Annotated in this window: 197 protein-coding genes and 9 pseudogenes; 117 read left to right on the top strand and 89 right to left on the bottom strand. The window is 69.0% G+C overall.

Annotated elements, in window-relative coordinates; all coding sequences use genetic code 11:
- Positions 1-687 (bottom strand): argininosuccinate synthase (locus MQH10_RS06075; protein WP_242563169.1); only part of this gene is annotated, 687 nt, incomplete at its 3' end.
- A gap of 111 nt (positions 688-798) precedes the next feature.
- Between MQH10_RS06075 and MQH10_RS06070 the strand changes: the two genes are divergently transcribed.
- Positions 799-1,266, top strand: a complete 468-nt coding sequence (locus tag MQH10_RS06070; protein ID WP_242563168.1) for an Lrp/AsnC family transcriptional regulator — start codon at positions 799-801, stop codon at positions 1,264-1,266.
- A gap of 55 nt (positions 1,267-1,321) precedes the next feature.
- Here the strand turns inward: MQH10_RS06070 and MQH10_RS06065 are convergent, their stop codons facing one another.
- On the bottom strand, positions 1,322-1,681 hold the full coding sequence (locus MQH10_RS06065; RefSeq protein WP_242563167.1) for a winged helix-turn-helix transcriptional regulator: 360 nt from the start codon (positions 1,679-1,681) through the stop codon (positions 1,322-1,324).
- Between the two features lie 100 nt (positions 1,682-1,781).
- Here MQH10_RS06065 and MQH10_RS06060 point away from each other — a divergent pair, with 100 nt between their 5' ends.
- Positions 1,782-2,258 (top strand): nuclear transport factor 2 family protein, encoded by a 477-nt coding sequence (locus tag MQH10_RS06060; protein ID WP_242563166.1) that lies wholly within the window; start codon positions 1,782-1,784, stop codon positions 2,256-2,258.
- The gene (locus MQH10_RS06055) at positions 2,255-3,085 is read left to right on the top strand and encodes an ergot alkaloid biosynthesis protein (RefSeq protein WP_242563165.1); all 831 of its coding nucleotides are present in this window, start codon (positions 2,255-2,257) and stop codon (positions 3,083-3,085) included. Before MQH10_RS06060 ends, MQH10_RS06055 begins: the two co-directional genes overlap by 4 nt.
- A 135-nt stretch (positions 3,086-3,220) precedes the next feature.
- Here the strand turns inward: MQH10_RS06055 and MQH10_RS06050 are convergent, their stop codons facing one another.
- On the bottom strand, positions 3,221-4,249 hold the full coding sequence (locus MQH10_RS06050; RefSeq protein ID WP_242563164.1) for a MerR family transcriptional regulator: 1,029 nt from the start codon (positions 4,247-4,249) through the stop codon (positions 3,221-3,223).
- A 623-nt stretch (positions 4,250-4,872) separates the two neighbouring features.
- Positions 4,873-5,526, bottom strand: coding sequence for an acid phosphatase (locus MQH10_RS26295; RefSeq protein WP_336605048.1), 654 nt, complete (start codon positions 5,524-5,526; stop codon positions 4,873-4,875).
- Between the two features lie 285 nt (positions 5,527-5,811).
- Here MQH10_RS26295 and MQH10_RS06040 point away from each other — a divergent pair, with 285 nt between their 5' ends.
- From MQH10_RS06040 to MQH10_RS06030, 3 genes are read left to right on the top strand one after another with little or no spacing between them, the layout of a single operon-like run.
- The gene (locus MQH10_RS06040; RefSeq protein ID WP_242563163.1) at positions 5,812-6,192 is read left to right on the top strand and encodes a DUF2089 domain-containing protein; all 381 of its coding nucleotides are present in this window, start codon (positions 5,812-5,814) and stop codon (positions 6,190-6,192) included.
- The gene (locus tag MQH10_RS06035; protein ID WP_242563162.1) at positions 6,189-6,539 is read left to right on the top strand and encodes a hypothetical protein; all 351 of its coding nucleotides are present in this window, start codon (positions 6,189-6,191) and stop codon (positions 6,537-6,539) included. Before MQH10_RS06040 ends, MQH10_RS06035 begins: the two co-directional genes overlap by 4 nt.
- Before the next feature lie 9 nt (positions 6,540-6,548).
- The gene (locus MQH10_RS06030) at positions 6,549-6,977 is read left to right on the top strand and encodes an SHOCT-like domain-containing protein (protein ID WP_242563161.1); all 429 of its coding nucleotides are present in this window, start codon (positions 6,549-6,551) and stop codon (positions 6,975-6,977) included.
- Positions 6,978-7,112: 135 nt separating this feature from the next.
- Here MQH10_RS06030 and MQH10_RS06025 read toward each other — a convergent pair whose 3' ends face one another.
- Entirely contained in the window at positions 7,113-8,183 is a 1,071-nt protein-coding gene (locus tag MQH10_RS06025) for a 1,9-bis(guanidino)-5-aza-nonane synthase (protein ID WP_242563160.1), read from the bottom strand.
- Positions 8,184-8,279: 96 nt separating this feature from the next.
- Positions 8,280-9,532: pseudogene (locus MQH10_RS06020) on the bottom strand (type III PLP-dependent enzyme).
- Positions 9,533-9,940: 408 nt separating this feature from the next.
- Here MQH10_RS06020 and phnC point away from each other — a divergent pair.
- The 6 genes and pseudogenes from phnC (at position 9,941) to MQH10_RS05990 (ending at position 16,545) form a co-directional block, all read left to right on the top strand.
- Entirely contained in the window at positions 9,941-10,735 is a 795-nt protein-coding gene (gene phnC / locus MQH10_RS06015) for a phosphonate ABC transporter ATP-binding protein (protein ID WP_242563159.1), read from the top strand.
- On the top strand, positions 10,732-11,742 hold the full coding sequence (gene phnD, locus MQH10_RS06010) for a phosphate/phosphite/phosphonate ABC transporter substrate-binding protein (protein ID WP_242563158.1): 1,011 nt from the start codon (positions 10,732-10,734) through the stop codon (positions 11,740-11,742). Before phnC ends, phnD begins: the two co-directional genes overlap by 4 nt.
- Positions 11,739-12,544: pseudogene (phnE, locus tag MQH10_RS06005) on the top strand (phosphonate ABC transporter, permease protein PhnE). Before phnD ends, phnE begins: the two are co-directional and overlap by 4 nt.
- A 248-nt stretch (positions 12,545-12,792) precedes the next feature.
- Positions 12,793-14,349 carry a TonB-dependent receptor gene (locus MQH10_RS06000; protein WP_336605047.1) on the top strand — a complete coding sequence of 519 codons (1,557 nt, stop codon included), beginning with the start codon at positions 12,793-12,795 and terminating at the stop codon, positions 14,347-14,349.
- Positions 14,322-15,200: pseudogene (locus MQH10_RS05995) on the top strand (TonB-dependent receptor domain-containing protein); the annotation flags it as partial. The gene MQH10_RS06000 and the pseudogene MQH10_RS05995, both read left to right, overlap by 28 nt.
- Before the next feature lie 292 nt (positions 15,201-15,492).
- Positions 15,493-16,545, top strand: coding sequence for a substrate-binding domain-containing protein (locus MQH10_RS05990; RefSeq protein ID WP_242563157.1), 1,053 nt, complete (start codon positions 15,493-15,495; stop codon positions 16,543-16,545).
- An 84-nt stretch (positions 16,546-16,629) separates the two neighbouring features.
- On the opposite strand, the gene MQH10_RS05985 is transcribed toward MQH10_RS05990, so the two are convergent.
- The 3 genes and pseudogenes from MQH10_RS05985 to MQH10_RS05975 form a co-directional block, all read right to left on the bottom strand.
- A complete protein-coding gene (locus MQH10_RS05985; protein WP_242563172.1) occupies positions 16,630-17,727 on the bottom strand; it encodes a glycosyltransferase family 4 protein in 1,098 nt (365 codons plus the stop codon).
- Between the two features lie 111 nt (positions 17,728-17,838).
- Positions 17,839-18,033 (bottom strand): annotated as a pseudogene (locus MQH10_RS05980) (TetR/AcrR family transcriptional regulator); the annotation flags it as partial.
- A 45-nt stretch (positions 18,034-18,078) separates the two neighbouring features.
- Entirely contained in the window at positions 18,079-18,918 is an 840-nt protein-coding gene (locus MQH10_RS05975) for a UDP-2,3-diacylglucosamine diphosphatase (protein ID WP_242563171.1), read from the bottom strand.
- 142 nt (positions 18,919-19,060) lie between these two features.
- Here MQH10_RS05975 and MQH10_RS05970 point away from each other — a divergent pair, with 142 nt between their 5' ends.
- Together MQH10_RS05970 and MQH10_RS05965 are read left to right on the top strand one after the other, a co-directional pair.
- Positions 19,061-19,693 (top strand): TetR/AcrR family transcriptional regulator, encoded by a 633-nt coding sequence (locus tag MQH10_RS05970; protein WP_272886749.1) that lies wholly within the window; start codon positions 19,061-19,063, stop codon positions 19,691-19,693.
- Positions 19,694-19,829: 136 nt separating this feature from the next.
- On the top strand, positions 19,830-21,242 hold the full coding sequence (locus tag MQH10_RS05965) for an amino acid permease (protein WP_242563155.1): 1,413 nt from the start codon (positions 19,830-19,832) through the stop codon (positions 21,240-21,242).
- Positions 21,243-21,248: 6 nt separating this feature from the next.
- Here the strand turns inward: MQH10_RS05965 and rfbA are convergent, their stop codons facing one another.
- From rfbA to rfbB, 4 genes and pseudogenes are all read right to left on the bottom strand, one after another.
- Positions 21,249-22,145: a glucose-1-phosphate thymidylyltransferase RfbA gene (rfbA, locus tag MQH10_RS05960; RefSeq protein WP_242563154.1), complete on the bottom strand. Its 897-nt coding sequence runs from the start codon at positions 22,143-22,145 to the stop codon at positions 21,249-21,251.
- A complete protein-coding gene (locus tag MQH10_RS26290) occupies positions 22,142-22,393 on the bottom strand; it encodes a sugar nucleotide-binding protein (RefSeq protein ID WP_419720755.1) in 252 nt (83 codons plus the stop codon). Before MQH10_RS26290 ends, rfbA begins: the two co-directional genes overlap by 4 nt.
- Positions 22,394-22,491: 98 nt before the next feature.
- Positions 22,492-22,989, bottom strand: a pseudogene (locus tag MQH10_RS27030) (SDR family oxidoreductase); the annotation flags it as partial.
- A gap of 47 nt (positions 22,990-23,036) precedes the next feature.
- A complete protein-coding gene (rfbB, locus tag MQH10_RS05950; protein ID WP_242563153.1) occupies positions 23,037-24,086 on the bottom strand; it encodes a dTDP-glucose 4,6-dehydratase in 1,050 nt (349 codons plus the stop codon).
- Between the two features lie 276 nt (positions 24,087-24,362).
- Here rfbB and MQH10_RS05945 point away from each other — a divergent pair, with 276 nt between their 5' ends.
- Positions 24,363-25,949 carry an MATE family efflux transporter gene (locus MQH10_RS05945; RefSeq protein WP_242563152.1) on the top strand — a complete coding sequence of 529 codons (1,587 nt, stop codon included), beginning with the start codon at positions 24,363-24,365 and terminating at the stop codon, positions 25,947-25,949.
- Here MQH10_RS05945 and MQH10_RS05940 read toward each other — a convergent pair.
- The gene (locus MQH10_RS05940; RefSeq protein WP_242563151.1) at positions 25,891-27,114 is read right to left on the bottom strand and encodes a serine hydrolase domain-containing protein; all 1,224 of its coding nucleotides are present in this window, start codon (positions 27,112-27,114) and stop codon (positions 25,891-25,893) included. The two genes, MQH10_RS05945 and MQH10_RS05940, sit on opposite strands and share 59 nt — an antisense overlap.
- 190 nt (positions 27,115-27,304) lie before the next feature.
- Here MQH10_RS05940 and MQH10_RS05935 point away from each other — a divergent pair, with 190 nt between their 5' ends.
- Together MQH10_RS05935 and MQH10_RS05930 are read left to right on the top strand one after the other, a co-directional pair.
- Positions 27,305-28,465 carry an amidohydrolase family protein gene (locus MQH10_RS05935; RefSeq protein WP_242563150.1) on the top strand — a complete coding sequence of 387 codons (1,161 nt, stop codon included), beginning with the start codon at positions 27,305-27,307 and terminating at the stop codon, positions 28,463-28,465.
- Positions 28,466-28,592: 127 nt separating this feature from the next.
- A complete protein-coding gene (locus tag MQH10_RS05930; RefSeq protein ID WP_242563149.1) occupies positions 28,593-29,180 on the top strand; it encodes a TetR/AcrR family transcriptional regulator in 588 nt (195 codons plus the stop codon).
- On the opposite strand, the gene MQH10_RS05925 is transcribed toward MQH10_RS05930, so the two are convergent.
- A complete protein-coding gene (locus MQH10_RS05925; protein ID WP_242563148.1) occupies positions 29,177-30,052 on the bottom strand; it encodes a TetR/AcrR family transcriptional regulator in 876 nt (291 codons plus the stop codon). The two genes, MQH10_RS05930 and MQH10_RS05925, sit on opposite strands and share 4 nt — an antisense overlap.
- A 283-nt stretch (positions 30,053-30,335) precedes the next feature.
- Between MQH10_RS05925 and MQH10_RS05920 the strand changes: the two genes are divergently transcribed.
- From MQH10_RS05920 to MQH10_RS05870, 11 genes are all read left to right on the top strand, one after another.
- Positions 30,336-31,673, top strand: a complete 1,338-nt coding sequence (locus tag MQH10_RS05920; RefSeq protein ID WP_242563147.1) for an acyl-CoA dehydrogenase family protein — start codon at positions 30,336-30,338, stop codon at positions 31,671-31,673.
- Between the two features lie 64 nt (positions 31,674-31,737).
- Positions 31,738-32,100 carry a helix-turn-helix domain-containing protein gene (locus tag MQH10_RS05915; RefSeq protein WP_242563146.1) on the top strand — a complete coding sequence of 121 codons (363 nt, stop codon included), beginning with the start codon at positions 31,738-31,740 and terminating at the stop codon, positions 32,098-32,100.
- Complete coding sequence (locus tag MQH10_RS05910; RefSeq protein WP_242563145.1) at positions 32,097-32,480, top strand: type II toxin-antitoxin system VapC family toxin; 384 nt, start codon at positions 32,097-32,099, stop codon at positions 32,478-32,480. Before MQH10_RS05915 ends, MQH10_RS05910 begins: the two co-directional genes overlap by 4 nt.
- A gap of 48 nt (positions 32,481-32,528) precedes the next feature.
- Positions 32,529-34,265, top strand: a complete 1,737-nt coding sequence (locus tag MQH10_RS05905) for a class I adenylate-forming enzyme family protein (RefSeq protein WP_242563144.1) — start codon at positions 32,529-32,531, stop codon at positions 34,263-34,265.
- Position 34,266: 1 nt separating this feature from the next.
- Complete coding sequence (locus MQH10_RS05900; protein WP_242563143.1) at positions 34,267-34,548, top strand: NADPH-dependent FMN reductase family protein; 282 nt, start codon at positions 34,267-34,269, stop codon at positions 34,546-34,548.
- Positions 34,482-34,862 carry an NADPH-dependent FMN reductase gene (locus MQH10_RS05895; protein ID WP_242563142.1) on the top strand — a complete coding sequence of 127 codons (381 nt, stop codon included), beginning with the start codon at positions 34,482-34,484 and terminating at the stop codon, positions 34,860-34,862. Before MQH10_RS05900 ends, MQH10_RS05895 begins: the two co-directional genes overlap by 67 nt.
- A gap of 20 nt (positions 34,863-34,882) precedes the next feature.
- Positions 34,883-36,025: a 3,4-dihydroxy-2-butanone-4-phosphate synthase gene (gene ribB / locus MQH10_RS05890; protein WP_242563141.1), complete on the top strand. Its 1,143-nt coding sequence runs from the start codon at positions 34,883-34,885 to the stop codon at positions 36,023-36,025.
- Between the two features lie 333 nt (positions 36,026-36,358).
- Positions 36,359-36,811, top strand: a complete 453-nt coding sequence (locus MQH10_RS05885; protein WP_242563140.1) for a hypothetical protein — start codon at positions 36,359-36,361, stop codon at positions 36,809-36,811.
- Positions 36,812-36,855: 44 nt separating this feature from the next.
- Complete coding sequence (locus tag MQH10_RS05880) at positions 36,856-37,584, top strand: hypothetical protein (RefSeq protein ID WP_242563139.1); 729 nt, start codon at positions 36,856-36,858, stop codon at positions 37,582-37,584.
- 4 nt (positions 37,585-37,588) lie between these two features.
- Positions 37,589-37,864, top strand: a complete 276-nt coding sequence (gene sciP / locus MQH10_RS05875; protein ID WP_242563138.1) for a CtrA inhibitor SciP — start codon at positions 37,589-37,591, stop codon at positions 37,862-37,864.
- 121 nt (positions 37,865-37,985) lie between these two features.
- Entirely contained in the window at positions 37,986-38,660 is a 675-nt protein-coding gene (locus MQH10_RS05870; protein WP_242563137.1) for a DUF1013 domain-containing protein, read from the top strand.
- A gap of 51 nt (positions 38,661-38,711) precedes the next feature.
- Here MQH10_RS05870 and MQH10_RS05865 read toward each other — a convergent pair whose 3' ends face one another.
- Positions 38,712-38,885, bottom strand: coding sequence for a YdcH family protein (locus tag MQH10_RS05865; protein ID WP_242563136.1), 174 nt, complete (start codon positions 38,883-38,885; stop codon positions 38,712-38,714).
- A gap of 129 nt (positions 38,886-39,014) precedes the next feature.
- Between MQH10_RS05865 and MQH10_RS05860 the strand changes: the two genes are divergently transcribed.
- From MQH10_RS05860 to MQH10_RS05850, 3 genes are all read left to right on the top strand, one after another.
- The gene (locus tag MQH10_RS05860) at positions 39,015-39,629 is read left to right on the top strand and encodes a UbiX family flavin prenyltransferase (protein WP_242563135.1); all 615 of its coding nucleotides are present in this window, start codon (positions 39,015-39,017) and stop codon (positions 39,627-39,629) included.
- Between the two features lies 1 nt (position 39,630).
- Positions 39,631-40,077, top strand: a complete 447-nt coding sequence (locus MQH10_RS05855; protein WP_242563134.1) for a TIGR02444 family protein — start codon at positions 39,631-39,633, stop codon at positions 40,075-40,077.
- Positions 40,078-40,192: 115 nt separating this feature from the next.
- Entirely contained in the window at positions 40,193-40,411 is a 219-nt protein-coding gene (locus MQH10_RS05850) for a YdcH family protein (protein ID WP_242563133.1), read from the top strand.
- A 302-nt stretch (positions 40,412-40,713) separates the two neighbouring features.
- On the opposite strand, the gene MQH10_RS05845 is transcribed toward MQH10_RS05850, so the two are convergent.
- Entirely contained in the window at positions 40,714-41,436 is a 723-nt protein-coding gene (locus tag MQH10_RS05845) for a GGDEF domain-containing protein (protein ID WP_242563132.1), read from the bottom strand.
- A 120-nt stretch (positions 41,437-41,556) separates the two neighbouring features.
- Here MQH10_RS05845 and purE point away from each other — a divergent pair, with 120 nt between their 5' ends.
- Together purE and MQH10_RS05835 are read left to right on the top strand one after the other, a co-directional pair.
- On the top strand, positions 41,557-42,051 hold the full coding sequence (purE, locus tag MQH10_RS05840) for a 5-(carboxyamino)imidazole ribonucleotide mutase (protein WP_242563131.1): 495 nt from the start codon (positions 41,557-41,559) through the stop codon (positions 42,049-42,051).
- An 8-nt stretch (positions 42,052-42,059) separates the two neighbouring features.
- Positions 42,060-43,163 (top strand): 5-(carboxyamino)imidazole ribonucleotide synthase, encoded by a 1,104-nt coding sequence (locus MQH10_RS05835; RefSeq protein WP_242563130.1) that lies wholly within the window; start codon positions 42,060-42,062, stop codon positions 43,161-43,163.
- Positions 43,164-43,173: 10 nt separating this feature from the next.
- On the opposite strand, the gene motA is transcribed toward MQH10_RS05835, so the two are convergent.
- Positions 43,174-44,043 carry a flagellar motor stator protein MotA gene (motA, locus tag MQH10_RS05830; RefSeq protein WP_242563129.1) on the bottom strand — a complete coding sequence of 290 codons (870 nt, stop codon included), beginning with the start codon at positions 44,041-44,043 and terminating at the stop codon, positions 43,174-43,176.
- 111 nt (positions 44,044-44,154) lie between these two features.
- Between motA and MQH10_RS05825 the strand changes: the two are divergent.
- Positions 44,155-45,461: pseudogene (locus tag MQH10_RS05825) on the top strand (MFS transporter).
- Here the strand turns inward: MQH10_RS05825 and MQH10_RS05815 are convergent.
- The gene (locus MQH10_RS05815; RefSeq protein ID WP_242563126.1) at positions 45,458-46,783 is read right to left on the bottom strand and encodes a lytic murein transglycosylase; all 1,326 of its coding nucleotides are present in this window, start codon (positions 46,781-46,783) and stop codon (positions 45,458-45,460) included. The pseudogene MQH10_RS05825 and the gene MQH10_RS05815 sit on opposite strands and share 4 nt — an antisense overlap.
- Before the next feature lie 146 nt (positions 46,784-46,929).
- Here MQH10_RS05815 and ykgO point away from each other — a divergent pair, with 146 nt between their 5' ends.
- The 5 genes from ykgO (at position 46,930) to MQH10_RS05790 (ending at position 49,566) form a co-directional block, all read left to right on the top strand.
- Positions 46,930-47,055, top strand: a complete 126-nt coding sequence (gene ykgO, locus MQH10_RS05810) for a type B 50S ribosomal protein L36 (RefSeq protein WP_242563125.1) — start codon at positions 46,930-46,932, stop codon at positions 47,053-47,055.
- A gap of 23 nt (positions 47,056-47,078) precedes the next feature.
- The gene (locus tag MQH10_RS05805) at positions 47,079-47,681 is read left to right on the top strand and encodes an HAD family hydrolase (protein ID WP_242563124.1); all 603 of its coding nucleotides are present in this window, start codon (positions 47,079-47,081) and stop codon (positions 47,679-47,681) included.
- 76 nt (positions 47,682-47,757) lie between these two features.
- Positions 47,758-48,024, top strand: a complete 267-nt coding sequence (gapR, locus tag MQH10_RS05800; protein ID WP_242563123.1) for a nucleoid-associated protein GapR — start codon at positions 47,758-47,760, stop codon at positions 48,022-48,024.
- The gene (locus tag MQH10_RS05795; RefSeq protein WP_242563122.1) at positions 48,021-48,335 is read left to right on the top strand and encodes a hypothetical protein; all 315 of its coding nucleotides are present in this window, start codon (positions 48,021-48,023) and stop codon (positions 48,333-48,335) included. The genes gapR and MQH10_RS05795 overlap by 4 nt, the downstream gene beginning before the upstream one ends.
- A gap of 85 nt (positions 48,336-48,420) precedes the next feature.
- Positions 48,421-49,566 carry a glutathione S-transferase C-terminal domain-containing protein gene (locus tag MQH10_RS05790; protein ID WP_242563121.1) on the top strand — a complete coding sequence of 382 codons (1,146 nt, stop codon included), beginning with the start codon at positions 48,421-48,423 and terminating at the stop codon, positions 49,564-49,566.
- Here MQH10_RS05790 and MQH10_RS05785 read toward each other — a convergent pair.
- Positions 49,563-51,071 (bottom strand): sigma-54-dependent transcriptional regulator, encoded by a 1,509-nt coding sequence (locus tag MQH10_RS05785; protein ID WP_242563120.1) that lies wholly within the window; start codon positions 51,069-51,071, stop codon positions 49,563-49,565. The two genes, MQH10_RS05790 and MQH10_RS05785, sit on opposite strands and share 4 nt — an antisense overlap.
- 254 nt (positions 51,072-51,325) lie before the next feature.
- On the opposite strand from MQH10_RS05785, the gene MQH10_RS05780 reads away from it, so the two are divergent.
- From MQH10_RS05780 to MQH10_RS05770, 3 genes are all read left to right on the top strand, one after another.
- The gene (locus MQH10_RS05780) at positions 51,326-51,973 is read left to right on the top strand and encodes a hypothetical protein (RefSeq protein WP_242563119.1); all 648 of its coding nucleotides are present in this window, start codon (positions 51,326-51,328) and stop codon (positions 51,971-51,973) included.
- A 67-nt stretch (positions 51,974-52,040) separates the two neighbouring features.
- Positions 52,041-52,181, top strand: a complete 141-nt coding sequence (locus MQH10_RS05775) for a hypothetical protein (protein WP_242563118.1) — start codon at positions 52,041-52,043, stop codon at positions 52,179-52,181.
- Positions 52,159-54,147 carry a PQQ-dependent dehydrogenase, methanol/ethanol family gene (locus MQH10_RS05770; protein ID WP_242563117.1) on the top strand — a complete coding sequence of 663 codons (1,989 nt, stop codon included), beginning with the start codon at positions 52,159-52,161 and terminating at the stop codon, positions 54,145-54,147. The genes MQH10_RS05775 and MQH10_RS05770 overlap by 23 nt, the downstream gene beginning before the upstream one ends.
- 4 nt (positions 54,148-54,151) lie before the next feature.
- On the opposite strand, the gene rocD is transcribed toward MQH10_RS05770, so the two are convergent.
- Both rocD and MQH10_RS05760 read right to left on the bottom strand, forming a co-directional pair.
- Positions 54,152-55,381: an ornithine--oxo-acid transaminase gene (gene rocD, locus MQH10_RS05765; protein ID WP_242563116.1), complete on the bottom strand. Its 1,230-nt coding sequence runs from the start codon at positions 55,379-55,381 to the stop codon at positions 54,152-54,154.
- Positions 55,382-55,439: 58 nt separating this feature from the next.
- On the bottom strand, positions 55,440-56,249 hold the full coding sequence (locus tag MQH10_RS05760; protein ID WP_242563115.1) for a dimethylarginine dimethylaminohydrolase family protein: 810 nt from the start codon (positions 56,247-56,249) through the stop codon (positions 55,440-55,442).
- Between the two features lie 124 nt (positions 56,250-56,373).
- Between MQH10_RS05760 and MQH10_RS05755 the strand changes: the two genes are divergently transcribed.
- Positions 56,374-56,787, top strand: coding sequence for an Lrp/AsnC family transcriptional regulator (locus tag MQH10_RS05755; RefSeq protein WP_242563114.1), 414 nt, complete (start codon positions 56,374-56,376; stop codon positions 56,785-56,787).
- On the opposite strand, the gene MQH10_RS05750 is transcribed toward MQH10_RS05755, so the two are convergent.
- Positions 56,781-58,019 carry a glycosyltransferase gene (locus tag MQH10_RS05750; RefSeq protein WP_242563113.1) on the bottom strand — a complete coding sequence of 413 codons (1,239 nt, stop codon included), beginning with the start codon at positions 58,017-58,019 and terminating at the stop codon, positions 56,781-56,783. The genes MQH10_RS05755 and MQH10_RS05750 overlap by 7 nt on opposite strands.
- A 658-nt stretch (positions 58,020-58,677) precedes the next feature.
- Between MQH10_RS05750 and MQH10_RS05745 the strand changes: the two are divergent.
- Positions 58,678-59,271, top strand: a pseudogene (locus MQH10_RS05745) (transglycosylase domain-containing protein); the annotation flags it as partial.
- On the opposite strand, the gene MQH10_RS05740 reads toward MQH10_RS05745, so the two are convergent.
- A complete protein-coding gene (locus MQH10_RS05740; protein ID WP_242563112.1) occupies positions 59,190-59,390 on the bottom strand; it encodes a hypothetical protein in 201 nt (66 codons plus the stop codon). The pseudogene MQH10_RS05745 and the gene MQH10_RS05740 overlap by 82 nt on opposite strands.
- A gap of 209 nt (positions 59,391-59,599) precedes the next feature.
- Here MQH10_RS05740 and MQH10_RS05735 point away from each other — a divergent pair, with 209 nt between their 5' ends.
- The 4 genes from MQH10_RS05735 (at position 59,600) to MQH10_RS05720 (ending at position 62,653) form a co-directional block, all read left to right on the top strand.
- Positions 59,600-60,565: a penicillin-binding transpeptidase domain-containing protein gene (locus MQH10_RS05735; protein ID WP_242563111.1), complete on the top strand. Its 966-nt coding sequence runs from the start codon at positions 59,600-59,602 to the stop codon at positions 60,563-60,565.
- A 59-nt stretch (positions 60,566-60,624) separates the two neighbouring features.
- On the top strand, positions 60,625-61,578 hold the full coding sequence (locus tag MQH10_RS05730; protein WP_242563110.1) for an alpha/beta hydrolase: 954 nt from the start codon (positions 60,625-60,627) through the stop codon (positions 61,576-61,578).
- Between the two features lie 117 nt (positions 61,579-61,695).
- Positions 61,696-62,193 (top strand): arsenate-mycothiol transferase ArsC, encoded by a 498-nt coding sequence (locus tag MQH10_RS05725; protein WP_242563109.1) that lies wholly within the window; start codon positions 61,696-61,698, stop codon positions 62,191-62,193.
- A 130-nt stretch (positions 62,194-62,323) separates the two neighbouring features.
- Complete coding sequence (locus tag MQH10_RS05720) at positions 62,324-62,653, top strand: helix-turn-helix domain-containing protein (RefSeq protein WP_242563108.1); 330 nt, start codon at positions 62,324-62,326, stop codon at positions 62,651-62,653.
- Here the strand turns inward: MQH10_RS05720 and pth2 are convergent.
- Together pth2 and MQH10_RS05710 are read right to left on the bottom strand one after the other, a co-directional pair.
- Positions 62,650-62,991, bottom strand: a complete 342-nt coding sequence (gene pth2, locus MQH10_RS05715) for an aminoacyl-tRNA hydrolase (RefSeq protein ID WP_242563107.1) — start codon at positions 62,989-62,991, stop codon at positions 62,650-62,652. The two genes, MQH10_RS05720 and pth2, sit on opposite strands and share 4 nt — an antisense overlap.
- The gene (locus MQH10_RS05710) at positions 62,988-64,055 is read right to left on the bottom strand and encodes a GDSL-type esterase/lipase family protein (RefSeq protein WP_242563106.1); all 1,068 of its coding nucleotides are present in this window, start codon (positions 64,053-64,055) and stop codon (positions 62,988-62,990) included. The genes pth2 and MQH10_RS05710 overlap by 4 nt, the downstream gene beginning before the upstream one ends.
- A 113-nt stretch (positions 64,056-64,168) precedes the next feature.
- Here MQH10_RS05710 and MQH10_RS05705 point away from each other — a divergent pair, with 113 nt between their 5' ends.
- The 4 genes from MQH10_RS05705 to MQH10_RS05690 are packed head-to-tail and all read left to right on the top strand — an operon-like array spanning position 64,169 to position 69,430.
- On the top strand, positions 64,169-66,133 hold the full coding sequence (locus MQH10_RS05705) for a S9 family peptidase (RefSeq protein WP_242563105.1): 1,965 nt from the start codon (positions 64,169-64,171) through the stop codon (positions 66,131-66,133).
- Between the two features lie 49 nt (positions 66,134-66,182).
- A complete protein-coding gene (locus tag MQH10_RS05700) occupies positions 66,183-67,973 on the top strand; it encodes a M3 family oligoendopeptidase (RefSeq protein ID WP_242563104.1) in 1,791 nt (596 codons plus the stop codon).
- Between the two features lie 53 nt (positions 67,974-68,026).
- The gene (locus tag MQH10_RS05695; RefSeq protein ID WP_242563103.1) at positions 68,027-68,749 is read left to right on the top strand and encodes a phosphatase PAP2 family protein; all 723 of its coding nucleotides are present in this window, start codon (positions 68,027-68,029) and stop codon (positions 68,747-68,749) included.
- A gap of 27 nt (positions 68,750-68,776) precedes the next feature.
- Positions 68,777-69,430 (top strand): DUF2987 domain-containing protein, encoded by a 654-nt coding sequence (locus MQH10_RS05690; RefSeq protein ID WP_242563102.1) that lies wholly within the window; start codon positions 68,777-68,779, stop codon positions 69,428-69,430.
- A 3-nt stretch (positions 69,431-69,433) separates the two neighbouring features.
- On the opposite strand, the gene MQH10_RS05685 is transcribed toward MQH10_RS05690, so the two are convergent.
- On the bottom strand, positions 69,434-70,075 hold the full coding sequence (locus tag MQH10_RS05685) for a TetR/AcrR family transcriptional regulator (RefSeq protein ID WP_242563101.1): 642 nt from the start codon (positions 70,073-70,075) through the stop codon (positions 69,434-69,436).
- Between the two features lie 77 nt (positions 70,076-70,152).
- Here MQH10_RS05685 and MQH10_RS05680 point away from each other — a divergent pair, with 77 nt between their 5' ends.
- The gene (locus MQH10_RS05680; RefSeq protein ID WP_242563100.1) at positions 70,153-72,324 is read left to right on the top strand and encodes a beta-glucosidase family protein; all 2,172 of its coding nucleotides are present in this window, start codon (positions 70,153-70,155) and stop codon (positions 72,322-72,324) included.
- A 132-nt stretch (positions 72,325-72,456) separates the two neighbouring features.
- On the opposite strand, the gene MQH10_RS05675 is transcribed toward MQH10_RS05680, so the two are convergent.
- Positions 72,457-73,797 carry an amidohydrolase family protein gene (locus MQH10_RS05675; protein WP_242563099.1) on the bottom strand — a complete coding sequence of 447 codons (1,341 nt, stop codon included), beginning with the start codon at positions 73,795-73,797 and terminating at the stop codon, positions 72,457-72,459.
- A complete protein-coding gene (locus MQH10_RS05670; protein ID WP_242563098.1) occupies positions 73,797-75,260 on the bottom strand; it encodes an amidohydrolase in 1,464 nt (487 codons plus the stop codon). The genes MQH10_RS05675 and MQH10_RS05670 overlap by 1 nt, the downstream gene beginning before the upstream one ends.
- Positions 75,261-75,457: 197 nt before the next feature.
- Between MQH10_RS05670 and MQH10_RS05665 the strand changes: the two genes are divergently transcribed.
- Positions 75,458-76,612, top strand: a complete 1,155-nt coding sequence (locus MQH10_RS05665; RefSeq protein ID WP_242563097.1) for a serine hydrolase domain-containing protein — start codon at positions 75,458-75,460, stop codon at positions 76,610-76,612.
- Here MQH10_RS05665 and MQH10_RS05660 read toward each other — a convergent pair.
- From MQH10_RS05660 to MQH10_RS05645, 4 genes are all read right to left on the bottom strand, one after another.
- Positions 76,609-77,409, bottom strand: coding sequence for a DJ-1/PfpI family protein (locus MQH10_RS05660; RefSeq protein WP_242563096.1), 801 nt, complete (start codon positions 77,407-77,409; stop codon positions 76,609-76,611). The genes MQH10_RS05665 and MQH10_RS05660 overlap by 4 nt on opposite strands.
- Before the next feature lie 11 nt (positions 77,410-77,420).
- Complete coding sequence (locus MQH10_RS05655; protein ID WP_242563095.1) at positions 77,421-78,818, bottom strand: PepSY-associated TM helix domain-containing protein; 1,398 nt, start codon at positions 78,816-78,818, stop codon at positions 77,421-77,423.
- A 5-nt stretch (positions 78,819-78,823) separates the two neighbouring features.
- On the bottom strand, positions 78,824-81,085 hold the full coding sequence (locus MQH10_RS05650; RefSeq protein WP_242563094.1) for a TonB-dependent receptor: 2,262 nt from the start codon (positions 81,083-81,085) through the stop codon (positions 78,824-78,826).
- Between the two features lie 67 nt (positions 81,086-81,152).
- Positions 81,153-81,569 (bottom strand): DUF2946 family protein, encoded by a 417-nt coding sequence (locus MQH10_RS05645; protein WP_242563093.1) that lies wholly within the window; start codon positions 81,567-81,569, stop codon positions 81,153-81,155.
- A 131-nt stretch (positions 81,570-81,700) separates the two neighbouring features.
- On the opposite strand from MQH10_RS05645, the gene MQH10_RS05640 reads away from it, so the two are divergent.
- From MQH10_RS05640 to MQH10_RS05600, 9 genes and pseudogenes are all read left to right on the top strand, one after another.
- Positions 81,701-82,171, top strand: a complete 471-nt coding sequence (locus tag MQH10_RS05640; protein WP_242563092.1) for a PaaI family thioesterase — start codon at positions 81,701-81,703, stop codon at positions 82,169-82,171.
- Positions 82,172-82,174: 3 nt separating this feature from the next.
- The gene (locus tag MQH10_RS05635; protein WP_242563091.1) at positions 82,175-83,218 is read left to right on the top strand and encodes an alpha/beta fold hydrolase; all 1,044 of its coding nucleotides are present in this window, start codon (positions 82,175-82,177) and stop codon (positions 83,216-83,218) included.
- Between the two features lie 101 nt (positions 83,219-83,319).
- A complete protein-coding gene (locus tag MQH10_RS05630; protein ID WP_242563090.1) occupies positions 83,320-83,550 on the top strand; it encodes an aa3-type cytochrome c oxidase subunit IV in 231 nt (76 codons plus the stop codon).
- A gap of 151 nt (positions 83,551-83,701) precedes the next feature.
- Positions 83,702-84,835: a Re/Si-specific NAD(P)(+) transhydrogenase subunit alpha gene (locus MQH10_RS05625; protein ID WP_242563089.1), complete on the top strand. Its 1,134-nt coding sequence runs from the start codon at positions 83,702-83,704 to the stop codon at positions 84,833-84,835.
- A gap of 14 nt (positions 84,836-84,849) precedes the next feature.
- Complete coding sequence (locus MQH10_RS05620) at positions 84,850-85,176, top strand: proton-translocating transhydrogenase family protein (protein ID WP_242563088.1); 327 nt, start codon at positions 84,850-84,852, stop codon at positions 85,174-85,176.
- Positions 85,173-86,590 (top strand): annotated as a pseudogene (locus tag MQH10_RS05615) (NAD(P)(+) transhydrogenase (Re/Si-specific) subunit beta). Before MQH10_RS05620 ends, MQH10_RS05615 begins: the two are co-directional and overlap by 4 nt.
- Before the next feature lie 155 nt (positions 86,591-86,745).
- Complete coding sequence (locus tag MQH10_RS05610; RefSeq protein ID WP_242563087.1) at positions 86,746-87,540, top strand: M23 family metallopeptidase; 795 nt, start codon at positions 86,746-86,748, stop codon at positions 87,538-87,540.
- A gap of 163 nt (positions 87,541-87,703) precedes the next feature.
- Positions 87,704-88,189, top strand: a complete 486-nt coding sequence (locus MQH10_RS05605; protein WP_242563086.1) for a hypothetical protein — start codon at positions 87,704-87,706, stop codon at positions 88,187-88,189.
- A gap of 76 nt (positions 88,190-88,265) precedes the next feature.
- Positions 88,266-89,135, top strand: coding sequence for an alpha/beta fold hydrolase (locus tag MQH10_RS05600; protein ID WP_242563085.1), 870 nt, complete (start codon positions 88,266-88,268; stop codon positions 89,133-89,135).
- Here the strand turns inward: MQH10_RS05600 and tilS are convergent.
- The 13 genes from tilS to MQH10_RS26700 all read right to left on the bottom strand — a co-directional run bounded on the left by tilS (position 89,132) and on the right by MQH10_RS26700 (position 98,981).
- On the bottom strand, positions 89,132-90,364 hold the full coding sequence (tilS, locus tag MQH10_RS05595; RefSeq protein ID WP_242563084.1) for a tRNA lysidine(34) synthetase TilS: 1,233 nt from the start codon (positions 90,362-90,364) through the stop codon (positions 89,132-89,134). The two genes, MQH10_RS05600 and tilS, sit on opposite strands and share 4 nt — an antisense overlap.
- On the bottom strand, positions 90,352-91,227 hold the full coding sequence (gene ybgF / locus MQH10_RS05590; protein WP_242563083.1) for a tol-pal system protein YbgF: 876 nt from the start codon (positions 91,225-91,227) through the stop codon (positions 90,352-90,354). The genes tilS and ybgF overlap by 13 nt, the downstream gene beginning before the upstream one ends.
- Positions 91,228-91,350: 123 nt before the next feature.
- Positions 91,351-91,887 carry a peptidoglycan-associated lipoprotein Pal gene (gene pal, locus MQH10_RS05585; RefSeq protein ID WP_242563082.1) on the bottom strand — a complete coding sequence of 179 codons (537 nt, stop codon included), beginning with the start codon at positions 91,885-91,887 and terminating at the stop codon, positions 91,351-91,353.
- A gap of 132 nt (positions 91,888-92,019) precedes the next feature.
- Positions 92,020-93,318, bottom strand: coding sequence for a Tol-Pal system beta propeller repeat protein TolB (gene tolB, locus MQH10_RS05580; protein ID WP_242563081.1), 1,299 nt, complete (start codon positions 93,316-93,318; stop codon positions 92,020-92,022).
- Positions 93,319-93,341: 23 nt separating this feature from the next.
- Positions 93,342-94,175: a TonB C-terminal domain-containing protein gene (locus tag MQH10_RS05575; RefSeq protein ID WP_242563080.1), complete on the bottom strand. Its 834-nt coding sequence runs from the start codon at positions 94,173-94,175 to the stop codon at positions 93,342-93,344.
- A gap of 6 nt (positions 94,176-94,181) precedes the next feature.
- On the bottom strand, positions 94,182-94,700 hold the full coding sequence (locus tag MQH10_RS05570) for an ExbD/TolR family protein (protein ID WP_242563079.1): 519 nt from the start codon (positions 94,698-94,700) through the stop codon (positions 94,182-94,184).
- A gap of 1 nt (position 94,701) precedes the next feature.
- Positions 94,702-95,412 (bottom strand): protein TolQ, encoded by a 711-nt coding sequence (gene tolQ, locus MQH10_RS05565; RefSeq protein ID WP_242563078.1) that lies wholly within the window; start codon positions 95,410-95,412, stop codon positions 94,702-94,704.
- Positions 95,413-95,487: 75 nt separating this feature from the next.
- Positions 95,488-95,931 carry a YbgC/FadM family acyl-CoA thioesterase gene (locus tag MQH10_RS05560; protein WP_242563077.1) on the bottom strand — a complete coding sequence of 148 codons (444 nt, stop codon included), beginning with the start codon at positions 95,929-95,931 and terminating at the stop codon, positions 95,488-95,490.
- A 92-nt stretch (positions 95,932-96,023) separates the two neighbouring features.
- Positions 96,024-97,061: a Holliday junction branch migration DNA helicase RuvB gene (ruvB, locus tag MQH10_RS05555; RefSeq protein ID WP_242563076.1), complete on the bottom strand. Its 1,038-nt coding sequence runs from the start codon at positions 97,059-97,061 to the stop codon at positions 96,024-96,026.
- Positions 97,062-97,212: 151 nt separating this feature from the next.
- Complete coding sequence (gene ruvA / locus MQH10_RS05550) at positions 97,213-97,827, bottom strand: Holliday junction branch migration protein RuvA (protein WP_242563075.1); 615 nt, start codon at positions 97,825-97,827, stop codon at positions 97,213-97,215.
- Positions 97,824-98,357 (bottom strand): crossover junction endodeoxyribonuclease RuvC, encoded by a 534-nt coding sequence (gene ruvC / locus MQH10_RS05545; RefSeq protein WP_242563074.1) that lies wholly within the window; start codon positions 98,355-98,357, stop codon positions 97,824-97,826. The genes ruvA and ruvC overlap by 4 nt, the downstream gene beginning before the upstream one ends.
- Before the next feature lie 88 nt (positions 98,358-98,445).
- Positions 98,446-98,835 (bottom strand): type II toxin-antitoxin system VapC family toxin, encoded by a 390-nt coding sequence (locus MQH10_RS05540; RefSeq protein ID WP_242563073.1) that lies wholly within the window; start codon positions 98,833-98,835, stop codon positions 98,446-98,448.
- Positions 98,836-98,843: 8 nt separating this feature from the next.
- Positions 98,844-98,981: an AbrB/MazE/SpoVT family DNA-binding domain-containing protein gene (locus tag MQH10_RS26700; RefSeq protein WP_336605046.1), complete on the bottom strand. Its 138-nt coding sequence runs from the start codon at positions 98,979-98,981 to the stop codon at positions 98,844-98,846.
- A gap of 197 nt (positions 98,982-99,178) precedes the next feature.
- On the opposite strand from MQH10_RS26700, the gene MQH10_RS05530 reads away from it, so the two are divergent.
- The 4 genes from MQH10_RS05530 (at position 99,179) to MQH10_RS05515 (ending at position 101,654) form a co-directional block, all read left to right on the top strand.
- Complete coding sequence (locus tag MQH10_RS05530; protein WP_242563071.1) at positions 99,179-99,412, top strand: CsbD family protein; 234 nt, start codon at positions 99,179-99,181, stop codon at positions 99,410-99,412.
- A 287-nt stretch (positions 99,413-99,699) separates the two neighbouring features.
- Positions 99,700-100,410, top strand: a complete 711-nt coding sequence (locus MQH10_RS05525; RefSeq protein WP_242563070.1) for a terminase small subunit-like protein — start codon at positions 99,700-99,702, stop codon at positions 100,408-100,410.
- A gap of 116 nt (positions 100,411-100,526) precedes the next feature.
- Positions 100,527-100,958 (top strand): PaaI family thioesterase, encoded by a 432-nt coding sequence (locus tag MQH10_RS05520; RefSeq protein WP_242563069.1) that lies wholly within the window; start codon positions 100,527-100,529, stop codon positions 100,956-100,958.
- Between the two features lie 69 nt (positions 100,959-101,027).
- On the top strand, positions 101,028-101,654 hold the full coding sequence (locus MQH10_RS05515; RefSeq protein WP_242563068.1) for an SOUL family heme-binding protein: 627 nt from the start codon (positions 101,028-101,030) through the stop codon (positions 101,652-101,654).
- Between the two features lie 9 nt (positions 101,655-101,663).
- On the opposite strand, the gene MQH10_RS05510 is transcribed toward MQH10_RS05515, so the two are convergent.
- From MQH10_RS05510 to MQH10_RS05500, 3 genes are read right to left on the bottom strand one after another with little or no spacing between them, the layout of a single operon-like run.
- Positions 101,664-102,149 (bottom strand): ribonuclease H family protein, encoded by a 486-nt coding sequence (locus tag MQH10_RS05510; RefSeq protein ID WP_242563067.1) that lies wholly within the window; start codon positions 102,147-102,149, stop codon positions 101,664-101,666.
- On the bottom strand, positions 102,146-103,024 hold the full coding sequence (locus tag MQH10_RS05505; protein WP_242563066.1) for an alpha/beta hydrolase family protein: 879 nt from the start codon (positions 103,022-103,024) through the stop codon (positions 102,146-102,148). The genes MQH10_RS05510 and MQH10_RS05505 overlap by 4 nt, the downstream gene beginning before the upstream one ends.
- Positions 103,025-103,047: 23 nt before the next feature.
- Entirely contained in the window at positions 103,048-103,794 is a 747-nt protein-coding gene (locus MQH10_RS05500) for a nucleoside/nucleotide kinase family protein (protein WP_242563065.1), read from the bottom strand.
- A 165-nt stretch (positions 103,795-103,959) separates the two neighbouring features.
- Here MQH10_RS05500 and MQH10_RS05495 point away from each other — a divergent pair, with 165 nt between their 5' ends.
- Positions 103,960-104,346: a Rid family hydrolase gene (locus tag MQH10_RS05495; protein ID WP_242563064.1), complete on the top strand. Its 387-nt coding sequence runs from the start codon at positions 103,960-103,962 to the stop codon at positions 104,344-104,346.
- Here the strand turns inward: MQH10_RS05495 and MQH10_RS05490 are convergent.
- Complete coding sequence (locus MQH10_RS05490) at positions 104,343-104,546, bottom strand: hypothetical protein (RefSeq protein WP_242563063.1); 204 nt, start codon at positions 104,544-104,546, stop codon at positions 104,343-104,345. The two genes, MQH10_RS05495 and MQH10_RS05490, sit on opposite strands and share 4 nt — an antisense overlap.
- A 133-nt stretch (positions 104,547-104,679) precedes the next feature.
- Here MQH10_RS05490 and MQH10_RS05485 point away from each other — a divergent pair, with 133 nt between their 5' ends.
- Positions 104,680-105,774 (top strand): NADH:flavin oxidoreductase, encoded by a 1,095-nt coding sequence (locus MQH10_RS05485; RefSeq protein ID WP_242563062.1) that lies wholly within the window; start codon positions 104,680-104,682, stop codon positions 105,772-105,774.
- A 3-nt stretch (positions 105,775-105,777) separates the two neighbouring features.
- On the opposite strand, the gene MQH10_RS05480 is transcribed toward MQH10_RS05485, so the two are convergent.
- On the bottom strand, positions 105,778-106,263 hold the full coding sequence (locus MQH10_RS05480; protein ID WP_242563061.1) for a GNAT family N-acetyltransferase: 486 nt from the start codon (positions 106,261-106,263) through the stop codon (positions 105,778-105,780).
- On the bottom strand, positions 106,260-107,675 hold the full coding sequence (locus MQH10_RS05475; protein ID WP_242563060.1) for a cytochrome P450: 1,416 nt from the start codon (positions 107,673-107,675) through the stop codon (positions 106,260-106,262). Before MQH10_RS05475 ends, MQH10_RS05480 begins: the two co-directional genes overlap by 4 nt.
- Positions 107,676-107,786: 111 nt before the next feature.
- Between MQH10_RS05475 and MQH10_RS05470 the strand changes: the two genes are divergently transcribed.
- Positions 107,787-108,677 (top strand): LysR substrate-binding domain-containing protein, encoded by an 891-nt coding sequence (locus MQH10_RS05470; protein WP_242563059.1) that lies wholly within the window; start codon positions 107,787-107,789, stop codon positions 108,675-108,677.
- Between the two features lie 260 nt (positions 108,678-108,937).
- Here MQH10_RS05470 and MQH10_RS05465 read toward each other — a convergent pair whose 3' ends face one another.
- Entirely contained in the window at positions 108,938-110,479 is a 1,542-nt protein-coding gene (locus tag MQH10_RS05465) for a N,N-dimethylformamidase beta subunit family domain-containing protein (protein ID WP_242563058.1), read from the bottom strand.
- A 152-nt stretch (positions 110,480-110,631) separates the two neighbouring features.
- On the opposite strand from MQH10_RS05465, the gene MQH10_RS05460 reads away from it, so the two are divergent.
- Complete coding sequence (locus tag MQH10_RS05460; RefSeq protein WP_242563057.1) at positions 110,632-112,770, top strand: hybrid sensor histidine kinase/response regulator; 2,139 nt, start codon at positions 110,632-110,634, stop codon at positions 112,768-112,770.
- Here the strand turns inward: MQH10_RS05460 and MQH10_RS05455 are convergent.
- Positions 112,767-113,512, bottom strand: a pseudogene (locus tag MQH10_RS05455) (YebC/PmpR family DNA-binding transcriptional regulator). The gene MQH10_RS05460 and the pseudogene MQH10_RS05455 overlap by 4 nt on opposite strands.
- A 151-nt stretch (positions 113,513-113,663) precedes the next feature.
- On the opposite strand from MQH10_RS05455, the gene MQH10_RS05450 reads away from it, so the two are divergent.
- Positions 113,664-113,852, top strand: a complete 189-nt coding sequence (locus tag MQH10_RS05450) for a hypothetical protein (protein WP_242563056.1) — start codon at positions 113,664-113,666, stop codon at positions 113,850-113,852.
- Positions 113,853-113,867: 15 nt separating this feature from the next.
- Here the strand turns inward: MQH10_RS05450 and MQH10_RS05445 are convergent, their stop codons facing one another.
- The 6 genes from MQH10_RS05445 to MQH10_RS05420 form a co-directional block, all read right to left on the bottom strand.
- Positions 113,868-115,094, bottom strand: coding sequence for a tetratricopeptide repeat protein (locus MQH10_RS05445; protein ID WP_242563055.1), 1,227 nt, complete (start codon positions 115,092-115,094; stop codon positions 113,868-113,870).
- A gap of 73 nt (positions 115,095-115,167) precedes the next feature.
- Positions 115,168-115,743: a histidine phosphatase family protein gene (locus MQH10_RS05440; protein WP_242563054.1), complete on the bottom strand. Its 576-nt coding sequence runs from the start codon at positions 115,741-115,743 to the stop codon at positions 115,168-115,170.
- Positions 115,740-116,327 carry a histidine phosphatase family protein gene (locus MQH10_RS05435; RefSeq protein ID WP_242563053.1) on the bottom strand — a complete coding sequence of 196 codons (588 nt, stop codon included), beginning with the start codon at positions 116,325-116,327 and terminating at the stop codon, positions 115,740-115,742. The genes MQH10_RS05440 and MQH10_RS05435 overlap by 4 nt, the downstream gene beginning before the upstream one ends.
- Positions 116,324-117,109, bottom strand: a complete 786-nt coding sequence (locus MQH10_RS05430; protein ID WP_242563052.1) for an SDR family NAD(P)-dependent oxidoreductase — start codon at positions 117,107-117,109, stop codon at positions 116,324-116,326. Before MQH10_RS05430 ends, MQH10_RS05435 begins: the two co-directional genes overlap by 4 nt.
- 26 nt (positions 117,110-117,135) lie before the next feature.
- Complete coding sequence (locus MQH10_RS05425) at positions 117,136-117,969, bottom strand: alpha/beta fold hydrolase (RefSeq protein ID WP_242563051.1); 834 nt, start codon at positions 117,967-117,969, stop codon at positions 117,136-117,138.
- Positions 117,970-118,121: 152 nt separating this feature from the next.
- Positions 118,122-119,087: a quinone oxidoreductase family protein gene (locus MQH10_RS05420; protein ID WP_242563050.1), complete on the bottom strand. Its 966-nt coding sequence runs from the start codon at positions 119,085-119,087 to the stop codon at positions 118,122-118,124.
- A gap of 108 nt (positions 119,088-119,195) precedes the next feature.
- Here MQH10_RS05420 and MQH10_RS05415 point away from each other — a divergent pair, with 108 nt between their 5' ends.
- The 9 genes from MQH10_RS05415 (at position 119,196) to MQH10_RS05375 (ending at position 127,676) form a co-directional block, all read left to right on the top strand.
- Complete coding sequence (locus tag MQH10_RS05415) at positions 119,196-119,882, top strand: VOC family protein (RefSeq protein ID WP_242563049.1); 687 nt, start codon at positions 119,196-119,198, stop codon at positions 119,880-119,882.
- Between the two features lie 50 nt (positions 119,883-119,932).
- Positions 119,933-121,627, top strand: coding sequence for a bifunctional helix-turn-helix transcriptional regulator/alpha/beta hydrolase (locus MQH10_RS05410; RefSeq protein ID WP_242563048.1), 1,695 nt, complete (start codon positions 119,933-119,935; stop codon positions 121,625-121,627).
- 208 nt (positions 121,628-121,835) lie between these two features.
- Positions 121,836-122,351, top strand: a complete 516-nt coding sequence (locus MQH10_RS05405) for a hypothetical protein (RefSeq protein WP_242563047.1) — start codon at positions 121,836-121,838, stop codon at positions 122,349-122,351.
- 84 nt (positions 122,352-122,435) lie between these two features.
- Positions 122,436-123,077 (top strand): penicillin-binding protein activator LpoB, encoded by a 642-nt coding sequence (locus MQH10_RS05400; protein ID WP_242563046.1) that lies wholly within the window; start codon positions 122,436-122,438, stop codon positions 123,075-123,077.
- Positions 123,078-123,087: 10 nt separating this feature from the next.
- Entirely contained in the window at positions 123,088-124,266 is a 1,179-nt protein-coding gene (locus tag MQH10_RS05395) for a COG3014 family protein (RefSeq protein ID WP_242563045.1), read from the top strand.
- A gap of 23 nt (positions 124,267-124,289) precedes the next feature.
- Positions 124,290-124,760, top strand: coding sequence for a DUF1425 domain-containing protein (locus MQH10_RS05390; protein ID WP_242563044.1), 471 nt, complete (start codon positions 124,290-124,292; stop codon positions 124,758-124,760).
- Positions 124,761-124,789: 29 nt separating this feature from the next.
- The gene (locus MQH10_RS05385; RefSeq protein WP_242563043.1) at positions 124,790-125,692 is read left to right on the top strand and encodes a hypothetical protein; all 903 of its coding nucleotides are present in this window, start codon (positions 124,790-124,792) and stop codon (positions 125,690-125,692) included.
- Positions 125,693-125,888: 196 nt separating this feature from the next.
- The gene (locus MQH10_RS05380) at positions 125,889-126,779 is read left to right on the top strand and encodes a patatin-like phospholipase family protein (RefSeq protein WP_242563042.1); all 891 of its coding nucleotides are present in this window, start codon (positions 125,889-125,891) and stop codon (positions 126,777-126,779) included.
- A gap of 78 nt (positions 126,780-126,857) precedes the next feature.
- Positions 126,858-127,676: a thioesterase family protein gene (locus MQH10_RS05375; protein WP_242563041.1), complete on the top strand. Its 819-nt coding sequence runs from the start codon at positions 126,858-126,860 to the stop codon at positions 127,674-127,676.
- A gap of 156 nt (positions 127,677-127,832) precedes the next feature.
- Here the strand turns inward: MQH10_RS05375 and MQH10_RS05370 are convergent, their stop codons facing one another.
- The 3 genes from MQH10_RS05370 to MQH10_RS05360 all read right to left on the bottom strand — a co-directional run bounded on the left by MQH10_RS05370 (position 127,833) and on the right by MQH10_RS05360 (position 131,990).
- Positions 127,833-128,996 carry a DegT/DnrJ/EryC1/StrS family aminotransferase gene (locus MQH10_RS05370; RefSeq protein WP_242563040.1) on the bottom strand — a complete coding sequence of 388 codons (1,164 nt, stop codon included), beginning with the start codon at positions 128,994-128,996 and terminating at the stop codon, positions 127,833-127,835.
- Between the two features lie 92 nt (positions 128,997-129,088).
- On the bottom strand, positions 129,089-131,200 hold the full coding sequence (locus MQH10_RS05365) for a phosphocholine-specific phospholipase C (protein ID WP_242563039.1): 2,112 nt from the start codon (positions 131,198-131,200) through the stop codon (positions 129,089-129,091).
- Between the two features lie 64 nt (positions 131,201-131,264).
- On the bottom strand, positions 131,265-131,990 hold the full coding sequence (locus MQH10_RS05360; protein WP_242563038.1) for a TorF family putative porin: 726 nt from the start codon (positions 131,988-131,990) through the stop codon (positions 131,265-131,267).
- Positions 131,991-132,072: 82 nt separating this feature from the next.
- Between MQH10_RS05360 and MQH10_RS05355 the strand changes: the two genes are divergently transcribed.
- A complete protein-coding gene (locus MQH10_RS05355; RefSeq protein WP_242563037.1) occupies positions 132,073-132,969 on the top strand; it encodes a LysR family transcriptional regulator in 897 nt (298 codons plus the stop codon).
- Here the strand turns inward: MQH10_RS05355 and MQH10_RS05350 are convergent.
- The 4 genes from MQH10_RS05350 to MQH10_RS05335 all read right to left on the bottom strand — a co-directional run bounded on the left by MQH10_RS05350 (position 132,966) and on the right by MQH10_RS05335 (position 137,836).
- Positions 132,966-134,255 (bottom strand): metal-dependent hydrolase family protein, encoded by a 1,290-nt coding sequence (locus MQH10_RS05350; protein WP_242563036.1) that lies wholly within the window; start codon positions 134,253-134,255, stop codon positions 132,966-132,968. The genes MQH10_RS05355 and MQH10_RS05350 overlap by 4 nt on opposite strands.
- A gap of 342 nt (positions 134,256-134,597) precedes the next feature.
- Positions 134,598-136,184: an AMP-binding protein gene (locus MQH10_RS05345; protein WP_242563035.1), complete on the bottom strand. Its 1,587-nt coding sequence runs from the start codon at positions 136,182-136,184 to the stop codon at positions 134,598-134,600.
- A 194-nt stretch (positions 136,185-136,378) separates the two neighbouring features.
- On the bottom strand, positions 136,379-136,795 hold the full coding sequence (locus tag MQH10_RS05340) for a DUF2177 family protein (protein ID WP_242563034.1): 417 nt from the start codon (positions 136,793-136,795) through the stop codon (positions 136,379-136,381).
- Between the two features lie 9 nt (positions 136,796-136,804).
- Positions 136,805-137,836, bottom strand: a complete 1,032-nt coding sequence (locus tag MQH10_RS05335) for an SAM-dependent methyltransferase (RefSeq protein ID WP_242563033.1) — start codon at positions 137,834-137,836, stop codon at positions 136,805-136,807.
- A 145-nt stretch (positions 137,837-137,981) separates the two neighbouring features.
- Here MQH10_RS05335 and MQH10_RS05330 point away from each other — a divergent pair, with 145 nt between their 5' ends.
- The 4 genes from MQH10_RS05330 (at position 137,982) to MQH10_RS05315 (ending at position 143,914) form a co-directional block, all read left to right on the top strand.
- Positions 137,982-139,322, top strand: a complete 1,341-nt coding sequence (locus tag MQH10_RS05330; protein WP_242563032.1) for an NAD(P)/FAD-dependent oxidoreductase — start codon at positions 137,982-137,984, stop codon at positions 139,320-139,322.
- Positions 139,319-140,089, top strand: coding sequence for a DUF1365 domain-containing protein (locus MQH10_RS05325; RefSeq protein ID WP_242563031.1), 771 nt, complete (start codon positions 139,319-139,321; stop codon positions 140,087-140,089). Before MQH10_RS05330 ends, MQH10_RS05325 begins: the two co-directional genes overlap by 4 nt.
- A gap of 79 nt (positions 140,090-140,168) precedes the next feature.
- The gene (locus MQH10_RS05320; RefSeq protein WP_242563030.1) at positions 140,169-142,058 is read left to right on the top strand and encodes an ABC transporter ATP-binding protein; all 1,890 of its coding nucleotides are present in this window, start codon (positions 140,169-140,171) and stop codon (positions 142,056-142,058) included.
- Positions 142,055-143,914 carry an ABC transporter ATP-binding protein gene (locus tag MQH10_RS05315; RefSeq protein ID WP_242563029.1) on the top strand — a complete coding sequence of 620 codons (1,860 nt, stop codon included), beginning with the start codon at positions 142,055-142,057 and terminating at the stop codon, positions 143,912-143,914. The genes MQH10_RS05320 and MQH10_RS05315 overlap by 4 nt, the downstream gene beginning before the upstream one ends.
- Before the next feature lie 173 nt (positions 143,915-144,087).
- Here the strand turns inward: MQH10_RS05315 and MQH10_RS05310 are convergent, their stop codons facing one another.
- The gene (locus MQH10_RS05310; RefSeq protein WP_242563028.1) at positions 144,088-144,540 is read right to left on the bottom strand and encodes a winged helix-turn-helix transcriptional regulator; all 453 of its coding nucleotides are present in this window, start codon (positions 144,538-144,540) and stop codon (positions 144,088-144,090) included.
- Positions 144,541-144,635: 95 nt separating this feature from the next.
- Here MQH10_RS05310 and MQH10_RS05305 point away from each other — a divergent pair, with 95 nt between their 5' ends.
- Both MQH10_RS05305 and MQH10_RS05300 read left to right on the top strand, forming a co-directional pair.
- Positions 144,636-145,376: an SDR family NAD(P)-dependent oxidoreductase gene (locus tag MQH10_RS05305; protein ID WP_242563027.1), complete on the top strand. Its 741-nt coding sequence runs from the start codon at positions 144,636-144,638 to the stop codon at positions 145,374-145,376.
- Between the two features lie 14 nt (positions 145,377-145,390).
- Entirely contained in the window at positions 145,391-145,990 is a 600-nt protein-coding gene (locus tag MQH10_RS05300; RefSeq protein WP_242563026.1) for a 2-hydroxychromene-2-carboxylate isomerase, read from the top strand.
- Between the two features lie 7 nt (positions 145,991-145,997).
- On the opposite strand, the gene fabF is transcribed toward MQH10_RS05300, so the two are convergent.
- The gene (fabF, locus tag MQH10_RS05295; protein ID WP_242563025.1) at positions 145,998-147,266 is read right to left on the bottom strand and encodes a beta-ketoacyl-ACP synthase II; all 1,269 of its coding nucleotides are present in this window, start codon (positions 147,264-147,266) and stop codon (positions 145,998-146,000) included.
- 5 nt (positions 147,267-147,271) lie between these two features.
- On the bottom strand, positions 147,272-147,703 hold the full coding sequence (locus MQH10_RS05290) for a MarR family winged helix-turn-helix transcriptional regulator (protein WP_242563024.1): 432 nt from the start codon (positions 147,701-147,703) through the stop codon (positions 147,272-147,274).
- A 131-nt stretch (positions 147,704-147,834) separates the two neighbouring features.
- Between MQH10_RS05290 and MQH10_RS05285 the strand changes: the two genes are divergently transcribed.
- The 7 genes from MQH10_RS05285 (at position 147,835) to MQH10_RS05255 (ending at position 156,107) form a co-directional block, all read left to right on the top strand.
- On the top strand, positions 147,835-149,496 hold the full coding sequence (locus MQH10_RS05285; protein ID WP_242563023.1) for a M28 family peptidase: 1,662 nt from the start codon (positions 147,835-147,837) through the stop codon (positions 149,494-149,496).
- 258 nt (positions 149,497-149,754) lie between these two features.
- Positions 149,755-150,396 carry a LemA family protein gene (locus tag MQH10_RS05280; RefSeq protein WP_242563022.1) on the top strand — a complete coding sequence of 214 codons (642 nt, stop codon included), beginning with the start codon at positions 149,755-149,757 and terminating at the stop codon, positions 150,394-150,396.
- Positions 150,393-151,184, top strand: a complete 792-nt coding sequence (locus MQH10_RS05275) for a TPM domain-containing protein (protein WP_242563021.1) — start codon at positions 150,393-150,395, stop codon at positions 151,182-151,184. The genes MQH10_RS05280 and MQH10_RS05275 overlap by 4 nt, the downstream gene beginning before the upstream one ends.
- A gap of 1 nt (position 151,185) precedes the next feature.
- Entirely contained in the window at positions 151,186-151,878 is a 693-nt protein-coding gene (locus MQH10_RS05270) for a TPM domain-containing protein (RefSeq protein WP_242563020.1), read from the top strand.
- A 204-nt stretch (positions 151,879-152,082) separates the two neighbouring features.
- Entirely contained in the window at positions 152,083-153,399 is a 1,317-nt protein-coding gene (locus MQH10_RS05265; protein WP_242563019.1) for a CitMHS family transporter, read from the top strand.
- Positions 153,400-153,447: 48 nt separating this feature from the next.
- A complete protein-coding gene (locus MQH10_RS05260) occupies positions 153,448-153,915 on the top strand; it encodes a (2Fe-2S)-binding protein (RefSeq protein ID WP_242563018.1) in 468 nt (155 codons plus the stop codon).
- Between the two features lie 2 nt (positions 153,916-153,917).
- Positions 153,918-156,107, top strand: coding sequence for a xanthine dehydrogenase family protein molybdopterin-binding subunit (locus MQH10_RS05255; RefSeq protein ID WP_242563017.1), 2,190 nt, complete (start codon positions 153,918-153,920; stop codon positions 156,105-156,107).
- Here MQH10_RS05255 and MQH10_RS05250 read toward each other — a convergent pair.
- Positions 156,104-157,168, bottom strand: a complete 1,065-nt coding sequence (locus MQH10_RS05250; protein WP_242563016.1) for a carbohydrate porin — start codon at positions 157,166-157,168, stop codon at positions 156,104-156,106. The two genes, MQH10_RS05255 and MQH10_RS05250, sit on opposite strands and share 4 nt — an antisense overlap.
- A gap of 341 nt (positions 157,169-157,509) precedes the next feature.
- Here MQH10_RS05250 and MQH10_RS05245 point away from each other — a divergent pair, with 341 nt between their 5' ends.
- Together MQH10_RS05245 and MQH10_RS05240 are read left to right on the top strand one after the other, a co-directional pair.
- Positions 157,510-157,920 (top strand): hypothetical protein, encoded by a 411-nt coding sequence (locus tag MQH10_RS05245; protein ID WP_242563015.1) that lies wholly within the window; start codon positions 157,510-157,512, stop codon positions 157,918-157,920.
- A gap of 113 nt (positions 157,921-158,033) precedes the next feature.
- Positions 158,034-159,923, top strand: a complete 1,890-nt coding sequence (locus MQH10_RS05240; protein WP_242563014.1) for a methyl-accepting chemotaxis protein — start codon at positions 158,034-158,036, stop codon at positions 159,921-159,923.
- Positions 159,924-159,927: 4 nt separating this feature from the next.
- Here MQH10_RS05240 and MQH10_RS05235 read toward each other — a convergent pair whose 3' ends face one another.
- Together MQH10_RS05235 and MQH10_RS05230 are read right to left on the bottom strand one after the other, a co-directional pair.
- Positions 159,928-161,283 carry a vWA domain-containing protein gene (locus MQH10_RS05235; protein WP_242563013.1) on the bottom strand — a complete coding sequence of 452 codons (1,356 nt, stop codon included), beginning with the start codon at positions 161,281-161,283 and terminating at the stop codon, positions 159,928-159,930.
- A gap of 5 nt (positions 161,284-161,288) precedes the next feature.
- Positions 161,289-162,203 (bottom strand): AAA family ATPase, encoded by a 915-nt coding sequence (locus MQH10_RS05230; RefSeq protein WP_242563012.1) that lies wholly within the window; start codon positions 162,201-162,203, stop codon positions 161,289-161,291.
- Positions 162,204-162,440: 237 nt separating this feature from the next.
- Here MQH10_RS05230 and MQH10_RS05225 point away from each other — a divergent pair, with 237 nt between their 5' ends.
- From MQH10_RS05225 to MQH10_RS05215, 3 genes are read left to right on the top strand one after another with little or no spacing between them, the layout of a single operon-like run.
- The gene (locus MQH10_RS05225; protein WP_242563011.1) at positions 162,441-163,070 is read left to right on the top strand and encodes a cupredoxin domain-containing protein; all 630 of its coding nucleotides are present in this window, start codon (positions 162,441-162,443) and stop codon (positions 163,068-163,070) included.
- Positions 163,071-163,072: 2 nt separating this feature from the next.
- Positions 163,073-165,418, top strand: coding sequence for a putative bifunctional diguanylate cyclase/phosphodiesterase (locus tag MQH10_RS05220; RefSeq protein WP_242563010.1), 2,346 nt, complete (start codon positions 163,073-163,075; stop codon positions 165,416-165,418).
- A complete protein-coding gene (locus MQH10_RS05215; protein ID WP_242563009.1) occupies positions 165,415-166,647 on the top strand; it encodes a hypothetical protein in 1,233 nt (410 codons plus the stop codon). Before MQH10_RS05220 ends, MQH10_RS05215 begins: the two co-directional genes overlap by 4 nt.
- A 3-nt stretch (positions 166,648-166,650) precedes the next feature.
- On the opposite strand, the gene MQH10_RS05210 is transcribed toward MQH10_RS05215, so the two are convergent.
- Entirely contained in the window at positions 166,651-167,283 is a 633-nt protein-coding gene (locus MQH10_RS05210; protein WP_242563008.1) for a methylamine utilization protein, read from the bottom strand.
- 258 nt (positions 167,284-167,541) lie between these two features.
- Between MQH10_RS05210 and MQH10_RS05205 the strand changes: the two genes are divergently transcribed.
- Entirely contained in the window at positions 167,542-168,420 is an 879-nt protein-coding gene (locus MQH10_RS05205) for a DUF3034 family protein (protein WP_242563007.1), read from the top strand.
- A gap of 4 nt (positions 168,421-168,424) precedes the next feature.
- Positions 168,425-168,916, top strand: coding sequence for a group I truncated hemoglobin (locus MQH10_RS05200; RefSeq protein WP_242563006.1), 492 nt, complete (start codon positions 168,425-168,427; stop codon positions 168,914-168,916).
- 58 nt (positions 168,917-168,974) lie between these two features.
- Here the strand turns inward: MQH10_RS05200 and MQH10_RS05195 are convergent, their stop codons facing one another.
- Positions 168,975-171,215 (bottom strand): TonB-dependent receptor, encoded by a 2,241-nt coding sequence (locus MQH10_RS05195; RefSeq protein WP_242563005.1) that lies wholly within the window; start codon positions 171,213-171,215, stop codon positions 168,975-168,977.
- A gap of 166 nt (positions 171,216-171,381) precedes the next feature.
- A complete protein-coding gene (locus MQH10_RS05190; RefSeq protein WP_242563004.1) occupies positions 171,382-172,260 on the bottom strand; it encodes an alpha/beta fold hydrolase in 879 nt (292 codons plus the stop codon).
- A 172-nt stretch (positions 172,261-172,432) separates the two neighbouring features.
- Here MQH10_RS05190 and MQH10_RS05185 point away from each other — a divergent pair, with 172 nt between their 5' ends.
- On the top strand, positions 172,433-173,149 hold the full coding sequence (locus tag MQH10_RS05185; RefSeq protein WP_242563170.1) for a TetR/AcrR family transcriptional regulator: 717 nt from the start codon (positions 172,433-172,435) through the stop codon (positions 173,147-173,149).
- Here MQH10_RS05185 and MQH10_RS05180 read toward each other — a convergent pair.
- On the bottom strand, positions 173,146-174,231 hold the full coding sequence (locus MQH10_RS05180) for an Rv3169 family protein (RefSeq protein ID WP_242563003.1): 1,086 nt from the start codon (positions 174,229-174,231) through the stop codon (positions 173,146-173,148). The genes MQH10_RS05185 and MQH10_RS05180 overlap by 4 nt on opposite strands.
- A 186-nt stretch (positions 174,232-174,417) precedes the next feature.
- Here MQH10_RS05180 and MQH10_RS05175 point away from each other — a divergent pair, with 186 nt between their 5' ends.
- From MQH10_RS05175 to MQH10_RS05165, 3 genes are read left to right on the top strand one after another with little or no spacing between them, the layout of a single operon-like run.
- Positions 174,418-175,710, top strand: a complete 1,293-nt coding sequence (locus MQH10_RS05175) for a cytochrome P450 (RefSeq protein WP_242563002.1) — start codon at positions 174,418-174,420, stop codon at positions 175,708-175,710.
- A gap of 6 nt (positions 175,711-175,716) precedes the next feature.
- On the top strand, positions 175,717-176,745 hold the full coding sequence (locus tag MQH10_RS05170) for a phosphotransferase family protein (RefSeq protein ID WP_242563001.1): 1,029 nt from the start codon (positions 175,717-175,719) through the stop codon (positions 176,743-176,745).
- Entirely contained in the window at positions 176,742-177,155 is a 414-nt protein-coding gene (locus tag MQH10_RS05165) for a hypothetical protein (RefSeq protein WP_242563000.1), read from the top strand. The genes MQH10_RS05170 and MQH10_RS05165 overlap by 4 nt, the downstream gene beginning before the upstream one ends.
- Here MQH10_RS05165 and MQH10_RS05160 read toward each other — a convergent pair whose 3' ends face one another.
- Both MQH10_RS05160 and MQH10_RS05155 read right to left on the bottom strand, forming a co-directional pair.
- A complete protein-coding gene (locus tag MQH10_RS05160; protein WP_242562999.1) occupies positions 177,156-177,485 on the bottom strand; it encodes an antibiotic biosynthesis monooxygenase family protein in 330 nt (109 codons plus the stop codon).
- Positions 177,482-177,790 carry an NIPSNAP family protein gene (locus tag MQH10_RS05155; protein ID WP_242562998.1) on the bottom strand — a complete coding sequence of 103 codons (309 nt, stop codon included), beginning with the start codon at positions 177,788-177,790 and terminating at the stop codon, positions 177,482-177,484. Before MQH10_RS05155 ends, MQH10_RS05160 begins: the two co-directional genes overlap by 4 nt.
- Positions 177,791-177,913: 123 nt before the next feature.
- Between MQH10_RS05155 and MQH10_RS05150 the strand changes: the two genes are divergently transcribed.
- From MQH10_RS05150 to MQH10_RS05130, 5 genes are all read left to right on the top strand, one after another.
- Complete coding sequence (locus MQH10_RS05150; RefSeq protein ID WP_242562997.1) at positions 177,914-178,591, top strand: ArsR/SmtB family transcription factor; 678 nt, start codon at positions 177,914-177,916, stop codon at positions 178,589-178,591.
- A gap of 461 nt (positions 178,592-179,052) precedes the next feature.
- Positions 179,053-179,631, top strand: a complete 579-nt coding sequence (locus MQH10_RS05145) for a hypothetical protein (RefSeq protein ID WP_242562996.1) — start codon at positions 179,053-179,055, stop codon at positions 179,629-179,631.
- A 14-nt stretch (positions 179,632-179,645) separates the two neighbouring features.
- Positions 179,646-180,236 carry a hypothetical protein gene (locus tag MQH10_RS05140; protein WP_242562995.1) on the top strand — a complete coding sequence of 197 codons (591 nt, stop codon included), beginning with the start codon at positions 179,646-179,648 and terminating at the stop codon, positions 180,234-180,236.
- Between the two features lie 7 nt (positions 180,237-180,243).
- Entirely contained in the window at positions 180,244-180,783 is a 540-nt protein-coding gene (locus MQH10_RS05135) for a GNAT family N-acetyltransferase (protein ID WP_242562994.1), read from the top strand.
- Between the two features lie 67 nt (positions 180,784-180,850).
- The gene (locus tag MQH10_RS05130; protein WP_242562993.1) at positions 180,851-181,207 is read left to right on the top strand and encodes a hypothetical protein; all 357 of its coding nucleotides are present in this window, start codon (positions 180,851-180,853) and stop codon (positions 181,205-181,207) included.
- Here the strand turns inward: MQH10_RS05130 and hisC are convergent.
- Positions 181,204-182,265: a histidinol-phosphate transaminase gene (hisC, locus tag MQH10_RS05125; RefSeq protein ID WP_242562992.1), complete on the bottom strand. Its 1,062-nt coding sequence runs from the start codon at positions 182,263-182,265 to the stop codon at positions 181,204-181,206. The two genes, MQH10_RS05130 and hisC, sit on opposite strands and share 4 nt — an antisense overlap.
- A gap of 128 nt (positions 182,266-182,393) precedes the next feature.
- Here hisC and MQH10_RS05120 point away from each other — a divergent pair, with 128 nt between their 5' ends.
- The 6 genes from MQH10_RS05120 (at position 182,394) to MQH10_RS05095 (ending at position 187,401) form a co-directional block, all read left to right on the top strand.
- A complete protein-coding gene (locus tag MQH10_RS05120; RefSeq protein ID WP_242562991.1) occupies positions 182,394-182,837 on the top strand; it encodes a cupin domain-containing protein in 444 nt (147 codons plus the stop codon).
- Between the two features lie 111 nt (positions 182,838-182,948).
- Entirely contained in the window at positions 182,949-183,353 is a 405-nt protein-coding gene (locus MQH10_RS05115) for a Zn-ribbon domain-containing OB-fold protein (RefSeq protein ID WP_242562990.1), read from the top strand.
- A gap of 9 nt (positions 183,354-183,362) precedes the next feature.
- On the top strand, positions 183,363-184,505 hold the full coding sequence (locus tag MQH10_RS05110; RefSeq protein ID WP_242562989.1) for a thiolase C-terminal domain-containing protein: 1,143 nt from the start codon (positions 183,363-183,365) through the stop codon (positions 184,503-184,505).
- 125 nt (positions 184,506-184,630) lie between these two features.
- Positions 184,631-186,142, top strand: coding sequence for a CehA/McbA family metallohydrolase (locus tag MQH10_RS05105; RefSeq protein WP_242562988.1), 1,512 nt, complete (start codon positions 184,631-184,633; stop codon positions 186,140-186,142).
- 168 nt (positions 186,143-186,310) lie between these two features.
- The gene (locus MQH10_RS05100; RefSeq protein ID WP_272886744.1) at positions 186,311-186,913 is read left to right on the top strand and encodes a response regulator; all 603 of its coding nucleotides are present in this window, start codon (positions 186,311-186,313) and stop codon (positions 186,911-186,913) included.
- On the top strand, positions 186,910-187,401 hold the full coding sequence (locus MQH10_RS05095; protein WP_242562986.1) for a hypothetical protein: 492 nt from the start codon (positions 186,910-186,912) through the stop codon (positions 187,399-187,401). Before MQH10_RS05100 ends, MQH10_RS05095 begins: the two co-directional genes overlap by 4 nt.
- 84 nt (positions 187,402-187,485) lie before the next feature.
- Here MQH10_RS05095 and MQH10_RS05090 read toward each other — a convergent pair whose 3' ends face one another.
- The 9 genes from MQH10_RS05090 to MQH10_RS05050 all read right to left on the bottom strand — a co-directional run.
- Positions 187,486-187,938, bottom strand: a complete 453-nt coding sequence (locus tag MQH10_RS05090; protein WP_242562985.1) for a hypothetical protein — start codon at positions 187,936-187,938, stop codon at positions 187,486-187,488.
- The gene (locus MQH10_RS05085) at positions 187,935-188,531 is read right to left on the bottom strand and encodes a response regulator (protein WP_242562984.1); all 597 of its coding nucleotides are present in this window, start codon (positions 188,529-188,531) and stop codon (positions 187,935-187,937) included. Before MQH10_RS05085 ends, MQH10_RS05090 begins: the two co-directional genes overlap by 4 nt.
- Before the next feature lie 12 nt (positions 188,532-188,543).
- Positions 188,544-188,912, bottom strand: coding sequence for a hypothetical protein (locus tag MQH10_RS05080; RefSeq protein WP_242562983.1), 369 nt, complete (start codon positions 188,910-188,912; stop codon positions 188,544-188,546).
- Entirely contained in the window at positions 188,912-189,472 is a 561-nt protein-coding gene (locus MQH10_RS05075; protein ID WP_242562982.1) for a chemotaxis protein CheD, read from the bottom strand. Before MQH10_RS05075 ends, MQH10_RS05080 begins: the two co-directional genes overlap by 1 nt.
- Positions 189,469-189,858: a response regulator gene (locus MQH10_RS05070; protein ID WP_242562981.1), complete on the bottom strand. Its 390-nt coding sequence runs from the start codon at positions 189,856-189,858 to the stop codon at positions 189,469-189,471. Before MQH10_RS05070 ends, MQH10_RS05075 begins: the two co-directional genes overlap by 4 nt.
- Positions 189,858-190,901, bottom strand: a complete 1,044-nt coding sequence (locus tag MQH10_RS05065) for a protein-glutamate methylesterase/protein-glutamine glutaminase (RefSeq protein WP_242562980.1) — start codon at positions 190,899-190,901, stop codon at positions 189,858-189,860. The genes MQH10_RS05070 and MQH10_RS05065 overlap by 1 nt, the downstream gene beginning before the upstream one ends.
- On the bottom strand, positions 190,898-191,773 hold the full coding sequence (locus MQH10_RS05060) for a CheR family methyltransferase (RefSeq protein ID WP_242562979.1): 876 nt from the start codon (positions 191,771-191,773) through the stop codon (positions 190,898-190,900). The genes MQH10_RS05065 and MQH10_RS05060 overlap by 4 nt, the downstream gene beginning before the upstream one ends.
- Complete coding sequence (locus tag MQH10_RS05055; RefSeq protein ID WP_242562978.1) at positions 191,770-192,237, bottom strand: chemotaxis protein CheW; 468 nt, start codon at positions 192,235-192,237, stop codon at positions 191,770-191,772. Before MQH10_RS05055 ends, MQH10_RS05060 begins: the two co-directional genes overlap by 4 nt.
- A gap of 3 nt (positions 192,238-192,240) precedes the next feature.
- A partial coding sequence (locus tag MQH10_RS05050) for a chemotaxis protein CheA (RefSeq protein ID WP_242562977.1) occupies positions 192,241-193,516 on the bottom strand: 1,276 nt, incomplete at its 5' end.

The raw sequence follows: 193,516 nt of genomic DNA, 5'->3' as shown, positions 1-193,516 counted from the left end.
GTCCATGGTGAAGACGGTGGGCTTATCCGGCGCGGCTTCCGGCGAGATGGTGCGCATGTGCACGAACTCGGGCGCCTCGACCGCCGGATCCTCCAGCACTTTACCTTCGGAGGAGGAGTGCAGCAGGTTGGCGTCGACGCTGAAGGGCGCCTCGCCGCGCTTGTCCTTGGTGATCTGGATCTGGCGCCTCTCGGCGTAGGCAAGGAGGGCCTCGCGGGACTTGAAGTCCCACTCCCGCCAGGGCGCGATCACGTGGATGTCGGGGGCGAGCGCCGTATAGGCCAGCTCATAGCGCACCTGATCATTGCCCTTGCCCGTCGAGCCGTGGCTGACCGCGTCCGCGCCCAGCCGCCGGGCGATCTCGATCTGGCGCTTGGCAATGAGGGGCCGCGCGATGGCGGTGCCCAGGAGGTAGCTGCCCTCATAGACCGCATTGGCGCGGAACATCGGGAACACGAAATCGCGGACGAATTCCTCGCGCACGTCCTCGATGAAGATGTTCTCCGGCTTGACCCCGGCGGCGAGCGCCTTGGCGCGGGCCGGCTCGATTTCCTCGCCCTGGCCGAGGTCGGCGGTGAAGGTCACGACCTCCGCCCCATATTCCGTCTGCAGCCACTTCAGGATGATCGAGGTGTCCAGGCCGCCCGAATAGGCGAGGACGACTTTGCGGACCTGCGGCTTGCTCATGTCGGCAAGACTAAGCGCGGAGGCGCGACACGGGGTTGCGAAGGCGCCATGATCTCGCGTGAAATTGGCGCCAGGCGCCACTCAAGTGGATGATGGAGGTATCTGGCGCCCATGAAGCTCGACACCATTGATCGCAGGATTCTCCGCGCCCTGCAGCGCGACGGTCGGATGCAGAATGTGGAGCTGGCCCGCGAGGTGGGGCTGTCGCCCTCGCCCTGCCTGCGCCGGGTGCGGCTGCTGGAAGAGGCGGGGGTCATCGAGCGCTATGTGGCGGTGGTCGACGGCGCCAAGGTCGGGGCCGGCCTGACCCTGTTCGTGCGGGTCTGGTTCAAGACCCAGGACGCCGCCGTGACGGCGCAGTTCGCCGAGGCGGTCCGCAAGCTGCCGGAGGTGATGGAGTGCTACCTCACCACCGGCGACTGTGACGCGGTCCTGCGGGTGGTGACCACCGACCTCAACAGCTACTGGCGCCTCCAGGCCGATCACCTGACCCGCATCGACAGCGTCCAGAGCGTCAAGACCGATGTGCCCCTGGAGACGGTGAAGCGCAGCTATGAGCTGCCGATGCTCCAGGCCTGAGGCCTGACCGGCCGAGCGCGGTCTGGGCGAGGTAAGCCTCCTCTAAGGCTGCGGCCTAGATGTCGCGCGCGTCGAAGGCCGCCCGGGCGGCGACCACTTCGCCAATGTGATCGGCCGACCAGATGCGCAGGGCGTCCATGGTCTGGGCCAGGGTCTTGCCCAGAGGGGTGATGGTGTATTCGACCGTCACCGGCACGGTGGGCGTCACCTTCCGGGTGATCAGGCCGTCGCGCTCCAGGGCCTTGAGCGTCTGGGACAGCATCTTCTGCGAGACCCCGCCGACGACCCGCTTGAGCTCATTGAACCTCAGGGTCTCCTTCCACAGGGCCGCGACGACCAGCACGGCCCATTTGTTGGCGACCCGCTCCAGGATCAGGATCATCGGGCAGTCGGCCTCGGGGTGGTCCGGCTTCATGGGTTACCTCGGGGTGACCTGGTCACGAACAGGTGCCTTCTTACACCAAGGTTCGAGTCCGCAGTAGGTATCGGATCGTAACTTACTGACGGAGCGCTTCATGACTTCCCCCGATGACGACGTGCGGGCCGCGACCCTGCGCCTGGTGTCCGATTATCAGACCCTGCTGGGCCAGAAGCGATGGGACGCCTGGATCGACCTGTGGGCCGAGGACGGCGAACTCGACTTCCCCTTCGCCCCGGCAGGCCGCCAGCGGCGATATCGCGGCCGCCCGGAGATCCTGGCCTATATGAGCGCGACGCCGGGCCGGGTCGCGGTCGACGCCATCGATCAGGCGCGCCTGTTTCCCATGCAGGATCCAACCATCGCGATGGCCGAGCTCACCATCCGCGGCCACGCCCCGGCGACCGGCGCGCCGTACAACCAATCCTATGTGCTGATCTTCGAGACGAAGGGCGGCAAGCTCTGGCGCTATCGCGAGTACTGGAACCCGCTGGTCGCCATCGACGCCATGGGCGGACGCGAGGCCTGGGCGTCAGGCTTCGGCTCGCCCCTCGCGGCGGGCGAGGGGGCATGAGCGTCCTGATCACCGGAGGCGCCGGCAAGACGGGGCGCCGGCTGGCCCAGCGGCTCGACGCGCGAGGCGCTGCGTATCGTGTCGCGAGCCGCGCCGCCTCGGACGACCCCAGGACCCGCCGCTTCGACTGGACGGACCGGGCGACCTGGCCGGCGGCGATCGAGGGGACGCGCGGGATCTATCTGGTTCCCCCGCCGGGGGGCGGCGACCCCGCCGCGATGATCAATTTCGCCCGCCTGGCCCTGGAGCGGGGCGCGGGCCGGATCGTGCTGCTCAGCGCCTCCCTGCTGCCGGCCGGCGGGCCCGGCGCCGGACAGATCCATGCCTGGCTGCGCGACCACGCTCCGGATTGGGCGGTGCTGCGGCCGAGCTGGTTCATGCAGAACTTCAGCGAGGGCCAGCACCTGGAGACCATCCGCACGGAGGGGCGCATCTATTCCGCGACCGGCCAGGGCCGCGTGGCCTTCATCAGCGCCGATGATATCGCCTCGGCGGCCTGCGCGGCGCTGACGGCGCCGGAGCCCCTCCAGGCGGAGTTCGTCCTGACCGGACCCGAGGCGCTGTCCTATGACCAGGCGGCGCGCGAGATCGGCGAGGCGGCCGGCCGCAGGATCGAGCACGTCCGGCTGAGCGTGGAGGCCCTGGCGGCGCGGCATGTCGCGGCGGGCCTGCCGCCCATGACCGCCCAGATCCTGGCGGGCATGGACGCCCTGATCGCCGACGGGGCGGAGGATCGCGTGACCGACGCCGTTGAGGTGCTGACCGGCGCGCCGCCGATGGGGTTGGCGGCCTTTTGCCGGGCGGCGGCGTCGGTCTGGGCCGCCTGACAACCCCACCCCGTCCCGGATGACCGCTTCACAGGTCGAAGGTCGCCTTAAGGGAGGCCGACCCGCCCATGGCGGAGGCCAAGGCCGGCTGGACGGGCGCCTTCACCGCGCCGCCGGCCGGCCTGCTCTAGAGGTTCAGGCCGCGTCGGTGCGGACCGCCACCATGCCCTCCGTGCGGGCCCGCGCCTCCGGCGAGGCCAGGCAGGAGGCGAGCGCCTCATAGCCCGGCGCCCCAGGATAGGGCGCGACGGTGATCGGCGGGTTGTGATTGGCCGGGCAGAACAGCACCGTCTCGTCGGGGCCCAGCGCCGCCGGATCCAGGACCGCGCAGGATCGGGTCATCAGGAACAGAGGCCGCGCGCCAGGACCGCGCCGCCGCAGGTGGGCGATCAGCGCCTCCTGGGTCGCCTCGTCCAGCCCCTGTTCGACCATGTCGACCACCAGGGCGGAAGGCCCTTGGGCCTCCAGCCCGACCAGCAGGGCGGCCAGCGCGTCGGAGGGCTGGGCGCCGTCCTCGACCAGCCAGGCCTGAACCTCCTCGACTCGCGCCTTGAGCGCGGGGTCGGCCGCCATCCGGGCCCGCGCCGCCGCGGCCCCGTCGGCCGCGCGATCAAGGTCCAGGAAGACCGCGCCCGCCAGGGTCGCGGCGATGGCCTTGGCCAGCCGGGTCTTGCCGCAGCCGAGGGGCCCGGTGATGTAGGTCAGGGGGCGGATGGCGGAGAGCTCGAACCGCTCCCCGCCCCAGGGCCAGGGCAGGTCGAAGGCGAGGCTGGGGCCCGATCCGACCAGATCGGCCAGGGCGGCGGAGGTCGGGACCTGGCCCCTGGCGAGGTCGGCGCGCAGGCCGCCGACCTTTTCCACGGTGGCCGCAAGCCGGCGGACCTGATCCTCCAGCCGCGCCTGATGGGCGGCCAGGGCGGGGGCGAGCCCCTTGGCGTCGCCGGCCAGCACGCGGGCGACCTGGGCCAGGCTGAGGCCGAGCGCGCGTAGGGACGCGATCTCGCCGGCGCGGGCCATTTCGTCGGGGCCATAGGCGCGCCATCCGGCGGATGTGCGCACCGGCAGGAGCAGGCCGCGCTGCTCATAGAGCCGCAGCGCCTTGGCGGAGACGCCGAGCCGGCGGGCGGCCTCGGCGGGGTTCAGATACTGGGCGGAAGCGTTCACGAATCACCTCGTTGATGGCTGACCGCAGGACTTATCGATGCGGTCCCAGGGGCCGGGTCAACGGGGTGTTTCGTCAGGTCGATGTGGGGGAGCTAGGGCCATCGGCAGCCCATGGTCCGCAGGACAACTTTTAACTGTGCCGACGACGAGTTAGCCTCCAGCGATGGCCAAGCTGAGGTTGAGTTATGAATCAGACGACGAGTGGACGGGCCGACTCCGTGTTTCCGTAGCCTCGGGCGGCTTCGCGGTCGCGCGACCGGTTGGGTTTCGCCTACACAGATCGAAGAATTCGTAGCTGCGCTGAGCCAGTATCCGCTTGCCGCGTCACCGGAGCCCTTGGTCGTACGAGCTGGCGAGCAAGAGCTCATTCGCGTCAGCATCCGACCTTACGACAAACTTGGGCATCTCATCGTTCGGGTCGAGCTTGCTAGACCTCTACACCTCCATCACGCCCCTGCCGATTTCACGCAATCGGTGATCGCGACGATGTTGACTGAATATGTATGGCTTGACCGGTTCGTAAGCGCGCTGGCTCAGCTAGCCACCGGGCAGGCGAAGGAAGCTCTCCTTCGGGGGGCCGGGCAGACGGATTGAAGCTTAGCTTCAATCCGCCGATGCCTCGCTCAATTATAGGGCGCGTCCTTGGTGAGGTCGGCTTCGACCGCGCAGGCCTGGGCGTCGGGGGCGGGGCCGGCGGCGCGCGCCTTGGCGACCTCCTCGCGGGCGGCGTCCATGTCCGCGCGGAAGGCGGCCGAGCCGTGCAGGCCGGCGACCACGGCCGCGCCATTGGTGCGGGCGGCCTCGACGGCGCTCATATTGTGCACGCCGCAGACCATGCGGCTTTCGCCAAAGGCGCGGCCGCGGACCAGGATCTGGGTGGCGCGGTCGGGGGCGAGTTCGGCCAGGACCAGGGCGACGCTCCAGCCCCAGGTGGCGTGGCCGGACGGATAGTCGGGGCTGGCGGCGAGCGCCGGGTCCTTGGGCACGCAGATCGCGCCCTCGTCGATCAGATAGGGCCGCTTGCGCTGATAGATGTCCTTGGGCCGGTTGGTGGCGCGGCTGACGTCGGCGGCCATCTTGGAGACGATGGCCGACAGGCGCGGCGCGTTCTGCGGGGTGAGCTCGACGCCGAGCGCGCAGCTCATGTCCTTGAGGATGATGAACTGGTTCACGTCATTGATCGCCAGGGCCCACCGGGGGCTGCCGGCCAGCGACCGGGTCGACTGGAACGCCTTGCGGTCGGCCTCATAGCGGATCGTGCCCGGCTGAGGGGCCACGGGCAGGATCTTGTAGGTGTCGGGGGCGGCGTCGCGAGATAGCCGCCCGCGACCGGCTTGGGGGCCTGGGCGACGGCCGCGCCGCCCGCCACGACCAGGGCGCTCAGCGCCGCCGCGGCCCAGATTGCGTGTTTGCCTTGCATGTCGCCTCTCCCCGTTCACAGACCCGCGATCATGCGCCGGCGCGCGACCTAGTCAAACCGCCCTTTCACCTATCGTGGGTTTGGGACTTGCGACATTAAAAATATTGATCTAGAAATTGAATAAATCAATTCGGAGCCCGGCGTGACTAAGAGAAAGACCCAGGACTGGCAGGCGCTCACCGAGCTCACCCAGGGCCGGGCCTTTGTCGCCGAGCGCGTGCGCCTGGTGGATTCGGACATCTGCATCGAAGGCGCCTTCGAACTGCCGCAGCTGGCGCGCCTGGCTGCCGAGGATCAGGTGTTCGTGGCCGCCTTCCTGCGCAGCCACGGCTCGATCAAGGAGATGGAGCAGGTGTTCGGCGTCAGCTATCCGACCGTGAAGGCCCGGCTCAACCGCATCGCCGCCAGCCTGGAGTTCGTCGAACTGGATCCGAAGCCGGCCCGCTCCGAGGTGCTGGAGCGGCTGTCGCGGGGCGAGATCACCGCCGAGGACGCCATCCGCGATCTGGAGGGCCGGCGATGAACGACGTCCCGGTTCCGCACGAGGAGCATCCGGCGGCGATTCCCAAGACCCGCGCGGTGCGCCGGCTGGAGGCCATGCAGACGCGGGCCGAGCGGTTGCGCTGGCGGACGGTGGCCCGCCCCAAACCGGACCGCGCCATCCGCCTCTGGGTGCCGGTGACCCCGATCCTGCTGCTGCTCTCGCCGCTGATCCTGCTGGTCCTGGGGGTTGCGGTGCTGCTGCCGAAGCCCTTCGGCATGCATCCGGCGACCATGATCCTGGGCGTCGGGCGCTTCCTGGCCTCGCTGAACGGAACCCAGGTGGATGTCGAGCGGGAGCGCCGCTCGATCCAGATCAGGCTTTTCTAGGAGCTTCCCATGAGTGAAGACCGCCGCACGATCCTGAACATGTTGTCGGAGGGCAAGATCACGCCCGAGGAGGCCGAGCGCCTGCTGGCCGCCGTCGAGGCCGGTCCGGCCGCGGCGGGGCCCGCGCCCACGGCGGACGCCCCCAAGCCCAAGCCGAAATATCTGCGGGTCGCCGTGGACACCGAAAAGCATGGCGAGCCGACGCGGGTGAATGTGCGGGTGCCGATGCAGCTGCTGCGCGCCGGGGTCCGGCTGTCCAGCATCATCCCGCCCGAGGCGCGCGAACGGGTCAATGAGGCCATGCGGCGCAAAGGCCATATGAGCTTCGATCTGAACAGCCTGAAGCCCGAGAATCTTGAGGAGCTGGTCGAGCAGCTCAACGACCTGACCGTCGATGTCGACCAGGACCACACCAAGGTGCGGATCTACTGCGAGTAGCATCCTCCCCCATGAAATGGGGGAGGGGGACCGCCGCCGGCGGTGGAGGGGGCGTGACCGGGCGCGGCGCTTGAGGCCGCCCCCTCCACCACGCTGCGCGTGGTCCCCCACCCCCGCCATGCGGGGGAGGAAAACTTAGGCCGCGGTCTTGTCGAACAGCTTGGCCCAGCGGCGCTTGGTGCGGGTCTTCCACGATCCGCGGTGCCAGGCGTCAGACGCGATCAGCGGCACGACGGTGGTGGCCTCGGCGAACACCATCTGCTCCCAGGTCACGTCGACCTTGCCCCACGAGCAGGCTTCCTTGAGGGTCGAGGACGAGCAGGCGCCGTCGCGCACGTCGGCGACGGTGATCTGGATCGCATAGCGGTGCATGTCGACCTCGTGGCCGAGGATCTCGGCGCAGACCACGGTGTCCTGGGCGAAGTTCTTCGGCACGCCGCCGCCCACCATGAACAGGCCGGTGGTGCCGGCCGCGATCTTGATGTCGGTCAGTTCGCGGAAGTCGGCCACGGCGTCGATGGTCAGGTAGGGCTTGCCCGCCTTCATGCGCTCGACCTGATGCTTGACCAGACCGAAGCCGGCGGAGGAGTCCACAAAGGCCGGGCAGAAGATCGGCACGCCTTCGCGATAGGCGGTCTCGATCAGGCTGTCGGGCTTCTTGGCGTTGCCGGCGGCCAGCCACTTGCCCATCTCGTAGATGAACTCGCGGCTCGAATAGGGGCGGGGCTCGAGGGCGGCGCAGAGCTGGAAGATGGTCTCGTCGCAGGCCTGCAGCTCTTCCTCGTCGATATAGGTGTCGTAGATGCGGTCGATGTACATGGCCCGCAGGTCGCGGTCGTCGACCGGGTTCTGAGCCTGGGACTGGTAGTGCTTGAAGCCCAGGGCCTCGAAGAAATCCATGTCGACGATCGAGGCGCCGGTGGCGACCACCACGTCGATCAGGCCATACTTCACCATGTCGCGATAGATGTGCATGCAGCCGCCGGCGCTGGTCGAGCCGGCCAGCGTCAGCCAGGTCGAGCAGGCGGTGTCTTCCAGCGCCATCGACAGGATGTCGGCGGCGCGCGCGGTGTCGCGGCTGGTGAAGCTCATCTGACGCATGGCGTCGATGACGGGGCGGGCGTCGTACTGGTCGATGGCCACGTGCTCGACGGTGGTCGAGAGCAGCTCGGCCTTGCGGTTCGAATTGGCGACGTCAGCGGTCATTCTCTTTGATCCTTAGAGTTTGAGCGCCCGTCCAAATGAAAAGGCGCGACCGGGACGGAGCGACCGGCCGCGCCTGAAGATTTCAGGTCCGAAGACCTACTTGCGGCGGCGCTTCTTCCCCCGCGCGCGCGACAGCTTCACGACATTCTGCATCTCGGCCTTGGGCGCGGCGATGGAGCGCTTGGCCAGGCCGAACATCGAGGCCATGGGGGCGTCGTCCACCTGCACGGTCTCGACATCGCCGAAGCCGTTGAAGCGGGTGGTCATGGCCACGCCATAGGCGCCCAGCATGCCGATCTCGATATAGTCGCCCTCGCGGGCGTCCTCGGGCAGCCAGAACGGGCCGGGCATGTGGTCGATCGAATCGCAGGTCGGGCCGTAGAAGCGATAAGGCTTCAGGGGGCCTTCGACCTCGACCGACTGCTCGCCCTCGCGGCGCATCAGCTTCACCGGGAACGGCCACTTGGAATGGGCCGCGTCGAACAGCGAGCCGTAGGAGCCGTCATTGAGATAGAGGGCGTCGCCCTTGCGCAGCTCGACCTTGGTGAGGACCGAGGAGGCTTCCGCCACCAGGGCCGGCCGGGTTCGCACCACAGCTCGGTGGTTTCATGGACCATCATCTCGGCGAAGCCGCGCTCGATGGAGTCCATATAGTCGGCCAGAGCCGGCGGGGTCATGCCCGGATAGACCGAGGGGAAGCCGCCGCCGACATCGACCACATCGGCGAAGACGCCGGCGCGGACGAGGGCGCGGGAGGCCTGGGTCATCGCCGCCTGATAGGCGGTGGGCCGCATGCACTGGCTGCCGACGTGGAAGGCCACGCCCATCAGCTCCTGGGTCGCGCGGCGCGCGGCCAGCAGCAGATCGGGCGCCCCATGCGGGTCGATGCCGAACTTGCCGGAGAGCGAATAGGCCGCGCCCTCGGCCGCCACGGCCAGGCGGACCATCAGGTTCAGATCCTTGGCGCCGCCGGTGGCGTCGAGAATCTTGGCCAGCTCCTCATGGCAGTCGAGCGAGAAGGTGCGGACCCCGTGGTCGAAATAGGCGGCCGAGATGGCGGCGCGGCTCTTCACCGGGTGCATGAAAGCCATGCGGGCGCCCGGCGCATGCTGCGCGACCAGCTCGATCTCCGGGATCGAGGCCACATCGAAGGACGTCACACCGTTTGCGACCAGGGTCTCGATGACCCATGGCGAAGGGTTCGCTTTGACAGCGTAGAAGACGTCGCCTTTGAACTTGTCCTGGAACCAGCGCGCCGCTAGGGCCACCGCGTCCGGCCGCGCAAAGGCGACAGGACGTTCCGGCGACCGCTCACGGACCAGGTCCAGGGGCGTATGGTACCTTTGCACCTCACGCAACCCCCAACGGATTGTTGAACCCAATCCGGCGTTAGCAGCGCTTTTGAGGACATCGGGTCCGCCGGAGCCGTGCGAAATAGGGGCGATGAACCGCGATGTAAAGCGGTTATTTTTCGTCACGGAAAATCACGCGCAAACCCTGGCCGCGTCAGGGCTTGCGCGGGGGCTTAGTCGACAAGGATTCTCCCGGTTTTCGAGGCCGGTTTCGCGAGCGTGCGCGCCACGGCGTCGCGGGCCGGCCAGGGCCTGTTTTCAATGCGCCGCAAGGCTGAGGTCGGGGGACTGTTAACGGGTGCTGGACCGGCGGGCGCCCCCCATGTCATTAAGCCGTCGCAAGGCCGCGCGATCTAGACCGGCTCCGCCCTTGCGAGCGCCGAACCCGGGGAAGCTTCGCCATCCATGTCTGACGCCGCGGTTCTATCCGTCCGCAACGCCTCCAAGAGCTTCGGCTCGCGCAAGGCCCTCGACGGTGTTTCCCTCAATGTGGCCCGCGGCGAGATGATCGCCCTGATCGGTCCCTCGGGATCGGGCAAGTCGACCCTGCTGCGCTCGATCAGCGGGCTGCAGACGATCGATCCCGGCCCCGGCAAGATCGAGGCCTTCGGCCAGGTGGTGCAGTCCGAGGGCCGCGTGTCGCGCAAGGTGCGCGACGTGCGCATCCGGGTGGGCTTCATCTTCCAGCAGTTCAATCTGGTCGGCCGCCTGACCCTGTTCTCCAATGTCGCCCTGGGCTCGCTGGGCCGGATCCCGATGCTGCGCGGCCTGTTCGGCCAGTGGCCGGCCGAGACCAAGACGGCGGCCATGGCGGCGCTCGCCCGCGTGGGCGTGGCCGACTACGCCGGCCAGCGCGCCAATACGCTCTCCGGCGGCCAGCAGCAGCGCGGCGCCATAGCCCGCGCCCTGGTCCAGAAGGCCAAGGTGATCCTGGCCGACGAACCCGTCGCCTCGCTCGACCCCGTCTCCGCCCGCAAGGTGATGGAGCTGCTGCACGACCTGAACACGACCGACGGCCTGACCGTGGTCGTCACCCTGCACCAGGTCGACTACGCCACCCGCTATTGCCGCCGGGTCGTGGCCCTGAAGGCGGGCAAGATCGTCTATGACGGCCCGGCCACGGGTCTCGACCGCACACGCCTGATCGACATCTACGGACCCGAGTTCGAGGATGTCTTCTGGGAAGGAGCTCCCAAATGATCCGCCGCCGTCTGATCACGGGCCTCGGTCTCGCCGCCCTCCTGGCGCTCGGCGCCTGCGGCAAGGCCGACGACAAGGCGCCCGCCAAGCCCCAGGTCCTGACCTTCTCGATCCTGTCGGCTGAGAACCAGGCCTCGATGGGCCCGCTCTGGCAGCCGTTGATCGACGACATGAGCGCCTATGTCGGCATGCCGGTGAAGCCGTTCTTCGCCTCCAACTACACCTCGCTCATCGAGGCCATGCGCTTCAACCAGGTGCAGGTCGGCTGGTTCTCGGCCCTGCCGGCGCTGGACGCCGTCAATCGGGCCGACGGCGAGGTGCTGGGCCGGGTCGTCGACGCCGGCGGCGATGAATCCTACCAGTCCGTGCTGATCGTGAAGAAGGGCTCGGGGATCACGCTGGACCGGGTGCTGAAGTGCGACGGCAAGCTCAACTTCGGCATGGGCGACGCCAAGTCCACCTCCGGGACCCTGGCCCCCAAGGCTTATCTGTTCACCCCGCGCAACATCGAGCCGGCCAAGTGCTTCAAGACGGTGCGCTCGGCGAGCCACCAGTCGAACGTCTTCTCGGTCGCCAACGGCGTGCTGGACGTGGCGACCAACAATTCGGTCGGCCTCGTCTTCGCCAAGCGCGAGAACCCCGAGATCGCCGACAAGATCGAGGTGATCTGGACCTCGCAGCCCCTGCCGGAAAGCTCGATCATCGCGCGCAAGGATCTTGATCCGGCGATCCGCGAGAAGCTGCGCCAGTTCTTCCTGACCTACGGGGTCGGAACCGGGCCCAAGGCGGACAAGCAGCGCGAGGTCCTCAAAGGCCTGGCCTATGGCGGCTTCCGCCCGGCCGATTCCAGCTATCTCGATCCGGTCCGCGAAATGAACGCCGCCGAGGATCTGGCGGCCGCCCGTCGCAGCGGGGACGCCGCCAAGATCACCGCCGCCCAGAAGGCCCTGGACGAGATCCGCGCCAAGGCCGCCCAGCACCGCGCCACCAACCCGGACGCCGGATGACCCAAGCCTCCACGCCCGCACTGCCTGCGCCGCCTTCGCGCTCCCTGGTCCAGCGCCTGCCCGACTTTCTCGTCTGGGGCGGGGTGATCGCGGTCCTGATGTACAGCTTCGGCAAGGTGGACATGCCGCGCCTGCCGCTGCTGTTCACCAATTCCGACAATATGCGCCAGTACGGCCAGCAGCTGATCCATCCCGAGTTCACGCAGTGGAAGCTGTACGTCTCGCAGATGTGGCTGACCGTGCAGATTGCGCTGTGGGGCACAGCGCTCGCCGTCCTGATCGCCATTCCCTTCGGCCTGGCCTGCGCGCGCAATGTCGCGCCGTTCTGGCTGCAGCAGCCCATGCGCCTCTTGATGAACCTGATGCGCTCGGTGCCCGACCTGGTGATCGGCACCCTGTTCATCGTCGCCGTGGGCTTAGGCCCGCTCGCCGGGGTCATGGCGCTCGCGCTCAACACCGGCAGCGTGCTCGCCAAGCTGTTCTCCGAGGCCGTCGAGTCCATCGACAAGGGGCCGGTCGAGGGCGTCCGCGCCACGGGCGCACCCCACTGCAGGAAGTGGTCTGGGGCATCATCCCCCAGGTCGCGCCGCTCTGGACCTCCTATGCCCTCTATCGGTTCGAATCGAACTCGCGCTCGGCCACCGTGCTGGGCCTGATCGGGGCGGGCGGCATCGGCCAGACCCTGTTCGATTCCATGAACAGCTTCGCCTACGCCCAGGTTTCGGCCATCGCCATCGTCATCGTCGTGGCGGTCACCCTGATCGACATGCTGAGCCAGACCATCCGCGCCCGCCTGCTCTAGACGCGGCGGCGGCGCGAAGACGCCGGGGCCGGGGCCGCCAAGCCCCGGTTTCCATTGCCGAAATCTGTCGCGGGTTTCGGTATTGTGTTTTTTGCCACTGCCTATCGGTGAATTTGAACTGTCATAAAACCGCGGCCCTCCTGTCATTGACCGCCAGTACCCCCCTGCCACGGGCGCTGAATTCTCGCCGGGCTGGCCGCGCCAGCCTGCAAGCAAGAGCCAGCGCTCCATGAAACAGGGGTGCTCCTATGAAGAATCTGATGTCCACCGTGGCGTGGACCTGCCTTGCCGCCGCCATCGCTGGCCCGGCCTTCGCCGCTGACGCCGCCGCCGCGGACGTGGAGCTCGAAGGGGTCACCGTCACGGCGATGAAGACCGAGACCAATCTGCAGAAGACGCCGATCGCCATCTCCGTGATCAGCGGCCAGGCCATGGTCGACCGCCACGCCGGCAGCCTGATCAGCCTGCAGGACGGCGCCATTCCGTCGCTGCGGGTCGCCACCTTCGAAGCCCGCCAGTCGGCTCTGACCATCGGCATCCGCGGCATCGTCCCGTTCGACGCCAACCAGACCGCCCGCGACCAGGGCGTCGGCGTCTATATCGACGGCGTCTATCTCGGCCGCCAGCAGGGCCTGAACGCCGCCCTGTTCGACCTGGAGCGCGTCGAGGTTCTGCGCGGTCCGCAAGGCACGCTGTTCGGCCGTAACACCGAAGGCGGCGCGCTGAACATCGTCACCAAGGGCCCGACCGGCGTGTTCGGCGGCCGGATGACCGTCGGCGCCGGCAACTTCGGGGCCTACAACGCCGAACTTCACCAGGACTTCCAGGAATTCGCCGACACCTCGATCAAGGTCGACGGCCTGATCCAGCACCAGGGTCCGACCACGAAGAACCCGATGAGCGGCCAGGCGGGCTGGAACCAGTATGACCGCAAGGGCGCCCGCCTGACGGCGCTCTACAAGCCGACCGACGCCTTCAGCGCCGAAGTCTCGGGCGACTACGCCAAGGACGACAATACGCCGTTCTTCAGCCAGCTGGTCAGCTACAACCCCTATGGCAAGACCGTCCGCACCCTGGCCCAGGTCCAGGCCGGCCCGGCCAGCGCCCCGGCCGGGTTCATCAACCCGCTCTCCCCGCTGGTGAAGGTCCACACCGATCGCCAGACGGTCTCGGACATCGGCACGGTCCAGCAGCCCAGCGTCGACGAGACCGGCGGCCTCTCGGCGGTCCTGAAGTACAAGGTCTCGCCGGACCTGGAACTGCGCTCGATCACCGCCGCGCGCGCCGTCGCCGCCAACCAGTGGGACAATTCGGGCATCGAATCCCGCAACGTCTTCGCGCCGAACGCCAATTTCGGCCGCTACAGCCTGTCGGACCTCTATCAGCGCCAGATCAGCCAGGAATTCCAGGCGGTCGGCAATTTCAGCGACAGCTTCAAGTACGTCCTGGGCGCCTACTACTTCAAGGAACACGCCAAGGAATCGGCCGCGACGCCCTTCACCAACCAGTGGAACGCCGACGGCACCGCCTACACGATCCGGTCGTCCTACGGCACCTCGGCGGCCTCGGCCGCGACGGCGGGCTGGGAGCGCGGCACCCGGTTCATCACCCGCGCCTCCAAGGCTGATGCGACCAGCTACGCGGTCTATGGCCAGGGCACCTACACCCCGGCCGGGATGGAGAACCTCCACCTCACCGTGGGCGCCGCTTCACCAAGGACGAGCGCAGCGGCACGCTCTATACGGTCAACGGCAAGGCGACGAACTTCGTCTTCAACTATGACAAGAGCCGGTTCGATCCCCTGATCAACCTGTCCTACGACGCCTCGGACACCGTCAACCTCTACGCCAAGTACTCCACCGGCTACCGCGCCGGCGGCGCCAATGACCGGTCGTCCACCTTCCAGGCCTTCGACGCCGAAGAGGTCAAGGCCTACGAGGTCGGCGCCAAGATGGAGCTGCTGGAGCGTCGCCTGCGCGTGAACCTGGCGGCCTACGCCATGGACCGCACCAACACCCAGACCGACTTCGACAACGTCGACACCACCCCCGGCAGCCCGACCCAGGGCGCGCACACCGAGGAAACCCGCAACTCGCCGGGCACCTCCAAGATCCGGGGCTTTGAAGCCGACATCACCGCCGCGATCACCGACAACCTGCGCGCGGGCCTGTCCTACGCCTATACCGACGTGAAGATCCCGGCCGCACCGTTCCCCTTCACCGGCAACGCGGTCGTGCCGCAGGGCTCGCCCTTCCCGGTGAACGTGGTCTACACCCCGCCGAACGCGGCCTCGGCCTATGTCGATTACCAGGTCCCGTTCGGCAAGATGACCCTGAAGAGCCACCTGGACGCCAACTACGCCGACGCCCAGTACGCCTTCCAGGCCGAGTTCGCGGACGTCTCCCCGACCGCGGTCCTGACCAAGCAGGTGGCCGTGAAGACGGACTCCAGCTTCATCGTCAACGGCAACATCACGCTCGCCGACATCAACATGGGCAATGGCGACGCCACGGCTTCGATCTCGCTGTGGAGCCGGAACCTGCTGAACGAATCGCACATCTATCGGATCTCGGCCGCCAACCGCGGCACGATCGGCGACTATGCGAACTTCAATCCGCCCCGCACCTACGGCGTGGAACTGCGCGTGAAGTACTAGGCCTGGCGACAGACCTGAAATGAGGAAGGGCGGCTCCGCGAGGGGCCGCCCTTTTCCTTGCCGGCCGAGGCGCCGTCCAGGCGGTTGGGAAACTGTCACATAGATCGGGTCGAATTGTCACAATTGGCGGATATGGCTGCGCCCGAGACCTGCTGGGGCTGCGGCCCAAGTTCAATGTGGATGCGACACGATCCGTCAGGCCGCCCGGCCCGCCACGTGAGTTCAACCCGTTACCCCGTCGCGAGCAGCCAGGGTTTCCGGCCTGGCCCGTGACCACGAGGAGATTTTCCCCATGAAGACCCTGCCGACCAAGGCGCTCCTGGGCTGCGCCGCCGCCGCCGCGCTCTTGTCCACGGGCTCCAACGCCTGGGCCGCCCGCGACTATGTCTGGGCCGCCGGCTCCTCCACCGTGTTCCCCTTCGCCACCCGCGTGGCCGAGAACTACGCCAAGAAGACCGGCAAGAAGGCGCCGAAGATCGAAAGCCTCGGCACCGGCGGCGGCATCAAGCTGTTCTGCTCGGGCACCGGCGACGGCTTCCCCGACATCGCCAACGCCTCGCGGCCGATGAAGCGCTCCGAGTTCGACGCCTGCGCCGCCAAGGGCATCAAGGACATCGTCCAGATCAAGATCGGCTTCGACGGCATCGTCATCGCCACCGACAAGAACGGTGCGAACTACAACTTCAAGACCGAGGCCCTCTATCTCGGCCTGGCCGCCAAGACGCTGCGCGGCAATGATTTCGCGCCCAACACGACCAAGACCTGGAAGGACGTCGGCTACGGCCTGCCGGCCAACCCCATCCTCGTCTACGGCCCGCCGCCCTCGTCGGGCACCCGCGACGCCTTCATCGAACTGGCCATCGAGGCCGGGGCCCGCAAGTTCCCGGCCGCCGAGAAGGTCCACGCCGAGGACGAGAAGAAGTTCAAGGAACTGGTCGACCCGCTGCGCAAGGACGGCTGGGTGGACGCCGGCGAGAACGACAACGCCATCGTCCAGACCCTGACCAAGACCCCGGGCTCGATCGGCGTCTTCGGCTGGTCCTACCTCGAAGAGAACATGGACAAGATCAAGGGCGCCTCGGTCAATGGCGTGAAGCCGTCGCCCGTGACCGTCGCCAATGGCACCTATCCGCTGTCCCGCTCGCTCTTCATCTATGTGAAGAAGGCCAATATCGGGGTGACCCAGGGCCTGCAGGAGTTCGTCAACGAGTTCGTGTCCGACGCGGCGACCGGTCGTGGCGGCTATCTGCAGAGCCGTGGCCTGATCCCGCTGCCGGCGGCGATGCACGATTCCCAGAAGCAGCAGGCCAAGGCCCTGCCGAAGATGGCGCGTCCTGCCGCCTAATTCAGACGTGCGTGGGCCCGACAGCCCGCGTCCGAGGAGAGCGCCGCGGCCCCCAACGGGTCCGCGGCGATTTTCGTTCAGGGATCAGGCCGCTTCGGGGCGCCGGCGACGCACGCGGGCCAGGCGGCGCAGCTTGCGCCAGAAGCGGGTCTTCTCCGGTTCCGGATAGGGCTGCAGGTTGCGCACGAAATCCTCGGCGCAGGCGCGCCAGGAGAAGCCCTCGGCGAAGGCGCGAACCTTCTTGCGGTCCAGGCGCAGGGCCTCGAGGCAGGCCTCGCGCAGGCCCTCGGTCGCGCTGCCGGCCAGGACGCCGGCCCCGGAGTTAGGAATGATGTCGATGGGCCCCGGCGCCGGATAGGCGGCCACCGGCGTGCCGGCCGCCATGGCCTCCAGGATCACCAGGCCGAAGGTGTCGGTGAGCGAGGGGAAGACGAAGACGTCGGCGCAGGCGAAGTGGGCGGCGAGTTCGTCCCCGAACTTGGAGCCGGTGAAGCGCACGTTCGGGTACTTCTGCTCCAGCTCCTCCTTCTGCGGGCCGTCGCCGACCACGACCTTGGAGCCGGGCAGGTCGAGCCCGAGGAAGGCCTCGATGTTCTTCTCCACGGCCACCCGGCCGACCGACAGGAAGACCGGCTTGGGCAGGTCGGCGAAGATGTCGGGCTCGTCCTCGCGGCGGGGATGGAACTGGTCGGTGTCGACCCCGCGCGACCAGGCGGTGATGTTGCGGAAGCCGTGCTGAGCCAGCTCGTCGCGCATGGTGGGCGTGGCGACCATCAGGCGGCCCGACGGCTTGTGGAACCAGCGCATATAGGCGTAGCCGGCGGCCAGCGGCAGCGGCAGGCGGGCGGAGACATATTCCGGGAACCGCGTGTGATAGCTGGTCGTGAAGGGCAGCTTCCACTCCACGCAGATCCGGCGGGCGGCCAGGCCGATCGGGCCCTCGGTGGCGATGTGGATGGCCTCCGGCTCGAAGGCCTTGAAGCGTTCCTGCACCGGCTCATAGGCGCCCACGGCGACCTTGATCTCGGCATAGGTAGGCAGAGGGAAGGTCTTGAACTGGTCGGGGCTGATGACCTCGACCGTGTGGCCCATGGCCCGCATCTCGGAGATGACCTTGGTCAGGGTGCGCACCACGCCATTGACCTGGGGCTCCCAGGCGTCGGTGGCGACCAGGATGCGCATGGGCTTCTGGCCGTCATGGGCGGCCCGCACGGCGTCGCGCACCCGGGCCTTGGCCGGACGGGAAGGGGTGAGCGCCTGGGTCTGCAGCCAGGTCCAGAACGCCCCCATCAGGGCTTCGCGGGTCGGGAAGTGACGATAGACCGTACGTTCGCCGACGCCGGCCTCCTCGGCGATCTCGGCGAAGCTCAGCTCTTCCAGGGCGCCGGATTCCAGCTTGCGGCCGACCGCGTTCAGGATCTGATCGTGGGTCTCGGCTTTCTGGCGATCGCGCAGGGACGAGACGTACCGTGACGGCGGGATGGTCATGACAGTCAGCCTGTCGTCAATTCAACCGGGCTGTCAATGGCAAGCTCAGGCGATGACGGGCTCGGGCAGGGCCTCGGGCGCGTGCGCCGGCTCGACCAGCGTCCGGTCTATGGCCGACCAGTGCCGGAGCTTGGCCCATTCCAGGATCTCCAGGCGGCCGTCGGCGTGCTCGACCAGGGCCGAGCAGCTTTCGACCCAGTCGCCGTCATTGATATAGCTGATCCCGTCGATGTCGCGCATCTCGGCCTTGTGGATATGGCCGCAGATCACCCCGTCGACCCCGCGGCGCCGCGCCTCGTCGGCGACGGCCGCCTCGAAGTTCTCCACGAACTGCAGGGCGTTCTTGACCTTGGTCTTCAGGAAGGCCGAGAGGCTCCAATAGCCGAAGCCCATGCGCCGCCGCGCGCGGTTGAACAGGGTGTTGGCCGCGATCAGGGCCCGGTAGGCGTAGTCGCCCACAAAGGCCAGCCACCTGGCGTGCTGCACCACCCCGTCGAACTCGTCGCCGTGCAGGACCAGGAAGCGGCGGCCGTCGGCGGTTTCGTGGATGGCGTCGCGCGCCACCACCACCCCGCCGAAATGGACTCCGCAGAAGTCGCGGACCCGGTCATCGTGGTTGCCCGGCACATAGATGACGTTCACGCCCTTGCGGGCGAGGCGCAGGATCTTCTGGACCACGTCATTGTGGCTCTGCGGCCAGTGCCATCCCGAGCGCAGCTTCCAGCCGTCGATGATGTCGCCGACCAGGTACAGGGTGTCGCACTCGATATGGCGGATGAAGTCGAGCAACAGCTCGGCCTGACACCCTCGGGTGCCGAGGTGAACGTCGGAGATGAAGACCGTCCGATAACGGCGTAGCGCGAAATCGCCCACCCTGGCCTCCATGGCGCGCAGCAATATGCCCGCCCGATAGGCTGATTGCATGTCAGTCTCATGAAATCTGGGGGGGCTCTTTTGTCCCGGCGCCTTAAGGAGTAAGGGAAATCCAGGCCGACCCTCCCCAGGTCTCCCGTTTAATCAGGTCCCTATGGACGCCCGTACATATCCTGCGAAGGAGACGCCGAAGTCTCGGCGTACCCGCGCGCGTATTCTTGACGCCGCCATGCGGCTGTTCGCCGAGGCCGGCTACCACGCCGCGACCAACGCGATGATCGCCGACGCCGCCAATCTGACGCGCGGCGCGATGCTCTATCACTTCGCCAGCCGCGAGGAGCTGGTCGAGGCCGCCGTGACCTATATCGAGGTCGAGCGCGCCCGACTGTTCGAGCAGGCCGCCAGTCCGCCGGCGCCCGGCGTCGACGCCTCCGAGCACGCCATCGACGCCTATTGGTCCCTGCTGCACGAAATCCCGTTCGTCGCCTTCGCCGAGCTGGAGGCCGCGGCCCGCACCGACAAGATGCTGCGCGCCCGGCTCGCCTCGGCCCAGGCCGCCTTCGACCGGCTGCAGGTCGGCGACCGTTTCCTGGCTCTGGCCCAGGCCGGCGCCGATCCGCGCTTCCAGACCAGCCGCGACCTCGGCCGTTTCCTGCTCGAGGGCCTGGCCAAGGGCGCCATGACCTATGACGAGCCGGCCCGCAAGGAACGCCTGCTGACGGTGGTCAAGCGCGCCGTCCGGGTGCTGAACCGCAAGGGCGACGTGCAGGAGCTGTGGCCGGAATAATTCCTCCAGCCGCCCGGCGATCCGGCGAAGTTCTTGCGCGCTGCGCCCGGCCGGCGGGACATTCCTGCCGCCTGGCCCCTTGAAAGCCGTCCGAAACGCTGCTCATGCTCGCCGCTCGTGAGTGGGGGACGTCCGCATGAGCTTCATCACCCGGCGCAAGCCGATCACCGCGTCGCATCATGTGGAGGGCGAGCATCGCCTGAAGGCGACGCTCAGCTGGCCGCACCTGGTGGCCCTGGGCGTCGGTGCGATCATCGGCACGGGGATCTACACCCTGACCGGCATCGGCGCCGGTCTCGCCGGTCCCGCGGTGATCCTGTCCTTCGCCATCGCCGGCGCGGTCTGCGCCTTCGCCGCGCTCTGCTACGCCGAGATGGCGACGCTGCTGCCCCACGCCGGCAGCGCCTACACCTACAGCTATGCGGGCATGGGCGAGCTCACCGCCTGGATCATCGGCTGGAGCCTGATCCTCGAATACACCGTGGTCTGCTCGGCGGTGGCGGTCGGCTGGTCCGGCTACGCCCAGGGCTGGCTCGCCGCCCATGACTGGGGCCTACCCGCCGCCCTGGCCGGCGGCCCCGGCGCGGGCGGGATCATCAATCTGCCCGCCGTCCTGATCACCCTGCTGGTCACCGGCATGCTGATGGTCGGCACCCGGGAGAGCGCCACGGTCAATTTCATCCTGGTGATCATCAAGGTCGTGGCGCTCGCCGCCTTCGTGATTCTCACCCTGCCCAGCTTCAACGCCGCCCATTTCCACCCCTTCATGCCGTTCGGCTTCTCGGGCCATGTGGACGCCGACGGCACCAAGCGCGGGGTGATGGCGGCGGCCGCCCTGATCTTCTTCGCCTTCTACGGCTTCGACGCCATCTCCACCGCCGCGGAAGAGACCAAGAACCCGTCGCGCGACCTGACCATCGGCATCGTCGGCTCCATGGTGATCTGCACCGCCATCTACATGGTGGTGGCCGCCGCGGCCCTGGGCGCCTCGCCCTTCGACGTGTTCTCCAAGAGCGGCGAACCGCTCGCCTTCATCCTGCGGGAGCTGAAGCACCCGCTGACCGCCACCCTGATCGCCGGGGCGGCCATCGTCGCCCTGCCCACCGTGATCATGGTCTTCATGTTCGGCCAGAGCCGGGTGTTCTTCGCCATGGCCCGCGACGGCCTCCTGCCGCGCGGCCTGGCCTCGGTCAGCGCCCGGGGCGTGCCGGTGGCGGTGACCCTGTTCACCGGCGTGGTGGCCGCGGCCATCGCCGGCTTCTTCCCGCTGAAGATCATCGCCGAGCTGGCCAACGCCGGCACGCTCGCGGCCTTCATCGCCACCGCCATCGCCATGATGGTGCTGCGGGTCCAGGCCAAGGATCTGGAGCGCCCGTTCCGCACGCCGGTCTGGTGGCTGGTCGGGCCGCTGGCCGTGGCCGGCTGCCTCTATCTGTTCTGGAGCCTGCCCTTCCTGACCAAGAAGCTGTTCCTGGTCTGGAACCTGTTCGGGGTGGGGGTCTATCTGCTCTACGGCCGCAAGCACTCGCGCCTGGCGCCGGCGGAATAAGCCGCCCTATTCGGCGGGGGCGTCGCTGCCGGGCGGCCGCTCGGCCAGCTGGCGCAGATAGCGGCCATACTCGCTCTTGGCCTGGGCGCGGCCCAGATCGGCGAGCTGGGCCTGGTCGATCAGGCCCATGCGATAGGCCGCCTCTTCCAGGCAGCCGATCCTCAGGCCCTGGCGCTGCTCGATGGTGCGCACCAGTTCGCCAGCCTGGATCAGGCTGTCATGGGTGCCGGTATCGAGCCAGGCGAAGCCGCGACCCAGCAGTTCGACATTGAGCTGGCCCGCGTCCAGATAGACCTGGTTCAGCGCGGTGATCTCCAGCTCGCCGCGCTCGGACGGCTTGAGCGTCTTGGCGTATTCGCTGGCCTTGCCGTCATAGAAATAGAGGCCGGTCACCGCGAAATTGGACTTCGGCCGGGTCGGCTTCTCCTCGATGCTGAGCACCTTGCCGCCTTCGCCGAACTCGACGACGCCGTAACGCTCGGGGTCCTGGACCTGATAGCCGAACACCGTGGCGCCCTGCGCGCGAGCGTCGGCCGAGCGCAGCATCTGGCTGAAGTTCTGGCCGAAGAAGATGTTGTCGCCCAGGATCATGACGCTCGGCTCGCCGCCGACGAACTCCTCGCCGAGGATATAGGCCTGGGCCAGGCCGTCCGGGCTGGGCTGGACGATGTATTCGAACCTGACGCCGAGCTGGGAGCCGTCGCCCAGCAGGCGCTTGAAGCCCGGCTGATCCTCCGGCGTGGTGATGATCAGGATCTCTTGGGCGCCGGCCAGCAGCAGCACCGAGAGCGGATAATAGATCATCGGCTTGTCGTAGATCGGCAGGAGCTGCTTGGAGACGGCGAGCGTCAGGGGATGCAGCCGGGTGCCGGACCCGCCTGCGAGGACAATGCCGCGTCTCATGCGCTCACCTTGGCCGGGGCCAGTTGTTCGAGAGTGTCTTCCAGGGCCTCGCGCCAGGGGCGCAGCTCCAGGCCGAAGACCGATTTCAGGCGGGCCGTGTCCAGCACGCCGTTCAGCGCGCGTCGGGCCGGGGTCGGGAAGGTCGAGGTCGGCACCGGCTCCATGGCGGGCGCGGGCCGGTCGGGCCAGGCCAGCTCGAAGATCGCCTGGGCCATCTCATAGCGGCTGGCCTCGCCGGCGTTGACCAGGTGCAGCAGGCCCCATTCCGGCGCGCCGCGGGCGCGCGGGCCAGGCGCGGGGCCTGGCTGAGCAGGAAGGCGGCGACATCGGCGCTGGCGGTCGGCCGCGCCCGCTGGTCGTCCACCACCTTGAGCACCGGCTGGGTCGCGGCGAGCTTGAGCATCATCTGCAGGAAGTTCTGGCCATAGGCCGAGAACAGCCAGGACACCCGCGCCACCAGGGCCCGGTCGCAGGCCTCCAGCACCGCCATCTCGCCCACCAGCTTGGAGGCGCCGTAGACGTGCAGCGGAGCCGGCGCGTCGGTCTCGAGATAGGCGCCCGCCTTGGCGCCGGAGAACACCATGTCGGTGGAGATGTGGACCAGCGGCAGACGCCGCGCCTGGCAGGCGCGGGCGATGGCGGCGGGCGCGCGGGCGTTGACCGCATAGGCCAGGTCCGGCTCGCTCTCGGCCTTGTCCACGGCCGTATAGGCCGCCGCATTGATCACCAGGTCCAGGTCGCCGGCCTCGCCGACGGCGCGGGCGATGGCGTCCGCATCGGTCAGGTCGACCTCGGCGCGGCTGAGCGCGGTGATCTCCAGGCCGTCGCTGGCCAGGGCGAGCATCTCGCGGGCCAGCTGTCCGGTGGCGCCGAACTGCAGGACGCGAAAGGTCATACGGCGGCCAGGCCCAGGCGCTCGGAATGGAAGCCGCGGTCGCGGATGCCTTGCCACCAGTCACGGTTCTCGACGTACCAGCGGACCGTGTCCTCCAGCCCCTCGGCCAGCGGCGTCCTGGGCTCCCAGCCCAGTTCGGCCTTCAGCTTGGCGGCGTCGATGGAATAGCGGAAGTCGTGGCCCGGGCGGTCGGCGACGAACTCGATGCGGCTCTCGTGCTTCACATTGGACGGCGCCAGCTTGTCGAGGTGGGCGCAGAGGATCTTGATGACCTCGATATTGCGCAGGTTGGAGTCGCCGCCGATGCAGTAGGTCTCGCCCAGGCGGCCCTTCTGCAGGACGGTCAGCAGGGCGTCGGCGTGGTCGTCGACATGCAGCCAGTCGCGGACCTGGCGGCCGTCGCCATAGACCGGGATCGACTTGCCCTCCATGGCCCGCAAGACCACGGTCGGGATCAGCTTCTCGGGAAACTGGAACGGGCCGTAATTGTTGGCGCAGTTGGTGATCACCACCGGCAGCTTGAAAGTCCGACCCCAGGCGCGGACCAGATGGTCCGCCCCGGCCTTGGAGGCCGAATAGGGGGAATTGGGATCATAGGGGGTGTCTTCGGTGAAGGCCCCGTCCTCGCCCAGCGCCCCGAACACCTCGTCGGTGGAGACGTGGTGGAAGCGGAAGGCGGCCTTGCGGTCGGCCGGCAGGTCGGTCCAGTAGCCGCGGGCGGCCTCCAGCAGGACGGCGGTGCCCATCACATTGGTGCGCACGAAATCCAGTGGCCCGTCGATCGCACGATCGTTATGGCTCTCGGCGGCCAGGTGCATGACCGCGTCGGGCTGGTGGCGGGCGAAGATCGCCTTCACCGCGGCGGGATCGCAGATGTCGGCCTGTTCGAAGGCGTAGCGCGGGGAGCCCGCGACCTCGGCCACGTTCTCCAGGTTGGCCGAATAGGCCAGGACGTCCAGGTTCACGACGTCGAAGCCGTCGGCCACCGCCCGTCTCACGACCGCTGACCCGATGAAGCCGGCGCCGCCAGTGATCAGAACTTTCATGGGATCTTTCGTAAGCGAAGGCGGCGCGTTTGCCACATGATTTCCCGTTTCGGGGGGCATTAACAGGACTTGGCCTTGGGCTCAAATCCCCTGCGTCGTCCGCGCCTGAGGCGCTTTTTCGCAAGGCCCGCGCTTGAGACGCGGCGGGCGGCCCCCTAAACTTATCCCCGCACGGCCTTCGCATATTCGAAGGCGGCTGGCCGCGTCTCGGAAATTTCGCCGAAACACAGCGGGGCCAAGGGGTGGCGCGGCTGCGCGCCGTCGAGGGGATAGTTTGTGACTTCGCTGACCAAGGATGGGACGACAGGTCCCGCGCCCGCCGGCTTGCGGCCCGGCGGACCGGGGGGACGTCCCGGCGGCCGGCCGGATCTGACCACGGGCCCGATCGGCCCGACCCTGATCGCCTTCGCCCTGCCGGTGCTGGGCACCAATGTGCTGCAGTCGCTGAACGGGACCGCCAACGCCATCTGGGTCAGTCACGCCCTGGGCTCGGCGGCGCTGACCGCCACGACCAACGCCAACACCATCTTCTTCCTGATGCTGGGCTCGGTGTTCGGCATCACCATGGCCGCCAATCTCCTGATCGGTCAGGCGATCGGCGCCGGGGACCGGGCGCTGGCCAAGCGCGTGGTCGGCACGGCGATCATGTTCTTCCTGGCGGTGTCGCTGCTGGTCGGCCTGGTCGGCTACGTCTTCACGCCCGCGATCCTGACGGCCATGGAGACCCCGCCCGAGGCCAAGCGGGACGCCATCACCTATCTGCGGGTGATCTTCCTGGCGATCCCGTTCATGTACTTCTTCTCCTTCGTGCAGATGGCCCAGCGGGGGACCGGCGACAGCCGCACGCCCTTCTATTTCTCGCTGTTCGCCGTGGCCCTGGAGGTGTGCCTCAACCCCGTGCTGATCATGGGGCTCGGGCCGTTCCCGCGGATGGACATCGCTGGCTCCGCCACCGCCACCTTGGTCAGCCAGACCCTGACGCTCGGCCTGATCATCGCCTGGCTCTACCGCAAGGATTCCATCCTGGTGCTCAAGCGCCACGAGTGGGGGCTGCTCAAGCCGGACCTGGCCATCATGAAGAGCCTGGTCACCAAGGGCCTGCCCATGGGCCTGCAGATGTTCGTCATCTCGGGCGCCGCAGTGATCATGACCCGCTTCGTCAACAGCTACGGGACCGAGACGGCCGCCGCCTATGGCGCGGCGATCCAGCTGTGGACCTATGTCCAGATGCCGGCCATGGCGCTGGGCATGGCGGTCTCGTCCATGGCCGCCCAGAACGTGGGCGCGGGCCGCATGGACCGGGTCGACAAGGTGGCCGGCATCGGGGTCATGTACGCTGCGGTGCTGAGCGCCGTGCCGATCGCGATCATCTACATGATCGAGCCGCTGGTCCTGCGGATGTTCCTGCCCGCCGGCAGCCCGGCGATCCCGATCGCCATCCACATCAATTCGTTCGTGCTCTGGGGCTTCATCCCGTTCGGCATGAGCTTCATCCTGTCGGGGATCGTGCGGGCGACGGGGTCGGTGACGCCGCCGCTGATCGCCATGCTGATCTCGCTGTGGGTGATCCGCATCCCCTTCGCCATCAGCTTCAAGCCGATGCTGGGCGCCGACTCCATCTGGTGGGCGTTCCCGCTCGGCTCCATCGCCTCGCTGATCATGGCGGCGGCCTGGTTCCGTTGGGGGCCGTGGCGCAAGGCCAAGCTGCTGGACACCATTCCCCGCGGCGAGGCCCCCGACACCGGCATGGCGCACCATGGCGGCGTCGAGGAGACCGAGGCCGCCGAGGCGGTGCTGGTCAGCCTTAAGTCCGCGGATCCGTCAGCGCCGAATAGACCAGTGTCCGAAGCTCCCGCCGAATAGGATAGGTCGAGGACGGCAGGACCTGGGTCATGAAGACCACGGCGATGTCCTCGGCCGGATCGACCCAGAAGGCCGTCGAGGCCGCGCCGCCCCAATAGTATTCGCCGGGGCTGGACGGCAGCATGGCGGCCACCGGATCGAAGGTGACGGCGAAGCCCAGGCCGAAGCCGACGCCGGCGTTGGTGGCTTCCGAGAACAGCGAGCGCGACAGCTTGGTCAGGTCCTGGCCGCCCGGCAGGTGGTTCGAGGCCATCAGCTTGAGCGTCCGCGGCGCGATCAGCCGCACCCCGTCCAGCTGGCCGCCGCCGGCCAGCATCCGGCAGAAGCGCATATAGTCGTGGGCCGTCGAGACCAGGCCGCCGCCGCCCGAATGGAAGGTGGGCGCGGTGAGATAGGGGCTGGTGGTCGGATCGTCCTGCAGGGTCAGGCCGCCGGCCGGCGTGGCGTTGTAGCAGGCGGCGAAGCGGAGCTTCTGGTCCTCGCGCACCGAGAAGCTGGTGTCGGTCATGCCGAGCGGGGCGAAGATCTTCTCCTGCAGGAAGCTCTCGAAGCTCTGGCCGGAGATTCGCTGGACCAGGATCCCCAGGATGTCGGTGGAGATGGAGTAGTTCCAGGCCTCGCCCGGCGAGAACTCCAGGGGCAGCTTGGCGAGCTCGGCCACCACGCCGTCCATGTCCAGCGGGCCATGGGTGTCGGCGATCTTCAGCTTGCGATAGGCGGCGTCGACATTGGTGCGGCTCTGGAAGCCGTAGGTCAGGCCCGAGGTGTGCCGCAGGAGATCGACCATCTGCATGGGCCGCGCCGGCGGGGTCATCAGATAGGGCCCGGTCCCGGCCGAATAGACGCCCAGCGCCTTCCATTCCGGGATGAAGCGGCTCACCGGATCGTCCAGGGCCACCAGGCCCTCCTCGACCAGCATCATGAAGGCCAGGCTCGTGATCGGCTTGGTCATCGAATAGATGCGGAAGAGCGTGTCCTCCGCCGCCGGGGTCTTCCGCTCCAGGTCGGCGTGGCCGAGCACGGTCTGGTGGACCAGTTCGCCCCCGCGCGTGATCTGCACCTGGGCGCAGGGCAGGCGGCCCGCCTCGACATATTTCGCAGCCAGGAAGCGGTCGAGCTTGCGCAGGCGGTCGCTGGAGAAGCCGAGCGCTTCGGGCGTGGTCATGGGCGGATCCTCAAGGTCTGTTTCCGATCCCCACCGTGGCGGAAGCACGGGGCCGTGATCAAGCGCCAGCTTGCCGGCCGCCACACCGAACCCCCGATTCCGCGGAGTCCCTCGCTCCGCGCCAAACCTCGTTGCGTCGAGCGAAAGGGGATTCTATTGGTGTGATTGTCAGAAGCGGGAGGACGCAATCATGACCTATGCCAGCGGGCGCATCATCCACGACGCCGACAGCCATGTGATGGAGACGCGGGAGTGGCTGGAGCCCTTCATCGCGGACGCGGTGCGGGGCGCCCTGAAGCCGCTCTATGGTCGCGAACGCACCCGGATCGACGACCTGCTCGACGGCGCCAAGGCGCGGAAGTCGGATGCGGCGGCGATGGAGAAGGCCTTCGAGAATCCGATCGCCGGCCCCAAGGGCTGGGTCGCCGCCGGCGCCTTCGATCCGGAGGAGCGCAGGCAGGTGCTCGACCTGTTCGGCTTCGCCAGCCAGCTGGTGTTCGCGACGTCCTCGCTGCGCCCGGCCCTGTCGGCCAAGAGCGTCGAGGGGCTCTATGCCGGCGCGCGGGCGCACAATCTGGCCATGGCCGCCTTCTGCGACACCGACCCGCGCCTGATCGGCGTGGCCTATGTCCCGCTCGACGACGCCGCCCGGGCCATCGAGGAAACGGAGGTCGCCCTGGCCGCCGGGGCCGGCGCGATCTGGGTGTCGGCGGGCGCGGCGGGCGACAAGTCGCCGGGCCATCCCGACTTCGATCCGATCTGGGCCCGGCTGCAGGCGGCCGGCAAGCCCTTCGTCCTGCACATCGGACCGGGCACCCAGACCCAACCCAAGGCCTTCCAGAACAATGGCCGCGAACGGGCGCCGGACCTGCATGGCGGCGGCGAGAACCTGCGCTTCGCCGACTATGTGATGCTGGCCTATGCGCCGCAGATCTTCCTGACCGCCATGGTCTATGACGGGGTGTTCGAGCGCTTCCCGGACCTGAAGGGCGGCGTCATCGAGGCCGGCGCCGGCTGGGCGCCGGAGTTCCTGCGCGAGCTGGACCTCGGCTTCAAGAGCTTCGGCCGCACCGATCCCTATCTGAAGGCCATGGCCCTGAAGCCGTCGGAGTACATCCGCCGCGCCGTGAAGTTCACCCCGTTCCCGGGCGAGGACGTCGGCCGGATGATCAAGGACGGCGGGGCCGACCTGTTCATGTTCTCCAGCGACTACCCGCACCCCGAGGGCACCAACGACCCCCTCGGTCGCTTCGAGCGGACCATGGGCGACCTCGACGAGGACGCGAAGGACCGGTTCTACCGCCGCAACTTCGAGGAGATGATGTGCCTGAGGGCGCTCGCCCCGGCCTGAGACGCGTCGCCACCCCTGACTGCGCCCCGGAGCCCGGCTCCGGGGCGCTTCTTTGTCCGCGCGCCAACCCCCTTCGTGACGGCCGCGTTTCGCCGTATGACGCCCCTCGGACACGAGAGGGCAGGTCTTGGCGCAGGGTTCGCGACTGCCGGCGGAGGCCCGGCGGCGGCAGATCATCGAGGCCGCCGCGCGCCTGGTGCTGGAACAGGGCTATCCGCCCCTGGCCCCGGGGCGGATCGCCGAGGCCGTGGGCGTCAGCAAGGCGCTGATCTATGGCTATTTCCCCGACCAGCACGCGCTCTTCAACGCCCTGCTGGCGCGCGAATTCGCGGCCCTGGACGCGGCGGGCCTCGAGGCGGCCTCACAGGCGACGACGCTCGATGCGGCCGCCCTGGGCTGTGCGGAGCTCTATTTCCGCCATGTCTGCGACCACGGGCCGGTGATCCATGTGGTGCTGCGCGACATCTTCATGGCCCGCCGCCTGGACCCCGGGCTCGCCGCCGTCCGGGACCGTGTGGTCCGTCGCCTGGCGCGCCTGGTCCGCCGCGAACTCCACCTGCCGCCGGACGAGGCGGTGGCCGCCATCACCCTGGCGACCACCATCCCCGAGGACGCCGGTCGCCTGGTCTGGCAGGGGGATCTTGCGCCGGAGAGCGGCCTTGAGCTCTGCCGCCGGCTGACCGCCGCGGCGATCCTCGCCCTGCGTCCCGACTAGGTCGCCTCCTCGCCAGGCGGCGGACGATAGGCCCGGGCCAGGGCGCGGTTGCCGGCCGTGACCATGGCCAGGGTGAGGCGTTCGACGCTTTCGAGACTGAGCTTGCCCGCCGCCAGCAGGCGACCGGCGCGGCGGGTGAGGGCGGTCAGCACCGCCGTCGATCCATAGGCCAGATCCGGCGGCAGGCCGTATTGCTGCTCCAGATCGGCGGCGACCCGCCGGGTGTCCCAGCGCCGCCGCACCTGGCGTTCGGCCTTGAGACCCTCCCGGACCTCGGCGCTCTGGGTCAGCATCTGGATCAGCACGCCGCGCTGGGCCGCCTCGCGCAGATAGGTGACGGTGGACAGGGTGACGCGGGTGTAGCGGTCATGGCCCCGGCTGAGCTCGGCGCGGCGGTGGGTCTCCATGGCGTGCAGCTCGCGCCGCGCCAGGGCCAGCAGCAGGTCGCCGCGGCGGTGGAAATAGTTGTGGGCCTGGGCCTCGCTGACCCCCACCTTGCGCGCCACCGCCTTCATGGTCGCCGCCGGCAGGCCCTCCGCCGCGATCAGCTCGGCCGCCGCGTCGATCAGCTGCTCCCGGCGCGCCTCGGGCGAATAGCGCGTGCGACGGCGGCGGGACGGCGCGCGGTCGGCGGAGATGATGATCGCCTCCTCGGCGCCGGGCGGTCCGGGCGGCAGGGGCGGGGGCGGATCCGCGCGGCCAGCCCGGACCTTCGCCCAGTGGCCGCGGGGCGGATAGGGGATCAGCAGGCGGTCGCAGATCTTGCCGAGGCCGCTGGCCGAAAGCCCCAGCTCGCGGGCCGCGGTCGCCAGCGGCCGCGCCCAAACCCTGTCATAAAGGGTCTGACGGGACAGGGGCGGGGCGTCGGTCATACGGCCATACTAGACCGGCTCGGCGGTGCGGGGCGACCTCTCTCTAGTGGTGTGAAGGTCAGGAGCTGCGCAAATTGGCGGCTTCACCAGGGGCCGACGAAGAATTTTCCGCCATTCCCCTGCTGTCCGACGTTGCGTAATGCAAACGGCCGTTTGATAATGTCGCCAGAGCCGCCGCCCTAAGGGGTTGTCGGATCGCAGCTTTTTACCTTTCGTGCGCCCGCGCACATACTCACATTTCGAAAACAAGCCCGCGACACGGCGGGTGCATGGGAGGCCGCAAATGGCTTGGGACTTTGAAACCGATCCGGAATTCCAGAAGAAGCTCGACTGGATCGAGGACTTCATGCGCGAGGAGGTCGAGCCGATCAGCCATCTGGGCATGGCGGTCCATGGCTCGGTCGGGCGCGAGAAGTTCATCAAGCCGCTGCAGCAGAAGGTGAAAGATCAGGGCCTGTGGGCCTGTCACCTGGGCCCCGAACTGGGCGGCCAGGGCTATGGCCAGCTCAAGCTCGGCCTGATGAACGAGAAGCTGGGCCGCAACAACCTGGCCCCCACCGTGTTCGGCTGCCAGGCGCCGGACACCGGCAACGCCGAGATCATCGCCCACTACGGCACCGACAAGCAGAAGGAGCAGTACCTCTGGCCGCTGCTGAACGGCGAGATCCGCTCGGCCTTCTCGATGTCGGAACCTACGGGCGGTTCGGACCCGCTCACCTTCAAGACCCGTGCGGTGCTTGACGGCAATGAGTGGGTGATCAACGGCGAGAAGTGGTACTCGACCAACGCCCGCTACGCCAAGGTGCTGGTCGTCTATGCGATCACCGATCCGGACGCCAAGGACCCCTATAAGCGGACTTCGATCTTCCTGGTGCCCACCGACACCCCCGGCGTCGAGATCGTCCGCAACGTGGCGGTCGGCGGCGGCGGCGAGATCGGCGGCGGCAACGAAGGCTATATGCGCTACACCAATGTGCGGGTGCCCTATGACGCCCTGCTCGGCGAGCGCGGCGCGGCCTTTATCATCGCCCAGGTCCGCCTGGGCGGCGGTCGCGTCCACCACGCCATGCGCACGGTCGGCGCCTGCAAGCACGCCCTGGACCTGATGTGCAAGCGCGCGGTCTCGCGCACCACCCGAGAGGGCCGGCTCGCCGACCTGCAGATGGTCCAGGCCGACATCGCCGACAGCTGGATCGCGCTGGAGCAGTTTCGCCTGCTGGTCCTGCGCACCGCCTGGCTGATCGACAAGCACAAGGACTACAACCTAGTGCGCAAGGACATCGCCGCGATCAAGGTGGCCATGCCCAAGGTCTATAACGACATCGCGACCAAGGCCGCGCACCTGCACGGAGCGCTGGGGGTCTCCAACGAGATGCCCTTCATGCACATGGTCACCAGTTCGCTGGTCATGGGCATCGCCGACGGGCCGACCGAAGTTCACAAGGTGACGGTCGCCAAGCAGGTGCTGAAGGACTACCGGCCCGACAACGACCTATTCCCGAACTACCACATCCCGCGTCTGCGCGAGGACGCCCAGGCCAAGTACGCCGACGAACTGGCCGAGCTGAAGGAAGAGTACGCCAAGCGTGGCGTGGGCCGGGGCGCCAAGGCCGAGGCCTGACAAATTGACCCCCCGACGGAGGTGTCCTATTTTTAGGACATCTCCGTCCCGAGGCGTTCACGCCATGACTCCTGAGGATCTGTCCGAAAAGGGCCGCGTGCTTCATGGCGCGCGTTGGCAGACCGCGCTCGCGCGGGACCTGAGCGTCACCGACCGGACCATGCGCCGGTGGCTCGCGGGGCAGTCGCCGATCCCGGACATGGTCGAGGCGAAGGTTCAGGGCCTGTTGGCGCGCCGCATGAGCGAGCTTCGCGGCATGAGCGAAGAGCGTCCGGAGGTGGTGTTCGAGCACCGCCCGCATGATCCCGCAGAGCGCTTGAAGCTGATCGAGGCCATCAGAGCCTCGGCCCGGACCAAGATTCTGCCGGGACCGGACGCCGCGCATGCGGCGGACTTCCTCTACGATGAAAACGGCTTGCCCAAGTGATCTGCATCGACAGTTCCGCCCTGCTGGCGGTTCTCCTCGACGAGCCTGAAGCCGACGCCTGCGCCGCGATCCTTGGACGAGATGGGCCCTTCATCATCTCGGCGGCGACCCTCGCCGAAGTGCTGATCGTCGCTGATGGTCGGGGGCTGGGCGATGAAATGTCGCGTCTTGTCGAGGGGCTGAGGCTGCAGGTGATCGACCTGGACCAGCCCGCCGCGATCAGGGTGGCGCAGGCCTATCGCCGATGGGGCAAGGGGCGGCATCCGGCGCGGCTCAACTACGGCGACTGTTTCGCCTATGCCTTGGCGGCCCACCTCGATTGTCCGCTGTTGTTCGTCGGCGATGACTTCGCCAAGACTGATCTGAAGAGCGCGCTTTAGCGCTTCCGCCGCACTCATTCGTTTGTCCATTTTCGAGCAGGATCACCCATGAGCCAAGACGCCGCCTGGCCCGTCATGACCATCGCCGAGGCCCACGCCCGGCTCACCGCCCCCGGCGAGAAGTTCGAGATCGAGGTCCGCGACATTCGCGGGATCCCGACCCGCACCTGGAAGAACGCCCCGCCCACCCTGCGCGACGTGTTCCTGAACGGCCGCAGCTTCGGCGAGCGCGAGTTCATGGTGCTAGAGGACGACCGGGCGACCTTTGAGGCCTTCGCCCGCGCCACCCTGACCCTGGCCCACCAGCTGCAGGCCGATGGCGTGGGCAAGGGCGACCGGGTCGCGGTGATCATGCGCAACCTGCCGGAATTCCCCGTGGCCTTCTTCGCCGCCGCCCTGGTCGGCGCGATCGTCACCCCGCTGAACGCCTGGTGGACCGGGCCGGAGCTGGAATACGGCCTGGCCGATTCCGGGACCAAGGTCGCCCTGGTCGACGGCGAGCGGCTGGAGCGCCTGGCCGGCCATCTGCAGAATTGTCCCGACCTTGTGCGGGTCTACGCCGCGCGGATGGAGGGGGCGCCCAGCGACCCCCTGGTCCGCCGCCTTGAGGACGTGATCGGGCCGGTGAACAGCTGGCGCGCGCTCGCCGACCTGCCCCTGCCGCAGGTGGATCTGGAGCCCGAGGACGACGCCACCATCTTCTACACCTCCGGCACCACCGGTAAGCCCAAGGGGGCGCTGGGCACCCACCGCAACATCGTCTCCAACATCATGGCCAGCGGCATCGCCGCCCAGCGCAACTTCCTGCGCCGCGGCGAGGCGCCGCCGGAGGATGACCCGCACAAGCTGCCCCAGCGCGTGACCCTGCTGGTGGTGCCGCTGTTCCACGCCACCGGCTGCCACGCGACCCTGTCCCCGGCGGTGAACGCCGGCGGCAAGCTGGTCTTCATGCGGCGCTGGGAGCCGGAGGAGGGCATGCGGCTGATCGAGCGGGAGAAGGTGGGCTCCACCGGCGGGGTGCCGACCATCGCCTGGCAGCTGATCGAGCATCCGGCGCGCGCGAAGTACGACCTGTCCTCCCTGACCAGCGTCACCTATGGCGGGGCGCCTTCGGCCCCCGAACTGGTCCGCAAGATCGTCGAGACCTTCCCCGGCTCCCTGCCGGGCAACGGCTGGGGCATGACCGAGACCTCGGCCACCTTCTCCTCCCACCTGGGCAAGGACTATGAGGTCCGCCCGGACTCCTGCGGCCCCGCGGCGCCCACGGGCGAGATGCGGATCATGAACCTGGAGGGGACGGAAGAGCTGCCGATCGGCGAGGTGGGCGAGCTGTGGGTCAAGGGCCCGAACGTGGTCAAGCTCTACTGGAACAAGCCCGAGGCCACGGCCGAGACCTTCCGCGACGGCTGGCTGCGCACCGGCGACCTGGCCCGGCTCGACGAGGAGGGCTTCTGCTTCATCATCGACCGGGCCAAGGACATGCTGATCCGCGGCGGCGAAAACATCTACTGTGTCGAAGTCGAGAATGTGCTGTACGACCACCCAGACGTCATGGACGCCGCTCTGGTCGGCGTTCCCCACAAGACGCTCGGTGAGGAACCGGCGGCCGTGGTGCATCTGAAACCGGGCGGCGCGGCCACCGAGGCCGAGCTCCAGGCGTGGGTGCGCGCGCGGCTGGCGGCGTTCAAGGTTCCGGTCAAGGTCGTGTTCTGGCCCGAGACCCTGCCGCGCAACGCCAACGGCAAGATCCTCAAGACCGAGCTGAAGAAGGTGTTCGAGGCCTAGGATGAGTTCGACCGCGCGCAGGCCCAGGATCGTCGGGATCGGTGGCACCATCCGGCCAGGATCCTCCACGGAACGGGCCCTCGCGGTCTCGCTGAAGGCGGCGGAGGCCGGCGGCGCCGAGACGCTGCTGCTGGGCGGGGATTTCCTCGCCCGCCTGCCGATCTTCAATCCCTCCACCGTCGAGACCTCGGACGAGCAGAAGGCCCTGGCCGAGGCGTGCGCACCGCCGATGGCATCATCGTGGCCAGCCCCGGCTATCACGGCTCGATCTCGGGCATCGTGAAGAACGCGCTGGACACCCTGGAGTCCCTGAACAAGGACGCCCGGCCCTATTTCACCGACCGGGCGGTGGGCTGCATCATCACCGCCGACGGCTGGCAGGCGGCCGGTACGGCATTGACCACGCTGCGATCGGTCATACATGCGCTGAGGGGCTGGCCGACGCCCTATGGCGCGGCCTTCAACGCCAGTTCCAGCGCTTTTGGTCCCGACGGACTGCCCGTCGATCCCAAGGACGCCTGGCAACTGGCCACGGTGGGCGAGCAGGTGCTGGAATTCGCCCGGATGCAGTTGGCCGCCCGGGCCCCGGCGGAATGACGGCGTAAGGAACAGGTTTGATGACGTCCCCCCAATCCGCCGCCAACGAAGCCGGCCAGCCCGTCCACGAGTCCGCGATCTCGCCGATCGAGGACATCATCGCCGACGCCCGCAACGGCCGGCCCTATATCCTGGTCGACGCCGAGGACCGGGAGAACGAGGGCGATGTCATCATCCCCGCCCAGTTCGCCACCCCGGACCAGATCAACTTCATGGCCCGCCATGCCCGCGGCCTGATCTGCCTGTCGATCACCGCCGAGCGCGCGCGCCAGCTGCGCCTGCCGCCCATGGCGGTGGACAACCAGTCCGGCCACGGCACCGCCTTCACCGTCTCGATCGAGGCCCGCGAGGGGGTCACCACCGGCATCTCCGCCCATGACCGGGCCCACACGGTCGCCGTCGCCATCGACCCGACCAAGGGCGCCGACGACGTGGTCTCGCCTGGCCACGTCTTCCCGCTGGTCGCCCGCGACGGCGGGGTCCTGGTCCGCGCCGGCCACACCGAGGCGGCTGTCGATATCAGCCGCATGGCCGGCCTGAATCCCGCCGGGGTGATCTGCGAGATCATGAAGGACGACGGGTCCATGGCCCGCCTGCCGGACCTGATCGCCTTCGCCCAGCTGCATGGGCTGAAGATCGGCACCATCGCCGACCTGATCGCCTATCGCCGCCGCACCGAACGCCAGGTCGAGCGCGTGCTGGAGACCCCGTTCGACAGCGCCTATGGCGGCCGCTTTCGGATGCTCATCTATCGCAACATCCTGGACGGCACTGAGCATGTGGTCCTGACCAAGGGCCGGATCGAGGCTGACAAGGCGACCCTGGTGCGGATGCACCGTGTCGACTTCGCCGCCGACATGCTGGGCCATGTGGAGGCGCGCCGCGACTATGTTCCGCGCGCCCTGCAGGCGCTCGCCGACTATGAGGGGGCGGGCGTGGCGGTGTTCATCCGCGATTCCAACCCCGCCTGGCTGTCGGAGCGCTATGGCGCCGGCGCCGATGTCGACCACGGCGCCAATGTCCTGCGCGACTATGGCGTGGGCGCCCAGATCCTGCTGGATCTCGGAGTGCGCGACATGGAGCTTTTGTCCAATTCCTCCACCGTGCTGCCGGGATCGGGCGGTTACGGCCTGAGGATCGTGGGCCGTCGCGGCCTCGACTAGGCGCCAGCCCGGCGCAAGTTCGGCCCCGGGCCACAGTCTCCATTCCGATTGTTCGAATGTCCCGGATCGAGGTCGGGCATATGGTGAAGCTTGCCTCGAATTGTCGGTCAGCAGCGGCGCCAGATTAGCGCGCGACCAGCGCCCGGCTGATTACTTCCGGCTGCAGGAATCCTGGTCGACTCGGGGCGCCTATTCAAAATTCCCGCAAGAAAAGTGAAAAACCGCTCAGCTTGAGCGGAAATATGTCCAAGTTGGGCGCCGAGCCCATTGCCAACGTTACCCATTCCGGGCTTCTCGCAAGACGGGAATAATTCGCGTCTTGGGTGAGTGAGCATGGGCGTCAATGTACTGTTCGACCTCGTTGAGAGAACGCACGGCGCTTACGGGCGGCAAGAGGGCTCGCGAGTCTACGAGTTCCATCAGGTCGCCAGCCTGCTCTTTGAACTGTCGCTCAGTCTGCGCCGGAAGTGCGGCAACGACTCCGATGCGGTCTTCGTCTACATGGCCTTCGTCCTGGCGGCCGCGATCGAGGCGGTGAACGGCGCGGGCCACGCCAGCGTGGTGTCGCTCTCCGAGGTCGAGGCCAGCCTCTCGGCCTTCAGCATCAGCAACATGACCGGCATCCCGCGCGAAACGGTGCGCCGGAAGCTGCGGCTCCTGGAGCAGAACGAGGTCATCCTGCCGGGGCCCGGGGCCTCCTACACCATCCGGCTGGACCGCACCCGCCTGCAGGAGGTCTTGCTGCCGCGGTCGGGCGGGGCGCTACGGCGCGAGGGCGCGGCCTAATGCAGCCAGCGGCGGACAAGGTCATTCCCTTCCCCCTCGATCGCGTGAGCCCGTCCCTTCCCCGCAACCCGCTCTTCTTCTGCGCCCGGTTGCAGTACCGGGGCTATAACCAGAAGGTCATCGAATACTGCGTCGTCGATGTCTTCGCCGAGCGGGTGCTGGAGTTCACCGCCTCCTGGCGACGGGTGGCGGCGCCCGCGACCGGCTGGATCCCCTCCAACCGCGCCCTGGCGGGCCTCGCCCTGCTGCATGAGACGGTTCGCGGCCGGGCCGTGATCGTCGATGGCGACGCCGGCGAGGACGCGCCCCCGCCCCGCCGGGTGATCCAGGCCTGCGCCCAGGCGATGGAGCTGACCGCCTTCTATGGCCACGGGGCCATGCGGGCCCTGCGTCCGCAGATCGAGGACGAGATCGCCTCCATCCGCCTGGCCGCCTTCGACGGCGAGACCACCGCCTACCAGATCGCCGCCCGGCTTCGCGAAGTCTGGGTCCTGCTCGATGCGGAGCTCCGGGGGACCAAACCTGTCCAGCCCCCCGAAGATCCGTCGACCCCGCTCCGGCTCGTGTCTCTCCCGACGCCGGGGACGGGCGCGGTCGCGGCCCCCGTCCCTCCGCCACCCCCGCAACGGGACGGCGGGCCGCTGATCGAGCTGCTGATCTCCATCGCCGCCGGCGTGGTGGTGGCGCTGGCCGCCATCACCGCCTTCGCGGGCGTGATCTTCGCCCATCGTGACGTCATTCTTATGGAGCTGCGCGACCGTGTCCGGATTTGAAAGAGTGCTGCTGGGTCGCCGTCCGGGCGTCGTGGGCCCGCTCGGCCAATGTCTCACCGCCCAGGACCTGCCCCGGCCGGACCTGAATCGCTGGGGGCCGCGCCGCAAGGCCGAGGTGGTGGTCGCCATCCGCGGCGGCCTGATCTCGCTGGACGAGGCCGTCGATCGCTACCGACTGTCCATGGAGGAGGTGGCCAACTGGCTGAACCTTTTCGATCGCCACGGGCTCAAGGGCCTGCGGGTCACCCACCTCAAGACCTACCGGGCGGCGGCAAGCTGAAACGCCGCGCTAAGCGGTTCATATTGGCCGTTTTCTTGATCGCCGATCCGGCCTATACGTGTCTTCGCTCTATGCACCGCCCGGCCGAAAGGCCGGGCGCCGTCATTTTAGGAAGACCGTCATGACCGACATTCTGATGCCGAAGGCGACCGCTGTCTGGCTGGTCGACAATACGTCCCTCACCTTCGATCAGATCGCCGACTTCTGCGGACTGCACCCTCTGGAAGTGAAGGGCATCGCCGACGGCGAAGTGGCGCGCGACATCCGCGGCGCCGACCCGATCGCCAATGGCCAGCTGTCCCGCGAGGAGCTGGACGCCGCCCAGAACAACGCCAAGTACCGGATGAAGGCCCAGAAGAGCCGTCACGCCGAGCTCTTGAAGCCGGTCAAGAAGGCCCCGCGCTACACCCCCGTGTCGCGCCGCCAGGACCGCCCGGACGCCATCGCCTGGTTCATCCGCAACCACCCGGAAGTGGCCGACAGCCAGATCGCCCGCCTGCTGGGCACCACCAAGGCCACCATCGACCAGGTGCGCAACCGCGCCCACTGGAACGCGGCGAACATCAAGCCCGTCGACCCGGTGACCCTGGGCCTGGCGACTCAGATGGAGCTGGATGCGGTGGTGCGTAAGGCCGCCGACAAGAAGGCCAAGGACGACGCCCGGCGCGGCGTGGTCGAGCCCGATGGTCCGACCCTGGAGCCGGCCTCGGCGACCGGCGCGGTCTTCGCGGCGGCGCCTGAACCTGTCGAGGCGGACGAACCGCACTATGACGACGAGGACGGCGACGAAGACTAGAATCCTGGGGGCCGCCCCGATCCCCGTCGGGGGAGGGGGCGGCGCCTGGGTTTAGTGGGGACGGCTCCTCAAGGCTTCCATCTCTTCCTTGAGCTTGAGCTTCTGTCGTTTGAGCTCGCGAAGCCTGACGTCATCGAAAGCGGGCCTGCTCATCTCGTCGCGAATGGCCTTGTCGAGGTTTTCGTGACGGGATCCCAGCTGGCGGATGCGGGCTTCAACGGCCATGACAGTACGTCTCCTTCCATTGAACAACGAGACGAGTGAACACCCGCTGGTCTGGCCTGTCAGATCACATATGTTTGCAAGCGGGCGACTGAACCGGGCGCCGCAATTGCAGGCGCGGGAGTTGCGTAAATGGTGAATTCCGAGCGCCAGACCCCGGATCTTCCCCGCCTGGTTGTGGGGATTTCCGGCGCGAGCGGCGTGGCCTATGGGCTTCGCGTGCTGGACGCCTGCCGGGACCTGGGGGTCGAGACCCACCTTGTGTTGTCCAAGGCCGCGGCGCTGACCATCGCGCAGGAAACCATGTTGACCCTGGCCGAGGTCCAGGCCCGCGCCGAAGTGTCGCACAAGCCCGGCGACGTGGGGGCCGCCATCGCGTCCGGCTCCTTCCCGACGCTCGGCATGATCGTCGCCCCCTGCTCGGTGCGCACCATGAGCGAGATCGCCACGGGCGTGACCTCCTCGCTGCTGACCCGCGCCGCCGACGTGACGCTCAAGGAACGCCGTCCCCTGGTGCTGATGGTGCGCGAGACGCCGCTGCACCTGGGCCATCTGCGCACCATGGTGCGGCTGGCCGAGATGGGCGCGGTGATCGCCCCGCCCCTGCCGGCCTTCTACGCCAAGCCCCAGAGCCTGGAGGAGATGGTCGACCAGTCGGTCGGCCGGGCGCTGGATCTGTTCGGCCTCTCCTGGAGCGCCGTGAAACGCTGGGGCCAGGATGTCGGCCCGCTCAAGGGAGAGGCCTGACATGTCGCTTTGGGACTGGACGCTGCAGGCCTATGGCCGGCCGGGCGTGCCGGAGGCCTGCCTGGATCTGCAGGACGCGCACGGCCAGAACACGCCCTTCCTGTTGTGGGCGGTCTGGGCCGAGGGGCCGGACGCCGCCGTGCTGGCGGAGGCCGCGCGCCTGGCCAAGGCCTGGGACGCGGCGGTGCTGATCCCCATCCGCACCGTGCGCCGCACGCTCAAGCCGGCCTTTCCCGGTGTCGCGGACAAGGCCCGCGAAGGGCTCCGGGAGGACATCAAGGCCGCGGAGCTGCGGGCCGAGCGCGTGCTGATGGAATCGCTGGAAGCCCTGTCGGGTCATCACAAGGGCGGGACCCCCGCCCTGGCGGCGCTCAAGGCGGCGGTGGCGGCCTGGGGCGGCGGCGCCTCGGACGACGCCCTGGCCCGGCTGGCCGAGCCGCTCACCTGAATTTCATCGGAGGACGCGCGCGTAGAAGATTGCCTAACCTCGCAGGGGCTAGGCCTGTCTTTACGGGTTCAACGACGATGCGCATCATCGTCAGATCGCGTGGCGGGGCGGCTGTATGAACGATCACGAAGCTGAAGATCCGGATGACGCCATCCGCGCGCGGCTGGCCGTCGCCCTGCAGGAGCACGCCGACCTCGACGTCGCCGTCCATTCCCTGTCGATGGCGGCCATGCCGGACATGATGGTGATCGGCCGGCTGAAGCGGAAGAAGCTGGCCCTGAAGGACGAGATCGCCCAGCTCAAGGAACTGCTCACCCCCGACATCATCGCCTGATGATTTCAGGAGGTCGCTGCAGCCAAACATCAGGTGAGCCTGGCATCGACTAGGCAGGCCCAATGCTCGGGCCGGTGGCGGAAGCGGGTGCTATGAAGTGGGGCCTTGGAGATCCAGCCTACGTCGGGTCGCTGCTGGTGGTTCTGGCGGCGATTGTGGGCATGATCCGAACGCCAGGATCGTCGCTCAAGACGGGCAAGAAGATCTCCTTGTTCGTCGCCTTGCTGCTCTTGTGCCTCGTGAGCGGCTGTTACGCCTGGCTTGGAACGTCCTGCTACGTCTTCGGAGGGTGTCCCTAACCGTCAGCCGGTGTTGCGGATGTCGCGCTTGCGGACGAACATCGCCGCGTCGGCCTCGGCGACCAGGGCCTCGGGCTCCATGTCGAGCGAGATCTCCCGCACGCCGAAGGAGATGTGTAGCGGCGCGGACCAGTCGCCGAACTGGATCGGCGCCCCTTCGATGGCCTGGGCCAGGGACTGGGCCTTGGCCTCGGCGGTGGTCTTGTCGGCCTGGACCAGGATCACGGCGAATTCGTCGCCGCCCATCCGGCCGACTATGTCGGAATCCCGCACATTGGAGGCCAGCCTCTGGGCCACCGCCTGCAAGGCGGCGTCGCCGGCGGCGTGGCCGTAACGGTCATTGACGCTCTTGAAGCCGTCCAGATCGAAATAGACCAGGCTGGCGGGCGAGCCGTAGCGCTGGGAGAAGGTGCGGATTCGGCCCAGTTCGCGCACGAAGGCGCGGCGGTTGAGCACCGGGGTCAGGGGATCGCGATCGGCCAGTTCCTCGGCTTCCGCCAGTTTGGCCTTCAAGCGGCCCACTTCGCCGCGCAGATCATCAATCTCGGTGAGCAGGGTCTTGACCGCGTTCTGCACCGCCGGGGTCAGGTCGGTCTCGGTCAGGCCGAGAAAGGCCGTCTTGTCGGCCGGGGCGGGCGCCGCGGCCGTGGCATAGGCGCCGGCCTTGGCGAGCGCGCGTTTGCGGATCGCTGAAAAGGTCTCGCTGCGGGCGCCGGAGATCTTCATGAGACCTTTCGTCCAACCAGAATCACCCAGGGGGCCGGGCGTTAAGAATCCTAAACGTCCTTGGTTGCGGGCGCAAAGCCGGCGCCTATACTCCGCGCCTTTCCGGAAAGGGGCCTCTTCATGAGCGCATCGCCCGCGCCCGTCGCGATCATCATGGGCAGCCGGTCCGACTGGCCGACCATGAGGCTGGCGGCCGAGATGCTCGACGCGCTCGGCGTGGCCTATGAGGCCAAGGTGGTGTCCGCCCACCGGACGCCCGACCGGATGTACGCCTTCGCCAAGTCGGCCAAGGCCCAGGGCTTCAAGGTGATCATCGCCGGGGCCGGGGGCGCCGCCCACCTGCCGGGGATGACGGCCTCGCTCACCGAGCTGCCGGTGCTGGGCGTGCCGATCGAATCCAAGACGCTCAAGGGCGTCGACAGCCTCTATTCCATCGTCCAGATGCCGGGCGGCATCGCCGTCGGCACGCTCGCCATCGGCGAGGCGGGGGCCAAGAACGCCGGCCTGCTGGCCGCCCAGATCCTGGCCCTTTCAGACGACGCCCTGGCGGAGCGCCTGGCCGCCTTCCGCAGGACCCTGGCCGACAATGTGGCCGAGACAGTCGAGGACGCGTGAACACGCACATGACGCCGCTCCCCCCCGGATCGACCATCGGCATACTCGGCGGAGGGCAGCTCGGACGCATGCTGGCCCTTGCTGCGGCAAGGCTTGGCTTCGATGTGGCCATCCTCGAGCCGGAGGAGAATTCCCCCGCCGCGCGGGTCGCCGCCCATGCCATCGTCGGCGCCTATGACGACGCCCGGGCGCTCACCGCGCTCGCCGAGATCTCCGACGTCATCACCTTCGAGTTCGAGAATGTGCCGGCGCTCGCCGTCGAACGGCTGATCGCCCTGGGCGCCCATGTCGCGCCCAATGCGCGGGCCCTGGCCGTCGCCCAGGACCGGGTGGAGGAGAAGACCTTCCTCAATTCCGCCGGTGTCCCCACCGTCGCCTTCGCCAAGGCCGACACCCCGGACGAGGCCGCCGAGGCCCTGCACGTCATCGGCGCTCCGGCCCTGATGAAGACCCGCCGCGACGGCTATGACGGCAAGGGCCAGAAGTGGGTCGAGCACGCCTCGACGGCCCAGGCGGTGTTCGCCGCCCTGGGCGGCAAGCCGGTGATCGTCGAGGCGCCGGCCGACTTCGTCCGCGAACTGTCGGTCATCGCCGCCCGCGGCGCAGGCGGCGAGATCGCGGTCTATCCGCTGAGCGAGAACCATCACGAGGCCGGCGTCCTGCGTCGAACGGTCGCGCCCGCGGAGGTCCCCCAGGAGACCGCTGACCAGGCCGAGCGCATCGCCGCCCAGATTTTGACCTCGCTGGACTATGTGGGGGTGATCGGGATCGAGCTGTTCGAGCACGCCGACGGCCGGCTGCTGGTCAATGAGATCGCGCCCCGGGTCCACAATACGGGCCACTGGACCCAGGACGGCTGCGAGGTCGACCAGTTCGAGCAGCACATCCGCGCCGTCGCCGGCTGGCCGCTGGGGCCCACCCACGCCACCAGCCGGGTCGAGATGGTCAATCTGCTGGGCGAGGAGGCCCTGGCCTGGGCGCATCTGGCCGGCGAGCCGGACGCCCGGCTGCATCTCTATGGCAAGCGCGACGCCAAGCCGGGTCGCAAGATGGGCCATGTGAACCGCCGCCGTCCGCTGGCCAGCTCAGGCCACTCTCACCGAAGCGAATAGGGCGAAGGCCTTAGGCCTCGTTCGGAATGGCCGAGAGGGCTTCTTCCAGCTCCAGGAAGCTGGGCTGGGCGCCCGAGGGGACATTGCCGCGGCCGATCTCGACGGAGATCTGGGCGGCGTTGCCGTGCAGGTGGGCGACCAGGACGGCCTGGATGATCTTGTAGAACGCGCCTTCCTCGTCGACGACCTGCTGCATGCGGGTCGCGAAGGGCGCCACCAGGCCATAGGCCAGGAACACGCCGAGGAAGGTGCCGACGAGGGCGCCGCCGATCATCTCGCCCAGCACTTCCGGCGGCTCGGTGATCGCGCCCATGGTCTTGATGACCCCCAGCACGGCGGCGACGATGCCGAGCGCGGGCAGGGCGTCGGCGAGCGACTGGATGGCGTGGGCCGGGGCCAGCGCCTCGTGGTGGTGCTTCTCCAGCTGCTTTTCCATGGCGTCCTCGACCTGGTGCGGGTCCTCGAGGTTCATGGTCATCATCCGCAGGGTGTCGCAGATGAAGTCGATGGCGAAGTGGTCCTTACCGATCCGCGGATAGCGCGAGAAGATCGTCGAATCGTGCGGGTTCTCGATGTGGCTTTCCAGGGCGATGACGCCCTTGGACTTCATGGTCTTGGTCAGAAGGAACAGCAGCGACAGCAGGTCGCGATAGTCCGTCGCCTTCCACTTGGGGCCGGAGAACACCTTGCCCATGCCGCCGCCGCAGCCCTTGATCACGGTCATCGAGTTGGCGATCAGGAAGCTGGCGACGCCGGCGCCGCCGATGGCCATCAGCTCGTGCGGGGCGGCCTCGATAATGACCCCCATGTTGCCGCCGGACATGATGTAGCTGCCGAAGACCAGGCCAAACAGCAGTACGATGCCGATGATCTGAAACATGCTGTGGGAGTCCCTGGGCGGATATCGAGGCGCAGCATCGGCGTTAATGCTTAATGCGTCGTAAGGAGAACTGGGTTTGCGCTTCGGCGCGGCCCGGCCTAACAGCGAACCATGGCTAAGAGTCACTCCACGCCGGAGGGTCTGCCGATGCAGTCCTTCGCGATCATTTTCGGCGTCTCCCTGGTGACCGCCATGGGCAACACCGGGATGATCTCGGTCTTGCCGGCGATCGGCCGGTCCATCGGCATTCCCGACTATCTGGTCGCCGGCGTGTTCTCGCTGTCGGCCCTGCTGTGGGCCTTTTCCTCGCCGTTCTGGGCCAAGGCGTCGGACCGTTACGGCCGCAAGCCGATGATGCTGATCGGCCTGACCGGGTTCGCGGTCTCAATGGCCGCCTGCGCCGTGGTGGTCAGCGCCGGCCTGCATCACCTGGCCCACTGGATGGTGATCTTCGGCCTGTTCCTCGTGGCCCGGGCCCTGTTCGGCCTGTTCGGCGCCGCCTCCAATCCGGCGACCCAGGCCTATGTGGCCGAGCATACCCCGGTGGAGAAACGCACCCAGTCGATGTCGAGCCTGGCCGGCGCATTCGGCCTCGGCACCGTGATCGGACCGTTTCTCGCGCCCCTGTTCATCCTGCCGATCCTGGGCCTGGCCGGCCCCATGACCATCTTCTCGCTGATCGCCGTGACCATGCTGGTGGTGGTCTGGCGCAAGCTGCCGGAGAGCGCGCACCGGCCGAAGTACGAGGCCCGCACCCACGCCTTCGCCGGCGAGAAGGAACAGCCGATGTGGCGCGATCCGCGGATCACGCCCTTCCTGATCTACGGCTTCATCGTCGCGGTCAGCCAGACGGCCCAGGCCCAGACGCTGGGCTTCCTGATCATCGACAAGCTGGGCCTGCCGATCCAGCAGGCCCAGGGCTTCATCGCCATCGCCATGGCCTTCGGCGCCGTGGCCGGCCTCTTGGCCCAGTGGGGCATCATCCGGATGCTCGACATGACCCCCCGCCAGCTGCTGCGCTGGGGCGTGGCCGTGGCGGCGGCGGGCAATCTGCTGGTGGCCTTCGCGCCGGACTACTGGGCGGTGGTGACGGGATACGCCCTGTCCTGCCTGGGCTTCGGCTTCGCCCGGCCGGCTTCACCGCCGGATCATCCCTGGCCGTGGACATGGGCGAGCAGGCCCGGGTGGCCGGCGCCATCGCGGCGGTGAACGGCGTCAACGTGGTCCTCGCCCCGGCCTTTGTCTGGCTCTACGAGCACTACCATTCGGCCCCGTTCCTGCTGAACATGACCATGATGCTGGCGATGCTGGTCTTCGCCTTCACCAACCGCCAGCTGCGCAACGCCGATCCGGCGCCCGCGACCCGCGATGACCAGACCCTCGCCGGCCTGGAAAAGAGCGACGAGGGCGGGGTCTAGCCGACCGGCTGGACGGGTTGAGCGACCGGCGGGGCCGGCGGCGGCCCGGCCGTGGGCACCTCGGCCTTCAGCAGGCCGACCATCTGCATCGACAGATAGCCGTCGGCGATCATGCCGCGGGCCTTCTGCCAGGCCCGCAGCGCGCTCCTGGTGTTGACCCCGATCACGCCATCCGCCTCGCCGGGGTCGAAGCCCAGGGCCGCCAGGGCCTGCTGGGCGGTGATCCGGTCGGCGAGCGACAGGGGGATCTCATAGGGCCAGGCCTGGATGAGCGGCCCCGCCCCGCCGAACCGGTCGGCCAGCAGGCCGACGCCCAGCGCATAGGTGGTGGCGTTGTTGTACTTGCGGATCACGAAGTGGTTCGGCAGCAGCAAGAACTTCGGTCCCGTGGCGCCCGTGGGGGCGATCAGCATGCACTTGGCGGTCTGGTCGGCCGTGATCCAGGGCAGGCCGTCGGCGCGGACAACGCCCAGGCGCGCCCACCAGTCCGGCGTCTCCCGCGGGCCCTCGGTCAGGCTGTAGTCGAAGCCGTCCGGCACGGTGACCTCGTGCGCCCAGGTCTGGCCCCGCACCCATCCGCCCTTGGCCAGCAGATTGGCGGCCGAGGCGAGGGCGTCGGCGCTGGAGCCCCAGATGTCGCGCTTGCCGTCCCCATCCTCGTCGACGGCGGTGGAGAGGAAGGTGGTGGGGATGAACTGGGTCTGGCCCATGGCCCCGGCCCAGGAGCCATAGAGCTGGGACCGGGGGAACTCGCCGGAGCCGATGATCTTGAGCGCCGCCATCAGCTGGTCCTCGGCGAACTGGCGTCGGCGGCCGTCGGCGGCCAGCGTCGCCATGCAGCGGACCACGTCGAAGCTTCCCATGACCGCGCCAAAGCCGGTCTCGACCGCCCAGACGCCCATGACCACATCGGCCGAGACGCCATAGCGCGTCTCGATGTCGGTGATGACGGAGGCCAGTTCGGCGCGCTTGCGCTGGCCGATGGCGATGCGGTCGTCGGAGATCACGCCCTTGATATAGTCGCCGAACGGCTTGGCGAATTCCGGCTGGCGGCTGTCCAGCGTCAGCACCCGGGGATCGGAGACCAGGCCGGCCAGCTCGCGGTCCAGCAGCTCGGAGGGCAGGCCCGCCTTGACCGCGCGGCCATAGAAGTCCCGCGCCCAGCCGTCGAAGCCGGGATCGCCGGACTGGGTCGGCGAAACCACCGGCGCGGGCGATTGCGGGGTCGGCGCCGCGGGCAGGGGCGACACCGCCGGCAGCAGATTCGGCGTCGGGTCGGCGCATCCGGCCAGGAGCAAAACGAGAAAGGAGCGGCGATCCATGGTTGCGACCCTAACCGCGCCCGGCCCAGGTCTCAATCACAAGCCCGTCAGGGGAGAGCCGGCGTTGACTCAATCGGCTGGCCCCCGTATATGCGCCCGCTCTGTAGACAACCCGGGCCGCCGTTGGTCGCCCTAGAGATACGGTCATGAAGGTCAGAAGCTCGCTCAAGTCGCTCAAGACGCGTCACCGCGACTGCAAGCTCGTGCGCCGCAAGGGCGTCGTCTACATCATCAACAAGACCGACCCGCGCTTCAAAGCCAAGCAAGGCTGAGGCTTCAGGGTTTCGTCCCGGAGATGGCGTCGAAGCTGCTCTGGGACGTCGGTAATGTGGTGGTGCGGTGGAATCCGCGCACGCTCTATTCCCAGGTCTTTGAGGATCCGGCCGATTGCGACCGGTTCCTTTCGGCTGTCTGCACCATGGACTGGCACACGGCGCATGATCGCGGTGTGACCTTCGCGGACAACCGCGCGCCGCTGCTGGCGCGATTCCCCGAATACGCCGACCAGATCCACGCCTGGGAGACCCGGTGGTGGGATATGTTTTCCGGAACCATCCCGGAGACCGAGGCCGCGATCGAGGCGCTCGCCCTTCGCGGGGTTCCGCAGTTCGGCCTGACCAACATGTCCCGGGAGACCTTCCCCGGGACCATCGCCATGAGCCCAGCCTTCCGCCACATCCAGGCCTTCGTGGTCTCGGGCGACGAGGGGCTGATCAAGCCCGATCCGGCGATCTTCGAACTGACGCGCGACCGCTTCGGGCTCGACCCCGCCGACACCCTGTTCGTCGACGACAGCGCCGCCAATATCGCCACCGCCCAGGCCCTGGGATTCGATACGCACCACTTCACCGATCCGGCGGCGCTTCTGCCCGCTCTGGAAGCCCGCGGCCTCCTCTAGATCGCGTGACAGGCGACGCGCCTATCGCTAGGTTCCGCGCCTTTCCGACACCGCCCACTTATGAGAGGCTCTCCCCATGGCCGACGACAGCGCCCACAGCGACATCCTGAACGTCACGGCGCAGACGCAGCTGAAGAGCATCATTGAGCGCATCGAGCGGCTGGAGCTGGAGAAGTCCGAGATCGCCGAGCAGATCAAGGAAGTCTTCGCCGAGGCCAAGGGCAACGGCTTCGACGTCAAGGTGCTGCGCAAGGTGGTCCGCCTGCGCAAGCAGGACCGCGCCAAGCGCCAGGAGGAAGAGGCCATCCTCGACCTCTATCTCTCGGCGCTCGGAGAGATTTGAAGCGCGCCCCGCCAGACCGGAAGGAGGCCGCCAAGCGGGCGGCCCTCAACGCCCTCAAGCGCGCCCGTCGTCAGGCGGACCGCGCAGGGGTCAAGCTTTCCGACTGGGAGGGGGAATTTCTGGGCTCGGTCGAGGACCGGCTCAAGACCTATGGCCGCGCCTTCGGCGATCCCGAAAAGGGCGGCGCTGGCGAGGCGCTGTCGGTCATGCAGCATGTGAAGCTGCGCGAGATCTCGTCCAAGGCCAAGGGCGAGAAGAAGGAGCCCCCCAAACGCCGGGGCTTCGCGCGCAAGACGCCCAAGCCCGACTGAGCGGCGTCTGACCCCGCGGCGGTTGTCCCCCGATCTTGTGGCGCCTATTGTGCCATTTCCGAGATCGCTGACCTAAGGACCCGCCGTGCCTCCCTACATTCTCTACGCCATGCCGGGCTCGCTCTATTCCGGCAAGGCGAGGGCCTATCTGCGCAAGCAGCATCTCGACTTCATCGAGCGCGCGCCCAGCCACCCCCGCTTCGACGAGGCGCGCCGCGCGGTCGGTCGCTGGATCATCCCGGTGCTGGAGACGCCGGAGGGCGCCTTCATCCAGGATGGGTCCGACATCATCGCCCATGGCGAGGCGGCGGGCTGGGCGCAGCTGCCGGCCGGAGCGGGCGGGCCGCTTCAGCGGCTGATCGGGGCGATCTTCGAGCTGTTCGGCGGCGAGGGCATGGTGCGCCCTGCCATGCACTACCGCTGGGATTTCGACGCCGACAATCTGGGCTTCCTGGCCCAGGACTTCTCCGGTCCCATGGTGCTGGAGGGCGGGGCAGAGGCTCGCGCCGCGTCCTTCGCCGCCTCCAGCGCCCGCATGCGGCAGGCGGCGCGGATCTTCGGGGTGAGCGAAGAGTCGGCGCCGGCGATCGAGGCGTCCTACGCCCGGTTCCTGCAGCTGTTCGAGGCGCATCTTGAGACCACGCCCTATCTGCTGGGCGGCGTCCCGACGCTCGGCGACTACGGCCTGTTCGCGCCGCTGCACGCCCACCTGGCCCGCGATCCCCATCCGGCGACCCTGATGAAGACCACCGCCTGGCGGGTCTGGCGGTGGGTGGAGCGGATGTACGCGCCCAACCAGGACGCCGGCGAATATGGCGATGTGGCGGAGACGGTCGCCGCAGGCGACGCGGTTCCGGATACGCTCAAGGCCCTGCTGGCCTTTGTCGCCGAGGACTATCTGCCGGAGATCGAGGCCTTCGTGGCCTTCTATAACGGCGTCGCGGCCGGGCCGGACATCGTCGCGGGCGAGGTGATCGGCGGGCGGGCGAGCCAGAGGGTGATCGGCTTCACCGGCTTCGACTGGCGCGGCGTGAAGCTCAGCGTCGCCGTCTTCCCCTATCGGGTCTGGCTGCTGCAGAAGATCCATGACCTGTTCGACGGTCTGGAAGCGGCCGAGCAGACGCGGGCGCGCGCCCTGCTGGCCGAGGTCGGGCTGGAGCGGCTGCTGGACCTGCGCCCGACCCGCCGGGTCGAGCGCGTGGACAATCGCGAGGTCTGGGGCGCGGGTTAGGCCGCGTGGCTTTCGGCGTCGGTCTCCGGGACAGCCTCACCCGAGGCTTCGCGGATCACGTCTTCCAGCCCCTGTTCGCGCACCTTGCGATAGAGGGTCGAGCGGCCGATGCCGAGGCGCCGGGCCACCTCGCTCATGTGGCCGGCATAGATCTCGATTGCCAGCTGGATCAGGTCGCGTTCGATGTCCTCCAGCGTCCGCAGGTGACCGCGGCCGTCGAGGATGCGGACGGGCGCGTCCTTGGGCAGGTCGTCCATCAGCTCGCCCGCCGAGGCGATCGGCGGATGGGCGTGGCTCATGGGCGGCTCGCCAGCCTCGGGGATCGGGGCGGCGACGCCGGAAATGGCCGGGAAGTCGTAGGGCTGCAGATAGGGGGCGTCGGCCAGCACGATGGCGCGATAGACCGCGTTCTCCAGCTGGCGGACATTGCCAGGCCAGTCGTAGCTGGTCAGGAAGGCGATGGTCTCGGCCGAGGCGCCGACCACCGACTTGCCCTCTTCGACATTGAACCGGCGGATGAAGGTCTCGACCAGGGCCGGCACGTCCTCGCGCCGTTCGCGCAACGACGGGGCCTCGATCGGGAAGACGTTCAGGCGATAGAACAGGTCCTCGCGGAAGCGGCCTTCCTTGACCGCATTGGCCAGGTCGCGATTGGTCGCCGAGACGATGCGGACATCGACCTTGACGCTGCGCTTGGAGCCGACCGGGTCGATCTCGCTCTCCTGCAGGGCGCGCAGCAGCTTGACCTGGATGTCGAGGGGCAGCTCGCCGACCTCGTCGAGGAACAGGGTGCCGCCATTGGCCTCCAGGAACTTGCCCAGGTGCTTGTCGGTGGCGCCGGTGAAGCTGCCCTTCTCGTGGCCGAACAGGATGGACTCGACCAGGTTCTCGGGCAGGGCGCCGCAGTTCACGGCGACGAAGGGCTTGCCGGCGCGCTCGGACGAGCCGTGCACGGCGCGGGCGATGACTTCCTTGCCGACGCCGCTCTCGCCGGTGATCAGGACGGGGATCGAGGACTTGGCGGCGCGTTCGCCCATGCGCTTGACCAGCTGCATGGGGGGCGAATTGCCGACCAGATCGGCGAAGGTGGCGCGGCCGCCGGCGTGCTTCTTCAGCCGCTCGACCTCGCCCTTCAGGGCGCCCATCGACAGGGCGTTGCGGATCGAGACGATGATCCGTTCCGGCGAGGCCGGCTTGATGAAGAAATCGCAGGCGCCGGCCTGCATGGCCTGGACGACCGTGTCGATGCCGCCGGTGGCGGTGACGACGATCACCGGCTGGGCGAAGGACCGCGCGCGGATTTCCTTCAGCGTGTCCTGACCCGACAGGCCCGGCATCACCAGGTCCAGCAGGATCAGGTCGCAGGCGCCGCCCGAGGTCAGCTTGGCGATCGCCTGATCGCCGTTTTCGGCATGGACGACCGCGAACCCTTCGCGCTCCAGGACCGCCTGGATCAGCCTGCGCTGAGTCGGATCGTCATCGACGACGAGGACCGTTTTGGCCATTTGAAAACACCCACCTGGACTGGACGCTCATCTGCCGGGGCAACCCCGGGATGACGTTCCTTATGTCGCGGATTGATACAGGTCCGAGGTAAAGGCGGGGTTTCGGAGACCTGAGTCAGGGGTTAACGCCGCGCCGTCAGCGGCCTCCGCCGGCCATGCGCGGATGCATGGCCGCCCGCCGGGAATCGGCGATGGGCTTGCGTCTTGTCACGCTCTAGCTCTCACTGGGTGAAACGCCCTGGGGAGGGACGCCGATGTTCGTGGGCCACTACGCCGCCGCCTTCGCCGCCAAGAGCATGGAGCCGCGCGCCCCGCTCTGGACCTATGTGGCCGCGGCCCAGCTGATCGACATCGGCTGGAGCGGACTGATCCTGGCCGGGGTCGAGCGGATGCACATGGATGCGAGCCTGCCCGGCAGCGCCCTGGTGCTGGAGCATATGCCCTACACCCACAGCCTGCCCGGATCCCTGATCTGGTCCCTGGGCGCAGCGATCCTGGCCCGGCTGGTCCTGCGCCTGCCCTGGCGCGCGGCCCTGTTCATCGGCCTGACCGTCTTCTCCCACTGGCTGGGCGACCTGCTGGTGCACCGGCCGGACCTGGAGCTGTGGTTCGGGGGCCAGAAGGTCGGCTTCTCCCTCTGGGACTATCCAGTCCCGGAGGAGGCGCTGGAGATGGGGCTGTTGGCCGTGGCCGGGGCCGCCTGGGCCTGGCGGCGCGGGGTGGAGGGACGCTCCCTCCTGCCGGCCCTGTTGTTCCTGAGCTTCCTCGTGGCCTTGCAGATCGTGGCCCTGGTGCTGCCGGGCGGGGGCGCGGCCAGCGGCTTTGCGACGACCGCGCTCGCCGCCTATCTGGTCGCGACCTTCCTGGCCTGGCTGGCCGAGCGCGGTGACGCTACGTCATAGCTTGCAGGCCCTAGCGTCAGGCGCATAGTGCCGCCCAAGGCCGCAGCGACGGCTGCTGGGAGGCAACATGAAGTTCACCAAGATCGTCCTCGCGCTTGCGATGACCGCCGCTCTGGCCGGCTGCAACGGCAAGCCGGGCAATGTCGACGGCGCGCGCCTGGCAAAGCGCCACCGGCGGCGACTGGATGGCCGTCGGCCACACCTATGACGAACAGCGCTACAGCCCGCTGACCAAGATCGACACCAAGAATGTCGGCCAGCTGGGCCTGGCCTGGTTCCACCAGTTCGACACCGACCGCGGCCAGGAAGCCACGCCGGTCGAGGTGGACGGGGTGCTCTATGTCACCACCGCCTGGTCCAAGGTCTTCGCCTTCGACGCCAAGACCGGCGAGCAGAAGTGGGCCTTTGACCCCAAGGTCGACGGGACCAAGGGCTTCGACGCCTGCTGCGACGTGGTCAACCGCGGCGTCGCCGTCTGGAAGGGCAAGGTGTATTTCGGCGCCCTCGACGGCCGCCTGATCGCGCTGGACGCCGCCACGGGCAAGCAGGTCTGGTCGGTTCAGACCACCGACCCGGCCAAGCCCTACACCATCACGGGCGCCCCCCGGATCATCAAGGACAAGGTGCTGATCGGCAACGGCGGCGCCGAATACGGCGTGCGCGGCTATGTCAGCGCTTATGACACCGCCACCGGCAAGATGGTCTGGCGCTTCTATACGGCCCCCAACCCCGAGGGTCAGCCGGACGGCGCCCCCTCCGACAAGATCATGGCCGAGAAGGCCGCCGGCACCTGGTACGGCGACGTCTGGAAGCAGACCGGCGGCGGCGCCACGGTCTGGGACTCCATGGCCTATGACCCGGATCTCGACATCGTCTATCTGGGGGTCGGCAACGGCACGCCCTGGAACCATCTGAAGCGGTCGGACGGCAAGGGCGACAACCTGTTCGTCTCCTCCATCCTGGCGCTCAAGCCCGACACCGGCGAATATGTCTGGCACTATCAGACGACGCCCGGCGAGAGCTGGGACTACACCGCCACCCAGCACATCATCCTGGCCGACCTGACCCTCAACGGTAAGGTCCAGAAGGTGCTGATGCAGGCGCCGAAGAACGGCTTCTTCTACGTGCTGGATCGCGCCACGGGTAAGCTGATCTCGGCCAAGGGCTTCGTGCCCCAGACCTGGGCCACTGGGGTTGATCCGGTCACCGGCCGCCCGGTCGAGAACCCGGCCGCCCGCTACAAGGACGCCCCGTCCCTGCAGCTGCCCGGCCCGCTGGGCGCCCACAACTGGCACCCGATGAGCTACAGCCAGCAGACGGGCCTGGTCTATATCCCGGCCCAGGCCTCGCCCTTCGCCTACACCAACATCAAGGACTTCAAGTACAACCCCAAGGGCTGGAACGTCGGCACCAACCTGCTGGCCAACGCCCTGCCGGACGACAAGGCGACGCTGGCCGCCATGAAGTCGATGTTCAAGGGCCAGCTGATCGCCTGGGACCCGGTGGCCCAGAAGGCCCGCTGGACCGTCGAGCATCCCTTCTTCTGGAACGCGGGCGTGGTCTCCACGGCGGGCGGCCTGGTCTTCCAGGGCAATGCCGAGGGCCAGTTCGTCGCCTATGATGCGGCCAACGGGACCAAGCTGTGGAGCTACAAGACCACCAACGGCGTCGTGGCGGCGCCGGCGGTCTATGAACTGGACGGCGAGCAGTATGTCGCGGTCATGGTCGGCTATGGCGGCGGCGGGCCGGTCTCGGCCTCGGTGCTGCTGGGCAACCAGCCGCGTCTGCCGGGCCGCCTGATGGTCTTCAAGCTGGGTGGCAAGGCCACGGCGCCGGCCTATGACATCCCGGTCGTTCCGGCCCTGGACCTGACCGGCGTCACCACGACGGGCGACGCCAAGGCCGGCTTCGCGCGGTTCCATGAGAACTGCCAGGTCTGCCACGGCCCGAACGCATCGGGCGCCTATCTGCCCGACCTGAAGAAGTCGCAGATGATCCTGACCGCCGACAACTTCAAATCGGTGGTGATCGACGGGGTCCGCAAGGCCAACGGGATGGTGAGCTTCGCCGGAACCCTGACGCCCAAGGACGCCGAGGACATCCGCGCCTACATCATCAGCGAGGCGAAGAAGACCCAGGTCGCCGCGGCCGCCATGCCGGCGGCCGCGAAGTAAGGGACTAGATCGACCGCAACGCCGCCTCGAACCGCTCCGAAATCCAATCCGCCTGATCGGCGGTGAGGATCAGGGGCGGGGCGAGGCGGACGGTGTGGTCATGGGTGTCCTTGGCCAGGAGGCCGAGGCCTTTCAGCGCCTCGCACAGGGGCCGCGCGCCGCCCGCGTCAGGGTGCAGCTCCACCGCCAGCATCAGGCCGCGTCCGCGCACCTCCTTGATCGCGGGATGGCCGATCGCCCCCAGGCCGGCCTTGAGCCGCTCGCCCATGCGGGCGGAGTTCTCGATCATGCCTTCCTCGACCAGCACCTTCAGCGCCATGCGGGCGACCGCGCAGGCGAGCGGATTGCCGCCAAAGGTCGAGCCGTGGTCGCCGGGCTTCAGCACCCCCAGCACCTCGGTGTTCGAGAGCACGGCGGAGACCGGATAGAAGCCGCCGGCCAGGGCCTTGCCGACCAGGGTCAGGTCCGCCTCGATGCCCTCATGCTGCTCGGCCAGCAGCTTGCCGGTGCGCCCCAGGCCGGTCTGGATCTCGTCCAGGATCAGCACGACATTGCGGCGGGTGCAGATCTCGCGAACGCGCGTGAAATAGCCGTCGGGCGGGATGATTACCCCGGCCTCGCCCTGGATCGGCTCGACCAGGAAGCCCACGGTGTTGGGGCCGATGGCGGCCTCGAGCGCGTCGGCGTCGCCGAAGGGGATGATCCTGAAGCCGGGGGCAAAGGGGCCGAAGCCGCCGCGGGTCTGGTCGTCGGACGAGAAGCCGACGATGGCCAGGGTCCGGCCGTGGAAGTTCTCGGAGCAGACGATGATCTCGGCCTGGCCCTCGGCCACGCCCTTGATCTCATAGCCCCACTTGCGGACGACCTTCAGGGCGCTTTCCACCGCCTCGGCGCCGGAGTTCATCGGCAGGACCATGTGCGAGTTGGTGAGCTCGCACAGCTCCTCATAGAAGGCCGGCAGCTGGTCGTTGCGGAAGGCGCGGCTGGTGAGGGTGAGCCGCGAGGCCTGTTCGGTCATGGCCGCCAAGATGCGCGGGTGGCAGTGGCCCTGGTTCACCGCCGAATAGGCCGACAGACAGTCGAGATAGCGATTGCCGTCCACATCCCAGACATGGACGCCTTCGCCGCGGGTCAGGACCACGTCGAGCGGCTTGTAGTTGCGGGCGCCGTAGTGCTGCTCCTTTTCGATCAGCAGAGCGGCGGAGGGCGAGCGGGCGAGGGTGGTCGTGGTCATGTCGAGGCTCACGGCTGGAGGGCGAGGGCGGGCTGGCTGACGAGGTCGAGGCGCAGCGTCATGCAGAAGGCGGCGCGCCGGACAGTATGAAGGGATCAAGGTCGACCTCGACGACGCGGTAGCCGCGATCGGTCAGGCGCTGGCGCAGGCGGTCCGGCGCGCGCGCCATGATGACATTGCGATCCAGGCAGACGGCGTTGACGCAGAAGGCCTGGGCGTCCTCATCCGAAGCGACGATGCGGTCCGCCGGGGCCACATGGGCCTCGATGGCGGCCAGGCCCTGGGCCGTGAAGGCCGGCGGATAATAGAGCACCTCGCCGCCGCTCAAGGGCCGGAAGCAGGTGTCGAGGTGGTAATAGGCCTCGGTCGCCAGCTCGAGCGGGACCACGGGGCGGCCGAACTCCCGGCCGATGACGTCCGACGCCGCGCGATGCGAGCGCGGGCCATGGCCGGTCCAGAACAGCTGGCGGGTCTCGTCCCACAGGCCGTCGCCGGCGCCTTCGTGGGTGAGGTCGGCGGGCAGCTCGACGATCTCTGTGATCAGACCCTGACCGCGGAGGCGCTCGAAGGCGGCGCGGAACGGGGCCTCCTCGCCCTGGCGTTCCGGATGGCGGAAGCGGGCCAGGAGGGGCTTGCCGTCCAGCACCACGGCGGCGTTGGCGGGAAAGACCAGGTCCGGCAGACCCTCGACGGCCGGGACGATCTCGACGATCCCGCCGCAGGACTCCAGGGCGCGGCGCAGGGCGGCGGAGGCGGCGACCGCCTCGGCCTTGCGATGGCCGGCCCAGGCGTCGGGGCGCATCCAGGGATTGATGCTGTAGCTGACATCGAACCAGGCCGGGTCGGTCATCAGGAAGCGCGGGGTCATGCTCGGAGGCTTTCCTTGAAGGGGACCTCCAGACTGGTCGCGGGCCGCGCTATCGAAAAGCGGCAGTCATGCTACATTCGGCGCGATTTTCTGGCGAAACGTCAGGACAACATGGCGAAATGACATGGACGACCTTGACCGCCAGATCATCGCCCGGCTGCGGCAGGACTCCCGCACCCCCGCCGCCGCCCTAGCCGCGGAGCTGAAGGTCAGCCGCGGCACGGTCCAGAACCGCATCGAGCGCATGCTGGCCCGCGGGGCCATACTGGGCTTCACCATTCGCACCCGCGGGGTCGAGGCCCAGCAGATCCGGGCGGTGATGAGCGTAGAGGTGACGGGCGACAAGACCCAGGCGGTGGTGCGGGCCCTGCGCGGCTTTCCGCAGGTCGCCGCGATCCATTCGACCAATGGCCGCTGGGACCTGGTCGTCGATCTCGCCACCGACAGTCTGGCCGGGTTTTCCGAGACCCTGGACGCGATCCGGCGGATCGACGGGATCGGGGTGACCGAAACCAGCCTTCTCTTGAAGAGCTACTGAGCCCTGGCCAGGCGCAGGGCCCAGTCCACCTGGGCCGGCAGGCAGAGGGTGTCCCGGTCATAGCGGGCGATAATGTGCTCGCGCGCCTGGGCGCCCAGCCGGCAGCGGGCGTCGGGGTCGTTCAGCAGATCACTGATCCCGGCCGCCAAAGCCGCGGGATCATCGAAGGGGACCAGACGTCCGGTCTCTCCGTCGGTGATCATCTCGGTCACAGGCGCCGTGTCGCTGCCGACGATGGCGCAGCCCACGCTCATGGCCTCCATGAGGCTCCAGCTCAGGACGAAGGGCCAGGTCAGATAGACGTGGACCATCGAGATCTGCAGGACGCGCAGATAGGTGTCGTAGGGAACCCGGCCGACGAAATGGACGCGTTCCCGCTGATCTTCGGTGAGCGACGGCCACACCTCGTGTCGATAGACATCCTTCCAGGTCCGGCCCTTGGGCGGCGGCTGACTATAGCTTGATCCGTCGCCGCCGATCAGGATCACGCGGGCGCGCGGATAGCGCGTAAGGACCTCCGGCAAGGCCCGCATGAAGGTGTGGTAGCCGCGCAAGGGTTCCAGGTTGCGGTTGACGAAGGTGATCACCTCATCGCCCGCGCTCAGGGTCACGCCCCGGCCCAGGCTGATTTGGCTTTGGGGGTCCGGCCGGATGCGGCGGGTGTCGATGCCGTCGTGAATGACCTCGATCTTCGGGCGCAGGCGGGCTGGAAACTGGTCCGCCTGGAACCGCGTCGGCGAGATCGCCGCATCGGCGTCCTCCAGGCCCATCATCCAGGGCAGATTTCGGATCCGCATGATCGGCCCGGCGTCGTTCTCCAGGTCAGGGGGCGTCAGCTCCGAGACCATCACCTTTCGGTCGGGTGAGAAGAAGAACTCCGCATAGATCCCCAGGGGCGTCGTCGGCCAGACGTCACGTAGGAACAGGGTCTCGCCCCAGCCCGGATGGCCGATGATGGCGTCCGGTTCGAAGCCGTCGGACTTGAGGGCGCGGGCGGCCCTGAAGATCCGTTCGCCCTGCGCGACCTCGCCATCGAAAATGGACGTCCAGGGATGGCTGTCCTTTCCGACCGTACGCGGCGGATTCAACCTCTGAACCTGCACGCCCAGCCAGTCGTCGCCGATGTCCTCGCGCGTGGTCAGGGCGCGCACCTCGTGGCCGGCACGCGCCAGGGCCGGGGCCAGCGACACGAACTGACCGGGGAAGTTCTGGTGGATGAACAGGAATTTCATCGGTCGTCCCGGCGCTCTAGCCCTGCGTGGGGCCGGCGGCCCAGGCCTTCCCATATCGATTCTGGCCGGGCCCCCGCAATCCGGCCCTGCGCCAAGGCGCGCCCTTCGGCCGACGCCGGGCTTGGATCGGCCAGCCCCTGTGATAGGAAGCGCCCTTTCCGGGGCTTGGGCTCCGAATGGCGGCGATGAGCATGTCCGAACCTCTCGATCCTGAGACCCCGGTCGAATCCCCGGCGGCGGACGCCGCGCCGGACGCGCCGGCCAAGCCCAAGCGGGTCCGGAAATCGAGAGCCAAACCCAAGCCCGAAGCGGCGTCCGACACGGCCGCGCCGGCCGACGCGCCGCCGGCCCCGCCCGCCGAGGCGGCCGAGACCCCGCCCAAGCCCAAGCGGGTCCGCAAGTCGCGGCCCAAGCCCGAGGCGAGCCCGGCGGACGTCGCGCCCGAAACCCGCCGGCGGAGCTGGCGACCGACGCCGGGCCTGTCGACGAGCAGGCTCCGGAGGCGGACCTCGTCCCCGAGCCTGAGGCCGTCCACGAGCCCGAGCCGGTCCAGCCGTCCGAGGCCGCCCCAGCCTATGAGCCGGAGGCCTGGGTCTCGACGGTGGGCCGCCCGCGCCCCAAGCCCGACCGTCCGCCGCTCTGGAAGAGCCGGCCGCTGATGCTGGGTGTGGCCGCCGCCATCCTGCTGACGATTGTCGCGGTGATCGGCTCCCTGCTCTGGGCCCTGCCTTTGAACCGGGCGCTGGAGCCGCTGGCCAGCCCGACCCTGGTGCTGGTGGCCGAGAACGGCCAGCCGATCGCCCGCCGGGGGTCCTACAAGGAAGCTCCGATCGAGGTGGCCAAGCTGCCCAAGGCCGTGCCCGCCGCCTTTGTCGCCATCGAGGATCGCCGCTTCTACCAGCACATGGGGGTCGATCCCCGGGGCATCCTGCGGGCGCTTCACCGCAACGCCCAGGCCGGCGAAGGCGTGCAGGGCGGTTCGACCATCACCCAGCAGCTGGCCAAGAACGCCTTCCTGACCAACCAGCGCACCCTGAAGCGCAAGGTCCAGGAAGCCCTGATCGCGCTTTATCTGGAGACCCGGCTCTCCAAGGACGAGATCCTGTCGCGCTATCTGTCGTCGGTCTATTTCGGCGACGGGGCGTTTGGCCTGCGGGCCGCGGCGCGGCGCTATTTCGACACCTCGCCGGAACAGCTGACCGTGGGCGAGGCGGCCATGCTGGCGGGCCTGGTCAAGGCGCCCTCGCGCCTGGCGCCCAGCGAGAATCCGCAGGGCGCGCGGGCCCGGATGCGCGTCGTCCTGGCGGCCATGGTGGAGACCGGGGCCATCACCCGCGCCCAGGCGGACGAGGCGGCGCGCTCGGTGGTCATCGCCCCGCGCCCGACCAAGCTGCCGACCGGCTCCTATTTCGCCGACTGGATGATGCCCCAGGCCAAGGCCGCCTTCGAGGGCCGCTATGGCGAGACGGTGGTCCGCACCACGCTGGACACCGACCTGCAGGCCCAGGCCGAGAAGATCATCAATCAGTTCCTGGAGCGCGACGGTCCGGTGCTGCACGCGACCCAGGCGCCTGGTGGCCATGCGGCCCGACGGCCGGGTGATCGCCATGGTCGGCGGCCGCGACTACAAGCAGAGCCAGTTCAACCGGGCCGACGGCGAACGCCAGCCGGGCTCGGCCTTCAAGCTGTTCGTCTATCTCACCGCCCTGCGCCAGGGCTGGACGCCCAACAGCCCGATCCTCGACACCCCCGTGCAGATCAGCGGTTGGACGCCCAAGAACCACGAGGGCAAGTACGCCAATCGCGAAGTGCCGCTGATCACCGCCTTCGCCGCCTCGTCCAACGCCGCCGCGGTGCGTCTGGCCAAGATCGTCGGTCGCGACGAGATCGTGCGCACCGTGCGCAGCCTGGGCGTCGACGAACCGATCCCCGACGACCTGACCCTGGCTCTGGGCACCGGCCCGATGAGCCTGGTGCAGCTGACGGCGGCCTATGCCGCCATCGCCGCCGGCGAGGGCCCGGTGATCCCGCACGGCCTGGCGGACTGGAAGCGGCCCAAGCCCGCGATCCCGCTGGGCAAGGCCGAGCTGGCCGGCATGCGCGATCTGCTGCGGTCGGCCACCCAGCACGGCACCGGCGTCGCCGCGGCCATTCCCGGCGCCTTCGGCAAGACCGGTACGACCCAGAATTATCGCGACGCCCTGTTCATCGGCTATGTCGGCGACCTGGTGGTCGGCGTCTGGGTCGGCAATGACGACAACAGCTCGATGAACGGCGTGGTCGGCGGCGGCCTGCCGGCCCAGATCTGGCGCGCCTTCGCGACCTATGCGGTGGGGCATGGCGCCCCGGTCGCGGCGCCCGCCGCCGAGGAGACCGCGCCGCCCGAGGATCTGGTTCCCGTCGATCAGCTCTCGCCCATGGTCGAGCTGCCGCCCGGCGCGGAAGGGCCTGTCCCGGCCGAGGGCGGAGAGGCCGTCCCGACCGCCCCGGCGGCGCCCGCGGCGCCTCAGGCCCCGCCGCCCCCCGCCGTCGCACCGAGAGGCTAGGGGCCTTCCCCTTCGGCCGCGACCGGCATAGCATCCGGGGTATGACACCGGTTACCCGAATGCTCCTGGCGCTGTTGGCTATCCTGGCTCTGCCCGCTGTCGCCCGCGCCGAGGACAGCCCCTTCATCCCGGGCCACGCCGTGATCGCCATCTGGCCGGGTCCGGCGCCCGGCGGGGCGCACGCCACGGCGCAGGAAGCCGTGGTCGAACGCGCCAAGGACCCCGCCGCCCTGCGCGACCGCTACGTGAGGGGCGTCACCCGCCCGACGCTCACCGTGTTCCGGCCCGCCCACCCCAACGGCGCCGCCCTGCTGATGGCGCCGGGCGGGGGCTATGCCTGGGTGGTGATGGACAAGGAGGGCTATGAGGCCGCCGAGCGGTTCGCGGCCTCCGGCGTCACGGTCTTCGTCATGACCTATCGCCTGCCGCAGGAGGGCTGGGCGGCGGGGCCGGACACGCCGCTGCAGGACGCCCAGCGCGCTCTGCGGCTGGTCCGTTTTCACGCCGGCGAATACGGGGTCGGCCCGCATCGGATCGGGGTGATGGGCTTCTCGGCCGGCGGCCATGTGGCGGGCCTGCTGACGCTCGCCTTCGACCGCCCGGTCTATGCGCCGATCGACGCCGCCGACCAGGTCTCGGCCCGGCCGGACCTCTCGATCCTGATGTATCCGGTGGCCAGCATGGACGCCGCCATCGCCCATGCCGGCTCGCGCAAGAACCTGCTGGGCGATACGCCGACGCCCGAGCGGATCGCCGCCTATTCCCTGGAGGATCTGGCCCGCCCGGACGCCCCGCCGGTCATGCTGGTCCATGCGATCGACGACCGCAGCGTCCCCGTGGAGAACAGCCTGCGCCTCATGGCGGCCCTGCGCGCCGTCCACGTCCCGGTGGAGGCCCACCTGTTCGAGGAAGGCGGCCATGGCTTCGGCATCCGCTTCGCGGTGGGCAAGCCCGCCCAGGCCTGGCCGGACCTGGTCCTGGCCTGGATGAAGCGCAAGGGCATGCTCGGCTAAGGGAGCTCTTCCTTGGCGCTGGGCGCCGGAGAGGCTAGGGTCGGTCGTCCGGGATGAAGCGGTGTCCCGGTAAGGCTCACGCCCAAGCACCGCGCAACTCCGTATGGAGACTGCGCCATGGGCGATCCTGAATTTCATCTGTCACGCCGGTCTGTCGCCCTGGTCCTGGGGTTGTCCGCCAGCCCTGCCCGGGCCGCCCTTCGACCCTGTCCCGCGCCGCGGGTGCTGTTCGTCTGTCCGGCCGGCACGGTGAAGAGCGCCATCGCCCGCGAGATGCTGAAACGCGGCGCCGCGGCCCGGGGCCTTGCGGTCCAGGTGCGATCGCGGGGCGTCCATCCGGAGGATCACCTGTCGCCAGGGCTGGCCGCTCGGCTTGCGGCGGAGGGCATCGATCCCAGGGCGGAACCCGTCCGGTCCCTGAGGCCGCAGGACCCCGCCGCGGCCGACATCGTCATCGCCTTTGACGAGGCGGCCCAGGCGCCTGGCCTGGAAAGGGCGAGGATCTGGGACACGCCGTCCTGGAATGGCGACTACGACCACGCCCTGCCCGCCATGGTGAGCCGCACCAACGCCCTGCTGGACGAACTGGCGGCGCGCCCCTGCCCGCCGAGGTGAGCGGAACGGAGGCTTGGCCCCCGACGACAACCCGCGCCCTGCGCGTCGGAATTGGCTATCATGCTGCCGAATCCCCGGGGGGCAGGATTTCATGGGCGAGCTGGCGCGATCGGATCCGGCGGACATTGCCTTGGGCGAGCGGATTCGCGGCCTTCGTCGGCGAAGGGGCCTGACCCAGGCCGACCTCGCCCTGGCGGTCGGAGTCACCTTCCAGCAGATCCAGAAATATGAGCGCGGCGCCAATCGGGTCAGCGCCTCCATGCTGGGCCGCATCGCCAAGGCCCTGGAGAGTTCCGTGGCCGATCTGCTGGACGAAACCGTGGGCGTCGCCGACCTGAGGGCGATCGAGGAGCTGTTGCAGGAGCCGGGCGCGCTGGACCTGCTCGCCGCCTATCGGCGCATGCCCCACGGGCCTTCGCGGGCCAAGCTGGTGGCCTTTGTCGAGAGCCTGGGGGGTTAGCGGACCAGCTTCAGGGCGCCGGTCACCGCGTCGATCCTGGCCGGATCGTCCGGCCCCACGCCGACGCAGGTGAGCGTGCCGGCCTCGATCACCGTGCGCCCGGCGTCGCGGATCGGGGCGATGGTCAGGCCGGCGGCCTGGGCGGCGGCGGCGATCTCGCGCAGCTCGGTCTCGCTCTCGGCCCGCAGGACGATCTTGGGCATGCCGGCCTCCAGCCAGGCGCGCTGCTCGCGTCCGCCCGACTGCAGGAAGCCGGCGACCGCGGCGTGGGCGACCTGGGCGGCAAGCTTGCCGGGCGGCAGGTTGAGCGCCTGGTTGACGACGATGACCTGCTTCATGCCGCCACCAGGGCGTCGGGTCCAGTCAGCATCAGATCGTGGAAACGCTGGCCCATCAGCCGGTAGCCTTCGGTGTTCGGGTGCAGGTCGTCCGGCAGCAGATGGGCGTCGGCGGCGCCGAACAGGCTGAGGCCGTCCAGATAGCGAATCGCGGGATCGCCCGCCGCCTGGCGGGTCGCCACCATGTCGGCGAGAATCGTGCGCATGCCGCGCAGGGAGACGCCGCCGGCTTCGGCCGTGTCCTCGCGCGGCGGGGAGAAGATCGGCGAGGCGATGACCAGCGGGGTCGTCGGGTGCTTCTCGCGAATGATCGAGACCATGGCGTGGGCGGAGTCCAGGAAGGTGCGGGCCGCCAGCTGGCCGCCGGGATGCACATTGATCCCCAGCTTGAGCACGATGGCGTCGGCGGGCTGGTCGCGGATGATGCGCGCGGCCAGGCCCGACAGCATGCAGGACCCGGCCCAGCCGAGATTGGTGTGGCTGACCCCGGCCAGGCGCGCGGCCACGGCGGTCCAGCCGTTGGAGGCGCCCTCCGCCTCCATGCAATGGGTGATCGAGCTGCCGTGGAACAGGATGCGCGGGCGGGTGTCCGGGGCCGGCGCGACGGCCGCGCCATCGTCGAGGTCCAGACCGGTCAGGCCGACCGTGGCCGCCTGGGGCAGCCACAGCTCGATCAGCTTGTCGCCGGCGGGAAGGCCGTCAAAGGCGATGGCGAAGGCCTCGTCCCCGGTCAGGCCGCCGTCGGCGGTCATCAGGGCCCCGCCTGCGCCAAGGCTGCGGGCCTGCAGGGCGCCGTCGACATAGAGGTCCCAGGCGCCCCGGGTCTCCGGGGTGGTGTTGGGCAGCAGCAGGCGCTGGGTGGCGGTGACCTTGAGGCTTTGGCTGTCGGTGCGCAGCCGCAGGCGCACGCCGGCGGCGGTCGAGGCGACCCAGCGGTTGAAGGGGTCGTAGAAGCCCTGCTCGGCGACCGGCAGGCGCATGGGCTGCAGCGCGCCCGCCCGGCGCTTGAGGTCGATATGGCCGTCCAGCAGGGGTTCGATCTCGGCAAGGGACAGGGATCTCAAGGGCGAACTCCTGACGGCGTGAGCGGTCAGGGATATCGGCGACCGCCGCGCGACGCCAGCCTGGACAGGGCGCGGCCGTCACCTATGGTTTGCGGCCTTAAGGGGAGCGCGCCATGTCCGACCGTCATCACACCGCCGTCGGGGTCGCCCTCGCGCTGTTGCTGGCCCAACCCGCCCTGGCCGCAGCCAAGCCGGCGCCCAAGCCCGTGCCCAGTCCCGCGACGGGCCTGACCGATCCCAAGAGCCTGGTCTCGCCGGTCAATCCGGCCGCCGGGCCGGTGGCCGCGGCCGATCTCTATTTCTCCCGTGGCGGGCTGGACGCCGTCTGGTCGGCGGACGGCAAGTCGGTCTTCGTCTCGACCAATCTGACCGGCCGCTACAATCTGTGGCGGGTGGACGCCGACGGCTCCTGGCCGGTGCAGCTGACCCAGTCCGACGACCGCCAGTCCGGCCTGGCCGCCTCGCCCGACGGCAAGTGGATCGTGTTCCAGGCCGACGCCGGCGGCAACGAGATGTACGACCTCTACGCCCTGCCGGTCGGTGGCGGTCCGGTCATCAACCTGACCAACACCCCCGATGTGTCGGAGACCACGGCGCGCTTCTCGCCGGACGGCGCGAGCCTCGCCTTCGCCGCCAAGCGCAAGGCCGACGCCGGCTCCAACATCGCCGTCATGGGCTGGGCCGACCGCAAGGTCCGACTGCTGACCCAGGAGACCCAGGCCGAGTTCACCTGGGCGCCGGTCGGCTGGGTTTCCGGCGGCCTGATCGCCAATCGCGGCGATGTCGGCCACACCCTGATGGGGGTCTGGCGGGTGGGCCTCGACGGCGGGGCGCCGACGCCGGTGACCTCGGTCAAGGCCAAGGCGATCATCGGCGCGACGGATATCTCCGCGGACGGCAAACTGTTGGCGATCACGTCCGACGAGGGCACCGGCCAGAACCATGCCGGGGTCCTGACTATCGCCACCGGCGCCTATGGCTGGCTCAAGCCGACGCCCTGGGACCAGAGCTCCGGCGCCTTCGCCCCCGATGGCAGGAGCCTGGCGGTGGTCGACAACGCCGACGGCCGCCAGTCGGTCAGCCTGGCCGACATCGCCACGGGCGCGACGCGCAGCCTGGGTCTGCCCGACGGCTATACCGACCAGGCCTCGGCGGCGGCCTTCACCGCCGACGGGCGGATGCTGCTGAGCCATGAGGCCAGCAACAGCCCCTTCGACTATTGGGTCGCCGACACCAAGGTCGGGACGGCCCGGCCGCTCACCCATCTGGGTCTGGCGAGCCTCGATCCCGCCCGCCTGCCCAGCGCCCAGATCGTCCACTACGCCAGCCAAGACGGCACGGTGATCAGCGCAGTCCTGACCCTGCCGTTCAATCTGAAGCGCGACGGAACCGCGCCGGCCGTGGTGGTTCCGCATGGCGGGCCGACCGGCCAGACCCAGGACCGGTTCAGCCGCATCGCCATCGCGCTCGCCTCGCGCGGCTATGTGGTGATCCAGCCCAATGTCCGCGGATCCACCGGCTACGGCATGGCCTTCCAGATGGCCAACCACAAGGACCTGGGCGGGATGGACCTGACCGACGAGGTCTATGCAACCAAATTCCTGATCGCGAGCGGCTATGTGAACCCCAAGAAGATCGGCATCACCGGCGGGTCCTATGGCGGCTTCATGACCCTGATGGCCATCGGCCGGACCCCGGACGTCTGGGCCGCGGCGGTGTCGCAGTACGGCATCATCAACTGGTACGAGATGCTCAAGCACGAGGACGCGGCGCTGCAGCAGTACCAGCGCTCCCTGATCGGCGATCCGGTCGCCGACAAGGCGGTCTATGACGCCGCTTCGCCCATGACCTATATCCGCCAGGCCAAGGCCCCCCTGCTGGTGCTGCAGGGCGAGAACGACATCCGGGTGCCGGTGGGCCAGGCCCGCGAGGTGGTCGAGACCCTCAAGAGCGTCGGGGCCACGGTCGACGCCCACTACTATCCCGCCGAGGGCCACGGCTTCGTGAAGCGCGAGAATCAGATCGACGCCATGCAGCGGCTGATCGCCTGGCTGGACAAGTATCTGAAGGGCGAGTGAGACGGGAAGCGCACTAGGCTCGCGGCGGGCGCGGCGCTAAACCGGACCCATGAACGCGCCTGTGAAGACCGAAACCCTGCCCCAGTGGCGGCTCGACGACCTCTATTGCGACCGCGACGATCCACGGATCGAGACCGACCTGGCCAAGGCCCAGGCCGCCAATGACGAGCTGGCCCGGCTGAAAGGGCGGTTCCTGGCCCTGCGCGCCGATCCGCTGCGTCTGGGCGAGCTGCTGGACCACGGGATCAACCTCTATGAGACGGCGACCAACGGCCTGTGGTCGGTCGGCGCCTATGCCTCCATGGCCGCCTCGGTGGCCCGCGACGACCCGGCGTGGTCGAAGTTCGAAGCCGACTTCCGGGCCCGCTCCAGCCAGATCGCCGCCGAGAGCCTGTTCTTCACCCTGGAGCTCAACCAGCTCGAGGATCCAGAGATCGAGCAGGCCTTCAAGGCCCACGCCCCGGCGGCGCGCTGGCGCAGCTGGATGCGCCGTGTGCGGCTGTCGCGGCCGCATGAGCTGTCGCCGGACCTGGAGCGCATCCTGCTCGATCGCGGCCCGGCCGTCGCCAACTGGGCGCGGCTGTTCGACGAGACGCTCGCCAAGCTGACCGCCAAGGTCGGCAAGGAATCCCTGACCCTGCCGGAGGCCCTGAACCGGCTGTCCGATCCCGACGGCGCCCGGCGCAAGCAGGCGGCGCAGGGCCTGGCCAAGGCGCTGGAGGAACGCACCCCGATCCTGGGCCTAGCCTACAATACGCTGGTCTTCGAAAAGCAGGTCGAGGACCGCTGGCGGAAATATCCGACGCCCCAGGCCTCGCGCCACTTGGCCAATGAGGTCGACGCCGACGCGGTCGAGGCCCTGGAGGCCGCCGTGGTCGAGGCCTATCCGTCCGTCAGCCACCGCTATTATCGGCTGAAGGCCCAGGTCATGGGCCGCACCACCCTCGACTACTGGGACCGCAATGCGCCGCTGGAGACCAGCGCGCCGCGCACCTATGGCTGGGACGAGGCCAAGGCCATGGTGCTGGACAGCTTCTCCGACCTCGCGTCCAGGTTCGCCGACACCGCCCGGACCTTCTTCGACCAGCCCTGGATCGACGCCCGGCCGCGGCCCGGCAAGCAGTCGGGGGCCTATTCGCATCCGGTCAATTCCGAGCGCCACCCGTTCGTGTTCATGAACTATATGGGCGAACGCCGCGACGTGCTGACCCTCGCCCACGAGCTGGGCCACGCCGTGCACCAGACCCTGTGCTCGCCGCTCGGCACCCTGTTGGCCGACACCCCCCTGACGCTGGCCGAGACCGCCTCGATCTTCGGCGAGGGCCTGGTGTTCGAACGCCTGCTGGCCGGCGCTTCCAAGGCCGAGCGGCGCGGCCTGCTGGCCGGCAAGATCGAGGACGGCATCAACACCGTCGTCCGCCAGATCGCCTTCCACCGGTTCGAATGCCGCTTCCACGCCGCCCGCGCCCAGGGCGAGCTGTCGGCCGAGGAGATCGGCGGGGTGTGGCTGGAGACCATGGGCGAGAGCCTGGGCCCGGCCATCAAGCTCAACCCCGGATATGAGCACTATTGGGGCTATGTCACCCACTTCGTGCACTCGCCCTTCTATGTTTACGCCTACGCCTTCGGGGATCTCCTGGTGCGCGGCCTGATGGAGAAGCGCCGCGAGGACCCGGCGTCCTTCGCCCCGCTCTATGAGGACCTGCTCGCCGCCGGCGGCACGCGGACCTATGTCGAGGCCCTTCAGCCCTTCGGCCTGAACCCGCGGGAGAAGGCCTTCTGGGCGGCGGGCATGACCCAGCTGGAGCGGCTGGTGGATGAGTTCGAAGCCCTGGTCTGAGGCGGCGCGGGCTTTAGCTGAACCGTAGGGCGCGCGGGGCGTTCGGATGGGCGATGACCAAGCCCCCGATCCCCCTCCGCCGCCTGGAGACCCGCGTGCTGCTGGCGGTGCTGGCGGGCGCGGGCGCCGTCTGGGGGTTCTTCAACCTGGCCAGCGAGGTGATGGAGGGCGACACGCTCGCCCTCGACCAGCGCCTGCTGTTGGCGCTGCGCGACCCGCACAATCTGAGCGATCCGATCGGACCCCGGTGGCTTGAAGAAGCCATGCGCGATCTGACCGCCCTGGGCGGCTTCACCGTGCTCACCCTGGTCACCCTGTTCGGCCTCTTGATGTTCGCCCTGCATGGCCGGCGGCTGCAGGCCTGGATCCTGGCGGGCACGGTGCTGGCGGCCCAGATCTCCGCCGAGCTCCTCAAGGGTCTCTATGACCGGCCGCGTCCGGCTCTCGTGCCGCATGGCGACCTCGTCTACGCCCAGAGCTTTCCGAGCGGCCATTCCACCCTGGCGGCGGCGGTCTATCTGACGCTCGCCACCCTGATCGCCAGCGTCGAGCTCCGGCCCGCCGCCAAGCGCCTCGTCTATGGCCTGGCCGGGGCGGTGACGGTCGCGGTGGGGATCAGCCGGGTCTATCTGGGTGTCCACTGGCCCAGCGACGTGCTCGCCGGCTGGGCCCTGGGCGCCACCTGGGCGCTCGGCGCCTGGCTGGTCCTGGAACGCCTGCGGGACGCCCCGAGCATGACCGCGAATTCACTGAAGCCTGACCGTCCTCCGCCCTAAGCTTCGGCCTCACTGGAGGAGACGAACATGGGTCGGCGCGGCGTGATCATCGGAATGACCCTGGCGCTGCTGGCGCCGGGCCTGGCCCAGGCGGCGGACAAGCTGCCGGTGAAGCTCAGCAAGGTCTTCCCCTATCTCGACAAGTACCTGGCCATCCCGCCGGACCAGCGGAACCACTTCGCGCTCGGCTATGTCATCCAGGTCAACGGCAAGCCGGCGACCGGCATGAACGCCGCGATCCTGGAGCCGGACGGCCGCCGCACGCCCCTGCCGATCAACGCCGAGGGCTGGGTGACCAAGCTGCCCACCGCCGCCCAGCTGGCCAGCGCCAGTTTCACCGCCGACGCGCCGCCCAATCCCGATTTCGGCGTTCATATGCGCATCTCGCCGTCCCTGCCGCCGGCCCAGGAATATATCCCCCGCGACCTGGAGCTGGCGGTGAGCCAGGCCAACGCCGGCATGGACAAGGTGGCGGGCATGATGCGGTTCGCGGTCCCCACCCTGGTGGGCGTGAGCTTCCCGGGCGCGGGATCTGGCAAGGCCCGGCTCGCCGACGGCCGCGAGGCGGCCCTGCCGGTCGCCGCCGGCGCGCCCTTCTATGATCCCAAGCTGGCGCCCGGCGCCATCAAGATCGTCCTCGCCAAGGCCCCGACCCGGCTGGCCTTCAAGGACAACAAGTAAGGTTCAGCGCAGCACCAGGCCCAGCAGGGCGTGGGTGTGGGCCTCGATCTCCGCCGCGCTGGAGGTGTCGGCGCCATAGGCGGCGCGGACCTCGCCGGCCAGGGTGAAGGGCGCCTGGGCCGCCGCCGACAGGATGTAGATCAGCGGCCGAACCGGTGAACGCGGGATATGGCCCTCGTCCATCAGGGTCTCCAGCAGCCGGGTCAGGGCCCGGTGCTGCGGGGCGATGATGTGCTCGGCGATCCAAGTCACCCGGTCGGAATCGCCCATGGTCTCGTGGACCATGATCCGCGCGTGCTCGGGATGGCGGGCGCAATAGCGGACATAGGCCCGCACCATGGTGCGGAAGCGCTCGACCGGTGGCTGGGTCCGCGCCGTCCGCCAGCTCTCCAGCATGTGGGCGTCCATCAGGGCGATCAGGTGGCTCATGGCCGCCCGCCACAGACCGGCCTTGTCCGTGAAGTGATAGCGCACCAGGCTGTGCTCGAGGCCGGCGGCGGCGGCGATGTCGCGCAGGGAGGCGCCCTCGAATCCGCGCCGCGAGAAGATGTCCAGCGCCGCCGACAGAATCGCCTCGCGGGTCTCCTCGACGGGGCGGTCGTTGCGGGCCGGACGGCCGCGCGGACGGGGGGGCGCTTCGCTCATAGAAGCATTATTGCCCATTCGGACTAAAATGGATAGCGTGCCCGCCAACGAGACCAATGACCGGGGAGAGAGATCCAATGACCGCCGCCCAGACCTGGCTGGACAAGAGCCTCAGCCCCGACGATCGCGCCCGCGCCCTGATCGCCGAGCTGACCCTCGACGAGATGATCACCCTGGTTCACGGCCCGATGCCGAACCTGATGAAGCCCGAGGAGAAGCCAGCGGATGCGGGAACCGGGGCCGGCTATATCGGCGGCGTGCCGCGCCTGGGCATTCCGGCGCTCAATGAGACCGACGCCAGCCTGGGCGTCACCAATCCCCGCCAGGTGCGCAAGGGCGACGGCTCGACGGGCCTGCCGTCGGGCCTGGCGATCGCGTCGACCTGGGACGCTCATCTCGCCTATGAGGGCGGGGCGATGGTCGGCCGGGAGAGTCGCGCCAAGGGCTTCAACGTGCTGCTGGGCGGCGGCGCCAACCTGACCCGCGATCCCCGCTGCGGCCGCAATTTCGAATATCTGAGCGAGGATCCTCTGCTGACCGGCGTGCTGGCCGGGGAGGCGATCAAGGGCGCCCAGGCGAGCAACATCGTCTGCACTATCAAGCACTTCGCCCTGAACGACCAGGAGACCTGCCGCCACGTGGTCGATGCGCGGATCGACGAGGGGGCCCTCCGCGAGAGCGACCTGCTCGCCTTCCAGATCGCCATCGAGCGCGGTCAGCCGGGCTCGGTGATGTGCGCCTATAACCGCGTGAACGGCGAATGGTGCGGCGAGAACGACTTCCTGCTGAACCAGGTGCTGAAGGGCGACTGGAACTATCCAGGCTGGGTGATGAGCGACTGGGGCGCGGTGCACACCACGGCCAAGGCGGCCCTGGCCGGCATGGACCAGGAGAGCGGCTACCAGCTCGACAAGCAGGTCTATTTCGGCCCGGTGCTGATGAAGGAAGCCGTCGAGCAGGGCGAGGTGCCGTTTGAGCGCCTGACCAACATGGTCCACCGCATCCTGCGCAGCCTGATCGACAAGGGCGTGTTCGATAACCCCGTCGTCCCCTCTGAGCCAGACTATGAGGCCCATGGCGACATCTCCCAGGCCGCGGCGGAAGCCGGGATCGTGCTGCTCAAGAACGACGGGGTGCTGCCCCTGGGCGGGGGCTTACGCAAGATCGCGGTGATCGGCGCCCACGCCGATGTCGGCGTGCTGTCCGGCGGCGGCTCGTCCCAGGTGATCCCGGTCGGCGGCCCCGCCCTGGAGCTGAAGGTCTCCATGGGCCCGTCCTCGGCCTTCTCCTCGGTGACCTATTTCCCGTCCGCCCCGCTCGCCGCGATCAAGGCCCGCGCCCTGAACGCCACGGTCAGCTACGCGTCGGGCGAGGATGTCGCGGAGGCCGCCGAACTGGCGCGCGGCGCCGACCTCGCCATCGTCTTCGCCGACCAGTGGTGCACCGAGGCCGAGGACCTGCCGACGCTCAGCCTGCCGCATGACCAGGACGCCCTGATCGCCGCGGTGGCGGCGGCCAATTCCAAGACCATCGTGGTGCTGGAGACCGGCACGCCGGTGACCATGCCCTGGCTCGATCAGGTCAGCGCGGTGCTGGAGGCCTGGTATTCCGGCACCCGCGGCGGCGAGGCGATCGGCCGGATCCTGTTCGGCGAGGTCAGCCCGTCAGGCCGTCTGCCGATCAGCTTCCCCAGGTCGGTGGACGATCTGGTGCGTCCGCAGATCCCCGGCATGATCTTCGGCCCGCCGGAGGAGGGGAAGACCATCCCGACCTCCTTCCCGAACGTGCAGCAGCACAAGGGCAAGTTCTCGGTCGAGCATCCGGAGGGCGCCGATGTCGGCTATCGCTGGTACGACCGGGCCGGCAAGACCCCGCTGTTCCCGTTCGGCTTCGGCCTGACCTATACGCGCTTCGCCTATGCCGGCCTGGAGCTCGCGGGCGGCGAGACGGTCACCGCCAGCTTTGAGGTCAAGAACACTGGCGCGGTCGCGGGCGTCGAGACCGCCCAGGTCTATGCCCGGATCGCCGGCGGCCAGCGGCTGATCGGCTGGGCCCGCGTGGCGCTGGAGCCCGGCGAAAGCCGGCGGGTGAGCGTCGAGGCCGATCCGCGCCTGCTGGCCAGCTATGACGCGGGCCTGCCGGGCTGGCGGGTGGCGGCCGGGCCGGTCGAGGTCACGGTCGGGCCGGACGCCGCGACCGTCGCGCTGAAGGGCGAGGCGGTGCTCAGCGCCCGGACGATGAAGCCGTAATCATCCTCCCCCACGCAGTGGGGGAGGGGACCGCGAAGCGGTGGAGGGGGCGGCCCCATCCACCGCGCTTGAACTCGCCCCCTCCACCACGCTGCGCGTGGTCCCCCTCCCCCGCTTCGCAGGGGAGGATGGTCAGTGCGAATAGGCGGGGGGCAGGGCCCGGTTCAGGTCCTTGTAGCGGTCGCGGAGCTCCAGCTGGCGGGAGGTCATCGGCTGCTGCACGCCGCGGACGAAGATCGCGCTGGCCTGGCTGAGCGGCTCGAAGGGGTCGCCGGTCCAGATCACCACGTCGGCGTCCTTGCCGGGCTCGATCGAGCCGGTGCGGTCGGCGACGCCGAAGATTTTCGCCGGATTGATCGTCACCGCCGCCAGCGCGGCGGCATAGGGCATGCCGTGCGAGACGGCGTTGCCGGCGTCGTAGCGGGTCTCCCGCGCCCGGTGGCCGCCGTCGTCGGACTCGATGGCCACGGTCACCCCCGCCGCGGCGAGGCGGCCGGCGTTGTCCAGGGTCGCGCCCAACTGCTCGAAGCTCACCGAGCGGTCGCTGAGCGGATAGACCAGGACCGGAACCCCGGCCTTGGCGATCTCCGCCGCCACCATCCAGCCCTCCTCGGCGCCGTTGAGGATCACCTTGAGGTTCTCCTCGCGGGCCAGTTTCAGCACCGCCAGGATGTCGGCGGCGCGGTGCACCTCGGCGATGATCGGCATGCGGCCCTGGACCACAGGGATCAGGGCCTCGAGGTCGGCCTTGGACAGCGACAGCGCCCGGCTCTCACCCTTGTCATAGCCGGCCTTGTTGCGGGCGTAGTCGCGGACGTCCTGCAGGGCGGCCTTGAAGGCGACGAACTCGGCCCCCCGGGCGCCGCCGGCGATCTTGGCCCCGGCCTGGCCGAAGGGGACCACCATGGCGACCTTGGCCTTGGCGAGGATGTCGGATCCCTGGCCCAGAGTGACCACCGCCGCCTGGCCGGCGAACAGGGCATGGGACGGATCGGAATCCGGCGCGCCGCCGGAGGTCATCTCGTCGCCCTCGTCGGCCTCGCCGCCGCCGCCGGAGGCGTGGGGCATGACGATGGCGCTGGTCAGGCCGCCCAGGCGGGCGACCGGGATCAGGGTCGAGGCGGGGTTCAGGCCGTACTGGACGTCGAAGGCCGCGCCGAGCGCCGGGTTGGAGACCCGAAGATCGCTGCCGAGCGAGCCCACTTCCTGAGCGCCGAGCACGCTGTCGGTGGCGAAGAAGCCGGGGGTGACGACCCCGCCGGCCGCATCGATCACTCGGGCGCCGGCCGGGACGGCCACATTGGCGCCGACCGCGGCGATCTTGCCGTCGCGCAGGATGAGCGTGCCCTGGGCGATCTCACCGGCCGGTCCGGCGGTCAGGATGCGGGCGTGGGTCACGGCCACCGTTTCGGCGGCGGCGGGCAGGGCGAAGGCCGCGATGGCGGCGGCGCCCATCAGAGCTTGGCGCAGCATCAGCGGACTCCTTCGCCAGGTTGGCCGAGATCGAAGTCCGAGCGCGGCTGATAGCGGGCGTCATGGCGGTCATAGGCCACGGCGCCGTCCACATAGACCCGCTCGGTGCGGGCGTAGATCGAGAAGGGATCGTGATCCCAGATCACCACGTCGGCGCGCTTGCCGGGCTCCAGGCTGCCGGTCTGGGCGGAGATCCCGAGCGCCTTGGCCGGATTGGCGGTGATCCACTTGATCGCCTGGGCCTCGGTGATCTGCAGCCCGGCGGCGCGGCCGGCGGCCAGCGCCTCGGCGGCCTCCTGGTTCAGCCGCTGGATCAGGTCGGGGTCGTCGGACTTGATGATGGCGCAACCGCCCTTGGCCGCGTCGACCAGGGCCGCATTGGCCTCGATGCCGTCATACATCTCCATCTTGCCGCCCCACCAGTTGGCCCAGGTGGCGACGCAGGTGCCGTTGGCGGCCAGCAGATCGGCGATCTTGTAGGCCTCCACCGCATGGTGGAAGGCGGTGATGTGGTAGCCGAACTCCTTGGAGATATCGATCATCTGGGCCATTTCGTCGGCCCGGTAGCAGTGGTTCTCGACCAGGATTTCGCCCTTCAGGACGCCCACCAGGGTGTCGAGCGCCAGGTCGCGCTTGGGCGGATCGGCCTTGTCGCCGCGGCCGATCTTGGCGCGGTAGTCGTCCCACTTGCGCTGATAGTCGGCGGCGTTGATCCAGGCGGCGCGATAGCCGGCGACATTGCCCATGCGGGTGGAGGGGGCGCGGCCCTTGGAGCCATAGACCCGCTTGGGGTTCTCGCCGCAGGCCATCTTCAGCACATAGGGCGCGTCGGGGAACTTCATCCCCTGCACGGTGCGCGAGGGCACATTGCGCAGCACCACCCCGCGGCCGCCGATCAGATTGCCGGAGCCGGGCAGCACCAGGATGGTCGTCACCCCGCCGATGCGGGCGGTGTCGAATTGCGGGTCCTGCGGCCAGACCGAATGCTCGGCCCAGACCTGGGGCGTGACCGGATCGGTCAGCTCGTTGCCGTCTGAATTGGCCCAGACCTCGGGCGAGGCATATACGCCGAGATGGGAGTGGGCGTCGATCAGGCCGGGCGTCACCCACTTGCCGTGGGCGTCGACGGTGTCATAGCCGGCCGGCGCGGCGAGACCCGCGGCCACCTGCTCGACCTTGCCATCCTTGATCAGGATGGTGGCGTTCTCGACCAGCTCGCCCGTGCCGGTGAAGGCGCTGGCCCCGACAATGGCGGTCGGCCGGCTGGGCAGGGGCTTATAGGTCGAGGGGAAGGGATTGGCGCTGGCGGCGGGGTCGAGCCCCTTGGCCAGCGGCTTAGGCGGGGGCGCCTTGTCCTTCGACGCCTGGGCTGAGGGGGCGGGCTTCGCCGGGCTCCCCGTGGTGGCGCATCCGCCTATCGCCAGGCCAGCGAGAATCGCCGCCGCCGTCCGCCAAACCCGCATGGTTCGTCCCCCCTGCACTACAGGGGCGGCATAAGACACAGGCTTTGGGCGTAAGCCAAGCACAACGGCGCCGCGCGGCCGCGCCGGCCGCGCCCTCCGGCGGCGGCGCCTGTTGCGGGGGCGGCGAGCGTCGCGCCGGCCATGGATCATTCCGTTCCGAGTTCCTAAGTCTGCGGACGACTTCAAGGAGCGACGCTTTGACCCTCGAGACCAACCCTGGCGCGGATCTCTCCAATTGGCGGACCCCGCCGTTCCACGTCTGGGCGTTCCATCATCCGGCCGAGATCTTGCCGGTGGCCCGCATCGCCGGATCGGCCTCGCCCCGGCCGCTGGCCGACGCGCCGCGGTCGATGGCGGAGTTCCGGGTGACCGGCCTGGGCGGCCAGACCTTCGACTGGCCGGGCTTCCTGGAGGCGACCTCGACCGACGCCCTGGTCATCCTCAAGGACGGCGAGATCGTCAGTGAGACCTATGCGAACGGCAATGGCCCGGTCACGCCGCACATCCTGATGTCGGCCACCAAGTCGGTGACCGGGCTGATCTGCGGCGTGCTCGCCGACCAGGGGCGGATCGACCTGGAGGCCCGGGTCGCGGAAGCCTTCCCTTCGGCCGCGGCCTCCGCCTGGGGCGACGCGACCCTGCGCCAGCTCCTGGACATGCGCACCGGCGTGGTGATGGGCCCGGCCGACCTCCAGGCCTATGCCGACGCCGCCGGATGGGATCCGATCGCGCCCGACGCCCCGACCCCGGACCTGAAGACCTTCTTCGAAACCACCACGACGGGCCGCGGCGCGCACGGGGGACCGTTCAGCTACATCTCCGCCAACACCGACCTCCTGGGCCTGATCCTTGAGCGGGCGACCGGCGAGCGGTTCTCGACCCTGGTCGAGACCTTGCTCTGGGACCCCATGGGGGCGGAGACCGACGCCCAGATTACTGTCGACCGCGCCGGCGCGGCGCGCTGCACGGGCGGGATCTGCGCCACCGCCCGGGACCTGGCGCGGCTCGGCCAGTTGGTGGCGGACGGCGGCGTGCGCGACGGCCGCCGGATCCTGCCCGCCGCCTGGCTGGAGGACCTGTGGGCCGGCGGCGACCGCCAGGCCTGGCGGCAGGGACAGTTCGCCCCCGCCTTCCCGGGCCGCGAGATGAGCTATCGCAGCGGCTGGTATCGCATCGACGGCGACCCCGACCTGCTGTTCGCCATGGGCGTGCACGGCCAGAACCTGTTCATCGACCGCGCCCGCGGCCTGGTGATCGCCAAGCTGTCCTCGATCGGCAATCCCTTCGATCCCCGCGTGGTGACCCTGATCCATCGCGGGGCGGACGAGCTCTGCCGCTACCTCGCGGACTAGGCGCTCCTCAGGCGGTCGGCCAGGGCTTGGGCCCGTTTGAGGAAGCCGGCCTGCATCGGTTCGATCACCGCCCGGACATCGGCGGGCGCGGTCGCGAGCGCGCCCGCATTGAACGGCGGGTGAGGGTCATATTCGGCCTGCAGCTGCACGCCCTCGGCGTAGAAGCGGTCCCGCAGCTCGGCGATCATGGCCAGGCCGAAGTCGAGGCCGGCGGTGACGCCCGCGCCCGTGACGCGGTTGCGGTCGCGGACCACCCGACCCTCGGCGAGCGTGGCGCCGAAGCTCGGCAGCACGTCGCGCGCCGCCCAGTGGGTGGTGGCGCGATAGCCGTTGAGCAGGCCTGCAGCCCCCAGGATCAGCGCTCCGGTGCAGACCGAGGTGACATAGGTCGCCCGCGCGCCGCGATCGGCCATGAAGGCCCGGGTCTCGTCATCGGCCATGGCGGCCAGGGTTCCGTCCGTCCCGCCAGGGGCGAACAGGACCGTGAGGTCCCTGGGACAGTCCTTGAAGGTGGTGGTCGGCGTGATCGTGACCCCGGTGTCGCTGGTCACCGGCGCGAGGTTCTTGGCGACCAGGTGCACGTGGGCGCCCATCAGACTGGCGAACATGTGCTGCGGGGCGATCAGGTCGAGCGCGGTCATGCGCGGATAGACCAGCATGGCGATCTGGTCCGGTCGCGACCAGGACTTGAAGTCCGGGCGACGGGGCGCCGGGACGGGATCGGCGCCGGCGGGTTGGCCGGCGAGGGGGGCGGCGAGCGCGGCCATGGCGAGAACCCTGCGATTGATGTGAGGCATGAAGACGTCTCCTAGGACGCGGCGCGGGACCGGGGCCGGAGCCCCAGCCAGGTCCGTACGCCGGGCGTCCAGCGCAGGATGAGCTGCTCGACCAGGGCGACCGCCACGAGCGATGCGCCGAGCACCGGCAGGAACACCGCGAAGGCCAGGATCAGCAGGCCCAGGCCCCAGGACAGCCGCCGGTCGTCCAGGATCGCCGGCGCCCCCAGCCGCCCCTCAGGCCGGCGCGTCCACCACATGACCAGACCCGAGACGCTGAGCGTGATCATGCCCAGGGCGGCGACGAGACCCAGCAACTGGTTGGGCAGGCCGAACAGCTGGCCCTCGTGGGCGGCGACGCCGACCGCCACCACCCGGTCGACCAGGGGCTTGTCGGCGAAGGTCTGGCGGCTCAGCCGCCAACCCTGGGCGTCAAAGGCGATCTCCTGGCGCAGAGGGCGGTTCTGGGCGTCAGACTTGACGGTCCAGTTGGCCGAGGCCTTGCGGCCATGCTTGCCGGGCGGAGAGACCAGGGCCGGATAGGCCAGGTTCATCTGAGCGGCCTGAGGAACGATCAGGTTCAGGGCCGCATAGTCGCCGCGCATGATGTGGTCGTGGCCGCTCATGCCCTTCATCCCGGCCATCCCCGCCATGCCGCCCATGCCCTCGTGATCGGCGTGGGGATCGTCGGGCGCCGCCGCGCCGGCCGTCGGCCAGTCGGCGGGCAGGGCGTGCGGCACGGCCGCGGTTCTGAGCGCCTTGAAGCCCTGGCCCCAGACCTGGGTCCAGGGCAGGGCGGTGAGCAGCAGGAACAGCGCCAGGCCCGAGATCCAGACGCCCGTGACGGCGTGCAGGTCGCGCCAGAACAGCCGGCCGCCCAGCCTGGGATAGAGCACCCCGGCCAGGCCCTGGGCTTCCCGGGGCCACCAGAGATAAAGGCCGGTCAGCACCATGACCAAGGCCCATGAGCCGGCCAGCTCGACCAGGATCGAACCGTTTCTCCCCATCAGCAGTTCGCCGTGGATGTCGTGGGCGATGGCCATGAACCGGGCCTTTTCCGGCACGGTCTTCAGCACCTCCAGGGTCTGGGGGTTGAGATAGACCCGCACGTCCTGGCCACCGGCCCTGACGATCACCTGGGTCGCCTGATCCGGCGTCTGGGGCAGCTGGTAGGCCTTGAGCCGTCCCCCCGGGAGCGAGCCCGCAGCCGCGAGCGCCTGGGCCTCCGGCGAGGCGACCGGGCCGGTCAGACGCAGATGGGCGTAGGGGGCGTCGAGCGCCGCCTCCACCTGGGGCTTGAACAGATAGATCGCCCCGGTGATCGCCAGGATCAGGACGAAGGGCACGCAGAACAGACCGGCATAGAAGTGCCAGCGCCAGATCAGCCGGTGCAGGAGGATGCGACGGGTCGCTTGCTCACGATCGGTCATGGCGCTCACCAGCGGGTCTTGAGGTCGAGGACATAGGTCCGCTGCGGCAGGGGGTGCGCTACATAGGCCTGGTCGTTGTTGAGGTTGTCGACGCCCAGGCTGACCTGCGCCTTGTCGGTGACATCCCACGACAGGCGGCCGTCGATCGTGAAGTACTCCGACTGGAACCCGTAGGCGTCGCCGCGGCTCAGGCCGAACAGGTCGGAATTGGGCCGGGTGGCGTAGCGCCAGCCCAGCGAGGCCTTCAGCCGGTCAGTGATCCGGTAGCGCAGGTTGCCGTTCGACCGCCATTCCGGGATGCGCGGGAACATCACCCCCTCGGCGGCCGGGGCGGCGGCGTTGCGGATGGTCTTGGCGCTCATCCACGAGGCGTTGGCGTCGATGTCCAGGCCCGTGATCAGGACGTCGGCAGCCTCGACGATCAGCTCGACCCCGTACTGCCGCACCTTGTCGACGTTCTTGTAGGAGGAGACGACGGTTCCGTACGGATTGAGGCCGCTGAAGCTGAAGATGGCGTCGTCGATGTCCTGGTAGAACAGGCTGGTGGTGGTCCGCACCCGCCCGAAGCTGCGGCGCAGGATCACGCTCGCGTCCTTGGATTTTTCCGGCTTGAGGTTGGGATCGAAGCTCTGGGGATCGATCTGGCGGGTCACGTCGTCGATCCGCCCCTGGAACAGCTCGCCGACCGTCGGGAACCGCTCGGCCGTGCCCAGGCTGACCTGGATCTCCCAGTCGCCCGGCAGCGGACCTTGCAGGCTGAGCTTGGGGCTGACCGAATTGTCGTCGCGGCTGGGATAGCGGCTGTCGACGCGGGCGCCGTTCAAGAGCTTGCCGATCCCGCCGTCGTAGGCCCGCCACTGGTCGAAGCGCAGGCCGCCGGTCAGCCGCCAGTCATGGCCGATATCGATGACGTCCTCGGCGAAAACCCCCCAGAGGCTGGTCTTGCCATAGGTCGAGGCCGAATAGACCGGGTTCGTCGCGTCCTTCCAGCGGGCGGTCGAATAGGTGTCCTGGTTGGTCTCATAGAGGTTGGCGTTGAAGCCGACCGCCACCCTGTGGACCCCGAAGCTTCGTTCCAGGGTTCCGTCGGCGGTGCTCCAGCCGGGCGTGCGGCCGAGCGTCTGGGTCCCGCCCCCGTTGGCGGCGCCGGTCAGATAGTCCTTGGAGGTCCGGGCGTCCTGCCGGGCGATCCAGTAGCGGGAGAGGTTCAGGGCGCTGTCCCAGCCGGCCAGGGGACCGGCGAGCTTGGCGCCGACCAGATATTCCGTGCGGTCGGTCTCCGAGAGGGTCAGGCCGGTGGCGTTCCAGGTCTTGCCGCCATAGCTGACCTTGCCCTGATAGACCGGGTTTCCGGCGGCGTCCTTCAGGAAGCTGCGGGCGTCGGTCAGGTCCTGGTTGGTCGTCCAGATGAAGCCCATGGCCTGGGCGGTCCAGCCGTTGTCGGCCGCGTAGCCGACCCTCAGCCGGACCTGGTCCTGCAGCACGTGGGCGGGGGAGGCGGCGCCGAACACCGGGGTCGCCAGCCGCTTGTCGTCATAGGCCCCGGTCACCGGCGTCCCGGTCCCGGTGGTCGCCGTGAGCAAATTGTAGGTCATGGACTGGCCGACATTGTCGAAATGCCGGACGCCGGCGCGGACACTCCAGGGGCCGGAGGTGTGGGAGAGGCCGCCCTCGAAGCTGTAGCCCTCGAAGGTCTGGTCGAAGCCGTACTCCTTGAACGGCATGACCATGGTCTGGGCGGTGGCGTAGACCTCCTGGCCCTCGGGTTCGCGGGTGGTGACCGAGATCACCCCGCCCATGGAGTTGCCGCCATAGCGGGCGGAATAGGGTCCATAGACGATGTCGAACTGGCGCACCTCGGAGGGGCCGACCACGTTCCACTTGGGCGGATAGTCGTAGCGGTTGCCGAGGAAGTTCGAGACCACGAAGCCGTCCACCAGCACCAGGGTGCGGGCCGACTGGACGGTGTTGGCGCCGCGCAGGGCGACCACGGCGTTGTCGTCGCCGGCGAAGCGTTTGCGCACGAAGAAGTTCGGCGCGTACTTCATCAGGTCCTCGACGTTCAGGGCGTTGATCGCCTCGAACTCGGTCTTGCCGAGGCTGACCGAGAGGCCGCGGGGCTGGACGGTGATGGGCCTGTCGCCCTGGCCGACCACCAGCACCTCGCTGATATCTGTGGCGGGGTCGGCTTCCGCGGCGTGGGCGGTGAGGGGCAGGGCGAAGAGGGCCGCGACGGCGGCGGAGCGCATCAGGCGCTGTTGAGACATGGGGGGTTCCCGCAATCCAAACGGAGGTCGCCGGCCGCGCGAAGGCGGGCCGGGGCGAAGTCGGCGTTCAGATCCGGGCGGGCGGGCCGGTGGTCGGCGGCGGCGGCGCGGCCAGGCCAAGGCCCGGGCGCTGGGTGGTGAGCAGGGGCGCGACGGCGACCTGGGCCAGCCGTTGCGGGATCAGCACGGCGACCAGCGCCGGCGCGACCGCCGAGACCGTGGCCGCGGCGAAGGTGCAGGGGTGGCTGGTCTTGCCGTCCGACCTGTGGTCGCCGCCGCCCTGGCCGGCCTCGACCTTATGGCCATTGGCGTCGAGGGTGACGGTCATCGCCCCCTGGCCGGTGCAGATGACGATGGTCGGCAGGGACGCGCGGTCCGGCGACAGCATGAAGCCGGTGGGGAACAGCAGGCGCACGAACAGCGCCAGCGCCGCGAGCGTCAGCCCCGCCGCATGTCGCCGATCCCTGATCTGGCCCCCGAGCATGTCCGGCGCCATAGACCCGGCGGGCGGGGCTTGTCCAGAGGTCAACTGTCCCGGAGAACGCCGGTCTCAGGCTGACGTTCGGTCATCAAAGGCTTGCCATTTTTCAAACGCCCGTTCATCAGCATGCCGCCATGTCCGACGATCTGACCGATGTCCAAAGCGCCGTCGTCCCCGACGGCTTTGTGATCAATCTCTGGCAGCGCGGCTTTGGCCGCACGGTCGGCCCCTTCTATTCGAAACGCGACCCGGTCACCCAGGCCGAGGTCATGGCCTTCCGGGTCGAGGAGCACCACGCCAACGGCATGAACAACTGCCATGGCGGCATGCTGATGAGCTTCGCCGACATGGCCTGGGGCCGGGTCATTTCCAACACCCGCGAGATCGGCTGGGTGACGGTCAGGCTGACCACCGATTTCATGTCCGGCGCCCATATGGGCGACTGGGTGGAGGGCGACAGCGAGATTGTCGCCGAGCAGGACGACGTCTTCACCGTCCGGGGCCGGATCTGGTGCGCGGACCGCACCCTGATGACCGGGACCGGGGTCTATAAGGGTATCCGTTCGATCTCGCGCAAGCCGGGCGAACGCGAGGCGCGGGGGTAGAACATGGCTTTGGATCCGGCGATCAAGGAAGGCGCGCCCGTCGGTTACGACGACCACCCGATCCATTCCGAACCCGGCGCCCTGCCGCCGGAGGTCCAGGCCCCGCTGGCGCCCTTCCAGGGCCGGGAGCCCGACGCGCCCAAGTGGTTCACCGACGCCATCGCCAAGGAGCCGGAGCGCAGCTTCGTCACCTCGCTGGGCACCAAGATCGAGGTCCTGACCTGGGGCGAGGTCGGCAAGCCCGGCCTGCTGCTGGCCCACGGCAATTCGGCCCACGCCGACTGGTGGAGCTTCATCGCGCCGTTCCTGGCCGAGGATTATCGCGTCGCCTCCATGTCGCTCGCCGGCATGGGCGCGTCGGACTGGCGCGAAAGCTACGCCTTCCAGGACTTCGCCGAGGACGCGGAGGCCGTGGCCCAGGCCGCGGGCCTGTACGAGGGTGGCCGAAAGCCGATCTATATCGGCCACTCCTTCGGCGGCTCCCAGGTGTTCTTCGCCGCGGCCCTGCATCCGGAGCGGATGCATGCGGCGATCCTGGTCGACACTGGCTTCGGCGGCCCGCCGCCCGGCTCGGAGGAGGCCAAGCGCTTCGAGGCCCGCAACATCCCGACCGTGGATCGCGCCAACAAGGTCTATCCGGACGTGAAGTCGGCGCTCGCCCGCTTCCGCTTCATGCCCCCACAGGCGGCGGGCAATCTGTTCGTGGCCGATTTCATCGCGCGGCGCTCGCTCAAGACCGTGCCGCTGCCCGATGGGTCCGGCGAGGGCTACACTTGGCGCTTCGATCCGGGCATGTGGAACAAGCTCGACCGCTCGGTGATGATGGGCATGACCGCCGACGGTCCGCCCAAGGTCACCCTGCCGCTGGCCCACATCTATGGCGACCGGTCGGTGGTGATGTCGCGGCGCAAGAGCGGCCAGCCTTCGCCCCTGCCGGACGACATCCTGGAAATCGCCATCCCCGATTCGGCCCACCACATCATGGTCGACCAGCCGCTCGCCCTGATCGCGGCGCTCCGCGCCCTGCTCAGCGTCTGGCCATCCTGACCGCGAAGTGGGGCTGCGGCCACGCGGCCGCTTGAGCAAGGGCGTGGGTGCGTGTATCCGGGCCTCCTTCCGTTTTCTGACCACAGAGAGACGCCACAGACATGGCTTCCGAATTTCACCGCGGCGAGATGGACATCTCCGAACAGGTCGCCACCTTCCACCTGTTCAATGGCATGACCAAGTGGGGCTCCCTGGCTCTGGCCGCCCTGCTGACGCTGCTCGTCCTGTGGTTCTGCACCCCGGCCGGCTTCCTGGCGGGCTTCGTCTCGGCCGCCGTCCTGGTGGTGATCGGCGTGATCGTCCTGCGCGAAAAGCCCGAAGCGGCCCACTAGGCCGCGCGGTGCGACGCCTTCTCCTGCCGCAGGGGAAGGCGATGCAGAAATTCTGTCAAACAGACGTTTGAATCTCACGACCTGTTCGCTGGACAGGGTTGGGTGACGAAACTAAGGTCCCTCGGCTTTCGCCTGAGGGGGGACCTGACGAATGGCCTTGATCGCCGTCACCAAGGAGAGCCGCGCTGGGGAGACCCGTGTGGCCGCCACGCCGGAGACGGTGAAGAAACTGATCGCGGCGGGATTCGCCGTGACGGTGGAAGCCGGCGCCGGCCTTGCCGCCTCCTATCCCGACGCCGACTATGAAGCGGCCGGCGCGAGCCTCGCCAAGACCGCCAAGGCGGCGGTCGAAAAGGCCGACATCCTGTTCAAGGTGCGCGCGCCCTCGGACGCCGAGATCGCCGCCTTGAAGTCGGGCGCGATCGTCGCGGCCATGCTCAATCCCTATCAGGAGAAGGCGACGCTCGAGGCCCTGGCGGCCAAGGGCGCGACCGCCTTCGCCATGGAGTTCATTCCGCGGATCACCCGGGCCCAGGTGATGGACGTGCTGTCCTCCCAGGCCAATCTCGCCGGCTATCGCGCCGTGATCGAGGGCGCGGAGGCCTTCGGCAAGGCCATGCCGATGATGATGACCGCCGCCGGCACCGTCGCCGCGGCCAAGGTCTTCGTCATGGGGGTCGGCGTCGCCGGCCTGCAGGCCATCGCCACCGCGCGGCGTCTCGGCGCCGTCGTCACCGCCACCGACGTGCGGCCCGCCACCAAGGAACAGGTCGAGAGCCTGGGCGCCAAGTTCCTCGCCGTCGAGGACGAGGAGTTCAAGAACGCCCAGACCGCCGGCGGCTACGCCAAGGAGATGAGCGCGGAATACCAGGCCAAGCAGGCGGCCCTGGTCTCCAGTCACATCGCCAAGCAGGACATCGTCATCACCACCGCCCTGATCCCGGGCCGTCCGGCGCCCAAGCTGGTCAGCGCCGAGCAGGTCGCCTCCATGCGCCCGGGCTCGATCCTGGTCGACCTGGCCATCGAGCAGGGCGGCAATGTCGAGGGCGCCAAGCTGGGCGAGGTCGTGACCACCGCCAACGGCGCCAAGATCCTGGGTATTCCCAACCTGCCCGGCCGCATCGCGGTCGACGCCTCGGCGCTCTACGCCCGCAACCTGTTCGCCTTCGCCGGCCTGTTCCTGAACAAGGAGGGCGCTTTCGCCCCCGACTTCGAGGACGAGATCCTGAAGGCGGCCCTGGTCACCCAGGGCGGCGCGATCGTCCACCCGTCGCTTAAAGCCTGATTTCGGAGGTCCCTATGGAAGCCGTAGATCCCACAGTCTTCCGCCTGGCCATCTTCGTGCTGGCGATCTTCGTCGGTTACTACGTGGTCTGGAGCGTGACGCCCGCCCTGCACACCCCGCTGATGGCGGTGACCAACGCCATCTCGTCGGTGATCATCGTCGGCGCGCTTCTCGCCGCCTCGGCGCATGGCGTCGGCGGCGGAGCCCTGACCGGCAGCGTGTTGATCTCCAAGGGGGCCGGTGCGGTCGCCGCCGCCTTCGCCGCCGTGAACATCTTCGGCGGCTTCCTGGTCACCCAGCGCATGCTGGCCATGTACAAGAAGAAGGACAAGGCGAAGTGAGCGCGAACCTGGCAGCCATCGCCTATCTGATCTCGGGCGTCCTCTTCATCCTGGCCCTGCGGGGCCTGTCGTCTCCGACCACCAGCCAGGCGGGCAACCGCAACGGCATGATCGGCATGGCCATCGCCGTCGGCGTGACCCTGCTGACCCTGTTCAGCCAGGGCAAGCTGGACGCCATCACGCTGGGCCTGATCGTCGGCGGCGTCGCCGTCGGCGGGACGGTGGGCGCGGTGATCGCGCGTCGGGTCGCCATGACCTCGATGCCGCAGCTGGTCGCCACCTTCCACAGCCTGGTGGGCGCGGCGGCCTGTCTGGTGGCGGTCGCCGCCATCTACACCCCGGCCGCCTACGGGATCCTGGGGGACAATGGCCACATCCACCTGAACTCGCTCGTCGAGCTGTCGCTCGGCCTCGCGATCGGGGCCATCACCCTGACGGGCTCGATCATCGCGGCGCTCAAGCTGAACGGCAACATGTCGGGCGCGCCGATCCTGCTGCCGGCCCGCCACCTGCTGAATATCGTCATCGCGCTCGCCATCGTGGGCCTGGTGGTGCTGCTGGTGATGAGCGGCGGGACCGCCATCTGGGCCTTCTGGGCCATCGCCGCGCTCAGCCTGCTGATCGGCGTCACCTTGATCATCCCGATCGGCGGCGCCGACATGCCGGTCGTGGTCTCCATGCTGAACAGCTATTCCGGCTGGGCGGCGGCGGCGCTCGGCTTCACGCTCGAGAACATCACCCTGATCATCACCGGCGCCCTGGTGGGCTCGTCCGGCGCGATCCTCAGCTACATCATGTGCAAGGCGATGAACCGCAGCTTCATCTCCGTGATCCTGGGCGGCTTCGGCGCCGAGGACGCGGCGGCGGCGGGCGGCGGCAAGGTCGAGACCGGCCGGTCAAGCAGGGTTCGGCCGACGACGCGGCCTTCATCATGAAGAACGCCTCGAAGGTGATCATCGTCCCCGGCTACGGCATGGCCGTCAGCCAGGCCCAGCACGCGCTGCGCGAAATGGCCGACAAGCTCAAGGAAGAGGGCGTGGAGGTGAAGTACGCCATCCACCCCGTCGCCGGCCGCATGCCCGGCCACATGAACGTGCTGCTGGCCGAGGCCAATGTGCCCTATGACGAGGTCTTCGAGCTGGAAGACATCAACGCCGAGTTCCCGACGGCCGACGTGGCCTTCGTGATCGGCGCCAATGACGTCACCAACCCGGCCGCCAAGACCGACCCGACCAGCGCCATCTACGGCATGCCGATCCTCGACGTGGAAAAGGCCCGCACCGTGCTGTTCGTGAAGCGCGGCATGAGCTCCGGCTATGCCGGGGTCGAGAACGAACTGTTCTTCCGCGACAACACCATGATGCTGTTCGGCGACGCCAAGAAGATGGTCGAAGGCATTCTGAAGGGCCTCTAGGCCCGCAGGGCTCCTCCCCTCGGGGAGGAGCCCGTCGGCGCTGCGCCGGTTTGTCGCCCCCCGTTTAACGGTTTATCCGCCCAATCCGGTCCATGAAGGGCCCGACAAGAGCCGGCCGCCGTCAGGGCGTGACCGGGCGCGTGGGGACTTCGGGTTTGACGGACAGGCCTTCAGGGCATGGATTTGCGGGCTGGGCGCTGACGCTCGGCGGGGCGGGCGCGCTTGCGCTGGCCCTCATCGCCGTGGCCCATGCCGCCCTGCCGGCCCAGATCCGTCCCCAGACCGCCCAGGCGGCGGACGCCATAGCCGACCCTGAGCCTGAGACGGATCCGCCGTCCGGGCCCGCGTTTCTGGCCTTCGGCCAACCGGTGCCGGGACGCAAGATCATCTCCCCCTGGGGCCTGCGCAAGCTGCCCTGGGAAGACCATGGACGCCTGCATGCGGGCGTCGACATCGCGGCAGGCGCCGGCGAGCACGTCCTGGCCGTGGCCGAGGGCAAGGTGGTCAATCGCGGCGTGGCCATGGGCTATGGCAACTTCATCGAGGTCCGCCATCCCGGCGGCCTGACCAGCTTCTACGCCCATCTGGGGTCGGTGGAGCGGCGCATGAAGATCGGGACGCCGGTCCTGGCCGGCACGCCGATCGCCCGCATCGGCAATGGCGGCACCTCGACCGGGCCGCACCTGCACCTGGAAATCCGCCACGACGGGGAGCCGATCAATCCGATCCTGTTCCTCAATCGCCGGTTCCAGACCCCCGCCGACCTGCCGGTGGAGATGGCGACCAATATCTCGCCCCGCGTCCGCATCGCCTATGTCTCGACGATCCCGCAGAGCAAGCGCGAGATCATGCAGGAAAAGCTCGACAAGGCCCGGGGCGGCAAGCGCCACCGCCGCCTGCCGCACGACCTGCAGCTCGCGGAGCTGGCGCTGCGCAACAGCGCCGACTGAGGCAGGCGCGCGGGCCGTCGGCCCGGTGATTCGGTCTCGAAATCTGCGCGATCCCGTCAAAAACCAGCGTTTGCTCACCACGCTTGCCGTGGCCGAAGCTTGGGCGCAGGCTTACCCCAATAAATAGGGGGAGACGACCATGCGTTGTGTCACGAGCGGGCTCATGCTCGCGTCGGTTCTTGTGCTGTCCGGCCTGGCCGGGTGCTCCAAGTCGGAGCAGGCGGCCGCGCCGGCTGCGCCCGCGGCCTTTTCCCTGCCGGCGGCCGAGGGCGAGGACGGGGTGATGACCGCCCAGACCGCGACGGTTCAAGGCGAAAAGGGCTATGCCGCCAAGGTGGCGGTGACGCCGATCTGGCGGGTTCAGGGCGGGGTGATGAACATCACCTGGTACGCCGGCCTGTCCCAGACCAAGCGGTTCTTCAACATCTCCGAGGAGACCGGCGATCCCAAGGGCAAGCCGACCTGGGTGACCAATCCTGAGCAGGGGGTCCGGGCCGTCCGCGTGAAGTTCGACGGCGGCGCGCCGGCCGCGGTCAAGCCGACCACCACCCGCGCCCAGTTCCCGACGCCGGCGGGCGCCAAGGCGGTGACCGAGGTCGAGATCGACTATGGAGATCCCAAGGCGCCCCAGACCCTCGTCTGGAAATAGGGCGCGGCGACGCTTGCGCTGGGCGGGCGGGGGCTCATAAGTCTGGGCCTCCACCTCACCCTTCGCGGAGGCGCGCATGGGCGCGAGCGCCGGACTGCACACGTCGCGTGGCGAGCTCATCGACATTGGCGGGCGGCGATTGCGGATGGTCCGGGCCGGGCCCCGATCGGCGCGGCCGCTGATCGTGTTCGAATGCGGCGCCTGGGGCTGTGCGGCGGACTGGGCGGTGGTGCAGGATCGCCTGGCGGCCAAGGGGCTGGCGAGTCTCGCCTATGATCGCGCCGGGCTGGGGTTCTCGGACGCCGGGCCCACGCCCCGCGACGGGCGGGCCATCGCGGCGGACCTGGAAGCCCTCCTGGCGCACGCCGGGGAGTCCGGGCCCCTGATCATGGTCGGCCACTCCATGGCCGGACTGATGCTGCGGGTGTTCACCCCGCGCAACCGCGAGCGGGTGAAGGGCGTGGTGCTGGTCGACGCGGTCACGCCCGACATGATCGAGCATCCCAAGGCGGGGCGGGCCATCCACGGCTACCGGCGGGCCATGGACCTAGTCGGTCGGTTCTCGCACCTCGGCTTCATGCGCCCCGCGGCCCTGGTGATCGGCGACCTGATCGGCCTGGAGGGCGAGGCCTCGGCCGAGAAGCGGCATATCTATGGCCTGGCCTCCCACGCCAAATGGGCGGCCGAGGAGGTGCAGGCCTGGCCGGAGACCTCCGCCCAGGGGCGCGAACCCTTCGACCCGAACCTGCCGGTCGCGGTGGTGACCGCCGGCGCGTCCCGCGTGCCCCCCAACGTCAAGGCCATGCAGCGCGCGCCCGCCCGCCAGTCCGCCGCCGGCTATGAGGTCGACGTGCCGGGCGCGACCCACGCCAGCCTGCTGGGCCGCGCCTTCGCCGATCCGATCATCGCCGGGATCGACCATGTGATGGCCGAGGCCAAGGTCTAGGGTTCACGCTCGACGAGGCCGGAGGCGGCGCGCAGGCGGGCGAGCGACAGGCTGCGCAAGGTGACGCCCTCTGCCTCCGCCAGCACCGGGCAGGCGATCTCGGGCGCTGTGATCAGGGGCAGGGCGCCGCGGGCGCCGGCCTGGAGCCGCGCCAAGTCGCGCGCCTGGGCGGGCGGCAGCCGGCGGGCGTGACCTGACAGACCGGTGAGGGTGATCGGCCGGTCGCTGCCGATCTCGAACCGTCCATCCCACACCGCCGTCGTCCCGGCCTCCAGAACCAGGGATCTGACGGCTGCGCGCCGCATCTCGCCCGGCTCCCGTCGCCAGGTGATGTCCTGCTCATTCGCCTCGATCCGCGCGCCGGCCAGGGTGGCGATCACCGGCGCCTCGCCGCGCAGGGCCGTGGTCAGCCGGTCGAGCCGATCCCCGCGCGGCGGCCGCCGGGTTCCGGCGGCGCAGAGGGCTGCGATGGCGGTCAGGGCCCGGGCCTCGCCGACCTCGGCCACGCGCAGGGCCTGGCGGGACAGGATCAGGCCGCCGCCGATGTCGTCGCGGACCGCCCGGCCCAGCCCGACAATCGCCGCTGGACGCGCCAACGCCTCGGGTGTGACGCCGGCGGCCCTGACCCGAGCGCGGGCGGATTGCGGATCGGCATTGGCGGGGTCCTCGATCCAGGTCTCGCCCCGATCGGTCAGCCAGGCCCGCAGATCCGCGCGCCGGATCTCAAGCATAGGCCTAAGCAGGAAGATGTCGCGCCCCTCCGGCCACACGGGGGACGGCGCCCATTCCCGAGGATCGGGGACGGAGGCGCCCTCACGACGCATGGCCGCCGCCTCGGCGCGGTCGTCTGCGGTGTGCCCCAGCAGGATCACCTGGGCGCCCGCCTCGCGCGCCGCCTCGGCCAGCAGGGCGTGACGGGCGGCGCGAGCGGCGGCGGGCAGGCCGGTCGCAGGCTTCTCGCCGATCCAGGCCAGGGGGCGGAACGCCGCGCCGAGGCGGGCGGCGTGGCCTGCGCAGGTTCGGGTCCAGTCGGCGCTCTGCGGCCGGAGCTGGTGGTCCACGGTCAGGATCAGCAGACGCCGTCCGCGGGCGCGGGCCCAGGCCGCGGCGATCAGGCTGAGCGCCAGGGAGTCCGAGCCGCCGGACAGGCCGACGGCCAGGGGTGCGGGGCTGTCCGGCCGCAGCCGGGCGTCGAGCCGGGCGGCGATCGCGGCCTCTACGCCGCGCACTTGGCCTGGGTGCGGGTGGCCGCGGCGCGGTTCTGAACGGCCGGGGGCGCCTTGGGATAACGGCGGGCGAACTCGTCCAAGGTCTGGCAGGCGTCGGTCGGCTTCTTCAGGGCCACCAGCGAGCGGGCCAGCTCGACCACGGCGTCGGGCGCCCAGGCCGTCGTCGGCCAGCCGCGGATCGCGCCGATATAGGCGGTGGCGGCCTCGGAATAGGCGCTGCGGGCGGTCAGCGTCTTGCCCAGCCAGTAGCGCGCCTCAGGGGCGCGGGGGCTTTCGCCATAGCGGGCGACATAATCCTGGAAGGCGGCCTCGGCACCGGAATAGTCGCCGCTGAGCATCAGTTGCCGGGCCTGGGTGAAGGCTTCCGAGGCGGTCTGCACGGGGGCGGCGATGGGCGCCGCCTCGCCAGGCGCGCCGGCCAGACCGGCGCCGGACGACATGGTCATGGCCGAGGGTGCGGCCGGGGCCTGGGCCTGCTGCTGCTCCAGGCTGGCGGCGCGGGCGGCCAGGGCCTTGTTGTCGGCCTTCACGGCGTCGAGGTCGCGCCTGGCCTGTGCCAGATCGTGGCTGGTCACTTCCAGCTGGCCGTTCACCCGGGTGAGGGACTGTTCGAGGTCGCCGACCCGGCGGGTCAGCTCCTGCAGCTGGTAGTCGGTCTCGGCCGGCTGGACCACGACCGGCTTTCCGGAATCGCGGCCCTGGAAGACGATGGCGCGCAGTTCGCGCAGCACCTGCTCCATCCGGTCCAGCCGCCGGGAGTCCCGGGCGTCCAAGGGATCGATCGGGGTCTGGGCGAGCGCGGGCGCCGTCGTGGCCAGGACCAGGGCGGAGGCGAGAGGCAGGGCGAGGCGACGCAGTTTCATGGTCTCATCATCTACCGGAGGGGTGGGCCAAATTGGGGCCGGCAGGGCCGACAAGTCGAGCCCTCAAATGCAAAGAGGGGGCCCTTGTGGGGCCCCCTCTCGCACTCTCCTCGAACTGTACGCTTAGCGCGCGCCGCCGGTGATGGCGGTGTGGCCATTCCGGTTGCGCTGATAGGAGTCTTCCGACGTGCCCGGATCGATCGGGCGTTCCTTGCCGAAGGACACCGTCGAGATGCGGGCGGCGGCGACGCCGCGCGAGATCAGGTACTCGCGGATCGAATTGGCGCGGCGGGCGCCGAGCGCCAGGTTGTATTCGCGGGTGCCGCGTTCGTCGGCGTTGCCTTCGATGCGGACCATGACCGACGGATAGCGCACCAGCCACTGGGCCTGGGCGTTCAGCACCGGCGCGGCGTCGGCGCGGACGTCATAGCGGTCGAAGTCGAAATAGACCCGGTCGCCGATATTGATAACGAAGTCCTGCTCCGAGCCGGGGATCGGGCCGTTGGGGCCGGGCGCGGGCTGGGGGGCGGGCGGATAGTGCGGCGCGGGGGCCGGCGTCGGCGCGGGCGTCGGCTTGGGCCGCGAGGCGCAGGCGGTGACGGACACGGCGCAGGCCGCGACAAGCGCCAGTCGAAGGGCTTGCTTGGTGCTGAAGCTCATCTTGGGCTTCTCCTCAGGCTGGGGTTCGGCGACGGCGCGGGATGCGCCAATGCATGAACTGTAACTGCTTTTTGTTGTCCCGCACATGTCAGAGAACCGCTTGAATGTTGCCCTGACATCTCATTTCTCTCGTCAGTTGAGCAAAGGCGACCATGCAGGGTCCGATCCTGACCCCGGATAGGGCGCCGGGCGCAGGATTCGACCGGTCACGTCCACGGTCCACAAACGCGGGGGTCCGCCGGGCGTTTCCCGACTGAACATCAAAACGCGGCCATTGGGCGCCCAGGTGGGGCTTTCATCCAGATAGCTGGTGGTCAGCAGGCGCTCGTCCGAACCGTCGGGCCGCATCACCCCGATGTGGAACTCGCCGCCCGTCTGCTTGGTGAAGGCGATGAAGTCGCCGGTCGGGCTCCAGACCGGGGTGGTGTAGCGCCCCTGGCCGAAGGAGATGCGCTGCACGCCCGAGCCGTCGGCGCCCATCACATAGAGCTGGGGCGAGCCGCCGCGGTCGGAATTGAACACGATGCGGCTGCCGTCCGGCGAGAAGGAGGGGGAGGTATCGATGGCCGGGTCGCTGGTCAGCTTGGTGCTGACCCGGCTCTTCAGGTTCAGCACATAGATGTCGCTGTTGCCGTTGCGCTCCACCGAGAAGGCCACGCGGCCGCCGTCCGGCGAGAAGCGCGGCGCATAGACCATGCCCGGGAATTGGCCGATCGACTCCCGGCGGGCGGTCTCCAGATTGAACAGATAGATCGCCGAGCCCTCGGGCTTCAGCGTCATGTAGGTGATTTCCTGGCTGGTCGAGGAGAACCGGGGCGACATGACGATGTAGGAGCCGTCGGTCAGGTAGCTGGGATTGGCGCCGTCCTGATCCATGATGGCCAGGGTCTTGGTGCGGTTGAGCCGCCCGCCGCTCTCGGCCACAAAGACGATGCGGGTGTCGAAATAGCCCTTCTCGCCGGTCAGCCGCTCATAGACGGCGTCGGAGATCTTGTGGGCCACGCGCCGCCAGTTCTCAGGCGTCGAGGTGAACTGCAGGCCGAGCAGCTGCTGCTCCGAAAATACGTCCCAGAGACGGAAGTCCACCCTCAGCCGGCCGCCCTCGACGGTGACCTGGCCGTTGACCAGGGCCTGGGCGTTGATCGACTTCCAGTCGGGGAAGCGCGGCTGGACCGAGACGTTGAGGCCCTTCTCGATGAAGGCGTTGGGGTCGATCGGCTTGAACAGGCCCGAGCGCTCCAGATTGCCGGTTATGACCTGGGCGATCTCGGCGCCGCGCTGGCCGCCGAAGGCGGGGATGGCGATGGGCAGGGGCTGCACGTCGCCCTTGTTCACATCGACCTCGATCTGGGCGGAGGCCGTGACCGGCGCCAGGGCGAGGCTGGCGGCGAACACCGCGCAGATCGCCAGCATGAGGGTCTTCAGGCGCATGGACATCTCTCCTCCTCGAGGCCTCAGCCGCCGCAGGCTTCGCGGGCGTTGAAGTTCACGGTGACGCGCTGACCGAAAAAGTCATGCGGTAGATTGCTGAACGGCGCGGCCTGGTGCACCGCGCGGATGGCGCGCTCGGCTGCGGCCTTGGTGACGGAATTGCCGCTCTGGTCCAGGCCGCCGGCGTCGACCATGCCCACCAGCTGGCCGCCGGGGCCGAGGGTGAAGGTCACGCGGACCTTCACGTCGCGACCGCCCTCGACCTCGCAATTGGGGTTCCAGCGGCGCTGCAGCTCGTCGGCCAGGCCGGCGAGCGCATTGGCCGAATTTCCCACGCCGGCGCCGGCGCGCGGCCGCTCCTGCAGGGCGGTCGAAGCGCGGTTCGGACCCTTGGCGGCCGACGACGCCTTGCCGCCGGCCGGCTGGCTCTTGGCGATCGAGCGGGCGAGCGCGTCGAGGTCCAGGCCGGCGGGCTTGGCGGCGGGCTTCTTCTGACCCTTGGCGTCCGGCACGGGGGCAGGCGCGGGCGCCGGCTTGGCCGCGGGCTTGGCGGGCTGAGATTGGGGTTGCGGCGGTGTGGGCGTCGGCTTGGGCTGAGGTTGCGGCTGCGGCGCCGGAACCGGTTGCGGCTCGGCCTCAGGCGCCGGGGTCTCGACCTGGGCGGTCTGTTCCTTGTCGGCCTGCACCGCGGCGCGCAGGTCGGTGAACGTCGAGTTGGAGACGATATTGACCGGCACCACCGTGCCGATGGGCAGCTCCTTGACCACCGGCCAGGACACCAGGGCGAAGACCAGCAATCCCGCGTGCAGCAGGATCGAGACGATCATCGCCCAGGAGAAATCCGACCGGTCGCGCATCGGCGTCTAGGGCCTGAGCTGACCGGGCTTGTCGCCCGAATTGGCCCCGCCAGACGCCCCGCTGCTGGAGGAGGGGCCGCCGGTGTCGGTGAGCAGGTTGATCGAGGTGAAGCCCGAGGTCGACAGCGCCGCCATCACCTGGGCGACGATCGCATAGGGCGCCCGGCCGTCGGCCCGCACATAGATGGGCTTCTTGGTGTCGGCGCCGGTCATGGCCTTCAGCCTGGGCGACAGTCCGGCGAAGGGCACGGGGTTCTCCTGGATGTAGAGCGAGCCGTCGGCCCGGATCGAGACCGTGATCGGCTCGTTCTGGTCCTGCATGGCGCCGGCCTCGGTCTTGGGCAGCTCGACCGGCACGCCGACCGTCAGCAGGGGCGCCGAGATCATGAAGACGATCAGCAGCACCAGCATCACGTCCACCAGGGGCGTGACATTGATCTCGGCGAGCGCGCCGCGGCCGCGCCGGCCGCGCCGTCGGCGACCGCCGCCGCCCGCGTTGAAGGCGTCGTGAGCCGACAGGGCCATCTCAGCTGCGCTCCGAGATGCGCCGCTGGATCGCGGTCGACAGGTCGTCGGCGAAGCCTTCAAGGCGCGCAGTGTAGCGGGCCGCGTCGGTCGAGAACTTATTGTACGCAATGTAGGCCGGAATGGCCGCCATCAGGCCGATGGCCGTGGCGAACAGGGCCTCGGCGATGCTGGGGGCGACAACCGCCAGATTGGTGTTCTTCTGGATCGCGATGGCCTGGAAGGAGTGCATGATCCCCCAGACGGTCCCGAACAGGCCGATGAAGGGGCTGGCGGTGGCGACGATGGCGAGCGAACCCAGGCCGTCCTCGATGCGCAGGGCCTCGCGGGCGATGGTGGTGTCGAGCACCCGGTCGATCCGCTGGACCAGGAAGGCGGCCTGGGTGTCGGTGGCCAGGCTCTTGGCGCGGGCGTCGCGCCATTCGCGCAAGGCCCCCTGCAGCATGCGGGGCAGGGCGTGGCGCGGACGCTCCCCGGCCTCCTGGGCGATGTCCTCCAGGCTGCGGCCCGACGACACCTGGGCCTCGAACTTCTCGGCCTGGCGGTTCAGCACCGTGAACCGGAACAGCTTGTCGATGATCACGGTCCAGGACCAGAGCGAGGCGAGCCCCAGGCCGATCATCACCCCCTTCACCACCCAGTCGGCGCGGATGAACAGGGCGATGAACGAGAAGGTCTCGGGCGTGATCGCGGCGGGAACGGCGGGGTCCATAGGGTCTTGGGCTCCGGTTGGCGGGTCCGTGTCAGGTGATCTGTAACGGTCCAGTGTCGAACTTGAGGCCAAGTCCTAGCAAAAGAGGGGCCTCAGCGTCTCCAGGAGTCCCGCAGGAGGCTTCCTGGGTCGCCCGGAAAGATCAATGCAGGCGGCCTCGACCTCAGCTTCGCAGATCAGATCGGCGCCGCGGGTGATCCTCTGGGCGATATAGAGGCGCGGCCCCTTGGCCCGGTCATAGGTGGTCCGGACCAGCAGGGCGTCGTCGATCCGCGCGGGCTTGCGAAATTCCAGCGACAGCTTCACGACCGTGAAGGCGGCCGGGTCCTCGCGGTCCAGCAGGGCCGAGTGGTCGATTCCCGCCGCCCGCAGGAAATCCGACCGGCCGCGTTCGAAGAACCGCACATACTGGCCGTGATAGACGACCCCGGTGAAGTCGGTGTCCTCGTAATAGATGCGGACCGGCAGCTGGTGCTCGCGGCCGATGATCTGGCCGGCCGTGGGTTCGAGGTCGGGCATGTGTCCTATCCGCTCATCCCGGCGAAGGCCGGGACCCAGATCCTAGATCTCAGCCTCGGTGATGTTCGATTTGCGGGCCGCGGGCAAGGCGCCTATTCCTCCTCGAACAGCGAGGATTGCCCCCCCGGCGGCAGTTGCGGCGGGGGCGTCAGGCCGATGTGGGTGTAGGCCCGCGCCGTGGCCATGCGGCCGCGCGGCGTGCGCTGGATGAAGCCCTGCTGCATCAGGAAGGGCTCGATCACGTCCTCCACCGCGTCGCGGGCCTCGGCGATGGCGTAGGCCAGCGTCTCCACCCCGGCTGGGCCGCCGGAATAGTTCTCGATCAGGGCGCGCAGATAGCGGCGGTCGAGCGCGTCCAGGCCGGCGGGGTCGACGTCGAGGCGGGCCAGCGCCCGGGCCGCCGCGCCCTTATCGATCATCTCGTGGCCTTCGGCGGCGGCGAAGTCGCGGACCCGGCGCAGCAGCCGGCCGGCCACCCGCGGCGTGCCCCGCGAGCGCGTCGCGATCTCCAGGGCGCCGTCGGCGGTGAGCCCCACCCCCATCTTGCCGGCCGCATGGGCCAGCACCTTGGAGAGCTCTGCGTGGGTATAGAATTCGAGCCTGAGCGGAATGCCGAACCGGTCGCGCAAGGGGGTCGCGAGAAGGCCGGCCCGCGTGGTCGCCGCGACCAGGGTGAAGGGGGCCAGATCAATGCGGATCGAGCGGGCCGACGGCCCCTCGCCGATGATCAGGTCCAGCACATGGTCCTCCATGGCCGGATAGAGGATCTCTTCCACATTCGCCGGCAGGCGATGGATCTCGTCGATGAACAGCACGTCGCGCGGTTCAAGATTGGTGAGGATGGCCGCGAGGTCGCCCGCCTTGGCCAGCACCGGCCCGGAGGTCGCGCGGAAGCCCACCCCCAGCTCGCGGGCGACGATCTGGGCCAGCGTCGTCTTGCCCAGGCCCGGCGGGCCGAACAGCAGCACATGGTCGAGCGCCTCCGCCCGGGCCTTGGCCGCCTGGATGAAGACCTTGAGATTGCCCTTGGCCTGCTCCTGGCCGACGAATTCGGCGAGCGTCTGCGGTCGCATGGCCCGGTCCGACCCGCCCTCGAAGGGCTCGGGGTCGCCGGAGATGAGGCGGGTCATGGGGTGGGCTCCCGTTCGAGCCCTGTTCCCAAACCGCTCATCCCGGCGAAGGCCGGGACCCAGATCCATCCACCGGACCTCGAACAGGATCCCAGGCGCAGAGCCTTATGATCTGGGTCCCGGCCTTCGCCGGGATGAGCGGAATACGGAATCACCGCCCCAGCTCCTGCAGCCCGGCCTTGATCAGGGCCTGGACCGTGGCGTCATCCCCCAGCCGCAGGGCCGACTGCTCGACCACGCGGCGCGCGTTCACCTCGGCGACGCCCAGGCTCATCAGGGCGGCGACCGCCTCGCCGGTGGCCGACGGCGCGGGCGGGGCGGGCGCATGGATCTGGGCGTGGAAGGTCGCGACCGGCCCGTCGGAGAGCGGCTTGCCCTTGAGCTCGGTTACGATCCGCTGGGCGAGCTTGGGGCCCACGCCGTTGGCGCGGCCGACCGCGGCCTTGTCCTCCCGCGCGCAGGCCGCCGCCAGCTCGGCCGGCGGCAGGACGTCGAGCACCGACAGGGCGGCCTTGGGCCCCACCCCCTGGATGGCCTGCAGCATCAGGAAGGCCTTGCGCTCATCCCGGCCGAGGAAGCCGTAGAGCTTCATGCCGGCGGCTTCCGACCACTGGGTCTCCACATGGATGACGCAGTCCTCGCCGATGGCGGGCAGGTGGCTCAGCGTGCGCGATCCACAGCGGACCACATAGCCGACGCCCGCCACGTCGATCAGCAGCTCCTCCTCGCCGACCTCGGCGACCAGCCCGCGCAGACGCCCGATCATGCGGCGCTCTTGGGTGCGAGGGACTGGGGCGCGACACGGGCTGTCAGAGCGCGGGCCTTGCGGGCATGGGCGTGGGCGATGGCGACGGCCAGAGCATCGGCGGCGTCGGCGGTGGTCTCGCCGGCCGTCGGCAAGAGGCGGCGGATCATGTAGCCGACCTGGTCCTTGTCGGCCCCGCCGGTCCCGACCACGGATTTCTTGACCACGGTCGCGGCGTATTCCGCCACGGTCAGGCCGGCCCGCGCCGGGGCGACCAGCGCCATGGCCCGCGCATGGCCGAGCTTCAGGGCCGAGGCGGCGTTGTTGTTCATGAAGGTCTCCTCGACCGCCGCCTCGTCCGGGCTGTGCGCCGCGATCACCGCCTCGATGGCGTCGAACAGCACCAGCAGGCGCTCGGCGAACGGCAGGCTGTCCTTGGGCGCGATCACCCCGTGGGCCACGTGGCTGAGCCGCGACCCCTCGGCCACGATCACCCCCCAGCCGGTGCGGCGGAGGCCGGGGTCGAGACCAAGGATGCGGACAGAGGTCATGGCGCCTGCGAGTCGTCGTGTTCGGGATATGTTCCTACAGCGGCCGAGTTGAGGGGGGAAGGGTTAAGGAGGCGTGGACGGGGGGCGGCTAGCGGAGCCAGTTCTCGACGGTCAGGCCGGGGATGCGGGCGAATTCGCGTTCGTTGTCGGTCACCACCACGTGGCCCAGCGACAGGGCGTGGGCGGCGATCAGCAGGTCGTTGCCGCCGATGGGCAGGCCGCGCGCTTCCAGATCGGCGCGGATACGGCCATAGGCCTCGTCGGCGGGCGGCTCCAGGGGCAGGACCGGAAGCGCGGCCAGGATGCGCTCAAGCTGGGCGGTCAGGCGGTCGGACCCCTTTCGGGCCGCGCCGAACCGCAACTCGGCCGCCACGATGACGCTGGTGCAGACCTGGCTCTCGCCGAACTCGGTGATCCGCTCCGCCACCCGGCCGCGCGGGTTGCGGACCAGATCCGACAGGATGTTGGTGTCGAGCATGCGCATCATCAGAGCGTGACGGGGTCCGGCGCAGCGTCGTCGATCGGGCCGAAGTCCTCATCGAGGTCGGGGAGTTCGGCCAGCAGGGCGAGGAGCGACTTGGGCGGCGCGGGCTCGATGATCAGCCGGTCGCCCTCTCTGCGCATGACGGCGTCCTCGCCCGGAAGTTCGAACTCCCGAGGGATACGGACGGCCTGGTTGCGACCGTTGCGGAAGAGTTTGACGTGGCGGTGGATCGTCATACTGCGAGATTAGCATAGGCCGTGGCATAGGCCAATCGGGGTGAGGCGCCCCGAACCAACTCCCGCCCTCGGCGTTAAGCCCCCAAACGGAGCTTGACCACATGACCCTCACCCGCCTTCCCGCCGCCTTCGCCCTGGTCGCCTTGATGAGCCTGGGGGCCTGTGACCGGGACTCCGGCCACGCCCAGAAGACCACGGGCAAGATCGAGTCCGCCGTCGGCGACGTCACCGGCGACAAGTCCCTGCAGCGCGAGGGCCAGAAGGACGAGGTCGTGGGCGGGGTGAAGTCCGCGGTCGGCGATCTGAAGGACGCGGCCACGGACGCCAAGCACTAGGCGCGGCGGGCGTTCGACCGCCGGCATTCCCCCACCACCGTCTTCCCAGGCCTTGTGCCTGGGATCCCTCTGTCGGCTGGCGTTGAGGTCGTGGGTGCGCGCGGAGGCGATCGGTTACCTTTCGGCGTCTCAGCAACAGCGGCGCGAGGGGTCCCAGGCACAAGGCCTGGGATGACGGGGTAGGGTTGGCGGCGCGGGGGACGCGATATCACTGCCCAAGCTTCGCCTCGCCGGATCGCCGATGTTCTGCTAATGTTCTCGTCCCCGTTCGCCGCGGATGAGCCCCCGTGCCCCTTCCTGACTATCAGCCGGCCCGCAAGGGCGTCACGCCGTGCTTTGAGACCCGGTTCACGGCGGAGTTGGGCGCGGAGATCTGTCGGCGGGTGGCGGCGGGGATGAGCGTGGCCGCGGTGTGCCGTCTGCCGGGCATGCCCTGCAACGCCACGGTCTATCGCTGGCGGCTGTTCTATCCGCTGTTCGAGCGGGACCTTGTCCTGGCCCGCCAGGGGGCGCGGCGCGCGCAAGCGGCGGCGTTGCGGGCGCGCAAGGCGGCCCAGGCTGCGGGGAAGAAATGGCGGATGACGCGGCCCCATCCGAACAACACCTACAGCCGGATACAGGCGAGCGAGATCTGCCGGCGCCTGGTGCTGGGCGAAAGCCTTCAGGCGATTTGCCGCGACCCGGACATGCCGTGCGTGATGACCGTCTATAACTGGCTGCACGCCCATCCGGAGTTCGCCGAGCTCTACAGCCATGCGCGCGGGGCGCAGCGCGACGGGCTGGAGGATCAGGTGGACGCCCTGTTCGCGCGCCTGACCCGCTGGAACCGGCGGCGCGAGAAGCGGTGGTTCCACCATCTGCGCCTGCAGATGGGCAAGCTGGCGCCCAAGGGGTGGGACATGGAGGATCGGCGGGCGGTGGGTGTCCTGCCCTGCGAAGCGGGGGAGGGGGACCCTGCGCAGCAGGGTGGAGGGGGCGAGGTCCGGCGCGGCGGGTGAGGCCGCCCCCTCCACCGCTTCGCGGTCCCCCTCCCCCGCCAGGACGGGGGAGGAGACGGCTTGCCTTCGCTGCGAAATGCCCGACCTTGGCGGCCCTGAATGAGGAGCCCGCCCCCATGGCCGCGACCGTCAACCGGACCAGTGTCGAGAAGCTGAACCAGGCCAATATCGGCAAGTTGCCCGAGCATATCGGGCTTGAGATCACCGAGGTCGCCGACGGCAAGGTGGTGGGCCGGTTTCCGGTGCGGGCCGAGCTGGTGGCCCATACCGGCTTCCTGCTGGCCGGGGCGGTGCTCTCGGTGGCCGACATCCTTTGCGCCTATGGGGTCTCGACCGCCTGGCCGGAGGGGGCGTCGGGCTTCACCACGGCGGAGGTGAAGTGCAATTTCGTCGGCACCCTGCGGGAGGGCGAGGTGATCTGCACGGCGAGCCTGCTGCACGGCGGGCGCACCACCCAGGTGTGGGACGCCCGGGTCGAGGACGCGGCGACCGGCAAGCTGATGGCCGCCTTCCGCTGCACCCAGGTGATCCTCTACCCGCGGGCCTGATCGCCGCGCGCAACCTTTCCCGGCCCCCCGCCGTATGATCGGCGACCGGACGGACCGGGGGAGACCATCATGAAGACGGCGGCGATCATCGGGGCCGGACTGGCCATAGTCGGCGCGGGGGCCGCGCGCGCCGCGGTGGAGGAGCCCAAGTACCAGGTGACCGGCCATGTGGGGGCCGTGGAGATCCGCCACTATGGCCCGCGTCTGGCGGCCGAGGCCTCGTCCGGCGGGACCGAGGAGCAGGCCCGCAACGCCGGCTTCCGCAAGGTGGCGGGCTATATCTTCGGCGGCAATGTCGCCAAGCGCTCGATCGCCATGACCGCCCCGGTCGCCCAGGCCGCGTCGCAGAAGATCGCCATGACCGCGCCGGTGGCCCAGGCGGCCGGGGCCGGCGGGACCTGGACCGTGCAGTTCGTGATGCCTGCCCAATACACCCGCGAGACCCTGCCCGCCCCGACCGACCCGGCGGTGCGGATCGTCGACCTGCCGGCCCAGGACTATGCGGTGCTGCGCTTCTCCGGCTCGACCAGCGCCAAGGCGGTGGCGGCCAAGACCCTGGCTCTCAAGGCGGCTCTGGCCCAGCCGGGCGCGGGCTGGCGGGCGACCGGCGCGCCCGTGGCCTGGTTCTATGATCCGCCTTGGACCCTGCCGGGCTTCCGCCGCAACGAGGTCGCCGTGCCGGTGGCGCGGAACTAGGCCGGGGGCCTAGAGCCCCTTCACCTTGGCGAGGTTGGTCTTGGGGATCGCCGAGGCGAAGGCCTTGCCAGACGCCTTGGCCTTGTCGCGGCCGAGTTCGGCCCAGGCGTCGGCGAAGGCGGTGGGATTGATCCTGCCCTCGGGCGCCGGCAGCACGGTGATCGGCCGGGCGCCGAGCTTCGGCAGCAGCAGCTTCCACAGATCCGCATCGGCCACCGGCTCATTGTCCGGCGTGCGCCAACCCGCGGCCACATGGCCGGGCAGGGCGGTGATCGCCGCGCGCAGCGGCGCGGCCGCGTGGACGGTGATCGGCGTCTTGGGGTCGAGGTCGGACAGCGCCGCCGCGAGCGCCAGGGGGCCGAGACCGCCGGCCGTGGTCTGGCGCTGGCCTCCGGCCTGACCGGTCAGCTCGGCGCCGTCGGCCCGCACATAGGCCCAGCCGCCGCAGCGATAGACCGGATCGAACAGGGTGGAGACCCAGATGCGGACGCTCACTTCAGACCCTGCAGCCAGGTGATGATCCGGGCTTCCAGATCGATGCGGTGGTCGGACCAACCGTGGTCGGCGGCTGCATGGCCCGAGGCGACCCGGGTCCCGCCCTCGGCCTTGATCGCCGCGACCAAGGCCTCATTCCCCGGCGCGAGACCGTCGTCTGAGGTCAGGTTCAGGAAGGGCGTGTCCTTCAGGCCGGGCGCGGCGTGCGCGAAGGTCGTGTCGCCGAGGGTGGCGATGTCGTCCGCCATGCTGTCGGCGGTGACCCCGGCCAGGGCTTCCATGTTGTTGGCCATGGCGGCGGCCAGCGGCGCGTGCGGCGCCGCGGCGCGGAAGCCCATGTCGGCGGCCGAGATGGAGACGAGTCCGGCCAGTCCGTGGTCGTGCGCGGCGGTGTTAATCACCACCCAGCCGCCCATGCTGTGGCCGATGATCACCAGCTTGCCGGTGTCGATCCCGAGCCTGGCGGCCACCGCCGGGGTGCGGACATAGGCCAGGGTCGCGTCGGCGTCCTCGAGGTTCTGGCGGAAGCGGAACTGACCCGGGCTGCCCCAGGAGCCGCGATAGTTGAGGGTGACGACGTGCCAGCCGGCCCGCCGGATGGCCTGGGCGAGGTCGAGGTTCTTCTCATTGCCCGGCAGGCCGTGGAACAGCACCACGGTCGGATGGGGTCCGGCCCCGGCGGCCAGATAGGCGACGCCGTTGATCTCCACTCCGTGTGTGGGGATGTGCAGCACCTCCATGCGGGCCGGATGGGCGGCGTCGGCCGGCGGGTCGGTGAAGATGGCGGCCGGCAGGTCGGCGGGCGGAGCGGCCAGCGCGGGGCCGGCGATCAGCGCCGCGGCCAGGGCTGCGGCGGCCAGAGGGGTGCGGGACATGGCGTGGATCCTTCTTGCGGCGCTCATGCGGCGGCCGGGGCGCTGGGGTGAAGGGCCACAATGGCGTGGTCCGGACCCTTGCGCACAACCAGATCGGCCAGGGGGCGGGCGGCGATGATGTGTTCGCGCAGGTTCTTCAGATTGACCTGGTCCCAGACCAGGCGGGCGAGGTTGGTCACCGCCTCGCGGTCCATGTGGCGGAAGCGGGCGTAGAACGAGGCGGGATCGTCCTCGGCCGCCTCCCAGAAGCCCAGGAAGCGCTCGACGTACCAGGCCTCGAGGTCGGCTTCCTCGGCGTCGATATAGATGAGCGCGTCGAGCAGGCTGGCGGGGCCGGTCTCGGGGCGGCGGAGCGCCAGGCCCTCGATGATCAGCACGTCGGGGGGATCGATGCGACGGGTGAGCGCCGGGTCGACGTCATAGGTGATGTGGGAATAGGCCGGGAAGTCGGTCGGGCCCTGGCGCACGGCGGCCAGCGCGGCGGCCAGGGCGGCGTGGTCGTAGCTCTCCGGAAAGCCCTTGCGGTCGGTGAGGCCCAGCTCCGCCAGCCGGGTGTTGGTCATCAGGAAGCCGTCGGTGTGGACGATCTCGGTCCGCGCCCCGGTGGCGGCGAGCGCGCCGCGCAGCTGGGCGGCGAAGACGCTCTTGCCGGCGGCGACGGCGCCGGTGATCCCGAGGACGAAGGGGCCGGCGGTCGGGCGGCGGGGCTCGAGGGCCCGGAGCACCGCCTCCAGGGTCGGGCCGTCGGCGGCGGGATCCGTGGGGCTCAAGGGGCGGCGTCCGTCGTCGGAGAAATGGGCAGGCGCGCGACTTTGCGGGCCGCGGGGACCCTATAGCGGCGCTGATGTCTGGGGAAGCGCCGGATGGCGGGTTGCGGCTCGACCCCGATGCGACCCTCTGCTAGCCGCTGGATCAGGTTTCGAGGGGAGCGGCGGATGCGCAAGCTGGTGAGTTCGGGGTCGCCGCTGGAGCCCATCATTGGCTTCTCCCGCGCGGTGCGGGCGGGACCCTATGTGGTGGTGGCGGGCACGGCGCCGATCGCCGAGGGCGGCGGCACGGCCTGTCCCGGCGACGTGGCCGGCCAGACGCGGCGCTGCTTCGAGATCGCCGAGGCGGCCCTGATCGCGGCGGGCGCCAGCCGCAAGGACGTGATCCGCACCCGCATGATGCTGACCGACATCACCCGCTGGCGGGAGGCGGCCGATGTGCACGGGGAATGGTTTGTGGGCGTGCGCCCGGCCTGCACCTTCGTCGAGGTGAAGGGCTTCATCGATCCCGCCTGGCTGGTGGAGATCGAGATCGACGCGGTGGTGATGGACTAAAGGAGCTTCGGCAGGACGGCCGCAGCGATCAGGGCGGCGATCAGCGCGGCCAGGATCAGGCCCGCCTTGGGGCGCCCGCCCAGCAGGGGCTCGCCGGCGCCCTTGACCGGCTTGGCGGCCGGCTTCGGCGCCTGGGCCTCGGCCCGGGCCTTCTTGTACTGGGAGAGGTCGACGACCTCGGGTTTTCTCTCGGCGCTCATGGACCGACCATAGCATAGATGGGGCCGCACGCAGAAATCATGAGGCCGGTTGACGCTGGGTACGCCTTGCCGCCTGCGGATGCGAGGGGCAAATACCGATCCTGATCCTGACACATCCAAGGCCCTGCGCACCATGACCGACCTGTTCGCGCCTCTGAGCTTCGCCCACGGCCCCGCCATGAAGAACCGCTTCATGCTGGCGCCCCTGACCAACACCCAGAGCCATGCGGACGGGACCCTGTCGGACGAGGAGTTCCACTGGCTGACCCTGCGGGCCAAGGGCGGGTTCGGCCTGACCATGACCTGCGCGGCCCACGTCCAGAAGATCGGCCAGGGTTTCCCCGGCCAGCTGGGGATCTTCTCGGACGACCATCTGCCGGGCCTGACGCGCCTGGCCAAGGCGATCAAGGCGGAGAACAGCCTGGCGGTCGTCCAGCTGCACCATGCCGGCAACCGCAGCCCGGCGGACCTGATCGGCGAGGCGCCGGTCTGCCCCTCGGACGATCCGGAGACCGGCGCGCGCGCCCTGACCGGGGCCGAGGTCGCCCAGCTGAAGGCCGACTTCATCGCCGCCGCCGTGCGCGCCGATAAGGCCGGCTTCGACGGCGTCGAGATTCACGGGGCCCACGGCTATATCCTCTGTCAGTTCCTCAGCCCCGAGCTCAACACGCGCACCGACGCCTATGGCGGCTCGGCGGCGAACCGCGCCCGGCTGATCCTGGAGATCATCGACGGCATCCGCGCCGCGACCCGCCCGGACTTCAATCTCGGCATCCGCCTGTCGCCGGAACGCTTCGGCCTGCAACTGGCCGAGATCATCGACCTCGCCCGCCAGATCCTGGCCGAGGGCAAGATCGACTATCTCGACATGTCGCTGTGGGATGTCTTCAAGGAACCCACCGAGGCGGCGTTCAAGGGCCGGAGCCTGATGAGCTACTTCACCGAGCTGCCGCGCGGGAACGTGCGCCTGGGCGTCGCCGGCAAGATCATGACCGGCGCCCATGTCCGCGCCGTGCTGGAGGCCGGGGCCGACTTCGCCCTGATCGGCCGCGCCGCCATCCTGCACCACGACTATCCGCAGAAGGTCGCCGCCGACCCGGACTTCACCCCGATCGCCCTGCCGGTGACCGCCGAGCACCTGCGCCAGGAGGGGCTCAGCCCCGCCTTCGTGAAGTACATGTCGGCCTGGCCGGGCTTCGTGGCGCCGGAGACGGTGGCGGCGGAATAGGGCCTAGGCCGACGCCGTCCACCAGGTCGAGGCGTGGGTGAGGGCGGCGTGCCGCAGCATCTGCTTCTTCTCGCGGTCGCGGTCGGGACAGACGACGACGATCTGGGTCGCGCCGCGGGCGCGCAGGCGGGTGCGGGCGTTGTCCAGCAGGCTGGGGCCGACGTCGCGCCAGCGCCTCCCGTGCGCCACGCAGAAGTCGTCGATGAGGAAGGTGGCGCCGCCCGGCGCATAGACCGGCGGCGCCGGCGCGGGCTGACCGATCAGGAAGCCGACGATCTCGCCGTCCTGCTCGGCGACCAGGAAGACGATGTCCGGGCGTTGGCGCAGATTGGTGAAATGGACGCGGGAGATCGACGCCGCGTGCGGGGAGGGCCGCCAGAAGATCGGCTGCCAGAACCGGCGGCGCTCACGCTCGGCCTGGACCAGGGCGACGCAGGCCCCGATGTCGTCGCAACAGGCCGCGCGGATGACGATGGGGGCACGCTTCACCGCGCGCGCTCCACGATCAGCGGCATGCCGCCGGCGGGCTTCAGGGTGGCGTGGGCGTAGGGGGTGACCGTGTGGCCGACCACCGGGCGGAATCGGAACCGCGCCAGCCAGTGGGAGAGCACGATCAGGGCCTCGGCCTGGGCGAAGGCCATGCCGATGCAGATGCGCGGGCCGGCGCCGAAGGGGATGTACTGGAAGCGGTGATGCTCGGCCTTGGCCTCGGGATCGAAGTTCTCGGGGTTGAACAGTTCGGGCTGGTTCCAGAGCTTGCGGTGCCGGTGCACCACCCAGGGCCAGACGCTGATCATGTCGCCCTTGCGCACCCGAAGCCCGCAGATCTCGTCGTCGTCGAGCGCCTGGCGGTCCATGCGCGGCACGGGGGGATAGAGCCTGAGCGTCTCCTCCCAGACCATCTTCAGATAGGGCAGGCGCGCCAGGATCTCGGCGGGCGTTCCGCCGGCGTCCCAGGCGGCCTGGGATTCCTCCTGGGCCCAGGCCTGGGCCTGGCGGTCGCGGCTGAGCAGGTAGAGCGCCCAGGCCAGGCCGTTGGCGGTGGTCTCATGGCCGGCGACGAAGAAGGTGACGGCGTTGTCGAGGGCGAGCTTGGCCGCCTGCTTGGGCGGAAAGCGCTCGGCGAAGGCGTCGAGCAGGCGGGTCATGAAGTCGGCGCTGGGCGCGGGGCTGGACTGTCGCTTGGCGATGAAGTCGGCCAGCAGGCCGAGCAGGACCTTGCGACCCTTGTTGGCGCGGCGCTGCAGCGGGCTCTGGTCCAGCCAGGGCATGCCGAACAGGAAGCCCAGGCGGTATTCGCCCGAGGCGGCGACCACGGCGTCGATGTCGGCGGAGGTCGCCTCGAAGCTGAGGCCCGCCTCGCCGGAGAACAGGGCCTCGTTGATCACCTCGAAGGTGGTGCGGGTGGCCTCGGCGGCGACGTCGATATGGTCGTCCAGGCCCTGGGCCCAGCGGTCGGCGGTGCGCTCGGCGACGCGGGCGAAGATCGGGTTGAACTGGCTGAGCGCGGCCGGCGTGAAGACCGGGGCCATCAGCCGGCGCTGGTCGCGCCAACTCTCGCCCTCGGCGGTGAACAGGCCGTCGCCGAGGGAGGGCGCCAGGGACCGGCGGATCAGGTTCGGCTTGGGATAGTTGGCGACATTGTCGAGGAAGACCCGCTTGATCCCCTCCGGATCGCTGACCCCGACATAGTTCAGGTGCAGCACCCGGCGCTGGCGGTTGAGGACCTCGAAGGTCTCTCGCGGCCAGCCGACCAGGGGATTGCGGGCGGTCTCGCCCAGGAACATGTCGAACATGCTGGGCCAATGGTCCGTCTGTTCCGGCGCGGCCGGGCGGAAGGGCTCATGGGCGCTGCCGCGCAGGCGCACGGTCCCCGGGAAGTCAGGGGCGATATCGGTCATGTCAGGCGTCCTTCGCTGGCGCGTGGTCGCGCCCGGCTCATCCCTACGATGTAGAAATTGCGGCCCTGCGCCAAACGATATAACGGTGGTCTTCTTGTGAGTTGAGATCACATGGACCGGCGTGTTCTTCCTCCGCTGACGGCGCTGCGCGCCTTCGAGGCCTTCGCCCGCCTGGGCCGAATGACGCTCGCCGCCGACGAGCTCTGCGTCACCCACGGCGCGGTCAGCCGACAGATTCGCAGTCTGGAGACGGCGCTGGGCCTCGTGCTGACCGAAGGACCGCGCCACCGGCTGAAGCTGACCGAGGCCGGCGAGCGTCTGGCGGCGTCCTTGTCAGGCGCCTTCGATTCCGTCGCCCGCACGGTGGCGGAGCTGAAGTCGGCGGCGGCGCAGGAACTGCACCTGTCCTGCGTGGGTACGCTCGCCATCCGCTGGCTGATCCCGCGCCTGCCGGTGTTTCACGCCGCCCACCCCGGCGTGCGGGTGCGGGTGACGGAGAGCTACGCCCCGGTCGACTTCGCGCGCGAGCGCTTCGACGCGGCGATCCGCATCGCCGAGCATGTGTCGGCCCACGGGGTGGAGGCGGTCGCCTTCCTCGACAATTTCCACGGCCCCGTCCTGGCGCCCCATCTGCTGGGCGCCGGGCCGACCCGGCTGGAAGGGGTGACGCGGCTGACCACCGGCACCCGCCAGACCGCCTGGGCGGAATGGGAAGGCCATTCGGGGATCGCCCTGCCGGCCGCGCCGCACACCCAGGAGTTCGAGCACATCTTCTATGTGCTGGAAGCCGCCGCGGCCGGATTGGGCGTCGGCCTGACGCCCTGGATCTATGTGGCCGGCGACATCGCCGCCGGCCGGCTGACCGCCCCCCTGGGCTTTGTGCCCAATCCCGCGAAGTTCTGGTTCATCACCCCGGCGGGAACCGACAAGCCGGCGGTGGCCGCCTTCCGCGACTGGCTGATGGCCGAGGCCGCCAAGGCGCCAGAGCCTCCTGTGGGGTAGGGTTCCCGCCTTGGTGTCTATTGGTAACGATCCTTCTCCCCTTGCGGGAGAAGGTGGCCCTGCGGAGCAGGGTCGGATGAGGGGTCGATAGGCCTCTCCGTCGCCCAGCACCGAGATTTGTGGAGGGTTCTGAGAGACCCCTCATCCGTCGTCCATTCGGACGACACCTTCTCCCACAAGGGGAGAAGGATTGCGCCGTGTGCAGCCCGGATAGAGTGGTGACAGTCTGCTCCCCCAAAGAGGGGGAGCAGCCTTCTTCCTCAATAGGCCCCGAAGCGCTTGAGCACATTGCGGGTGATGCGGGTCACGTAAGGGTCGCCGGCCGCCAGGGCGTGGGGCCATTCGGTGGTTCCGCCGTTGAACACCTGGCCCTGGCCGCGGGCGAAGGCGGCCATGACCGCGTGGCCGCGCAGCAGGCCGCGATAGGTCGCCGGGCTCTCGTCGGCGAAGACGTCGCGGGCGATGACGTCGAGGTTCTCCGGCGGGATCAGGGGCGGATAGCCGCTGTCCTCGTCCTCGCCGAAGGCGCAGGGGGCCAGAGCGATGATCTCCAGATTGTCGGGCACGCCGAGCTTGGCCACCGGCCGGGGCAGGCCCTCGTCGTCGAATTGGAACCGGCAGCCGTCGTTTTCGTAGCCCAGGAAGGGCAGGTCCGATCCGATCACGTCGCCATAGAAGAGGTCGCAGCCCGCCAGCGCCCAATGGCGGTGGTCATAGACGGTGTAGCCGGCCTGGCCGCGGGCGGCGCAATTGCCCAGCCGGTGGTAGCCGCCGAACAGGAAGGAGAGGCCGGTGATCTCGGCCTCAGGCCGCTCGAAGGCCTGGTGGGACCAGAGGTGGGTGGCGAGCTGCGGCTGGGCGGCGGCGACCGGATCGGCCTCGAAGCCCTTCCACTTGTGGCAGACGAAGGTCGCGCCCTGGTCCTCGAATCGGACCTTCCAGAAGCCGGTGTTGCCGGAGAAGATCGCCAGGCCGCCGCCCGCATCGACGAAGGCCTCCAGCGCATCGCGCTGGCCGGCGCTCCAATATTCGCTGTGGCCGGCCAGGATCACGCAGTCATAGCCCTCCAGCACGCCTGCGCCCGCGTCGAGGTCTGCGTCGGTCAGATAGTCGAGCGCCAGGCCCTCGCCCTCGGCCCAGGCGGCGAAGGCGTGCTCCCACTTGTTGAGGAAGCCGGCGGACCGGTCATAGGGCGACAGCTCGCGGCGCCGGGGCCAGGTCGGGTCGCCGGCGAAAGGGCGTTCCTCGAAGCCGCGCGGACGCAGATTGACCAGCCGGGGAATGTCCGCGGGCGCCGCGACCAGCAGCTGCGGGAAGGGTCGCTGGGTCGACAGGACCCCGATGGCGCCGGCCATGGCCGTGGGCAGATCGGCCCGGCGGCTCATCAGGGCGGTGACGTCGCAATAGGCGTTGGCCCCGCCCCACCAGTTGTAGGCGAGGTAGGTGTTGGTCGCGAGGACGAAGGCCGCCTTGGCCCGCCTCTGGCCGACCGACGGGCGAACCACGACGAAGTGGTGGGCCGCCTCGCCGGCGGCGTCGGTCAGCACGATGTCGTAATAGCCGCTGGCCCAGTCGGCCCCGATCTCGATCTCGCAGGCGGCCGGCCAGCCGCAGCCGTCGCGGTCGGCGTGCGGCGGGGTGGGATGATCGCCGACCGCCACGCCGTCCAGGGTCAGCACCACCTGGCGCCCGGCGCCAACCCGGGCGATCTCCAGCCGGCAGGGGCCGCCGCGCGCGCTGGCGTGCAGGGCGATGCGCTCGCCGGGGGCGGCGCTCAGGCGGTCCGTATAGCAATCGGGCATGGGGTGACTCCTCTGGCGTAACCTAGTCGCAGCTATCGAAACGGGGCAATGCGGGTTCGCCGGCGAGGCGTCTTCGGAGGCCGCCGAGCTGTGTCGGAATGTCGCGATCGCTGTTGGATGTTTTATCCACCCTGATGCGGTCTAAACGCCGCATGCCACAGACCGGCGACCTCGCGGACACCTGGGAGCGGACCTCGCGGCCCGTGCCGCTCGAGGCGCGCCTGCGCGACGTCGCCGTCGAGGCCCGGCGCATGACGCCCCTGCGCCTGATCCTGGGCCTGATGACCGCCGGGATCGTCGCCCTGGTCATGACGCCGAAGGTCGCGGCGATCTGGATGGCGGTCTATGGGGCGGCCGAGGCCTGCGCCTGGCTGGCGACGGGCCCGCACGCCCGAGGCGGCCTCCTGACCCGCCGGGTCCGGGTGCGCGCCGGCGCGCTGCTGGTGGGGGTCTGCCTGTGCTGGCTGACCCTTGGCGTCATGCTGTCGCTTGGGGACACCCTGGCCCAGCGAACCTGCGCCATGGTGCTGTTCATGGGCTTCTTCGCCATGATCCTGCTGAGGTTCGTGGCCTCCCCGGTGACCTTCGTGATCGCCGGAACCATTCCGGCGACCGCCAGCCTGCTGATCATCGGCATGGCCGCCCATCGCGACTGGCGAGACCTGTTGGCCATCGCCACCGCCCTGGTGGTCTGCGGCGCCTTCGCCCTGGTGCGGGGCGTCCTGACCCCGTCCGCCCAGGCCCAGCAGCGGGCGATCAACGCCAGCCTCCACCGGCTGCAGGTCGTCACCGACAATGTCACCGACGTGATCGCCTGGCTCGATCTGCAAGGCCTGCACACCTATGTGTCGCCGGCCGTCGCCCAGGTGCTGGGCCGGCGGCCGGAGGACCTGATCGGCCAGACCCGCTACGCCCTTGTCCACCCGGACGATCACGACCTGATCCATGAGCTCGCCATGCGGCTGCTCCAGGAGCCGGATCGGTCAGAGGTCTACACCTGGCGCGCCCTGCATGCGGACGGTCACTGGGTCTGGATGCAGACCAGCGCCAAGATCGTCAGCGAGTTCGGCCGCTCCACAGGCTTCGTCGATGTCAGCCGCGACATCAGCGAGCAGGTCGCCAAGGATCAGGCCCTGCAGGAAGCCAAGGCCGAGGCGGAAGCCGCCAGCCGCGCCAAGGCGGAATTCCTCGCCAATGTCAGCCACGAGATCCGCACGCCGATGAACGGGGTGCTGGGCGCCCTGCAGCTGCTGGAGCACGAAGACCTGTCATCCGACGGACGTGAGCTGATCCGCCAGGCGGCCGACTGCGGGCGGATGCTGACCCAGCTGCTGAACGACGTGCTGGACTTCTCCAAGATGGAGGCAGGCCAGATGGAGCTGGCCGCCGAGCCCATGGACGCGGTCGCCGCGTTCGAGGCGGTGGTCGCCCTGCTGCACGACCAGGCCCGCGCCAAGGGCGTCGATCTCCTGAGCGAAGTCGCGGCCGAGGCGTCGTGGATCAGCGCCGATCCCGTGCGCGTCCGGCAGATGATGTTCAATCTGATCGGCAACGCCATCAAGTTCACCCGCCAGGGCCATGTCCGCGCGCGGCTCGAGATCATTCCGGACGCCGCGGGCGACCGGCGGATCCGCATGTCCGTCGAGGACACCGGCGTGGGCATTCCCGCCGACGCCCAGGCGCATCTGTTTGAGCGGTTCCGCCAGGCGGAGGGATCGAATGCGCGGCGGTTCGGCGGCACGGGCCTGGGGCTGTCGATCAGCCGCGCCCTGGCCCGCCAGATGAGCGGCGACATCACCTTCACCAGCGTCGAGGGCCAAGGCTCGACCTTCTGGCTCGATCTCGTGGCGCCGGCCGCGGCGCCGGTGGCGGCGCCCGAACCGGCCGAGGGCCCGCTGGAAGGGCTGCAGATCCTTCTGGTGGAGGACAACGCCACCAACCGGCTGGTAGCCGGCTCGATGCTCAAGCGCCTTGGCGCCCGGATCGACGAGGCCGAGGACGGCGCGGTCGGGGTGGAACGCGCCCGGACCGGTCGCTACGACCTGATCCTGATGGACGTGCAGATGCCGGTGCTGGACGGGTTGGAGGCCACCCGCGCGATCCGCGCCCTGGGCGGCTGGGCCCGCGAGGTCCCGATCATTGCGCTCACCGCCAATGTCATGACCCACCAGCAGGCGGCCTATCAGGCGGCCGGCATGGACGGGGTGGTGGCCAAGCCGATCAGCGCCCAGAGCCTGATCAGCGAGATCGTCCGGCTGCTGAGCGCGCCGGACGAGGCGGTCGCCGTCTAGCCGCCGTACGTCTCCATGTCCTCGTCGGAGATCTCGTAATTGCCGTAGACATTCTGGACGTCGTCGTCGTCCTCGAGCTGATCGATCAGCTTCATCAAGGTCCCCACGGCGTCACCCGAAAGCGGCGTGAGCGTCTTGGGGCGCCAGACGATGTGGGTGGTCTTGGCCTGGCCGAGCGCGCCTTCCAGGGCGGTCGCCACCTCGTTCACCGCATCGAAGGCGGTGAAGACGGTGTGGGTCTCCTCGTCGGACTCCACGTCCTCGGCGCCGGCCTCGATGGCGGCTTCCATGACGGCGTCTTCCGAGCCGGCCGAAGCGGGGAACACCAGCTGGCCCATGCGCTCGAACATGAAGGAGACGGCGCCCGTCTCGCCCATATTGCCGCCGTGCTTGGAGAAGGCGGAGCGGACATTGGCGGCCGCGCGGTTGCGGTTGTCAGTCAGGACCTCGACGATGATGCCGACGCCGCCGGGGCCGAAGCCCTCGTAGCGGATCTCGTCATAGGTGTCGGCGTCGCCGCCGATGGCCTTCTTGATCGCCCGGTCGATATTGTCCTTGGGCATGGACTCGGCCTTGGCGTTGTTCACGGCCAGGCGCAGGCGCGGGTTCATGTTGGGGTCGGGCATGCCGACTTGGCCGCCACGGTGATCTCGCGGCTGAGCTTGGAGAACAGCTTGGAGCGCACCGAGTCGGCGCGACCCTTGCGGTGCATGATGTTCTTGAATTTGGAATGCCCGGCCATTTCGTCTCGCGCTGGCTTTTTTTCGACAGACGGGGCTTCTAACTCTGGCGAGCGGCGAAGGCCAGCTTTGGCGCGTTTAGGGGGACGCGCGCCAGATCAAGGCGTTGTTCAGGGTGATGGTCTATGAAAGACCATCCCCAAGGGTGTGAGGATGAACTTGACCGATTTCCCCGACGAGATTCGCGGCGACATGCCGGGCGGCCGACCCGCCTATTGGGTGAAGAAGCCGCTGGTGTCGCACAAGGAAGCCGCCGCCCTGGTCGGCGCCTTCGCCCTGGGCGCCCTGTCGGTGGTGGCGGTGATCACGCTCGCCCGGCAGCTCCAGGGCGACCGGGACTAGGGGCGGCAGCCGGGTTCACTTCTGTAGAAGCGGACTTGGGTCGCGTGCGATCTCCGCCTCGAAGTAACTGTGGCAAGGAATGTCCGAACCGGAATGGGGGCTATCGGCCGCCAACTTGCGCAAGCTCGCCAGGTCCTGTTGGAGCCGTTCTCGTCGGGCCTGAGCTGCGCCGCCTGTGGTGTTGGAGTCGGGAAGGCTGTCCTGAATCGTCAGAGCCGCCGACAGATCGGCGACCGCCTCCGGCAGCCGCGCCGATTGCGCGTAAGCGCATGCCCTTTGAATGAAGGCATAGTCATAGGTTGGCCGGTAACTGAGCGCTGACGTGAATTCCTTGATCGCCTCGGGGAGACGCTTTTGCCCCAATAAGGCGCGTCCCCGATTGAATCGATACGCCATTCCCGCCTGAGGCCCCCTTCGGCGAACAATATCGTCCATGGCGGCGAGCGCGTTTGCATAGTCTCCTCGACGACGGTGAATTGAGCTGATCGAGATGTCCGACCAGAACGCCTCCTCCGGCCAACGCTTGATCACGTCCGCGTAGATGGATAGCGCCGCTTCGTCGTCGCCCAATAGGCTCAACCCTCTAGCCACGGCTGACGCCGCTTGCGCAGACTCAGGCGCCATGGACCGCCACCGCCGCGCATCCGTGAGCCCGGCGAAAAGCACCTGGTCGCGATCCAGGCCCGCCCGGACATCGAATGCTGTCTCGTAGAGCAGGCCGCTACGTGCCGCGAGGGCCATCGGTAGCAAAGCAGGCCTGAGGTGATCTGCGGCCAAAGCGTCGTCCAGCGACATCCGTGCCGCAGTCTTATCCCCACCCCGGCTGAGCGCCATGCCCCGCGCCAAGGCGGCCTCCGCGGTCGCTTGTGCGTCGGACGCCAAAACAGGTGTCGCGCTTGTTTGACCGGCAAGAGACTTCCCCCGGTAGCTCAGTTCGTGAACCAGGAGGTGCAAGCTGAGATCATCCGCAAAGATTCCGGAGTTCGGATCGAACTCTACGGCGACATGATCTTGGTTCGCGGCGGCGGCCTGAAGAAGGTTGAGCGCAGCGTAGGGCGAAATGCGTCCCCCGGCATCGAATTCAAATGTCATGCTTGACCCGTCGAGCCGAAAGCCGACCGTGCGACCGGTCTGTCCGATCTCGGTGACGACGCCGGAGAGGCGTCCCCAGGTCTGGGCCGCGGACGTCGAAGCAAGCGACGACGATAGCGCTATCAACGCCCAGAAGATCAATTTGCGCACGCCGGTCCCCCAAGAAGCCCCTGAAGACATCTGCCCTCGTGCAATATCGGTCAACCCGAGGTTGGGCTATCGCTTAGAAGTCCAGCCGCTCGATCGCCCCGCCGGACAGGCGGAAGGTCGCGTCCTGCGGCACGGCCTGGGCCAGGGTCTCGGCCCGGGGTAGGTTGGCGTAGACGCCGCGCAGGATGCGGCCGGAGACGCCGTGGCTGACGGCGATGATCCGGCGTTCGGGCTCGGGGGGCAGGGCGCCGAGCCAGCCGCCAAGGCGGGCGCGGGCGGCTTCGAAGCTTTCGCCGATCGGGGCGGTGAAGGCCCAGCCAGTCTCGCCGAAGGCCTCAGGATGTTGAGCCTTCAGATCGGCGCGCAGCCGGCCGTCCCATTCCCCCCAGGACAGCTCGATCAGGCGGTCGTCGGTCTCGATCGCCGGGGCGCCGAGGGCCTGGCGGATGGCTTCGGCGGTGTCCTGCGCCCGGCCGAGCGGGCTTGAGATGATCCGCCAGCCGGCGCCGCCCTCGGTAAGGCGGGCCAATGCCGCCCCGGCCTGGCGGGCCTGGTCGCGGCCGAGTTCGGTCAGGGGCGAATCGACATGGCCCTGCAGCCGGCCCTCGGCGTTGAAGACCGTCTGGCCGTGGCGGACCAGATAGATCATGCGGCGACCGGGGCGCAGGCCAGGCGTTCGCTCACCCCGCCGGCCAGGCGGAAGATGGCGTCCTGGGGCGTCTCCTGGCGGATCGTCTCGGCCTCGGTCAGGCCCAGATAGGCGCGGCGGACGAAGGTCCCGGAAATGCCGTGGCAGACCACGATCAGCCGGCGTTCGGCCTCCGGCGGCAGGCTGGCGAACCAGGGATCAATGCGCCCGGCCATGTCGGCGAAGCGCTCGCCGCCGGGCGCCTGGAAGAACCAGTCCGGCGCGTTGAAGGCCTCGGGCTCGCGGGCGCGCAGGTCGGCGTAGAGCTCGCCCTCCCAGGCGCCGCAGCCGACCTCGATCAGGGCCGGGGCGATCTCCACCTCCAGGCCCAGGGCGGCGCCGACGATGGCGGCGCTTTGGCGGGTGCGCTTCAGCGGACTGGCCAGGATGCGCCAGCCCTCCGGATCGCCGATCTCCGTCTTCAGGAGATCGGCCATGGCCCGGACCTGGGCCTCGCCATGCGGCGTCAAGGTCGATTCCAGTTGGCCCTGGAGCCGACCCTCGGCGTTGTAGTCCGTCTGCCCGTGACGCAGGAGGTAGATCACTTCTTGCGGCGCACGACCGGGTGGGAGCTGGAAAGGCCGCCGTCCACCGCGATGACCTGGCCGTTGACGTAGGATGCGTCGTCCGAAGCCAGGAACAGGGCGGCGTGGGCGATCTCCGACGGCACGCCGTAGCGGGTCATCGGGTTCAGCTGGCCGATCTTGTCCTCATTGCCGCGGGCCCGCGCGCCGTCGAAGATCGGCTTGGTCATGCCGGTCTCGATCAGGCCAGGCGCGATGGCGTTGACCCGCACGCCGGCGCCATAGAACTCATTCGCGGCAGTCTGGGCCAAGCTGATCACGCCGGCCTTGGAGGCCGAATAGGGCGAGCCGCCGGCGCCCGAGCGGATGCCGGCCACCGAGGCCGTGCAGATGATCGAGCCCTTGCCCTTGGGGATCATCACCTTGGAGGCATGCTTCACCAGGAGGAAGGCGCCGATCAGATTGACCCGCAGGACCTCGGCCCAGAAGGCGGCGTCCTGTTCCTCGAAGGGCGTCCAGCCGCCGGAGATGCCGGCATTGGCCCAGGCCACGTCGAGGGACCCGAACTCCTTGACCGCCGCAGCGACCAGGCTTTCGACAAAGGCCTCCTCGCCGGCGTCGCCGGTGAGCGAGACGACCTTGCCGCCGGCGTCCTTCACCATCTGGGCGGTCTCATGCACCGTCTCGGCCTTGTCGGCGATGACGAGATTGGCGCCTTCCTGGGCGAACAGGATCGCGCTCGCCCGGCCGATTCCGGAGCCCGCGCCGGTGATGATGGCCGTGCGGCCGGTCAGACGTCCCATGGTCGTTTCCTTCTGGTCTTTCAGGTTCAGTTGGCGCGCGCGGCGGCGGCCAGGATCGCGTCGGCGACGATGTCGAACAGGGCCGGCGGCAGGTCGTGGCCCATGCCGGGGATCACCCGCAGCTCCGCGCCGGGAATGGCGGCGGCTGTGGCCTCGCCGCCCTTCAACGGGACCAGGGGGTCGTCGGCGCCGTGCAGCACGACGGCCGGGACCCTGAGCTGGCCGAGCCGCGCGGTGCGGTCGCCGTCGCCGCGGATCGCGCCCATCTGGCGGGCGCTGCCGGTCGGGTTGAAGGCGCGGGTGTATTCGGCCACGGCGCGGTTGCGGAGCGCACCCGCGGGCCAGGGATAGGCGGGGCTGCCGATCACCTCTGCGTTCCGGACCTGGAAGGCGATGAAGGCGTCGAAATCGGCCTTGGGATCAGGACCGGCCTCAGTCAGCACCGCGCCCGCTTCCGGCGTCGGATCGAGCGTGCCCGGGGCGCCGGTCGCCGACATGATCGAGGTGAGCGAGAGCGTGCGGTCGGCATGCCCGATCGCCACCGCCTGGGTGATCATGCCGCCCATTGAGACCCCGGCGATGTGGGCCTTGTCCGCGCCCACGGCGTCCAGAACCGCCATGGCGTCGGCGGCCATGTCGGAGAGCGCATAGGTCTCGCCCGGCTGGAACCAGGTGGAGAGGCCGGTGTCGCGATTGTCGAAGCGGACGGCGCGGTAGCCCCTGGCCGTGAGCTTGGCGCAGAACGCCTCCGGCCAGCGGGTCATCTGCGAGCCCAGGCCGTTGATCAGCAGGATGGTCTCAGGACCGTCGCCGAAGACTTCGTATTCAAGCTCGACGGCGCCGTTGCGGGCCTTGGGCATGGGTTTCCTCGTTCCTTTGTTCCTCCCCTCTTGGGGGAGGTGGATCGCCGCGTCAGCGGCGAGACGGAGGGGGCCTCAACTCCGGCGCGGAGTCAAAGTCCCCCTCAGTCCGCTGCGCGGACAGCTCCCCCAGCGGGGGAGCAACCGCTTCCTTACGGAACCAGCACCACGCGGCCGACGGCGGCGCGGCTTTCGATATAGGCATGCGCCCCGGCGGCGTCGGACAGGGGGAAGACCTTGTCGATGACGACTTCCAGTTCGCCCTTGGCGGCGTCCTCGATCAGGGTCTGGATCATGTCATGGACCCGGTCGGTCATGATCTCGGCGCCCAGGAAAACCCCCGACAGCGAGCGGTTGCCGCCCATCATCGAGCCGACATCGACGACCATCGGCTCGCGGCCGGCGGCGCCGACCATTGAGACGCGGCCGCGATAGGCCAGGCTGTTGATCGAGCCCTGCAGGGTGGCGCCGCCGACCGAGTCGACGACGACATTGGCGCCCTTGTTGTCGGTCAGGCGCATGACCTCCTTGGGCACTTCGTTCTTCACGTAGTTGATGCCCTGGTCGAGGCCGAGGCGCTTCAGCTTTTCCAGCCGCTCGTCCGAGGAGGCGGTGGCCAGGATCAGGCCCGCGCCGGCCCGCTTGGCCAGCTGAATGGCGGCGACGCCGACGCCGGACGCGCCGGCCTGGACCAGCACGGTCTCGCCGGCCTTCATGCGGCCGTACTCGAACAGGCAGTCATGGGCGGTGCCGAAGGTCACCGGAATGGCGGCGGCCTTCTGGACGTCATAGCCGTCCGGGATCGGCCAGCAGTTGCGGGCGGGGACGGAGCGCAGGGCCGCGTGGCTGCCCCAGTTGTTGACGGTGGCGACCTTCTGGCCGACGCGCAGATGGGTGACCTCGTCGCCGACCGCAATGATCTCGCCGGCCGCCTGATAGCCGACCACGTGCGGGTTGGTCATCAGCGGGCCGCGCCAGCGGTTCAGGGTGTCACCGCCCTCGATGGCGATGGCCTCGACCTTGATGATCACGCCCTTGGGGTGGAGCTGCGGATCCGGAACGTCCTCGTACTTCAGGACCTCGGGACCGCCGTTCTCGTAATAGACCGCAGCCTTCATGATGCGCCTCCTAATCAATCAAACAAATGTTCGAACGCAGGCTTGTCACGCTGGCCGATCACGGGCAAGCCCAAGAAATCTAATCCGGCAGCCTTAGGGGAGGGGCCGATGGATCTGGCCAAGCCGCGTGTCGATATCGGCCTGTCGACCAACAGCCTCGAGCCCATGCTGGCCTTCTGGCAGGGCGAGGCGGGCGTGCCCTTCGATCATGTCCTGAAGATCCGCCGCGGCCAGGACCAGCACCGGCACGACGCCCTGGGCTCGGTGCTGAAGATCAACCACATGGCCGACCCGCTGCCGGACAATCCGCCCAGCGGCTATCTGGAGTTGCTGATCGCCCGGCCGGGCCTCGCGGCGCCCCGGGGCCTCGCCGATCCCGACGGAAATCGCGTCACCCTGGTTCCGCCCGGTCATGAGGGGATCGGCCAGATCGGGATCCGGCTGGGCGTGCGCGATCTCTCCGCCCACCGAAAGTTCTACGCCGAGGGGCTTGGCCTGGCCGAGGAGCCCCATCCGGGCGGGGCGGCCTTTCGCGCCGGCGAGACCCTGCTGATCCTGGAGGAACGGCCCGACGCTCCGTCCGATGCGGTGTTTCCGGGCAAGGGGTGGCGCTACATCACCTTCCAGGTCTTCAAGGTCGACGAGGAGCATGCCCGCGTCCTGGCCCAAGGCGGTCGCGAGGCCATGGCGCCGACCACTCTGGGGACCACGGCCCGCATCTCGATGGTGCGCGACCCCGACGGAAACTGGATCGAACTTTCCCAGCGCGCCTCAATCGTGGGTTCATTGGCTTAGCCGCCAGGACCGCTAAGGTGGTCGGATTCGATTGAGGCTTCCCCCGGCCCATGCCCGATACACGGAGTGACGACGCCCCCGGCGATGAGATCGCCTTGGTCATCGAGGCCATGTATCAGATCGCCGCCGATCCCGACCGCTGGGACCAGCTGGTCGAGGCGCTCGGCGAGGCTCAGCCCACCGACGATGTCCCCGCGGCCGCCAAGATGGGACTGGCCCAGAGCCGGGAGATCGCCCGCCTGGTGGGGCGCGCCGACGACGCCGCGGTCGCCCCGGAGCCGGCCTGGCTGGTGCTGTCGCGTCGCCGCCGGGTGGTCGCCGCCGGCGCGACGGCGGCCACGGTGCTTGAGGCCGGACTGGGTCGCATGGCCTTTGGCGAGCCCCTGGCCTTCGACGATCCCGCCAACAGCTGGGCCCTGGAGCAGGCGCTGGAGCGCGTCCGTCAGGAGCCGGACGGCCAGACCATCCTGAGGCTGGAGCGCGATGACGAGCGGGGGCCGTGCTTCGCCTATCTGACCCCGGCCTCGCGCCTGCCGGAGCTGGGCGGGCGGGCCGTGGCGCTTGACGACGACCAGGCCGTCGCCCTGGTGTTCCCGGCGGCCGAGGAGGCGGCGCGGCTGTGGACGGGGCTTCGGGAAAGCTTTGGCCTCACCCCGGCGGAGGTCCGGCTGGCGCGCAAGCTGAGGGACGGTCGCAATCTGAAGGACGCCGCCGACGAATTGGCCGTCAGCGTCAATACGGTGCGCAACCAGCTGCGCTCGATCTTCGAGAAGATGGGCCTGAAGCGCCAGAGCGACCTGGTGCGGGCGCTCGCCGAACTGTCCCAGATGGCCCGGCTGATCGAGGCCGGCGCCGCGGCCCGACCCGGGCCCGGCCTGGCGTCCCCGCCGATCGAGGCCCTGGCGCTCTCAGACGGCCGGCGCCTCACCTATCGCGCCTACGGACCCCGCCAGGATCGCGTGGTGCTGATGTTCCACGAGGGGCTGGGCTCGTCGTTGCTGCCGCCCGGCCTGTCCGAACACGCCCGGCGCCTGGGGGTCCAGGTGATCTGCGCCGACCGCCCGGGATTTGGCGGCTCCGATCCGCATCCCGACTACAGCTTCGACAATGTCGCCGCCGACATGGTCGAGTTGTGCGACCGCCTGGAGCTCGATCAGGTGGCGATCGGGGGCATGCTGTCCGGCGCGCCTTCGGCCCTGCAGACGGCGGTTCGGCTGGGTGACCGGACCAAGTGCGTGCTGCTGATCTCGGGCCGCCCGCCGCGCCCGTCTCAGATCGAAGGACCGCAGGATCCGATCAACCTGTTCCGCCAGAGGATCGAGAGCCATCCCTGGGTGGTGGAGACCCTCTATTCGATCATGCGGCTGCGCATCTCGGCCAACCTGATCCGCCGGTTCGTCCGCTCGTCCGCCGCAGGCTCGCCCGGCGATCAGGCCTTTCTGGAGGCCAATCCCTGGACGGTCGACTATGTGGCCGCCTATGTGACCGAGGCCCTGTCGGTGACCACCCAGGGCGCGGCCGACGAGCTGAAGGCGTTCCGGCGCGCCCGCAACATGACCCTGGCCGACCTGAAGGCGCCCCTGCGGATCTGGCACGGCGAGGAGGACCAGTTCGCCCCCCTGCCGGCCCTCATGGGTTTCCTGGGCGACCGGGCGCACGAGGTGAAGATCGTGCCGGGGACCGGGCACTTCCTGGCCCTGAGATACTGGCGCGAAATCCTCGAGGAACTGGCCCAGGCCGCCTGATCATCCGCGCGCGGCATAGTCCGTTTGGATCATGCGCCGCCTGCGACAACCCGCCACAACCGTCTGGCTTAGACCCGCCCCCAAGGGTCGCCCCCAGACGTCCCCCGCACCCCGTCCCGGTCGCCTGTCACGGCCGGGACCCCGGCGCCAAAGGACCCTGCGCGGCCAAGAAGGGGCTGGCGCAACACTGTTCAGGCCGGGGGGCCCCATGAAGAAGATCTATGTTCCTGCCGTGGCGCTCAGCGCCCTGATGCTGGCCGCCTGGGGCGCGCCCAAGATCTCGGCGCCGACGCAGCTGAAGGCGCCGACCCCGATCGAGGGCTCGGCCGGCAAATACGCCTCGCCCTTCACCTCCGACGGGGTGACCGCGGGCTGGGTGACCAAGTCCATGCAGGTCAAGGCGGCGGGCCAGATCGGCTCCATGGCCGGCAACTACGCCGGTCAGAAGGCCATGGAGAACGTGCCCTTCGTCGGCGGCTTTCTGGGCAAGAAGGCGGGCGAGGCCATGGGCCGTTCGATCGCGCTGAAGTCCATCGGGGGCGAGGAATATCTGCGCTCGTCCACCGACCTCAGCTTCAACTCGCTGCAGGACATGGCCGTCTACATGTACGTCAACTACTCGACCAATCCCGAGTACCAGAAGATTCTGGACGCGACCTACGCGATCTATCCGGAATTCCAGACCGCCTACATGCCGGCCCTGCAGGCCGCCTCGGCGCAGTGATCTCCTGACCCTCCCGGCTGCGCCTGGGCGCGGCCGGGGTTCTTTCCGGCCCCGTGCGCGGAGGCCGCCGCCAAGAGGGCGACCATGTCATCCAAGTCCATCTCCGCGGCGTTCGCCGCACTCCTGGCGCTGAGCGCCGTCGGGCCGGCGCTCGCCGCGCCCAAGCTGAAGCCCCAGGGCTCGGCCACGGTCTACAGGGACACCACCTCGCCGGACGGCGTGAAGGGGGTGGGCACCGAGAGCCAGGACATCGTCTCGATGAGCGACGCCATGGTCCGCGATCTGCTGACCGTCCCGGAGCTGATGAACCGGCCGACGCCGCCGCGCATCATCGTCGATCCGAAGTTCTTCCGGAACGAGAGCTCGGAGATCATCGACAAGGCCCTGATCACCGACCGCATCCGGGTCAATCTGATCCGCTCCGCCCAGGGCCGCATGCGGTTCATCGGCCGTGAATACGCCGCGGCGGTGGAGGAAGAGCGCGACCTGAAGGATTCGGGCAAGGTCGATGTCGGCACCACCGGCCGCACCAAGGCCCAGGCCGGGGCGGACTATCGCCTGGTCGGCCGGATCGGCACCCGCGACGCCGTCGACACCAAGACCGGCGTCACCTCGCGCTTCAGCCAGTACACCTTCGAGCTGCTCGACATGGAGTACGGCGAGATCATCTGGTCGAACCTCTACGAGTTCAAGAAAGAGAACCGCGACGACGTCGTCTATCGCTAGGCGCGCGACGATGTCGAAGCTCGCCCCGCTCAGCGTCGCCGCGGCCCTGGCCTGGTCCGCCCCGGCGCTCGCCGCCCCGCCGCCGCCTGTCCTGCCGCCGGTCGCCTATGACGCCGGACCGGAGGAGTTCGCTCAACGTCTGACCACGGACGTTCCGACCAATCGGGTGCTGAACCAAATGGAGATCGGCGCCCGGGCGTTCTGGCGCGCCGACTATGCGACCGCCAAGCCGGCCCTGGACGACGCCATCGCGCGGATCGACGCGGTGTTCGCCGACAGCCCGACGGCCGCCAATGCGCGCAAGCTCTGGTACGACGAGGGCTCGAAGGACTTCAAGGGCGAGCCCTATGAGCGCGCCATGGTGTTCCTCTATCGCGGCCTGATCTATCTGCACGACGCCGACTATGAGAACGCCCGCGCCGCCTTTCGCCGGGGCCTGATGCAGGACGCCTTCGCCGAAGAGGACCAGAACCGGTCCGACTTCGCCCTGCTGCTCTATCTCGACGCCTGGGCCAGCCACCTGAACGGCGACACCGACCTGGCGGCCGAAACCCTGGAGCAGCTCAAGAAGCTGCGTCCCGATTTCGGCGGGTTCGGCGAGAAGGACGACACCCTGGTCTTCGCCGAGACCGGGCTCGCCCCGCGCAAGCTGGGCGACGGCGCCAGCCACAGCTTCTTCGTCTACCGCCGCGGCAAGCCGATCGCCGAGAACCAGGTCCAGGTGATGAACGGCGCGGCGCCGATGCAGGCCTATCCGATGGAGGACCTCTACTTCCAGGCCTCCACCCGCGGGGGCCGGGAGATCGACAAGATCCTGGCCGGCAAGGCCCAGTTCAAGGCCGCCACCGGCGGGGTGGGCTCGTTCCTGGCCGACACCAGCGTGGCGCTGTCCTCCAACAGCTCGGCCTTCAGCGCCGACGGCCAGTATGGCGGGGCCGTCGCGGCCGTGGGCGTGGTCTCCGGCGTGCTGCTGATCGTGTCCTCCTCGACCAAGCCCCAGGCCGACACCCGCGCCTGGTCCTCCCTGCCCGACACCGTCCACGTGCTCACCCTGGCCGCGGCCGGCAAGCCCCAGACCCTGACCGCGCATTTCCTTAAGGGCGGCGTCGCCGTCGAGGGCGAGGACAAGCCCATCCGCTGCGAACTCGACGCCAACAAGAAGCAGCTCTGCCTCGTGCGCGCCCACTAGATCCAACAGGAAACGGAACCCAGATGACCCAGACCCAGCTCCTCAAGCGCCTGTCGATCCTCGCGGCCGTGGCCGCGGCGACGGCCGGCCTGGCCGCCTGCGAGACCCCCGGCCCGGAAGGCGGCGTGCGGATCGACAATCAGAACGACGTGCGGCCGACCCTCAACACCGTGCGGGTGATCGACAACACCCTGGCCCGCTACAAGAACATGTCGAAGACCAAGGTCGACAGCCTGCTCGACGTCGAGGGCGCCTATCTCTCCACGGGGCCGACCGGCTTCAAGAAGATCACGGTGCAGATCCGCAACAAGACCGATGTCGCCATCCCGCTGGAGGTCCGCGCGTCCTGGTACGACACCGCGGGCGTCCCCACGGACCAGGCCCAGTCCTGGACCCGCCTGTTCGTCCAGCCCCAGGCCATGGTGACCTTCGAGCAGAGCTCCACCCGCCTGACCTCGGCCCAGTACTATGTGGAGGTCCGCGGCGCCCAGTAGCGCCCGGGCCTCGATCCCCGGAGGGTTCGATGTCGATCACGCCCAAGCTCATCACCGCCGCCCTGGCGGGTCTGGTTCTCGCCGGGCCCGCGGCCGCCCAGATGCGGCCCGAGGCGCCGGCCGTGACCTATCGCGAAGGCCTGCCGGCGGTGAACGCCCCGGCCCCGAGCGCCAGTCCCGACGCCGGCAACTACGCCGCCTCCAGCGCCTTCGCGCGCTGGTACCAGGCGGCGGGGCGGCCCTCGATCCTGCTGTTCTGGAACCGCGAGCTGCTGGAGGACGCCACCAGCCAGTATGACAGCGTCCAGACCGGCGCGGTGGTCGGGGCCAGCCGCTCGGACGCCGTCTCCGCGTCGAGCGCCAGCACCGTGGGGATCGCCGGCTATGGCGTGGCCGCGGGCCAGGGCGATCGGGTCGCCGCCTCCAGCCGAAGCACCGGCGTCGCCGTCCTGACCGAGCAGCGTCAACGCCAGGAGCGCTCGACCGAGTCCCGCTACGCCCTGGCCGACCCGACCTACGCCCACGGGGTCGAGTCGGCGATCTTCTCCACCTTCCTGTCGGCGGGGGCGAAGATGGTCAGCCGCGAGGCCCTGATGCGGAAGATCTCCACCCAGAAAAGCCGCGAGGACCGCCTGGACATCCAGTATCTGGAGACCCTGGCGATGGGGCAGGGGGTCCAGTACCTGATGGAGGTCCTGCCCGACAACGACCCGGCCTCGCCCACCGGCGTCAGCTTCACGGTCCGGGTGACCCACCTGCCGACCTCGACGGTGAAGGCCCAGTTCGTCACCTCGGGCGATCCCCCCAGGGGGCAGGCGCAGTGGACGGCGGTGAACGGCGCCGGCTTCGAGAAGCGGGCGGCGACGTCTCGCCAGACCCCGCAGCTGGTCGGGGCCCAGATCGCCTACGACACCATGGTCAAGCTGCGCTGAGGCGTGGACGGTTCGGGCGCCGGGAGCCGCCCGTGCCCCGTCCTTCGGGACGGGACCAGAACGGCCGAGCTTGGGGGAGTTTCGGTCGGGCCTCCGAAGCGGGCGCAGTCCACCAAGAGGACTGCGCCCGTCTTGTCTTGCCGCCGGGCCCCGCCTCGACGATCCTGACCCAAAGACAAGATTGGGGAGCGAGACGATGGGACGGCGCGCATTGGTGCTGGGCGGCGGCGGCCCGGTGGGCATCGCCTGGGAATCCGGCCTGATCTCGGGGCTCGCGCGGGCGGGGGTCGATCTGGCCCAGGCCGATTTCATCCTGGGCACCTCGGCCGGCAGTTTTGTCGGCGCGCGCCTGGCCCTGGGCGCGGACGCCGCCACCCTGGTCGATCCGATCCTCAACGAGCCGCCGCCGGCGCCACGCGCCCAGACCGACGCAAAGCCTGCGCCGCCGGCAGATCTCACCGTGCTGATGAAGCTGATGGCCGAGGCTGGGGCGGGAACGCGCGATCCCCAGGCCGTGCGGGTCGAGATCGGCGACTTCGCCAAGGCCGCCCAGACCCCGGACGAGGCGGCCTATATCGCCAGCTTCGGCCGGTCGTTCGCCAGCCTGGCCGAGGACGCCTGGCCGACCCGCGGCTATGCCTGCACGGCGGTGGACGTCGACACCGGCGCGTTCGTGCTGTGGACCGCCGACAGCGGGGTGGGCGTGACCCGCGCGGTCGCTTCGTCCTGCTCGGTGCCCGGCGTCTACCCGCCGATCACCCTGAAGGGCCGGCGCTATATGGACGGCGGCATGCGCTCTGGGACCAACGCCGACATGGCCAAGGGCTATGAGCGGGTGGTGGTGATCCAGGTGCGCACTGACGCCTCGGCCGGGGCGGCGGCGGACGCCTATGCCCGCCGGTTCGAGGCCGAGATCGCGGTGCTGCGTGACGCCGGCGCGGAGGTCGTGGTGCTGGCGCCCGACGCGGCCTGCCAGGCGGCCATGGGGATCAATCTCATGGACTTCCGCAAGCGGGCCGACGCCGCCCGCGCCGGTGTGGCGCAGGGGGCTGACGCCGCGGCGGACTTGCGCGCCTTCTGGGCCTGACGCATTAGCGGCGGATTATTCCGTTGCGCCGCCGCCTCCCCTGACCGCGGCGCCCCATTGCGATCCGAGGCTATTTCCATGGACGACCTTTCGGGCGCCCCGTCCGCCCTGCTGGACTTCGACGCCGCCCTGCCGCTCACGCCCAAGAGCCCCCGCGCCTGGGAGAGCCAGGTCGACAAGCGCTATTGGAACGCCATCGGCCCCTGGGGCGGCTGGACCATCGCGCTCTTGCTCAAGGCCGTGCTGGCCGAAGCCGATCACAACGGCACGCCGGTGGCCATGACCGCCAACCTGATGGGCGGGCTGGACGAGACCCCCCTGACCGTCACCACCCGGCCCGCGCGCCAGGGCCGGTCCATGGAGTTCTGGACCTCGGAGCTGACCCAGGGCGAGGGCGCGGCCGCCATGGCCATGGTCACCCTCGGCCACCGCCGCGATACGCTGTCGGCCCACGAGGCGGACATGCCCGTCGTGGCCCCGCCCGAGGCGATGGAGGTTCCGGAGCGTCGGGGCGGCCTAGCCTTCGGCGCCATGTTCGACTTCCGCCCGGCTGGCGGCGCCCAGATCCTGCAGGAGAACGCCGACACGGAGACCCTGACCTGGGTGCGCGACGGCCAGGGCCGGGCGCTGGACTATCCGCTGCTGGCGGCCCTGGCCGACGTGTTCGCGCCGCGCATCTTCTATCGCGAGCCGGTGCGCCGGCCGGTCTCGACCGTCTCGATGAGCGTCTATTTCCACGCCACCCCGGCGGAGCTTGAGGCCGTCGGCGGCGACTTCGTCCTGGCCCAGGCCAAGGCCCGTAGGTTCGAGGCGGGCTTCTTCGACCAGACCGGCACGCTCTGGAGCCGCGACGGCCTGCTGCTGGCGACGACCGAGCAGCTCTGCTGGTTCAAGTAGGAGCGGCTGCTCCCCCCTTGGGGGAGCTGTCAGCGAAGCTGACTGAGGGGGCTGTCCCGGAGGGACGGATACGGTCGATCCGCCGTGACCGTCCGCCAAAGCGGCCGGCCCCCTCCGGCCCTTCGGGCCACCTCCCCCAGCGGGGGAGGAACGGCCCTACCCGTTCTTCAGCACATAGGACCGGATCGCGGCGATGATCTGGTCCTGATGATCCTCGGTCAGATAGGGGTGCATGGGCAGGCTCATGACCGTCTGCGCCTTGGCCTCGGTGACCGGCAGGCCGCCCGGGGTCGGGTAGACGGAATAGACGCCCTGCTTGTGGATCGGGATCGGGTAATAGACCGCGGTCGGGACCTCGGCGGTCTTCAGATGGGCGATCAGGCCGTCGCGGTCGTCGGTCTCGATGGTGTACTGGGCCCAGACCGAGACCCCGCCCTCGATGACGGTCGGCGTCTTGACCACGTCGGACAGGCCGGCGGCGTAGCGGTCGGCGACCCGGTTCCGCGCCTCGATCTCGTCGGCGAAGATCGACAGCTTCTGCAGCAGGACGGCGGCCTGGATGGTGTCCATCCGGCTGTTCATGCCGATCCGCATGTTCAGGTACTTGGGGTCGTGGTCGAAGGTGCGGCCTTCGATGTCGGACTTCACCGCCTGGCCGTGGACGCGCAAGGACACCAGCAAGTCGTGGAAGCCGGCGTCCTTGGACAGGATGGCGCCGCCGTCGCCGTAGCAGCCCAGCGGCTTGGCCGGGAAGAAGCTGGTGGTGGCGACGTCCGCCCAATGGATCGGATGGTGGCCGTTCAGCGTGCAGCCGAAGCCTTGGGCTGAATCGGCGATCAGCTTCAGGCCGTGCTTGCGGGCGACCAGCGCGATGGCCGGATAGGCGGCCGGCTGGCCGAACAGGTCGACGGCGATGACCGCCTTGGGCGTGAGCTTGCCCTCGGCCTTGATCGCCTCGATCGCCGCGTCGAGCTTGACCGGGTCAAGGTTGAAGGTGTCGGGCAGGATGTCGACGAACACCGGCGAGGCGCCGACCAGCGGCATGACCTCGGCCGTGGCCGCGAAGGTGAAGGACGGGCAGAAGACCGCGTCGCCGGGGCCGATGCCCCAGGCCATCAGCGGCAGCTGCAGGGCCTCGGTGCCCGAGCCGCAGGAGAGCACGTAGGGCGCGTGGCCGAACTCGCCCAAGGCCTTTTCGAACTGGGCGATCTCCGGACCCATGATGTAGGCGCCGGAGCGGACCACCTTGAGAATGGCGTCTTCCAGCGGCTGGCCCAGGCGGGCGCGTTGGGTCTGCAGGTCGATGAACGGAATAGGCATGCGGGGAGTCTGACCCTGTTCGAAACGGCGCGCCATATGCCACGCGCCGCCGACCCGCGCCAAACACGCTTGTTTTCGCAAAGTTTCGGGGGTCAGGCCCGGGTCATGCGCGCCGCCCCGCCCATGGCCGGATCGCTGACGCTGTCGCGGCCGGTCTCGATGCGCCCGGCCAGCCGGCGCAGGAAGCCGGGCGCGGTGGGGCTGGTCACCGCCAGGTCGTACCAGCCGCCGGTCGCCTTCAGCGGCCAGGTGTGGGTGGCCGTGTCGCCGGGCGCCAGGGTGGCGGTCCAGGGCGTGTGGGCGTCGGCATAGGCCTGGGGCGAGACCTTGGCCTCGATCGCGCTCTTGCCGGTGTTGCGCAGCACGAGCGTCAGGCTGTCGGTGCTGCGCTGGGGGGCGAGCAGGGCCTCGAGCGGCTGGGTGGCCTGGCCGGTCATGTGGCGATGGAAGCCCGCCGGGCCCAGCACCCAGAGATCATAGGCGCCGGCCCTAGCGGCCCAGACGCCCTGCAGGCGCTTGCCGGCGCCCACCGTGTAGCGGCGGGGCGGCAGGTCGAGGGCAAGCCGGTCATAGACATGGAACACCGCCCCGGCCTTGCCGGTGTTGGCGAAGGTCAGGGTGACCGTCTCTCCCGTCACCTGGGCGCCGGCGTCCAGGCGGTAGGGCAGGGCGCGGGAAGGACGGGCGCCGGCGGCCTGGATCGGGGCTTCCGGCAGGGCCGGGGTCGGCGGCGCGGTGCGGCCGGGCAGGGCGCGGGCGCGGGCGGCGGTCTCCGCCGTCTTGGGCAGGGACTCGAAGAACGGCGCGTCGTTGGGGGTCTTGAAGTCGAAGGCCGAGGTCAGGTCGCCGCAGACCGTCCGCCGCCAGGGCGTGATGTTGGGCTCCAGCACCCCGAACCGGGTCTCCAGGAAGCGGATCACCGAGGTGTGGTCGAAGACCTCGGAATCGACCCAGCCGCCGCGGCTCCAGGGCGAGATGACATACATCGGCACCCGCGGGCCCAGGCCATAGGGGCGGCCCATCAGCTCCGGCCGTTCGGCCTGGGGATCGGCGGTGCTGGCGACCAGGTGATATTCGCCTGCGGTGTCGGTGGTCGAGGCGCCGAGCAGGCCGCCCGAGGCGTCGCGCGACGGCGGGGCCGGCGGCGGCGCGTGATCGAAGAAGCCGTCGTTCTCGTCGAACATCACGAACAGGGCGGTCTTGGCCCAGACCTTGGGATCGGCGGTCAGCGCATCCAGCACCTGGGCGGTGAAGTCGGCGCCCTGGGCCGGGCTCGACGGGCCGGGATGCTCGGAATCGGCGGCGCGGGCGATGATGTAGGACACCTGGGGCAGCTTGCCGGTGACGACGTCCTCACGCAGGCCGTCGAGCATGCGGGTGGTCAGCGCCCGCTCCGCCAGGCGCGGATCGGAGCCGGGGACCTTGTCATAGGACTCGCGGAACGCCTTGAACCCGGCGAGCGGATTGTCGGTGAAATTGTCCGCCATGTCCTGATAGAGCCGCCAGGAGACGCCGGCCTTGTCGAGGCGCTCGACATAGCTGGTCCAGCTGTAGGACCGGGCGTGACCGCCGGCCGAGACGAAGCGGTCGTGGGAATTGGCCATGCCGGGCCCGCCGTCGCGGCCCGTGGGGTCGTTGGTCCCGGTCCACAGGAACAGGCGGTTGGGATTGGTCCCCGACAGGATCGAGCAATGATAGGCGTCACAGAGGGTGAAGGCCTCGGCGAGCGCGAACTGGAACGGCGCGTCGGCGGCCTTGTAATAGCCCATCGAATGCTCGGTCTTGGTCACCGGCCAATGGTTCATGCGGCCTTCGTTCCAGGCGCCTTGCGCGTCCGGCCACAGGTGCGGCGTGCCCTCCACCCGCATGTGGGCGAAGGTCTGCACGGTGTTGAGGTGAAAGGGCGCGATCAGCGGCAGGCCGGGCGGCTTGTTCAGCTGGGTCCAGACCGTGGCGTTCTTCAGCCCGTCCGTGTCCGGCACGGGAATCGGGAAGCGGTCGCCGAAGCCCCGCACCCCGGCCATGGAGCCGAAATAGTGATCGAAGCTGCGGTTCTCCTGCATGAAGATGACCACATGCTCGACGTCCTTGATCGTGCCGGTGCGCACGTCGGCGTCGATCGCCCGGGCTCGGGCGATGGCGGGGGGCAGGGCGGCGGCAGTGGCGGCGGCCATCAGGAAGCCGCGGCGATCGAGACTGGTCATTTGCTCACCCTAACGCGATGGCGCCCGCATAGGCAGCTTTCGCGGCGAGGTCATGACAGTGACGCTAGTGAAACGGTGGAAAAGTCACCGTCACGGCCCCGACGACCGCGGGGCGGCAGGCCTGCCTGACATAGCCGCACTGATCGGGGGACAGATCGGTGTCGACATAGCGCAGGTCGAAGGCCAGGGCCTTCCAGGTCGCCGTGCCGCCGGCCGACCAGTAGGTGCGGTCCTGGCGCCGGGTCCAGCGATGGCCCAGGCTGGCGTTGAGGCTGAAGTTCGGGGTGATCGGATAGACCGCTTCGCCGCGCACCATCCAGGAGCGGCCGCCGCGATAGGAGGTCTCCGGCGTATAGGTGGTCAGGGCCTTGAGCTGGACGTCGCCGACCTTGCGCTCGACCTGCAGCTTGCCCTGGATGAAGTCATAGGTCGGGCCCCAGGTCTTGTTGTCCGGATAGGAGGTGTACATCACCTCGGCCGTCACCCGGGCCGGTTTCAGGTCGAAGTGATGGCCGGCATAGACGTCGACCTCGTAGGAGGTGTGGCCGGGGTCGCGGAAATCGACGCTGGTCAGGAACAGGCCCGCATAGTTGCGGTCCGGCCGCCACCAATAGACCGAGGCCTGGACCGCCGGCTGGTTGTTGGAGTTGGACACGCCGTCCCAGCGGTACTGGCTGGCATAGGTGAGCTGGGTGATCAGGGCGCCCTCGGCCGCCGCGGTCCCGGGCAGGACCGCCGTACCGGCGAACGCCATCGCCGCCGCGCAAGCGGCCTTGGTCAGGTTTTGCATGTCGAGATGTCCTTGAACCGGCGTCAGGGCCGGCGGAGGAAACCTAGCCAGGGGTTGAATTCAGATATATTGAAATCGCCGCATGAGTGATTTCGACTTTGGCAAAATCAGGCGGCTGGACGGCGGACTGCTGCTGGTGTTCCGCGAGCTCCTGCTGCGCCGCCGGGCAGGCGAGGTCGCCGAGCGCCTGGGCCTGACGCCCTCGGCGGTCAGCCACGCCCTGGTCCGTTTGCGCGACCTGTTCGAGGATCCGCTGTTCATTCGCCGGCCGCACGGCATGGAGCCGACGCGGCGCGCCCTGGAGCTTGGCCCGCGGATCGACGCCCTGCTCGCCCTGACCAGCACGACGCTCGGCCGGGAGAGCGGGTTCGACCCGGCGACCAGCACCCGCCAGTTCCGGCTCGCGGCGCCGGAATTCGTCACCGCCCTGATCGGCGGTCGGCTGGTTGAGATGCTGCGGGCTGAGGCGCCCGGGGTGATCTTCACCGTCCAGTTCCCGACCCAGGACGCCGCGCAGGAGGGGCTGAGGCGCGGCGACATCGACCTCGCGCTGGGGCGATTCGGCGAAATCCGGCCGGGCCTCGCCGCCGAGCTTCTGTTCGAGGATCGCTACTGCGTGGTGGCCCGCCAGGGCCATCCGGTTATCGGGCCCGGCCTGAGTTTCGAGGCCTATCGCGACACGGGCCATATCCTTGCCCAGGCGGTCAGCGACACGGCCGGCGACCGGCGCGCAGAGGAGATGGCGGTGATGGCGGTGGTGCCCCAATGGCTGACCGCCCTGGTGATGGTGGCGTCCAGCGACGGGATCGCCACCGTGCCGCGCCGGCTGGCCGAGCGCCACGCCGAGCGGCTGGGCCTGCAGGTGCTGGATCCGCCGTTCACCCCCTATCGGCTTGAGGTGTCGGCGGTGCGCCGCGCCGACGCCCCGGACGCGGGCGTCGACTGGCTGCTGGACCGGATCCGGCAGGCGGCCGGTTAGGGCTGCTTGAAGACCGTCCCGCCCTTCATCACGAAGCCGACCTTCTGCAGGGTCGAGACGTCCGAAAGCGGGTCGCCGGCGACGGCGATCAGGTCGGCGTTGTGGCCGGGGGTGAGCGCGCCGGCCTGGGCGGCGATCTGCAGGTGGTCGGCCGCATTGACCGTGGCGGCCTGGACAGCCTCCAGCGGAGTGAGGCCGGCCTTCACCAGCAGCACGAACTCATAGGCGTTGTCGCCATGGGCCGAGACGCCGGTGTCGGTGCCGAAGGCGATCTTGACCCCGCCGTCATGGGCGCGCCGCGCCATGTCCAGCATCTTGGGGCCGACTTCGAGGGCCTTGGCGGTCTGGGCCGGGGTGAAGAAGTTGCCAGGGCTGGAGGCGATCCTGGCCACATAGTCGCCGGCCATCAGGGTCGGGATCAGATAGGCGCCAGACTTCTTGAAAAGGGCGATGGAGTCCTTGTCCAGATAGGTGCCGTGCTCGATGGAATCGCCGCCGGCCTTCAGGAAGGCGTTGATGCCATCCGTGCCGTGGGCGTGGGCGGTGACGCGCCGGCCCATGCGGTGGGCGGTGTCGACGATGGCGGCCAGCTCGTCGTCGGAGAACTGCTGGGCCAGGCCCGCGGCGGTGTTAGACAGGACCCCGCCGGTGGCGGTGATCTTGATGATGTCGGCGCCCAGCCAGACCTGCTCGCGCACGGCGCGGCGGCAATCATCGGGGCCGGAGCAGACCGAGCCGGGGCGTAGGACATGCATGATGTCCTCCCGGAAGCCGTTGGAATCGCCGTGGCCCCCATGGACGGAAATCGCCGAGCCGGCGGCGATGATGCGCGGGCCGGGCACGTCGCCCAGCGCGGTGGCCCGGCGCAGGGCGAAGATCGCCTGGTTGTCGGCGCCCAGGTCGGCGACGGTGGTGAAGCCGGCCATCAGGGTGCGCTTGGCGTAGCGCGCGCCAACCATCGCCTGGTCGGCGGAGGAGAGGGTGACCTCTTCGAGCGCGCTGTTGGGGTTCTGCTGGTTGGTCAGGTGGACGTGGCTGTCGATCAGGCCGGGCAGGACGAAGCTCGACTTCAGGTCCACGACCTGGGCGCCGGGATCGGACACATAGCCGTCGGCGATGCGGATCACCTTGCCGTCCTGGATCACCAGGGTCTTGGCGGTCTCGACCTTGCCGGTGGCGGGATCGGCCAGCAGGCGGCCGGCCTGGACAAAGGTGAGCGGGCCCGCGGCGTGAGCCGGCAGGACCAGCGCGGCGGCCAAAAGGACGCCCTGGATCAGTCGTTTCATTGGATAAGCCCCTCAAACAGACCTGGGACCCTAGGGGAGGCGGCTGGCGAGGCCAAGGGTGAGTTCCTCGCCCCGAAAATGGCGGAGCGATCGCATGTGTCGTCCTTCTCCCCTTGTGGGAGAAGGTGGCCCTGCGAAGCAGGGTCGGATGAGGGGTCGATAGGCCTCGCCACTTCTCTGCACCGACGGAAGTTGAGGGTTCTGAGAGACCCCTCATCCGTCGTCCATTCGGACGACACCTTCTCCCGCAAGGGGAGAAGGATCACCTCGCCCAGGCTGCCTCACATTCCATACCTCTCCCCGCAGGCGGGGAGAGGGCTAAGTAAGCGGTCTGCAGATCCCTCAGATCTGCCGGGTGCGGCCTTCCCAATAGGGGGCGCGGACCTTGTTGCGTTGGATCTTGCCGGCTTCGGAGCGCGGCAGCTCGGTGACGAAGTCGAGGCTGCGGGGGACCTTGAAGGCCGGCAGGGTCTTGCGGCCGAAGTCCAGGATCTCCTGGGCCAGGGCCTCGGACGGCGTGTAGCCGGGCTTCAGCAGGATCACCGCCTTGACCTGTTCGCCCCACTCTTCGTGCGGGACGCCGACGGTGGAGGAATCGGCCACGGCCTCGTGCTTGATCAGCTCGTTGTCGACCTCCTGCGGATAGATGTTCACCCCGCCGGAGATGATGGTCTCGGCGTTGCGGCCGGTCAGGAACAGATAGTCGTCCTCGTCGAAATAGCCGACGTCGCCCATGGTGAAGAAGCCGTCGACCCGGCTGGCCTGGGTCTTGGCCTCGTCCTTGTAATAGGTGAAGCCGCCGCCGGGGGGCAGCTGGTGGTAGATGCCGCCGGGCTGGCCGTTGGGCAGGTCGTTGCCGTTCTCGTCGAGGATGCGGACCTGCAGCAGGGCCGGGCGCTTGCCGACGCTGCCGGGCTTCTTCAGCCACTCGTGGGAATCGATGGTGAAGCCCGCCCCGCCCTCGGAGCCCGCGTAGTATTCCGACAGGATCGGGCCGAACCATTCGATCATCGCGAACTTGACCTCCGGCGGGCAGGGGGCCGCGCCGTGGACGATGTATTTGACGTGATCGACGGGGTACTTCGCCTTCACCGCGTCCGGCAGGGCCAGCAGGCGCTGGAACATGATCGGCACCAGGTGCAGGTGGGTGACCTTCTTCTCCGAGATGGTCCGCAGCACATGCTCGGAATCCCACTTGTCGATGAAGACCAGGGGCACGCCGGCGCCCATGGCGGCGCGGACGTCGAAGGCGAGCGGGGCGGCGTGATAGGCCGGGCCGGCGCACATCTGCACCGAGGTCTCATGGTCGTAGCCGCGCATGGCGTACATGGCCTGGGGCGTGACCACGGGGACCGGGCGATAGACGCCCTTGGGCCGGCCGGTGGTGCCCGAGGTGTACATCATGCCGTTGCCGAGAACCGGATCGTCGATGTCGGAACCGTCGATCGGGGCGAGCGCCTCGTCATAGTTCTCGAAGCCGGGCAGGTCGCCGCCGACGGCCAGCTTGAGGACCAGGTCGGGGCAGTCGCGGGCGGCTTCGGCGACGGTGTGCACCCGCTGCTCGCCGACCAGGATCTTCGCCTCGCAATCCTTGATGATGTAGGCGATTTCCTCGGCGGTGAGGTGCCAGTTGACCGGGGTGATGCGGATCCCGGTCCGCAGGGTCGCGGCCAGGACCTCGACGAATTCGGCGCGATTGGAGCAGACCAGCGCCAGGGCGTCGCCGGCCTTCAGGCCGCGCTGGCGGAACAGACGCGCCAGCTTGTTCGCGGCGGCGTTGATCTCGGCGAAGGTCTTGGTGCGGCCATTGGGGTCGTGGATCGCCACCTTGTCGGGGTGCACGGCCGCCCAGATGGCGGTGGTCATGCCGACCTGAGCGGCGGCCTCGAGCGCTTGGTCCAGGCTGACCCGGTCCTTCAAATCTTCCATCAAATTCCTCCCGGCGCCGGAGGATCTCAGACGAGGCCGCCGGCGCGTTTTCTATTGGCGGAAGGGACGTTTTGTCGGCGATCGGCGGGCGCGAAATATGCGTCGCCGAAGATGACCGCGTCCTCCTCCGGGGGAGACAATGACAGGCCCGCGCGCGCGCGACAACGTCTGCGGAAATCCGGACTTTGTCCGGATCAGGGACGGGGGTTCCGCGGCGACAGGCGGACATAGACGAAGGTCCCCACGCTGGCGGCCACCGCCGTCAGGAAGGTCCCCCAGCTGATGTCGGCGAGGGTGATGGTGGTCGACCAGACCTTGAGCGTCGACTGGTTGGTCAGGTCGTAGGTCGCATAGGCGAAGGCGCCGAGCGCCGCCCCGGTGAGCGCCCCGCGCCGCACCGAGCCGGCGCGGCCGGCGGGCACGACCGCCAGGCTGGTCACCCCGGTGACATAGACGAGGTAGAAGGCGAGCGCCGCGCCCAGGTTCACCTGATCGGCGAGCACCGGGTTGAGCGTCGGCCGATAGAGCGCCTGGGCCTTGGTCAGCCAGATGAAGTCGACGCCGGCGAGCGCCAGGCCGGTCGCCAGATAGGTGGCGAGAAGTCTCAGCATGGGCGGATCCTAGAGCGCGGGTTTCAGGCGGTAGTGGCTGACGCCCCACTCGGCGCCACCACGGTGACCGAACAGGCCGGCGGTGGCCAGGAAGAACAGCCGCCAGCGCCGATGCCAGAGGACGGCCTGATCGCCATAGACCTCGCGAAGCACGGGGCGGATGCGGCCGATGTTGCGGTCGTAATTGGCCAGCCAGTCGAGCGCGGTCTTCTCATAGTGCGCGCCGCTCCAGCGCCAGGCGTCCTCGACCTCGAACAGGTCGGGGAACTGGCGGATCAGGTCGTGGCTGGGCATCACCCCGCCGGAGAAGAAGTGCTGGCCGATCCAGTCGTCCTCGTCATCGAGCTCGAAGCGATAGGGCGTGGTCTTATGGGTGAAGACGTGGATGAACATCCGCCCGTCCGGCTTCAGCCAGCCGCGCGCCCGGGTGAGCAGGGCGCGCCAGTTGGCCATGTGCTCGAACATCTCCACCGAGACGATGCGGTCATAGGTCCGGGCGTCGGTCTCGAAGTCGTTCATGTCGGCGGTGACGACCGTCAGATTGGTCAGGCCCTGGGCCGCGGCGCGGGCGCGGATGTATTCGCCCTGGCTGCGGGAATTGGACACCGAGGTGATGGTCGCCTTGGGCAGGGCCCGCGCCATCCAGAGCGACAGAGACCCCCAGCCGCAGCCCAGTTCCAGTATGGTCTGGCCGTCGGCGAGGCCGGCGTGGGCGGCGGTCTCGGACAGGGCCTTTTCCTCGGCCTCGGCCAGGCTGGACGCGCCCTCGCCATAGAGACAGCAGGAGTATTTCAGCTGCGGGCCCAGGACCTCGGCGAAGAAGGCGGCGGGCAGTTCATAGTGCTGGTCGTTGGCGGCGTCGGTGTGCTCGGCGATCGGCCGGGCGGCCATCTCGCGGGCGAATTCGGCCTCGGCGCCGGCCGGCGCATTGCGCAGATTGCGCCGGGCGTTGGCCACCAGAACCTCCACGGCGGCGCGCCGGACCACATCCGGAAGTGGCGCCCCTTCAAAAGCCTGGATGGTGGCGGCGACGAGCGACATGGACGATCCTCCGGTCTGGATGGAGGACTTCACCTCCGGCGACGATACGCGCCAAGGGGGATGGAGGATGCATCCGGCCGTTTCGCGCGTTCGTAACTTGAGCATTCCGGACAGCCTGGTCCGGTGAGCTAGAGAACCCCCCGTCATGACCCGAACCGCCCCCGCCCGTCCCCGCATCGCCGTCGTGGGCGGCGGCATAGCCGGGCTGTCCTGCGCCTGGCTGCTGGGCGGCGCCTGCGACGTGACCCTGTTCGAGGCCGACGGCCGGATCGGCGGCCACGCCAATACGGTGGAAGCGCCTGGCGCCAAGGGTCCGGTGCCAGTCGACACCGGCTTCATCGTCTTCAACGAGGCCAACTATCCGAATTTCACCGCCCTGCTGGCGCACCTGGGCGTGGCCTCGATTCCCGCCGACATGGCCCTGAGCGTCAGCCTCGACGACGGGGCCTTCGAATATTCCTCCAACGCCATCTTCGCCCAGAAGCGCAACCTGTTCCGGGCCCGGTTCTGGCGGATGCTGCGCGACATCACCCACTTCTACCGCACCGGGCCGCAGGACCTGCCGGGCCTGGAAGAGCCGCTGACCAGCCTGGACGACTATATCGCGCGCAAGGGATATGGCCCCGCCTTCCGCGATGACCACCTGATCCCCCAGGCCGCCGCCATCTGGTCGACGCCGCTCGCCGACATCCGCGCCTATCCCGCCGCCTCCCTGATCCGCTTCTTCCAGAACCACGGCATGATGACCGTGTTCGGCCGCGGCCTGTGGCGCACGGTGGCCGGCGGCAGCCGGTCCTATGTGGCGCCCCTGAAGGCGGCCTTCGCGGGCGAGGTCCGCACCAACGCCCGCATCGTCGGGATCCGGCGAGACGCCGAGGGCGTGACCCTGCGCGACGCCCAGGGCCATGTGGAGCGCTTCGACGAGGTGGTGATCGCCACCCATGGCGACCAGGCTCTGGCCCTGCTGGAGGACGCCGCCCCGCAGGAGCGCGGCCTGCTGTCGGCCTTCCGCTACAGCCGCAACCACGCGGTCCTGCACACCGATCCCCGGCTGATGCCCAAGCGCCGCCAGGCCTGGACCGCCTGGAACCATATCGGCAGCCGCGCCAATCCCGCCGAGGGCTGCGTCACCTATTGGATGACCGAGCTGCAGAGCCTGAAGGACGCGCCGGACCTGTTCGTCACCCTCAATCCGACCAAGGAGATCGCGCCCGAGGCGGTGATCCATACAGACGTCTATGACCACCCGCTGTTCGACGCCGGCGCGATCGACGCCCAGCGGCGGCTGTGGTCCCTGCAGGGCGCGCGGCGGACCTGGTTCTGCGGCTCCTATTTCGGACACGGCTTCCACGAGGACGCCCTGCAGTCGGGCCTGGCCGTGGCCGAGGCCCTGAGCGGCGTGCGTCGGCCCTGGACGGTGGAGGGCGAGTCGAGCCGAATCCACCTGACCCCGCTCGACGCGGGCGAGGCGGAGCAGGCGGCGTGAGCGATCTCGTCTCCGGCCTTTATCCGGGGATCGTCACCCACGGGCGGCTGAAGCCCCGGCCGCACCGCCTGCGCTACCGCATCTTCATGCTGCTGATCGATCTCGACGAGATCGAGACGCTCGGGCGGCTGAAGCTGTTCCGGACCGAGCGCTTCGCCCTGACCAGCTTCGCCCAGAAAGACCACCTGTCAGGGACCGGCGACCTCAAGGCCGAGGTGGCCCGCCATCTGGCCGAGGCCGGGATCGAGGGGGGCGGACCGGTGCGGCTGCTGTGCATGCCCCGCATTCTGGGCGGGGTGTTCAACCCCTTGAGCGTCTATTTCTGCCATCGGGCGGACGGGGCGCTGAGCGCCGTGCTCTATGAGGTGAACAACACCTTCGGCGACCGCCATTCCTATCTGATCCCGGTCGAGGGGCCGGGCGTGATCCGCCAGGGGATCGACAAGGGCTTCTATGTCTCGCCCTTCATGGACATGGACCTCGCCTATGGCTTTCGCATCACCCCGCCGGGCGAGCGCGTCGCCGTGGCGGTCGATGTCTCCGACGCCGAGGGCCCGGTGCTGAACGCCGCCTTCGCGGGCGAGCGCGTCGAGCTGACCGACCGGGCGATCTGGCGGGCCTGGGCGTCGCATCCGCTGATGACGCTGGGCGTCATGGCGGCGATCCACTGGGAGGCGCTGAAGATCTGGCTGAAGGGCGAGCGGCTTCGCCCCCGGCCCAAGGCGCCTGTGCGGCCGGTGACGGTCGGCGCGGCCGGACATTTCTGAGCGCCGTCGTCAAAACATCTCTGGCGTGCGCTCATCCGGCGCCTCAAGATTGGTCCATACCAAGCGATGGACATTTGAAATGAGTGATTCCCGCCCACCGGGTCGGGATGGGGCGGCGGCTGTCTCTATTGAGGCCAAGGTCGATCCGCGCCTCGCGCCCAAGGTTTTGCCCCGGATCGTGCGCCTGGCCATGAATTATCCATGGCTTCTGTCGCTCGCCATGCTGACCTCCCTGGGCTCGGCTCTGGCCAGCCTGGCCCTGCCGCGCCTGCTCGGCCACGCGGTCGACCAGGCCCACCACCTGCTGGTCCAGGGCGGCGCCCAGGCCGGCGCCGCGCGCAAGGCGCTCTGGTTCACCGCGGGCCTGGTGATCGCCGCCACCATCGTGCGCGGGGTCATGACCATGCTGTCGGGCTATCTGGGCGAATATGTCAGCCAGAGGGTCGGCTATGACCTGCGGCTGCAGTTCTTCCAGCACCTGCAGAAGCTGTCCTTCGGCTTCCACGACAAGATCCATTCCGGCGACCTGATCACCCGGGGCATGCTCGATCTGGAGGGCGCGCGGGTGTTCATTCAGGGCGGGCTGATGCCGGTCCTGACCCTGGTGCTGCTGCTCGGCTTCGCGGCCTATGAGATGCTGCGCATCGACCTGACCTTGGGCCTGATCGGCCTGGCCTTCGTGCCCTTCGCGGCCGGGGCCCTGGCGCGGATGGGGTTCCTGCTGCGGGTCACCTGGCTCCGGTTCCAGGAGCTGATGGCGGCCCTGACGCTGACCATGGAGGAGAACCTCCAGGGCATCCGCGTGGTCCGCGCCTTCGCCGGCAAGGTCTTCGAGATGACCAAGTTCGACGAGGCCTCGATGCGGGCGCTCGCCTATTCTTACGACCGGATCACCCTGCGCTTCCGCGCGGTGTCGGTGATGCAGGTGACTTTCAACGCCTCCATGGCCGGCGTGCTCTGGTTCGGGGGCCACAAGGTCGCGGCCGGGACCATGAGCGTCGGCACGCTGACCGCCTACCTGACCTATATGACCCTGCTGCAGTCGCCGATCCGCCAGATCGCCATGATCTTCAACTCGGCGGCGCGGGCGACGTCGTCCGGGGCGCGGCTGTTCGAGGTCCTGGACCTGGAGCCCGAGATCGCCGACCGGCCGGGGGCCCAGCCTCTGAAGCCGACGAAGGGCGTGCTGAGGTTCGAGCATGTCGACTTCGCCTATGGGCCGGGCGGCAAGACGGTGCTGACCGACCTGGAGTTCGAGGTGGGGCCCGGCCAGACCCTGGGCGTCGTGGGCCCGCCCGGCTCCGGCAAGTCGACCCTCGCCAACCTGATCCCGCGCTTCTACGACGTGACCGGCGGGCGGATCAGCATCGACGGGGTCGACATCCGCGATGTGACGCTCGCCTCGCTGCGGGAATATGTCGGGCTGGTCCAGCAGGAGGCGTTCCTGTTCGATAGCTCCATCGGCCACAACGTCGCCTATGCCGATCCGTGGGCGGAGGAAGAGCGCATTGTCGGCGCCGCCAAGGTCGCCCAGATCCACGACCATATCGCGGGCCTGCCCGAGACCTATGAGACCCGGGTGGGCGAGCGCGGCGTGGCCCTGTCCGGCGGCCAGCGCCAGCGGATGAGCATCGCCCGCGGCGTGGTGCCGGGGCCCGGCGTGATGATCTTCGACGACTCGACCGCCGCCATCGACGCTGTGACCGAGCGGCGGGTGCGCGACGCGCTCAGCGAGGCCACCCGCACCAAGGCCACCATCATCATCGCGCATCGGCTGTCGTCCCTGATGCACGCCGACCAGATCCTGGTGCTGGACGAGGGCCGCATCGTCGAGCGCGGGACCCACGCCGAGCTGGTGGCGGCTGGCGGGACCTATGCCGACCTCTATGAGCTGCAGACCCGATCGGACGCGGAGGCCGTGATCGACGACGATGTCCTGGTTCCCGCAAGCGAGGAGGCCGGGGCATGACCGAGACCGTGAACGAGCCCGCCCGCCGCAAGACGCCGCGCGCCTCGCTCGGCAGCTCCGAGGGCGACGACATCTTCGGCACCTTCGATGTGGGCGTCGCCCGCCGCTTCCTGGGCTATCTCGCGCCACACAAGCGGGCGATCTTCACCGCCCAGACGGCGGTGCTGATCTCGGCCGCCTGCCAAGTGGCGATCCCGCGCTTGACCGGGGCGGCGGTGAACCGCGCCGTGGGCCACGACGCCAGCGGCCTCGACCGCACCCTGATGATCTTCGCGGGCGTGGCGGCGGCCTATGCGGTGGCCTTCTTCGTCGGCGAATGGCTGTCCTCGCGCCTGGCGCAACGAGTGATCTTCGACGTCCGCCGCTCGATGTTCGCCCACTTCCAGGACGTGTCCCTGTCCTTCATGGACAAGACCCATGTGGGGCGGATCATGTCGCGCCTGCAGGGCGACGTGAACGCCCTGCAGGAATTCCTGGAGAACATGAACGGGGCCCTGGGCGACATGGTCACCCTGGTCGGCATCACCGTGGTGCTGCTGATCACCGACCTGAAGCTGGGCCTCTTGACCCTGACCGTGCTGCCGGCCCTGATCGCCATCCGGGCGGTCTGGCTGCCCTATTCCAAGACCAGCTTCCGAGTGGCGCGCGACGCCTCCTCGACCGCCAATTCGGCGCTCGCCGAGAACATCAACGGCGTGCGGACGGTGCAGGAAAGCCGCCGCGAGGCGATGAATTTCGAGCTCTACAAGGACAAGGCCTTCGAGAACTTCAAGGCCCAGAACGGCGCCAGCTGGATGACCCAGATCATGGTGCCGACGGTCGACGTTCTGACCGGCTTCGCCATGGCGGTGGTCGTGGTGGTGGGCGGCGAGGCGGTGCTGGGCGGCAAGCTGGAGGTGGGGGTCATGGTGACCTTCATCCTCTATGTGAACAGGTTCTTCGAGCCGGTGCGCATGCTCTCGATGCAGTACACGATCATGCAGCGGGCCATGGCCGCCGGGCATCGGATCTTCGAGGTGCTGGACGTGCCGGTGACCATCACCGACAAGCCCGACGCCATTCCCCTGAAGGATGCAGCCGCCACGGTCGAATTCAAGAACGTGACCTTCGGCTATGATCCCAAGCGGCCGATCCTTCACGACATCAGCCTGACTGTGCGGCCCAAGGAGGTCGTGGCCTTGGTGGGGCCGACGGGATCGGGCAAGACCTCGATCATCGCTCTGACCCACCGCTTCTATGAGGTCGATCAGGGCCAGGTGCTGGTCGGCGGCCATGACGTCCGCGACGTGACGCTCGACAGCCTCGGCAAGACCATCGGCATGGTGCTGCAGGAGCCGTTCCTGTTCACCGGCACCATCGAGGAGAACATCCGCTACAACACCGGCGCCAGCCTGGAGCGGATCATCGAGGCGGCCAAGTCGGTCTCGGCCCACGACTTCATCATGCGCCTGCCTGAGGGCTATGACACGCCGCTGGGCCAGAGGGGGCGCAACCTCTCCATGGGCCAGCGCCAGCTGATCAGCTTCGCCCGCGCCCTGGTCGCCGACCCGCAGATCCTGATCCTCGACGAGGCCACGGCCAATATCGACAGCTTCACGGAACAGGCGATCCAGAAGGCGCTGAAGGTGCTGTTCGCCGGCCGCACATGCATGGTCATCGCCCACCGGCTGGCGACCATCCGCGACGCCGATCGCATCGTTGTGCTGCAGCAGGGCCGCATCCTGGAGCAGGGCAGCCATGACGAGCTGATGGCGACCGGCGGGCTCTATTCGCACCTCTATACGAGCGCCCACGCCAGCTTCGACGACCAGGTGGTGGCGGTGACGGGCGACGCGGAGTTCGCGACGCGGACTTAGCAAGCGTCTCCCTTCTCCCCTTGCGGGAGAAGGTGGCCTCCGAAGGAGGTCGGATGAGGGGTCGATCAGGCCTTGCCGAATGGGCTGTCGCCAGACGCGGATGGCGGAACAAAACCCCTCATCCGTCGGCTTCGCCGCCACCTTCTCCCGCAAGGGGAGAAGGATTCAAAAGGTCAAACCGCCCCAGGCCCCGCCCGAGTCTCCACTTCCCGCGCGGCCAGGGGCTCATGGCAGGCCGAGCAGGTTATGACCGGCTGGAAGTCGCAGCCGCAGGTCCTGTGGCGGTGGAGCAGGGGCGGGCCGGCCTCGCCGGCGTAGTGGCGGTCGCCGAAGTTCACCACGGCCATCATCACCGGATAGAGGTCGAGGCCCTTGTCGGTCAGGCGGTATTCGTGGCGCAGGGGGCGGTCCTGATAGGGGACCTTTTTCAGCACCCCCTCGTCGACCAGGGCCTTCAGGCGCTCGGCGGTGATGGTGCGCGAGATGCCCAGCCGGGCCTGGAAGTCCTCGAACCGGCGGATGCCTAAGAAGCAGTCGCGCAGGATCATCAGGGTCCAGCGGTCGCCGATCACCGCCACGGTGCGGGCGACGGAGCAGGGCTGGTCGGCCAGGTCGTCCCACTTCATCGTCGCGCTCCGAAATCCTGAGCCCTGATCTTCCATTGACCGGGTCCAGATTCAATACCATAGTCAGTCCAGAAAATAAACTGAATGGTGAGGCTATGGCTGGCGAGAGCAAGGGCGTCTGTCTGGTGGTGGGCGCTGGCGACGGGGTCGGCGGGGCGATCGCCAAGGCCTTCGCGGCCGCGGGCCATCCGGTGGTGATCACCCGGCGCGCGCGCAATCTGGATCAGCTGGAGGCGCTGGCCGCCGACATCCGCGCCGCTGGCGGCGTCGCCCACGCCAAGGGCGTCGACGCCCGCGAGGAGGGCGAGATGGTCGCCCTGTTCGACCAGATCGAGGCCGAGATCGGCCCGCTGGAGGTGGTGGTCTTCAACATCGGCGCGAATGTCCGCTTCGGCATCGTCGAGACCACCTCGCGGGTGTTCACCAAGGTCTGGGAGATGGCTTGTTTCGCCGGTTTCCTGACCGGCCGTGAGGCGGCCCGCGTGATGGGGCCGCGGGGCCGGGGCTCGATCCTGTTCACCGGGGCCACGGCCTCGATGCGCGGCCGCGAGGGCTTCTCGGCCTTCGCCGCGGCCAAGGCGGGCCTGCGCATCATGGCCCAGAGCCTGGCCCGCGAGATGGGGCCCAAGGGGATCCATGTGGCCCATGTGGTGGTCGACGGCGCGATCGACGGGGTCTTCACCCGGTCGAACCGCACCGATGTCGAGGACCTCTTGGCCCGCGACGTGATCCTCAAGCCCGAGGAGATCGCCGCCAACTATGTCTGGCTGCACCAGCAGCCGCGCTCGGCCTGGACGCACGAACTCGACCTGCGTCCCTGGTCGGAAACCTGGTGAGGGGAGACACCGACATGACCAAAACCATCGACTTCATCTTCGATTTCGGCAGCCCGAACGCCTATCTGAGCGACAAGGTGCTGCCGGGGATCGCGGCCCGCACGGGCGCGACCGTGAACTACATCCCCGTCCTGCTGGGCGGCCTCTTCAAGCTCACCGACAACCAGCCGCCGATGGTCGCCTTCGGCCCGGTGAAGGGCAAGCTCGCCTATGAGGCCAAGGAGACCGAGCGGTTCGTGAAGAAGCACGGGCTTTCCGCCTATCGCTTCAATCCGCATTTTCCGGTCAACACGCTCCTGATCATGCGCGGCCTGGTCGCCGCCGGTCGGCAGGGCGTGGCCGAGCCCTATCGCGCCGCCGTGCTCAAAGCGATGTGGGAGGACGGCCGGAAGATGGACGATCCGGCGGTCGTGGCCGAGGTGCTGACCGCCGCCGGCCTCGACGCCAAGGCGATCCTCGAGGCGACCCAGGACGGCGAGGTGAAGGCCGAGCTGATGGCCAATACTGAGGCCGCCGCGGCCCGCGGCGCCTTCGGCATCCCGACCTTCTTCGTCGGCGACGAGATGTTCTTCGGCAAGGACCGGCTGGGTCAGGTCGAGGAAGAGCTGGCCTGACCCAGGGTCAGGGAACCCACCGCTTGAACAGCACGCAGGCGTTCACCCCGCCGAAGCCGAAGCCGTTGGAGAGCACGTAGTCGAGCTCCGCCTTGCGGGCGGTGAGCGCCACCAGGTCCAGGCCTTCCGCGGCCGGGTCGGGGTTTTCCAGGTTCAGGGTCGGCGGGATCACCTGGTCGCGCAGGGCCAGGACCGAGAACACGGCTTCCAGTCCGCCGGCGGCGCCCAGCAGGTGGCCGGTGGCCGACTTGGTGGAGCTGATGGCCGGGCCGTGTCCCGTGCCGAACACCGCGCGGATGGCCGCCAGTTCGCCGAGGTCGCCGACCGGGGTCGAGGTGGCGTGGGCGTTGAGGTGGCCGACCTCCGCCGGCTGGATTCCGGCCTGGGCCAGGGCGATGCGCATGGCCCGCGCCGCGCCGTCGCCGTCCTCAGGCCCGGCAGTCAGGTGATAGGCGTCGGCGCTGGTGCCATAGCCGACCAGTTCGGCGATGGGCGTCGCGCCGCGGGCCAGGGCGTGCTCCAGGCTCTCGATCACCAATATGCCGGCGCCCTCGCCCATGACGAAGCCGTCGCGGGCGGTGTCGAAGGGGCGCGAGGCCTTGGTCGGGGTGGCGTTGAAGTCGGATGAGAGGGCCCGCGCCGCGGCGAAGGCGCCCAGGCTGACCCGGTCGATGGTGGATTCCGCCCCGCCGCAGATGGCGATATCGGCCTCGCCGGCGCGGATCAGCCGGGCGGCGTCGCCGATCGCCTGGACCCCGGCCGCGCAGGCGGTGACCGGCGCGCCGAGCGGACCCTTGAAGCCATGGCGGATCGAGACCCAGCCGGCGGCCAAATTGGCCAGGAACGAGGGTACGGTGAAGGGCGACAGCCGCCGCACCCCGCGGGAATCGGTGATCCGCACCGCCTCGGCGATGGCCGGAAAGCCGCCGATGCCGGTGGCGATGATGGTGGCGGTGCGGCCCTTGGCCTCTTCGCTCTCGGGCGCCCAGCCGGCCTGGGCGATGGCCTCGTCGGAGGCGGCCAGGGCGAACTGGATGAACCGGTCCATCTTCTTCTGGTCTTTGGGGGTGACCGCCGCATCGAGGTCGAAGCCGGCTTGCGGATCGGAGGCGAGGTCCGGCACGCGGCCGGCGACCTGGGCGGGGACGTCCGGCGCCATCTCGGGGGGCAGGGCGACCAGACCCGATCGGCCGGCGACCAGGCGGGACCAGGCGGTCTCGGTTCCGCAGCCGAGCGGCGAGACGACGCCGAGGCCCGTGACAACGATGCGGCGCATGGGGTTCAACTCCGGGGTTGGTCGAGGGACAGGGCGGCGGCTTCAAGCTTGGTCAGGGCGGCGCGAACCGCATCGGCCTGACCCTCAAGCGCGCGGGACAGGTCGGCCTGGATAGCATTCCATATGGGAACGCCCGCCTCCAAAAGCGCGAGGCCGGCCGGGGTGACCGTCTGGCGCAGGCCCTTGGGCCCGCGGCCGCCGGCGATCTCGATCAGGCCGCGGCCCTGCAGCAGGCGCAGATTTCGCGACAGGGCCGAGGGTTCGAGATCGAGCTGGTCGGCCAGGGCGGCGATCGACAGGTCCTGGCCCTGGGCCAGGACGCCGAGCAGGATGTACTGGGTGATCTGCAGATTCAGCGGCCGAAGGCGGGCGTTGAAGGCCCGCGTCACCGCCCGCGCGGTCATCCGGCTGCGGTGACCGAAGCACAGGCGGCTCATGTCCGACGGCAAGGGCATAAACATGCATATACAGCTATAGAGCCGCCGCATCCACTGTTTCGCGCGTCGGGCTTCCCCGCCGGGGGGCGCGGCCCTAGGGTCGACCCGCTTTTGACGTGCGGAGTCCGGTCATGCGTTCCATCCCCCTCGCCCTCGTGCTGCTGGCCCAGGCCGCCGCCCTGCCGGCCTTCGCCCAGACCAAGATCGCCGATCCCGCCCGGATGGACGCGGTGATCAAGACGCTTGCATCCGACGCCTTCGAGGGCCGCTCGCCGGGGTCGGCGGGCGAGGCGAAGACGGTCGACTATCTGATCGGCCAGTTCAAGGCCGTGGGCCTGCAGCCGGCCGGGGACAAGGGGACCTTCGTCCAGGACGTGCCCTTGCTGCATACCCAGATCCAGTCCGGCGCGACCTTCAGCTATGCGGCCAAGGGCGCGAGCACGCCGCTCGCCCAGGTCCAGGAGCTCTATGCGATCAGCCTCCAGCCCAAGGACCGGGTGGCGATCAAGGACGCGCCCCTGGTGTTCGTGGGCTATGGCGTCACCGCGCCGGAGCGCGGATGGGACGACTTCAAGGGCGTCGACCTGAAAGGCAAGGTCGCGGTCATCCTGATCAACGACCCGGACTTTGAGGCCAAGGCCGGCGAGCCCGTGGCCGGCAAGTTCGGCGGCCAGGCCATGACCTATTACGGCCGCTGGATCTACAAGTTCGAGGAGGCCGCCCGGCGCGGCGCCGTCGCCGCCCTGATCATCCATGAGACGCCCGGCGCCGGCTATGGCTGGTCGACCGTCACCGCCCCCGGCGGCGAGGGCTTCGACATCGTCCGCGCCGATCCGGCCAAGGAGAAGGTGCAGCTGCAGGCCTGGGTCACCCGCGAAGCCGGCGCGGCTCTGCTGGCCAAGGCGGGGCTGGATCTTGAGACCCTGAAGGTCCAGGCGCGCACGGCGGCCTTCAAGCCCGTGCCGCTGGACGGCGTGACCTTCTCGGCCGACTTCGGCCTCGCCCACGATCAGGTGATGAGCTACAACATCGTCGGCAAGCTGCCCGGCAAGGGCCACCCGGACGAGAGCGTGATGTTCTCCGCCCACTGGGACGCCTTCGGGATCGGGGCGCCGGATGCGACCGGCGACAGGATCCGCCGCGGCGCGGCCGACGACGGCACCGGGATCGCCGGGGTGCTGGAACTGGCCCGCGCCTTCAAGGCGCTGGGCCCGACGGACCGCACCACGGTCTATGCGGCCTGGACGGCGGAGGAGCGCGGCCTTTTGGGCTCGGAGCTCTATGGTCTGCACCCGACCGTCTCCCTGCCGAAGATGGCGGCCAACTTCACCATGGACACCCTGCAGACCGCGGGGCCGTCGCATGACGTGGTGCTGATCGGCTATGGCCAGAACCAGCTGGACGAGATGCTGGCCAAGGCCGCGGCCGGCCAGGACCGCACGGTCACGCCCGACGCCCACCCGGAGCGCGGCCTATTCTATCGCGCCGACCACTTCCCGCTGGCCAAGCACGGGGTGCCAGTGCTGCTGCTGATGGGGCTGGGCGGCGGACCGGACCTGGTGAAGGGCGGTCGCCCGGCCGGCGAGGCCTGGGTCAACGCCTTCACCGCCAACTGCTACCATAAGGCCTGCGACGCCTGGCGGCCCGACTGGGACCTGACCGGCGCGGCCCAGGACGTCGACCTGCTCTATGTGATGGGCAAAGAGATCGCCACGAGCCGGATCTGGCCGCAATGGAAGGCGGGGTCGGAGTTCAAGCCGGTTCGCGACGCGACGGCGGCAGAGCGTAGATAAGTTCGCTGCTCCCCCGCTGGGGGAGCTGGCCCGAAGGGCCTGAGGGGGCCGGCCATTGGCCGGAACCGGCAGTTCGATCCAAACCAGCCCTTCGGTCTGGCCCCCTCCACCGCTTCGCGGTTCCCCTCCCCCAGAGGGGGCGGAGCGAAAATGAGTTACCGAAGCTTCATCCGTCCCCCGTTGCGCCGGATCAATGCCGGGGCCAAATATCCGCGGCCAAGGTCTGATCTTGGTTTTCGCTCTCGAGGAGCTCTGAATTTGTCGACCCTTCGCAATCGCCTGGCGCGCGTGGCCCTGATCGTGCTGGCCCCCGTCCTGATCGCCGGCTGTGGGATCAACAACATCCCGACCAAGGAAGAGCGCGCCAAGGCCCAGTGGGCCGAGGTGCAGAACCAGTATCAACGCCGCTCGGACCTGATCCCCAATCTGGTCGAGACCGTGAAGGGCTATGCGGCCCAGGAAAAGAGCGTGCTGGTCGAGGTGACCGAGGCCCGCGCCTCGGCGACCCAGGTCAAGGTCGACGCCTCCACCCTGACCGACCCGGCCAAGTTCCAGCAATATGCGGCCGCCCAGGACAAGCTGTCGGGCGTGCTCGGCCGGCTGATGATGATCCAGGAGCGCTATCCGGACCTGAAGTCGAACGAGAACTTCATGGCCCTGCAGTCGCAGCTGGAAGGCACCGAGAACCGCATCGCCATCGCGCGCCGCGACTATAACGAGGCGGTCCGCGACTATAATCTCGAGTTCAAGACCTTCCCGAACTCGTTCTGGGCCGGGTTCCACAAGGACTCCAAGCCCATGGAGATGTTCACGGCGACGGCCCAGGCCCAGACGGCGCCCAGCGTCAGCTTCGCGCCGACGCCTGGCGCCGCGGCGGCCTCGATGCCGAAGGCCCAATGATCACGTTCAAGGGATCGCGGGGACCGCTCGTCCTCGCGGTCCTGGGCTTCCTGGCCCTGGCCGGATCGGCGCTCGCGGCGCCGAAGTTCCCAGCCCTCACCGGCCGCGTGGTCGATGAGGCGCACCTCTTGTCGCCCGAGGCCACCGACCGGCTGACCGGCGAGCTGGCCCAGCTGGAGACCCAGACCGGCCACCAGCTGGTGGTCGCCACGGTGCCCAGCCTGCAGGGCTATGAGATCGAGGACTACGGCTATCAGCTCGGGCGGGCCTGGGGCATCGGCTCCAAGGCTCAGAACGACGGGGTGATCCTGCTGGTCGCCCCGGCCGAGCGGAAGGTGCGGGTCGAGGTCGGCTACGGGCTGGAGCCCGTGCTGACCGACGCGCTCTCCAGCGTGATCATCCAGGAGAAGATCCTGCCCCAGTTCCGGGCGGGGCACATGGAACAGGGCGTGGTCGACGGCGCCGAGGCGATCATCGCCCAGCTCGGCCTGCCGGAAGACCAGGCCAAGGCGATCGCCCAGGCGCCGCCGCAAGAGGCCCGGATCCGCACCCAGGGGACCCACATCCCGGGCGTCGTGATCCTGTTCATCATCATCTGGGTGGTGAGCTCGCTGTTGCGCGGACGGCGCGGCGGCGGCGGCGGGCTGTGGTGGCTGCCCTTCCTGTTCATGGGCGGCGGGGGTCGCGATCGTGACGGCTGGGGCGGCGGTGGCGGCTTCGGCGGCGGCGGTGGGTTCAGCGGCGGCGGCGGCTCCTTCGGGGGCGGCGGCTCCTCGGGAGGTTGGTGAGATGCTGACGGATCAGGATCGGGCCCGGGTCGAGGCGGCGGTCGCCGCGGCCGAACTCAAGACCCGCGGCGAGATCTATTGCGTGGTGGCCGGGGAATCCTCCGATTACCGCGAAGTGCCGGTGGCCTGGGCGGCGATCGCCGCGCTCGCGGCGCCTGCGGTGCTGCTGCTGGCCGGGGTGCATGTGACCGTGCCCGACCTGTTCGCCGACGGCTGGACCGCCTCCCAGATCGGGGCGGCGGCGGAGGCCGCGGCCCGCGCGGCCCTGGGCGGGGCGATCCTGCTGCAGGGCGCCCTTTTCATCGGGGTGGCGATCCTGGTCTCCATCCCGCCGGTGAGGCGACTGTTCACGCCGCGCAGCCTGAAGCGCGAGCGGGTGCGCCGCCGCGCCCGCGAACAGTTCCTGGCCAAGAACATGACCGCGACGCGGGAGCGGACGGGGGTGCTGATCTATGTCTCCGCCAAGGAGCGCATGGCGGAGCTGATCGCCGACGAAGGCATCTCGACCAAGGTCGACGCCAAGGCCTGGGACGCGGCCATGGCTCTGCTGGTCGCCGGCGTGAAGGCGGGCAAGCCGGCCGAGGGCTTCGAGAAGGCCATAGCCCATTGCGGCGACATCCTCGCCGAGCATTTCCCGGCCGACGAAAACGACAACCCCAACGAACTGCCCGACGGGATCGTGGTCCTGCCCTGAGGCGGCCATTTCCTCTCCCCATATCGTGGGGAGAGGTTAGGTGAAGGGCTCTTCCTGACTTGCCGCTGAACGGATTCGCCGGAAGACGCGCCGCTTCGCCGCGCGCCCCTCACCCAACCCTCTCCCCGTCGACGGGGAGAGGGCTATCGGCCTTGATCCTATCGACCACAGCAGGCCAAAGTCCCCGCCTCCCGGGGGACCGCCATGCTCGCAACGCTCGCCTTCGCCATGGTGGCGACCTTCATGACCCTGATCATGAGCGGGCGGGTCTCCGCCCTGGTGGCGCTCACCCTGACGCCCGTGGCGTTCGGGCTGATGGCGGGGCATGGGGTCGACCTCGGGCCCATGATGCTCGACGGGATCAAGACGCTCGCGCCCACCGGGGTGATGCTGGCCTTCGCCATCCTCTATTTCGGCGTGATGACCGACGCGGGCCTGTTCGACCCCCTGGTGCGGCTGGTGGTGCGGGTCGCCCATGGCGATCCGGTGCGGATCACGGTGGGCTCGGCGATCCTGGCCCTGCTGGTCAGCCTCGATGGCGACGGCTCGACCACCTATCTGATCTGCTGCACGGCCATGCTGCCGCTCTACCGGCGGATCGGGCTCAATCCCCTGGTGCTGGCCTGCCTGCTGATGCTGGCCTGCGGGGTGACCAACATCACCCCCTGGGGCGGTCCCACGGCGCGGGCGGCCAGCGCGCTCCACCTGGATGCTGGCGAGATCTTCACCTCCATGCTGCCGGCCATGGCGGCGGGCGCGGTCTTCATCGTGGCGGTCGCGGCCCTGCTGGGACGCAGCGAGCGGCGGCGGCTGATGGCCCTGTCGGTGGACGGCGCGCTGCACGTCCCCGCCGACGCGGACCTGGCCGAGGACCTGGTGCGGGGCAATGACCTCACCGAGCGGCCGAAGCTGATCCTCGCCAATCTCGCCCTGACGCTCGCCCTGCTCACCGCCCTGGTCCTCGGGCTTCTGCCGCTGCCCGCCCTGTTCATCATCGCCGCGGCCCTGGCGCTCACGCTGAACTATCCGTCGGTGGAGGCCCAGAAGGCGCGGATCGCGGCCCATGCGCCGAACATCCTGCCGGTGATCGCTCTGATCTTCGCGGCCGGGATCTTCACCGGCATCCTCAAGGGCACGGGCATGACCGAGGCCCTGGCCGATGCGGTGGTCCGGGCGATCCCGACCCAGTTGGGCCCGCACCTCGCCCCGGTGACGGCGCTGCTGTCCATGCCCTTCACCTTCTTCGTCTCCAATGACGCCTTCTTCTTCGGGGTGCTGCCGGTCTTGTCGGAGGCGGCGGCCAAGTACGGGGTGGCGCCGGTGGAGATGGCCCGCGCCGCCCTGACCAGCCAGGCGGTGCACCTGCTCTCGCCCCTGGTGCCCTCGACCTATCTGCTGGTCGGCCTGGTGCGGGTGGAGCTCGCCCAGCACCAGAGGTTCACCCTGCCCTGGGGGATCGCGCTCAGCCTGGTCTTGCTGGCCGCCGCCATCGTCACCGGCGTGGTCCCGATCACTGGCTAGGCGGCCGCGGCGGCGCTAGACTTTGGCGACCGCCAGGGAGGCCGCGCGATGAGCTACAAGATCCATGTGGACGGACGGGTGCGCGAGGTCGATGTCGAGCCCGGCACGCCCCTGCTCTGGGCCCTGCGCGACGGCCTGGGAATCCTGGGTCCCAAATACGGCTGCGGGATCGGCCAGTGCGGCGCCTGCACCGTGCATGTGGACGGAACGCCGGTGCGCTCCTGCTCCTTCCCCGTCGAGATGGTCGGCCCGGCCCAGGTGACGACGATCGAGAGCATCGGGACGACGGCGACGGGCAAGAAGGTCCAGGCCGCCTGGTCGGACCTGGATGTCGCCCAGTGCGGCTATTGCCAGCCGGGCCAGATCATGTCGGCCACGGCCCTGCTCAACCAGACGCCCAAGCCCACCGACGCCGACATCGACGCGGCCATGAGCGGCAACATCTGTCGCTGCGCCACCTACACCCGCATCCGGGCGGCCATCAAACGCGCCTCCGGCCAGAAGGAAGAGGTCTGACCATGGCCGACGGTTTCCTTGAGAACGCCTCGCGGCGGGATGTTCTGCGCACGGGCGCGGCGGCCGGCGGTCTGATGCTGTCCTTCAGTCTCGCCGGCAAGGCCGGGGCCGACGGCCAGGCGGGCGCCAAGCTCAACGCCTATGTGACCATCGCCCCGGACGGGATCGTCACCATCGTCTCCAAGAACCCGGAGATCGGCCAGGGGGTGAAGACCTCCCTGCCGATGATGATCGCCGAGGAGCTGGACGTCGACTGGGCCCAGGTTCGCACCCAGCAGGCCGATGGCGACCCCGCCACCTATGGCCGCCAGTTCGCCGGCGGCAGCGCGGCCACGCCGCTGCACTGGGACCAGCTGCGCCAGGTGGGCGCGGCGGGACGGGCCATGCTGGTGGCCGCGGCGGCTCAAGGCTGGGGCGTGGAGCCCGCGACCTGCACGACGGCCTCCGGCGTGGTGTTCCACAAGGCCTCGGGCCGCAAGGCGAGCTACGGCTCGCTCGCCGCCAAGGCCGCGACCCTGCCGGCGCCGGACCTGAAGAGCCTGACGCTCAAGGACCCCAAGACCTATCGCATCATCGGCACGCCCCACGCCCAGGTCGACACGCCGGCCATCGTCACCGGCAAGCCGCTGTTCGGCATCGATGTGCATGTGCCGGGCATGCTCTATGCGACCTTCGAGAAGGCGCCTGTGTTCGGGGCCGGGGTGGCGAGCGCCGACCTCGCCGCCGCGCAAGGGGTGAAGGGGGTTCGCAAGGCCTTCGTGGTCAAGGGCGGCGCCGAACTCGACGGCCTGCTGCCCGGTGTGGCGGTGGTGGCCGACAGCTGGTGGCAGGCCCGCAAGGGTCGCGAGAAGCTGAATATTCAGTGGGCGGATCATCCGACCGGCAAGCAGTCGACGGAGGCCTATGAGGCCGCCGCCGCGGCCTTCGCCGCCGGCGCGCCGCAGCGCACCGAGCGCCAGGACGGCGATGTCGAGGCCGCGCTGAAGGCGGCCGCCAAGACGGTGAGCGCCTCCTACGCCTATCCCTTCATCGCCCACGCCTCGCTGGAGCCGCAGAACTGCACGGCCCAGTTCAAGGACGGCAAGCTGGAGATCTGGGCGCCGACCCAGAACCCCGAGCCGGGCCGGCAGCTGGTGGCCAAGACCCTGGGCATCGCGCCCGAGAACATCGCCATCCACATGATCCGCTGCGGGGGCGGCTTCGGGCGCCGGCTGTCCAACGACTACATGGTCGAGGCCGCTTGGATCGCGCGGGAGGCGGGCGCGCCGGTCAAGCTTCTGTGGACGCGGGAGGACGACTTCCGGCACGACTTCTATCGCCCGGCGGGCTGGCACAATTTCACCGCCGGCCTGGATGCGGCGGGCAATGTCACCGCCTGGCGCAACCACTTCGTGACCCTAGGCGACGCCACGGGCCAGCCGGCCCGCAGCGCACGCATGGCGGCCTGGGAGTTCCCGGCCCGGTTCGTGCCCAACTATCGCTACGACCTGTCGCTGGTACCCTCGGGCGTGCCGACCGGCCCCCTGCGGGCGCCGGGCTCCAATGCGCTGGCCTTCGTGATGCAGTCGTTCATCGACGAACTGGCCCATGCGGCGGGGCAGGACCCCATCGACTTCCAGCTCAAGCTCCTGGGCGACCAGGGGCTGGTGGGCACGTTGGGCAAGGACGCCTATGACGCCGGCCGCATGCGCGGCGTGCTCAAGCGGGTGCGCGAGACCTCGGGCTGGGGCAAGACCCTGCCCAAGGGGCAGGGCATGGGCGTGGCCTGCTATTTCAGCCACCTGGGCTATTTCGCGGAGGTCGTGGCCGCCTCGGTCGCGGCCGACGGGTCGGTCAAGGTCGACAAGGTCTGGGTGGTCGCCGATGTGGGCCGCCAGATCGTCAATCCGTCCGGGGCCATGAACCAGGTGCAGGGCGCCGTGCTCGACGGCCTGTCCGCGGCGCTGGGCCAGGCGGTGACCATCGAGGCCGGCCGGGCGGTTCAGTCGAATTTCGACAGCTACCCGCTGCTGCGCATGGCCGACGCCCCGCCGGTGGCGGTGGAGTTCCTGATCACCGACCATCCGCCGACTGGCCTGGGCGAGCCCGCCCTGCCGCCGGTGCTGCCGGCCCTGACCAATGCGATCTTCGCGGCGACCGGCAAGCGGATCCGCCGCCTGCCGATCGACACCGGCTTGCTGAAGTCGGCCTAGAAGGCGACTTCCATCCTAAGCCCCGCGACCACCGCGTCCTTCACGGCGCGGTCGCCGCCGGGGCGGCGGATATATTGCAGGTCGGGCTGCAGCCGAATCTTCGGCGACAGCTGATCGGAATAGCTGAGCTCCACCAGGGTCTCGGCGCGGTCGAGGTCCAGACCGGCGTCCGCGGCGTTGGCGCGATAGCTCTTGGCCAGGCGCACCCGGCTGATCCCGAAGGCCAGCGCCGAATCCGGACGCGAGGCGAACAGAGGCTGGACCTGCAGACCCGCCTGCCAGGTCGCCTTCAGCGGCTGGGTGTCGCCCTCGGACAGGCCGCCCTTCAGGAAGGCGGTGGTCGTGGCGGTGACGGGCTGCTCGATGACCGCGAAGGCGCCGTGCGGGCGCCGCCGCAAGGGCGCGCCGGTTGCGTCCACCGCCCGCTGGTCGTCCATGCGCTGGCTGTAGGCCCAGGCGCCCAGGGCGAGCTTGCCATGACCGGTCCAGCCGGCCTCGGCGATGACCAGTTCGCCCTGGTCGAAGCCCGTGTCCACCCCGCCGGGTTCGCCGGGCACGCCGACCTGGGCGTTGACCACGGCGGCCTGCAGATAGCTGGTCTCGGTCGGCCGCCAGACGATCCGGGCGCCGAGCGCCGTGGAGGGATAGGCCGCTGCGCCCGAGGGGCCCGAGCCCGCCAGCTCCGGATTCATCCCGAAGGCGGGTCCGAGAAGCAGGCCGGCGGAATCGGCCACGCCGAACTCGCCGCTGACGTCATAGAGGCCGAGCCGCAGGGCGGCGCGGTCGCCCGCGAAGCTCTGCTCCATCCAGGCCTGGTAGAGGCGCAGGCGCCGGGAGCCGACCTCTATATTGTCGACGCCCTGCAGGCTGGCCGACAGGTCGTTAGGCGCCGCGCCGCTGGTGTTCAGCACGTCGATATGCGCGCTGGCCCCGCGCCATCCGATGGCGCGATCCAGATCGAGATCGGCCGAGAAGGTCAGGGCGTCCAGGTGACGCGCGCCGGTGTCGGCGCCGCCACGGGCCGCGTCGATCAGATCAAGCTTGTAGTCGAGCGCCAGCACCAGGGCTGACGTAGGCGCGTCTTCAGCATGAGCCTGAGAAAATCCGCCTGCGATCACTGTCGCGATGCAGGCGGACGCAAGGGTTCGTGCTCCGCGAAGTCTTCGCGGTCGCGCTGGATTTTCCCAGCTCATTATAGTTTTGCCCCACCAGATGTTCTGGTCTTTTGTTGTTGAGGCATCTTGCAGCGGGAAACTTAAAATCAAGTGTGGGGGACGTGAATCACGTCTTAACTTCGAACCCCTTTCGCTATACTCAGATTGAGCTATGCTGGCGTCTGACGGGTGGTTTGGCCCGCCGATTGCTCCCGGCAGGGGGTATTGGATCAAACTGGGCCAAGACCATGAAAACCCTTGCCGCACTTAGTCTCGCCGCTGTCGCGACCGTCGCCGCGTCCCACGCCTGGGCGCTGCCCTCGCGCTCCGGCGCCGTGGCGGGACATCAGGGCCTGACCCTGTTCGCCCCCGAGGTGGCCCAAAACGCCGCAGGCGCCCGGGTCGAGGGCGCGGTGTGCCGGCTGGGACCGGTTCCGTCGGTGAAGCTGGGTGAACTGTCGGTTGAGCATGTCGGCCCCGACGGCCAGACCCTGGCGGTCGAACCCGCCCGTGTGGCCCCGGTCCTGCGCGATCGCGGCGCGCGCTGCGCCTATTATCATGTGCAGACCGCCTGGGTGGTGCAGCCGTCCGAAAGCGTGCAGGTCTGCATGAGCAGCCCGGCCGGCGGCGCGCCGGCCTGCGTCAGGCGCCCAAATTAGGCGCCATGGCGCCGGAATAGGCCGCGGCCAATCCGCGCTGGACAAACATCGTTCGGACTTCCTTAAGGCCGGTGACGCCTCTCTGCTCGGCTGTATCGAGGAGGACGTCGGGCATGTCGAACCCCAGGAACGCGGGCGGACGACCCAAGGCGATTGAACGCTTCATTGTCGGCGCGACCCTGGGTCTGGTGCTGGTCGCGGCGGGCCAGGCGGCGATGAGCGCGGCCTATGGAGAGTTCGCCAATCACCAGCGCGCGGCCGAGAACGCACGCGACGACCGGGTCAACGGCGAGATCATCGAACTGTCGGTCCTGCAGAAGCAGATCCAGTTGGAGATCGTCCAGGTCCAGCAGTTCCTTACAGACGTGTCGGCCACCCGCGGCCTGAACGGCATGGATGACGGCTGGGGCGAAGCAGAGAAGAACGCCCAGGCCTTTGAGCGCGACATCGCGCGCGCCCAGACCCTCGCCCAGGACCTCAAGGCCGACGAACTCGCCGCGGCCCTGGCCGCCGTGAAGAGCAAGTTCCCCAACTATTACAGCGTCGGCCAGAGCATGGCCCATGCCTATGTCGACGGCGGCGCCGAGGCCGGCAATCTGTCGATGCCCCAGTTCGACGCGGCCAGCGAAGCCCTGGCGGGCGAGGTCGACAACGCGGCCAAGTCCCTGAAAGCGGTTCAGGCCCGGATTGAGGCGGAGAATCTCAAGCAGGAGAAACGCCTGACCGATCAGCAGAATCTTGCGGTGGTGGTCTATGGGCTGATCGCCCTGGGCGCCGGCGCTTGGGGCATGATGCTGATCTCGCGCCTGCGTCGGCGCGTCCTGCGTCCCTTGGGCGACCTAGCCGGTTACATGGGCCATCTCGCGGAGGGCGACTACGAGCGCCCGATCCCTTTGCAGGCCTCCAATGACGAACTGGGCCACATGGTCACCTCGGTGGCGGTGTTCCGCGACGCGGCGCTTGAGCGCAAATCGGCGCGCCTGCAGCAGGAAGAGGAGCGTGGTCTCGCTGAGCAGGAACGCGTTGAGCGCGATATGGAGCGGCGCCGGGCCGACGCCGAGCGCGCCGAGGTGGTCGCCACCGTCGCCTCCGCCCTGTCGCATCTGTCCGATGGCGACCTGACGGCCCGGATCGACAAGGATCTGGCGGCCGAATACGCCGCCCTGAAGGCGGACTTCAACGCCGCCGCCGAGCGCCTGGCCTCGACCATCGCCCAAATCCGCGAGTCGGCCGGCAGCGTGGGCGTCGGCGCCGACGAGATCTCGGCCGCCGCCGACGATCTGTCGCGCCGCACCGAGCACCAGGCCGCCAGCCTGGAACAGACGGCCGCCGCCCTCGACCAGATCACCGCGACGGTGAAGAAGACCGCCGCCAGCGCCCTTGAGGCCCAGAAGCGGGTCGTCGAGACCCATGAAGAGGCCCGGACGACCGAGCAGGCGGTCAGCGCCGCCGTCACCAAGGTCGGCGAGATCGAGGCCTCGTCCAGCCAGATCGGCCAGATCATCGGGGTGATCGACGAGATCGCCTTCCAGACCAACCTCTTGGCCCTGAACGCCGGGGTCGAGGCGGCCCGGGCGGGCGAGGCCGGCAAGGGCTTCGCCGTGGTGGCCTCCGAGGTCCGGGCCCTGGCCCAGCGCTCGGCCGACGCGGCCAAGCAGATCAAGACCCTGATCAGCGAATCCAGCCGCCAGGTGGGGGAGGGCGTGCAGCTGGTCGGCCAGGCCGGCGGGGCCCTGACGCGGATCCTGGAGCGGGTCGGCGGGATCTCGACCCTGGTGCAGGAGATCTCGGCGACCGCCAAAGAACAGGCCATCGGCCTGTCGGAGGTCAACACCGCGGTCAACCAGATGGACCAGGTCACCCAGCAGAACGCCGCCATGGTCGAGGAGACCACGGCCGCGGCCCATTCGCTGAAGGGCCAGGCCCAGGTGCTCGACCAGCTGGTCTCGGCGTTCCGTCTGCCCGGACGGCGCCCGACGTCCGCCGCGCGCCGCCTGATCTGAAAGGTCAGTGCGGGATATAGGTCCGCAGCACGTCCTCGATGATCCGCTCCAGCTGGGCGAGCGTGTTGCACTGCTTGGCCACGTGGCAGAACCGCTCATAGCGGTGCATCACGCTGTCGCCCTGGCCCCAATAGCTCTCGGGTTCGGGGTTCAGCCAGATCACCGCCCGGGCCCGCTTCTGGATGGTGGCCAAGAGGTCCAGGCGGGGATCGGCGTAGTTTGACCGCGCGTCCCCCAGGATGATCACCGTGGTGTGGCGGTCGATCTGGTCCAGGTGCTGCTCGCAGAAGTCCTCGAGCGACTTGCCATAGTCGGTCTGCTGGAAGCCGATCTGCTTCAGCACCTCCAGGATCGCCGTCTCGATCCGGTGCTCGTCGAGCACGGCGTTGACGCTGATCATCCGCCCGGAGAAGGCGAAGGCCTCCATGCGGTCGACCACCTCGTTCAGCGAATAGAGGAAGGTCAGCAGGAACTGGGCGGCGGCGGCCACGGACTTGGACACATCGCAGATCGCCACGATCGACGGCTTGTCGATCTTCTTGGTCTTGAAGACGATGTCGAAGGGCATGCCGCCATAGCCCATGGACTTGCGCAGGGTCCGGCGGACATCGAGGTGGCCGGTCCAGGCGACGTGGCGGCGACGGGAGTAGCGGTCGGCCAGCCGCTTGGCCATGCGCTTGACCAGCGCCTGCATCATGGCCTGGTCGACGGGGTCGATCCCGCCCTCGGCGTTCAGGGCCTTGCGGGCCAGCAGGTCCTCGCGGAGGTTGCGCCCGCTCTCGGCGGCGTAGAGCTCGTGCTGGCGCTCGACATAACGGCCGGCTTCCTCGGTCAGGGCCTTGCGGGCCTGTTCCAGCCGCTGGCCGGCGGCCTGGGTGCGGGCGTCCTCGGACTTTCGGGCGGCGGCGATGATCCGCTCGATCTCCGACAGGCCCATTTCCTCCAGGAGCTTGCGGGTCAGGCGGCTGCGCTGGGTGGACAGGCGGATCTGCGAGACCTGGGCGCGGTCGGCGGCCTCCTCCATGGCCTGGGCCAGGGCCGAGGCGTCGCCGTCCATCAGCATGCGGGCGAGCTCCGATTGCTCGGCCTCCGGCGGCAGGTCCTCCATCCGCTCGCCCTCGCCGGGCGGTGGGGCGGCCTGGAAGCTGTCGCGGGTGAAGAAGGTCTCGAAGATCCGGTCGAAGCGGTCCACCTCGTCCGCCGTCTTGGCCAGGGTCGCGCAGAGCGCGTCCTTGAACAGCACCCGGTCCTCGAAACCGACCAGGGCGACCGTGCGGTGGGCGTCGATCGCCTCGGCCGGCGAGATGCGGACGTCGGCGGCGCGAAGCGCGCGGAAGAAGTCCTCAAGCGAGGTCTGCATCGGCGTCAGGCCAGGGGGCGGCGGATCAGCTCGGCGATCTGCGGCTCGACCGCGACGATGTCCTGCTCGAACTTCAAGAGGACGTTGAGGCTGTCGCGCACCACCTCGGCGTCGAGGCTGTCGGCGTTGAGCAGGATCAGGGCGCGGGCCCAGTCGACGGTCTCGGAGATCGAGGGCGACTTGCGCAGGTCCATGGTGCGAAGGGACTGCACGAAGCTGACCAGTTCCTGGGTCAGCTTCTCCTCGATGCCGGGCACGCGGCTGGCGACGATCTTCTTCTCCAGCGCCGCATCGGGCAGCGGGATGTGCAGGTGCAGGCAGCGGCGCTTCAGCGCGTCGCCCAGGTCGCGGACATTGTTCGAGGTCAGGAACACGATCGGCGGGGTCTTGGCCTTCATGACCCCAAGCTCGGGAATCGAGACCTGATAGGCCGACAGCACTTCCAGCAGGAAGGCTTCGAAGGCCTCGTCGGACTTGTCGATCTCGTCGATCAGCAGGACGCAGCCGTCATCCTCGCGCAGCGCCTTCATCAACGGGCGCGGCTCCAGGAAGGGCTCGGAGAAGAACAGGTCGCCCATGCCGTGCAGGCGGTCCATGGCGGCGTCCATGTCCGGCGCGTCGCCCAGCGCCGCGCCCATGCGGTCCTTGAGGATCTGGGTGTAGAGCAGCTGCTTGCCGTACTTCCACTCGTACAGGGCCTTGGACTCGTCCAGGCCCTCGTAGCACTGCATCCGGATCAGCGGCAGGCCGAGCAGGGTGGCGGTCGACAGGGCCAGTTCGGTCTTGCCCACGCCGGCCGAGCCCTCGACCAGGATCGGCTTCTGCAGGTTCACCGCCATGTAGAGCGCCGTCGCGATCCGGCGGGAGGCGATATAGCCCACCCCGGCCAGGCCTTCGATCAGGGCGTCCACGGAAGTCATGCTGGCGGCTTGAGGCGCGGCCGTCGCGGCGATGCGCGCGGCGGGAGTCAAAATCGTCAAAGTCGTCGGCTTTCGAAATGAGAGGCGTGAAATGGACGCCGCGGGAGAGGTCAATGGCGCAAGCATGCCCAAGACGCCCCGTGCTTAGCAAGTCCGCGCGTCGTCACGGGCGAGCGATGATCAGGGCTAATGGCGATTTACCTCAATTTCACATCGGCTTGGCTAGACTCCGCGTCGATGCGCTCGCTTCTCCCCCTCGCGGCGGCGCTGCTGATCGCCGCCCCGGCCTGGGCGGGCGATCTCGCGGTCAGCCTCAAGACTCCGTCCGGCGCGCCGGTGTCGGACGCCGTCATCGTGGTCGAGACGGCGGACGGACCGCCCAAGGGGCCGATCCATTTCGCCGGGCCCTATCGCATGGCCCAGAAGGACATGCAGTTCACGCCCTTCGTTCTGCTGGTCCCCGTCGGCGCCGAGGTGGCTTTTCCGAACCTCGATCCGATCCTGCACCACGTCTATTCGTTCTCGCCGGCCAAGACCTTCGAGCTCAAGCTCTATGGCCGCGACGAGACCCGCCATGTCCGGTTCGACAAGCCCGGCATCGTGTCGGTGGGGTGCAACATCCACGACGACATGACGGGCTTCATCCGCATCATCGACACCCCCTATGCCGCCAAGACCGACGGCCAGGGCCATGCGGTGATCCCCGATCTGCCGGCCGGAGCGGCGACCGTGCGGGTCTGGCATCCCTATCTCAAGGCCGTGCGCAACGAGGCCGTCCGGACCGTGACGATCCCCGGCGCGGGCGGCGCGAGCCTGGCCCTGGCGGTCGAGCTGCGCCCAGCCCCAATGAAGCACGCGGGCTACTGATCGTGCTGCGCGCCGCCCTGTCCCGTCTGGCCATGATCCGCCGCCTGCAGACCAAGCTGACCGTGCTCTATGCCGGGCTGTTCGGCCTGAGCCTGCTGCTGATCTCAATGGCGGTGTTCAGTGCAATCTCAAGCCAGGTGGAGCGCCAGGTCCGCGGCGAGCTCGTCGCCTCCGGCACGGTGTTCGACCGGGTCTGGTCCCTGCGCTCCGACCAGCTACGCCAGGGCGCGGCCCTGCTGTCGCGGGATTTCGGATTCCGCGAGGCGGTGGCGACACGGGACAGGGCGACCATTGTCTCGGCGATGGAGAACCTCCGCAGCCGCTTCCGGATCGACCGGGCCTTCATCATCGGCGTGGACGGCTCGGTGACTGCCGCCGACGAGGGCGGGCTGGCGCCCCACGCCGAAGCCCTGCTCTCGGCCCTCTACGAATCGGATTCGCCCCAGGGCATCTTCGTCCTCGACGGCGCGCCCTATCAGATGGTGGCTACGCCGATCCTGTCGCCCGACCTGATCGGCTGGGTGGTGTTCGCCGCCCGGCTGGACTCCACGGAGCTGCGCGGACTGGAGCGGCTGTCGGCCATCCCGCTGGACGCGGCGGTGGCGCACCGGGACGGCGGCCACTGGATCGCCGGGACGCCCGCCGGCCGCGGCCGATCGGATCTCGACCGGTTCGTCACCGATGCGCTCGGCGCCCGCAACGCGGCGCCTCGGACGCTTGGCACGGCGCACGGCGCCGCCATCGCCCTGGTGAAGCCCCTGCCCACCCTGACCGGCAAGGACGGCGCAGCCCTGCTGCTGACCTATCCCCTGTCGCGGGCCTATGCCCCCTATCGGGCTCTGTTCGCCACCATCGCCCTGACCGGGGTGCTGGGCCTGATCCTGGTGATCCTCGGCAGCTGGAGCCTGGCCCGCAGCCTGACCCGCCCGATCTCCACCCTCGACGAGGCCGCGCGTCGGCTGCAGCGGGGCGAGGACGGCCATGTGTCGATCGACAGCCAGGACGAGATCGGCCGCCTCGCCGAGAGTTTCAACCTGATGGCCACCGAGATCCGCGAGCGCGAGCGGCGGATCACCCACCTGGCTCTGCATGACGCCGAGACCGGCCTGCCCAATCGCCTGTCGCTGGAGCGGGCGATCGACGAGCGGCGCGAGGAAGGGCCGCTGTTCGTCGCGGTAATGGGCATTGAGCGTTTCGCCCATGTGCGCGGCGCGATCGGCTACGCCCTGGCCGCCCAGGTGGTGCGCGAGGTCGGCGAACGGCTGGCGGGCCTCAGGGAAGAGGGCGCGGTCGCGCGTCTGTCGACCGCGGTGGTCGGGCTGGTGTTCAGCGCGCCGGACGCCTCGGCCGCCGAGGCCATGGTGGGCTATCTGCTCTCGGACCTCGAACAGCCCCTGCATGTCAGCGGCGACGCCATCGATGTCAGCCTCAGCGTCGGACTGGCGCGCGTCGAGGCGACCGGCGCCTCGGCCACCGCCATCGAACGCGCCACGATCGCCCTCGACCAGGCCCGAGGCGCCAAGCGCAAGACGGCGTTCTTCGATGCGGAGGCCTATGGCGACCCGTCCTCGAACCTGGCCCTGATGAGCGGCATGCTGTGGGCGATCCGCTCCGGTCAGATCGAACTCTATCATCAGCCGAAATACGACCTGCGCCGCCGGGGGGTTCACGCGGCCGAGGGACTGGTGCGTTGGCGCCATCCGACCCGCGGCATGCTGCGCCCCGACCTGTTCATCCCCATGGCCGAGGAGACCGGCCACATCCGCACCCTGACCGACTGGGTGCTGCGCCAGGCGGTCGAGGACCAGGCGGCCCTGGCCCGCGAGGGCCATGAGCTCGACATCGCCATCAACATCTCCGGCCGCCTGCTGGGCGACAACGACTTCGCCGACCTGGTCGCGCGCACGACGCCCAAGGCGGCCGGCAAGCTGACCTTCGAGATTACCGAGACCGCGGTGATTGAGAACCCCGACCTGGCCCTGCAGATCCTCGACCGGTTCCGCGACGCGGGCGTGAGCATCTCTATCGACGACTTCGGCTCCGGCCTGTCGTCGCTCGCCTATCTGAAGCAGATCCGCGGCCATGAGCTGAAGATCGACAAGTCGCTGATCACCGACGTGTCCGAGAGCCAGCGCGACGCCCTGATCGTGCGCTCGACCATCGACCTGGCCCACAGCCTGGGCCTGAAGGTCACCGCCGAGGGGGTGGAGACGGCCAACACCTTCCAGCTGCTGGCGGCCATGGGCTGCGACTCGATCCAGGGCTATCTGATCGCGAAACCCCAGCCCCTGGGCGAGCTGATGGACTTCCTGCGGGTGGATCCCGCCGAACGGATCGCGCACGGATGAGGCTGTCCCGCATCGCCCCGGCCGGCCTGATCGCCGCGCTCCTGGCGGCCGGCGCGGCCCATGCCCAGTCGAACCTGTTCGGCGCCGACACCCTGCACGGCCAGGCCGATATCCGCCTGGCCTCCGGGGACGGGGAGCGCGGGTTCCTGGCCGGCGGCTTCGGCAAGACCGGACGCACCGACAACGGCCTGTCCCTCAGCGACATCGCGCTCGAATGGAAGCCGCGCCTGGGTTTCGCGGCCAGCGCCGTGGTCAGCGCCGACTACCAGCCGCAGCTGTCGCCCCGCCTCGACTGGAACGAAGCCTATCTGAAGCTCAAGGCGCCGCCGACCCCGCTGGGCCGGATCCAGGGCCGGGCCGGCCTCTATTATCCGCCCGTCTCGATGGAGCACGAGGGCGTCGCCTGGAGCGATCCGGACATGCTCAGCGCCTCGGCGATCAACAGCTGGATCGGGGAGGAGGTGAAGGTCGCCGGCGTCGAGGCCAGCCTGACGCAGACGCTGGGCGATCACGAGCTGACCACCACCGGCGGGGTGTTCGGCTGGAACGATACGGCGGGCACCCTGCTGACCTTCCGCGGCTGGGCCCTGCACGGCGTGCGCGCCGGGCCGCACACGGAATTCGCCCTGCCGCCGATGTCGGCCTTCATGACCCCGCGCCAGGACGAGGACACCTATCCGTTCCGCGAGCTCGACGGCCGACCGGGCTATTACGGCCGGCTGGAATGGCGTCCCCCGGCCGCGGTGGTGCTGAACGCCACCTATTACGACAACGGCGGCGACCGGACCTCGGTCAAGGACGGCCAGTGGTCCTGGGAGACGCGGTTCCTCAACCTCGGCGCCCGCTGGGAGCTGAGCGACACCGTCCGGCTGCAGGCCCAGGCGATGAACGGCGAGACCCTGATGGGCTTCCGCCGGCGCGGCGACCGCTGGATCGATGTCGGCTTTCGCGCCGCCTATCTGATGGTCCAGAAGCGGCTGGGCGAGGACATGCTGAGCGGCCGTCTCGACGCCTTCGAGGTCAATGACCGGACGCTCCAGGCCCTCGACAACAATGACGAGACCGGCTGGGCGGCCGCGGTCGACTGGCGTCACCGCCTGTCGGACCACGCCGCCCTGGTGACCGAGGCGCTCTATGTCACCAGCGATCGGCCGTCGCGGGCCTATGGCGGCGGCGCGCCCCGCCAGGACCAGGCCCTGGTGCAGTCCGCCCTGCGGCTGAGCTTCTGAGCCTCAGTGCTTCATGTCGCCCATCGAGGGGGCGGGACGCAGGTCGGCGGTGACCTGCTCGCGGCCGCCCGACGCCGGCACATTGACGGTGCGGGTCTGCTGATTGCGGACGGCCTTCATATAGGGCTGCCAGACGGTCATGGGGGCGGATCCCGCAGGCAGGCCCTTGATCACCGCCACCCCGTCGGCGCCGGTCTTGGCGGCGTAGGGCGTATCGACCACCACCAGATAGGCGATCATCTGGTCGTGGATGTTGCAGCCGAGCGGCACGATCCCGGCCTTGTCGAAGCGCACGCTGCGGGACTCGTCGCGGCCGTAAAGCTTCAGCTCGAACTTCTTCACGGGCGAGAACGAATAGACGTGGTGGCGGACATTGTCCTTGTTCGGAAAGTTCACGTCCGAGCCCACCGGCACGATCAGCACGAAGGGATTGAAGGCGATGTTCTGCTGGGCCACCGCATAGGGCCAGCTGAACTTGATCGGCTGGGCGGCCGGCGCGCCGGCCGGCGCCAGGGTGACCACGGCGTCCTTGACCGGCTCTCCGGCGGAGGTGCGCACCACCACCGTCAGATCCGCCGCCCGGGCGGTCGTCGCCAGGGCGAGGGCGGCCAGCAGGCTCAGGGCAAAGGGACGCATGACATCTCCAGTCGGCGAGGGCGTGGTCAGGTCGATGCTTGTCTAGCGCAACCGGACGGGGCGGATGAAAAGATCAGACCTTTGGAATGATCGACTATGGTCAAGCTTGTTACTGTGTTGCGGGCGGGCCGCGCGAGCAGCGCCACCCCTAGGTGCACGATTGGTCAACATATTCATCGATAACATCCGGTGAACAACTCGGAGGACGCCGGGTTGACCGCCGCGCCGCAAGGACGCGCGGATCTGGGGGACCCGACGATGAAACGACTTTTGCGGGCGGCCGGTCTGGCCGTCGGCCTGCTCGGCGCGGCGGGGGCCGCGCGGGCGGGCGAGATGGTGAACGGCGGCAAGCTGCTGCTCACCGGCGGGGTGACCAATGTCGAGGGCGCGGGCGGCGGCGGCCTCGCCTCCTGGGCCACCATCACCGGCTACGAGACCGTCGACGGAGTGGGCGCCAATGTCCACGGCACGATGGTCAATCTGCCCGACTACGACTTCCGCGCCTATGGCGCGTCGCTGGGCTTCCGCGATCGGATTGAGGTCTCCTATGCGCGCCAGGCCTTCGACACCGGGGCCACCGGCGCCAAGCTGGGCCTGGGCTCGGGCTTCACCTTCCACCAGGACGTTTTCGGCGCGAAGCTGCGGGTGGCGGGCGACGCCGTCTACGCCCAGGACAGCTGGGCGCCCCAGGTGGCCGTCGGCGTGCAGTTCAAGCACAACGACCGCGGCGCGATCATCAAGGCGATCGGCGGCAAGGACGACAGCGGCGTCGACTACTATGTCGCCGCGACCAAGGTGCTGCTGAACCAGAGCCTGGTCCTCGACGGGACGCTGCGCGCCACCAAGGCCAACCAGGCCGGCCTGCTGGGCTTCGGCGGCGGCAAGAAGGACGACTATTCCCTGCAGTTCGAGGGCTCGGCCGGCCTCCTGGTCACCAAGCGCCTGCTGATCGGGGCGGAGTACCGGACTAAGCCCGACAATCTGGCCGGCCTGAAGGAGGACGACTGGATGGACCTCTTCGCCGCCTATGCGGTGAACAAGCACCTGTCGATCACGGCGGCCTATGCCGACCTCGGCGAGGTCGCCACCTTCAAGGGTCAGCGCGGCCTCTATCTGTCCCTCCAGGCGGGGTTCTAGGAACATGCTCGCGACACGTCTCATCCCGACCCTGATCGCCGCGGCGGGTCTCGCCTGGGCGGCGCCCGCGATCGCCGCCGAGAAGCCCGTCGATCCCTATACGGTCTCCAACGCCAATGCGGGCGCTCAGCCCTTCACCGGCGACCAGATGCTGGCGGCCTTCCATGGCCAGGCCGGCGTCGCCCGGGTGGTGGACCGCATGGTCGATCTCAGCGTCGCCGATCCCCGCCTGGCCGAGATCTTCCACGCCACCGACCTGGAGCGGCTGCGCCGGACGCTGAAGGAACAGTTCGACTACCTGCTGGGCGCCGGTGTCGACTACACCGGCCGCGACATGAAGACCGCCCACAAGGACCAGGGGATCAACACCGCCGAGTTCAACGCCCTGGTGGAGAACCTGCAGAAGGCCATGGACCAGGAGGGCGTCGCCTTCCGCGCCCAGAACCAGCTGCTCGCCAAGCTCGCGCCCATGCATCGCGACGTGGTCACCCGCTGATACGAAAAAGGCCCGCGCCGAAGCGCGGGCCTTTCCTTGGGGCCGGTGAGGACCGGTCCTAGTACTTGTAGCTGACCGTCACGAACCAGGTCCGCGGATTGCCGTAATAGGCCGTGCGGATGCCGCCGACCGACGAGAACTCCTGGGCGTCGGTCTTGTAGACCTCGTCGCTCAGGTTCTTGCCGTAGAGGCCGGCCGACAGCTTGCGGTCGGGGGCTTCCCAGACGATTTGGGCGTCATAGAGCCAATAGGCGGACTGCCACATGCCCGGGAACTTGGCGCGGGTGGTCAGGTTGGCGTTGTCGATCGCCAGCGCCATTTCCGAGCGGTAGCGGGCCTGGCCGCCGACCGTCACGAAGCCCTTGTCGCCGAGATTGAACTCATAGGACCCGGCGAGGCGGGCGGTCCATTCCGGCGAGAAGGCCGGGGTCTGCCACGACCGATCCAGGACGGTGAAGCCGGTGGCCGGGGCGCTGGCGGCGCGCTGTTCCAGGAACTCGCCGTATTCCGCGTGCAGATAGCCCAGGTCGGCGTTCAGGCTGAGGCCCGGGATCGGGTTGGCGGCGAATTCCAGTTCCGCCCCGTAGATCTTCAGCTGGCCGGCGTTCAGCACCGCGAAGTCGATCGAGGGGATGATCTGGGTCGGCGAGGTGACGGCGCGGCCGACGCGGGCCTGGAAGTCCTGATAGTCGTTGTAGAAGATCGTGAAGTTGGCCCGGGCGCGGCGATCCCACAGTTGGCTCTTCACGCCGGCTTCGTAGGAGACCACGGTCTCGGGATTGTAGGGCTGGTCCTCGCCCGGATTGTTGGCCCGGCCGTTGAAGCCGCCCGACTTGAAGCCCTTGGCGACGCGGCCATAGAAGAACAGATCGTCCGTCGCCTGATAATCCAGGCTGATCATCGGCGAGACGTCGTCCCAGCTCTTCTTGCCGGTGAACGCGAAGGTCCCGCGCAGGGCGGCCAGGTTCGAGAAGGTCGAGGTCGTGCGGTAGTAGGTCTTCTCATCCTGGGTGTAGCGCAGGCCGGCGGAGATCCGCAGGGCGTCGGTCAGGGAATAGCTGCCGTTGACATAGCCCGCCCAGCTGGTGGTCGAGAGGTTGTCGTCGATCGTGCGCAGGAAGGTGAAGGGCTGGACGAAGGCGTTGGCGTAGGCCTCCTGGTGCGACTTCACATGTTCGCGCAGGTAATAGACGCCGCCGACGACGTTCCAGCCGCCCGAGGCGTAGTTCAGCTGCAGCTCTTCGCTGTGCTGGTTCTGATCGGGCGAGACCAGGACGTCGCCCAGCTGGACGGCCGTGGCGTCGATGTCGATGTAGTCGTCGCTGCGCAGCTCGCGATAGGAACTGATCAGCTTGGCCGTGAGGGTGTCGGTCAGCTTGTAGGTCTGGTTGGCCGAGACGCCCCAGTGTTCGAAGCGGGTCTTGTTCGGCAGGCCGGACGTGGTCGTGGTCTGGAAGTTGTATTCCGGGATCACGGCCGGCACGACATAGAGGGTCTGGCCGAACGCCGAGGTGAGCGTGTTGGTCGGCTGGCCCACGGTCATGTGCGAATTGTCGTGGGTGTAGTCGGCGGCGAGGTCGGCCCGGTACTTGTCGGTCGGCGTCCAGGCGAGCGCCGTGCGCAGGGCGATGGTGTTCTTGTTATTGTAGTCGGCGTGGCTGACCGGGTCGGTCACATAGCCGTCGTGACGCGAGCCCATGGCGGCGAAGCCGGCCGCCAGGGTGTCGGTGATCGGACCCGACAGACCGAGCTTGGCCTCGAACATGCCGTAGTCGCCGACGCTGACCGAGGCCTTGGAGCGGACGGTCTGGTCGGGGGCGAGCGAGACGAGCTTCAGGGCGCCGCCGATGGTGTTCTTGCCGTAGAGCGTGCCTTGCGGGCCGCGCAGCACCTCGACGCGGGCGAGGTCCAGGAGGTCGAACTGGGTGCCGCGGATGCGGCTGAAATAGACGTCGTCGACATAGACGCCGACGGCGGGGTCGAAGGTCTGCAGGGCGTCCGGCTGGCCGACGCCGCGGATATAGATATTGGTGGCGTTGGACGAGCCCCGGCCCTGGACCAGGTTCATGTTGGGCACGGCGCCCTGAAGGTCGGTGATGGCGAGCGCGCCCTGGCGCTCAAGGGCCTTTTCCGAGAAGGCGGTGATCGCCACCGGGGTCGATTGCAGGTTTTCCTCGGTCCGGCGGGCGGTGACCACCAGTTCCTCGACGGTGGCGTCCGGGGCCGCGGCGGCGGCCGCGCCGGCGTAAACAGACCAAGCCGCGCCCGCGACAAGCGCGAGCTTCCAATTGAAGCGCATGAAGTTTCCTCCCCTTACGCCCTCAAGCGGGCGCAACTGATTGGCGACGAAACTGCGTTCGCCCTGTCCGCGCGTCAATAATTCATTCCTCGATGAGTGAATTAGTGCGCGGGATATGGAGCGACCGATGCAGGCAAGCCACACCGTCGGTACGACCGGGATCAGGTCAGGGCGCGTCGGCCAGGAAGGCGTCGATCGCCTGCGTCGCCTGGGGTTCTTCCAGAGTGGGCGCATGGCCGACGCCGGGCACGTCCACGCGGCGCATGTGCGGCGCGACGGTCCCCATGCGGTCCGCCGTCTCGGGCTCCAGGATGTCGGAGGCCTCGCCGCGCACGAGCAGGAGGGGGCGGCCGGTCGCAAGCGCCGTAAACAGCGGCCAGAGATCCGGCGGCGTCGCCGCGGGGGTGGCGGTCGGGGCGATCTTGAAGACCTCCGAGATCGCCGGGTCATAGTCGAGCGTCAGGCGTCCGGCCGCGTCCTCGCGAAACACCCGGCGGGCGAACCGCGCCCAGTCTGCGTCGCTGAGGCCAGGCAGGGCCTCGCCATTGGTGGCCCGCGCATAGGCGGCGGCCTCGGCCCAGGACTTCACCTCCGGCGCGCCGCCCACATAGCCGGCGATCCGCGCCAGGCCCGCGGCGCCGACCTGTGGCCCCACGTCGTTGAGCACCGCCCCGGCGACCAGGTCCGGGCGCAGGGCGGCCAGGGTCAAGGTGATCAGTCCGCCCATGGAGGTGCCGACGAACAGGGCGCGCGACACCCCGGCCTGATCGCACAGGGCCGCGACGTCGCCGGCATAGACCGCCGGGTTGTAGTTCATCGGCTGGGGATCCCAGGCCGAACGGCCCCGCCCGCGGACATCGAGCGCCAGAACCCTGCGGCCCCGGGCGGCCATCCGCGGGGCCAGCTCCTCGAAGTCCCGCGAATTGCGGGTCAGGCCGTGCAGGCAGATCACCGGCAGGCGCGCGGGACCGTCGGCGGGGGCGTGGTCGCGGGCATAGAGGGTCAGGCCATCAAGGCTGGTCCAGAAACGGTCGGCGGCGGACATGTCGGGCTCCGGTAGGGCGGACGCGCCTTCGCATCCCAGGGCGGATCATTCATCATCTGATGAGTAACGCCAAGCTTCGCCGCTTGACGCCGTGACCGGCGCGGTTGAACCCTGGCGGGGGCGGGCCATACTGGGTGTTCGACGCCCTCGGGGAGCCGCAATCTTGTCGACCGTGCCGGAGGCCAAGGCCTCGCCAGACCCCGCGCCGGACGCCGCCGCGCCGCGGCCTTCCCGCCGCGGCGGCAAATCCCGCGCCCAGAAGAGCTTCGAGACCCGCGAACGCATCCTTGATGTCGCCGAGCAGGAGTTCTCCCGCCACGGCTTCGACGGGGTCACCCTGCGCACCGTGGCCAAGCGGGCCAAGGTCGACACCGCCCTGCTGCACTACTACTTCGACTCCAAGAAGGGCCTGTTCGACGCCGTGTTCCTGCGCCGCGCCGAGGTGCTGAACCAGGACCGCATGGAGGCGATGGACCGCTATGAGTCCGAGGCCGGCGACCACGTGACGGTCGAGGGCGCGGTGGCCGCCTTCCTCAATCCCGTGCTGGAGCGCTGCGCCAACGCCGGTCCGGGCTGGCGGGCCTATTTCGCCCTGATCGGGGTGGTCAACAATACGCCGGTCTGGGGCGGGGAGACCATGACCCGCTATTTCGACCCGGTGATCCACCGGCTGATCAAGGTGGTGAAGCGGGCCCTGCCGAGCGCGAGCGAGACGGACCTGTTCTGGTCCTACCACATGCTCTCGGGCTCGCTGACCCTGACCCTGGCCGAGACCGGGCGGATCGACACCCTGTCGGGCGGGATCTGCCGGTCGGAGGACATCGCCGCGGTGACGCCGCGCATGATCGCCTACGCCGCCGCGGGATTTCGGGCCGTCTGCAAGGACTAGCTGACGCCGTAGGGGTGATAGGCCCCGAGGATCAGCTGCTCGAACACGCCCATGCCGCGCTGGGGCTCCTCGCCCGGAACCGTGAGGGTGACGTGGCTGAGCGCCTGGATGTGCAGGTTCTCCATGGCCCCCATGTTCTGGTCGGCCAGCACAATGTCCTCGCGCTCGACCACCAGCTCACCCTTGAAGCCCCCGTGGCGCCACTGGGGATGGCCATAGCCGATGCCGCGCATCAGGAAAGTCAGGAAGGGCTCGAACTTCACCCTGGCCTGGCCCTGCTGCAGCGGAATCACCAGCTCGCCGGTCTTGGCGTGCTTGGTGCCGGGGATGAAGCTGACATCCTGGATCGAGGCGCCCGAGGTGTGGAAGCCGTCCTCCGGGCCCGCACCGTCCTCGAGGATCACCGCGCGGGTGTTCCAGGGCTGGCCGTCCGGATTGGCGTTGACGTGGAAGAACACGCTGCGGTCGGCGAAGTTTAGCGGCGTCCATTGCCAGAAGAAGGTCGGCATGACCGGCGGCACGGGGGGCTGGGGATCGGCGGCCCCAACCGGGCGCACGCCCCAGGAGCGGTCGCGGGTGCCGACGGCGCCGGCCTGCAGGTCGCGGCGCACGCCGTCGATCTCGATCCAGCCCGAGCAGCGGACGTTCTGGGTCAGGCGGGTATAGTCCATGAAGGCGCGCGGACCGATGCGGTGCATGAACCGCGGCTCCTCGATCGGGAAGGTCCGCCCCTCGAACACGATCTCGGCGGCGAAGCCGTTGGACGGCGCCACGGTGAGCTTCAGCTTCTGCAGCGGCTCGAGAATCTCGACGCGGATCGGCCCGCAGACGATGTCCATCCGCTCCATGTTCAGGAACTTCGAGGCGTGCAGGCAGTGCTCGACCCCGTCGCGGATCACCGAGAAATGGGCGTCGGCGATGTTCAGGTGCGGATACACCCCGAAGGCCGCCGCGAAGAACTCCGTCCCGTCGGGGTTGTAGCCATTGAAGAAATAGCGATCGTAGAAGTTCCGGTCGGTGCCGGAATAGGCGATCGGCTCCGGCGTCTGGTGGATCGGATAGTCGTCGGCCTTGGTCAGCATGAGCCTTCTCCCTTGGGGGCGAGCCTAGGTTCGCCCTGCGTCAGTCTTGCGACCGTTGGCCGGTCGGCGGTATCCAGGTGATCAGAGATAACAACAAAAGGGAGGCGTGGCTCTGCTGACGCCAGGGAAGGAAAGTCCTGACGTAACGTCAGCAATTCCGTGGGCGCCGGCTGGCCAGAGGACGCGATGACCAGCACCGACATTCGAATTCCCGACGCCGTGGCGGCCAATCTGGTCGATCCGGCGGCCTACGCCGACCACCGCATTCACGAGACCTATGACTGGCTGCGGGCCAACAACCCGTTCGGCCGCGCCGAGATCCCTGGGGTCGATCCGTTCTGGGTCGTGACCAAGCACGCCGACATCCTGGAGATCAGCCGCCAGAACGCCCTGTTCCTGAACGGCGACCGCTCGCCCACCCTGGTCAGCCAGGAGGCCGACGCCCGCATCCGCCAGATGATGGGCGGCAGCCCCCACCTGCTGCGCACCCTGATCCACATGGATGCGCCCGATCACCCGAAGTACCGGGCGCTGACCCAGGCCTGGTTCATGCCGCAGAACCTGCGCGGGCTTGAGGACCGGATCCGCAAGATCGCCCGGGCCGCCGTCGACAAGATGGCCGCCACCGGCGGCGAATGCGACTTCGTCCGCGAGGTGGCCCTGCACTATCCGCTGCACGTGGTGATGGAGATCCTGGGCGTCCCGGAAGAGGACGAGCAACGCATGCTGATGCTGACCCAGGAGCTGTTCGGCGCCGCCGACCCCGAACTGGGCCGCAAGCCCAGCGAGGACACCCTGGACGCCGAGGGCGGCGGCCAGAAGCTGGACATGGGGGTCATCACCGACTTCTTCATGTACTTCAACAAGCTGTCGGCGGACCGCCGCGAGAACCCGCGGGACGACCTGGCGACCGTGATCGCCAATTCCAAGATCGACGGCCAGCCGATCTCCGAGCTGGAGGCGATGAGCTACTACATCATCGTCGCCACCGCCGGCCACGACACCACCTCGTCCTCGACCGGCGGCGCCCTGTGGGCGCTGGCTGAAAACCCCGGGGAACTGGCCAAGCTGAAGGCCGATCCGTCCCTGATCCCCGGCCTGGTGGATGAATCGATCCGCTGGACCACCCCGGTGAAGACCTTCATGCGCACGGTCGCGGAAGACACCGAGATGGGCGGGCGCAAGCTCTCCAAGGGCGACTGGCTGATGCTCTGCTACGCCTCCGGCAACCGCGACGCCGAGGTGTTCGACGCCGCCAATCAGTTCCGCGTCGACCGCTCGCCGAACAAGCACCTGGCTTTCGGCTATGGCGCGCACCTGTGCCTCGGCCAGCACCTGGCCAAGATGGAGATGCGCATCCTGTGGGAGGAGCTGATCCCGCGGCTGAAGAGCGTGGAGCTGGCCGGCGAGCCGGCCATGAGCCATGCGGTGTTCGTCAACGGCCCCAAGACCCTGCCGATCCGCTTCGAGATGGCCTGAGCCGTCGTGGCCGCGCCGCTCGAATCCCGCATCGCCGCCTATGTGGCGGGCCGCATGGCCGAGGCCCGCGAGGTCCAGGCCACCGGCCTGACCCGCATCTCCGGCGGCGCGAGCCGCGAGACCTATCGCTTCACCCTGGCCTGGCGGGATGCGGACGGCGCGGCGCGTGAGCGCAAGATGATCCTTCGGCGCGATCCGCCGGCCAGCCTGATCGACACCGAACGGCGGATCGAGTTCGAGGCCTATCGCGCCTTCCGCGGCTCGGCGGTGCCCGTGCCGGAGATGCTGTGGCTGGAGGAGGGCTCCGACGCGCTGGACCACCCCTTCTTCATCGCCGAGGAGATCGCCGGGTTCCAGGCCGCCCCGGCCCTGCTGTGGACTGAGCCCTATCTGGCGACCCTGGAGAAGCTGGGGGCGCACAAGTGGACCATCCTGGGCGAGATCGCCAAGGCCGATCCCGCCGGGTTGGGCCTCACCGAGGTCATGATCCCGGTCGCGCTCGACGCCTGCTGGGACAGGGAGCTCAGCTATTGGGAGGGCGTCCTCGACGATGACGAGGCCGAACCCCTGCCGATCACCCGGGCCGCCATCCGCTGGCTTAGGGCCAATCCGCCGCCGCCGGCCCAGAAGCTGAGCGTGGTGCACGGCGACTATCGGACGGGGAACTTCCTGTTCGACGAACACGGGACCATCCACGGCGTCCTCGACTGGGAAATGGCCCATCTGGGCGACCCGCTCGAGGATCTCGGCTGGAGCTTCAATCCGGTCTGGTCCTTCGGTCGCCCCGAGGCCGGGGGCCTGATGCCCCACGACCAGGCGGCTGCGGTCTGGGAACAGGCCAGCGGCCTGAAGGCCGATCCCGCCGCCCTGCACTGGTGGACCCTGTTCAATTGCGTGAAGGGCCAGGCGATCTGGATTTCCTCGGCCCGCGCCTTCATCGACGGGGGCAACCGCGAGCCGATCATGGTGGCGCCGCCCTGGATGCTGCAGAACGCCCAGGATCGGGCCACCCTCAAAGTGATGGGACGCCTATGAAGCCCGAGGTCCCCTCCGTCCTGGGCGAGATGGCCCAGCTGCTGGTCCGCAACGCCGATCAGTCCGTGCACCCGGCGGATCGGGCGAGCGCGCTCGGCCTCACCGCCCTGCTGCTCGGCTTCGCGGCCGAGGCGTGGGACGCAGCCGCCCACCATCTGGTCCAGGAGAATCGCGCGGTCCACGCCCTGTTGGTCCGCGGCGCCGCCTACGCCCCGCCGCCCGCCCCGCCTGCCGAGGACGACCTGCGCCTCTCGGCCCTGGGCCTGGAGAATGCCCGGCTCATGGCCGCCCTGATCGCGCTGCACACGACGGTCGAGCTCAGGCCCGAGGCGAGCGATCTGAACGAGGCCATCTGGGCCGAATTGCGCGCCTCGACAGAGCGTCGGAAGACGGCATCGTCCGTCGTCTGATTAATCGTGCCGCGGCGCCTGATCGCGGGCCGTCAGCCCGTAGTCCCGCATCACTGCCGCCACCCTCAGCCGATAACCGGCGAACAGGCCGGAGCGGCCCAGGCCCTGCGCCGCCCGGTGCGCCTCGACCTCGCGCCAGGCGATGACCGCCGCCTCGTCGCGCCAGAAGGACAGGGACAGGAGTTTGCCAGGCTGTGCCAGGCTCTCGAACCGCTCGACCGAGACGAAGCCGTCGATACGCTCCAGCTCAGGCTTCAACGCGGCCGCCAGATCGAGATAGCCCTGGCGCCGTCCGGCCGCCGGCTCGACCTCGAAGATCACCGCGATCATGGCGTCACCGGGGTGAGGAAGGTCCGCCGCTCGCTGAGGATGAAGCGCTTCTCCTGGGCGAGGGCGAAATTGGCCGCACCGGCGGGATCGCGCCGCAGCCGGTCGCGATAGGCCTCATAGGCGGCCAGGCTGTCGAAGCTGATCAGGGCGAGCGCCACGTCATTGGTCCCCTCGTGCGGCAGCCAATAGCCCAGGAGGTCGCCGCCGCAGGCCGGGATGATGGTGAGCCAGTTGCGCGCATAGGCCTCGAAGGCCTCACGCTGAAAGGGGTCGATCTGGTAGCGGATGCAGCAGGTGATGGTCATGGTCTTGTCGCCTCTCGGGATGGGTTCGGGGGCTCCCTTACCGGCGATCCCGGCGTCCATGCTTCGATCGGGAGCGAAGCGTCCCGGCTGGCGAGCCGGTCCGCCGAACGCTAGGCTCGCCCCATGAAACTCGGCGCCGACATCGCCCGGACCGCCGCCCTGCTGGGCGACCCCGCCCGCGCCAACATGCTGGCCGCCCTGATGGGCGGGGTGGCGCTCACCGCCGGCGAACTGGCCCAGGAAGGCGGGATCACCGCCCAGACCGCCTCAGTCCATCTGGCCCGCCTCGTTGACGGCGGCCTGGTCACCGTCCGCCGCCAGGGCCGCCACGCCTATTTCGCCCTGTCCGGGCCCGAGGTCGCCGAGCTGCTGGAGGACCTCATGAGCCTGGCCGCGCGTACGGACCAGCCTCGCCCCCGTCCGGGGCCCCGTGATCCCGGCCTGCGCCGCGCGCGGGTCTGCTACGACCACCTGGCCGGCGAACTGGGCGTGGCCCTGCTGGACAGCCTGACCGGGCGCGGCCTGATCCAGGATCATGACGGCGCCCTCGTCCTGACGCCGGACGGCGCCGCGGCGATGCGCGCCTTCGGGGTGGAGCCTGTCACGACCGGCCGTCGCCCCCTCTGCCGCGCCTGCCTCGACTGGAGCGAGCGCCGCAGCCATCTGGCCGGATCCCTGGGCGCCGGCGTGCTGAACCGCATCTATGCGCTCGGCTGGGCGCGCCGGGTGGAGGGCTCGCGGGTCGTGGCCTTCAGCGCCCCCGGCCTGGCGGCGTTCGAGCGGGCGTTTCCGATCACCTGACGTCGCTCAGCGCAAATTGTTCATGTTTTGTTCTTGACTCAAGCTCCTCTGGGTGGCTTGGTCGCGCATGGCGACCGAGACCTCGGCGTTTGTCGGGCGAACCCCCACTGGGTGTCGCCGACAAGGGCGCTGGCGATAGCGCCCGTTCCCTCTCCTAGCCCAAAGCATGAGGGCGGCTGTGAACGGAGGCCTCGAAAGCTATTTTCGACAACCGACGGCCGACCTAGACAAGGCTAGACGCAGTTTGGAAGACGAAGGTCGCGACATCTGGATCGGCTCGATCCGAACGGGTGAGAACCTAGCCGGCGAGACCCTGACGCCGTAGCGCGAGAGAAGTATTATTTGGAGTTGAAACCAAACACACCTTCAGGTCGCAGCGCGGGCGCACGCCAGATCAAGCGCTACGCCGAGGGAGGCAAGAGAAAAGCCCGGGTCGTCTATTACGATCCCAAGGATTATCAATGAGTGGGACGTCTTTCACCTCCGCCGTCAATGACTTGCTTGAACCCGCAGGCTTCACGCGAGCGGGGCGGGCGATTTGGAATCGGACCGCCGGCGGGTATCGCGACGCGATTTCGCTCCAGACAATTCAAAGCCTTGGCACCGTTGTGAATATCTACAGCGTCGATCTCACGTCCGAGGCGATATTGGACTCCTGCGCGCCGGATCAGTCCGGCGGATTGATGTACCCCGTCTACGAACGGCTCGGTCTGTTGATGGGGCCGTACGATCGCGCTTGGAGACGAGGGCGCGATCGTCCTTCGGACCTGGCGGCGGCTATTGAGAAATATGCGCTGCCGTTTCTCGATCGAATGCACGATCTCGTCCAATTGATGGGATACCTGGGCACGGGCGCCAGGAAATGGCGGGAGTTCACTGAAGTGGTCTATCTCGCGATCACCCTCCACCGCCTCGGCGAGACGGAACAGGCCTGCAAGTTGCTGGCTCACCCGCCTCGGCGTCTGGAAGCAGGGGGGCGGATTAAGGTGGCCGCCCTTCGTGACTACTTTGGATGTTCTCCACTGTATCCCGATCCATGACGCCCCTACCCCGCGTGATCCTGATCGGCGGCTCATCTCATGCCGGCAAGTCAAGCATCGCGCGCCATCTGGCCGCGCGACAGGGCTGGACCGCGGCCTCGACCGATCACCTCGGGCGGCATCCCGGACGCCCGTGGAGGCCAGCGGGGGAGGCGGTTCCCGCCCATGTAGCCGCCTACTATCTGGAGCTTTCCACAGAGGCCCAAATCGCCGATGTCCTGCGCCACTACGAGATCTTGTGGCCGGCGATCGAGGCCCTGGTGCGGCGCCATGCCGAGGATCAATCCCAGCCGCGCCTGGTGCTGGAGGGTTCAGCGATCTGGCCAGATCGGGTGGCGGGGCTTGATGTTGACGGCGTCGCTGCGGTCTGGTTGACCGCACCGCCCGCGCTTTTCGAGGCGCGGATCCTGGCGGAGAGCGATCATGCTGGGGCCGACGACCGCGGCCGCGCCCTGATCGAGGCCTTTCTCGCGCGCACCCTGGCGTTCGATGCTGTGCTTCGAGACGCGGCTGAGCGGCTTGGCGCGCCCGTGTCGTCCGCCCGCGACGATGAGGCCGCCCTGTCGGCGATGCGACCGGTTCCCTGGACGACAGATGGGCTATGAACGCCCCATGCCCCCAAACCTGATCCGCGACGCCGCCCTCGCCGACGCCCCGGCCATCGCAGGCCTGCATCTGCGCTCCTGGCTCGCGGCCTATGAGGCCATCGCCCCCGCCGAGGCCGTGCGGGTCCTGACCGAGGATGTGCGCCGCGAGCGCTGGACGGCGATGCTGGCCGCGCCCAAGCCCCGCTGGGTGTGCCGTATCGTCGAGGCCGAGGGGGTGATCCGGGCCGTGGGCGTCGCCTGCGCGCCGAGCGAGGCCCTGTTCGGCGAACGGGGCGAGGTGCGCCACCTCTATGTCGAGCCGGATCTCCGCCGCGCGGGCCTCGGGCGGCGGATGATGGCCGAGTTGACCGGCGTGATCGCCGGCTGGGGCTATGCGGGTCTGGCCCTGAGCGTCGTGGCCGAGAACGCCCCGGCGCGGGCCTTCTACGCCGCCCTCGGCGGCCGCGAGATCGGGCGGTTCACCGATCCCGGCCCAGTCTGGAAGTCCCAGAACATCGGGCTGGCCTGGGACGATCTGCCGGCGTTGCGGACCCGCCTGGCCTGAAGGAACCTCCGGCCCGCGACGGGATTTGGTGTGGAGGCGCGGTGCGCATTTCAGCCCGGAGGCGGCGATGTCCGAACATTTGAATTCTCGACCCAATGGGATCCAGTCCACTGTAGCCGAGGCCCTGTCTGACGCGGCCGAGGATCTGGCCGCGGTCGAACCCCAGGTGAAGGCGGCCACGAGCCGCTTCCTCAAGGAGGCCCGCGCGACCCTGGAGGACGTGACCGAGGAACTCCTGGCCAAGGCGCGGGAGGGCTATGACGTCATGCGCGATCAGGCGGTCCGTCGCGGCGTGCAGACGGTGGGCGCGGTGCGCGAGCGGCCGGCCGTGGCCCTGGCGGCGGCGGCGGGGCTTGGCTTCCTGATCGGCCACCTGATCTCCGCGCATCGGACCCAGGTGATCTATCTGAAGGACGCCCGCTAAGCCGCCAGGATTTCGGCGAGCGCCGCCAGCAGCCGGTCGGTCTGGTCCTCGGTCCCCACCGTGATCCTCAGATGGTCGGCGATGCGCGGGGCGTCGAAGCGGCGCACCAGGATCGCCCGGTCCCTCAGGGCCTGGGCGATCTCGGCGCCCGGCCGCGCGCCATGCCGCGCGAAGACGAAATTGGCGGCCGAGGGCAGGACCTCGAAGCCCAGGGCGTCCAGCCCCCGCGTCATGCGCGCTCGCGTGGCGATGATCCGGGCCAGATCGGCCTGGAACTGCGCCTCGTCGCCGATGGAGGCCAGGGCGCCGGCCTGGGCGGGCCGGCCGAGCGGATAGGAATTGAAGCTGTCCTTCACCCGGGTCAGGGCCTGGATCAGGTCCGGGTGGCCCAGGGCGTAGCCGACCCGCAGACCGGCCAGGGACCGCGACTTGGACATGGTCCGCACCACCAGCAGGTTCGGGTGCGCAGCGATCAGCGGAATAGCGGTCTCGGCCCCGAAATCCACATAGGCCTCGTCGATCACCACGGGAGTATCGGCATGCCGAGCCAGCAGTTCGGCGATCTCGGCGCGGTCCAGCGCCATGCCCGTGGGGGCGTTGGGATTGGGCAGGATGATCGCGCCCGTGGGGCCGTCATAGTCGGCGACCCGGATTCGGAACGCCGCATCCAGGGGAACGGTCTCAGTCGCAATCCCGAACAGCCGGGCATAGACCGGGTAGAAGCTGTAGCTGATGTCCGGAAACTTGAGCGGCCCCTCGTGCTTGAGCAGGGCCGCGAAGGCGTGGGCCAGCACCTCGTCGGATCCATTGCCCACGAACACCTGATCCGCCGTCAGTCCGTGATAGGCGGCCAGCGCCTCGCGCAGCGCCGTGGAGGCCGGATCCGGATAGAGCCGCAGGCTGTCGCTCGCCGCGGCCGCCACCGCCTCCAGCACGCGCGGGGAGGGGGCGTAGGGGCTCTCATTGGTGTTGAGCTTGATCAGACCCTCGATGCGCGGCTGCTCGCCCGGCACATAGGGCGAAAGCGTATGGGTCAGATCGCTCCAGAAGCGGCTCATGGCGGGGTCCAGTTTGAGGGCGATCCGTGTTTGCGGGGACGAGCGCCGCAAGGCAAGGCGCCTGCAACCCCCTCTCCCCATTTGACGGGGAGCGGATAGGGTGACGGCGCTCAAGTCGGAGACCGCCCATGCCGAAGATCGACATCGCCCGGACCGAGCTGCGCGAGGGCTCAAGCTATGATCCGCCCTTGGATCAGCCCTGTCTGGGGTTGAAACGCTGGAAGCTCGGCGCGGCGGCGGGGCTCAGCCAGTTCGGAGTTAACCTCACCCGCATTCCGCCCGGCGGATGGTCCAGCCAGCGCCACTGGCACACGGTCGAGGACGAGTTCGTCTGGGTGGTCGAGGGCGAGGTGGTGCTGGTCGAAGACGGCGGCGAGACCGTCCTGCGGGCCGGCGAGGCGGCGGGCTTTGCGGCAGGCGTCCGCAACGGCCACCACCTGCAGAACAGGACGGACCGGGAGGCGGTGGTGCTCGAGGTCGGATCACGGCATCGCGCCGAGGACGCCTGCTGGTACCCGGACCTGGATCACGGCTACGGCCCCCATGGGCGCTTCGAAAGTCCGCCCTCTTAAGGTCGATCCCGCAACGTACCCCATCGACACGGGGCCCGACCTCGGCTTTGCTGCGCCGCCCTCGTTTGAGGGCCAAGACCACAGCCATTTTCGATTAGGGACCGATTTTACATGCCCCGTATTCTGCCCGAACCCACGCCGGAGACCCGGCATTTCTGGGAGGGGTGCAAGGACGGCGAGCTGCGTCTGCAGCGTTGCGTCGACTGCGCCCACAGCTACTTCCCGCCCCGGGCCTTCTGCCCCAAGTGCGCCAGCCGCAACGTCGAGGTCTACAAGGCCTCAGGCAAGGGATTCCTCTATTCCTACGTCATCAACCATCGGCCCCACCCGGCCATGGGGACCGAGCCGCACTCGATCGCGGTGGTGGAGCTGTCCGAGGGCCCGCGCCTGATGACCAACATCGTCGGCTGCCCGCAGACGCCTGAGGCGCTGCAACTCGACATGGCCGTGGAGGTCGTCTTCGAAAAGCAGAACGACGACATCTCCCTGCCCCTGTTCCAACCGGCGAAGGGCTGAGGCGCGACCATGCAACAGAAATCCGTCGCCATCGTGGGCGCCGCCGAAACCACGAAAATGGGCAAGATCCCGGACGTCTCCGTGATCGGCCTGCACGCCGACGCCGCGCTCAACGCCATGAAGGATGCGGGGCTTAAGCCTTCCGACATCGATGGCGTCGCCACCGCGGGCATCAGCCCCGTCGAGCTCGCCCACTATCTGGGGATCACGCCGACCTATGCCGACGGCACCAGCGTCGGCGGCTGCTCCTTCATGCTGCACGTCCGCCATGCGGCCGCGGCGATCAATGCGGGCCTGGCCAAGACCATCCTGATCACCCACGGCGAATCCGGACGCTCCCGGGTCGGCGCCGGCGGCTTCGCCCGCTCGCCATCCAGCCTGATGGGCCAGTTCGAGCTGCCCTATGGCGTGACCAGCCCGCCGACCATGTTCACGATCCCCGTGCTTCGCTACATGAAGACCCACGGGGTGACCGAGGAAGACCTGGCCATGGTCTCGGTGGTCCAGCGGGAATGGGCTGCGCTCAATCCGCGCTCCAGCTTCAAGGACCCGATCACCGTCGACGACGTACTCAATTCGCCGATGATCGCCTGGCCGTTCCGCATGCTGATGTGCTGCCTCGTCACCGACGGCGGCGGCGCGCTCATCGTCACCAGCGCCGACCGGGCCAAGGATTTCCCGAACAAGCCGGTCTATGTGCTGGGCACGGGCGAGAGCGTCGAGACCCCGATGGTCAGCCAGATGGAGGACTTCAACACCTCCAAGGCCTTCCGCGTCTCCGGTAAGAAGGCGTTCGATGAGGCGGGCATCAAGCATGCCGATGTCGACCACCTGATGATCTATGACGCCTTCGCCCACCTGCCGCTCTACGGCCTGGAGGATCTGGGTTTCGTGAAGCCCGGCGAGGCCAAGGACTTCATCCGCGAGCGCAACACTGCGATCGGCGGCAAGCTGCCGCTCAACACCAACGGCGGCGGCCTGTCCTACATGCACTCGGGCATGTACGGCATGTACGCCCTGCAGGAGAGCGTGCGGCAGATGCGCGGCATCGCGCCAGCCCAGGTGAAGGACGCCAAGATTAGCGTCAGCCACGGCGTCGGCGGCATGTTCGCGGCCTCCGGCACGATCATCTTCTCGAACGAGTCGCCGTGAGTTTAGAGTGACTTACCGCAGGTCATGCTGCGCAGCATGACCTGCAGCATTCCGCGCCCTTCCCCGACGCCGGGGGAGGGCGTTTTGCTGATAGGTCAGGCCAAGCCCGCCCCGGAGCCGTCCCCATGCCAAAGTCCCTGATTGCGATCCTGGCGGCCCTGGTCGCCCTGGGCCTGGGGCGCTTAGCGAACGCCGCCGACCGGGCGCCGGACCTCGTCCTGACCGGCGGTCTCACCGGCGCGGATCACCAGACCTATCGCGAGATCCCGTTCAAGCTGCCGGCCGGGGTGACGCGGTTGACCGTCGCCTTCGACTATTCCGGCCGCGACCAGCACACCACGATCGATCTCGGCCTGAAGGATCCCCAGAGACTGCGGGGCTGGAGCGGGGGGAACAAGGCCCGGTTCACCCTGGCCGAGACCGACGCCACGCCCAGCTATCTGCCGGGCCCGTTGCCGGCCGGAACCTGGCGGCTGGTGCTGGGCGTCCCCAATATCCGCAAGACCGCGACGGCGACCTATGAGGCGAAGATCTGGTTCGACCGCGCGGGCGACGCCCGGTCCGCCCTGGCCGAGGCGCCGATCAACCCGGCGCCGGGCTGGTATCGCGGCGATCTGCATCTGCACACCGGTCACTCCGACGGAACCTGCCTGTCGCATCGCGGCGCCAAGGTTCCATGCCCGGTGTTCAAGTCGCTGGAGGCGGCGCGGGCGCGAGGGCTCGATTTCATCGCGGTCACCGACCACAACACCACCTCCCAGGCCGACGCCCTGCGGGAGCTTGCGCCCTATTTCGACGACCTGCTGCTGATCCCGGGGCGGGAGCTCACGACCTTCCAAGGCCACGCCAACATCTTCGGCCCCGTCGCCCCCCTCGATTTTCAGATCCGCGGCCCGGCCGACCTGCAGCGGACCCTCGACGCCGTCGACGCCGCCCACGGCCTCATCTCCATCAACCATCCGGCCATGCCCTCGGGCGAGGCCTGCATGGGCTGCGGATGGACCGCGCCGGCCACCCCCTTCGCCCGGTTCGCGGCCATAGAGGCGGTGAACGGCGGAGCCCTGCTGGTCAGCGGTCGCGCCGACGGGCCCCTGTCCGGCATTCCCTTCTGGGAGGCCCGCCTCAACGCGGGCCTGCGGATCACCGCCATCGGCGGATCGGACAATCACGACGCCGGCGCGGCGCCCGGCCTGCCCTCCGCCCTCGGCGTCCCGACCACGGTCGTCCACGCCGCGGCCCTAAGCCAGACGGAGATCCTGGCGGCGATCCGCGCCGGGCATGTGTTCGTCGACATCGAGGGCTCCCGCGACCGCCTGCTGGAGGTCGAGGCGACGGCCGGCGCCGCGCGCGCGGAAATGGGCGACGTCCTGTCGGTCGCCCCCGGTCCGCCGCCCCGGATCCAGGTGCGGGTGCGGGGCGTCGCCGGGGGGCGGATTGGGGTGTCCGGCGACGGCGCGGGTCTGGTCCAGGCGGTCGGCGGCGACCGGCCCCTGGCGGGCGCGGAGGATCGCCGGGACTATCTGGCGGCGGCGGACGGACGGGATCACTGGGTGCGGTTCGATGTCCGCGATCCGACCGGAAAGCTCGTCCTGCTGGGCAACCCGATCTATCTGCGCCCGGTCCCGCCCCACCCATGATGGGCGCCTGCGACATTCGGAAGCCCCCCGCACGAATGTCTTATTAACGCTCGTTCTTCATGTTGACGGAGAGTCGAATTGACCGGTTTCGGTTCGCGTCGGGCCGGTCATCAGGTTGGGTTTCGGACGCTGTTACGCGCTGTGGCGCCGGCGCGCCTTGGAGCAGTCATGGGGCTTAATCCGGAATCGCGAGCCCGATTCAATCTTCAGCGCGCGACGGTCCTGATCCTGGATTCGAACGCGATGGGGATGAGCATCCTCGTGCAGATCCTGACCGGCTTCGGCGCAAAGTCCCTGCATCGCTGCGAGAGCGTGGCCGAGGCCGAGGCGGTGGTCCAGAAGAACGAGATCGACCTGATGGTCGTCGATTCCCTGGGCCCGGACGGCGAGGGCTACGAGTTCGTCCGCTGGCTGCGGCGCAGCAAGATCCAGCCCAACTGCTTCGCCCCCGTGCTGCTGACCTCCGGCCATACGCCGAGCCGGGCGGTGAACAAGGCGCGCGATTGCGGCGCCCACTTCATCCTGGCCAAGCCGCTGACGCCGATCTCGGTGCTGGAGCGGATCCTGTGGATCTCGAAGGAGGGCCGCCGGTTCGTGGAGTGCGACACCTATGTCGGCCCCGATCGGCGCTTCAAGAACGAGGGCGTTCCGGCCGGCATGGCGGGGCGGCGTCGCGACGACCTGCCGATCGAGGTGGGCGAGGCGACCATGCCCAACCTGGATCAGGAACTTATCGACGGCATGATGAAGACGCGGAAGGTCACGATATGAGCGGTCCGGTGACTATCCATGTGCCGGAGAACCGGTTGGCCAAGCTGCTCAGGACGCCGGGCGGCAAGCCCGTCGCCGAGGCGATGGCCGACGCCAAGCAGGGCCTGCAGAGCCTGCAGGGCGACTGCATGGCCGATCTCGACAAGACCCTGGCCGCGGCCGAGGCCATCGCCGCCCAGGCCAAGGGCCAGTTCGACCCCAAGGTCGCCGCCGATCTCTATGCGACCGTGAGCGCCACCATCGGCGTGCCCACGGCCTGCGATCTTGAGGCGGTGGACACCGCCCTGATCAGCCTGTCGGATTTGCTCGATGTTCTGACCGAAAAGGCGATGTGGGACACCAATGCGGTGGCCGTCCACCTGCGGGCTGTGAAGCTGCTGCTGCGCACCGCGGCGGACAAGGACGGGGCGGGGACCCAGGCGATCCTGGAGGGCCTGCGCCAGGTCAGCCAGCGCTTCGCGCGACCGGACGGATCGACCGCGGGCTGAGGTCCGCGGCGTCAGAAGTCTTAAGTCTGAAATTCTGAAACGGGGAGGGCGGCCCAGGCAGGGCCGGCCCCAAGGGGCGTGCGCCTAGCCCGGCGTCATGCGGTCGGTGAGCGCCCAGAGGCCGTCGACCACTTCCTTCATTTCCGGCCCGACGTTCTTGTCCTTGGACCAGATCAGGCGCAGCGCATTGACGTGCACGCCGATCGACGCCCAGTCGTGGCGGTTGGTGGTGCGCAGACGGTCGGCCAGTTCGCACAGGCTGTAGGCCGCGTCGCAGAGGATGCGCTGGTTGAACATGCCGGCGATGTCGAGGACGACGCTGCTCTCTTCATAGACAGTGTCGACCGTGGCGGTCTTGGCCTGGCAATGGCCTTCCAGCCGCTTGATCGAGGCGTCGAGGGCCTTGCGGGCGTCGCCGCCCAGGGCCGCCAGTTCGCGCATGGCGCGCTCATTGGCCATTTCGGCGGTCATGCCGCCGGGCTTGGCCGCTTTTTCAGCCAGGCTGTACTTGACCTTGATGAACTGGGGCTCGCTCACAGCGCCACCCGAGACGGCTTCAGCAGCATGTCGATGTCGTTCTGATCCATGTTCGGGTCCGTGGCCGCGCCGATCGTTCCGGACAGGTCGCCCTTGCGGCGGCCCTTCATGCCCAGCGGTGGCCCAAGGTTCTTGAAGCGACGATCCGGGCCGACATAGTTCTCGGCCTTGACCATCTGGCGTTCGTCCTTGGCGACCCAGAAGATCCGCTGAAGCAGCAGTTCGGGCGTGAAGGGCTTGGCGATGACGAAGTTCGAGCCGGAGTCCCGGCTCTTCTCGACGGTGCTGCGGGCGGCGTGGCCGGACAGCATGATCACCGGCGTGAACTGGGCCTCGGGCTGGGCTTCGCGCCGCAGCCAACGGAGGAAATCATAGCCGTCCATGTCCGGCATGATCGAGTCCATGATGATCAGGTCGAGTTCCTGGGTCTTGACGATATGCATCGCCTCCGCCCCGGACTTGCACTTGAACTGCTTGCGGACCCCGAAGCCCCGGACCATGCCGGTCAGGGCCTCAAGCGCCGTCGGATTGCCATCCGCCAGCATGACGACGGATCGCTCAAGATTGATGCGTATCTTTGGATCCAGCGCCATGGCGGATGTCCGTCAGAAAAGGTCCAGGTCGCCGGACGCCTGGGCGGCGAAGGCTTCGCTTTCGCGGGTCGCCTTGGCCAGGCGCTTGGCCAGGTCACCGAGGGTGACCCCGGCCACGGCGTCGGTCAGATCATAGTGCCCGCTCTCGGCCTGGGTGGAGAGCTTGCGGGTGAAGGTCGCAAGCGCCGCCAGGTGCTGGGTCAGCACGTCCAGGGTCTGAGCTTCATGCAGGGCGATTTCGAGCGGCTCGCCGCGGCTGGCGCGCACCAGCTGGGTGACCAGCATCTCCAGGCGGTCGCACAGCTCCCCGGCGTGCTCCAGTTCGGAGGCCAGGGAGGCGAGCACCTCGGGAGTGTAGGCGGGCGCGGCGGACTGAGACATCAAAACAGCTCCAGGGATCCTTCGTCCTCTGCGGGAGGCGCCGGTTTACGCGGGACTTCCTTGAGGGCCGCAACCTCATGGGTGTCAGTGACCATGCGTTGCTGAGCGCGACCCGTGGTCGGCCAGTACTGCACGCGCCTGGCGCCGACACCGCCCAGGCTAGAGCCTACGAGCTTGATGCCTTCGTCCTTAAGAAACTTCTCGGCAAACGCCGCATTCGAGGCGCCGACGTCGGAAAGTCCGCCAAACATGCGCGCGCCGCCGAACAGCTTGGCCTCGAGGCGCTCGCGCCGGGCCCCGGAGCGGAGCAGTTCGTTGATCAGCAGTTCCATCGCGTAGGCGCCGTACCGGCGGCTCTCGTCGAGCCCGTCGGCCTTGCCTTCCGGAAGGAGAAAATGGTTCATGCCGCCCACGCCGGCCACGGGGTCGCGCATGCACACCGACACGCAGCTGCCCAGGATCGTGGTCATCATCACGTCCGGATCGCTGGAGATAGAGTGTTCGCCCTGAACCACGTGGACCCGTTTGCCGGGCCGGTGCGGCGTGTTTTCAACGATCATGTAAGGACCCCGAACACCGCTTCGATCTTCTCTTTTAGCGTCTGAGTGGTGAACGGTTTCACAAGGTAGTTGTTGACCCCGAACTGAACCGCGCGCTGGACAAGCTCTTTGTCGGCGCGGCCGGTCAGCATGATCACCGCCGTCTTGGAAATCGGACCGTGCGCGCGGATGGCGCGCAGCAGACCCAGCCCGTCGAGCTTGGGCATGTTGAAGTCGGTGATCACCAGATTGGTCGGCGAGGCGATCATGGCGCGCAGCGCCTCCTCCCCGTCCGGCGATTCCCGGGTGTTGGTGATCCCGATCGCGTGCAGGCTCGTGCGGATCAGCGACCGCATGGTCTGCTGATCGTCGACGATCAGGGTCTTGATGGCCGAAGCTGCGGGCATTACGCGCTCCTTTGATGCTCGGCGGCGGCCGAGCAAGCGTTGAGTATTGCGGGTCCCATGCGGGCGAGACCGACCTGCTTCTCCACGGCGCCCACCTCGAAGGCGGCCTTGGGCATGCCGTAGACGACACAGCTGGACTCGTCCTGACCCAGGGTTCGAGCTCCCCTCTGGCGCATGTTGAGCAGGCCCTGGGCGCCGTCCCGGCCCATGCCGGTCAGGATCACGCCCACACTGGGACGGCCCAGCTTGGCGACCGAGTCGAACAGCACATCCACCGAGGGACGATGGCCATTGACCGGCTCGCCTTCGCGCAGGCGGCAGACAGGAGCGGTGGAGGACACGACCTCCAGGTGGGCGTCGCCGCCGGGGGCCACATAGATGTGACCCGGCAGCAGCTTCGCGCCGTCATAGGCCTCCTGCACGTGGGCGCCGGAGATCCGGTCCAGGCGGGCGGCGAAGCTCTTGGTGAACGTGGCCGGCATATGCTGGGTGATCACCGTCGGCGGGCAGGTGTCGGGGAAGTTCCCGAGCACCGTCATCAGGGCCTCGACGCCTCCGGTGGAGGAGCCGATGGCCAGGATCAGGTCCTTGGCGGCGTGGTAGCCGCTTTCCCGTTCGACCGGTGCGACCGGGCCCGAATAGGGGCGGACCCGCGCGCGGGCGGCGGCCTTGACCTTGTTGGGCAGGTCCGCGAAGGCGTCGCCGATGCCGGCGCCCCCCTGCGGCTTGCCGATGCATTCCACGGCGCCCAGCTCCAGGGCGGCCACGGTGATGTCGGCGCCGGCCTGGGTGAGGGTCGAGATCATCACCACCGGCGTCGGCCGCAGGCGCATGATCTTTTCCAGGAACTCCAGGCCGTTCATGTGCGGCATCTCGATGTCGAGGGTGATGACATCGGGATTGAGTTTCTTGACCTGCTCGCGCGCCTCGATCGGGTCGTTGGCGAAGCCGAGAACCTCGATATCGGGATCGCGCTTCAGGGCCGCCGCGATAAGACCCCGCATGGTCGCGGAGTCGTCAACAATAAGGACGCCGACACTCATCGACCGCTCCTGAGCGAGTAGGTTGTGAGACCCGTGGTTTCGAAGATCTGGGTCGCGGGACCGGTCACGCGTTCGGAGTGGCCGATATAGAGGGTGCCGCCCGGGTTCAGCATGGGCGCGAAGCGGCTCCAGATGCGTTCCTGGGTGGGTTCGTCGAAATAGATGACGACGTTGCGGCAGAAGATGGCGTCGAACTTGCCCTTCATCGGCCAGTCGCCGATCAGGTTCAGCTCGCGGAAGGCCACCAGTTCGCGCAGCTCGTCGGCCACTTCCCAGCGGCCTTCGCCGGCCTTCTTGAACCAGCGGCGGCGCAGGTCGACCGGCACGGGGGCGATCGCGTCCTCGCGATAGAAGCCGGCGCGGCCCTCGGCGACCATGTTGGGATCGATGTCGGTGGCCAGGATCTTGACGTCCAGGTTCGCCGCCTCGGGCAGGGCCGCGAGCACGGTGATGGCCATGGAATAGGGTTCCTGGCCGTTCGAGCAGGCGGCCGACCACAGGCGGATGCGTCCGCCGCGCTTGGCCTGCTCCACCAGCCTCGGCAGCACCTGGTCGCGCAGGTGATCGAAATGGTGCGGCTCGCGGAAATAGCGGGTCACATTGGTGGTCAGCGCCGCCATCATGGCCTGGCGCTCGTCGACCTCGCGGGCGTCCTGGATCAGGGCGCAATAGTCGCGGAAGCTGCGCAGACCGAGCGCGCGCAGGCGCTTGGCCAGGCGGGAATAGACCAGCGCCGCCTTGCCCTCGGCCAGGGCGATCCCGGCGTGGGCGTGCAGGATCTGGGCGATGGTCTTGAAGTCCTCGTTCGTGAAGAGGAATTCGCCGTCGACCAGACCTCCGCTTTTCGATCTGGAATCGGATGCTGTCGTCATGCCGCCTCGGCTTCCACTTCAGGTAGGACGCGCTCGAGGGAGATCAGGCTGATCATTCGTCCGTCGATCGAGAACAGGCCTTTGACGAAGGTCTTCACCGTGTCGCAGGCCACGTCCGGCGTCGGCTGGATCATGTCCTCGGTCATGTTGATGATGTCTGAAACCGCCTCGACGAGGAGGCCCAGGGTGCGACTGCCCTGGTTCACGACCATGATCACGTGGCGGGCGGTGACCTCGGTGACCGCCAGGCCCAGCCGGGCGCCGAGGTCGACCACGGGCAGGACGGCCCCGCGCAGATTGATCACGCCCTTGATGTAGTTGGGCGCGCGCGGGAGAGGCGTCGCCTGGGTCCAGCCGCGGATCTCGCGGACCTGCATGATGTCGACGCAGAACTCCTGGTCGCCCACGCGGAAGGCGATCAGTTCGTGGCGTGCAGCAGTGGACTGGCTAACGATCTCGGTCATGGGTCAGCTGGCCATTCGCTTTTCAGGGCGGGCCGCCGATTTCCGGCGGGTGGAGGTCACCAGCGCGTCGACGTCGAGGATGAGGGCCACCCGGCCGTCGCCGAGGATGGTCGCGGCGGCCACGCCGTCGATCTGCTGATAGTTGGCTTCCAGGCTCTTGATGACCACCTGGCGCTGGCCCTGGATGGCTTCGACCAGCAGGGCCGCCTTGCCGCCGCCTTCGCTCTCGACGAGCACGGCGACACCGGTGGCAGGGGGAATCGGCGTGTCGCGGAAGCCCAGGGCCACGCCGACGTCGATCAGCGGCACGAAGGTGTCGCGGATGCGGATCACCGCGTCCTTGCCGCCGATATAGTGCACGTCCTCGACCCGCGGGGTCAGGCTCTCGATGATGGCCGACAGCGGGGCGACCAGGGTCTGGTCGGCGCCCGTGACCACCATGCCGTCCAGCACCGCCAGGGTCAGCGGCAGGGACATGGTGAACTTCGAGCCCTTGCCGGGCTCGGAGCTGATCGAGATGCGGCCGCCCAGGCCCTGGATGGAGCGGCGGACCACGTCCATGCCGACGCCGCGGCCGGAGATGTCGGAGATCACCGCGGCCGTGGAGAAGCCGGGCAGGAAGATCAGGTTGTCGATCTCCTCGTCGGACAGCACCGCGTCCTCGGAGATCAGGCCCTTCTCGACAGCGATGCCGCGGACGCGGGGGCGGTTGATGCCGCGGCCGTCGTCCTGCAGCTCGATGACGATGCGGCCGCCGCGATGCAGGGCGCGCAGGCGCACCACGCCCTCGGCGGGCTTGCCGGCGGCCACGCGGCCCTCCGGATCTTCCAGCCCGTGGTCGATGGCGTTGCGCAGCATGTGGGTGATCGGGTCGGTCAGGCGCTCGATGACGGTCTTGTCGACCTCGGTGCCTTCGCCTTCCATGATCAGCTTGACGCGCTTGCCGGTCATGTCGGCGACTTCGCGGGCCAGGCGCGGCATGCGCTGGAACACGCTCTTCACCGGCTGGGCGCGGATGGCCATGACGCTGTCCTGGATCTCCCGGGTCAGCAGTTCCAGGTCCTCGAGGCCCAGGGCCACGTTGGAGGAGCGGGCCAGGCCGCTTTCCAGGACGCGCTGGGACAGCATGGCCTGCTGGATCACCAGTTCGCCGACGGCGTTGATCAGGCGGTCGACCCGGTCCAGGTCGACGCGGATGGTGGCGGGCGCGGGCAGACCGGCGGGGGCCGCGGCGGCGGCGGCCGGCGGCCTCGCGCTCCTTGCGGCGCTCCTCGCGCAG

Source organism: Phenylobacterium aquaticum (assembly GCF_022695515.1).
Lineage (GTDB): Bacteria > Pseudomonadota > Alphaproteobacteria > Caulobacterales > Caulobacteraceae > Phenylobacterium > Phenylobacterium aquaticum.
This window is presented reverse-complemented; position numbering and strand designations above follow the sequence as displayed.

Bases quoted from the DNA above. Each gene is read 5' to 3' on its own strand.
- MQH10_RS06070 (WP_242563168.1), top strand. From the start codon at position 799: ATGAAGCTCGACACCATTGATCGCAGGATTCTCCGCGCCCTGCAGCGC.
- MQH10_RS06065 (WP_242563167.1), bottom strand. From the start codon at position 1,681: ATGAAGCCGGACCACCCCGAGGCCGACTGCCCGATGATCCTGATCCTG.
- MQH10_RS06060 (WP_242563166.1), top strand. From the start codon at position 1,782: ATGACTTCCCCCGATGACGACGTGCGGGCCGCGACCCTGCGCCTGGTG.
- MQH10_RS06055 (WP_242563165.1), top strand. From the start codon at position 2,255: ATGAGCGTCCTGATCACCGGAGGCGCCGGCAAGACGGGGCGCCGGCTG.
- MQH10_RS06035 (WP_242563162.1), top strand. From the start codon at position 6,189: ATGAACGACGTCCCGGTTCCGCACGAGGAGCATCCGGCGGCGATTCCC.
- MQH10_RS06030 (WP_242563161.1), top strand. From the start codon at position 6,549: ATGAGTGAAGACCGCCGCACGATCCTGAACATGTTGTCGGAGGGCAAG.
- MQH10_RS06025 (WP_242563160.1), bottom strand. From the start codon at position 8,183: ATGACCGCTGACGTCGCCAATTCGAACCGCAAGGCCGAGCTGCTCTCG.
- phnC (WP_242563159.1), top strand. From the start codon at position 9,941: ATGTCTGACGCCGCGGTTCTATCCGTCCGCAACGCCTCCAAGAGCTTC.
- phnD (WP_242563158.1), top strand. From the start codon at position 10,732: ATGATCCGCCGCCGTCTGATCACGGGCCTCGGTCTCGCCGCCCTCCTG.
- MQH10_RS06000 (WP_336605047.1), top strand. From the start codon at position 12,793: ATGAAGAATCTGATGTCCACCGTGGCGTGGACCTGCCTTGCCGCCGCC.
- MQH10_RS05990 (WP_242563157.1), top strand. From the start codon at position 15,493: ATGAAGACCCTGCCGACCAAGGCGCTCCTGGGCTGCGCCGCCGCCGCC.
- MQH10_RS05985 (WP_242563172.1), bottom strand. From the start codon at position 17,727: ATGCGCATCCTGGTCGCCACCGACGCCTGGGAGCCCCAGGTCAATGGC.
- MQH10_RS05975 (WP_242563171.1), bottom strand. From the start codon at position 18,918: ATGGAGGCCAGGGTGGGCGATTTCGCGCTACGCCGTTATCGGACGGTC.
- MQH10_RS05970 (WP_272886749.1), top strand. From the start codon at position 19,061: ATGGACGCCCGTACATATCCTGCGAAGGAGACGCCGAAGTCTCGGCGT.
- MQH10_RS05965 (WP_242563155.1), top strand. From the start codon at position 19,830: ATGAGCTTCATCACCCGGCGCAAGCCGATCACCGCGTCGCATCATGTG.
- rfbA (WP_242563154.1), bottom strand. From the start codon at position 22,145: ATGAGACGCGGCATTGTCCTCGCAGGCGGGTCCGGCACCCGGCTGCAT.
- rfbB (WP_242563153.1), bottom strand. From the start codon at position 24,086: ATGAAAGTTCTGATCACTGGCGGCGCCGGCTTCATCGGGTCAGCGGTC.
- MQH10_RS05940 (WP_242563151.1), bottom strand. From the start codon at position 27,114: ATGACCACGCCCGAAGCGCTCGGCTTCTCCAGCGACCGCCTGCGCAAG.
- MQH10_RS05935 (WP_242563150.1), top strand. From the start codon at position 27,305: ATGACCTATGCCAGCGGGCGCATCATCCACGACGCCGACAGCCATGTG.
- MQH10_RS05925 (WP_242563148.1), bottom strand. From the start codon at position 30,052: ATGACCGACGCCCCGCCCCTGTCCCGTCAGACCCTTTATGACAGGGTT.
- MQH10_RS05920 (WP_242563147.1), top strand. From the start codon at position 30,336: ATGGCTTGGGACTTTGAAACCGATCCGGAATTCCAGAAGAAGCTCGAC.
- MQH10_RS05915 (WP_242563146.1), top strand. From the start codon at position 31,738: ATGACTCCTGAGGATCTGTCCGAAAAGGGCCGCGTGCTTCATGGCGCG.
- MQH10_RS05905 (WP_242563144.1), top strand. From the start codon at position 32,529: ATGAGCCAAGACGCCGCCTGGCCCGTCATGACCATCGCCGAGGCCCAC.
- MQH10_RS05900 (WP_242563143.1), top strand. From the start codon at position 34,267: ATGAGTTCGACCGCGCGCAGGCCCAGGATCGTCGGGATCGGTGGCACC.
- ribB (WP_242563141.1), top strand. From the start codon at position 34,883: ATGACGTCCCCCCAATCCGCCGCCAACGAAGCCGGCCAGCCCGTCCAC.
- MQH10_RS05885 (WP_242563140.1), top strand. From the start codon at position 36,359: ATGGGCGTCAATGTACTGTTCGACCTCGTTGAGAGAACGCACGGCGCT.
- MQH10_RS05870 (WP_242563137.1), top strand. From the start codon at position 37,986: ATGACCGACATTCTGATGCCGAAGGCGACCGCTGTCTGGCTGGTCGAC.
- MQH10_RS05865 (WP_242563136.1), bottom strand. From the start codon at position 38,885: ATGGCCGTTGAAGCCCGCATCCGCCAGCTGGGATCCCGTCACGAAAAC.
- MQH10_RS05860 (WP_242563135.1), top strand. From the start codon at position 39,015: ATGGTGAATTCCGAGCGCCAGACCCCGGATCTTCCCCGCCTGGTTGTG.
- MQH10_RS05855 (WP_242563134.1), top strand. From the start codon at position 39,631: ATGTCGCTTTGGGACTGGACGCTGCAGGCCTATGGCCGGCCGGGCGTG.
- MQH10_RS05850 (WP_242563133.1), top strand. From the start codon at position 40,193: ATGAACGATCACGAAGCTGAAGATCCGGATGACGCCATCCGCGCGCGG.
- MQH10_RS05845 (WP_242563132.1), bottom strand. From the start codon at position 41,436: ATGAAGATCTCCGGCGCCCGCAGCGAGACCTTTTCAGCGATCCGCAAA.
- purE (WP_242563131.1), top strand. From the start codon at position 41,557: ATGAGCGCATCGCCCGCGCCCGTCGCGATCATCATGGGCAGCCGGTCC.
- MQH10_RS05835 (WP_242563130.1), top strand. From the start codon at position 42,060: ATGACGCCGCTCCCCCCCGGATCGACCATCGGCATACTCGGCGGAGGG.
- motA (WP_242563129.1), bottom strand. From the start codon at position 44,043: ATGTTTCAGATCATCGGCATCGTACTGCTGTTTGGCCTGGTCTTCGGC.
- MQH10_RS05815 (WP_242563126.1), bottom strand. From the start codon at position 46,783: ATGGATCGCCGCTCCTTTCTCGTTTTGCTCCTGGCCGGATGCGCCGAC.
- ykgO (WP_242563125.1), top strand. From the start codon at position 46,930: ATGAAGGTCAGAAGCTCGCTCAAGTCGCTCAAGACGCGTCACCGCGAC.
- MQH10_RS05805 (WP_242563124.1), top strand. From the start codon at position 47,079: ATGGCGTCGAAGCTGCTCTGGGACGTCGGTAATGTGGTGGTGCGGTGG.
- gapR (WP_242563123.1), top strand. From the start codon at position 47,758: ATGGCCGACGACAGCGCCCACAGCGACATCCTGAACGTCACGGCGCAG.
- MQH10_RS05785 (WP_242563120.1), bottom strand. From the start codon at position 51,071: ATGGCCAAAACGGTCCTCGTCGTCGATGACGATCCGACTCAGCGCAGG.
- MQH10_RS05780 (WP_242563119.1), top strand. From the start codon at position 51,326: ATGTTCGTGGGCCACTACGCCGCCGCCTTCGCCGCCAAGAGCATGGAG.
- MQH10_RS05775 (WP_242563118.1), top strand. From the start codon at position 52,041: ATGAAGTTCACCAAGATCGTCCTCGCGCTTGCGATGACCGCCGCTCTG.
- MQH10_RS05770 (WP_242563117.1), top strand. From the start codon at position 52,159: ATGGCCGTCGGCCACACCTATGACGAACAGCGCTACAGCCCGCTGACC.
- rocD (WP_242563116.1), bottom strand. From the start codon at position 55,381: ATGACCACGACCACCCTCGCCCGCTCGCCCTCCGCCGCTCTGCTGATC.
- MQH10_RS05760 (WP_242563115.1), bottom strand. From the start codon at position 56,249: ATGACCCCGCGCTTCCTGATGACCGACCCGGCCTGGTTCGATGTCAGC.
- MQH10_RS05755 (WP_242563114.1), top strand. From the start codon at position 56,374: ATGGACGACCTTGACCGCCAGATCATCGCCCGGCTGCGGCAGGACTCC.
- MQH10_RS05750 (WP_242563113.1), bottom strand. From the start codon at position 58,019: ATGAAATTCCTGTTCATCCACCAGAACTTCCCCGGTCAGTTCGTGTCG.
- MQH10_RS05740 (WP_242563112.1), bottom strand. From the start codon at position 59,390: ATGACCACCGAGCGCGCCGCCTCGTCCGCCTGGGCGCGGGTGATGGCC.
- MQH10_RS05735 (WP_242563111.1), top strand. From the start codon at position 59,600: ATGCGGCCCGACGGCCGGGTGATCGCCATGGTCGGCGGCCGCGACTAC.
- MQH10_RS05730 (WP_242563110.1), top strand. From the start codon at position 60,625: ATGCTCCTGGCGCTGTTGGCTATCCTGGCTCTGCCCGCTGTCGCCCGC.
- MQH10_RS05725 (WP_242563109.1), top strand. From the start codon at position 61,696: ATGGGCGATCCTGAATTTCATCTGTCACGCCGGTCTGTCGCCCTGGTC.
- pth2 (WP_242563107.1), bottom strand. From the start codon at position 62,991: ATGAAGCAGGTCATCGTCGTCAACCAGGCGCTCAACCTGCCGCCCGGC.
- MQH10_RS05705 (WP_242563105.1), top strand. From the start codon at position 64,169: ATGTCCGACCGTCATCACACCGCCGTCGGGGTCGCCCTCGCGCTGTTG.
- MQH10_RS05700 (WP_242563104.1), top strand. From the start codon at position 66,183: ATGAACGCGCCTGTGAAGACCGAAACCCTGCCCCAGTGGCGGCTCGAC.
- MQH10_RS05695 (WP_242563103.1), top strand. From the start codon at position 68,027: ATGACCAAGCCCCCGATCCCCCTCCGCCGCCTGGAGACCCGCGTGCTG.
- MQH10_RS05690 (WP_242563102.1), top strand. From the start codon at position 68,777: ATGGGTCGGCGCGGCGTGATCATCGGAATGACCCTGGCGCTGCTGGCG.
- MQH10_RS05685 (WP_242563101.1), bottom strand. From the start codon at position 70,075: ATGAGCGAAGCGCCCCCCCGTCCGCGCGGCCGTCCGGCCCGCAACGAC.
- MQH10_RS05680 (WP_242563100.1), top strand. From the start codon at position 70,153: ATGACCGCCGCCCAGACCTGGCTGGACAAGAGCCTCAGCCCCGACGAT.
- MQH10_RS05675 (WP_242563099.1), bottom strand. From the start codon at position 73,797: ATGCTGCGCCAAGCTCTGATGGGCGCCGCCGCCATCGCGGCCTTCGCC.
- MQH10_RS05670 (WP_242563098.1), bottom strand. From the start codon at position 75,260: ATGCGGGTTTGGCGGACGGCGGCGGCGATTCTCGCTGGCCTGGCGATA.
- MQH10_RS05660 (WP_242563096.1), bottom strand. From the start codon at position 77,409: ATGCCTCACATCAATCGCAGGGTTCTCGCCATGGCCGCGCTCGCCGCC.
- MQH10_RS05655 (WP_242563095.1), bottom strand. From the start codon at position 78,818: ATGACCGATCGTGAGCAAGCGACCCGTCGCATCCTCCTGCACCGGCTG.
- MQH10_RS05650 (WP_242563094.1), bottom strand. From the start codon at position 81,085: ATGTCTCAACAGCGCCTGATGCGCTCCGCCGCCGTCGCGGCCCTCTTC.
- MQH10_RS05645 (WP_242563093.1), bottom strand. From the start codon at position 81,569: ATGCTCGGGGGCCAGATCAGGGATCGGCGACATGCGGCGGGGCTGACG.
- MQH10_RS05640 (WP_242563092.1), top strand. From the start codon at position 81,701: ATGTCCGACGATCTGACCGATGTCCAAAGCGCCGTCGTCCCCGACGGC.
- MQH10_RS05635 (WP_242563091.1), top strand. From the start codon at position 82,175: ATGGCTTTGGATCCGGCGATCAAGGAAGGCGCGCCCGTCGGTTACGAC.
- MQH10_RS05630 (WP_242563090.1), top strand. From the start codon at position 83,320: ATGGCTTCCGAATTTCACCGCGGCGAGATGGACATCTCCGAACAGGTC.
- MQH10_RS05625 (WP_242563089.1), top strand. From the start codon at position 83,702: ATGGCCTTGATCGCCGTCACCAAGGAGAGCCGCGCTGGGGAGACCCGT.
- MQH10_RS05620 (WP_242563088.1), top strand. From the start codon at position 84,850: ATGGAAGCCGTAGATCCCACAGTCTTCCGCCTGGCCATCTTCGTGCTG.
- MQH10_RS05605 (WP_242563086.1), top strand. From the start codon at position 87,704: ATGCTCGCGTCGGTTCTTGTGCTGTCCGGCCTGGCCGGGTGCTCCAAG.
- MQH10_RS05600 (WP_242563085.1), top strand. From the start codon at position 88,266: ATGGGCGCGAGCGCCGGACTGCACACGTCGCGTGGCGAGCTCATCGAC.
- ybgF (WP_242563083.1), bottom strand. From the start codon at position 91,227: ATGAAACTGCGTCGCCTCGCCCTGCCTCTCGCCTCCGCCCTGGTCCTG.
- pal (WP_242563082.1), bottom strand. From the start codon at position 91,887: ATGAGCTTCAGCACCAAGCAAGCCCTTCGACTGGCGCTTGTCGCGGCC.
- tolB (WP_242563081.1), bottom strand. From the start codon at position 93,318: ATGCGCCTGAAGACCCTCATGCTGGCGATCTGCGCGGTGTTCGCCGCC.
- MQH10_RS05575 (WP_242563080.1), bottom strand. From the start codon at position 94,175: ATGCGCGACCGGTCGGATTTCTCCTGGGCGATGATCGTCTCGATCCTG.
- MQH10_RS05570 (WP_242563079.1), bottom strand. From the start codon at position 94,700: ATGGCCCTGTCGGCTCACGACGCCTTCAACGCGGGCGGCGGCGGTCGC.
- tolQ (WP_242563078.1), bottom strand. From the start codon at position 95,412: ATGGACCCCGCCGTTCCCGCCGCGATCACGCCCGAGACCTTCTCGTTC.
- MQH10_RS05560 (WP_242563077.1), bottom strand. From the start codon at position 95,931: ATGCCCGACCTCGAACCCACGGCCGGCCAGATCATCGGCCGCGAGCAC.
- ruvB (WP_242563076.1), bottom strand. From the start codon at position 97,061: ATGACCCGCCTCATCTCCGGCGACCCCGAGCCCTTCGAGGGCGGGTCG.
- ruvA (WP_242563075.1), bottom strand. From the start codon at position 97,827: ATGATCGGGCGTCTGCGCGGGCTGGTCGCCGAGGTCGGCGAGGAGGAG.
- ruvC (WP_242563074.1), bottom strand. From the start codon at position 98,357: ATGACCTCTGTCCGCATCCTTGGTCTCGACCCCGGCCTCCGCCGCACC.
- MQH10_RS05540 (WP_242563073.1), bottom strand. From the start codon at position 98,835: ATGCTCGACACCAACATCCTGTCGGATCTGGTCCGCAACCCGCGCGGC.
- MQH10_RS26700 (WP_336605046.1), bottom strand. From the start codon at position 98,981: ATGCGCAGAGAGGGCGACCGGCTGATCATCGAGCCCGCGCCGCCCAAG.
- MQH10_RS05530 (WP_242563071.1), top strand. From the start codon at position 99,179: ATGACCCTCACCCGCCTTCCCGCCGCCTTCGCCCTGGTCGCCTTGATG.
- MQH10_RS05520 (WP_242563069.1), top strand. From the start codon at position 100,527: ATGGCCGCGACCGTCAACCGGACCAGTGTCGAGAAGCTGAACCAGGCC.
- MQH10_RS05515 (WP_242563068.1), top strand. From the start codon at position 101,028: ATGAAGACGGCGGCGATCATCGGGGCCGGACTGGCCATAGTCGGCGCG.
- MQH10_RS05505 (WP_242563066.1), bottom strand. From the start codon at position 103,024: ATGTCCCGCACCCCTCTGGCCGCCGCAGCCCTGGCCGCGGCGCTGATC.
- MQH10_RS05495 (WP_242563064.1), top strand. From the start codon at position 103,960: ATGCGCAAGCTGGTGAGTTCGGGGTCGCCGCTGGAGCCCATCATTGGC.
- MQH10_RS05490 (WP_242563063.1), bottom strand. From the start codon at position 104,546: ATGAGCGCCGAGAGAAAACCCGAGGTCGTCGACCTCTCCCAGTACAAG.
- MQH10_RS05485 (WP_242563062.1), top strand. From the start codon at position 104,680: ATGACCGACCTGTTCGCGCCTCTGAGCTTCGCCCACGGCCCCGCCATG.
- MQH10_RS05475 (WP_242563060.1), bottom strand. From the start codon at position 107,675: ATGACCGATATCGCCCCTGACTTCCCGGGGACCGTGCGCCTGCGCGGC.
- MQH10_RS05470 (WP_242563059.1), top strand. From the start codon at position 107,787: ATGGACCGGCGTGTTCTTCCTCCGCTGACGGCGCTGCGCGCCTTCGAG.
- MQH10_RS05465 (WP_242563058.1), bottom strand. From the start codon at position 110,479: ATGCCCGATTGCTATACGGACCGCCTGAGCGCCGCCCCCGGCGAGCGC.
- MQH10_RS05460 (WP_242563057.1), top strand. From the start codon at position 110,632: ATGCCACAGACCGGCGACCTCGCGGACACCTGGGAGCGGACCTCGCGG.
- MQH10_RS05450 (WP_242563056.1), top strand. From the start codon at position 113,664: ATGAACTTGACCGATTTCCCCGACGAGATTCGCGGCGACATGCCGGGC.
- MQH10_RS05440 (WP_242563054.1), bottom strand. From the start codon at position 115,743: ATGATCTATCTGGTCCGCCACGGCCAGACGGTCTTCAACGCCGAGGGC.
- MQH10_RS05430 (WP_242563052.1), bottom strand. From the start codon at position 117,109: ATGGGACGTCTGACCGGCCGCACGGCCATCATCACCGGCGCGGGCTCC.
- MQH10_RS05425 (WP_242563051.1), bottom strand. From the start codon at position 117,969: ATGCCCAAGGCCCGCAACGGCGCCGTCGAGCTTGAATACGAAGTCTTC.
- MQH10_RS05420 (WP_242563050.1), bottom strand. From the start codon at position 119,087: ATGAAGGCTGCGGTCTATTACGAGAACGGCGGTCCCGAGGTCCTGAAG.
- MQH10_RS05415 (WP_242563049.1), top strand. From the start codon at position 119,196: ATGGATCTGGCCAAGCCGCGTGTCGATATCGGCCTGTCGACCAACAGC.
- MQH10_RS05410 (WP_242563048.1), top strand. From the start codon at position 119,933: ATGCCCGATACACGGAGTGACGACGCCCCCGGCGATGAGATCGCCTTG.
- MQH10_RS05405 (WP_242563047.1), top strand. From the start codon at position 121,836: ATGAAGAAGATCTATGTTCCTGCCGTGGCGCTCAGCGCCCTGATGCTG.
- MQH10_RS05400 (WP_242563046.1), top strand. From the start codon at position 122,436: ATGTCATCCAAGTCCATCTCCGCGGCGTTCGCCGCACTCCTGGCGCTG.
- MQH10_RS05395 (WP_242563045.1), top strand. From the start codon at position 123,088: ATGTCGAAGCTCGCCCCGCTCAGCGTCGCCGCGGCCCTGGCCTGGTCC.
- MQH10_RS05390 (WP_242563044.1), top strand. From the start codon at position 124,290: ATGACCCAGACCCAGCTCCTCAAGCGCCTGTCGATCCTCGCGGCCGTG.
- MQH10_RS05385 (WP_242563043.1), top strand. From the start codon at position 124,790: ATGTCGATCACGCCCAAGCTCATCACCGCCGCCCTGGCGGGTCTGGTT.
- MQH10_RS05380 (WP_242563042.1), top strand. From the start codon at position 125,889: ATGGGACGGCGCGCATTGGTGCTGGGCGGCGGCGGCCCGGTGGGCATC.
- MQH10_RS05375 (WP_242563041.1), top strand. From the start codon at position 126,858: ATGGACGACCTTTCGGGCGCCCCGTCCGCCCTGCTGGACTTCGACGCC.
- MQH10_RS05370 (WP_242563040.1), bottom strand. From the start codon at position 128,996: ATGCCTATTCCGTTCATCGACCTGCAGACCCAACGCGCCCGCCTGGGC.
- MQH10_RS05365 (WP_242563039.1), bottom strand. From the start codon at position 131,200: ATGACCAGTCTCGATCGCCGCGGCTTCCTGATGGCCGCCGCCACTGCC.
- MQH10_RS05360 (WP_242563038.1), bottom strand. From the start codon at position 131,990: ATGCAAAACCTGACCAAGGCCGCTTGCGCGGCGGCGATGGCGTTCGCC.
- MQH10_RS05355 (WP_242563037.1), top strand. From the start codon at position 132,073: ATGAGTGATTTCGACTTTGGCAAAATCAGGCGGCTGGACGGCGGACTG.
- MQH10_RS05350 (WP_242563036.1), bottom strand. From the start codon at position 134,255: ATGAAACGACTGATCCAGGGCGTCCTTTTGGCCGCCGCGCTGGTCCTG.
- MQH10_RS05345 (WP_242563035.1), bottom strand. From the start codon at position 136,184: ATGGAAGATTTGAAGGACCGGGTCAGCCTGGACCAAGCGCTCGAGGCC.
- MQH10_RS05340 (WP_242563034.1), bottom strand. From the start codon at position 136,795: ATGCTGAGACTTCTCGCCACCTATCTGGCGACCGGCCTGGCGCTCGCC.
- MQH10_RS05335 (WP_242563033.1), bottom strand. From the start codon at position 137,836: ATGTCGCTCGTCGCCGCCACCATCCAGGCTTTTGAAGGGGCGCCACTT.
- MQH10_RS05330 (WP_242563032.1), top strand. From the start codon at position 137,982: ATGACCCGAACCGCCCCCGCCCGTCCCCGCATCGCCGTCGTGGGCGGC.
- MQH10_RS05320 (WP_242563030.1), top strand. From the start codon at position 140,169: ATGAGTGATTCCCGCCCACCGGGTCGGGATGGGGCGGCGGCTGTCTCT.
- MQH10_RS05315 (WP_242563029.1), top strand. From the start codon at position 142,055: ATGACCGAGACCGTGAACGAGCCCGCCCGCCGCAAGACGCCGCGCGCC.
- MQH10_RS05310 (WP_242563028.1), bottom strand. From the start codon at position 144,540: ATGAAGTGGGACGACCTGGCCGACCAGCCCTGCTCCGTCGCCCGCACC.
- MQH10_RS05305 (WP_242563027.1), top strand. From the start codon at position 144,636: ATGGCTGGCGAGAGCAAGGGCGTCTGTCTGGTGGTGGGCGCTGGCGAC.
- MQH10_RS05300 (WP_242563026.1), top strand. From the start codon at position 145,391: ATGACCAAAACCATCGACTTCATCTTCGATTTCGGCAGCCCGAACGCC.
- fabF (WP_242563025.1), bottom strand. From the start codon at position 147,266: ATGCGCCGCATCGTTGTCACGGGCCTCGGCGTCGTCTCGCCGCTCGGC.
- MQH10_RS05290 (WP_242563024.1), bottom strand. From the start codon at position 147,703: ATGAGCCGCCTGTGCTTCGGTCACCGCAGCCGGATGACCGCGCGGGCG.
- MQH10_RS05285 (WP_242563023.1), top strand. From the start codon at position 147,835: ATGCGTTCCATCCCCCTCGCCCTCGTGCTGCTGGCCCAGGCCGCCGCC.
- MQH10_RS05275 (WP_242563021.1), top strand. From the start codon at position 150,393: ATGATCACGTTCAAGGGATCGCGGGGACCGCTCGTCCTCGCGGTCCTG.
- MQH10_RS05270 (WP_242563020.1), top strand. From the start codon at position 151,186: ATGCTGACGGATCAGGATCGGGCCCGGGTCGAGGCGGCGGTCGCCGCG.
- MQH10_RS05265 (WP_242563019.1), top strand. From the start codon at position 152,083: ATGCTCGCAACGCTCGCCTTCGCCATGGTGGCGACCTTCATGACCCTG.
- MQH10_RS05260 (WP_242563018.1), top strand. From the start codon at position 153,448: ATGAGCTACAAGATCCATGTGGACGGACGGGTGCGCGAGGTCGATGTC.
- MQH10_RS05255 (WP_242563017.1), top strand. From the start codon at position 153,918: ATGGCCGACGGTTTCCTTGAGAACGCCTCGCGGCGGGATGTTCTGCGC.
- MQH10_RS05245 (WP_242563015.1), top strand. From the start codon at position 157,510: ATGAAAACCCTTGCCGCACTTAGTCTCGCCGCTGTCGCGACCGTCGCC.
- MQH10_RS05240 (WP_242563014.1), top strand. From the start codon at position 158,034: ATGTCGAACCCCAGGAACGCGGGCGGACGACCCAAGGCGATTGAACGC.
- MQH10_RS05235 (WP_242563013.1), bottom strand. From the start codon at position 161,283: ATGCAGACCTCGCTTGAGGACTTCTTCCGCGCGCTTCGCGCCGCCGAC.
- MQH10_RS05230 (WP_242563012.1), bottom strand. From the start codon at position 162,203: ATGACTTCCGTGGACGCCCTGATCGAAGGCCTGGCCGGGGTGGGCTAT.
- MQH10_RS05225 (WP_242563011.1), top strand. From the start codon at position 162,441: ATGCGCTCGCTTCTCCCCCTCGCGGCGGCGCTGCTGATCGCCGCCCCG.
- MQH10_RS05215 (WP_242563009.1), top strand. From the start codon at position 165,415: ATGAGGCTGTCCCGCATCGCCCCGGCCGGCCTGATCGCCGCGCTCCTG.
- MQH10_RS05210 (WP_242563008.1), bottom strand. From the start codon at position 167,283: ATGCGTCCCTTTGCCCTGAGCCTGCTGGCCGCCCTCGCCCTGGCGACG.
- MQH10_RS05205 (WP_242563007.1), top strand. From the start codon at position 167,542: ATGAAACGACTTTTGCGGGCGGCCGGTCTGGCCGTCGGCCTGCTCGGC.
- MQH10_RS05200 (WP_242563006.1), top strand. From the start codon at position 168,425: ATGCTCGCGACACGTCTCATCCCGACCCTGATCGCCGCGGCGGGTCTC.
- MQH10_RS05195 (WP_242563005.1), bottom strand. From the start codon at position 171,215: ATGCGCTTCAATTGGAAGCTCGCGCTTGTCGCGGGCGCGGCTTGGTCT.
- MQH10_RS05190 (WP_242563004.1), bottom strand. From the start codon at position 172,260: ATGTCCGCCGCCGACCGTTTCTGGACCAGCCTTGATGGCCTGACCCTC.
- MQH10_RS05180 (WP_242563003.1), bottom strand. From the start codon at position 174,231: ATGCTGACCAAGGCCGACGACTATCCGATCCACCAGACGCCGGAGCCG.
- MQH10_RS05175 (WP_242563002.1), top strand. From the start codon at position 174,418: ATGACCAGCACCGACATTCGAATTCCCGACGCCGTGGCGGCCAATCTG.
- MQH10_RS05165 (WP_242563000.1), top strand. From the start codon at position 176,742: ATGAAGCCCGAGGTCCCCTCCGTCCTGGGCGAGATGGCCCAGCTGCTG.
- MQH10_RS05160 (WP_242562999.1), bottom strand. From the start codon at position 177,485: ATGATCGCGGTGATCTTCGAGGTCGAGCCGGCGGCCGGACGGCGCCAG.
- MQH10_RS05155 (WP_242562998.1), bottom strand. From the start codon at position 177,790: ATGACCATCACCTGCTGCATCCGCTACCAGATCGACCCCTTTCAGCGT.
- MQH10_RS05150 (WP_242562997.1), top strand. From the start codon at position 177,914: ATGAAACTCGGCGCCGACATCGCCCGGACCGCCGCCCTGCTGGGCGAC.
- MQH10_RS05145 (WP_242562996.1), top strand. From the start codon at position 179,053: ATGAGTGGGACGTCTTTCACCTCCGCCGTCAATGACTTGCTTGAACCC.
- MQH10_RS05135 (WP_242562994.1), top strand. From the start codon at position 180,244: ATGCCCCCAAACCTGATCCGCGACGCCGCCCTCGCCGACGCCCCGGCC.
- MQH10_RS05130 (WP_242562993.1), top strand. From the start codon at position 180,851: ATGTCCGAACATTTGAATTCTCGACCCAATGGGATCCAGTCCACTGTA.
- hisC (WP_242562992.1), bottom strand. From the start codon at position 182,265: ATGAGCCGCTTCTGGAGCGATCTGACCCATACGCTTTCGCCCTATGTG.
- MQH10_RS05120 (WP_242562991.1), top strand. From the start codon at position 182,394: ATGCCGAAGATCGACATCGCCCGGACCGAGCTGCGCGAGGGCTCAAGC.
- MQH10_RS05115 (WP_242562990.1), top strand. From the start codon at position 182,949: ATGCCCCGTATTCTGCCCGAACCCACGCCGGAGACCCGGCATTTCTGG.
- MQH10_RS05110 (WP_242562989.1), top strand. From the start codon at position 183,363: ATGCAACAGAAATCCGTCGCCATCGTGGGCGCCGCCGAAACCACGAAA.
- MQH10_RS05105 (WP_242562988.1), top strand. From the start codon at position 184,631: ATGCCAAAGTCCCTGATTGCGATCCTGGCGGCCCTGGTCGCCCTGGGC.
- MQH10_RS05100 (WP_272886744.1), top strand. From the start codon at position 186,311: ATGGGGCTTAATCCGGAATCGCGAGCCCGATTCAATCTTCAGCGCGCG.
- MQH10_RS05095 (WP_242562986.1), top strand. From the start codon at position 186,910: ATGAGCGGTCCGGTGACTATCCATGTGCCGGAGAACCGGTTGGCCAAG.
- MQH10_RS05085 (WP_242562984.1), bottom strand. From the start codon at position 188,531: ATGGCGCTGGATCCAAAGATACGCATCAATCTTGAGCGATCCGTCGTC.
- MQH10_RS05080 (WP_242562983.1), bottom strand. From the start codon at position 188,912: ATGTCTCAGTCCGCCGCGCCCGCCTACACTCCCGAGGTGCTCGCCTCC.
- MQH10_RS05075 (WP_242562982.1), bottom strand. From the start codon at position 189,472: ATGATCGTTGAAAACACGCCGCACCGGCCCGGCAAACGGGTCCACGTG.
- MQH10_RS05070 (WP_242562981.1), bottom strand. From the start codon at position 189,858: ATGCCCGCAGCTTCGGCCATCAAGACCCTGATCGTCGACGATCAGCAG.
- MQH10_RS05065 (WP_242562980.1), bottom strand. From the start codon at position 190,901: ATGAGTGTCGGCGTCCTTATTGTTGACGACTCCGCGACCATGCGGGGT.
- MQH10_RS05060 (WP_242562979.1), bottom strand. From the start codon at position 191,773: ATGACGACAGCATCCGATTCCAGATCGAAAAGCGGAGGTCTGGTCGAC.
- MQH10_RS05055 (WP_242562978.1), bottom strand. From the start codon at position 192,237: ATGACCGAGATCGTTAGCCAGTCCACTGCTGCACGCCACGAACTGATC.